At 57.5% G+C, this 230,686-nt stretch carries 209 protein-coding genes and 2 tRNA genes (1 of these 211 cut by a window edge); 98 read left to right on the top strand and 113 right to left on the bottom strand.

Going from position 1 to position 230,686, the window contains the following annotated elements:
- On the bottom strand, window positions 1–188 hold the start of the coding sequence (locus JHC09_RS10025) for a molybdopterin-dependent oxidoreductase (protein WP_199531828.1). Its footprint begins 1,906 nt before the window's first position; the window shows 188 of its 2,094 coding nt (coding positions 1–188); its start codon is at window positions 186–188; the stop codon falls past the left edge of the window.
- A gap of 75 nt (window positions 189–263) precedes the next feature.
- Window positions 264–881 carry a hypothetical protein gene (locus JHC09_RS10020; protein ID WP_199531827.1) on the bottom strand — a complete coding sequence of 206 codons (618 nt, stop codon included), beginning with the start codon at window positions 879–881 and terminating at the stop codon, window positions 264–266.
- A 295-nt stretch (window positions 882–1,176) separates the two neighbouring features.
- Here JHC09_RS10020 and JHC09_RS10015 point away from each other — a divergent pair, with 295 nt between their 5' ends.
- Both JHC09_RS10015 and JHC09_RS10010 read left to right on the top strand, forming a co-directional pair.
- The gene (locus tag JHC09_RS10015; RefSeq protein ID WP_199531826.1) at window positions 1,177–2,382 is read left to right on the top strand and encodes an MFS transporter; all 1,206 of its coding nucleotides are present in this window, start codon (window positions 1,177–1,179) and stop codon (window positions 2,380–2,382) included.
- Between the two features lie 94 nt (window positions 2,383–2,476).
- The gene (locus JHC09_RS10010; protein ID WP_199531825.1) at window positions 2,477–3,688 is read left to right on the top strand and encodes an MFS transporter; all 1,212 of its coding nucleotides are present in this window, start codon (window positions 2,477–2,479) and stop codon (window positions 3,686–3,688) included.
- 211 nt (window positions 3,689–3,899) lie between these two features.
- Here the strand turns inward: JHC09_RS10010 and JHC09_RS10005 are convergent, their stop codons facing one another.
- The 3 genes from JHC09_RS10005 to JHC09_RS09995 all read right to left on the bottom strand — a co-directional run bounded on the left by JHC09_RS10005 (window position 3,900) and on the right by JHC09_RS09995 (window position 7,143).
- Window positions 3,900–5,831 (bottom strand): DEAD/DEAH box helicase, encoded by a 1,932-nt coding sequence (locus tag JHC09_RS10005; RefSeq protein WP_199531824.1) that lies wholly within the window; start codon window positions 5,829–5,831, stop codon window positions 3,900–3,902.
- Between the two features lie 353 nt (window positions 5,832–6,184).
- Window positions 6,185–6,607, bottom strand: coding sequence for a nucleoside-diphosphate kinase (gene ndk, locus JHC09_RS10000; RefSeq protein WP_169196717.1), 423 nt, complete (start codon window positions 6,605–6,607; stop codon window positions 6,185–6,187).
- A 152-nt stretch (window positions 6,608–6,759) separates the two neighbouring features.
- Window positions 6,760–7,143 carry a hypothetical protein gene (locus tag JHC09_RS09995; RefSeq protein ID WP_169196716.1) on the bottom strand — a complete coding sequence of 128 codons (384 nt, stop codon included), beginning with the start codon at window positions 7,141–7,143 and terminating at the stop codon, window positions 6,760–6,762.
- A 180-nt stretch (window positions 7,144–7,323) separates the two neighbouring features.
- Between JHC09_RS09995 and JHC09_RS09990 the strand changes: the two genes are divergently transcribed.
- A complete protein-coding gene (locus JHC09_RS09990; protein ID WP_199531823.1) occupies window positions 7,324–9,195 on the top strand; it encodes an ABC-F family ATP-binding cassette domain-containing protein in 1,872 nt (623 codons plus the stop codon).
- Between the two features lie 15 nt (window positions 9,196–9,210).
- Here JHC09_RS09990 and JHC09_RS09985 read toward each other — a convergent pair whose 3' ends face one another.
- The gene (locus JHC09_RS09985; RefSeq protein ID WP_169196714.1) at window positions 9,211–9,597 is read right to left on the bottom strand and encodes a hypothetical protein; all 387 of its coding nucleotides are present in this window, start codon (window positions 9,595–9,597) and stop codon (window positions 9,211–9,213) included.
- Between the two features lie 309 nt (window positions 9,598–9,906).
- On the opposite strand from JHC09_RS09985, the gene JHC09_RS09980 reads away from it, so the two are divergent.
- Together JHC09_RS09980 and JHC09_RS09975 are read left to right on the top strand one after the other, a co-directional pair.
- Window positions 9,907–10,710, top strand: coding sequence for a DUF4344 domain-containing metallopeptidase (locus JHC09_RS09980; RefSeq protein WP_199531822.1), 804 nt, complete (start codon window positions 9,907–9,909; stop codon window positions 10,708–10,710).
- 71 nt (window positions 10,711–10,781) lie between these two features.
- Window positions 10,782–11,681: a DUF4344 domain-containing metallopeptidase gene (locus JHC09_RS09975; protein WP_199531821.1), complete on the top strand. Its 900-nt coding sequence runs from the start codon at window positions 10,782–10,784 to the stop codon at window positions 11,679–11,681.
- Here JHC09_RS09975 and JHC09_RS09970 read toward each other — a convergent pair.
- Together JHC09_RS09970 and JHC09_RS09965 are read right to left on the bottom strand one after the other, a co-directional pair.
- On the bottom strand, window positions 11,678–12,295 hold the full coding sequence (locus tag JHC09_RS09970; protein WP_199531820.1) for a YitT family protein: 618 nt from the start codon (window positions 12,293–12,295) through the stop codon (window positions 11,678–11,680). The two genes, JHC09_RS09975 and JHC09_RS09970, sit on opposite strands and share 4 nt — an antisense overlap.
- A complete protein-coding gene (locus tag JHC09_RS09965) occupies window positions 12,292–12,738 on the bottom strand; it encodes a DNA polymerase III subunit chi (RefSeq protein WP_169196710.1) in 447 nt (148 codons plus the stop codon). The genes JHC09_RS09970 and JHC09_RS09965 overlap by 4 nt, the downstream gene beginning before the upstream one ends.
- 107 nt (window positions 12,739–12,845) lie before the next feature.
- On the opposite strand from JHC09_RS09965, the gene JHC09_RS09960 reads away from it, so the two are divergent.
- The 5 genes from JHC09_RS09960 (at window position 12,846) to rsmA (ending at window position 17,906) form a co-directional block, all read left to right on the top strand.
- Complete coding sequence (locus JHC09_RS09960; protein ID WP_199531819.1) at window positions 12,846–13,919, top strand: LptF/LptG family permease; 1,074 nt, start codon at window positions 12,846–12,848, stop codon at window positions 13,917–13,919.
- Complete coding sequence (locus tag JHC09_RS09955) at window positions 13,916–14,986, top strand: LptF/LptG family permease (RefSeq protein WP_199531818.1); 1,071 nt, start codon at window positions 13,916–13,918, stop codon at window positions 14,984–14,986. The genes JHC09_RS09960 and JHC09_RS09955 overlap by 4 nt, the downstream gene beginning before the upstream one ends.
- A 105-nt stretch (window positions 14,987–15,091) precedes the next feature.
- On the top strand, window positions 15,092–15,982 hold the full coding sequence (locus JHC09_RS09950; protein ID WP_169196707.1) for a SurA N-terminal domain-containing protein: 891 nt from the start codon (window positions 15,092–15,094) through the stop codon (window positions 15,980–15,982).
- Window positions 15,983–16,053: 71 nt separating this feature from the next.
- Window positions 16,054–17,055 (top strand): 4-hydroxythreonine-4-phosphate dehydrogenase PdxA, encoded by a 1,002-nt coding sequence (pdxA, locus tag JHC09_RS09945; protein WP_199531817.1) that lies wholly within the window; start codon window positions 16,054–16,056, stop codon window positions 17,053–17,055.
- Window positions 17,052–17,906 (top strand): 16S rRNA (adenine(1518)-N(6)/adenine(1519)-N(6))-dimethyltransferase RsmA, encoded by an 855-nt coding sequence (gene rsmA / locus JHC09_RS09940; RefSeq protein ID WP_169196705.1) that lies wholly within the window; start codon window positions 17,052–17,054, stop codon window positions 17,904–17,906. Before pdxA ends, rsmA begins: the two co-directional genes overlap by 4 nt.
- A 90-nt stretch (window positions 17,907–17,996) precedes the next feature.
- Here rsmA and gmk read toward each other — a convergent pair whose 3' ends face one another.
- From gmk to fabD, 6 genes are all read right to left on the bottom strand, one after another.
- Window positions 17,997–18,632, bottom strand: a complete 636-nt coding sequence (gene gmk, locus JHC09_RS09935) for a guanylate kinase (RefSeq protein WP_199531816.1) — start codon at window positions 18,630–18,632, stop codon at window positions 17,997–17,999.
- Between the two features lie 106 nt (window positions 18,633–18,738).
- Window positions 18,739–19,845: an endolytic transglycosylase MltG gene (gene mltG, locus JHC09_RS09930; protein ID WP_199531815.1), complete on the bottom strand. Its 1,107-nt coding sequence runs from the start codon at window positions 19,843–19,845 to the stop codon at window positions 18,739–18,741.
- A gap of 135 nt (window positions 19,846–19,980) precedes the next feature.
- Entirely contained in the window at window positions 19,981–21,246 is a 1,266-nt protein-coding gene (gene fabF, locus JHC09_RS09925) for a beta-ketoacyl-ACP synthase II (protein WP_169196702.1), read from the bottom strand.
- A gap of 17 nt (window positions 21,247–21,263) precedes the next feature.
- Window positions 21,264–21,500: an acyl carrier protein gene (locus JHC09_RS09920; RefSeq protein ID WP_169196701.1), complete on the bottom strand. Its 237-nt coding sequence runs from the start codon at window positions 21,498–21,500 to the stop codon at window positions 21,264–21,266.
- A gap of 210 nt (window positions 21,501–21,710) precedes the next feature.
- A complete protein-coding gene (fabG, locus tag JHC09_RS09915) occupies window positions 21,711–22,448 on the bottom strand; it encodes a 3-oxoacyl-[acyl-carrier-protein] reductase (RefSeq protein ID WP_199531814.1) in 738 nt (245 codons plus the stop codon).
- Window positions 22,449–22,497: 49 nt separating this feature from the next.
- Window positions 22,498–23,448: an ACP S-malonyltransferase gene (gene fabD / locus JHC09_RS09910; protein ID WP_199531813.1), complete on the bottom strand. Its 951-nt coding sequence runs from the start codon at window positions 23,446–23,448 to the stop codon at window positions 22,498–22,500.
- Window positions 23,449–23,736: 288 nt separating this feature from the next.
- Between fabD and JHC09_RS09905 the strand changes: the two genes are divergently transcribed.
- From JHC09_RS09905 to JHC09_RS09860, 10 genes are all read left to right on the top strand, one after another.
- Window positions 23,737–25,077 carry a GGDEF domain-containing protein gene (locus JHC09_RS09905; RefSeq protein WP_199531812.1) on the top strand — a complete coding sequence of 447 codons (1,341 nt, stop codon included), beginning with the start codon at window positions 23,737–23,739 and terminating at the stop codon, window positions 25,075–25,077.
- Between the two features lie 315 nt (window positions 25,078–25,392).
- Window positions 25,393–25,791 carry a 30S ribosomal protein S6 gene (gene rpsF, locus JHC09_RS09900; RefSeq protein ID WP_169196697.1) on the top strand — a complete coding sequence of 133 codons (399 nt, stop codon included), beginning with the start codon at window positions 25,393–25,395 and terminating at the stop codon, window positions 25,789–25,791.
- A 25-nt stretch (window positions 25,792–25,816) separates the two neighbouring features.
- The gene (gene rpsR, locus JHC09_RS09895; RefSeq protein WP_182395940.1) at window positions 25,817–26,065 is read left to right on the top strand and encodes a 30S ribosomal protein S18; all 249 of its coding nucleotides are present in this window, start codon (window positions 25,817–25,819) and stop codon (window positions 26,063–26,065) included.
- A gap of 97 nt (window positions 26,066–26,162) precedes the next feature.
- Complete coding sequence (rplI, locus tag JHC09_RS09890; RefSeq protein ID WP_169196695.1) at window positions 26,163–26,729, top strand: 50S ribosomal protein L9; 567 nt, start codon at window positions 26,163–26,165, stop codon at window positions 26,727–26,729.
- A gap of 238 nt (window positions 26,730–26,967) precedes the next feature.
- Window positions 26,968–28,455: a replicative DNA helicase gene (locus JHC09_RS09885; RefSeq protein ID WP_199531811.1), complete on the top strand. Its 1,488-nt coding sequence runs from the start codon at window positions 26,968–26,970 to the stop codon at window positions 28,453–28,455.
- Window positions 28,456–28,457: 2 nt separating this feature from the next.
- Window positions 28,458–29,615 carry an alanine racemase gene (gene alr, locus JHC09_RS09880; RefSeq protein WP_169196693.1) on the top strand — a complete coding sequence of 386 codons (1,158 nt, stop codon included), beginning with the start codon at window positions 28,458–28,460 and terminating at the stop codon, window positions 29,613–29,615.
- 207 nt (window positions 29,616–29,822) lie between these two features.
- Window positions 29,823–31,229 (top strand): DNA repair protein RadA, encoded by a 1,407-nt coding sequence (radA, locus tag JHC09_RS09875; protein ID WP_169196692.1) that lies wholly within the window; start codon window positions 29,823–29,825, stop codon window positions 31,227–31,229.
- A gap of 116 nt (window positions 31,230–31,345) precedes the next feature.
- Window positions 31,346–31,984 carry a CvpA family protein gene (locus JHC09_RS09870; RefSeq protein WP_169196691.1) on the top strand — a complete coding sequence of 213 codons (639 nt, stop codon included), beginning with the start codon at window positions 31,346–31,348 and terminating at the stop codon, window positions 31,982–31,984.
- 151 nt (window positions 31,985–32,135) lie between these two features.
- Window positions 32,136–33,626, top strand: coding sequence for an amidophosphoribosyltransferase (purF, locus tag JHC09_RS09865; RefSeq protein ID WP_169196690.1), 1,491 nt, complete (start codon window positions 32,136–32,138; stop codon window positions 33,624–33,626).
- Entirely contained in the window at window positions 33,626–34,360 is a 735-nt protein-coding gene (locus tag JHC09_RS09860) for an SDR family NAD(P)-dependent oxidoreductase (RefSeq protein ID WP_182395176.1), read from the top strand. The genes purF and JHC09_RS09860 overlap by 1 nt, the downstream gene beginning before the upstream one ends.
- Window positions 34,361–34,435: 75 nt before the next feature.
- On the opposite strand, the gene JHC09_RS09855 is transcribed toward JHC09_RS09860, so the two are convergent.
- The 11 genes from JHC09_RS09855 to guaB all read right to left on the bottom strand — a co-directional run bounded on the left by JHC09_RS09855 (window position 34,436) and on the right by guaB (window position 46,198).
- The gene (locus JHC09_RS09855; protein ID WP_199531857.1) at window positions 34,436–35,722 is read right to left on the bottom strand and encodes a hemolysin family protein; all 1,287 of its coding nucleotides are present in this window, start codon (window positions 35,720–35,722) and stop codon (window positions 34,436–34,438) included.
- Between the two features lie 160 nt (window positions 35,723–35,882).
- The gene (gene der, locus JHC09_RS09850; RefSeq protein WP_169196687.1) at window positions 35,883–37,337 is read right to left on the bottom strand and encodes a ribosome biogenesis GTPase Der; all 1,455 of its coding nucleotides are present in this window, start codon (window positions 37,335–37,337) and stop codon (window positions 35,883–35,885) included.
- Window positions 37,338–37,361: 24 nt separating this feature from the next.
- The gene (locus JHC09_RS09845; protein WP_169196686.1) at window positions 37,362–38,096 is read right to left on the bottom strand and encodes a tetratricopeptide repeat protein; all 735 of its coding nucleotides are present in this window, start codon (window positions 38,094–38,096) and stop codon (window positions 37,362–37,364) included.
- Between the two features lie 92 nt (window positions 38,097–38,188).
- A complete protein-coding gene (locus tag JHC09_RS09840; protein WP_199531810.1) occupies window positions 38,189–39,937 on the bottom strand; it encodes a diguanylate cyclase in 1,749 nt (582 codons plus the stop codon).
- 243 nt (window positions 39,938–40,180) lie between these two features.
- Window positions 40,181–41,749, bottom strand: a complete 1,569-nt coding sequence (gene guaA, locus JHC09_RS09835) for a glutamine-hydrolyzing GMP synthase (RefSeq protein ID WP_169196684.1) — start codon at window positions 41,747–41,749, stop codon at window positions 40,181–40,183.
- Between the two features lie 102 nt (window positions 41,750–41,851).
- Entirely contained in the window at window positions 41,852–42,337 is a 486-nt protein-coding gene (locus JHC09_RS09830) for a TspO/MBR family protein (RefSeq protein WP_199531809.1), read from the bottom strand.
- A gap of 68 nt (window positions 42,338–42,405) precedes the next feature.
- The gene (locus JHC09_RS09825) at window positions 42,406–43,695 is read right to left on the bottom strand and encodes an RsmB/NOP family class I SAM-dependent RNA methyltransferase (protein ID WP_199531808.1); all 1,290 of its coding nucleotides are present in this window, start codon (window positions 43,693–43,695) and stop codon (window positions 42,406–42,408) included.
- A 10-nt stretch (window positions 43,696–43,705) separates the two neighbouring features.
- Window positions 43,706–44,131, bottom strand: coding sequence for an MAPEG family protein (locus JHC09_RS09820; RefSeq protein WP_169196681.1), 426 nt, complete (start codon window positions 44,129–44,131; stop codon window positions 43,706–43,708).
- Between the two features lie 75 nt (window positions 44,132–44,206).
- A complete protein-coding gene (locus JHC09_RS17060; RefSeq protein WP_282567682.1) occupies window positions 44,207–44,332 on the bottom strand; it encodes a hypothetical protein in 126 nt (41 codons plus the stop codon).
- A complete protein-coding gene (locus JHC09_RS09815; protein ID WP_199531807.1) occupies window positions 44,325–44,567 on the bottom strand; it encodes a hypothetical protein in 243 nt (80 codons plus the stop codon). The genes JHC09_RS17060 and JHC09_RS09815 overlap by 8 nt, the downstream gene beginning before the upstream one ends.
- A 128-nt stretch (window positions 44,568–44,695) precedes the next feature.
- Window positions 44,696–46,198, bottom strand: coding sequence for an IMP dehydrogenase (gene guaB / locus JHC09_RS09810; RefSeq protein WP_182395167.1), 1,503 nt, complete (start codon window positions 46,196–46,198; stop codon window positions 44,696–44,698).
- Between the two features lie 290 nt (window positions 46,199–46,488).
- Between guaB and JHC09_RS09805 the strand changes: the two genes are divergently transcribed.
- Window positions 46,489–47,235, top strand: a complete 747-nt coding sequence (locus JHC09_RS09805) for a GGDEF domain-containing protein (RefSeq protein ID WP_199531806.1) — start codon at window positions 46,489–46,491, stop codon at window positions 47,233–47,235.
- A 102-nt stretch (window positions 47,236–47,337) separates the two neighbouring features.
- On the top strand, window positions 47,338–48,726 hold the full coding sequence (locus JHC09_RS09800; RefSeq protein ID WP_199531805.1) for an MFS transporter: 1,389 nt from the start codon (window positions 47,338–47,340) through the stop codon (window positions 48,724–48,726).
- A gap of 66 nt (window positions 48,727–48,792) precedes the next feature.
- On the opposite strand, the gene JHC09_RS09795 is transcribed toward JHC09_RS09800, so the two are convergent.
- The 5 genes from JHC09_RS09795 to JHC09_RS09775 all read right to left on the bottom strand — a co-directional run bounded on the left by JHC09_RS09795 (window position 48,793) and on the right by JHC09_RS09775 (window position 53,691).
- Window positions 48,793–49,536 carry an RlmE family RNA methyltransferase gene (locus tag JHC09_RS09795; RefSeq protein WP_169196676.1) on the bottom strand — a complete coding sequence of 248 codons (744 nt, stop codon included), beginning with the start codon at window positions 49,534–49,536 and terminating at the stop codon, window positions 48,793–48,795.
- A complete protein-coding gene (locus JHC09_RS09790; RefSeq protein ID WP_210257132.1) occupies window positions 49,526–50,524 on the bottom strand; it encodes a Ppx/GppA phosphatase family protein in 999 nt (332 codons plus the stop codon). Before JHC09_RS09790 ends, JHC09_RS09795 begins: the two co-directional genes overlap by 11 nt.
- Before the next feature lie 313 nt (window positions 50,525–50,837).
- Entirely contained in the window at window positions 50,838–51,656 is an 819-nt protein-coding gene (locus tag JHC09_RS09785; protein WP_199531804.1) for a DeoR/GlpR family DNA-binding transcription regulator, read from the bottom strand.
- Window positions 51,656–52,669, bottom strand: a complete 1,014-nt coding sequence (locus tag JHC09_RS09780) for a hypothetical protein (protein ID WP_199531803.1) — start codon at window positions 52,667–52,669, stop codon at window positions 51,656–51,658. Before JHC09_RS09780 ends, JHC09_RS09785 begins: the two co-directional genes overlap by 1 nt.
- 35 nt (window positions 52,670–52,704) lie before the next feature.
- Entirely contained in the window at window positions 52,705–53,691 is a 987-nt protein-coding gene (locus JHC09_RS09775) for an extracellular solute-binding protein (RefSeq protein ID WP_169196673.1), read from the bottom strand.
- A 129-nt stretch (window positions 53,692–53,820) separates the two neighbouring features.
- On the opposite strand from JHC09_RS09775, the gene JHC09_RS09770 reads away from it, so the two are divergent.
- The 3 genes from JHC09_RS09770 (at window position 53,821) to JHC09_RS09760 (ending at window position 56,822) form a co-directional block, all read left to right on the top strand.
- Window positions 53,821–54,882 (top strand): ABC transporter ATP-binding protein, encoded by a 1,062-nt coding sequence (locus JHC09_RS09770; protein WP_199531802.1) that lies wholly within the window; start codon window positions 53,821–53,823, stop codon window positions 54,880–54,882.
- A 2-nt stretch (window positions 54,883–54,884) separates the two neighbouring features.
- Entirely contained in the window at window positions 54,885–56,528 is a 1,644-nt protein-coding gene (locus JHC09_RS09765; RefSeq protein ID WP_199531801.1) for an iron ABC transporter permease, read from the top strand.
- A 220-nt stretch (window positions 56,529–56,748) separates the two neighbouring features.
- A tRNA-Gln gene (locus tag JHC09_RS09760) sits at window positions 56,749–56,822 on the top strand.
- Window positions 56,823–56,950: 128 nt separating this feature from the next.
- Here JHC09_RS09760 and JHC09_RS09755 read toward each other — a convergent pair.
- Window positions 56,951–58,276: a TIGR03808 family TAT-translocated repetitive protein gene (locus tag JHC09_RS09755; RefSeq protein WP_199531800.1), complete on the bottom strand. Its 1,326-nt coding sequence runs from the start codon at window positions 58,274–58,276 to the stop codon at window positions 56,951–56,953.
- Between the two features lie 129 nt (window positions 58,277–58,405).
- On the opposite strand from JHC09_RS09755, the gene JHC09_RS09750 reads away from it, so the two are divergent.
- Entirely contained in the window at window positions 58,406–59,695 is a 1,290-nt protein-coding gene (locus JHC09_RS09750) for an O-antigen ligase family protein (protein ID WP_199531799.1), read from the top strand.
- A gap of 87 nt (window positions 59,696–59,782) precedes the next feature.
- Here JHC09_RS09750 and JHC09_RS09745 read toward each other — a convergent pair whose 3' ends face one another.
- Window positions 59,783–61,444, bottom strand: coding sequence for a Na/Pi cotransporter family protein (locus JHC09_RS09745; RefSeq protein WP_199531798.1), 1,662 nt, complete (start codon window positions 61,442–61,444; stop codon window positions 59,783–59,785).
- Between the two features lie 281 nt (window positions 61,445–61,725).
- Between JHC09_RS09745 and ugpB the strand changes: the two genes are divergently transcribed.
- The 7 genes from ugpB (at window position 61,726) to JHC09_RS09710 (ending at window position 68,257) form a co-directional block, all read left to right on the top strand.
- Entirely contained in the window at window positions 61,726–63,051 is a 1,326-nt protein-coding gene (gene ugpB, locus JHC09_RS09740) for a sn-glycerol-3-phosphate ABC transporter substrate-binding protein UgpB (protein ID WP_169194787.1), read from the top strand.
- A gap of 86 nt (window positions 63,052–63,137) precedes the next feature.
- A complete protein-coding gene (gene ugpA, locus JHC09_RS09735) occupies window positions 63,138–64,022 on the top strand; it encodes a sn-glycerol-3-phosphate ABC transporter permease UgpA (RefSeq protein WP_199531797.1) in 885 nt (294 codons plus the stop codon).
- Between the two features lie 12 nt (window positions 64,023–64,034).
- On the top strand, window positions 64,035–64,883 hold the full coding sequence (ugpE, locus tag JHC09_RS09730; RefSeq protein ID WP_169194785.1) for a sn-glycerol-3-phosphate ABC transporter permease UgpE: 849 nt from the start codon (window positions 64,035–64,037) through the stop codon (window positions 64,881–64,883).
- A 3-nt stretch (window positions 64,884–64,886) separates the two neighbouring features.
- Window positions 64,887–65,927: a sn-glycerol-3-phosphate import ATP-binding protein UgpC gene (locus JHC09_RS09725; protein ID WP_199531796.1), complete on the top strand. Its 1,041-nt coding sequence runs from the start codon at window positions 64,887–64,889 to the stop codon at window positions 65,925–65,927.
- A 22-nt stretch (window positions 65,928–65,949) separates the two neighbouring features.
- Window positions 65,950–66,696 carry a glycerophosphodiester phosphodiesterase family protein gene (locus tag JHC09_RS09720; protein WP_199531795.1) on the top strand — a complete coding sequence of 249 codons (747 nt, stop codon included), beginning with the start codon at window positions 65,950–65,952 and terminating at the stop codon, window positions 66,694–66,696.
- 5 nt (window positions 66,697–66,701) lie between these two features.
- Window positions 66,702–67,490 carry a DeoR/GlpR family DNA-binding transcription regulator gene (locus tag JHC09_RS09715; RefSeq protein WP_199531794.1) on the top strand — a complete coding sequence of 263 codons (789 nt, stop codon included), beginning with the start codon at window positions 66,702–66,704 and terminating at the stop codon, window positions 67,488–67,490.
- Window positions 67,487–68,257, top strand: coding sequence for an HAD-IIB family hydrolase (locus JHC09_RS09710; RefSeq protein ID WP_199531793.1), 771 nt, complete (start codon window positions 67,487–67,489; stop codon window positions 68,255–68,257). The genes JHC09_RS09715 and JHC09_RS09710 overlap by 4 nt, the downstream gene beginning before the upstream one ends.
- A gap of 177 nt (window positions 68,258–68,434) precedes the next feature.
- On the opposite strand, the gene JHC09_RS09705 is transcribed toward JHC09_RS09710, so the two are convergent.
- From JHC09_RS09705 to JHC09_RS09690, 4 genes are all read right to left on the bottom strand, one after another.
- The gene (locus JHC09_RS09705) at window positions 68,435–69,343 is read right to left on the bottom strand and encodes a TIM barrel protein (protein ID WP_199531792.1); all 909 of its coding nucleotides are present in this window, start codon (window positions 69,341–69,343) and stop codon (window positions 68,435–68,437) included.
- Window positions 69,344–69,535: 192 nt separating this feature from the next.
- Window positions 69,536–70,096 carry an alpha/beta fold hydrolase gene (locus JHC09_RS09700; RefSeq protein ID WP_169194779.1) on the bottom strand — a complete coding sequence of 187 codons (561 nt, stop codon included), beginning with the start codon at window positions 70,094–70,096 and terminating at the stop codon, window positions 69,536–69,538.
- Window positions 70,093–70,491 (bottom strand): c-type cytochrome, encoded by a 399-nt coding sequence (locus JHC09_RS09695; protein WP_199531791.1) that lies wholly within the window; start codon window positions 70,489–70,491, stop codon window positions 70,093–70,095. Before JHC09_RS09695 ends, JHC09_RS09700 begins: the two co-directional genes overlap by 4 nt.
- Before the next feature lie 52 nt (window positions 70,492–70,543).
- Window positions 70,544–72,256, bottom strand: coding sequence for an FAD-binding protein (locus JHC09_RS09690; RefSeq protein ID WP_199531790.1), 1,713 nt, complete (start codon window positions 72,254–72,256; stop codon window positions 70,544–70,546).
- Window positions 72,257–72,414: 158 nt separating this feature from the next.
- Here JHC09_RS09690 and JHC09_RS09685 point away from each other — a divergent pair, with 158 nt between their 5' ends.
- The 4 genes from JHC09_RS09685 to JHC09_RS09670 all read left to right on the top strand — a co-directional run bounded on the left by JHC09_RS09685 (window position 72,415) and on the right by JHC09_RS09670 (window position 75,877).
- Complete coding sequence (locus JHC09_RS09685; protein ID WP_199531789.1) at window positions 72,415–72,882, top strand: MarR family transcriptional regulator; 468 nt, start codon at window positions 72,415–72,417, stop codon at window positions 72,880–72,882.
- Window positions 72,883–73,019: 137 nt separating this feature from the next.
- Window positions 73,020–73,730: a DUF892 family protein gene (locus JHC09_RS09680; protein ID WP_199531788.1), complete on the top strand. Its 711-nt coding sequence runs from the start codon at window positions 73,020–73,022 to the stop codon at window positions 73,728–73,730.
- A gap of 262 nt (window positions 73,731–73,992) precedes the next feature.
- Window positions 73,993–74,066, top strand: a tRNA-Gln gene (locus JHC09_RS09675).
- A 149-nt stretch (window positions 74,067–74,215) separates the two neighbouring features.
- Window positions 74,216–75,877, top strand: coding sequence for a site-specific integrase (locus tag JHC09_RS09670; RefSeq protein ID WP_199531787.1), 1,662 nt, complete (start codon window positions 74,216–74,218; stop codon window positions 75,875–75,877).
- A gap of 66 nt (window positions 75,878–75,943) precedes the next feature.
- Here JHC09_RS09670 and JHC09_RS09665 read toward each other — a convergent pair whose 3' ends face one another.
- The 18 genes from JHC09_RS09665 to JHC09_RS17180 form a co-directional block, all read right to left on the bottom strand.
- Entirely contained in the window at window positions 75,944–76,351 is a 408-nt protein-coding gene (locus JHC09_RS09665; RefSeq protein ID WP_199531786.1) for a hypothetical protein, read from the bottom strand.
- Window positions 76,352–76,635: 284 nt separating this feature from the next.
- Window positions 76,636–76,860: a hypothetical protein gene (locus tag JHC09_RS09660; protein ID WP_199531785.1), complete on the bottom strand. Its 225-nt coding sequence runs from the start codon at window positions 76,858–76,860 to the stop codon at window positions 76,636–76,638.
- A 130-nt stretch (window positions 76,861–76,990) separates the two neighbouring features.
- Entirely contained in the window at window positions 76,991–77,479 is a 489-nt protein-coding gene (locus JHC09_RS09655) for a hypothetical protein (RefSeq protein WP_199531784.1), read from the bottom strand.
- 57 nt (window positions 77,480–77,536) lie between these two features.
- Window positions 77,537–77,965: a hypothetical protein gene (locus JHC09_RS09650; protein WP_199531783.1), complete on the bottom strand. Its 429-nt coding sequence runs from the start codon at window positions 77,963–77,965 to the stop codon at window positions 77,537–77,539.
- Between the two features lie 360 nt (window positions 77,966–78,325).
- Window positions 78,326–80,401, bottom strand: a complete 2,076-nt coding sequence (locus tag JHC09_RS09645; protein ID WP_199531782.1) for a tail tape measure protein — start codon at window positions 80,399–80,401, stop codon at window positions 78,326–78,328.
- Window positions 80,398–81,999 (bottom strand): terminase TerL endonuclease subunit, encoded by a 1,602-nt coding sequence (locus tag JHC09_RS09640; RefSeq protein ID WP_199531781.1) that lies wholly within the window; start codon window positions 81,997–81,999, stop codon window positions 80,398–80,400. Before JHC09_RS09640 ends, JHC09_RS09645 begins: the two co-directional genes overlap by 4 nt.
- On the bottom strand, window positions 81,992–82,396 hold the full coding sequence (locus JHC09_RS09635) for a phage terminase small subunit P27 family (RefSeq protein ID WP_199531780.1): 405 nt from the start codon (window positions 82,394–82,396) through the stop codon (window positions 81,992–81,994). The genes JHC09_RS09640 and JHC09_RS09635 overlap by 8 nt, the downstream gene beginning before the upstream one ends.
- Window positions 82,393–82,707, bottom strand: coding sequence for a phage head closure protein (locus tag JHC09_RS09630; RefSeq protein ID WP_199531779.1), 315 nt, complete (start codon window positions 82,705–82,707; stop codon window positions 82,393–82,395). Before JHC09_RS09630 ends, JHC09_RS09635 begins: the two co-directional genes overlap by 4 nt.
- Window positions 82,707–83,117: a DUF3168 domain-containing protein gene (locus JHC09_RS09625; protein WP_199531778.1), complete on the bottom strand. Its 411-nt coding sequence runs from the start codon at window positions 83,115–83,117 to the stop codon at window positions 82,707–82,709. The genes JHC09_RS09630 and JHC09_RS09625 overlap by 1 nt, the downstream gene beginning before the upstream one ends.
- Window positions 83,114–83,539, bottom strand: a complete 426-nt coding sequence (locus JHC09_RS09620; protein WP_349236536.1) for an HK97 gp10 family phage protein — start codon at window positions 83,537–83,539, stop codon at window positions 83,114–83,116. The genes JHC09_RS09625 and JHC09_RS09620 overlap by 4 nt, the downstream gene beginning before the upstream one ends.
- Window positions 83,539–83,829 (bottom strand): head-tail connector protein, encoded by a 291-nt coding sequence (locus tag JHC09_RS09615; RefSeq protein ID WP_199531777.1) that lies wholly within the window; start codon window positions 83,827–83,829, stop codon window positions 83,539–83,541. Before JHC09_RS09615 ends, JHC09_RS09620 begins: the two co-directional genes overlap by 1 nt.
- Complete coding sequence (locus JHC09_RS09610) at window positions 83,826–84,269, bottom strand: hypothetical protein (RefSeq protein ID WP_199531776.1); 444 nt, start codon at window positions 84,267–84,269, stop codon at window positions 83,826–83,828. The genes JHC09_RS09615 and JHC09_RS09610 overlap by 4 nt, the downstream gene beginning before the upstream one ends.
- A complete protein-coding gene (locus JHC09_RS09605) occupies window positions 84,266–84,622 on the bottom strand; it encodes an HNH endonuclease signature motif containing protein (protein WP_199531775.1) in 357 nt (118 codons plus the stop codon). Before JHC09_RS09605 ends, JHC09_RS09610 begins: the two co-directional genes overlap by 4 nt.
- Window positions 84,622–85,242, bottom strand: coding sequence for a hypothetical protein (locus JHC09_RS09600; protein ID WP_199531774.1), 621 nt, complete (start codon window positions 85,240–85,242; stop codon window positions 84,622–84,624). Before JHC09_RS09600 ends, JHC09_RS09605 begins: the two co-directional genes overlap by 1 nt.
- Before the next feature lie 2 nt (window positions 85,243–85,244).
- On the bottom strand, window positions 85,245–86,762 hold the full coding sequence (locus JHC09_RS09595; RefSeq protein WP_199531773.1) for a phage major capsid protein: 1,518 nt from the start codon (window positions 86,760–86,762) through the stop codon (window positions 85,245–85,247).
- Window positions 86,762–87,079: a gene transfer agent family protein gene (locus JHC09_RS09590; protein ID WP_199531772.1), complete on the bottom strand. Its 318-nt coding sequence runs from the start codon at window positions 87,077–87,079 to the stop codon at window positions 86,762–86,764. The genes JHC09_RS09595 and JHC09_RS09590 overlap by 1 nt, the downstream gene beginning before the upstream one ends.
- Window positions 87,079–88,164: a phage portal protein gene (locus JHC09_RS09585; protein ID WP_199531771.1), complete on the bottom strand. Its 1,086-nt coding sequence runs from the start codon at window positions 88,162–88,164 to the stop codon at window positions 87,079–87,081. The genes JHC09_RS09590 and JHC09_RS09585 overlap by 1 nt, the downstream gene beginning before the upstream one ends.
- A gap of 326 nt (window positions 88,165–88,490) precedes the next feature.
- On the bottom strand, window positions 88,491–91,370 hold the full coding sequence (locus JHC09_RS17180) for a cold shock domain-containing protein (protein WP_199531770.1): 2,880 nt from the start codon (window positions 91,368–91,370) through the stop codon (window positions 88,491–88,493).
- A 657-nt stretch (window positions 91,371–92,027) separates the two neighbouring features.
- Between JHC09_RS17180 and ytfQ the strand changes: the two genes are divergently transcribed.
- From ytfQ to JHC09_RS09555, 5 genes are all read left to right on the top strand, one after another.
- Window positions 92,028–93,002, top strand: coding sequence for a galactofuranose ABC transporter, galactofuranose-binding protein YtfQ (gene ytfQ, locus JHC09_RS09575; RefSeq protein WP_349236535.1), 975 nt, complete (start codon window positions 92,028–92,030; stop codon window positions 93,000–93,002).
- A 95-nt stretch (window positions 93,003–93,097) separates the two neighbouring features.
- The gene (locus JHC09_RS09570; protein WP_199531769.1) at window positions 93,098–94,615 is read left to right on the top strand and encodes a sugar ABC transporter ATP-binding protein; all 1,518 of its coding nucleotides are present in this window, start codon (window positions 93,098–93,100) and stop codon (window positions 94,613–94,615) included.
- The gene (locus JHC09_RS09565; protein WP_199531768.1) at window positions 94,612–95,616 is read left to right on the top strand and encodes an ABC transporter permease; all 1,005 of its coding nucleotides are present in this window, start codon (window positions 94,612–94,614) and stop codon (window positions 95,614–95,616) included. The genes JHC09_RS09570 and JHC09_RS09565 overlap by 4 nt, the downstream gene beginning before the upstream one ends.
- The gene (gene yjfF, locus JHC09_RS09560; RefSeq protein WP_199531767.1) at window positions 95,613–96,590 is read left to right on the top strand and encodes a galactofuranose ABC transporter, permease protein YjfF; all 978 of its coding nucleotides are present in this window, start codon (window positions 95,613–95,615) and stop codon (window positions 96,588–96,590) included. Before JHC09_RS09565 ends, yjfF begins: the two co-directional genes overlap by 4 nt.
- A gap of 1 nt (window position 96,591) precedes the next feature.
- On the top strand, window positions 96,592–97,338 hold the full coding sequence (locus JHC09_RS09555) for a FadR/GntR family transcriptional regulator (protein ID WP_199531766.1): 747 nt from the start codon (window positions 96,592–96,594) through the stop codon (window positions 97,336–97,338).
- 74 nt (window positions 97,339–97,412) lie between these two features.
- On the opposite strand, the gene JHC09_RS09550 is transcribed toward JHC09_RS09555, so the two are convergent.
- Window positions 97,413–99,293 (bottom strand): sugar phosphate isomerase/epimerase and 4-hydroxyphenylpyruvate domain-containing protein, encoded by a 1,881-nt coding sequence (locus tag JHC09_RS09550; RefSeq protein ID WP_199531765.1) that lies wholly within the window; start codon window positions 99,291–99,293, stop codon window positions 97,413–97,415.
- 324 nt (window positions 99,294–99,617) lie between these two features.
- Entirely contained in the window at window positions 99,618–100,295 is a 678-nt protein-coding gene (locus JHC09_RS09545) for a TetR/AcrR family transcriptional regulator (RefSeq protein WP_169194769.1), read from the bottom strand.
- A 156-nt stretch (window positions 100,296–100,451) separates the two neighbouring features.
- Between JHC09_RS09545 and JHC09_RS09540 the strand changes: the two genes are divergently transcribed.
- Window positions 100,452–101,366: a shikimate dehydrogenase gene (locus JHC09_RS09540; protein WP_248308957.1), complete on the top strand. Its 915-nt coding sequence runs from the start codon at window positions 100,452–100,454 to the stop codon at window positions 101,364–101,366.
- Here JHC09_RS09540 and JHC09_RS09535 read toward each other — a convergent pair.
- Window positions 101,363–102,028, bottom strand: a complete 666-nt coding sequence (locus JHC09_RS09535) for an FCD domain-containing protein (RefSeq protein ID WP_199531764.1) — start codon at window positions 102,026–102,028, stop codon at window positions 101,363–101,365. The genes JHC09_RS09540 and JHC09_RS09535 overlap by 4 nt on opposite strands.
- Before the next feature lie 190 nt (window positions 102,029–102,218).
- Here JHC09_RS09535 and dctP point away from each other — a divergent pair, with 190 nt between their 5' ends.
- From dctP to JHC09_RS09515, 4 genes are all read left to right on the top strand, one after another.
- A complete protein-coding gene (gene dctP, locus JHC09_RS09530; protein WP_199531763.1) occupies window positions 102,219–103,199 on the top strand; it encodes a TRAP transporter substrate-binding protein DctP in 981 nt (326 codons plus the stop codon).
- A gap of 86 nt (window positions 103,200–103,285) precedes the next feature.
- Window positions 103,286–103,804 carry a TRAP transporter small permease subunit gene (locus JHC09_RS09525; RefSeq protein WP_199531762.1) on the top strand — a complete coding sequence of 173 codons (519 nt, stop codon included), beginning with the start codon at window positions 103,286–103,288 and terminating at the stop codon, window positions 103,802–103,804.
- Complete coding sequence (locus JHC09_RS09520) at window positions 103,801–105,114, top strand: TRAP transporter large permease (protein WP_199531761.1); 1,314 nt, start codon at window positions 103,801–103,803, stop codon at window positions 105,112–105,114. The genes JHC09_RS09525 and JHC09_RS09520 overlap by 4 nt, the downstream gene beginning before the upstream one ends.
- Window positions 105,111–105,557 carry a type II 3-dehydroquinate dehydratase gene (locus JHC09_RS09515; protein WP_199531760.1) on the top strand — a complete coding sequence of 149 codons (447 nt, stop codon included), beginning with the start codon at window positions 105,111–105,113 and terminating at the stop codon, window positions 105,555–105,557. Before JHC09_RS09520 ends, JHC09_RS09515 begins: the two co-directional genes overlap by 4 nt.
- A gap of 93 nt (window positions 105,558–105,650) precedes the next feature.
- On the opposite strand, the gene JHC09_RS09510 is transcribed toward JHC09_RS09515, so the two are convergent.
- The 6 genes from JHC09_RS09510 to JHC09_RS09485 form a co-directional block, all read right to left on the bottom strand.
- The gene (locus tag JHC09_RS09510; protein WP_199531759.1) at window positions 105,651–106,502 is read right to left on the bottom strand and encodes a sugar phosphate isomerase/epimerase family protein; all 852 of its coding nucleotides are present in this window, start codon (window positions 106,500–106,502) and stop codon (window positions 105,651–105,653) included.
- A gap of 320 nt (window positions 106,503–106,822) precedes the next feature.
- Window positions 106,823–107,872, bottom strand: coding sequence for an ABC transporter substrate-binding protein (locus JHC09_RS09505; RefSeq protein WP_199531758.1), 1,050 nt, complete (start codon window positions 107,870–107,872; stop codon window positions 106,823–106,825).
- Window positions 107,873–107,897: 25 nt separating this feature from the next.
- A complete protein-coding gene (locus JHC09_RS09500) occupies window positions 107,898–109,142 on the bottom strand; it encodes a DUF1501 domain-containing protein (RefSeq protein ID WP_199531757.1) in 1,245 nt (414 codons plus the stop codon).
- Window positions 109,143–109,155: 13 nt separating this feature from the next.
- Complete coding sequence (locus tag JHC09_RS09495; RefSeq protein WP_199531756.1) at window positions 109,156–110,883, bottom strand: DUF1800 domain-containing protein; 1,728 nt, start codon at window positions 110,881–110,883, stop codon at window positions 109,156–109,158.
- Window positions 110,884–111,006: 123 nt separating this feature from the next.
- The gene (locus tag JHC09_RS09490) at window positions 111,007–111,822 is read right to left on the bottom strand and encodes an ABC transporter ATP-binding protein (protein ID WP_199531755.1); all 816 of its coding nucleotides are present in this window, start codon (window positions 111,820–111,822) and stop codon (window positions 111,007–111,009) included.
- Window positions 111,819–112,637 (bottom strand): ABC transporter permease, encoded by an 819-nt coding sequence (locus JHC09_RS09485; protein WP_199531754.1) that lies wholly within the window; start codon window positions 112,635–112,637, stop codon window positions 111,819–111,821. Before JHC09_RS09485 ends, JHC09_RS09490 begins: the two co-directional genes overlap by 4 nt.
- Before the next feature lie 140 nt (window positions 112,638–112,777).
- Here JHC09_RS09485 and JHC09_RS09480 point away from each other — a divergent pair, with 140 nt between their 5' ends.
- From JHC09_RS09480 to JHC09_RS09430, 11 genes are all read left to right on the top strand, one after another.
- Window positions 112,778–113,755 carry a LysR family transcriptional regulator gene (locus JHC09_RS09480; RefSeq protein WP_199531753.1) on the top strand — a complete coding sequence of 326 codons (978 nt, stop codon included), beginning with the start codon at window positions 112,778–112,780 and terminating at the stop codon, window positions 113,753–113,755.
- Between the two features lie 122 nt (window positions 113,756–113,877).
- Entirely contained in the window at window positions 113,878–114,234 is a 357-nt protein-coding gene (locus JHC09_RS09475) for a hypothetical protein (protein ID WP_199531752.1), read from the top strand.
- Window positions 114,235–114,783 carry an RES family NAD+ phosphorylase gene (locus JHC09_RS09470; RefSeq protein WP_199531751.1) on the top strand — a complete coding sequence of 183 codons (549 nt, stop codon included), beginning with the start codon at window positions 114,235–114,237 and terminating at the stop codon, window positions 114,781–114,783.
- Between the two features lie 161 nt (window positions 114,784–114,944).
- The gene (locus tag JHC09_RS09465) at window positions 114,945–115,754 is read left to right on the top strand and encodes an HNH endonuclease signature motif containing protein (protein ID WP_199531750.1); all 810 of its coding nucleotides are present in this window, start codon (window positions 114,945–114,947) and stop codon (window positions 115,752–115,754) included.
- A gap of 289 nt (window positions 115,755–116,043) precedes the next feature.
- Window positions 116,044–116,373 (top strand): DUF2322 family protein, encoded by a 330-nt coding sequence (locus tag JHC09_RS09460; protein ID WP_199531749.1) that lies wholly within the window; start codon window positions 116,044–116,046, stop codon window positions 116,371–116,373.
- A 227-nt stretch (window positions 116,374–116,600) separates the two neighbouring features.
- The gene (locus JHC09_RS09455) at window positions 116,601–117,575 is read left to right on the top strand and encodes an ATP-binding cassette domain-containing protein (RefSeq protein ID WP_199531748.1); all 975 of its coding nucleotides are present in this window, start codon (window positions 116,601–116,603) and stop codon (window positions 117,573–117,575) included.
- Entirely contained in the window at window positions 117,572–118,387 is an 816-nt protein-coding gene (locus JHC09_RS09450) for an ABC transporter permease (protein WP_248305919.1), read from the top strand. The genes JHC09_RS09455 and JHC09_RS09450 overlap by 4 nt, the downstream gene beginning before the upstream one ends.
- Window positions 118,384–119,205, top strand: coding sequence for a transporter substrate-binding domain-containing protein (locus tag JHC09_RS09445; protein ID WP_199531747.1), 822 nt, complete (start codon window positions 118,384–118,386; stop codon window positions 119,203–119,205). Before JHC09_RS09450 ends, JHC09_RS09445 begins: the two co-directional genes overlap by 4 nt.
- A gap of 178 nt (window positions 119,206–119,383) precedes the next feature.
- Window positions 119,384–119,974, top strand: a complete 591-nt coding sequence (locus JHC09_RS09440) for a c-type cytochrome (protein WP_199531746.1) — start codon at window positions 119,384–119,386, stop codon at window positions 119,972–119,974.
- Between the two features lie 49 nt (window positions 119,975–120,023).
- Complete coding sequence (locus JHC09_RS09435) at window positions 120,024–121,778, top strand: PQQ-binding-like beta-propeller repeat protein (RefSeq protein WP_199531745.1); 1,755 nt, start codon at window positions 120,024–120,026, stop codon at window positions 121,776–121,778.
- 63 nt (window positions 121,779–121,841) lie between these two features.
- Window positions 121,842–122,663 (top strand): transporter substrate-binding domain-containing protein, encoded by an 822-nt coding sequence (locus tag JHC09_RS09430; RefSeq protein WP_199531744.1) that lies wholly within the window; start codon window positions 121,842–121,844, stop codon window positions 122,661–122,663.
- 3 nt (window positions 122,664–122,666) lie between these two features.
- On the opposite strand, the gene JHC09_RS09425 is transcribed toward JHC09_RS09430, so the two are convergent.
- Window positions 122,667–123,272 (bottom strand): hypothetical protein, encoded by a 606-nt coding sequence (locus JHC09_RS09425; protein WP_199531743.1) that lies wholly within the window; start codon window positions 123,270–123,272, stop codon window positions 122,667–122,669.
- A gap of 219 nt (window positions 123,273–123,491) precedes the next feature.
- Window positions 123,492–123,935 carry a pseudoazurin gene (locus JHC09_RS09420; RefSeq protein WP_169194749.1) on the bottom strand — a complete coding sequence of 148 codons (444 nt, stop codon included), beginning with the start codon at window positions 123,933–123,935 and terminating at the stop codon, window positions 123,492–123,494.
- Between the two features lie 402 nt (window positions 123,936–124,337).
- Here JHC09_RS09420 and JHC09_RS09415 point away from each other — a divergent pair, with 402 nt between their 5' ends.
- From JHC09_RS09415 to JHC09_RS09370, 10 genes are all read left to right on the top strand, one after another.
- Window positions 124,338–125,195: an NADPH-dependent oxidoreductase gene (locus JHC09_RS09415; protein ID WP_199531742.1), complete on the top strand. Its 858-nt coding sequence runs from the start codon at window positions 124,338–124,340 to the stop codon at window positions 125,193–125,195.
- Between the two features lie 99 nt (window positions 125,196–125,294).
- Window positions 125,295–127,187, top strand: a complete 1,893-nt coding sequence (locus JHC09_RS09410; RefSeq protein ID WP_199531741.1) for an adenine deaminase C-terminal domain-containing protein — start codon at window positions 125,295–125,297, stop codon at window positions 127,185–127,187.
- A gap of 137 nt (window positions 127,188–127,324) precedes the next feature.
- A complete protein-coding gene (locus JHC09_RS09405; protein ID WP_182395121.1) occupies window positions 127,325–128,365 on the top strand; it encodes an ABC transporter substrate-binding protein in 1,041 nt (346 codons plus the stop codon).
- Between the two features lie 70 nt (window positions 128,366–128,435).
- Complete coding sequence (locus JHC09_RS09400) at window positions 128,436–129,260, top strand: ABC transporter permease (protein ID WP_169194745.1); 825 nt, start codon at window positions 128,436–128,438, stop codon at window positions 129,258–129,260.
- A complete protein-coding gene (locus JHC09_RS09395; RefSeq protein WP_169194825.1) occupies window positions 129,257–130,048 on the top strand; it encodes an ABC transporter permease in 792 nt (263 codons plus the stop codon). The genes JHC09_RS09400 and JHC09_RS09395 overlap by 4 nt, the downstream gene beginning before the upstream one ends.
- A 9-nt stretch (window positions 130,049–130,057) precedes the next feature.
- On the top strand, window positions 130,058–131,119 hold the full coding sequence (locus tag JHC09_RS09390) for an ABC transporter ATP-binding protein (protein ID WP_199531740.1): 1,062 nt from the start codon (window positions 130,058–130,060) through the stop codon (window positions 131,117–131,119).
- Between the two features lie 267 nt (window positions 131,120–131,386).
- Window positions 131,387–132,712, top strand: a complete 1,326-nt coding sequence (locus JHC09_RS09385; protein ID WP_199531739.1) for an amidohydrolase — start codon at window positions 131,387–131,389, stop codon at window positions 132,710–132,712.
- Window positions 132,709–134,094, top strand: coding sequence for a M20/M25/M40 family metallo-hydrolase (locus JHC09_RS09380; protein WP_199531738.1), 1,386 nt, complete (start codon window positions 132,709–132,711; stop codon window positions 134,092–134,094). The genes JHC09_RS09385 and JHC09_RS09380 overlap by 4 nt, the downstream gene beginning before the upstream one ends.
- 3 nt (window positions 134,095–134,097) lie before the next feature.
- A complete protein-coding gene (locus JHC09_RS09375) occupies window positions 134,098–135,900 on the top strand; it encodes an adenine deaminase C-terminal domain-containing protein (protein WP_199531737.1) in 1,803 nt (600 codons plus the stop codon).
- Window positions 135,893–136,783, top strand: a complete 891-nt coding sequence (locus JHC09_RS09370) for a nucleoside hydrolase (RefSeq protein WP_199531736.1) — start codon at window positions 135,893–135,895, stop codon at window positions 136,781–136,783. The genes JHC09_RS09375 and JHC09_RS09370 overlap by 8 nt, the downstream gene beginning before the upstream one ends.
- Here JHC09_RS09370 and JHC09_RS09365 read toward each other — a convergent pair.
- Window positions 136,780–137,949 carry a M20 aminoacylase family protein gene (locus tag JHC09_RS09365; RefSeq protein ID WP_199531735.1) on the bottom strand — a complete coding sequence of 390 codons (1,170 nt, stop codon included), beginning with the start codon at window positions 137,947–137,949 and terminating at the stop codon, window positions 136,780–136,782. The genes JHC09_RS09370 and JHC09_RS09365 overlap by 4 nt on opposite strands.
- Before the next feature lie 74 nt (window positions 137,950–138,023).
- Here JHC09_RS09365 and JHC09_RS09360 point away from each other — a divergent pair, with 74 nt between their 5' ends.
- Entirely contained in the window at window positions 138,024–138,704 is a 681-nt protein-coding gene (locus tag JHC09_RS09360; protein WP_199531734.1) for a phosphoribosyltransferase, read from the top strand.
- On the opposite strand, the gene JHC09_RS09355 is transcribed toward JHC09_RS09360, so the two are convergent.
- Window positions 138,701–139,951 (bottom strand): sensor domain-containing diguanylate cyclase, encoded by a 1,251-nt coding sequence (locus JHC09_RS09355; RefSeq protein WP_199531733.1) that lies wholly within the window; start codon window positions 139,949–139,951, stop codon window positions 138,701–138,703. The two genes, JHC09_RS09360 and JHC09_RS09355, sit on opposite strands and share 4 nt — an antisense overlap.
- 144 nt (window positions 139,952–140,095) lie before the next feature.
- Complete coding sequence (locus tag JHC09_RS09350; protein ID WP_199531732.1) at window positions 140,096–140,389, bottom strand: metalloregulator ArsR/SmtB family transcription factor; 294 nt, start codon at window positions 140,387–140,389, stop codon at window positions 140,096–140,098.
- Between the two features lie 126 nt (window positions 140,390–140,515).
- On the opposite strand from JHC09_RS09350, the gene JHC09_RS09345 reads away from it, so the two are divergent.
- The 4 genes from JHC09_RS09345 to JHC09_RS09330 are packed head-to-tail and all read left to right on the top strand — an operon-like array spanning window position 140,516 to window position 142,638.
- Window positions 140,516–140,944, top strand: coding sequence for a YeeE/YedE thiosulfate transporter family protein (locus JHC09_RS09345; RefSeq protein WP_199531731.1), 429 nt, complete (start codon window positions 140,516–140,518; stop codon window positions 140,942–140,944).
- Window position 140,945: 1 nt separating this feature from the next.
- Window positions 140,946–141,374, top strand: a complete 429-nt coding sequence (locus JHC09_RS09340; protein WP_199531730.1) for a YeeE/YedE family protein — start codon at window positions 140,946–140,948, stop codon at window positions 141,372–141,374.
- Between the two features lie 20 nt (window positions 141,375–141,394).
- The gene (locus tag JHC09_RS09335) at window positions 141,395–142,309 is read left to right on the top strand and encodes an MBL fold metallo-hydrolase (RefSeq protein ID WP_199531729.1); all 915 of its coding nucleotides are present in this window, start codon (window positions 141,395–141,397) and stop codon (window positions 142,307–142,309) included.
- Window positions 142,310–142,314: 5 nt separating this feature from the next.
- Window positions 142,315–142,638, top strand: a complete 324-nt coding sequence (locus JHC09_RS09330) for a TIGR01244 family sulfur transferase (RefSeq protein ID WP_199531728.1) — start codon at window positions 142,315–142,317, stop codon at window positions 142,636–142,638.
- A 72-nt stretch (window positions 142,639–142,710) separates the two neighbouring features.
- Here JHC09_RS09330 and tal read toward each other — a convergent pair whose 3' ends face one another.
- Both tal and JHC09_RS09320 read right to left on the bottom strand, forming a co-directional pair.
- Window positions 142,711–143,655: a transaldolase gene (gene tal / locus JHC09_RS09325; protein WP_169194821.1), complete on the bottom strand. Its 945-nt coding sequence runs from the start codon at window positions 143,653–143,655 to the stop codon at window positions 142,711–142,713.
- A gap of 360 nt (window positions 143,656–144,015) precedes the next feature.
- A complete protein-coding gene (locus JHC09_RS09320) occupies window positions 144,016–144,801 on the bottom strand; it encodes an EAL domain-containing protein (protein WP_248308954.1) in 786 nt (261 codons plus the stop codon).
- A gap of 524 nt (window positions 144,802–145,325) precedes the next feature.
- On the opposite strand from JHC09_RS09320, the gene JHC09_RS09315 reads away from it, so the two are divergent.
- The 3 genes from JHC09_RS09315 (at window position 145,326) to JHC09_RS09305 (ending at window position 148,745) form a co-directional block, all read left to right on the top strand.
- Entirely contained in the window at window positions 145,326–145,994 is a 669-nt protein-coding gene (locus JHC09_RS09315) for a response regulator transcription factor (RefSeq protein ID WP_199531726.1), read from the top strand.
- On the top strand, window positions 145,991–148,450 hold the full coding sequence (locus tag JHC09_RS09310) for an extracellular solute-binding protein (RefSeq protein ID WP_210338139.1): 2,460 nt from the start codon (window positions 145,991–145,993) through the stop codon (window positions 148,448–148,450). The genes JHC09_RS09315 and JHC09_RS09310 overlap by 4 nt, the downstream gene beginning before the upstream one ends.
- 124 nt (window positions 148,451–148,574) lie before the next feature.
- Entirely contained in the window at window positions 148,575–148,745 is a 171-nt protein-coding gene (locus JHC09_RS09305; protein ID WP_169194732.1) for a hypothetical protein, read from the top strand.
- Between the two features lie 64 nt (window positions 148,746–148,809).
- On the opposite strand, the gene JHC09_RS09300 is transcribed toward JHC09_RS09305, so the two are convergent.
- The 6 genes from JHC09_RS09300 to JHC09_RS09275 all read right to left on the bottom strand — a co-directional run bounded on the left by JHC09_RS09300 (window position 148,810) and on the right by JHC09_RS09275 (window position 154,143).
- Entirely contained in the window at window positions 148,810–150,357 is a 1,548-nt protein-coding gene (locus tag JHC09_RS09300) for a tripartite tricarboxylate transporter permease (RefSeq protein ID WP_199531725.1), read from the bottom strand.
- Window positions 150,357–150,857, bottom strand: a complete 501-nt coding sequence (locus tag JHC09_RS09295; protein ID WP_169194730.1) for a tripartite tricarboxylate transporter TctB family protein — start codon at window positions 150,855–150,857, stop codon at window positions 150,357–150,359. Before JHC09_RS09295 ends, JHC09_RS09300 begins: the two co-directional genes overlap by 1 nt.
- Complete coding sequence (locus JHC09_RS09290) at window positions 150,854–151,798, bottom strand: tripartite tricarboxylate transporter substrate binding protein (RefSeq protein ID WP_169194729.1); 945 nt, start codon at window positions 151,796–151,798, stop codon at window positions 150,854–150,856. Before JHC09_RS09290 ends, JHC09_RS09295 begins: the two co-directional genes overlap by 4 nt.
- Before the next feature lie 192 nt (window positions 151,799–151,990).
- Window positions 151,991–152,983 carry an acryloyl-CoA reductase gene (locus JHC09_RS09285; RefSeq protein WP_199531724.1) on the bottom strand — a complete coding sequence of 331 codons (993 nt, stop codon included), beginning with the start codon at window positions 152,981–152,983 and terminating at the stop codon, window positions 151,991–151,993.
- Between the two features lie 72 nt (window positions 152,984–153,055).
- Window positions 153,056–153,544, bottom strand: a complete 489-nt coding sequence (locus JHC09_RS09280) for a group III truncated hemoglobin (protein WP_199531723.1) — start codon at window positions 153,542–153,544, stop codon at window positions 153,056–153,058.
- Window positions 153,541–154,143 carry a metalloregulator ArsR/SmtB family transcription factor gene (locus JHC09_RS09275; RefSeq protein ID WP_199531722.1) on the bottom strand — a complete coding sequence of 201 codons (603 nt, stop codon included), beginning with the start codon at window positions 154,141–154,143 and terminating at the stop codon, window positions 153,541–153,543. The genes JHC09_RS09280 and JHC09_RS09275 overlap by 4 nt, the downstream gene beginning before the upstream one ends.
- Window positions 154,144–154,411: 268 nt before the next feature.
- Between JHC09_RS09275 and JHC09_RS09270 the strand changes: the two genes are divergently transcribed.
- From JHC09_RS09270 to cysQ, 7 genes are all read left to right on the top strand, one after another.
- Entirely contained in the window at window positions 154,412–154,954 is a 543-nt protein-coding gene (locus tag JHC09_RS09270) for a flavin reductase family protein (RefSeq protein ID WP_199531721.1), read from the top strand.
- A gap of 61 nt (window positions 154,955–155,015) precedes the next feature.
- Window positions 155,016–155,294: a hypothetical protein gene (locus JHC09_RS09265; protein ID WP_169194724.1), complete on the top strand. Its 279-nt coding sequence runs from the start codon at window positions 155,016–155,018 to the stop codon at window positions 155,292–155,294.
- 315 nt (window positions 155,295–155,609) lie between these two features.
- Window positions 155,610–160,247, top strand: a complete 4,638-nt coding sequence (locus tag JHC09_RS09260; protein WP_199531720.1) for an NAD-glutamate dehydrogenase — start codon at window positions 155,610–155,612, stop codon at window positions 160,245–160,247.
- A gap of 108 nt (window positions 160,248–160,355) precedes the next feature.
- Window positions 160,356–161,303, top strand: coding sequence for a class 1 fructose-bisphosphatase (locus JHC09_RS09255; RefSeq protein WP_169194722.1), 948 nt, complete (start codon window positions 160,356–160,358; stop codon window positions 161,301–161,303).
- Between the two features lie 78 nt (window positions 161,304–161,381).
- Window positions 161,382–162,641: an AGE family epimerase/isomerase gene (locus tag JHC09_RS09250; RefSeq protein WP_248308950.1), complete on the top strand. Its 1,260-nt coding sequence runs from the start codon at window positions 161,382–161,384 to the stop codon at window positions 162,639–162,641.
- 72 nt (window positions 162,642–162,713) lie between these two features.
- Window positions 162,714–163,496 (top strand): SDR family NAD(P)-dependent oxidoreductase, encoded by a 783-nt coding sequence (locus JHC09_RS09245; protein ID WP_199531718.1) that lies wholly within the window; start codon window positions 162,714–162,716, stop codon window positions 163,494–163,496.
- A gap of 91 nt (window positions 163,497–163,587) precedes the next feature.
- Window positions 163,588–164,421, top strand: a complete 834-nt coding sequence (gene cysQ, locus JHC09_RS09240) for a 3'(2'),5'-bisphosphate nucleotidase CysQ (protein ID WP_199531717.1) — start codon at window positions 163,588–163,590, stop codon at window positions 164,419–164,421.
- A 74-nt stretch (window positions 164,422–164,495) separates the two neighbouring features.
- On the opposite strand, the gene JHC09_RS09235 is transcribed toward cysQ, so the two are convergent.
- From JHC09_RS09235 to JHC09_RS09200, 8 genes are all read right to left on the bottom strand, one after another.
- Window positions 164,496–166,391, bottom strand: coding sequence for an ABC transporter ATP-binding protein/permease (locus JHC09_RS09235; protein WP_199531716.1), 1,896 nt, complete (start codon window positions 166,389–166,391; stop codon window positions 164,496–164,498).
- Window positions 166,391–166,747 (bottom strand): metalloregulator ArsR/SmtB family transcription factor, encoded by a 357-nt coding sequence (locus JHC09_RS09230; RefSeq protein ID WP_199531715.1) that lies wholly within the window; start codon window positions 166,745–166,747, stop codon window positions 166,391–166,393. Before JHC09_RS09230 ends, JHC09_RS09235 begins: the two co-directional genes overlap by 1 nt.
- A 72-nt stretch (window positions 166,748–166,819) precedes the next feature.
- Window positions 166,820–168,418, bottom strand: a complete 1,599-nt coding sequence (locus JHC09_RS09225) for a LysM peptidoglycan-binding domain-containing protein (RefSeq protein WP_199531714.1) — start codon at window positions 168,416–168,418, stop codon at window positions 166,820–166,822.
- A gap of 196 nt (window positions 168,419–168,614) precedes the next feature.
- Complete coding sequence (cimA, locus tag JHC09_RS09220; RefSeq protein ID WP_199531713.1) at window positions 168,615–170,219, bottom strand: citramalate synthase; 1,605 nt, start codon at window positions 170,217–170,219, stop codon at window positions 168,615–168,617.
- Window positions 170,220–170,241: 22 nt separating this feature from the next.
- Window positions 170,242–170,712, bottom strand: a complete 471-nt coding sequence (locus JHC09_RS09215) for a GFA family protein (RefSeq protein ID WP_199531712.1) — start codon at window positions 170,710–170,712, stop codon at window positions 170,242–170,244.
- A complete protein-coding gene (locus JHC09_RS09210; RefSeq protein WP_169194714.1) occupies window positions 170,699–171,082 on the bottom strand; it encodes a VOC family protein in 384 nt (127 codons plus the stop codon). Before JHC09_RS09210 ends, JHC09_RS09215 begins: the two co-directional genes overlap by 14 nt.
- Window positions 171,083–171,155: 73 nt before the next feature.
- On the bottom strand, window positions 171,156–172,535 hold the full coding sequence (cysS, locus tag JHC09_RS09205; protein ID WP_199531711.1) for a cysteine--tRNA ligase: 1,380 nt from the start codon (window positions 172,533–172,535) through the stop codon (window positions 171,156–171,158).
- A 309-nt stretch (window positions 172,536–172,844) separates the two neighbouring features.
- On the bottom strand, window positions 172,845–173,852 hold the full coding sequence (locus JHC09_RS09200) for a fumarylacetoacetate hydrolase family protein (protein ID WP_199531710.1): 1,008 nt from the start codon (window positions 173,850–173,852) through the stop codon (window positions 172,845–172,847).
- 140 nt (window positions 173,853–173,992) lie between these two features.
- Between JHC09_RS09200 and JHC09_RS17175 the strand changes: the two genes are divergently transcribed.
- Entirely contained in the window at window positions 173,993–175,129 is a 1,137-nt protein-coding gene (locus JHC09_RS17175) for a DUF2865 domain-containing protein (RefSeq protein ID WP_199531709.1), read from the top strand.
- On the opposite strand, the gene gltX is transcribed toward JHC09_RS17175, so the two are convergent.
- The 6 genes from gltX to rpiA all read right to left on the bottom strand — a co-directional run bounded on the left by gltX (window position 175,074) and on the right by rpiA (window position 182,387).
- A complete protein-coding gene (gene gltX / locus JHC09_RS09190) occupies window positions 175,074–176,402 on the bottom strand; it encodes a glutamate--tRNA ligase (RefSeq protein WP_199531708.1) in 1,329 nt (442 codons plus the stop codon). The two genes, JHC09_RS17175 and gltX, sit on opposite strands and share 56 nt — an antisense overlap.
- The gene (locus tag JHC09_RS09185) at window positions 176,399–178,066 is read right to left on the bottom strand and encodes an NAD+ synthase (RefSeq protein WP_199531707.1); all 1,668 of its coding nucleotides are present in this window, start codon (window positions 178,064–178,066) and stop codon (window positions 176,399–176,401) included. Before JHC09_RS09185 ends, gltX begins: the two co-directional genes overlap by 4 nt.
- 132 nt (window positions 178,067–178,198) lie before the next feature.
- Window positions 178,199–179,578, bottom strand: a complete 1,380-nt coding sequence (locus tag JHC09_RS09180; protein WP_199531852.1) for a 3-deoxy-7-phosphoheptulonate synthase class II — start codon at window positions 179,576–179,578, stop codon at window positions 178,199–178,201.
- Between the two features lie 80 nt (window positions 179,579–179,658).
- Window positions 179,659–181,035 (bottom strand): glutathione-disulfide reductase, encoded by a 1,377-nt coding sequence (gor, locus tag JHC09_RS09175; protein ID WP_199531706.1) that lies wholly within the window; start codon window positions 181,033–181,035, stop codon window positions 179,659–179,661.
- Window positions 181,036–181,143: 108 nt separating this feature from the next.
- Window positions 181,144–181,668 carry a DUF2059 domain-containing protein gene (locus tag JHC09_RS09170; RefSeq protein WP_199531705.1) on the bottom strand — a complete coding sequence of 175 codons (525 nt, stop codon included), beginning with the start codon at window positions 181,666–181,668 and terminating at the stop codon, window positions 181,144–181,146.
- 20 nt (window positions 181,669–181,688) lie between these two features.
- Window positions 181,689–182,387 (bottom strand): ribose-5-phosphate isomerase RpiA, encoded by a 699-nt coding sequence (rpiA, locus tag JHC09_RS09165; RefSeq protein ID WP_199531704.1) that lies wholly within the window; start codon window positions 182,385–182,387, stop codon window positions 181,689–181,691.
- A 249-nt stretch (window positions 182,388–182,636) separates the two neighbouring features.
- Between rpiA and JHC09_RS09160 the strand changes: the two genes are divergently transcribed.
- Window positions 182,637–183,227, top strand: a complete 591-nt coding sequence (locus tag JHC09_RS09160) for a L,D-transpeptidase (protein ID WP_169194705.1) — start codon at window positions 182,637–182,639, stop codon at window positions 183,225–183,227.
- Between the two features lie 92 nt (window positions 183,228–183,319).
- Window positions 183,320–184,333 carry a GTP 3',8-cyclase MoaA gene (gene moaA / locus JHC09_RS09155; RefSeq protein WP_199531703.1) on the top strand — a complete coding sequence of 338 codons (1,014 nt, stop codon included), beginning with the start codon at window positions 183,320–183,322 and terminating at the stop codon, window positions 184,331–184,333.
- 26 nt (window positions 184,334–184,359) lie between these two features.
- Here the strand turns inward: moaA and JHC09_RS09150 are convergent, their stop codons facing one another.
- A complete protein-coding gene (locus tag JHC09_RS09150; RefSeq protein WP_169194703.1) occupies window positions 184,360–184,845 on the bottom strand; it encodes an Lrp/AsnC family transcriptional regulator in 486 nt (161 codons plus the stop codon).
- A gap of 279 nt (window positions 184,846–185,124) precedes the next feature.
- Between JHC09_RS09150 and JHC09_RS09145 the strand changes: the two genes are divergently transcribed.
- On the top strand, window positions 185,125–186,651 hold the full coding sequence (locus JHC09_RS09145) for a HAMP domain-containing sensor histidine kinase (RefSeq protein WP_248308949.1): 1,527 nt from the start codon (window positions 185,125–185,127) through the stop codon (window positions 186,649–186,651).
- Window positions 186,652–186,702: 51 nt separating this feature from the next.
- The gene (locus tag JHC09_RS09140) at window positions 186,703–187,392 is read left to right on the top strand and encodes a DUF6683 family protein (RefSeq protein ID WP_199531702.1); all 690 of its coding nucleotides are present in this window, start codon (window positions 186,703–186,705) and stop codon (window positions 187,390–187,392) included.
- On the opposite strand, the gene cobT is transcribed toward JHC09_RS09140, so the two are convergent.
- On the bottom strand, window positions 187,389–188,411 hold the full coding sequence (cobT, locus tag JHC09_RS09135) for a nicotinate-nucleotide--dimethylbenzimidazole phosphoribosyltransferase (protein ID WP_199531701.1): 1,023 nt from the start codon (window positions 188,409–188,411) through the stop codon (window positions 187,389–187,391). The two genes, JHC09_RS09140 and cobT, sit on opposite strands and share 4 nt — an antisense overlap.
- Before the next feature lie 59 nt (window positions 188,412–188,470).
- Here cobT and JHC09_RS09130 point away from each other — a divergent pair, with 59 nt between their 5' ends.
- Window positions 188,471–189,295: an adenosylcobinamide-GDP ribazoletransferase gene (locus JHC09_RS09130; RefSeq protein WP_210338137.1), complete on the top strand. Its 825-nt coding sequence runs from the start codon at window positions 188,471–188,473 to the stop codon at window positions 189,293–189,295.
- 66 nt (window positions 189,296–189,361) lie between these two features.
- The gene (locus tag JHC09_RS09125) at window positions 189,362–190,048 is read left to right on the top strand and encodes a TIGR02281 family clan AA aspartic protease (RefSeq protein ID WP_169194699.1); all 687 of its coding nucleotides are present in this window, start codon (window positions 189,362–189,364) and stop codon (window positions 190,046–190,048) included.
- Here JHC09_RS09125 and dusA read toward each other — a convergent pair.
- Window positions 190,045–191,049, bottom strand: a complete 1,005-nt coding sequence (gene dusA / locus JHC09_RS09120; RefSeq protein ID WP_199531699.1) for a tRNA dihydrouridine(20/20a) synthase DusA — start codon at window positions 191,047–191,049, stop codon at window positions 190,045–190,047. The two genes, JHC09_RS09125 and dusA, sit on opposite strands and share 4 nt — an antisense overlap.
- 287 nt (window positions 191,050–191,336) lie before the next feature.
- On the opposite strand from dusA, the gene JHC09_RS09115 reads away from it, so the two are divergent.
- The 3 genes from JHC09_RS09115 (at window position 191,337) to JHC09_RS09105 (ending at window position 196,251) form a co-directional block, all read left to right on the top strand.
- Window positions 191,337–193,340, top strand: coding sequence for an ATP-binding protein (locus tag JHC09_RS09115; RefSeq protein WP_199531698.1), 2,004 nt, complete (start codon window positions 191,337–191,339; stop codon window positions 193,338–193,340).
- Window positions 193,341–193,545: 205 nt separating this feature from the next.
- Complete coding sequence (locus JHC09_RS09110; protein WP_199531697.1) at window positions 193,546–194,931, top strand: FGGY family carbohydrate kinase; 1,386 nt, start codon at window positions 193,546–193,548, stop codon at window positions 194,929–194,931.
- A gap of 30 nt (window positions 194,932–194,961) precedes the next feature.
- Entirely contained in the window at window positions 194,962–196,251 is a 1,290-nt protein-coding gene (locus JHC09_RS09105; protein WP_199531696.1) for an NAD(P)/FAD-dependent oxidoreductase, read from the top strand.
- A 32-nt stretch (window positions 196,252–196,283) separates the two neighbouring features.
- Here JHC09_RS09105 and JHC09_RS09100 read toward each other — a convergent pair whose 3' ends face one another.
- Window positions 196,284–197,198 carry a DMT family transporter gene (locus JHC09_RS09100; protein WP_199531695.1) on the bottom strand — a complete coding sequence of 305 codons (915 nt, stop codon included), beginning with the start codon at window positions 197,196–197,198 and terminating at the stop codon, window positions 196,284–196,286.
- A gap of 175 nt (window positions 197,199–197,373) precedes the next feature.
- Window positions 197,374–199,893: a glycoside hydrolase family 2 protein gene (locus JHC09_RS09095; protein WP_199531694.1), complete on the bottom strand. Its 2,520-nt coding sequence runs from the start codon at window positions 199,891–199,893 to the stop codon at window positions 197,374–197,376.
- Between the two features lie 208 nt (window positions 199,894–200,101).
- Between JHC09_RS09095 and JHC09_RS09090 the strand changes: the two genes are divergently transcribed.
- Window positions 200,102–200,398 carry a type II toxin-antitoxin system RelE/ParE family toxin gene (locus JHC09_RS09090; protein ID WP_349236534.1) on the top strand — a complete coding sequence of 99 codons (297 nt, stop codon included), beginning with the start codon at window positions 200,102–200,104 and terminating at the stop codon, window positions 200,396–200,398.
- Here the strand turns inward: JHC09_RS09090 and JHC09_RS09085 are convergent.
- Window positions 200,388–200,669, bottom strand: coding sequence for a type II toxin-antitoxin system RelB/DinJ family antitoxin (locus JHC09_RS09085; RefSeq protein ID WP_199531693.1), 282 nt, complete (start codon window positions 200,667–200,669; stop codon window positions 200,388–200,390). The genes JHC09_RS09090 and JHC09_RS09085 overlap by 11 nt on opposite strands.
- Window positions 200,670–200,972: 303 nt before the next feature.
- A complete protein-coding gene (locus tag JHC09_RS09080) occupies window positions 200,973–202,805 on the bottom strand; it encodes an ABC transporter ATP-binding protein (protein ID WP_199531692.1) in 1,833 nt (610 codons plus the stop codon).
- Between the two features lie 285 nt (window positions 202,806–203,090).
- Here JHC09_RS09080 and pepN point away from each other — a divergent pair, with 285 nt between their 5' ends.
- Together pepN and JHC09_RS09070 are read left to right on the top strand one after the other, a co-directional pair.
- Window positions 203,091–205,727 (top strand): aminopeptidase N, encoded by a 2,637-nt coding sequence (gene pepN, locus JHC09_RS09075; RefSeq protein WP_199531691.1) that lies wholly within the window; start codon window positions 203,091–203,093, stop codon window positions 205,725–205,727.
- A 283-nt stretch (window positions 205,728–206,010) separates the two neighbouring features.
- Window positions 206,011–207,543 carry a PAS domain-containing sensor histidine kinase gene (locus JHC09_RS09070; protein WP_199531690.1) on the top strand — a complete coding sequence of 511 codons (1,533 nt, stop codon included), beginning with the start codon at window positions 206,011–206,013 and terminating at the stop codon, window positions 207,541–207,543.
- Here JHC09_RS09070 and JHC09_RS09065 read toward each other — a convergent pair whose 3' ends face one another.
- The 8 genes from JHC09_RS09065 to ccmI all read right to left on the bottom strand — a co-directional run bounded on the left by JHC09_RS09065 (window position 207,544) and on the right by ccmI (window position 218,289).
- Entirely contained in the window at window positions 207,544–210,414 is a 2,871-nt protein-coding gene (locus tag JHC09_RS09065) for a bifunctional [glutamine synthetase] adenylyltransferase/[glutamine synthetase]-adenylyl-L-tyrosine phosphorylase (RefSeq protein ID WP_199531689.1), read from the bottom strand.
- An 89-nt stretch (window positions 210,415–210,503) separates the two neighbouring features.
- A complete protein-coding gene (locus tag JHC09_RS09060) occupies window positions 210,504–211,919 on the bottom strand; it encodes an ATP-binding protein (protein WP_199531688.1) in 1,416 nt (471 codons plus the stop codon).
- Between the two features lie 4 nt (window positions 211,920–211,923).
- Window positions 211,924–212,595 (bottom strand): response regulator transcription factor, encoded by a 672-nt coding sequence (locus JHC09_RS09055; protein WP_169194685.1) that lies wholly within the window; start codon window positions 212,593–212,595, stop codon window positions 211,924–211,926.
- A 58-nt stretch (window positions 212,596–212,653) separates the two neighbouring features.
- Window positions 212,654–214,189 carry a Do family serine endopeptidase gene (locus tag JHC09_RS09050; protein ID WP_169194684.1) on the bottom strand — a complete coding sequence of 512 codons (1,536 nt, stop codon included), beginning with the start codon at window positions 214,187–214,189 and terminating at the stop codon, window positions 212,654–212,656.
- Window positions 214,190–214,320: 131 nt separating this feature from the next.
- On the bottom strand, window positions 214,321–214,776 hold the full coding sequence (locus JHC09_RS09045; RefSeq protein WP_169194683.1) for a cytochrome c-type biogenesis protein: 456 nt from the start codon (window positions 214,774–214,776) through the stop codon (window positions 214,321–214,323).
- Window positions 214,773–216,746 (bottom strand): heme lyase CcmF/NrfE family subunit, encoded by a 1,974-nt coding sequence (locus JHC09_RS09040; protein WP_199531687.1) that lies wholly within the window; start codon window positions 216,744–216,746, stop codon window positions 214,773–214,775. Before JHC09_RS09040 ends, JHC09_RS09045 begins: the two co-directional genes overlap by 4 nt.
- A complete protein-coding gene (gene ccmE / locus JHC09_RS09035) occupies window positions 216,743–217,216 on the bottom strand; it encodes a cytochrome c maturation protein CcmE (protein ID WP_248308948.1) in 474 nt (157 codons plus the stop codon). The genes JHC09_RS09040 and ccmE overlap by 4 nt, the downstream gene beginning before the upstream one ends.
- Complete coding sequence (gene ccmI / locus JHC09_RS09030; protein ID WP_199531686.1) at window positions 217,213–218,289, bottom strand: c-type cytochrome biogenesis protein CcmI; 1,077 nt, start codon at window positions 218,287–218,289, stop codon at window positions 217,213–217,215. Before ccmI ends, ccmE begins: the two co-directional genes overlap by 4 nt.
- 458 nt (window positions 218,290–218,747) lie before the next feature.
- On the opposite strand from ccmI, the gene JHC09_RS09025 reads away from it, so the two are divergent.
- Complete coding sequence (locus JHC09_RS09025; RefSeq protein ID WP_199531685.1) at window positions 218,748–219,500, top strand: hypothetical protein; 753 nt, start codon at window positions 218,748–218,750, stop codon at window positions 219,498–219,500.
- A complete protein-coding gene (locus JHC09_RS09020; RefSeq protein WP_210338136.1) occupies window positions 219,497–221,431 on the top strand; it encodes an FAD-dependent oxidoreductase in 1,935 nt (644 codons plus the stop codon). The genes JHC09_RS09025 and JHC09_RS09020 overlap by 4 nt, the downstream gene beginning before the upstream one ends.
- Here the strand turns inward: JHC09_RS09020 and JHC09_RS09015 are convergent.
- The 8 genes from JHC09_RS09015 to JHC09_RS08980 form a co-directional block, all read right to left on the bottom strand.
- Window positions 221,428–222,642, bottom strand: coding sequence for a hypothetical protein (locus JHC09_RS09015; RefSeq protein WP_199531683.1), 1,215 nt, complete (start codon window positions 222,640–222,642; stop codon window positions 221,428–221,430). The genes JHC09_RS09020 and JHC09_RS09015 overlap by 4 nt on opposite strands.
- Window positions 222,643–222,727: 85 nt before the next feature.
- Complete coding sequence (locus JHC09_RS09010; protein ID WP_210338135.1) at window positions 222,728–223,207, bottom strand: RT0821/Lpp0805 family surface protein; 480 nt, start codon at window positions 223,205–223,207, stop codon at window positions 222,728–222,730.
- A 62-nt stretch (window positions 223,208–223,269) separates the two neighbouring features.
- On the bottom strand, window positions 223,270–224,649 hold the full coding sequence (locus JHC09_RS09005) for a HAMP domain-containing sensor histidine kinase (RefSeq protein WP_199531681.1): 1,380 nt from the start codon (window positions 224,647–224,649) through the stop codon (window positions 223,270–223,272).
- Window positions 224,650–224,658: 9 nt separating this feature from the next.
- Entirely contained in the window at window positions 224,659–225,327 is a 669-nt protein-coding gene (locus JHC09_RS09000; protein ID WP_169194675.1) for a response regulator transcription factor, read from the bottom strand.
- A gap of 23 nt (window positions 225,328–225,350) precedes the next feature.
- Window positions 225,351–225,650, bottom strand: coding sequence for a hypothetical protein (locus JHC09_RS08995; RefSeq protein WP_199531680.1), 300 nt, complete (start codon window positions 225,648–225,650; stop codon window positions 225,351–225,353).
- A 145-nt stretch (window positions 225,651–225,795) separates the two neighbouring features.
- Window positions 225,796–226,533 carry a glycoside hydrolase family 108 protein gene (locus JHC09_RS08990; RefSeq protein WP_199531679.1) on the bottom strand — a complete coding sequence of 246 codons (738 nt, stop codon included), beginning with the start codon at window positions 226,531–226,533 and terminating at the stop codon, window positions 225,796–225,798.
- Window positions 226,526–230,275 carry a glycoside hydrolase/phage tail family protein gene (locus JHC09_RS08985; RefSeq protein ID WP_199531678.1) on the bottom strand — a complete coding sequence of 1,250 codons (3,750 nt, stop codon included), beginning with the start codon at window positions 230,273–230,275 and terminating at the stop codon, window positions 226,526–226,528. Before JHC09_RS08985 ends, JHC09_RS08990 begins: the two co-directional genes overlap by 8 nt.
- 154 nt (window positions 230,276–230,429) lie before the next feature.
- A partial coding sequence (locus JHC09_RS08980) for an IS1 family transposase (protein WP_199531677.1) occupies window positions 230,430–230,686 on the bottom strand: 257 nt, incomplete at its 5' end.

Genomic DNA, 230,686 nt, shown 5'->3' with positions numbered 1-230,686 from the left:
TGATGGATACGCTCAGCGTAACGCGCCACTTTTTCGCAAATCACACCGGCGGTGTAGGGATCGTCCTTAGCCCCGCGCACGCGACCCACTTTGCCATCGGGCAAGATGTCGACGTCTAGCGCGCAGACCGACGGGCAATCATGCGGGCATACAGAGCGGATGGTGCGAATGGGGGCTTGTGCGTTCATGGGGTAAAACTACCCCCAAGGACCCACCCGAGCAAACGCAGATTTACGATAGCTCGGATCAATCCGGTTGATGAATCAAAGACCGAAGGCGCGTGTGGCGGTTTCCGAATTCCGACGTGCGCGCATCGCCGCGTGGCTGACCAATTGCGCCGCCCCGGCATGGAACTGGGAGAAGGTGATCTTGCCGGTCGGGCCTTGAACCGTGACGCCGCGCCAGTTTGGCATGACGTCGCGCACGTCGCTCCACTCAATCGCCGTCTCACGGCCGAGCGCTGAACGGTGGACCAGTTTGCGGTGATCCCAACGCGTTTTGGTGAACAGGCCAGCCAGACCGATCCCGGCTGCACCGGCAACCAGCAGGAGAGAAGCGATATAGGTCGCGATCAATTGAACCGCGTCGGCGCTCTGCCCCATGGTCACCACGGCGAACACAAGCACCATCGCCAGTGCCGCTGCGCCATAGCAGGCGAAATACTCGACCAATGACGGGCGCAGCTCGTTCCACCCATCGTCCGTTGTCAGCGCGGTTTCTGGCTGCATCAAGCGCAGCGCCAAGAAAGCTGCATAGCCAAAGGCCACGACGCCTGCTGCACGCGACAGCGGCAAGTGGCTGAACGCCGGCATGTATTTGAGGGCGATCAGAATAGAAATAATGACGAGCGGCAGGGCCACTTCTTGCCAACGCAAAGGCACGCTTTTGTCTCCAAAAATAAGCCGCGACGCGAACGGCAATAATTTCGTCTACATCGCAGCAGCAAACTTGTTTTGGCTATTCACAATTTTGCGGTTCGCAGGAATGTCAGCACTTCTTGCTGGGGATGTGTCTCGCAGCCCTCACAGAATTGACCTGATCAATTGAGCCCAACCTGGCCTATTGGGAGACTTGATTTCCCCACCATCACTCAGTTTGATTTCAGAAATTGTCGTTTTTCATTAGACGGAAACGATTTACCCCCTTACCCGTCCTCTCGCCGTTTGGGAGGAAACAATGGGACATTCAGTCCGCATGCCGGTGACGCCGATGCTGGGAACATCCATGTTCTTTTCCGGCATCACCTATGCAGCCACCGCTCCCTATGCTTCACTGGTTGGCGTCGACGCACTGGGCATGGCACCAAGCGTTTTCGCAACGGTGATGGCCATTGGCTCGTTGATCGGCCTGATCAGTGCTATCGGGCTGGGCCTGCTCTCGGACCGGATCAAAGATCGCCGCTGGCTTGTCATTCTGACGGCCTTTGCGGGCATGACAGGCCACGCGCTGATATTCTGGGGTCAATCGCCCCTCGCCTTCATCATCGCTACGGCCGTGATCATGCCTTTGGGCTTGGGGTGTTTTTCCCAATGCCTAGGCTTTATGCGCGTTTACTTCGTGCACCATCGGCCGGACAGGGCCGACTTCATCATGACCATTATGCGCATGATGTTCACCCTGGCCTGGGTGATCGTCCCCCCGCTGGTGGGATGGATTGCTTCGGCCTACAGCGTTTTTCTGGTCTATCTGCTCTCTTCGCTGAGCTATTTGGCAATTGGCGCCATCTTCCTCATCTTGCTGCGGAACCGCGACACCGCGGTGCAATCGCCACGCATCGAAAGAGCGGAAGGGGCATCATTGCTCTCAACCTTCGCGATCGAGCGGCCCAAGGTTTTTGGCCTTTGTTCAATCGTCCTGATGTGGACCGGCGCGCGGACGGCGAGCTACATCGTGCCGCTGTTTATCGTCAAAGAACTGGGCGGCACGCTTGCCAATGTGGGAACCTATTCGGGCATCAATGCTGCGATTGAAGCGCCGAGCATGTTTGCCATTGCGTGGCTGACCACAAAGGTCAGCAAGGAAACCCTGCTTGCAATTGCCGGGCTGTGCCTCGCTGTGTTTCTCGCCAGCGTGAGCCTCGCGCCCTCCATCCTTGTGATCTACTGCCTGCTCGTCATTAACGCTGTCGGCGTCGCGCTCATCCAGACACAGAACATCGCCTATGCGCAGGATGCGATCAAAGGGCGCGTGGGGCTGTCCACATCGCTGATCGACTTAATGGGGATCGCGACAAACCTTCTATCGGCTGCAGCATTTGCTGTGCTGATGGGGCTGAACGACTATCGCCTCGCCATCGCTTGTGCTGCCGGTTTCTCCCTCATTGGGGCGCTCTCTATGGCGGGTAGCAATTTCAAACGCCTCGGCCGCCTCCGCTCGGCCTAGGCCGATCAGCATCCGAGATGGCTCAAATTAGCGCTTTTCATTAGACGAAATCGATTTAACCCCTTACCCCTTTGGCGCCTTGAGGGAGGACATTATGGCTAGAACGCTTCGAATGCCGGTTACACCAATGCTGGCCACGTCGATGTTCTTTTCGGGCATCACCTATGCGGCTACCATCCCCTATGCCTCGCTCGTGGGGGTCGACACGCTGGGCATGAGCCCCGGAGTGTTTGCAACCATCATGGCCATCGGCGGGGTCGTCGGCACATTGGTGTCGCTGTTTCTGGGCTATATTTCCGACAAGATCAAAGATCGGCGTGGCCTGCTGCTTTTGTCGACCCTTGCCGGGGTTGCTGCCAATTTCACGGTCTATGCCGTTCCCACTCAATTCGGATTTGCCTTTTCGGCCATAGTGCTCATGCCGCTGGCGGGCGCGAGTTTTTCGCAGTGCTTTGCCTATATCCGCGTCTTTTACGCCAAGAACGCGCCAGCTCGGGCCGACTTCATGGTCACGACGCTGCGCTCGGTGTTTACGGCGGCCTGGGTGATCGTCCCACCGCTTGCGGGCTGGGTAGCGGCTGAGTTTTCGATCTTCAACGTCTACCTCATGGCCGCTTTGGCCTATGTGGTCATTGGCGCGATATTCGCGTTGATGATGGTTGATCCGACCACCGCGGTCCAAATGCCACCGCCGGTTCGGGCTGAAGGCGCGTCGCTGCTGTCCACCTTCGCACTGCCCCTCAGCACCCTCGGGGGGCTGATCAGCCTTGCCGTGATGACCGCCGCAGCGCGCATTCTCACCTTCACGGTGCCCCTGCTCATTGTCACCAATCTGGGTGGCTCTCTGCCAGACGTGGGTTTTTACGCCGCCATTACCGCAGCGATTGAAGTTCCCAGCCTGCTGATCTGGGGGTGGCTGGGCATGCGCTTTACCAAAGAGATCTTACTCGCCAGCGCGGGCGTTATCCTCGCGCTGTTTATGCTGAGTGCGGCGATGAGCCAGTCGCTGCCGATGCTGTATTGGCTGCTCATCCTCAACGGCTTTGCGACTGCAGCACTGATGGGGCTCAATATTTCCTATGTGCAGGAAGCGATCAAAGGGCGTGTCGGGCTCTCGACCTCGCTACTCGATGTCATCGCCATTTCCGCCAATCTGATGGGTGCGACGGCTTTCGGGGTGCTGACCAGCGGCGGCGATTATCGGTTTGCGCTGATGGTCGGTGCGGGCGTGGCGGTTCTCGGCGTGGTCATTATGGTCGGGGCAAATGTAAAGCGACTGCGGCTTTTGCCGGTGAATGGGGGATAGGCGCGGAGTCCCCCCACCCCGGCCCTCCCCTCAAGGGGGAGGGAGAAGGAAGGGTGCAGAGATGCAAGCATACGCAGGACGGCTTCCCTCCCCTTGAGGGGGAGGGATTGAGGGTGGGGTGGTTGCTCCGCAAAGGAGGAAAAGGGAACGCCCCTCCCCACAAACGAAAAAGCCGGAGGTTTCCCCCCGGCTCTTTCAAATCTTAAAGCGCTTATTCTGGGCGCTTCTTCTTGTGGTCCTTGACCTTAGGCTTCTTCACGAAGAACTCGCCTTCGGTTGCTGGCTTGGACCAAGCTGGCTTGCCCTTGTCCTTATCGAACTTTGGCTTGTCAGCGCGAGGACGTTCAGCGCGTGGCTTGTCATCCCAGGTCTTTGGCTTGTCGTCCCAGCTCTTGGCTGGACGCTCGCCGCCGCCGCCGAAATCGTCAGAACGCGACTTCTTTGGGTAACGTGCCTTGCGGTCTTCGCGTGGCGCCATTGGATCGTAGTTCGAAGGACCGGTTGGGCGACGATTGCCCTGTGGGCGCTCGCTCGACCGTGCTGCTGGCGCTTCGGTTTCGGAGATGTAGACACCCTTTTCGAGCGTGCCGCCCTTGCCGACTGCCTTCTTGAAGGCGTCAACCTTGTCAGCGGACACTTCAAAAACGGTTTCCGTTTCAAAGATGCGGATCGAGCCGACAGCGGACTTGCCGACGCCACCAGCCTTACAGATCATTGGCAGCAGCCAACGTGGCTCAGCACGCTGCTTGCGACCAACCGAAACCTTGAACCATGCGCCGCCGTTGAAGGCTTCGCGCGATGGGCGTTCGCGGGAGTTGAAGTCGTCGCCCGAGGATGGGCTTACATCTTCTGGAACCGGACGGGCTGCGAGCTGCAGACGGATGTAAGCGGCCGCGATGGCTTCTGGCGCGTGACGCTCCAGAAGTTCAGCCACCAATGGTGCTTCATCTTCCGAGGCCGCATTGCTCAGCATTTCTGCCGAGAGCATCTGCTCGCGATAGCGCGCATCGATTTCGTCTGCGGTCGGTGGGTTGATGTTCTCTGGGTCGATCTTTGCGCCACGCAGGATCGAAAGCGCGACGCGCTTGCGGTGTGCTGGAGCGATAACAACGCAGGTGCCCTTGCGGCCCGCACGACCGGTACGGCCCGAACGGTGCAACAGGGTTTCCGAGTTCATCGGCAGATCGGCGTGGATCACGAGATCGAGGCCTGGAAGGTCGATACCGCGAGCCGCAACGTCGGTTGCAACGCAGATACGAGCGCGGCCATCGCGCATCGACTGCAGCGCATTGGTGCGTTCAGCCTGCGACAGTTCACCCGAGAGGGTCACCACGGCGAAGCCACGGTTGGCAAGACGAGCCGAGAGGTGCTTAACCGCTTCACGGGTCGAGGCGAACACGATGGTGTTGGTGCTTTCGTACCAGAGCAGCGTGTTGATGACCGCGTTTTCGCGTTCGGAAGCGGAAACCGACATCAGCTTGTATTCGATGTCAGCGTGCTGCTGGCCCGAGCTGGTGGCGGTGATGCGCAGTGCGTTCTTCTGGAAGGTCTTGGCCAGTTCAGCAATCTGCTTAGGAACAGTTGCCGAGAACAGCAGGGTGCGACGATCTTCCGGAGCGGCGTCGAGAATGAACTCGAGGTCTTCGCGGAAACCAAGGTCGAGCATTTCGTCTGCTTCGTCGAGCACAACGGCACGCAGCTGGCTCATGTCGAGCGCACCGCGGGTGATGTGGTCACGAAGGCGACCTGGGGTACCCACAACAATGTGCGCACCACGATCGAGCACACGACGTTCGGCGCGCTGATCCATGCCGCCAACGCCAGCAGCGGTAACCGCGCCAGTTTCGGCATAGAGCCAGGTCAATTCGCGCTGAACCTGCATAGCAAGTTCACGGGTCGGAGCAATGCAGAGGGCGAGCGGTGCGCCCGGAGGCGGCAGGCGGTCGTCTTCGCCGAGAAGGGTTGGCGCAATCGCCATACCAAAGGCTACGGTCTTACCGGAGCCGGTCTGTGCGGACACGAGCAGGTCGCGTCCATCGGTGTTGTCCTCGATCATCGCAGCCTGCACAGGAGTGAGGCTGTCGTAACCCTTTGCGGTGAGCGCGCGGGCGATTGGAGCGAGGATATTATCAGGCAGGGTCATCACGTTCTTTCATGCGATGCAGCATGCTTGGCGGTTGCCGGTTCCGACAGAGAAGGAACGGATGACCAATAAAGCTTCTGCATAATTTGGGTTCCACAGGGGGAAAGGGAACCCGGACGTTTGGCGTCTAAGGCACAAACAGCAAATAGGCCGCCTCCGATGGGCAGCCCATGAGTCTCTCATTAGCGGGGACTGGAGCAAAATACCAGAGACAGGTTGCCCCACGAGCACGGTGCGTCATTATGGACCGTGCGACAGAGCGGCATTTAAAGGGAAAGGGCGAACCGTTTTGGCCCGCCCCTTCCAATTTATAGAGCTTATCCCGTTATCGGAATGAGCCCTGTCATCGGCACTTAGCCAACGATTTCTGCGTCGGTGAAGAAGTACTTGATTTCTTCAGCAGCGGTTTCTGGAGCGTCCGAACCGTGTACGGAGTTTTCGCCGATCGAAAGAGCGAATTCCTTACGGATGGTGCCTTCAGCAGCCTGTGCTGGGTTGGTCGCGCCCATGACTTCACGGTTCTTGAGGATTGCGCCTTCGCCTTCCAGAACCTGAACAACAACCGGCGAAGCCGACATCTGTTCTACGAGTTCACCGTAGAATGGGCGTTCCTTGTGAACTGCGTAGAAGCCTTCGGCCTGTTCGCGGGTCATGTGGATCTTCTTCATCGCAACAATGCGAAGGCCAGCGTCTTCGAACTTGGCAGCGATCTTGCCGATGAGGTTACGACGGACGGCATCTGGCTTGATGATGGAGAAAGTACGTTCGAGCGCCATGGCGGTCAAATCCTGTTGCGTGGAGAAAGGTGGGGCCTTTTAGCGGAGCCTTGTTACAGGCGCAAGACGGTGTGCGCGCTCGGATGAGAGTTCATCGCCGAGCACACACAAAAAGTGACAGCCCGGCCCCGCGAGCCGGTCTGCCTTTTCCCTTAGCGGTCGATGGTGACCACTTCACTGCCCAAAACCTTGCCGTCGGCGCTGGTCAGGGTGACATTGAGCTGGGTGATCGTCTCATCCGCTTCAATGACATAGGTCACATCGCCTTCTTTATCGCGGGTTGTGCAGTTTGGGCTTTCGCCAGAAACGGCCAGTTGCACTTCAAGCACGCCATTGGTCAGCGCACCCAGAGTTGGCACACCGATCTGGTCACAACCGCCATTCTTATATTCGATGTCGAACTCGACCTGCGTAGCATTGACGCGTTCGGCATCAATGTCCGCAAAGCGCAGCGCATTGGCCGCTTCCTGCGCAAAGACAGGCGTTGCCAGTGTGGTTGCAGCGACGAGGGCTAGAGCTAGAGTGGTCTTCATCATGGTTCGGTCCTCTTCGGAGTTGGTCCTCGTCAATGGCCAAGCGATGATTTCGCTCCCCCTCTTGTCCCATGATATTCGCCCAGCGGTTGCCAACGCAGCGCTTAGCCCCTAATCCAGCACCAATCATTTTTTCTAAAGCGCCGGTGCAAGCTGGCGCTGACTAGCGGATCGACTTGGCCCATGCTGACCATCAACAATCTGACCTACCGCATCCAAGGGCGCGAGCTCTTTGAAGATGCGTCGCTGGTTCTGTCCGATGGTGCCAAAGTTGGGTTCGTGGGCAAGAACGGTACCGGTAAAACCACGCTGTTCCATATCATTCAGGGTCACATCAACGCTGATGCCGGCTCGTATGAGATCAACAAAAAAGCCAAGCTTGGCGCCGTAGCGCAGGAAGCCCCTGCTGGCGACGAAACCGTGCTCGACGTTGTGCTCGCTGCCGATAAGGAGCGCACCGCGCTCATGGCAGAAGCCGAAACGGCCACCGACCCTGATCGCATTGGCGAAATTTACACCCGCCTTGCCGACATTGAGGCCCACACCGCTGAGGCGCGCGCGTCCACCATTCTCAATGGCTTGGGTTTTGCGCAGGATCGTCAAAACTCCCCTACTCGCGAGCTTTCGGGTGGTTGGCGCATGCGTGTAGCGCTTGCGGCTGTGCTGTTCAGCCAGCCCGACCTGCTGCTCCTCGACGAACCGACCAACTATCTCGATCTGGAAGGCACATTGTGGCTCGAGAAATATCTCTCGACCTACCCCTATACCGTCTTCCTCATCTCGCACGATCGTGACCTCCTCAATAAGGCCGTCAATTCGATCGTTCACCTCGAGCACCGTAAGCTGACCTTCTACAAGGGCAATTACGACACCTTCGAGCAGACCCGTCGCATGCAGATGGAGCTCAACAACAAGAGCCGCGAGAAGACGCTCGACCAGATCGCGCATCTGCAAAAATTCGTGGATCGCTTCAAGGCAAAGGCCACCAAGGCCAAGCAGGCTCAGGCTCGCGTCAAGATGATCGAAAAGCTGCGCCCGCCTGAAGCGATGTTTGACGAGCACTCCTCGCCCTTCACCTTCCAGCAGCCAAAGATCGACCTGCCCACGCCGATGATCACCCTGGATCGGGTGTCCACCGGCTATGGCGACAAGGTCATTCTGCGCAATATCACCCAGCGCATTGACCCAGACGCGCGCATCGCGCTGATCGGGGTCAACGGCAATGGTAAGTCGACCTTTGCCAAGCTGCTTGCGGGCGAGATCCCGGTGATCGATGGCGCGATGAAGATGCACAAGAAGCTCGAAATCGCCCATTTTGCCCAGCACCAGATGGACAAACTCAAGCCCGAGTGGACGCCGCTTGAGCACGTGGTCGATCTCACGCCCTATGACACGGAAGCCAAGCGCCGCAGCCGTCTGGCGCAGATGGGCCTCACCACCAGCCGCATGGACACCAAGGCCAAGCACCTTTCAGGTGGCGAACGCGCGCGCCTGCTCATGGGTCTGATCACCTTTGGTGGCCCCTCGATGATGATCCTCGACGAACCGACGAACCACCTCGACATCGACAGCCGCGATGCGCTGGTGCATGCGCTCAATGACTATCAGGGCGCAGTGTTCATCATCTCGCACGATCGTCACTTGATCGAAGCCACTTGCGACACGCTCTGGATTGCCGAAAACGGCACAATCCGCGAGCTGGACGAAGACCTCGACAGCTATCAGCGCAGCATTACCTCCGGCAAAGACACCAAGGGCAATGGCTCTGACGCCAAGGGTGAACGCAAACTTGGTCGTCAGGAAGCCGCGGCCCGTCGCGCTGAGCTTGCGCCGCTCAAGAAGAAGATCACTGACGCTGAAAAGAAAATGGCGCGGCTCAAGACAGAGCTCGACAAGATCGACGCCCAGCTTGCCGACCCGGCCATTTACAACGGCCCCTCGGACAAGATTATCGCGCTGGGGAGGGACAAGTCCCGCTTCGGCAGCGAGCTCGAAACCCTCGAGGAAAGCTGGTTGATGCTGTCATCCGAGCTGGAAGAGGCGGAGAAGGAATAAGCCTTCTTTCGCCTTTCAGCGGCGCTGTGCCCGAGCATATTGGAACTGGCGGCGTAGATCGGACAGTTTTTCGAGCAATATCGCCGTGCCACCATCGGGCACGCGGGTGAAACTCACCGCATAGCCAACATCGTGCAGCAGAATGGCGACAAACGCCGTCTGCTGATCGGCTCGCTTTGAGCCTTTATCGACAGCAAAGCGCTTTGCGCGGTCGAACCCCAGGTCTGAGAATTGCGCATAATTCTGGTGCTGTTGCACCATATGGATCAATTTGGCTTCGACCGGACCGTGGCGAAACGCAGGACTGGTGAAAAACAGATAAGCCGCGATAATTGCAGCAACGAACCAAAGCTCAGCGTAATAAAATCCGCCCAGCAGCAAGCAGCCTAAAATGAAATACATAATGCCGGTCTCACATAGCAATGTCCGGCAATGGTCGAGCGCAGGCTCTGTTCCATCACACACGCGGATGTGAATCTGCTCCGCGCTTCGCAATTGGGTGCGCGCCCCCGAGCTCTAGGGGCCATCAAAACCGAGATACTCATAACTACTCAAACGGCTTAAAAAACTCTTGGTCGAGCTAAGCACCCATGGGCCTCAATGACAAGCGCCAGAACAGCGAACTTTGGCAGCCTCTTCACCAAATTCACACGCCCAGATTGACACCACGCCATGGGTCTTCTTTCATGCCAGCAACAAGGGGGCGTGTTGATGCGTAAAATTTGGCTGCTGCTCACGGTCGCGTTGATGGCAATTGTGCCTGCCGCAGCTGCCGATTTCGGGGACCTGCCAAAGCACCAGCGCGCCGACGCTCTGCGCTATGCCGCAAACAACAGCCTCTTTACGCTCTATCATGAGACGGCCCACCTGCTCATCGACAAGCTCAACCTGCCCGTTCTGGGACGCGAGGAAGACGCAGCGGACACGATCGCGACCTATGTGATGCTGGAGAAAAAATCCCCCGACATGAACCGCGCCTTGCAGGATGCGGCTGAGGGGTGGCTCACCACGGCACGCAATTATCAGGCGGCGTTCAATATCGAGGACTATATGGCAGGCTATAGCCCAGATCGCCATCGCGCTTATCAGATCATGTGCCTGATGGTGGGTGCCGATGGTGCAGCGTTCCGCAAGTTTGCCAATAGCCACGGCTTAGCCTCTGGCCGCCAACACGAATGCGCCTTCGTTTATGAGCAGGCCTATCAAAGTGTCTCCTCGCTTTTGAGCAAGCAGACAGGCCCTTCGCGCGTTGATGTGAAATACTTTCCCGCCGGGCGCTCGCTGCGTCTCGTCGAGCGCGCTTTGCGGCGGAGCGGCGTCATCGAAAAGGTCGCCGACGAGCTTCGCACCAACTTCAAAATCCCCGGCCGGGTGCTGATGACGGTGCGCGTCTGCGACGAGCCCAATGCCTTTTATGACACCACGACCAGCGAAATCATTTTTTGCTACGAACTGATGGAAGAGTTTCTCCAGAGCTATTCCGCGGACCTTCCCACTGCAGTAAATCAGCGCTAGAAAATTGTGACGTGATCGAGGGATCACGTATCGGGGGATTTCTCATGCGCAGAGGTTTAGGGGCCAGTCTGGTGGCCCTTAGTTTTGTTTTGTCTGCAGGCACGGCTTTAGCCAAAGACGGGCCGCTGGATGAAGGGGAAGGCTTTAACGGCTTTGCCACCTATTCGTCCCACAGCATCACGCGGGAAGCCGCATCGGACGAGGCGCCAGCCGAACTGCCAGAAGACGCAGGCGACATCATGAGCGATGCCATGACCTTCGCCATGCACGATGCCAGCTTCACCATTTACCACGAAGTCGCGCATCTGCTGATTGGCGAGCTCGATTTGCCAGTTCTGGGCAAAGAAGAAGATGCCGCCGACGCTTTGGGTACGATCTGGCTGCTGGAGTTTGACGAAGCTGAGGATAGCTACGACGCTCTGGTCAGTGCCGCCGATGGCTGGTATTTCAACGCTCTAAAGGCCGACACCAGCACATTTGAAGAGCTCGCCTATTCCGCCGACCACACGCTGGACCTCCACCGCGCTTATGCGATGGTCTGCTATATGGTTGGCAAAGACCAATCGGTGTTTGGCGATACGGCGGATGATTACGACATCGACAGTGACCGTCAGGAGAGCTGCGAGAGCACTTATAGTGACGCCTTCCGAAGCTGGATGCGCCTGCTCGAACCGCATATCACTGAGAGCGATGCGGTTTCAGATTATGAGGTGATTTACGAGGATGCTGGCGACTATCAAGACATCGCCGATGAACTCAAGTCACGCGCCATTATCGACATCGCGGCAGCATCGATTGCCACGACATTCACCCTCCCCCGCAAGGTGACTTTCCGCGTGACACAATGCGGCGAAGCCAATGCCTATTACTACCCGGCAGAAGGGGAAGTGGTTTATTGCTACGAACTGGCCGACGCCATGCGCACCCTCTATGTCTATGACATCATGGGATGGGGCGACACGGCCAATTAACTGAATCCGACATAACGGCCGGGGCGGTGGTTGAGCGCAACAATCATGTTCATCACCAGCGCCCCGAGCACCGAATAAAAGACGCGGTCGAGGGGCAGGACGAAGAAGGCGGCGACCAAAATGGCGGCGTCCACTGCCAATTGGAAATAGCCGGCGCGGATGTTGAAATTCTCTTGCAGGTAGAGCGAGAGAATATTGATCCCGCCAACGCTCGCTTTGTGCCGGAACAGCGATAACACCCCCAGCCCGATGAGCCCGCCACCCACCAGCGCTGCATAGAGCGGGTTGATGGTTTGGATATCGATCCACACCGGAATCTGGGCCGAGAACAACGACACCAGCGCCACGCTAAACATGGTTTTGAGGCCAAAAGGCACGCCCATGCGCATGAAGGCCAGCGCATAAAACGGCAGGTTGATGGCAAAGAACAGCCAGCCGAACGGAATGCCCGTGGCGTATTGTAAAAGCAGAGCGAGGCCCGCCGTACTGCCCGTCGCCAATTGCGCTTCGGCGTAGAAGGCAATGCCGAGCGCCACCAGCGTCGTGCCGATGAAAATAGCAAAAATGTCTTCGGCAAGATTGTGCCGGCTCGGCGTTAGAAGATCGTGCGTCATGCCTTTTTGACCCAGCGTCCAGTCGGCTCTTGCTGCCAATACGTCACTTCATTGCCCGTACGCAGCGCTTTCCAAGCGACACGCGCCTGCGCCACGGCGTTCTCATCATGGCCCGAAAACATAAAGACGAGGCGATTATAACCCTCTGCCGATTGCGGCACTGCGCCATCGACAAAGAACCGCACCGTCGCCTGATTGGGGTTTTCCTGGCCGGTGGTGATCAAAATAGGCTGTTGGCTGTCGAGCTCGTCACCGGCCAAACCATGGGCAACAAACGAGTCATCCCGGAAGGTCCAGAGCAGAGAATCAAGCGCTTCCGCTTTCTCCTGGCTCCCCACTTCCACAACTGCACGCCAACCGCGTTCTGCGGTCTTCTCAAGAAGTTGCGGGATAACAGCTTCCAGCGGACGCGCTTCGAGGTGATAGAAGAGGATTTCGGCCATGAAAGCGACCTTATCGCGCTTCAAATCGGCGCGCTAGCACAAGACAAGCGCTGGTTCTGTCGCCTAACAGATTGTTTGCCGGGGCGAATTCAAGCATGGTGCAGCCGATGAAGAAGCTGACAGCCTATATTTCGCGATTGTTCGCCACGGACGCGGTGATCCTGTTTGTGATCGCCTGCTTTTTGTTGTGGCTGGTGAACTGTTTGCGCCAGTTCGACGTGGTGTCCGTCAAGGGGCAAGGGTTTGCGACCCTGGCTGTCCAAGCGCTTTACACCATGCCGCCTTTGGCGCTCGCCTTCTTCTACATCTGTATCGGCATTGGCATTGTGCGCGCGCTCGCAGCACTGCAAAACAGCCACGAGTTGCACATCATCCATTCGAGCGGCGGTCTGAAATCGCTGTTCAGGGCAACGACCTTCGTCTGCACGCTCTCGGTTATTGCGGTGATGTTCCTCGCGCATATCCTTGAGCCGATGGCCAACCGCAAATCCTATGAGCTGCAAGCTGCGGTCGCCGCCGATCTCGTCAGCTCCACCCTCAAGCCCAATCGCTTCACGCAGGCAACGCCGGGCGTCGTGCTGCTCATCGGCGGGCGTGAAGGCAGCGGGCTGATCAACGAATTCTATGCCGATGATCGACGCGATCCCGGCATGCGCCGCACCTATATCGCCGAAACTGCACGCGTTATGGGCGACGGCGAAAACTACTTCCTCGAATTGCGCGACGGCAAAATCGAGAACCTCGACGCCAATGGTCGCTATTCCGAAGTGCGGTTTGCCCGATATGAGCTGGGCATCGACACGCTGAGCCAGCAAAGCGTTTACGTCGACAAATACGCCTCCATGGATTCCATCTCCATGGTCCGCGAAGCGCTCGAAACGGGCGATTGGAATGGCGAAATCCTGCGCCACCTGTCGAACCGCTCCGCCGAAGGCCTGCGGGTCATCGGCCTTTGCGTTCTCGTTGTCGCTATCTCTGGCTTCCCGAGCGGCAAGCGCACCCGGTTCAAGCTGCCGATGGAAGCGGTCGTAATGCTCATCGCCTTTGGCGAACGTGGCATGAGCGCCTATTCTCCTTGGGGCCCCGGCACCGGTGGCGTCGTGCTCTTTGTCGTCGGCATTCTTGTCTTTGCCTTTAAGATCTGGCCCCGTCGCATCACGCGGGATGGGGTTGCAGCATGAACCAGATAGATCGTCTCGTTCTCGGCCGCCTCGCCTCCCGTATCGGCGTCACTGTCTTCATCTTCTACGGCCTGATTGCGCTGGTCGAGTCGCTGGACACCTGGCGCTTTTCGGTTGTTGAAAGCGAACGCGGCTTCCTCATGGCTCTTCTCATGGTTGCCATGAGTGCTGTGCGCTGGACCATCAAAACCCTGCCCGTCACCGTTTTGATGGGGGCCATTCTGGGTCTGGTTGACCTCAAGATGCGCCACGAGCTGACCGTCATCAAAGCCAGCGGCATTTCCATTTGGCGCGTGTTGCGCGCGCCCACTCTGGTGCTCGCCGCTGCAAGCCTCGTCATTGCCATTGGCGCAGAAACCGTCAGCACGCAGATCAATCGCGATCTTTATCCCATACCTCCGGGCCAAACCGCCCAGCTCACCCCAGCGGGTGAAATCTGGCTGGAGCAATATGGCGAGGACAGCCATTACGTGCTGATGGCGCGCGCTATGTCGCCGGGTGGCGAACAGCTGACCGATGTCACGGTCTTTAACCTCCAGGAAGCCGATTACGCGCGCTATGAAGCGCCGACGGCCGTGCTCCAGCAAGGCTATTGGGTTCTGAGCGATGCTATTGGCCGTCGTGCCGACGCCGTCGCCAAAACTCTGCCTTCTGTTCGCCTCTCGACCATTTCGACGCCATCCGAAATCAGCCTCAAAACCTCCTCGACCGACGATTTGACCTTCTTTGAGTTGGCGACACTGATGCAAAAGGGCATCGCTGATCCAATGGTCGCCTCGGCCACGGCAATGCGCCTGATCAAGCTCCTCGCGCTGCCTCTGGTTCTCGTCGGCTCGCTGTTCATCGCGTTTGCCTTCACGGCAGGGTACAGCCGCCGCATGCAAATCGGCCCTTCGGTTCTTTACGGCATGGTGCTGGGCTTCTTGGTATTTGTGATCACCGAAATGGCGGATCGTGCAGGCTCGACCGGCGCAATTGATCCTCTGATCGCAGCTATTTCACCGGCCCTCGTTGCCATTATCATTGGGGTGACCGTATTGTTACGGCGCGAAGATGGTTGGTCTTAACCCTGCCAACAGTCCCATTCGGATTTTGGCCGTAATCATCAAGCAATTGACAGTCCTGTGCGGACGCCGCATTGAAGGCGGCAAATGAATGAGCGGACGCGAACTATGACTCTTGTCAACCTTCGGCGCGGTTTGAGCGCAATCTTCGTGAGCCTTATGCTCGTTGCTGGCGGTGCGACCTCAGCTTTTGCTGCCACGGTTGCCACAGTGAACGGCGAGCCTGTTACCGACGTGCAGGTCGATCAGCGCCTGCGTCTCTTCCAGATGGAAGGCAATAAGACTGGCCGTCAGGGCGCGCTCAAGCAGCTCGTCGATGAAGCCATTCAGATGCAGGAAGCCAAGCGCATCGGCATCACTGTGTCCAATGCTCAGGTCGATGACGCTTTCCTTCAGGTCGCGCGCAATCTTCAGCTCAGCCGAGATCGCCTAATGCAGGTTCTTCAGCAGGGCGGCGTTTCCGCCCAAACCCTGCAGGATCGTCTGCGCGCTGCTATCGCCTGGAACGGCATTCAGCAGTCCGCAGTGGCTTCGCAGGTCCAGATTTCCGACCTTGAACTCGATCAGCGCGCCGCTTCGCAGCTGGCTGATTTCCAAAGCTTTGATTACATCCTCAAGGAAGTCATCTTCGTTGGTGGTGGCGGTCGTTCCGGCCAGGCCAATAAGTACCGCTCGAGCTTTGCCGGTTGCGATACCGCAGTTGATCTCTCACTCGCGTATAACGACGTTGCTGTGATTGACGTTGGTCGTCGTCACGCCACCCAGTTCCCAGATGCCCTCGCTAAGGAGCTCGCAGCTCTCAATGTCGGCGGCGTCACCAAGCCTCGCGCTGTCGAAAACGGCCTCTCCATGCTCGCCGTGTGCGAAAAGGTTCAGGCGCAGGATCTGACCTTTGTGAAGGGCGGTCTGCGTGACGAAGTTGGCCAGAGCCAATACGAGCAGGCAGCCAAGGACTATATGGAAACGCTGCGCACCAACGCTAAGGTCATCTACAACTGATCTTCAGCGCAGCTGATTGGACCAATCCCAGCGGCCGCAGTTTTGCGGCCGCATGATTTATGAGAGCCAGAATGACTGCTCCATTGGCGGTGACCATGGGCGAACCGGCCGGCATCGGCCCGGACCTCATCCTCCAACTCTACGCTGAGCGTGATGCGCGGGCCCTGCCCGCTTTTCTCGTTTATGGCCACGCCGAATTTCTTCGCCAACGCGCCCAGCGCCTTGGTCTTTCCCTATCTATCGTTGAGGCGACGCCAGAGACGGCAACTTCACAGTTTCCGAACGCCCTGCCCGTGCTCTCGCTACCCGGTGACGTGCCCGACACGCCGGGTCAGTCCGTTGCGGGAACCGGCCAAGTGGTGATTGAGGCTATCGCCCGCGCTGTGGCCGATACACGCGCCGGGCGCACCAGCGCCGTGGTAACCGCCCCGATCAACAAAGCTGCACTCTATGAGGTCGGCTTCGCGCATCCTGGCCACACCGAATATCTTGCAGAACTCTGCGCCGAAAACGGCATTGTGCCTCTCCCGGTGATGATGCTGGCGCATGAAGACCTGCGTACCGTTCCGCTGACGATCCACGTCCCCATCAAGGACGTGCCGGGGCTCATCACCCACGATCTCATCGTCGAGACCCTGCGCGTCATGGCGCGCGATCTCACCGCGCGCTACGGCATCGCTGCGCCAAAGATCGCTGTGGCTGGGCTAAACCCGCACGCGGGGGAAAACGGCACCATCGGCCGCGAGGACGTAGAAATCATCGTGCCCGCTCTTGAGGCCGCGCGCGCGGAAGGCATAAACGCCATCGGCCCGCTGCCCGGCGATACGCTGTTTTTCCCGCCCCACTGGCGTCAGTATGATGCGGTGTTGGCGATGTATCATGATCAGGCCCTGATCCCGATCAAAACCGTGGCCTTCGACGCTGGGGTCAATGTCACCTTGGGCTTGCCCATCGTGCGCACCTCGCCCGACCACGGCACCGCTTATGCTCTTGCCGGCACCGGCAAAGCTTCCCCTTCCAGTTTCGCTGCGGCCATTGCCATGGCGCACCAAATGACGGCCAATAAGTCATGAGCCAAATCGACAATCTCCCGCCGCTGCGCGACGTCATCGCCGCCCACGATCTGCGCGCCAAAAAAGAGCTGGGTCAGAATTTTCTATTCGATCTCAATCTCACGGCCCGCATTGCCCGCGTTGCGGGTTCGCTCGAAGGGGTTCGCGTTATTGAAGTTGGCCCCGGCCCCGGTGGTCTGACGCGCGCTTTGCTGGCAGAAGGCGCTCACGAAGTCATCGCCATCGAACGCGATGCCCGCGCTCTGCCCGCCCTTGCCGAAGTCTCCGATCACTACAATGGCCGCCTCACCGTCATCAGCGGCGACGCGATGGAGATGGACTATCGCTCCCTCGCTTCGACCACTGGCCCAACGCGCCTCATCGCCAACCTGCCTTACAATATCGGCACGCCTCTGCTTATTGGTTGGCTGACCACCGATCCTTGGCCACCGTTCTTTGACAGCTTGACGCTGATGTTCCAGCGCGAAGTGGCCGAACGCATTTGCGCCCAGCCGGGCGACAATCACTATGGCCGCTTGGCCGTTCTCGCCAATTGGCGCTGCCACACGCGCATTGCCTTCAATGTGCCGCGGCAGGCTTTTGTCCCGGCCCCGGCCGTCACCTCGGCTGTCGTCCATCTGGTGCCCAAGCCCGTGGAAGAAGGTCTTGCGGTCAAGCATGTCGAGCAGATTACCAAAGCCGCCTTTGGCCAGCGCCGAAAGATGATCCGCCAGTCGCTCAAATCGCTTGGCGTGCCGGTTGAGGCGCTCCTCGCGGCGGCTGATTTGAAGGGCGACGAACGCGCCGAAGTGCTTCCGGTCGAAAGCTTCCTCGCCATGGCCCGCGCCCTCCCCGGCCTGCGCCAGGGTTAAGCGCCGTCCCAAGTCTTTAGTGGGGTGGGTAAAAGCCAACAAAAAAGCCCCGGCTCACGCCGAGGCTTTACCAACCAATCAGACCAAAAATCAGCCTTCGATTTGGCCCTGCAGCTCGCGGACAAAACCTTGAAGGTTTACCTGACGACGGCTCGCGAGACGTGCTGAGGCCAAAATGGCCCGGACGCGCGCCACGGATTGTTCCAAATCCTCATTGACGATCACGTAGTCGTACTCAGCAAAGTGGTCCATCTCGATCTTTGCGTTCTTGAGGCGCTTCTCGATCGTGCCGACACTGTCCTGCGCGCGACGCTCAAGACGGGAGCGCAGCTCCTTAATCGACGGCGGCAGAATGAACACGGTCACCATATCGGCGCGCGCGTTTTCATAGAGCTGCAGCGTGCCCTGGTAGTCGATATCAAAGAGAATATCGTGGCCCGCGACCAACTGCTCTTCGACCTTGGAACGCGGCGTGCCGTAGAAATTACCATGCACTTCAGCAGACTCGAGCAGATCGCCCGCAGCCTGCATCTTCTTGAACGTCTCGACGTCGATGAAGTGATAGTGCTTGCCGTCGATTTCATCGCTCCGGCGCTCACGCGTCGTCACCGAGACAGACAGACGAATGTTTGGATCATCACCAAACAGGGCTCGCGAAATCGAGGATTTGCCTGCTCCTGAGGGAGATGCAATCACCAGCATGACGCCGCGGCGCTGAAAGTCCATTGTCGGTTCTCTTATCGTAAAACTCTTGTCGCGTTTGTTGCGACATCCCCCCAAATTGGTCAAGGGCAAGGCAGGCTTTACGCACTGCCCTGCCCTCAATCTCACCTTATTGTGGCGCGCCTTCGGCTTCTTCAGCCTCTAGCGCCTGCCGTGCAGCCTCGGCCTCGGCCTCGGCCTGAGCTGCCGCTTCACGCTCAATTTCACGGTAGCGGGCGACGTTCTGACGATGCTCGTCATAGGTCTCGGCAAAGACGTGACCTTCGCGCGGGGTCGCACCCTTGGCCACGAAGTAGAGGTACTCGTGGCTATCAGGGTTGGCGACAGCGCGGAGCGCTTCAATGCCAGGGTTGGCAATTGGCGTCGGCGGCAGACCGTCGATCTGATAGGTATTGTAGACCGTCTTGGCTTCGATTTCCGAGCGGCGAATGCCGCGGTCGAGCGTCGATTGCCCCAGCGTAATGCCATAGATGATCGTCGGGTCAGACTGCAGACGCATCCCGGTCCGCAGACGATTGACGAACACTGCAGCGATCTGCGGACGCTCCGAGGCAACGCCGGTTTCACGCTCGACGATCGAGGCGAGTGTCAGCATCTCCGCTGGCGAGTTCAGTGGCAGATCGGGCTGACGGCTGTCCCAGACTTCGGCCAAAGCCTGCGTCATCGCCGCCTGCATTTTTTCGAGGACAGTCTGGCGCGAGTCGCCCGGCACATAGTCATAGCTGCCCGGCAGGATCGAACCCTCTGGCGGCAGCTGGCTAATGTCACCGGTCAGGCGATCATCGGCATTGATGCGCTGCACGGCCTGCCAGACCGTCCAACCTTCAGGAATGGTCACAGCATAGCGCATGGGGTCGCCCAGCGTCAGCTCTTGCAAAATCTTGGACATGCTGGAGCCAGCAGGGATGTTGAAATCACCAGCCTTCACCACAGCACTTTGCTCAACGCGCGACCCAAACTGGGTGAAGATCAGCGAATTGGAAATGAACCCCTGCTCTTCCAGACGGTTCGCAGTGGTGCTCAGCGTATTGCCGGACTCAACGCGAAACACGCGGTCTTCCTGCGTTGGGCCATCACCATAATACTGGGAAGCGATATAAAAACCTGCACCGCCCACAACAACCAGCCCGATTACGAGCAGTGTAAGAAGGCCATTGAGAACGTCAATCAGCCCGTTACCTGAGCGTTTGCGGCGGCGTTTTCTGTGCTCGTTCATCTATCAACTCTCTCCGGGCCTTGAGGTGGCCTTTTGTCAGTCTTCTAGTGCCAAACTGTGGCGAAGACCGATTAAAGACAAGGGGCTCCGCGCTGGAAAGCGCAGAGCCCCTCGCAAAATATTGGAAAAAAGCGCTTAGACCTTGCGCATCACCAGAGTAGCGTTGGTGCCACCGAAGCCGAAGCTGTTGGAAAGCGCCACGTTGATCTCTTTCTTGATCGCCTTGTGGGGAACAAGATTGATGGCGGTCTCGACGGAAGGATTGTCGAGATTGAGGGTCGGCGGCACGATTCCATCGCGCATGGCGAGCAGACAGAAAATCGCTTCAACCGAACCAGCAGCACCCAGAAGGTGACCGATAGCCGACTTGGTCGAGCTCATAACTGCTTTGTTCGCAGCATCGCCAAGAACACGCGTCACTGCGCTCAGTTCCAGTTCGTCGCCGAGTGGCGTCGACGTGCCATGAGCGTTGATGTAGTCAATCTCGGAGGCAGAGATGCCTGCGCGCTTGACTGCAGCACTCATTGCGCGGAACCCACCTTCACCTTCCGGTGCTGGTGCAGTGATGTGATAAGCATCGCCGGAAAGGCCATAACCGATCACTTCGCCATAAATCTTGGCGCCGCGAGCCTTAGCGCGCTCGTATTCTTCGAGCACGACAATGCCAGCGCCCTCGCCCATCACGAAGCCATCACGATCCTTGTCATAAGGACGCGACGCTGCGGTTGGGTTGTCGTTGAAGCCAGTCGAAAGTGCGCGGGCAGCCGCAAAGCCGGCCAGCGACAAACGATTGACGCAAGCTTCCGTACCACCCGCAACCATAACGTCTGCATCGCCGAACGAAATCAGACGGGCCGCATCGCCAATGGCGTGCGCACCGGTGGAGCAAGCGGTTACGACGGAATGGTTCGGCCCCTTGAGACCGAAACGGATCGAAACATGGCCAGAGGCCAAGTTAATCAGACGACCTGGGATGAAGAAGGGGCTAATCCGACGTGGGCCCTTCTCGTGCAGCGTAACGGAGGCATCATAGATGCCGCCGATACCGCCGATACCCGATCCGATCAGAACGCCAGTGCGTTCCTGCTCTTCTTGGGTTTTGGGCTCAACGCCCGCATCCTGGATAGCCTGAGTGGCCGCAGCCATGGCGTAGACGATAAACTCGTCGACCTTGCGCTGCTCTTTGACCTCCATCCACTCGTCGGGGTTGTACATGCCATCGGCATATGCCCCGCGAGGAACTAGGTGGGCGATCTGGCAGGCGATATCGTCGACTTGGAAGCCGTCGATACGCTTGGCGCCACTCTTCCCAGCCAGGATGTTGGACCATGTAGCCTCAACACCACAGCCAAGAGGCGTGACTAGACCCAGTCCGGTTACGACGACTCGACGTAGTTCCATGGTGTGGCCAGCCAATATTAGCTGGTAGCCTTGGTCAAGAACGCAACGGCATCGCCGAAGGTCTGGATCGACTCAGCTGCGTCGTCCGGGATCTCGACCGAGAATTCTTCTTCAAAAGCCATAACCAGCTCAACCTGATCGAGCGAGTCTGCACCCAGATCGTCAATGAAGCTGGCCTTTTCTACGACCTTTTCCGCATCCACATTGAGGTGTTCTACAACGATCTTGCGGACCCGATCAGCGACATCGCTCATGTTTGACTTCCTTTTTGAAATCGACGTTTCGTATTCGCTTCTTATTGGCGGCAAGCCAATACATCAAGCATGCTGTTGACTAGCTCGGCGGCAATGTAGGCGGCATATTGTGCGCCCGCAAGCCGACGGCATGGGTAAACGCGGCGCGGGGTAACACGTTTCCCCAGGCAAGGCCAGCCGCGAATACACCTCTATCCAAGGCTAGAAGCCTTAGATCATCGCCATACCGCCGTTCACGTTCAGTGTGTGACCGGTGATATAGGCTGCAGCATCGCTCGCCAAAAAGACGGCACATGCTGCAATTTCCTGACCGGTGCCGAGGCGACCAGCTGGAACAGAAGCGAGAATGGATTCACGCTGCTTTTCGTTCAATTCATCCGTCATTGCCGATGCAATAAAGCCGGGAGCGATTGAGTTTACAGTGATATTTCGGCTTGCAACTTCGTAGGCGAGTGCCTTGTTCATGCCGATCAGGCCAGCCTTAGAGGCTGCGTAATTGCCCTGACCCGCATTACCGGTGACACCGACGACCGAAGAAATACCGATGATGCGACCCCAACGGGCCTTCATCATGCCGCGCAGGACGGCGCGGTTGAGATGGAATGCCGCAGTTAAATTCACTGCAATCACTTCATCCCATTCCGCATCTTTCATGCGCATAAAGAGATTGTCGCGGGTCAGACCAGCGTTGTTCACGAGGATGTCGACGCCGCCCATAGCGGCTTCAGCCGCTGGAACGAGCGCATCGACCTCTTCGAGCTTGGACAGATTCGCTGGAAGAATCGGGCAGTCCTTGCCGATTGCATTGGCGGTTTCTTCCAGAGCTGCAACGCGGGTCCCAGAGAGGGCAACAGTTGCGCCTGCAGCAGCGAGGGCCTTGGCGATTTCACGCCCAATGCCGCCGCTGGCACCCGTTACGAGCGCGCGCTTACCGGTAAGATCAAACATGGGTGTCCTCTTTCGGGGATGTATCTCAGATGGGGCTTTTAAGCCCAAATTATGCGTTCAGCGAGGCGACGAATGCGTCGATATCGGCTGGAGTGTTGATAGCCTGTGCTGCCAGCTCCGTAGCGATGCGCTTGGCCAGCCCCGTAAGAACCTTGCCCGCACCGGCTTCCACCAGCTTGGTCACGCCGCCTTCGTTGGCCAGCCAGGTGACGCTCTCGGTCCAGCGAACAACGCCAGTGACCTGCTCAACGAGGCGCTGACGAATCTCAATCGCATCGGTGATCGGCGCCGCGAGGACGTTGGAAATCACGGGGACAACTGGATTGTGCATCGACACATCGGCAAGCGCCGCCTGCATGGCTTCCGCCGCAGGCTGCATCAGCGCGCAGTGGAAAGGTGCGCTCACAGGGAGCAACAGGGCGCGCTTTGCGCCCTTGGCCTTGGCCAGTTCCAGCGCGCGTTCAATGGCCGCCGTGGTGCCAGAGACAACCACCTGCCCCGGCGCATTGTCGTTTGCGACCTGACAGACGTCGCCCTGCGCGGCTTCTTCAGCCACAGCGCGTGCGGTGTCGAGATCAAGGCCCAGCAAAGCGGCCATAGCGCCATGCCCGACCGGAACGGCCTTCTGCATCGCCTGACCACGGGTGCGCAGCAGACGCGCCGCGTCACCGATGGAGAAGGTGCCCGCAGCGCAAAGCGCCGAATATTCGCCCAGCGAATGGCCAGCAACGAACGCGGCGTGATCGGCGAGCTTGACTCCCTTGGCTTCCAGCACGCGGACAACGGCCATCGACACAGCCATCAGTGCAGGCTGGGCGTTTTCGGTCAGACGCAATACGTCTTCCGGGCCTTCAAACATGATGGCGGTGAAATTCTCGTTCAGCGCGCTATCGACTTCTTCAAAGACTGCGCGTGCCTCAGGGAACGCGTCAGCGAGGTCCTTGCCCATGCCAACGGCTTGGCTGCCCTGACCTGGAAAGGTGAATGCTGTGCTCGACATTAGGAATTCCCCGGTAACGAATTCGTTGGAAGGTGGCGATAAGGTAAGTCGCCGGTAAAACCGGCTTTGCAACCTACATGCGACGGAGTCAAGGCGTCGCGCGTATCCCCAAAGCCCACAGAACCACTTGGAACTGTTCCACAACGACAAAATTTAAGAGCACCATAAGTCATGCAGTGGTCATCGAAAAGATTGAGTGCCGTCCCTCTCGTCAGGCCTTGGGTCCTCGATAACCTATTCTTGGGCATAGTTATTTTGCTGGCGTGCTACGTCGGCATTCAGTCTCGAATGATTTTTTCCTTGGCCAGCATATGGCCAGCGAACGCGATCCTGCTGTCTTTTGTGCTCCTGCGCGCGCAATCCGTCACGGCGCTAACGTGGATTGTCGCCGCAGCGGCCTATGTGATTGCAGATCTAACAACCGGCGCGCCGGTCAATCTCGCCCTCATCTTAAATGGGGCGAATATGGTGGGCGTTCTCGTCGGCGCAGCCCTTGCGCGTGTCCTGACACGCGAAACGCTGACCCTCGCCCGCCCCGACGACGCCATCATCATTATCTTCATTATGACCTGCGCCTCCGTCGCCACAGCGATGGCGGGGGCAATCATTGGCCCGACGCACTTTAATATGGATGCCTCCCACTCCTTTATGGTGTGGCTCGCGGCCGAGTTGGTCAATTACGCTATCTATCTGCCCGTACTGCTGGCCGCCAACATTGGCACGACGCGCCGCCTCCGCTTCTTTTCGGCCAATGCGAACCAACGCAATAATCAATATGCAGCGCTCGCCTGCGCGTTCCTGCTCGTTGGCTTCATGGTGCTCATTGGCGGGCCCGGCTCGCCCAATTACGTCATTCCGGGCCTAATCTGGTGCGCTATCGTGTTCCGCGCTTTTGCCGCCGCCGCAATCAGCGCGATCATTATTACCTTTATGCTGATCGCAGCTCCCCTCGGCGGTATCGATCTTGGCTATGACCTCACCGATGCGGACGCACTGACCTCCTTCCGTCTATCTATAGCCATGATCGCGATTGGCACTCTGGCCATCACCATCATCAATTCCGGCTGGCGCACCGCCCACCACAATCTAGAGCAGCTTGCCAACCAAGATTCGCTCACAGGCCTCCTCAATCGTGGCGGCACGATCGAAGTCCTCAATAATGCCGTTTATCGCGCCACCCCGTTCTGCCTGATCATGGGCGATATCGACCACTTCAAAACCATCAACGACACCTTCGGCCACAATGTCGGTGATGACGTGTTGCGCAACGTCGGCTTCGAGCTGCGCGAGGGCCTGGGCCGCAACGAAGGCGCAGGACGAATCGGGGGCGAAGAATTTGCCATCGTTATCAACGGCACTTTGGAAAATGCCGTGCGCCATGCTGAGAGCATTCGCAAACGTCTGTTGGGCGTAGAGGTGTTTGACGCGGTCGAGAAACCCGTGCCCTTCACCATGAGCTTTGGCGTCGCCGAATTCGGCCCTGGCGCTGACAGCGTTGAAATGCTGCGTCGTGCCGATAACGCCCTCTATCTCGCCAAGCGCACTGGGCGTGACCGCGTTATCGCCTTCACCGACGAAACCCAGCAGATGGTCAATTCGCCTGTCCCCGACCGGCGTCAAAACCGCTAATACAGCGGCAGCATGGGTGGCCAGACAAGGCTCCGGCTGCCCTTCACAAAGCTGTCGCCACAGACCAAAACCACAGCGTTTCTGCTTGATCTTCCCCCATGAACCTCCTATAGCCCACCCAGCAATTCGTTTGGCCGGGGGCTGAACGGAGGGTTTTGCCGTTTGGGCTCTTGCCCATAAGGACAAGATAGGACCGTCAAAAAGTCCGGCCTCCCGTGTTCCCGCTCTTTGCAAGACTGCTTTGATGCCTTTCCGGCTTCGAAGGGGCTCCGCGCCAGAAGAATGCTTGGTTCAAATCCAAAGGAAGGCGCATCCATGGCCCTTTACGAACACATTTACCTGGCTCGCCAGGACGTTTCTCAGCAGCAGGTTGAAGAACTGACCGCTGCGCTGACCGAAATCCTCGGCCAGAACGGTGGCAAGGTCACCAAGAACGAATACTGGGGCCTCAAGGGTCTCGCGTACCGTATCAAGAAGAACCGCAAGGCTCACTACACCCTGCTCAACATCGACGCCACTCCGGCTGCCGTTGCTGAAATGGAACGCCAGATGCGCATCAATGAAGACATCCTGCGCTTCATGACCATCGCTGTTGAAGAGCTTGAAGAAGGCCCATCGGCAATGATGCAGAAGCGCGATCGTGATGACCGCGACAACGCCCGTGGCGGTGATCGTGGTGGCTTCTCGGGCGAACGTCGCCCACGCCGCTTCTAAGATATAAGGAACGAGAACAATGTCTATTAAAGACCTGACCACTTCCCAGGCTCGCCGTCCGTTCCAGCGCCGTCGTAAGACCTGCCCATTCTCGGGTGAAGGCGCGCCAAAGATCGACTTCAAGGACGTTCGTCTGCTGTCCCGTTACGTTTCGGAACGCGGCAAGATCGTTCCTTCGCGCATCACCGCCGTTTCGGCGAAGAAGCAGCGTGAACTGGCTCGTGCCATCAAGCGCGCGCGCTTCATCGGCCTGATGCCATACGTCGTATCGTAAGACCTAACCGTCTTTCGAAAACTCATTGTTGGGGTCGCGGATGGTCCGCGGCTCCTAACCGTTTCTCGGAAACGGGACAGCCAAAAGGATAAATGACATGAAGGTCATTCTGCTCGAACGCATCGGCCGCACCGGCACCATCGGCGACGAAGTCACCGTAAAGGACGGCTTTGCACGTAACTTCCTGCTCCCACAGGGCAAGGCACTGCGCGCAACCGAAGCAAACCGCAAGAAGTTCGAAGCTGAGCGTGCTCACATCGAACAGCGCAACGAAGAACGCCGCACCGCAGCTGCTGGCATTGCTGAAGGCCTCAACGGCCACAGCATCGTTATGGTTCGCCAGGCTGGCGAAACCGGCCTGCTGTACGGTTCGGTTGCATCGCGTGACATCGTCGAAGCTCTCGCAGCTGACGGCTTTGTTATCCAGCGCAACCAGGTTGATCTGCCAGACGCTCTCAAGACCGTTGGCGTTCACACCGTTCCGCTGAACCTGCACTCGGACGTTGCTGTTAAGATCACCGTCAACATCGCTCGTTCGGCTGACGAAGCTGAGCGTCAGGCAGCTGGCGAAGACGTCACCGTTCACTCGTTCGATCTGGAAGACAACGGCGATTTCGCTGCTGGCCAGAAGGACGCAGAACAGGACGACCGTTTCGAAGACTAATCTTCGGTACGCGACGACCCCTTTGGAAAAGCCGGGCCTTTTGGCTCGGCTTTTTCTTTTGTCCGTTGACACGTTCGGCCATAGACTTAGCTAAATTCGTACCTAAGTTATCCCCACTGTTCCCAGTCTTCACATTGGGTTATTCGAGAGCATGGTCAGAGACGTTAACCCTAGGGACGTAAGCCAGACTCACTGCAAACTCGCCTGACATTGATACGGTGAACATCAGGAGTGCGCTTTGGCTGAGATCGCCCGTCTACATCCCACAGCAGAAGAAAAATCGTTCCGCGTCGCACCGCATAACGTCGATGTTGAGCAGGCGCTGCTGGGCGCAATCCTGATCAATAATGACGCGTTTTACCGCGTTTCCGATTTTCTACAGTCCGAGCATTTTTACGAGCCCATTCACCGCGAGATCTATGAACTCGCTGGTAAAATCATCCGCGCTGGTAAAGCTGCGGAGCCGGCAACGCTCAAAACCCACCTGCCAGATCAGCTGCTCCCCGACGTCACCATGATGCAATATCTGTCGCGTTTGGCGGCAGAAGCGACGACGGTTTTGAACGCGCTCGATTACGGTCAGGCCATCTATGACCTCGCCATTCGCCGCAGCCTCATCCAGGTTGGCGAAGAAATGGTGCAGACCGCCTATGATGCGGACATTGAAACCACGCCAACCAAGCAGATCGAAAAGGTCGAAGGCGAACTCTTCCAGCTCGCTGAAAAGGGGCGTGCAGAGGGTGGTTTCCAGGCCTTTGGCGCAGCGCTGAGCGCCTCGATCCAGATGGCGGGCGAAGCCTTTGCCCGTGACGGTGGTCTATCGGGTGTGGCGACTGCTCTGCACGACCTCGACAAACAAATGGGTGGCCTCCAGCGCTCTGACTTGATCGTTCTGGCAGGACGTCCGGCGATGGGTAAAACCTCGCTGGTAACCAATATCGCTTATAACGTCGCCAGCGCCTATCGTGCCGAAGTGCAGCCAGACGGCAATATGAAAACCGTCGCTGGCGGCGTCGTTGGCTTCTTCTCGCTCGAAATGAGTAGCGAACAGCTCGCAACGCGTATTCTGGCCGAGCAGGCGGAAGTCTCTTCCTCCGACATCCGCCGCGGTCGTATTCACGACGAGCAATTCGCCAAGCTGGTCGACGTGTCAAACATGATGAGCAAGGTGCCGCTCTACATCGACGATACCGGCGGTATCTCGGTCGCCCAGCTCGCCGCGCGCGCCCGTCGTTTGAAGCGCCAAAAGGGGCTCGACCTCCTGATCGTCGACTACTTGCAGCTGCTCTCGGGCTCGTCAAAAGCCTCCCAGCAGAACCGCGTGCAGGAACTGACCGAAATCACCACGACGCTCAAGGCCATGGCGAAGGAGCTGGAGTGCCCAGTGATCGCCCTGTCCCAGCTCTCGCGTCAGGTTGAAACGCGCGATGACAAACATCCGCAGCTTTCCGACCTTCGCGAATCGGGTTCTATCGAGCAGGACGCGGACGTTGTAATGTTCGTGTACCGCGAAGAATACTATCTCAAGAACAAGGAGCCCAAAGAGGGGACGCCCGAACACCTGACTTGGCAGGCGGAAATGGAGCAAGTGCACGGCAAGGCGGAAGTTATCGTCGCCAAGCAGCGTCACGGCCCCACCGGTACTGTTCAGCTCAGCTTCGAAGCGCAATTTACCCGCTTTGGTAATCTTGCTCGGGCAGACTATCTGCCCGAACGCATGGAATAGGTATGACTCTGACCTCCGGCCTTGGCGGCCAACTGAGCATTGATCTGGGCGCTCTTGCCCGTAATTGGCGCGCGCTCGACAAGGTGAGCGCGGGTGCATTGACGGCTGCAGTCGTCAAAGCCGATGCCTATGGCACCGGGACGGAAGCTGCGAGTAAGGCGCTTTACGCCTCTGGCGCGCGCTTCTTCTTCGTGGCCACGCCCGATGAGGGATTGGCAGTTCGCGCCGCCGTTCCAGAAGCGCATATCTTTGTGCTGTACGGGCTCTATCCGGGGGCGGCGAACCTTTACATTCGCCAGAACCTCATGCCCGTCCTTGGCTCTATGCCAATGCTCGAGGAATGGCTCGCCAAATGCGTCGAACGCAATGAGGCCTATCCGGCCGCCTTCCATTTCGACACCGGCATTAATCGCTTGGGGTTCCGGCTCAGCGAAGCCAGCGCCGTGCGCGAAAAGATCGAAAAGCTCGGCTTTGCCCCGCAGATGATCATGAGCCATTTGGCTTGTGCCGATCAGCCGAACCACGAGAAGAACCGCACCCAACTGGCGCTCTTTGGCTCGGTTATGCAGCAATTCCCCGGCATTCCGGCTTCGCTGGCCAATTCGGCCGGGCTGATGAGCGGCCGCGACTACCATTTCCAAATGGTTCGCCCCGGCATCTCTCTTTACGGCGGCCGAGCCGTTGCGGGTCGCAAGAACCCAATGGCCAATGTCGTGACGCTCCATGTTCCGATTCTGTCGGTCATTGAAGGTCGCACGGGTGAAACCGTAGGCTACGGCGCGTCCTATACGCTCAATCGCCCGTCGCGCCTCGCCGTCATCGGTCACGGCTATGCCGATGGTCTGTTCCGCTCTCTCTCTGGCACCAATCAGCGTCCGGGCGGCAAGGTCTTCGTGCGCGGTCGCCTCTGCCCGATAGTGGGCAAAATCTCGATGGACCTGACCATCGTCGACATCACCGAACTTGGCTCTGATCTCCCCACGCCGGGCGAAGGCGTTGAAGTGCTCGGCGCCAATGTTCCAATCGACGATCAGGCCGACGCTGCAGGCACCATCGGCTATGAAATCCTCACCGCCCTAAAAGGGCGTTATAATCGCATCTACATTGGTGATGGCGCGCTGCCACCAAGCCAGCCGTCTCAGCCCCACCCACAGGGCTGATCACAAAGTTCCGCCTTTGTTCTTGTTTTTTGAAACCACTTGCTGTTAGGCTCCGGCCCAATAGCAGGTGGTTTTGCTGTTTTGGCGCTCCCTTCTTTGTTGGCACTCAGGCCCCAAAAGGCCAATGGCGTGCCCATCGAGAAGCCAGTGAATGCCAGCCAGAAGCCACCTATCCGCCCAGCCGCGCCCCAGAGGAAAGTAACCACCTTGGCTAAACTGAAATCTTCGTTCTTGTGTCAGGCATGTGGCGCGGTTTCGAGCCGTTGGCAGGGGCGGTGCGACGCGTGTGGTGAGTGGAACACCATTGTCGAGGAGGTTGTCGATTCTGGCGTCGGTGCAGGCCCCAAATCCGCCAAGGCCGGTGGCCGCGCCACAACGCTGGTGTCTCTCGCCGGTGAAACCGAAGGCGCAGCCCGTGTCGTCAGCGGCATTGCCGAACTCGATCGAGTGACCGGCGGCGGCTTTGTTAAAGGCTCAGCCCTGCTCGTTGGCGGCGATCCAGGGATCGGCAAATCGACCCTGCTCCTCCAGTCCGCTGCCGCCCTCGCCCGCCAGGGGAAACGCGTCATCTACGTTTCGGGTGAAGAAGCGGTCGCGCAAGTTCGCTTGCGCGCTCAAAGACTTGGCCTTGCGGACACGGGTGTTCTGCTGGCGGCGGAAACCAATGTCGAAATCATTCTTGCCACTCTCGAAGAGGGCCCGCCAGCCGATCTCGTGATCATCGATTCGATCCAGACCCTGTGGACCGACCGGGTTGATTCCGCTCCCGGCACCGTCACGCAGGTCCGCACTTCGGCTCAGGCTCTCACCCGTGTCGCCAAGAAAACGGGCGCGGCTGTCGTTCTGGTTGGCCACGTCACCAAGGACGGCTCCATCGCCGGGCCACGCGTGGTCGAGCACATGGTTGACGCTGTTCTTTATTTTGAAGGCGACGCCAGCCACACCTTCCGCATTTTGCGTGGCGTGAAAAACCGTTACGGCGCCACCGATGAGATCGGCGTCTTCACGATGACCCAGGGCGGTCTCGAGCAAGTCGCTAATCCATCAGCACTTTTCCTTGATCAGCGCGATAAAAACTCCGCCGGTTCAGCCGTCTTTGCAGGGATGGAGGGCACCCGCCCCCTGCTCATCGAAATCCAAGCGCTCGTCGCGCCCTCCCCCCTCGGCACCCCTCGCCGCGCTGTCGTTGGCTGGGATTCGCAACGTCTTTCCATGGTGTTAGCGGTTCTCGAAACCCGCTGCGGCGTCCGTATCGGCGCCAATGACATCTACCTTAACGTCGCCGGCGGCCTCAAAATCAACGAGCCCGCTGCTGACCTTGCTGTTGCCGCAGCACTGATCTCCTCGCTCACCAATTCTCCCCTTCCGCAAGACGCTGCCTACTTCGGCGAGATCTCCTTGGCGGGCGGCGTTCGCCCGGTTTCCCATGCTGGGCTACGCCTGAGAGAGGCAGAAAAGCTGGGGTTTGGCTCCGTTGCGACAGGCAAATTAGGCAAGGCCGATAAGAGCAAAAACCTCATGGTCACTGAATATGCGCAATTGGCCGACATGGTGAGTGCCATTGCAGCCAAGGGGCAGCGTGCTATTCCCGAGCCCGAGGCAGAAGGATGGTAAACAAACGGTTTCCGTGGACTTTTGCTTGCTGGCTTTTACACAGCCTTGGCAGGCTCCGCTAACTCCGTTAAAGCTGCCTCAATTGACTGTCGGCTCGGACAAGTAGGCGAGAACATATGCTAACTGCATTTGACGTTGGTGTTGGTGTACTGGTGCTCATTTCCGCTATTTTAGCGACCGCACGAGGCCTTACACGCGAGGTTCTCTCGCTGGCGACATGGGCTGGCTCTGCCGCTATCGCCGTCTACATGTGGCAGTACCACCCTGAAATCGCGCGCGGCTACATTGCGGAGCCGGTCGTCGCGGACATTGCCACTGTTGTGCTGAGCTTCATCATCTCGTTGATTGTGCTCCACCTTTTGACTATGCGCATTGCTGACTTTGTCATCGATAGCCGCATTGGGCCGATCGACCGTACGCTTGGCTTCGTCTTTGGCGTGTTGCGCGGCATTCTGATTTCGATTGTCATCACCATCTTCGGCGTGTGGCTCTTGGGAACCAACCTGCCGGAATGGGCTGACAAAGCGCAGACTCGCCCACATCTGCAGAACATGGGCACCACCCTGATTTCTATGCTGCCAGATGGGCTTGAAGCTCAGGTCACCGACATTCTGCGTGGCGGCGGCGGCAATCTGACCGACGATACGGAAGCGCCTGTGGCTCTTCCACCCGAAGCTGTCGGCAATGGCACTGTCGCGCCTGCGCCAGCCGCTTCGCCGTCAATCACCACATTGCCAGCGACACCGCAGAACTAAGAATCATTCGCCTCAACCGCTTAGGCGGGCGAACGAAACTGTCATTTTGCTAGCCATAGCAAAATGGGCTATTGGCGGGGCTCAACAGCTGGCGTAAACGAGCCCCATTCCTGTTATGGAATAGCTCGGTCCAACTGCAAGGAGACCCAAGGTGACCCATCTCGCAGATGACGCTTTCGACCTTGATGGAGACACCCTGCATGAAGAGTGCGGGGTGTTTGGCATTTTAGGACACCCTGAAGCTGCCACCCTGACGGCGCTCGGCTTGCATGCTCTCCAGCACCGCGGCCAGGAAGCGGCCGGTATCGTTTCTTTCGACGGCGAGCGCTTCCATCAGGAAAAGCGCATGGGCCTCGTGGGTGATCACTATACCGACCCAGCCGTTCTCGCCGGTCTCCCCGGCCCCATGGCCATCGGCCACACCCGCTATTCCACCACTGGCGAAGTTGCCCTGCGCAATGTTCAGCCGCTCTTTGCAGAACTTGATGCCGGTGGCATTGCGGTTGCCCACAATGGCAATTTCACCAATGGCTTGACCCTTCGTCGCCAGATCATCGCGACCGGCGCAATCTGCCAGTCGACCTCCGACACTGAAGTCGTTCTCCACCTCATCGCCCGCTCCCGCCAGACCTCTTCGACCGACCGCTTCATCGATGCTGTTCGCCAGATGGAAGGCGGCTACGCCATGTTGGCGCTGACCCGCACCAAGCTGATGGCGGCGCGCGACCCAGTCGGCATTCGTCCGCTGGTCATGGGCGATCTCGACGGCAAACCAATCTTTGCCTCTGAGACCTGCGCCCTCGATATCATCGGCGCGACCTATGTCCGCGACGTTGAAAATGGCGAAGTGATCATCTGCGAATTGCAGCCCGATGGCACTGTGACCATCGATGCCCGCAAGCCGCGCGATACCCAGCCCGAACGGCCCTGCCTCTTTGAATATGTCTATTTTGCGCGCCCGGACTCCATGGTCTCGGGCCGTAGTGTTTATACAGCCCGCAAAAACATGGGCGCTAACCTGGCCAAGGAAGCGCCCGTCGTCGCCGACGTTGTCGTGCCCGTCCCCGATGGCGGTACCCCAGCTGCGATCGGCTACGCCCAGCAGAGCGGCATTCCCTTCGAACTTGGCATTATCCGCAACCACTACGTGGGCCGCACTTTCATCGAGCCGACCCAGCAAATCCGTGCGTTCGGCGTCAAGCTCAAGCATTCGGCCAACCGCGCTGTCATTGCTGGCAAGCGCGTCGTGCTGGTGGACGATTCTATCGTGCGCGGCACCACTTCGGTCAAAATCGTGCAGATGATCCGCGATGCGGGTGCCACCGAGGTTCACCTTCGCGTCGCCAGCCCGATGATTTATCACTCCGATTACTATGGCATTGCCACTCCGGACCCGGAAACGCTGATCGCCAATCAGTACGAAACACTGCAGCAGATGTGTGAATTCATCGGCGCGGATTCGCTGGAGTTCATCTCTATCGATGGCCTGTACGAGGCCGTTGGTGGCGAAAAGCGGAATCCAGAAGCTCCGCAGTTCACCGACCATTATTTCACAGGCGATTATCCAACGGCTTTGACGGACATGAATGGTACGTCTAAGCACGACCCACACAAAGCTTCGCTTCTGAAGGTGGCTGGTTAATGTCTGAAAATACTGAACTTGCTGGCAAGGTCATTGTCGTCACCGGGGCCTCGCGCGGCATTGGCTACGCCACTGCCCTCGAGGCGGCTCGACGCGGCGCACATGTTATTGCCATCGCCCGCACGGTGGGCGGCCTTGAAGAGCTAGACGACGCCATTCAGGCGATTGGCGGCTCGACAACCCTCGTTCCGCTCGACCTGCGCGATGGCGACGCCATTGATCGCATTGGCGCGGCCATCTACGAGCGTTGGGGCAAGCTGGACGGTCTTGTCGCCAATGCTGGCCTTCTGGGCGTGTTGAGCCCGGTAGCGCATTTAAAGCCTGACGAGTTCGACAAGGTCTTCTCGGTCAACGTCACCGCCAATTATCGCCTCCTGCGTTCGCTGGACGTGCTTTTGCGCCAGGCCGACGCTGGTCGTGCGGTTTTCGTCTCTTCCTCGTCAGCGCGCTCCGCAAAGCCTTTCTGGGGCCTTTATGCAGCCAGCAAGGCTGCACTTGAGGCGCTGGTGAAGTCGTATTCGGGTGAAATCAGCACCACCAATGTGCGCGCCAATGTGTTCTATCCGGGTGCTGTCCGCACAGCGATGCGCGCCAAGGCTATGCCGGGTGAAGATCCAAACACCCTGCCCCAACCGTCTGACATTGCTCCGGCAATTGTCGATCTGCTGAGCGCCTCGGTCACGGAAAACGGCAAGGTTTTCAATATCGAAACCAAGGCATTCGAAGCGATCTAATCGCAGCAGACACTGCAACTCAAAAGGGCCCGCACCATTCCGGTACGGGCCCTTTTCTTATTCTGTTCGACCGTCTCAAGCCGCGGGGGCGACCGCTGTCACCAGCACCTTATCGATGCGGTGACCATCAAGGTCGATCACCTCAAAACGCCAACCGTCCCGCTCAAAACTCTCACCCAGCTTTGGCAGGTGATTGAGAATGGATAGGATGTAACCGGCGAGCGTTTCGTAGCGCGCATCCTTGGGGATGTTGAGCTTGAAGCGCTCCGACAGATCATCGACAGGCATCCAACCGGCTACCAGCCACGAGCCGTCATCACGCTGTGCGATAGCGGGTTCGTCACCGGGCTCTTCGTTGTAAACGCCTGTAATGACTTCGAGAATATCGCCATAGGTGACGATACCTTCAAAGTGACCATATTCGTCGACAACGAGCGCCATTTGGGCTGAAGAGTTGCGAATGGCTTCGACGACGTCGAAGGCATCAGCGTGTTCCATGACCACCGGCATAGAGCGCACGAGCTTGCGCAGATCGGGCTGCTGTCCGGTCGCCATTGCTGGCAGCAGGTCTGAGAGCGAGATCACACCCATGATCGAATCTTCATCACCATCGGCAACGAGAACCTTGGTGTGGTTCGTCGACAGAATCGTCTGCAAGCTCACTTCGTAAGGGTCGCGAATATCGATCGTCACCACGTCAGGACGTGGGGTCATGATGCCGCGAGCAGAACGATCCGCGAGGCGCATAACGCCCGAAATCATCGAATGCTCTTCGGTTTCAAGAACACCGGCAGTGGTAGCTTCAGCGATGATTGTACGGACTTCTTCTTCCGTCACAACCTCTTCGCTCTGACCGCTCTGACCGAGCAGGCGCAGTACCAGCTTGCCCGAAATATCGAGGAGCCAAACGACCGGCGTACCGACCTTGGCCAAGATATACATGGGCTGGGCAACGCGCGACGCAACCAGTTCGGGATTACGCAGCGCCACTTGCTTGGGCACCAGCTCACCCAAAATCAGCGAGCCGTAGGTGATCAGGACGACTACGACACCAACACCAGCGACATCGGCGATGTTGGTCGGAACGCCAACGGAGTAAAGCCAGACGGTTAAGCGCGCACCGAGTGTTGCACCGGAGAAGGCACCCGAAAGGATGCCGACCAGCGTAATACCGATCTGGACGGATGAAAGGAACTTCCCAGGCTCTTCCGCGAGACGCATTGCGGTAGCTGCGCCTTTATTGCCTTGGTCAGCCATGACCTTGAGGCGGGCGGGACGGGAAGAAACGACGGCCAGTTCTGACATGGCCAAGGCGCCGTTCACGAGAATCAGAACGACGACGATGAGGATCTCTGTAAGCAACAAAGTGCAAAATTGGCAGGCCGTGACCAATGACGGGCTGTTACGACCGCGCCAGTATAGGGATCACGGTCCAGATGTGAATAGGGGACGAGGGAGTAAGTTTGCCTTACAATCCCTCGCCCCCCTCTTTACTTTTGGAGCTAGCTCCGAACCGAAACGCTTAGTCTTTTGGCGCGTAGGGGTTTTTGCCGCCGCGCAGCCAAATACGGATAGGCGAACCCTTGATGCCGAAGGCTTCACGAAGGCCGTTCACAAGATAGCGTTGATAGCTCATCGGGACGACTTCGGGACGCGAAGCGAAAATGATGTACGAAGGCGGACGGGTCTTGGCCTGCGTCATGTAACGCATCTTGAGACGACGACCAGCAACTGCCGGAGGTGGATGGCTCTCGATCATGCCCGAAAGCCAACGGTTGAGGCGCGAGGTCGAAACGTGAGCATTCCAGGAACGCTCCACCTCGAAAATCGCTTCCATCAGACGGTCGATATTCTTGCCGGTGAGGCCAGAAAGCGTCACGAGCGGAATACCGCGCACCTGCGGCAGCAGGCGTTCGCATTCTTCACGCAGCTCAGTGAGCGTCTTGTTCTTGTCTTCGATCAGGTCCCACTTGTTGAGCGCGATGACCATGGCGCGGCCTTCACGTTCCACAAGATCGGCCAGAGCCAAATCCTGCTTTTCAAACGGGATCGTCGCGTCGAGCATAAGCACAACGACTTCCGCGTATTGCAGCGAGCGCAGGCTGTCGCCTACTGCCAACTTTTCCAGCTTTTCCTGAACGCGCGAACGACGACGAATACCGGCGGTATCGACGAGGTTGATCGTGCGGCCTTCCCATTCCCATGGAACGAGAATGCTGTCGCGGGTGATGCCGGCTTCCGGGCCGACCAGAACGCGTTCTTCGCCAACCATGCGGTTGACGAGAGTCGACTTGCCCGCATTCGGGCGGCCAACGATGGCGACGTTCAAATAGCGCTTCGGGTTCCAACGCAGTGTTGCGTCGTCGCCTTCGCCTTCGAGCATGTCGGGAGTGATATCGACATCAACTTCAGGCAGGAAGTCGAGATCGGACTGCTCGCCAGCTGCAGCGTCAGCTTCTTCCTGCGCCTTCTTTTCAGCAGCCTTATCAATAGCAGCCGAAACGATGGAGTAGAGTTCAGAAAGACCAAGACCATGTTCTGCCGAAAGCGCGATCGGCTCGCCAAAGCCGAGCTTGAACGCTTCCACGAGGCCATGCTCGGAAGCCTTGGCTTCGGCCTTATTGCCCACGAGGTGGACATGCTTGCCCGCCTTACGCAGAACCTGCGCAAAGCGTTCGTCGAGCGGCACAACGCCAGCGCGCGCGTCGATCATGAACAGGATGACGTCGGCTTCATTGATTGCCAGCTCAGTCTGCTGGCGCATGCGATCTTCTAGGCTGCCGTCACGAACGTCTTCATAGCCTGCCGTGTCAAGAACACGGAAGGTAAGATCGGCAATATGACCTTCAGCTTCACGGCGGTCACGCGTGACGCCGGGGGTGTCGTCAACCAGCGCGATCTTACGACCAACGAGCCGGTTGAATAGGGTCGACTTGCCTACGTTTGGGCGGCCGACAATGGCAACGGTAACCGTCATGGCGGCGTCCCTTCAAGGGGTATGTTATTCAGCTGCCGGGGCTTCTTCAGCCGCAGGCGCTTCGTCAGCGGCTGGAGCCTCATCGGCGGCAGGCGCGTCAGCAGTGACAACGCCTTCCGAGAGCATTTGTGCAAGATAGAACGACATGCGGCTGCGCGTAGACTGAGCAGCGAGCGGATCATTCAGAACCGCTTCGAAGCTGGCCTGAGCCGCTTCGCCTTCGCCAGCCTTATACTGAGCCAGGCCCAGCAGTTCGCGCGCCACACGGCGCAGTGGATTGTCGTCAGTTGCCAGCGTTGCAATGCGCGCTTCAACGTCAGCCAGTGTGCCCGTGTCGACGAGCAATTGAGCGGCCGACAAGAGAGCCAGCTCACGCAGGCGCGGGTTGGACTGGGTGTTGGCGACACCATCATAGGCGGCAACGGCGGCTGTCGAGTCGCCCTGTTCGCCCAGAAGTGCTGCAGCGCGGAACTGCGCCAAAACAGCGTAGCCGCCGCCCTTAGCCGAGATGGCTTCGAGCTGAGCGCGAGCCGCTTCAAGATCACCATTTTCGGCCGCATCATAGGCCAAATAGAGTTCTTCTGATGCCGCTGCCGACTGTGATTTCGTATACCAGCTCCAGCCTTCGTTGACCGCTACCAGAGCGACGATCGCGACGGCACCGCCAATGACAAAAGGAGCATACCGCTTCCACATGGACCGAATACGGTCTGTGCGCAGTTCTTCATCGATTTCGCGGAAGATATTGTCCTGAGACATTGGCAACCTGAATTGGTTCGAAATTTCCCGGCAGCTTTAGCATGAGGTCCCCGGATTGCAAACATCCATAGGCTGCGTCTCGTTGGACTATTCTAGGCTTCCCCCGCGGTGTTGATCACATATCTGTCGCGGCCCTGCTGTTTGGCTTGATAAAGCGCCTCATCGGCCCGCGCGATTAAGTGTTCGACATATCCTTCAACATTCTCTCCAACGGCGCATCCGGCGCTAACTGTTAGGCGCCCTGTGTGCGAGGAGATGTGATTGACATCCAACTCGCGGACCACTTCGTTGATGCGGTTGAGCACAGTGACAGGCCGAATAACGCCCGGTAGAGCCATCAAAAACTCTTCGCCCCCGTAACGGGCGACAAGGTCCGTGCTCCGGGTCAGCGAGAGCAGTGCTTCGGCTACCCGCTTGAGTACAGCGTCTCCCGCTAGGTGGCCATAATGGTCGTTGAATTCTTTGAAGTGGTCGACATCGACCATAACAATCGCCAATGGAATTCCAGTCGATTTGGCGTCCGCCCAAAGCTTGCCAAGCCGATCATCAAGTTCACGACGGTTGGCAACGCCCGTTAGCGCATCTTGAGAACTCAATAGCGCCAGAGATTCGCGCTCAATCAGCAAACGCTGATTTTGCTCCTGCAGGGCCTGTTCCCGCAGCACGCTCTCAGTGACATCAACCATGAACCCGGTCGCCCGCACCGCCTGCCCGTCTTGCGTTTGTATCGCCGCTGCCGAGCGCACCCAGCGGACTTCACCGTCAGGGTGCACCACGCGGAAGACGATCCGGTAGTCTTCACCTGTGGCGAGCAGCTCTTCAGCGGTGTGACGCACCTCCGTGGCGATCTGAACATCATCGGGATGGATCATCGGTCCAAATTCGGCCACTGACGAGATCGGCTGCGCGGGGTCGCGGCCGACGATGCGATACCAATTGTCATCGCAAACCATTTTGTCGGCGCGAATGTCGTAGTCCCAAATCCCTAGGCCACCAACATTGGCTGCCATGCTCAGCCGCTCTTCACTCTGCCTGAGAGATTGATTTGCCATGTGCTGTGCGGTGACCTCACGCGAGACCACCAAGATCGCAGTGGTTTGCCCATTGGCATCCAAAACTGGGGTCAAACTATTGTCCCAGTGCTGCGGTGCCTGCCTGGGAATGACGCTTCGACCCGCAAAACGACCAATGTTGCTATTGCGCGCAGCTTCAATGGCCGCTCGACCGGCCTCGCGGACATCGTCGGGCAAAAGATCCAACCAGGGCATTCCAAAGGATGAGCCTTCTGGCACCCCCAGCGCGCGACAACCAGACTTGTTCATATGCAAGACCATGCCATCGGGCGTGATGAGCTTGATGCAATCTACGGAGATGTCGAGCATCTGTGTCTGCATCGAAGCCTTGGTCTCGAGCAAAGCCTCACGGCGGCGAATGGCATCGATGTCCGTGGCCAAGCAGAGCAGGGTGTCGGCGGTCAGTGGGCTCAATGTGACCACATGCCAGCGGGATGATCCAGACCGGGTGAGCAGGCGCAATTCAATCGAGGTGCGGGCATTGGCAGCTGCCTCAGAAAAGCACGAAAGCGCCACATAGCGATCCCCCGGCTCGACAAGGTTCAGCCAGGAATTTCCAATGCTTGTGGCTTCAGCCTGAGTGTTGGCGTCCTGCCATTGAGCGTTGATCGCCAAGACTAGACCCTGTCGGTTCAACACAGCAGCCGGCGAAGGCAAGGCAGAGACAATAGTAGACGCCAAATCACCGACTGGTAAGCGGGACTGCGTGTCGGTCTTGTTGGGAGGAGGCCCAGCCTGCAATGACACAATGGAGAGATGGTTCGTCACTTCGCTTAACCCCCTATCGGCGCCCGCCGTCGAAAGAGTGTCGCAAAAACGGCTGCAAATCTGAAATCACAGACTCTGCTGCAGTAAAGGAACTCTTCAACCGGCACTGACGCCAACCGACACTTTTTGCCTTATTGGCACCATAATAACGCGTCGACCGGAGGCGGAGTTGCAAACCAACGACAACAAACAAAAAGTGCCGGTAGATCGCTCTACCGGCACTTTCAAATCAGGTGCGGGAGATCATTCCCACTCAATGGTGCCGGGTGGCTTGGACGTCACGTCGTAGACGACGCGATTGATGCCACGGACTTCATTGATGATACGGGTCGCGGTCTTGCCGAGGAAATTCATGTCGAACTGATAGAAGTCAGCCGTCATACCATCGACCGAGGTCACGGCGCGCAGAGCACAAACGAATTCATAGGTGCGACCATCGCCCATCACGCCAACGGTCTGAACCGGCAGCAGTACGGCGAATGCCTGCCAAATCTTGTCGTACTGACCAGACTTGCGGATTTCGTCGAGATAGATCGCATCTGCCTTGCGCAGAATGTCGAGCTTTTCGCGGGTGATGCCGCCCGGGCAACGGATCGCAAGGCCTGGACCCGGGAATGGGTGACGGCCAATGAAGCTATCCGGAATACCGAGATCGCGACCAAGCTGGCGGACTTCGTCCTTGAACAGCTCGCGCAGCGGCTCGACCAGCTTCATGTTCATGCGTTCTGGCAAGCCACCCACATTGTGGTGCGACTTGATGGTGACCGACGGGCCACCGGTGAACGACACAGATTCGATGACGTCTGGATAAAGCGTGCCCTGGGCGAGGAACTCTGCGCCGCCGAGCTTTTTGGCTTCTTCTTCGAAGGTTTCGATGAAGAGACGGCCAATGATCTTGCGCTTGGTTTCAGGATCGACCTGACCTTCAAGTTCGCCAATGAACTTGTCGGAAACGTCGACGTGAACCAGCGGAATGTTGAACTGATCGCGGAACATGGTCACGACCTGTTCGCTTTCGTTCATACGCATCAGACCGTGGTCGACGTAGATGCAGGTGAGCTGATCGCCAATGGCTTCGTGGATCAGAACAGCGGCAACGGAGGAATCAACGCCGCCGGAGAGACCGCAGATAACGCGACCGGAACCGACCTGTTCGCGGATCTTGTCGATCATCTTCTGGCGGTAGGCCTGCATGGTCCAGTTGGACTGGAGGCCGCAAATCTTATGCACGAAGTTCTGGAAGAGCTTAGCGCCATCTGGAGTGTGAACCACTTCAGGGTGGAACTGAACGCCCCAGATTTTCTTCTCTTCGTTCGCAATCATCGCGAACGGCGCATTCGGCGACGTCCCAACGACTTCAAAGCCTTCTGGCAGGGAAACGACGCGGTCGCCGTGGCTCATCCAAACTTGGTGGGCGGCACCGTCATCCCATACGCCTTCGTAAAGCGCGCTAGGCTTGGAGACGACAACTTCGGCGCGACCGAATTCACGGTGGTGACCGGCTTCGACCTTGCCACCGAGCGCCATGCAGAGGGCCTGCTGACCGTAGCAAATGCCGAAGATTGGCAGGCCAGAAGTCAAGATGACTTCTGGAATGTGTGGAGCGTTCTCATCGAGTGTCGACGCTGGGGAGCCCGAAAGGATCACGCCTTTGGGGTTCATCGCCGCAAAAGCGGCGTCTGCGGACTGGAACGGATGGATTTCGCAGTAAACACCAGTCTCGCGGATACGACGCGCGATCAGCTGGGTGACCTGCGAGCCATAGTCGACAATGAGGATGGTGTCGGTGGGGGCGGTGTCTGGGTGCTGCATGGCCGGGCTTTACAGCCAGTTTCGGGATTCCGCAAGACCAGTGATGCGCAGACTTGCGTTACAAAATCGAGGGAGCAGATCGCTCCCTCAGTTTCGCAAGGCTTAGCTGTTCATCGCGGCGATTGTGCCGCAGAGGACCGTCGCAAAACTCACCCACGCCAGATAGGGCACAAACAGCCACGCCGCGAGCATATCGCGATGGCGCACGGTCAAAATGAAGGCGACGATTGTTACCCAGAGCACCACAATAATGCCGAAGGCGAGCCACGGCATTTCCGCCCCGAACCACACGGGCGACCACAGAAAGTTCAGCACCATCTGGGCATACCACAGCATCATGGCTTTGGATTTGGGATTGTCCATGACCACGCGCCAACCAGCGATAGCGATCATGACATAAAGTATGGTCCAGACGGGGGCAAACACTGCACCCGGCGGGTTCCACGAGGGCTTAGCCAAGCTCTCGAACCAAGGACCGGGAGGGGTTTGGGTGCCGATAAAGCTACCGATCCCCACGACAGCGACAATGAAGACAGCGAGGACAATCCAGGATTGTGGCGTGCGGTAGTCAGTTGTCGCGGCGGACATTAGCGTTCTCCAGGCCCATTTGGGAGGAGAACGCCGAGTTTGTCGTAAAGTTCAATGCGGAGGGCGGTTTATGCCTTTTTGCGCAGCAGGTGGATGTAGAAACCGTCGGTGTTGGTGCGTGCTGGCGTTAGCATCAAGCCACCGGCTGGGGTCTCCAAACCTTCAGGCAAGTCCGAGATCAAAGCCTTGCGCCAAGCTGTTGCCATCGGGACGGTTTCGACATTGGCGTGGCTCTTAACGAAATCAACGACTTGATCATCGTTCTCCTCGGGGAGAACGGAGCAGGTAATATAAACCAACGTTCCGCCCACCTTCAGGAAGGTCAGAGCTTGTTCCAAAAGGGCAGCCTGTTCAGACTGACGCAAAGCGATCAGCTCTGGAGTGAGCTTCCACTTGGTGTCCGGGCGACGGCGCCAAGTACCCGTACCGGTGCAGGGCGCATCAACAACGACGCGGTCGATCTTGCCGATCAACTCGTCGAGCGCGCCAGGGTTCGGAGCGCGAACCTGTGCGTTGCGCACGCCATTGCGCTTGAGGCGGTCATAGATCGGCGCCAGACGCGAGCGGTCGCTGTCATAGGCGAAGATCTGCCCGGTGTTGCCCATGGTCGCGGCCAGCGCGAGGGTCTTGCCCCCTGCCCCAGCGCAAAGATCGAGAACCTGTTCGCCTTCCTTGGCGCCAGCCAAAGCCGAAACGATCTGGCTGCCCTGATCTTGAACTTCAAACCAACCCTTAAGGTAGCCTTCGTCGGTTGTGACATTGGGCGTCCGCGCATCGCGTGGACCGGCCGGCATGGTCAGACCGAATGGCGCAATCGCAGTTTCTTCAGGGGTAAAACGCGCCAGCGATTTTGCGACCTTTTGCGATGTCGCCTTCAGCGCGTTGGCACGAATATCGAGCGACGGACGGCCAGTCATGGCATGACCTTCGGCAATAAAATCATCGCCAAAAGCGCGCTTGAGTGACGGTATGAGCCATTCGGGCAAATCGGCCTGGACGTGTTCCGGCGCGCTCGAAAGATCGGCGGTCGCGCCAGCGATTTCTTCAGCGCTCAGCGCTTCTGGCGCATGGCTATCCGCAGCAAACAGCTCGTTGAGCGCCTCCGGGCTTTCGCCCCAGCCTCGCAGGATAACGCCCAACACAAGGGCGCGCGGGGTGTCTGCGCCCATGGCCGCTGCGAGTGAGGACCGCGAACGCAATGCGTCGTAGACGATATTGCCGATAGCGGCGCGGTCACCTGCGCCAGCGAAACGGTTGTTGATACCCCAAGCCTTGAGCGCTTCTGAAACCGGGCGCTTGCGCTGCTCCACATCGGACAGAACTACAATGGCGGCGGCGATACGGCCGGGAAGACGCATGGACAAATACTCAGGCTAAGAGAATGCGAATGAGGAGCCATAGCCAGAACAGGGCGAGCACGACAAGGCCGGTGCAATAGACCACGAACCGCTTTGGCAGATTATTGGTAGTGACGTGTATGCCAGCGTGGATATAGCGAGACGCCACGAAAAGCCAGCCCAGCGCCGCTTCAATCCACCCGACCGCGCCAATCTGTAGCGACAGCACAACGGCCACATAGAACAGCACGGGGAGCTGGAATTGATTGTCGAAGGAGTTTGAAAGCAAACGCGCTTTCAGCGGATAGGCGGTTCGATCAACCGCAACATCCGCCATGCGGATTTCACCGCGTGCAATGCGAGGCACCCGTTCCCGCCCCATCAAAACCAAGATGACGAGCGTGAGGATCACTTGAGCGACAACGGCAAATAGCAGAATTTTCGCAGTTAGCGGCATTTGGCAAAGCTCTTGAAGAGAGTCGGGATGCGAGGCTAACGCGCCGAAAGATAGGATGTTTCGTCTTCAGCGAGGTTATTCAGCCGGATGGTGGCGCTTGCGGTGAGCGTTGTCTTGAAAGTGCGAAGTAACGCGAACGAGCACCAACACAAAGACCAGAACAAGGGGTCCCCAGAGCCACAATAGGATCGTTTCAATCATGGAGATGCTCCAGCTTTGCAAGACTGCACTGCGCTTCAACGAAAAGAATAGCACCGATTGTTACGCCTAACAAACAACCAGCGACAATGTTCCGCCAGTCAGCTCTGGTTTGCGCAGTGCGCGTCACAAACCCGACATATGGCGCGACAAGCGAGGCTAAAATGCTGCCTGAGCTTAAATTGCTCAAAAATGCTGCCGTCATTTTGATCTGCTCAGATTTGACATTGCTCCGCATGGCGCAGCTCCTCCCCCATCGCCACAAACTGTAAGCCTGAAGCGCGCTGTGGGTTAGTGTAAGAACTCCCAAAACAAAAAGGCCCCTCCCGTGCGGGAGAGGCCTTCAATTTCAACCGGCTAAAAGACTTAGCGGCCGGAGCGGTAGTTTGGCGCTTCGCGGGTGATGGTCACGTCGTGGACGTGGCTTTCGCTCAGTGCAGCGCCAGAAATCTTGACGAACACAGAGTTCTCGCGGAAGTCCTTGAGATTGTGCGCGCCGGTATAGCCCATGGATGCACGCAGACCGCCAGCGAGCTGGTGGAGAACCGCGCCAGCCGGGCCCTTATACGGAACCTGACCTTCAATGCCTTCAGGAACGAGCTTCATCTGATCGCGCACGTCCTGCTGGAAGTAACGGTCAGCCGAACCAGCACCCATTGCTCCGACCGAGCCCATGCCGCGGTAAGACTTATACGAACGTCCCTGGTAGAGGAACACTTCGCCCGGAGCTTCGTCAGTCCCTGCGAGCAGCGAGCCAACCATGACGCAGGCCGCACCGCCAGCAAGTGCCTTGGCCATGTCGCCCGAGAACTTGATGCCGCCGTCTGCGATGACAGGAATGCCGGCCTTTGCGCCTTCTTCCGCACAGCTCATAACGGCCGCAAGCTGCGGAACGCCAACACCGGCGACGATACGGGTAGTGCAGATCGAGCCCGGACCAATGCCGACCTTAACGGCGTCAGCGCCAGCATCGATGAGGGCCTTGGTGGCTTCCGCAGTCGCAACATTGCCCGCTACAATGCGGACATTATTGTTTTCGCGCTTGATGCGCTCGACAGCTTCGGCAACGCGCACCGAGTGACCGTGGGCGGTGTCGATGACCAGCAGGTCAACACCAGCGTCGATCAGGGCTTGCGAGCGTTCGTAACCATTGTCACCGACGGTCGAGGCAGCAGCTACGCGTAGGCGGCCCTGTTCGTCCTTGACGGCGTTCGGGTGGAGCTGAGCCTTCTCCATGTCCTTAACCGTGATCAGACCGATGCAGCGGTAGTCTTCATCGACGACCAGCAGCTTCTCGATGCGGTGACGATGCAGCAGAACCTGCGCTTCTTCCTTCGAAACGCCTTCACGGACCGTGATCAGGTTCTGATGAGTCATCAGTTCCGAGATCGGCTGTGCTGGGCTCTTTGCGAAACGCACGTCGCGGTTAGTGAGGATACCAACCAGCTTGCCAGTCAACCGACCGCCCTTACCGCCGTTTTCGACAACAGGAATACCCGAGATACGGCTCTTCTGCATGAGCGAGAGCGCATCCGCCAAGGTCGCATCGGGACCAATGGTGATCGGGTTTACGACCATGCCGCTTTCAAACGACTTGACCATGCGAACCTGTTCCGCCTGCTCAGTAGCGGTCAGGTTCTTATGGATAACACCCATGCCACCGGCCTGCGCCATAGCAATCGCCATGTTCGCTTCGGTAACGGTATCCATGGCCGAGGAAAGGATCGGCAGCTTGAGCGCGATATCCTTGGTCACGTAGGTCGAAATGTCGGTTTCGGTCGGCAGAATGTCAGAGCGCGCAGGCTGGAGGAGCACGTCGTCAAACGTGAGCGCGGCATCGCCAGTGATAGTGGTAATAATCTTTGCCAAGGCCAGAACCTTCCTGCCTACTGTCAGTACAGAGATGTTGGAATGTGAACCGGCGCGGAGATCGTCGCGGGTTCAGGTTGGCGATGGTGCATACCACCGGAGTGGCGACTTGCCTAGTGCCTGAGTGCGTCTGATTGGTAAGGGGACACAATCAGAAGCTCATCGACACATTTGATGTAATAGCGCGACAAACTTAAATCACTTAGTAAATAGCTATTGGCACTATTCATAGTCTTCCGGTGGGGAACTATTATGCAGCCCAACATGGGTTTCGGCTTCAGGAGAGCAGCTTGAGAATTCGCGCTATCTCCCGAATTACCAATGCTTTTCGATCGGCCGCAGCGCGCTTAGGTTTCCTGCGCACAATAGCGATGTTGAGCATCATCGTTTTTGCGCTTCACCAAGTTTCACAGGCCCAACGCTGGTCTGACCATATTCCTGACGCCTTCCCCTTCGCCGACCATGCACTGGTCTTGATGGCAATAATTGTTGCCTGCACGATCATTGTCTTTCTACTTTTCGAGATTTCTCGAGTCGCGCGGGAAGTCACTATCGTCGAACAATCGGACGCGATTACTGAAGTATTCACACGCGAACATGGTGCAGCGATCATTCGCAGCGAGTTCAATCGTGCGCTTCACAACAAGAATTTTCTCGCTGTCATGATTTTGGACATCGACAGCTTCAAGAAAATCAACCTTCAATATGGCTATGCTGCGGGCGATAAAGTCCTCGCCATGCTGGTTGAGCGATGCCAAAGCCTATTGAGACGTCAAGACGTCATTGGCCGCATGGGCGACGCGGAGTTCTACGTCATCCTGCCCAGAACTGAGATATTGGCAGCGCATATTATGGCCGAGCGATTGCGTGCCGCCGTGGCCAACGATGCGTTCATGCTCGGTGGGGTCCCCGTCGACATTACCATCAGCGTGGGCGTTGCAGAGCTTGAGGCAGAAGACACGCCAGAGACGCTTATTCGCCGCGCCGATGCGAAATTGTCAGTCGCAAAAAGCGAAGGTAAGAATAGAGTTCGATAGAACGAACGATTTAAGATGGATCGGGCTGGCCGCAGGAGGTCAAACCCACCATAATTGCTTCGGCTTCTGCCTGCCCTTTCCATAGACTCATTGGTTAGCCTTGTGATCCGCGTCACCCCGCTCATTTTGGCGGTCGCTCTGTTCATGGAACAGATGGACTCGACTGTCATCGCCACCAGCCTACCTGCAATTGCAGCCGATATCGGATCTGAGCCCATCGCCCTAAAGTTGGCGCTGACGGCTTACTTCGTGGCGCTGGCGATCTTCATCCCTATTAGCGGGTGGATGGCCGACCGTTTCGGAGCGAAGAATATCTTTCGTCTGGCGATCTTCGTTTTCATGCTGGGGTCGCTGGCATGCTCCTTTGCAAATTCGCTCGAGACCTTTGTGGCATCGCGCTTTTTCCAGGGCATCGGGTCGTCCATGATGACACCCGTCGGCCGCTTGCTGCTCGTGCGCTCAACGCCCAGAAACGAACTCGTTTCGGCCATGGCTTGGCTCACGGTCCCCGCGCTGATTGCCCCGGTGACAGGACCGCTCATCGGCGGTTTTCTGACGACATATCTCAGCTGGCATTGGATCTTCTGGATCAACATCCCGATTGGTATCGCCGGGATCATCTTTTCGGGCATCTACCTAAAAGTGCCGGATGAGCGCACACCGCGCCCAATCGATCTGGTCGGGTTTCTCATCGCCGCCGTCGCCTTCTCGGGCACGGTATTCGGTCTGTCCGTGATCAGCCTTCCAGCCGTTCCCATCACTTATGGCTATCTGACACTGGCGATTGGACTTGTTGCTACTGCCCTTTATGTGCTGCACGCACGCCGCGTGACCTATCCCCTGCTCGATCCCAAGCTGTTGCGCCACAAGCTTTTCCGATCCTCGATAACGGGCGGATCGGTGTTTCGCATCGGTGTGGGAGCCGTTCCGTTCCTCCTACCGCTGATGTTGCAACTCGGCTTTGGCATGACCCCATTTGAAAGTGGGGCCATCACTTTCGTGTCGGCGCTCGGCGCGATGGGGAGCAAGTTCATTGCCGAACGTGTCTACGCCCGCTGGGGTTTCCCGCGCGTCCTGGGCGTCTCGGCGGTGTTAGGCGGCCTTCTCATCGGCGCGCAGGGTCTGTTCACAGCCGAAACAGCGGCGGCGGTCATGATGGGCGTAATCGTATTCGGCGGCGTACTCCGCTCGATCTTTTTCACGGGGTCGAACGCCCTGGGCTACGCAGACATTTCCGATGAAGAAGCCAGCCAAGCCACCGCCATTGTGGCGGTGTCCCAGCAGTTGTCGGTCGCCTTCGGTGTTGCTGTGGCGGGTGCCGTGATCGAGATCACGCGCCATTTCACCGGTGGCGAACTAACGCTGATAAACTTCCAGATCGCATTCTTCGCGGTCGGCGCCCTTAGCGCCCTCGGTGGATTGGTCTATTTCACCCTACCCGCAAACGCGGGCAGCGACGTGTCGGGGCATAAGGGCCGCGCCAAAGGCTAACTCGCGACAAGATGAAACGAAAAGACCGCCTCGAAGGGCGGTCTTATGGTTCAGTCTCGCGGCTGACTATTCGTCGTGATCGTTGTTGTGTTCATGCCGGAAATCCAGGCCTTTGAACCCCTTCGCCACGAGATAAGCCTCTGCGGAGTCTTTGCGGCTTGAGGGCGGTTTGGAGTGGAAGGTCGTATCAAAATGGCGTTTGAGCATGTGCAACAGCTCATGCTCGGTGCCGCCTTGGAAAACCTTGGCCACAAACGTGCCGCCGGGCTTGAGGACCTCAATGGCGAAGTCTGCCGCAATCTCGATGAGGTGAACGATACGAAGGTGGTCCGTCGGACGGTGGCCTGTGGTCGGCCACGCCATATCCGACATGACAACGTCGGCCTTATGGCCACCCAGCATGTCGATCAACATGCCCGGAGCATCATCCTCGGTGAAATCCTTGCGCAGCAGGTTCACACCAGGGATGTCGTCCATTTCGATATAATCGATACCGATGACGAGCACATTGTCCGGCGTCGAGCCAACAGCGGTGGCCGCTACCTGCGACCAGCCGCCCGGCGCTGCACCAAGATCGACGACGCGCATGCCCTTTTTGAAGAACTTGTGCTTTTCATCCATCTCTTTGATTTTGAAGGCAGCGCGAGAGCGATACCCTTCAGAGCGTGCGCGCGCCACATAGGGGTCGTTGAGCTGACGCTCAAGCCACTTCGTCGACGCGACTTTACGGCCCTTGGCCGATTTAACGCGAATTTTAAAGTCTCTGTCGGACTTACGACCGCCTGTGCCCAGGGCTTTACTATTGGCCATTGCCCGCCCTCCTTGGATGTCGAATTGGACGCTTCTGGGAGCGATCAGCGTCCATAAGGGAAATCAAAATACCTTCACGAAGACCACGATCGGCAACCCGAACACGATCCGTAGGCCATTCACGACGGATGGCCTCAAAAATAGCACAACCGGGAAGCACGAGATCAGCGCGATCCTTGCCTATGCAAGCATGCGCGACACGGCGCTCGAATGGCATGTTCAGCAGAACGCGCATGGTTTCATCAACCTGATCGCGCCGCATCCACAAGCCGTCAACTTTCAGACGCTCATAGCGTTCCAGGCCGAGATGTAAACCCGCAAGCGTCGTCACCGTACCAGAAGTGCCAATCAAATGGACTGGATGTTCGGCAATCATCTGACGCAGCTTTTCGCGGCCACGGAACTGACGGAGGTGCTCAGAAACGTAGGAGACCATGTCTTCAAACGTCTCGCGCGTGACATTCACACCACCGAATTTCTCGGCAATCGAGACCACGCCAACTGGCATGGACTGCCACGACCGAATAGATGCGGACATCCGCCCCTGCGAACGCGGTCGACCGCCACGGAAGTCGAGCCAAGCCAGCTCCGACGAACCACCGCCGATATCAAACATCAGCGCGCCTTGCGCCTGAGTATCAATCAGATCGGCGCAACCGGTAACGGCCAATTCGGCCTCAGTGCGACGATCAACGATCTCAAGTTCGATCCCAAGCTCGCTCTTCACACGGGCCAAGAATGCAGGACCATTTTCAGCGGCGCGGCAGGCTTCGGTTGCGATCAAACGCATGCGCGTCGGCTGATGCTCGCGCAACTTGTTCCGGCACATTCGAAGGGCGTCCATGGTGCGTTCCATCGCGCCATCAGCCAAACGACCGGTCACAGAAACGCCCTCGCCTAGTCGGACAATGCGTGTGTAGCCATCTAAAACGCGAAAACCCCTTTCATGGGGTCTGGCAATAAGAAGACGGCAATTGTTCGTTCCCAAATCGAGCGCAGCGTAAATGGCGCCGCGGTGTCGACGGGGATTCGGGGCGTTTAGGGTCCGCGGATCCGGCGATCCGGGCGGCGCAATGGCTGCCCTATCCTTCCGGCTTTGACCGGAAGATACACCGGCCCCTGCCTCGGCTTTTAAGACCGAAACAGCGGCGGACCGAGTAAGATCGGCCACGGGATGTCTCCTTAGTGCGCGGTCGCCAAGGCCGGAAAGCCGGCCGCGCCCGAACGCACCTTTGTTGCGTTGTTGAGACTAAGGTAGAGCATGGCATGCCCCAGCGCAATCAAAAGCATCCGCCTCATCCTCACACGCGGATGATATCGAGACCTTTCAACGTCGTAGCGTCGTCAAAATATGTGGCGGGATCACCGTTTGTGACAAGCACATCGACTTCGGAGAGATGCGTGACCACATGGGGCGCGTTCTGGCTGAATTTTCCGTCATGAGCGACGAGTACGACCCGCCGACTCAGAGCGAGAACGTCGCGGACTAGATCGACCTCCATCGGATCGAACTCCAGCACGGAGCCCTCCCGATCAATCGCGCTAGCGCCGATGATGGCGATATCAAACTTGAACTTTTGCCGACTACCGTCGGCCAGGGTGAGGATGGAAGTGTCCTTATTGCGCACATAGCCGCCGTAAACATAGACGGTGGCGTCGGTATTCATCGCGCAGCTATAGATGACTTCCAGATTGGGCGACGCCACCAGCATGCCAGGGAAGTCTGCAACAACTTGATGGAGGCCGTGGAAGGTCGTCCCTAGGCCCACAAACACCGTGGCGCCGTCAAACAGGATCGGCTTGAGCGCATTAACGAGCTGGCGTTTGATGTCGACTTCGGTGCTACCGCGCTCATTATAGGTGTATCGCGCGACACCCGGGGCCGCGAAAGCGCCGCCAAAGCCTTTGACCAGCAGGCCCCGTTCGTTGAGCAGTTTTAAGTCCCGCCGAATAGTCTGGGTGGTGACGTTAAACTGCTCAGAAAGTTCCGAAACAGACGCTGCGCCATTAGCGCCTATGGCGGCAAGAATTTGCTCTTGCCGCTCATTCAGGCCGTTAGAAGCGGCCGGAGAGTCCGCGCGCTGAGACAACAATCCTTCAACACGCGTCCGGCCACTCATTAGAGCTTAATCCCTAGATAGGTTCTATCATCGGTGAGTTGGGTATCAGTCGTACCCTTTGTGCTCATATAGCGGGCGATTTTGTGGAAGTCTTCTGCCTCTACCTCTTCGTGAGCGGCCTCCCATGAGGCCACGCCGAAACGATCGCCAAGCTTGAAATAACCATCGGAGAAAAGCTCGATGGTGTGAACGTCCTTGAGGGAGTAGCTGCGGGTTTCGATGTAGCGTGAAGGCACAGCAAAACCGTCGAGCCCGCCGTAGCCCAGCACCAAATCGGTTACGTTCTGGAAATCGCCCTGCGCGAAACAGATACCACCATGAATGAGCGCCTGAATTTCAGCCTCAGGAACATTCGGCAAATGCGCTGTGCACGCCGCAAGGGCCCGCTGCTCGATGTTAGCAAGAAATTGTTGATCGGCCGTGTCTGTACCAGCTTCCTGATGCTTTGTGCCGCGCCAAGTGATGTTTGCTGCAAGCGCATCTGCACGCACGCTATCGTAGCCTAGAGCGCGGAAATGGCTCCATGTTTCGCGGCGCATGATAGCCGTAACATCGTCCAAAGGCTTGAGGACCTGCAGAACATCTTCGCCATTGATACGCACGCCACTATCGCCAACAGCGATGATCTCTAGGCGATCACCGATGATCAGCGCCGCCATGACGGTACAACCGCCACGCAGCTTCCAGTCGGCTGTAACGGCGTCGACAGCGCCGGCCTTCGCATATTCGGCGAATATCGCCTGCCCGAGGTAGTCGATGAAATGCTCGGCCCCTGCAAACTGCAAGTTCGGCTGGCGAGCATCGCCCTGTGCCAGAAGGAACTTCTCAATGGCCGCCTGAACCGTGCGTGACGCAAACTGGCCAGACAACATGCCATTATACCGCGTCCCATTGCGGTCGGTTACGCCGTCGATAACGGCGTAACCCCTATTTGGTAGAATGACGAGACTATCTTCATTGGCCCCTGGATCGGCGAACTTCTTGCCGAGCGAAAAGGCTTCCATGTGCTTCATTCAAACAAATCCCGTCAGTCTTATAGATAGTCAGATTATTCGCCGATTGCCGTGCGCCACTTGGCGAGCACTTCTTCGGTGCCACCAAGATCGTCGAGCGACTTGATCTCAATCAGTTTGACGGTGTTCAGGTCTGGTGCACCTGGAGGTGGAGCAACGTCGGTGCGGATTGCACGACGGCCGATCTCATTGGCGAGGAGTTCCTGCGTCGACTTGGACATTGCCCAGTCGAGGAAGACCTTACCGCCATCTGGGTTTGGCCCACCCTTGACGAGCGCGATACCATCTGGCGCCGCGACTGTGCCGTCAGCGAGAAGCACAACTGCCATTGGCGCGCCGCCATTGCGGTATTCGATGGCATTGTCTTCGAGGGTCAAGCCCATCGAGGTTTCGCCGTCAGCGATGAAGCGTGGAACGGCGCCCGAACTATCGGTGAAGACGAAATTCTTCGCCATTTCAGTGTACTTCGCCCAGCCATCATCACCGAAAACGGTGAGCGCGGTCTGAAGCTGCTGCACAGCCGAACCCGAGTTATCTGCGCGAGCAGATGCGATCTGGCCGTGCCACTTAGGATCGACCAGGTCAGCCCAATTCTTTGGTGCGTCTTCGAGCGAAACCATGTCGGTATTCACAGCGAGGACATAAACAACCGCAGTATACGGGGTCCAAGCATCGCTCCGAACGAACTCAGCGTTGAGCGCTGCGTGATCCTTAACCTGATACGGCTCGAGCAAATCAGCATTTTCGGTCAGCAAGCTACCGGTCACCGACCAGATAACGTCTGCTGCTGGTGCGCCTGCTTCAGCGCGTGCGCGGCGGAAGATGTCGCCCGAACCGAGCTGGATAACTTCGGCCTTAAGGCCTGTGTCGGCTTCAAATACTGGCAGAAGGCGGTCCACGATGGATGACTTGTGCGCAGTGTAAACGACAACCGAACCTTCGGCTGCCATTGCGGGGCTCATTGCAGTCGTTGCTGCTAGTGCGAAGGCAAATCCGACCAATGTCCGTTTTGCAACACTCATTTGTTCCTCCTGTTCCCTTTTGATCAAACTTATGATCGTTTCTGATCATGGAGCGACATTGCACTTGTTGCAATACGAAAATTGTGTTTGCTTTCAAAGCACAGAGAACGAGGGAAATGAGGGGCTGGAATGGCTTATTTGACAGTCACCGACGGGGTGAAGCAGTTCGTGGGCTTCCGCGCGCTCAATGGCGTTTCGATTTCAGTGGAAGAAGGGGAATTCTTCACGCTGCTGGGACCATCTGGTTGCGGGAAAACCACCCTTCTGCGCGCCATCGCCGGATTTAACGATCTGACGTCGGGCAGCATCACATTGGCGGGCAAAGACTTGCGCGCGCAGCCACCTCACCAGCGCGATATCGGCATGGTCTTCCAAGACTACGCCGTTTTTCCGCATTTGAGCGTGTTTGATAACGTCGCTTTTGGCCTCAAGCCCCGCAAGGTTCCTGCCCCAGAAATCAAGACCCGCGTCGCTGCGGCTCTCGACGCCGTGCATTTGGGCGCGCTAGCCGAACGCCTTCCGGCCGCGATGTCGGGCGGGCAACAACAGCGCATCGGCCTCGCTCGCGCCATGGTCATCAATCCATGCCTTCTACTTATGGATGAGCCGCTTTCCAACCTCGACGCCAAGCTGCGTATCGAGTTGCGCGAAGAAATTCGTGACATTCAGAAGCGCGTCAACATCGCGACGATCTATGTTACGCACGACCAAGAAGAAGCGCTGGCGATCTCCGACCGCATTTGTGTGATGAGCGCGGGCCAGATCGAACAGATCGGCACCCCTCAGGAAATCTACGGCAATCCGCAGACCCTGTTCGTCGCGAACTTCGTCGGGACACTGAATACGTTCTCGGCCTCAGCGGGGCTCACGCAGCTTCTCAGTCAGCTCAACCTTGTGGCCGCAATCGCAACAACTTGGGCCATCCGCCCAGAAAGCATGCGTCTTCTGGCAGCAGATGAGGCCGCCGGTTTAGGCGCTGTGGCTGTTGACGGCGAGATCGTCAAATACACCTACCTCGGCCGTGAAGCGCATATTCTCGTAAAAACATCCGCGGGCGAGATCACCGTTCAGCTCGGCGCCGCCGAATTGAAGCGAATCTACACTCCAGGCGATGCCGTCCGTATTCTTATTGCTCGCGAGCACCTTATGGCGTTCGACGCAGATAAGAAGCGCGTGGCTCTGGGGGGCTGACCATGACAGCGCGTTTCGACTTTTGGAAAATCGTAAGTTTCGCGACGTGGGCGATCCTTGCGCTCTTGTTGATTATACCGGTCGGCTCGGTGCTCATTTCGAGCTTTGTCGACCGTTCCGGCAACACCGGGCTCGCCAACTATTTGGCGTTCGTTATGGAGCCCCGCTATCAGCGGGCTTTCTTGAATACGCTCGTGGTGGGCTTTGGCGGTCTTTTTGGCGCCATGTTGCTCGGCTCGATCATGGCCTTCTGCATCTCGCGCTTCCAGATTAAGGGCGGCAAGTTCGTCTCGCTCCTCGCGATCCTCGCCCTCGTGTCACCGCCCTTCATCGGCGCATACTCGTGGATTGTGTTGTTCGGCGCTGGCGGTGTCGTCCGCAGTTGGGCCCGCGAAATCGGGATCAACATGCCTCCAATCTATGGGCTGGGCGGCATTCTCATCGTCTTCGCGCTGAAGTTCTATCCCTTCGTCTACCTGATGGTTTCGGGCGCACTATCGAACGTCAACCGCTCGCTTGAAGAGGCAGCAGAAGGCCTTGGCCTGACCCCACTACAGCGTACATTCAAGATCTCGTTTCCGCTCGTTCTGCCAGCGCTCTCGGCAGGCGGTCTTCTGGCGCTCATCCAGTCTATCGCGGACTTCGGTACGCCACGTCTGCTCGGCCGTGGCTACAACGTGCTCGCCACCGAAGCCTATGCACTTTACTCGGCTGAAGTTGGGTCCAACATGTCCATGGCGACCACCATTTCGGTGGTGCTGATCATGGTCTCTATGGCCTTTGTGATGATCCAGCGCTTCATGTCGCGCAAGAACGTCTACCACGGCAACATGATCAACAAGCCGATCAAAATTCAGCTCCAAGGCTGGCGCAATTGGCTGGCGCACTTCGCTGTCTATTTCATCGGCCTCTGCGGTGCCATGCCGGTGATCATTTCGGTCATCTACTCGTTGCGCAAGACCAACGGCCCTGTGTTTCAAGATGGTTTCGCGCTGCAAAGCTATGAGCGCATCATCTTCAACCTCGGCGATGTTGTGCGCAATTCGCTCACCTTCTCCGCTATTGCCGTGGCCCTGATCGTCGTTGCTGGCACTATTATCGGCGTGCTCGTCGCTCGCCGCACCAGCATCAACACCTCCCTGCTCGATGGGGCGTTCATGATCCCCTATGTGATGCCGGGCATTGTTATCGGTATCGCCTATATTGCCGCGTTCAACACGGGCCCACTCGTGCTGACTGGCACGGCAGCCATCATCATCCTCTCGATCTTTATTCGTCGCCTGCCCTATACGGTGCGCACGACAAGTTCGGCACTGCGCCAAATCTCGCCCAGTCTTGAGGAAGCAGCGGTCTCTCTGGGATATAGCCCATTCCAGGCATTCCTACGCGTAACCGTGCCGCTGATCGTTCCCGGCATCATCGCCGGTGCAATGCTCAGCTTTGTCACTGCGATCAACGAGCTATCGTCCTCGCTCGTGCTTTATGTCGGATCGACGATCACCATGCCGGTGCGCATTTACGTGCTCATTCTCGATGGTGACTTCGGGGTGGCGGCCGCTATGTCTACCATTCTGCTGTTGATCAGTGGCATTGCGGTCTACATCGCGTTCCGCCTGATGGGCAAAAATGAGCAGGCTCTGCTCTAGCCTACAAAATTGCCATCTCGCCCAAAGCGAGATGGCCCTTCTGTCGATGGAGAACGCGAGAAGAAATCAACAGGATTTCGCGAACTCGCGCACTGATTGCCCAATGAAGGCTTGACCCAAAGCCCACTCCGCTTTTAAGACACGGTCATCAGCGGGATAGCGAAGTTTACGAATTTCACCCGACTGACCAGCAGCCATGCTGTCAGCCCTTTGGGCCTGCTGGGGAATAGTTCAATGGTAGAACAGCGGACTCTGACTCCGTCAATCTTGGTTCGAGTCCAGGTTCCCCAGCCAAATTTCCCTAAGCTTCGAAATCGGAATAAGTCCTAGGAAATCCAGGTTTTTGGGGACCGCTTAGTGCTCTGCCGGTTGCGGACCCTAAATATGCGCGAGGCGTCCGACGTACGCGATCAATCATATCGCTAGTGCACGCTGTTTCCATCAATCGCGATCTTGGGATGGCTCCCAGCGTCACCGATGAGGTCGGTGACAGTGATATCCCTCCAATGCGTGCCGACAATCGCGTGTAAGCGAATGCCAGACAGCAGGTTGTCGCTAATTCGGGACGGCCCGGCCCCGTCGACAACACTGACCGAAATGCCAATATCGCAGTGTCTAACGACATTATCGCTGACCAGCACATCCCTAAGATAAGTGCCCCAACCAACAACGATCCCCGTCCCCGGCACCGCTTCGACTATATTCCCCACGATAGCTGCGTCGGCCTCTGCTGCGATCCCATAGGGAACTACATCGGGATTTGTCAGTGAGGCGCTCGCAATATTGCGGACAATATTGCCCTTGCAGACGGACAAGCGTCCATTGTGGTCGAAATTCGTCATTGAAATCCCGGCCGCTGCGCCGTCGATCACATTGTCGCTGATGATGGAGCCAGAGAAACCAAACTCGGAGTAGATGGCGACTTCGCCGCTCTTCTCGCAGTGATTTCCGATGACGCGGGTGTCGTTGGTGGCGTTGAGCCGTATGGCAGAAAATGTGCAATCGACGATGTGATTGTCGGTTATGCTCACGCCATCAGCGCGAAATACGTTGATGCCATTGCCGTTCTGCCCGTTGCCGCCATCTTTCCAATCGATCGTGCTTATACGGTTTCCAAAGATGCGCGAGCGGTCAGCGCCACTCTCCGAACGCCAGATGCGGATACCGCCATTCCCGCACCGCGTTATGACATTGCCGCTCAAGTCCAGGCCCCGGCTATCGGTCGAAAACACAGCGGTGTCAGCGATGTCAGAGAAGTCGCAATCCTCGATGCGACCTTCGGCATCTTGTAACCAGACCCCCATCCCTGACGAGGACACGAAGCGACAATCTCGCACTGTGAAATTGCTGGCACTCACAAATTCCAGCAAAGCTCGCCCCCCGCGAGACAGCGGATTGCCTGCGAGGACCAGCCCTTCAAGCACGACATGGCTGCAGTCTTGTACCGCCAAGATAGTGTCTGCGACGTCGAGGCGAAGAACGGTCTGCCCTGAGCCCCGGACGATGAGCGGTCCACCGATGGTGATTAGATTGGTCGCAAATTCCCCTGGGCCGACCAAAAGTGGCTGTTGCAGGCTTATGGCGGCGTCAATCGCGGCCTGAAGTGAGCTAGTCTGGTCGCCATTTGATGGCGACAGTCTAAAATCATTTGCATCAACAAAGCGTTGAGCGGCGGCATTGTTTGCGAGTGCTAGGCTGGCGCCGACGCCAATACTGCCACGGAGAAGATTCCGGCGCGAGACTGTCAACTTGGCCTCCTCTTAGCGCGGTTTCGCGCAGACGATTTCATGTCGAACGCCAAATTACGACGTGCGCGGTTAGCATTTTCTTCAACCAGCGCCAATACTATAACGCGCACTGTTTAAGTAAAGAACGCTATGACCGATGTACTATCCGCAAGTTCGGCGGAAAACCTAACCTTGGCGCAATTTCGTGGCCGCGCCTATATGAGCGCAGTGGCATCAAAAGTCTTTGTTGCGGTGGTTTGGATCTGGGTATTCTCCGGTGGTTTGGTCTTTTTTGAACCATCCCTGTACGAAGTTTTGTTCTTACTGACGCTTGGCATGATGGTGGCAGTCCGCATGCCCCTATTTCCTTCCACCTTGCCATTGCTCGGATTGATCATCCCGTTTTCGATATTCGCGACAATTGCTGCGTTCCAAGTGCGTCACGCTCCGTTAACGGACGCACTTATTTTTAATGCAGTCACGATTTACCTGTTCTTGACGAGCTTTTTTGTCGCCAATTTTATCGCCGATGCGCCCGAGAAACGATTAGCTGTCATTCGCAATGCCTATGTGGCTATCGCCATTGTCTCCGCTGCAATTGGCATCCTCGCCTACCTACGATTGATGCCAAACGCAGACATGTTCCTGCGATACGATCGCGCTAAGGCGATGTTCAAAGACCCCAATGTTTATGGGCCTTTCCTCGTCCTACCGGCCATGATGGTGCTGCGCGAGTTGTTCTTCCAACGCAAGGGCCAACTGGTGAGCGGCGCGATTGTCTTGCTGATCATGCTTGGTGTGTTTGTCAGCTTTTCGCGTGCGGCTTGGGGGCATTTTGCGGCGTCCGCATTCCTCGTCTTTGTCCTGTGTTTCCTGCTCGAAGCGAAAGCGCGGATACAGGTCCGAATGCTGACCATCGCCATCATCGGGAGCATACTCGTCGTCGTCATGTTGGCAGGATTGCTGTCAGTGCCTGAGGTCCGTGAGTTCTTTGAACTGCGAACGATGAGTCAAGATTATGACACAGGTGAGAGTGGCCGCTTTGGACGACAAGGATACGCGTTTGATCTTGCCCTCGACCACCCGCTGGGCCTCGGCCCTACCGAGTTTACTTACCTGGAAATCTCAGAGCAGCCGCACAATACCTATGTGACGGTTCTACACGGCTATGGGTGGGGCGGCGGCCTCATCTATTACTTCCTCGTTGCCCTCACATTCTGGCGGGGACTTATTGGGCTAAGAGACCGAGAGCGGCGCGGCCTGCTCATTCCAGTTTTTGCTGTCTTTATCCCACTGGCCCTGCAGTCTGCGATCATCGACACAGATCATTGGCGTCACTACTTCCTCGTCGTCGGGCTGATCTGGGGAATAACGACGCATTCCGCTCCGCCTCGTCACGGTGTGCTAGCACGGACCCACAGCGCAACGCCTATGGCATAGGGCGTTATGGACAAGCACATCGTATCGACCGATGGCAATCCAGCTTTCGCGCGAATTCGATTTGAGGGCTAAGCCAGTAGCCGACCCTCAACCCGATTTATGGGTCAGCCGAGTGTCGAGCAACTCACCTTGCTCACTGAGAATCGAGTAGGCGATCCCGCTGAACAGCGAGTTGATCCGGCGCAGAGCATGGATCAGCTCCAAGTGTAGTTCGCTTGTATCAAAACTCGATGTGTTACCTGAGCGGAGCCTCGCGAAATGGCTCTCCATGCTGGCGCGCTCAAGGGCACCAACTTCATCCTTCTCGACGACCAAACGGCGCGCAGATTCTGTGTCCTCAGAGACAAGAACATTGAGAGCGAGCTGCATGTTGGAAAGTACGCGGTCGTGCAATTGAACCAGTTCGTCCCAACCTTGGGTCGAAAACGAAAGTCGACGATCGACTTTTTGATCCGCGATGCGCAACAGCTCCCGGGACACTATATCTCCGGCCTGCTCTAGAGATATGGCAAAGGACGATAGATCCGATGCGCGGTGAGTCTGACTAGAATCCATGGAGCTCCAGTCCAAACGACTGAGGTAGAGTTTGATGGCGCGATTGGCCCGATCCACGCCAGACTCAATTTCCTTCACGCGCCGAACAGCTGCTCTGTCGCCAGTTTTGATGATGTCCATTATCGGCTGCAACATCACTTCAACCATCTCGCTCATGCGAAGCAGTTCTCGTGTGGCGCTGGCGAGTGCCGCATCAACGTTACCGGCAGGGTCAGCGACAAGAGCCGTAGCGCGCAAGCGAGCGACGTCCGTGTGCGTCGCATCAGTGACCTCGCCGATGAAGTGTTCCGCGAGACGGGACACAGGGCCCGATAGCAGCAATCCAAACAGCAGAACCCCAAAGTTGAAGGCAATATGCAAAAGGCTGCTCTGTTGCCCAACATCTCCCGGCAAACCGAGGCTGTGCACACCGAAAACCTGGAACAAGACGAGCACGAGCAATGCCATCCCGCCCCGCATGGCCAAAGCAGCAGCAGCCACGCGTCGGGAACGAACGTCACCGCCTTTTGTAATGGAGTAGGCAATGAAGGTGCCGCCTAGATTTGCACCAAGAATAAACGCAGCCGAGACCTCGAACGGTATGAGGCCCGCAGTCCCAAACGTAATGATGACGAGAACGCTGGCGACAGAGGAATATGACACCCAAGTAATCAACGCAGCGACAATGAATGAGGTCCAAAGATCACCACTTAAATAGGTGATCACCCAGCCCAACACTTCACTTTCGCGCCATGGCGCTGTCGCCTCAGACACCATCTGCAGCGACAGAAGCACAAAGGCTATGCCAAGCACGAGACGTCCCAATTGTTTGGAGCGACGTTGCGTGCCCCGAAGAAACAATGTCCCGCCGAGGATGATCAGAGGAGCAAGGAAGAATGAGAGATCAAAGGACAGGATGCTCGCGACGAGCGCGGAACCTAGATAGGCACCAAGCATCAACACAAGCCCTGTCGCAGTCGACATAAGTCCCGTTGAGGCAAAATTGGAAGCGAGTGCTGCTACCGCCGTCGAACTCTGCAACGCCACCGCCAGACCGGCCCCAATGCCGGCCGCGATGAAGCGGCTACGTTCTGCCAATGAGAGAGCGCGTTTTAGTTCTGCCGCATAGGCCCGCTCCACCGCCGTGCGGACCATGCGTACTGCCCAAAGCAGCAGGACGATAGAAGCCAACAGCTGCAAGATTACAAAATACAAAACCCTCTCCCTAGTAACGCGATGGGCTCGCTCACCATCATGTTCACATGAACCATGACCTTGCAAGTTGCACAGACCACATCGCGCCAAAGCAGGTAAAATCCGGCACTCTAATTGCTGATAAGGCCCACAGACGCGGCAGTATCTCGCCGTTTCTGGTTAACTTCATCGGCACCCTGATGTTCACATGAACATTTCGATTTGCAAAATATGAATTCCTAATATCATATTGATCCAAAGCTAGGGGCGAGGAGGCCCCGGCTAATATCAAGGGAGAGAGTATGTTTAAGAACGTAACCTTGCTGTCTGCTGGCGTTGCAGCGATGCTCACCGCGAGCCCTGCCTTTGCTCAGACCGAGATCGCGTGGTGGCACGCCATGGACGCAGAGCTTGGCAAAAAGCTCGAAGAAATCGCGACGAACTTCAATGCTAGCCAGAGCAACTACAAAGTCGTCCCGACCTACAAGGGCACGTATGCCGAAACGCTGACTGCCGCGATTGCCGCATTCCGCGCCAATGAACAGCCCGCAATTGTGCAGGTTTTTGAAGTTGGTACCGGCACTATGATGGCGGCCAAGGGCGCCGTTAAGCCAGTATATGAAGTGATGACCGAGAACGGGCAGGCTTGGGACCCATCGGGCTTCCTTGCGCCAGTAACGGGCTATTACTCGGACACCGATGGCAACATTCTTTCGCTGCCATTCAACTCATCAACTCCAATTATGTACTACAACAAGACCGCTTTTGAAAAAGCTGGCCTTGACCCAAACACTCCACCCAAAACATGGGCAGAACTCGAAACCATGGCGCGCCAGATCAAGGAATCAGGTGCTGCTAACTGTGGTTTGAGCTCAGCTTGGATCACCTGGATCCAGACTGAAAACCTCTCCGCTCTCCACGACCTTCCATTCGGCACGAAGGAAAACGGCTTCGGCGGTTTTGACACCGAGTTCACGTTCAATGGTGAACTTCAGGCGCGTCACTGGGGCAATTTGAAAAAGTGGTCTGATGAAGGCCTCTTCCAATATGGCGGCCCAGCTGGTGGCCCAGACTCCGGTCCGAAGTTCTATTCCGGTGAATGCGCCATCTTCATGAACTCCTCCGCTGGTCGCGTTGGCGTTATCAATAACTCGAAGGACTTCGAGGTCGGTTTCGCTCCTCTGCCTTACTACGACGATGTGATCGCTGAACCGAAAAACTCGATCATCGGCGGCGCAACACTTTGGGCACTGACCGGGAAGTCGGACGACACCTACAAGGGCGTTGCCGAATTCTTCTCCTATCTGAACAGCTCTGACGTTCAGGCTGCCTGGCACCAGTACACAGGCTATCTGCCAATCACGATGGCAACCTATGAAGCGGGCGTTGCGGCGGGCTATTACGAAGCCAACCCCGGCTCGGACATTGCCATCAAGCAGATTACGCGAGGCACTCCGTCCGCAAACTCGAAGGGCATTCGTTTCGGTAACCTGACCCAGGTCCGTAACGTTGTCGACGAAGAGTTTGAGGCAATGCTTGCCGGCAATAAGACCGCACAAGAAGCGCTCGACTCGGCCGTCACACGCGGCAATGTCATCCTGCGCGACTTCGAAGCTGCCAATCAGTAATCTGACAGCGCAAGGGTGCTCCGTCTTGGAGGAGATGGGGCACCTTAAGTTTCGCGCCACTCGCGCGAAAAAACATGAGGCGGAGCATGCAGGCGAAACGCACAATATTCCCGAATAGAATTTTACCCTACTGGCTGCTTCTGCCGCAGTTGGTCATCACCATCATCTTTTTCATTTGGCCTGCGGCCCAAGCGGTTAAGTCATCGTTTGAACGGGAAGACCCCTTCGGCTTCCGGACTACATTCATTTGGTTCGAAAACTACACGCGCCTATTTGGTGATCCCCTCTACCTCAATTCCCTATGGAAGACGGGCTTGTTCGCGGTCTGCGTCACCGCGCTTTCGATGGGCATCTCGCTTCTACTCGCGATTGCTGTCAATCGAGCGCTCAAAACCAGCCGCGTTTATACCACCATGCTGGTGTGGCCCTATGCGGTGGCCCCAGTGGTGGTCGGCATTCTGTGGTGGTTCATGTTCAACCCCACAATCGGCATAGCCCCCTATATACTGCGTGGCCTCGGCATCTCGTGGAACCATCGCGTTGATGGCACACAAGCCATGATCCTTGTGATTATCGCTGCCAGCTGGAAGCAGATTTCTTACAATTTTCTCTTTTTCGTCGCAGGACTGCAGTCCGTACCGCACTCGCTGGTGGAAGCGGCAGCAATTGACGGCGCAGGTCCATTCAAGCGCTTCTGGACAATTGTCTTCCCGCTACTGGCACCGACGACGTTCTTCCTTCTCATCGTCAACATCAACTACGCAATGTTCGACACTTTTGGCCTGATCGACGCCACCACTCAGGGTGGGCCAGCTCAGGCGACGAATATTCTCGTTTACAAGGTCTATTCGGACGGCTTCCTCGGATTGAACATTGGCTCATCCTCGGCACAGTCGGTCGTGTTGATGCTGATTGTTATCGCCCTCACCGCAATTCAGTTCCGCTTTGTTGAGCGGCGGATCCAGTATTAAGGGGCATGCAAAATGGTTGAAAATAGACCGTTCCTCAACTTCATCACCCATCTGTCGTTGATCGTCGGTGTGGTCGTTGTGGCCTTCCCCGTGTACTTGGCCTTTATCGCCTCTACCCACGGCTCGGGCGACTTCATGCGAGGCGTGGTGCCGCTGCTGCCTGGCCCACATTTGATCGAAAACTATAGTTTCATGATCAATGAAGGGGTTTCTTCGGCAGGTGCACCTCCTCTCGGCATCATGTTGATGAACTCGCTGATTATGGCAGTGTCCATTGCGGTCGGTAAGATCGCGATCTCAATCCTGTCAGCCTATGCGATCGTGTATTTTAAGTTCCCGTTCCGCATGGTCGCCTTCTGGATCATCTTCATTACGCTGATGCTCCCGGTCGAAGTCCGCATTATTCCAACTTTCAAAGTCGTCGCTGACTTGGGAATGCTGAACTCGTATCATGGTTTGATAATCCCGCTGATCGCCTCCGCGACGGCCACATTCCTCTTCCGTCAGTTCTTCCTGACGGTTCCCGACGAGCTGGCAGAAGCGGCACGTGTCGATGGCGCGGGACCGCTGAAGTTCTTCCGCGATATTCTGCTGCCCTTGAGCCGCACCAATATCGCTGCGCTCTTCGTCATCCTCTTCATCTTCGGATGGGTGCAGTACCTATGGCCCATGCTCATGACCACCGACAGCAAATATTACACTGTTGTTATGGGCATTAAGCGCCTTGCGGCCACCGCCGACTCTGAACCCCAATGGAACCTAGTTATGGCCGGCGTCATGCTCGCCATGCTGCCACCCGTCCTCGTCGTTATCTTCATGCAGCGTCTGTTCGTTAAAGGCCTCGTGGAAACGGAGAAATAAGTCATGGCAACGATCAATCTGGTCGACCTCAAAAAAGACTACGGCAATGTACCGGCCGTCAAAGGCGTCAACCTCTCCGTTGCTGATGGCGAGATGATTGTGCTGGTTGGCCCATCCGGTTGCGGAAAATCCACCCTACTGCGCATGGTCGCGGGCCTCGAAAGCGTGACATCGGGCCGTATCGAGATTGGCGGCCGCGACGTGGTGAAAGCCGAACCGGCCGAACGCGACATCGCAATGGTGTTCCAGAACTACGCGCTCTACCCGCACATGACTGTGCGTGGAAACCTTGAGTATGGTTTGAAAAACCGCAACACGCCGCGCGCCGAAATTGACCGTCGTGTCGCGGAAGCTGCCGCTATCCTAGAAATCGGACCGATGCTGGATCGTAAGCCGCGCCAACTCTCGGGCGGGCAACGCCAGCGCGTTGCCATGGGCCGTGCAATTGTGCGGGAACCGGCAGCGTTTCTCTTCGACGAGCCCCTGTCGAACCTAGACGCCAAGTTGCGCGTACAGATGCGCGTTGAAATCCGTAAGCTGCAACGTCGCCTCAAGACCACTAGCCTCTATGTGACCCACGATCAGCTTGAAGCGATGACGCTGGCGGATCGCCTCGTGGTGATGAATGGCGGGCTGGTTGAACAAATTGGAACGCCCACCGAGGTATATGATCGTCCTGCAACGCTGTTCGTGGCAGGCTTCATTGGCTCCCCGCCGATGAACCTCATCCCGGTTTCCTCGGTCAGCAATACCGATAACCTCAGCGCGCTGCCTCAAAACACCGATATTTTGGGCATTCGCCCAGACACCATGGTGTTGGAGCAGCCACTCGAGCCGTCTGTCGCCTTTGCTGCCACGGTGGAACTGCTCGAGCCCATCGGCGGAGAAAGTCATCTGCACGTGCGGCTCAATTCAACGGGGCAGTCGATTGTCCTGAGCATCCCTGGGCGCCCGGACATTGAAGAAGGCAGCTCAACCACAGCCTACGCACCAGTTAGCAGCCTGCATCCATTCAATGCTGCAACCGGCAAGCGCACAGACTAACCCTTTCGAATTGAAAACAGCCATGACAATAGAACAAAAAACAGGGCCGATCCGCGACGAAGTGCAGGGCCATCGAGGCTCGTCCGCGATTGCGCCGGAGAACACCATTGCCGCCTTTCGGCAGGCCGCCGAACATGGTGCCAAATGGGTGGAGCTTGACGTCGCATTGAATGCTGACGGCGACCTCATCGTCATTCATGACGATAGCGTCGACCGGACAACCGATGGCTCGGGTAACCTCGGTGCGCTCACAACGGCACAAATCAAAGCGCTCGACGGCGGGTCGTGGTTTGGTACCAACTTCACCGGCGAGAAGATACCTACGCTTGATGAGGTTATTACGGCACTCGGCGGTTTTGGCCTCAACATCAACGTCGAAATCAAACAGCACCCGCACCACAAGTCGCTCGATCAACTGGTAAACGCTGTGGCAGACGCGATCGCTAAGCGCCCATCGCATATGGAAATCATGATTTCCAGCTTTGATCCTGAATGCCTCAAAGCAATGCATAAGCGCGAGCCGAACCTCGAACTTGCCATGCTGTGGGGACGCGTACCAGACGACTGGGAAGCGAAACTCGCCGCAATTCCGGCGACCTCTATTCACGCCCATTATAAGGGCCTTTGTATTGGCTTACTGGAGCAAACCTCCGCCAAAGGCATCAAAGTGCGCGCATGGACAAGCAATGACCGAGTTGAACTGGCCAGCTTCTGGCACGCAGGTCTGACCGGCGTGATAACAGACGACCCTCGCGTTTATCTGGGATAATCACTGTGCCTGACCGCGTCGCCCTATCGATACGACAGCAGCAAATCCTTAGTCTTCTCCAGACTGAGGGACCGCAGTTTATCGACCAATTGGCGACGCGGTTTGACGTGACTACCCAAACTATTAGGCGCGATATCAACGACTTGTGCGATCGAGGCGATGCACGTCGTTTCCACGGTGGAGTGGATCTGCCCGTTGAACCACGCAATCTCTCGGTCAATGCGCGCGCGGCGCTTAACAGTCCTGCCAAGCAGAACATTGCCGCCAAGGTTGCCGCTGCCATTCCGTCCGGTTCAACCGTATTTATGGGCATCGGCAGCACGGTTCAGTTTGTCGCAAAAGCGTTACGCGACCACGATAAGCTACGAGTCGTGACCAATAATATCGACGTTGCTTTGACCTTATCTGACGCTCCCCAAATCGAAGTGCATCTTACCGGCGGGTTGTTGCGCCACAATGACCGAGATGTGGTGGGCCCAGATACATTGGACTATTTCGAAAAGTTCTACGCCTCATTCGCAATCGTCGGTGCTGGCGCACTCGACCCCGAAAAGGGGATTTTAGATTTCAGCTACAGCGAAGCACAACTAACTCAAAAGCTCATGAGCAACGCCCGACTGACATTCCTGACCGCCGACTCCAGCAAATGGAGCCGGGAAGCCTCTGTTCGCGTCGCAAGACTTGGCAGCGTAACGCATTTTTTTACGGATAAACTTCCGGAAGACGGTGTGGCAGCCCAGATCTTTGCCGATGCAGGCACGCATGTTGTAATTTGTGACGGTGACATCGAGTGACATTCTTAGGCCCTGCCCCGAGTGTCGATGACCTCCGGGATATTCGCTACGTTCTCACCGATATCGATGACACACTCACAACAAAAGGCCGCCTCCTACCTGAGACCTATGCGGCCCTCTGGGATCTCCATTACGCGGGCATTGAGGTCATCACTGTAACCGGTGGTTCCGCGGGGTGGTGCGAGCATATTGCGCGTGCATGGCCAGTGACCGCTGCCATTGGCGAGAGCGGCGCGTTCGTCATGACAGCGAACCACAACACGGTCAGCGTCGAATATTGGGAAGACGAAGCTCTTCAGATCGAGCGGCGTAAGGCCCATTTGGAAAACGTTGAGGCCCTGTTGGGTGAGCGTTTCCGCTTTGCCCATGACCAACAATTTCGCCTTGCCGACGTGGCGGTCGATATTATTGGCTACCCGCGCGATCAGGTGGATTCACTGGCGGAGCAAATTCGTGCGACGGGAGCCAGTGTGGCAATCAGCTCTGTGCATATCAACTCGTGGGTCGGCGACTATAATAAGCAGACGATGAGCGAACGTGTTTTGCGCAGATTGGGTCTTACAGATCGAGCATTGCAGCAAGAGGTCGCCTTTTCTGGCGACTCCCGCAATGACAGCCCAATGTTCGCATTCTTCGACAAGACCTTCGGCGTCGCCAATATACTGCCCGTTCTCGACGACTTACCGAAAAAGCCACGCTGGATAACCAGTCGCGACGCGGGGCTAGGCTTTGTAGACCTCGCCAAAGCCATCCTCGCCGCTCGGTAAGTCAAACCATCGCGGGGCATGGCACTGCGGTCCTTTGCGGTGATCCCAGTCGAACTAAATCTCAGAGCGTCGCTTGGTTTGATCAGACGGCACATACACTGTCACACGACCCGATCTCGTCACCGTAACAGCAGGGGCTGGCAGCTCTAGGCTCCCAGCCCACTTCAGACACATCATTTAAGCTGAGGTGTTTTTGCTTTCGTAGAGAGTTTTAAGATCGCGGGCGATGGCAAGAGATTGCGGCTGCTCCGCGCGATAGCGTCGGTCAATCTCCATCAAGAGAACCGTGTCTGGCAGGAAGGTGAATTCGGTAAAAATTCGCTGCCAATCGATGTCGCCCCAGCCTAGGGGCATGTGCAGGTCGCCAATCCCGAGTGCTGTATTCTCAGCGGGGAAATAGGGCTTAAAAAAGCGCTGCGGGCGACCGAAACTGTCATGCACGTGGAGATGCCCCGTCACCGGCGCCATCGCCGCGATTTCAGCATAGAAGTCGAGGCCACGATACGTCGCTTCGATATAGGCGTGACTGAAATCAATGAGGGCCATCAGATTGGGATGATCAACCGCCCGGACTGTGTCGGCCAATTGTGATGGGGTCTGACGATACTGGCCCGCCTCGCCCGTAAAAATGTTCTCCAAAGCAATGCGCACACCATAGCCTTTGGCAAAGTCCGCCAGTTCAGCGAGCGCTTCACGTTCACGACGATCGGCATTGCCTCTCTCGGCCAATTGGTTGGCGCGCAGCGACCCGCCGTGTTGGACCAGAATGCGAGAACCGATATCGTCGCAAAGCTGCACGAGGGCCTTGGCAGCATCCAGTTGATAACCGCAGGTATCTGGGTCCATGAAATTGGACGAAACCAGCCCGTGCACCGTGTATTTCAGGTCAAAGGCTTTGGTACAGGCTTTGAGCCGCGCACGCCGGTCCGGAATGATCCGGCCGCCAGCAATCAGGTCGATACTGGTAAGGCTGATCTCCGCATAGTCAGCGCCGATGTCGGCAAGGATACCCAATTCCTCCTCAATGCTGGCGAATTCGCCGTTGACGGAGGTGACTTCAAAACCCATGCCAAGGATGGTGCTCATAGCGTGCCCGCTGCTTGTTTTTCAAATGCTGGAACAAGCAGATAGATTTGGCAAGTGACAAAGAGTTGGCGGTTTCATGACACTGCCATAACACGCGTGCACGGCGACCATTAGACCACCCTCCGCTGCCAAACGGGTGACCGGGGTGGCGGAAGCTGGGAGCTCAAAAGCATTCACAGCTTCCGCATTGGATCAGCTTTTCTGCACAACTTGGGTCGTTACATTTGCACCGAGGTCGACCAGCGTTTGAAAGCGCTCGTGCGAGACAGCTTCGCTCAACTCCAGTGTCACCTGTACGCCGGCCAGCGAAGCCGTGATCGGCATCGCATCGATGTTCAAGGGCAAATAAGCGTCCTTGACGATCACCGCTTCCACCTTGTCGGGGAAAATTGCTGCCAAGGTGAGTGCGACCATGCCGCCCTCACCATAGCCTAGTAGGTTGAGCTTGGTACGACCATAGCGCTGCAGATTTTCGTCGAGCAGCAGCTCAAGCTGGTAAAGCCCGTCGCCGAGCGTGGACAGCTCTGGGTAATCCTGTGGCCCAACGGCCCAGAAATAACCCATGACCTGCCCAGTGCCACCGCGGCTTTGCGCACGAGGCGCACGGACACTCACGGCCAAGGCGTCAGGCCCGAGCCGTTCGGCCACTGTCACAGCATCTTCGAGCATCTGCCAGCGGTCGTGGAAGACAAACCAGAGCGGCGCCGTTTCCGGACCGTGTCGCTGTGTCTGCAGAAAGCTTTCAGACGTCATTGCTCGACCGTGCAGCCTTCGATCCACGCGATAATGGCTTCGACTTCGGCTTCGCGCAGACGGCCGCTTGGAGGCATCTTGCCGCCTGAGCCACCAACGCTTTCATGCGTGTCGCTGATCTTGTGTGCGAGGTAGCTCTGGCTGGTATCGCCAGGGGTCACGCGGTTCATGGTCGGCAGCTGCTCGCTGGCAACATTGACCAAGAAATCATAGCCACTGCCCTTCTGGAAGGACACGCCCGAACCAGGCGAGGCGTCGTTGTGGCAGGCCGTGCACTTACGAGCAAGGACGGGCTCTGCAGTCTCTGTGTAGGTGGCAAGGCAGGTGTTGGCGAAGGCCGCCGAGCTACCAACGATAAACAGACCTGCGGTAAGGGCCGTACGAAGAAAATTCATTGCATGTCTTTCTAGTAGAGAAGGTGCGCAGCCGAAGCTGCGCACCCAATGATTAAACGGTCTGAGCCGCTGCGTGCTGACCAGCGAGGTAGCCGAAGGTGATGCCGAGGCCGAGGGTGCCGCCACCGCCGAGATAGCTCTTGCCCGAAGGGGAAGCCGAAGCGTTACCGGCGACATAGAAGCCCGGAATTGGCGCATCCTTGACGTTGAGAACCTGACCATTGACGTCAAACATCGGTCCGCCCTTCGTGTCGAGTGTGCCAGCGCCAAGCAGGATCGCGTAGTAAGGACCTGTCTCAGAGATTGCAGAGATGTAAGGGTTCTTATTCCCCTTATCGACGGTGATGTAGTGGAAGTAGCCATCGATCGGCGCTTCGCCACGGCGGAAGTCGGTGTCGACACCGGTTTCTGCGAAGCCGTTGTAACGGGTGATGGTTTCCTTGAGGTTGTCGAGGAAAGCAGTATCCAGCTTGTAGGTGCCGATGCGTTCAGCCAGACCGTCGAAGCGTGCCTGAATGTTGGCTGCAAGCTCTTCCAGCGTATTGCCGGTGATCACATGCTTTGGCAGGTCTGCACCAACCTTAGGGATTTCGTAGCCGCCGAACTCACGAGCGCCATCATCGAAGATGAAGATCTGATACAGGTTCGGGTATTCGCCAGTCCACTGGTCGTAAACCTGGTGCGAACGGGTGCGCTCTGGGTAGACGTATTTTTCGTCATACATGCGCTGGCCGAACTTGTTGACCGCAATCGAGCTGTCGCCACCAAGGAAGAACACGCCACTTGGAACGCTGGAGAAATCCAGAACCTGTTCCAAGATAACCTGCTGGTTCCACGCTTCGTTGAGGTTGCCCAGCTTCACGCCCAGCTCGGCCGACATGTTGATCAAGTCGCCTTCATTGGTTGGAACAGCGCAACCGCCCAGAACTGGGGTACGCAGGAACTGCGTGCGCATGTGCGGGTTGTGGGTGAAGCCACCGGTGCCGAAGATGACGCCCTTCTTGGCGGCAATGCGGTTGAGACCTTCTGGAGTCTCGACATGCACGCCGATGACGCGACCTTCTTCATTGCGCACGATCTGCACAACGCGATTTTCGGTGCGGATTTCTGCGCCATTGTCTTCGGCATAGATCGACATGAAGTCGACCATGTCGGCGCCGCTGCCGTTCTTGCCGTCGACGTTGACGGCGAGCTGGCGACCGAGAATCTGGCCGTTTTCAGCAATCTGACCATGATAATCAGGAGCTGGCTTGCCGTCCCAAGAGGTGAAGACCTTGGATGGAAGAGCGCCGACTTCGTCGAGCTTTTCGAACACAGGCGCTGCGTTTTCCCAGAAGGCGTTCAGCTGCGACCAATGGTGTTCGGTCATGCCAAGAGTCGGGCTCTTGTCATTGTAGAGTTCTGGGAAGGAAACCTTAGCGACATAACGCAGGAACGCGTCCTTATCGTCCTTCTGGTCGAACTCGCTCATCCACTTATTGTTCGGAACCCACGAACCACCGCCGGACTTGCCTGTCGTACCGCCAATAAAGGCTGCCTTTTCCAAGATAACGACGCTTGCGCCGCCATGGATTGCGCCGATAGCACCGGCCAGGCCTGCACCGCCCGAACCAGCAACAACGACGTCAAATTCTTCGTCCCACTGCAACTCCTGCGCATTTGCGGCAGTTACAGTTACCGAGCCAAGAGCGGCAGAAGCAGCACCCAATCCCGCTGCTTTCATGAAACCACGACGAGAGACGCGGCTATTTTCTTCGGAAGTCATATACGTGACCCACATAGTTCTTTTGACGCGCGTCAAATTAGCCCAAGTGAAGATAGTACACAAGGATACAGTTATGTATTCGATCTGTCATCGACGCACTCTTTTCGTCGACCGCTATCAGGCGTAGAGAGGTGTCGCACACCGGACTGGAGCGCAACGTGAACGACCCCCTTGACGAACAAGGCGCAGCGGAACGTCGCGCCACAACCATGTATCGCATCCACGAGGTGGCGCGCGTGATGAGCACCGAGTTTGACAAGCTCGTCGCCGAGCATGGCATCACCCGCGCCCAGTGGGCGGCTTTCATGCATATTTCGCTGAACCCCGGATGTCGGCAGACTGAGCTTGCTGACAAAATGCAAATGGGGCGCGCAGGCGCAGGTAAGCTTCTCGATAAACTCGAGGAAAAAGGCTGGATCCGTCGAGAAACGGACCAGGACGACCGTCGCGCGCGACGCGTTTGGCTCAAGAAGGATACGCCTGAGCTTTTGACCATTATCCCTGAAGCTTCAGACCGCTTTTTAGACCGCGTTTATAAAGACCTATCTGAATATGACGTCGAACGCCTCGCGTTTGCGTTGGACACCGTTATTCGAAATCTAGGCAGGGACAATGACCAGTCATAACTGCCCAGCGCGGGTGATTCCGCTCTTAATCCAAATTTAGCGCCATTCAAAACTGGCTCCGCGGGAGATGTGATCGCCGCCGTCCGGAACAAGACCGGAGCCCGGCCATTGATCGTCCTCAACTTAGGAGCGACACAATGGCTACTAGCGAAAAGACTCCCACGAAATCTTCGACGGCGAACGAAGAGAAGAAGCCAGCCTCTCGTACGAAAACGACCAAATCTGGTAAGACACGCACTGTGTCTCGCGCTAAGCCCGCTGCGGAGCAGAGGCAGCAGCGCGCCCAAACGGTAAAATCAAAAGCGCAAAAGGCCCCTGCCCGCAAAGCAGCAGCTACAGAAGAAAAAGGCCTCCTGGATCTTTTCGAGCATGCGCTACGCGACATGTATTACGCCGAGCGGAAAATTTATCGCTCGCTGCCAAAGATGATCAAGGCGGCCGATGACGCTGCACTGACGGAAGCCTTAAGCAACCATCGCGACGAAACGCAGGGCCACATCGAGACACTCGAAGAGGTCTTTGAATTGATGCATTTGCGCGTGAAAGGCGAAAAATGCGACGCCATTGATGGTATTCTGGAGGAAGCTGACGGGATTCTTGAAGATTTCGGCGATACGCTGGCTGGCGATGCGGCGATTATTTTCTCGGCTCGCGCGGTAGAGCATTACGAAATCTGCCGCTATCATGCGATGATCGGGTTTGCCGATGCGCTGGGCCTTGATGAGGTGCACGCCAAGCTGCAATCGATCTATGACCAAGAAACGGCATCGGACACGTTGCTAACGTCGTTGGCTGAGGACAGTGTTAACGAAGCCGCGTCTGAATACGACGAAGGTGACAGTCAGTAATCTCGGCAAGTTTCGGCCCGCTCCTGTGAGCGGGTCGATGTCTTTTCGGAGCGGGATATTCAACCCAGCGATCGTTGGGCGCCATAGGTGCTGCCGACAGGTTTTGATGTGGACAACTAGAAAAGCTCAGTTCAGCCCTTGACCCGCTGCAAAGAGAATTTTATGTAGCACCCATCAACGACGAACGCACAAGTGCTTCAGAACGTTGGTGTCAGCAAAGGTTAGCTACAACCTTTGACCAGCCCGCTCATTAGGGCCATGCTGGGGAATAGTTCAATGGTAGAACAGCGGACTCTGACTCCGTCAATCTTGGTTCGAGTCCAGGTTCCCCAGCCAATCCTCCCTAAGTCATTGAAATCGCAATAAGTCCTTGCAAATCAAGGGCCTCGTAGCGGCTCACTGACCCACTTTAGCGCCCCACCGGGAACGACTTGAAACAGTCTGACGGTGGCAGCGCTATAACACTTGGGGAAGGAGAATTACGCATGCCTACTGGCTCCAACCTCAAAGTTCGCAACTCGGTTTATTACGTGCGCCTCAAGGTGCCTGTTGAGTTGCATCATCTCATGAACACTCGCGAGCTAGCCCGCTCGCTGAACACCAAAGATCGGCGGGCGGCGAATGTTCGCAAGCTCTCTGTGCTATCCGAATGGCATTCAAAATTCGAAGAGCTTCGTCGTCGCCGTGATATGACTGAAGCTGATTTTGCCGCGGCTACTTGGGAGCACTATTCGGACGAGCTCCTTACCGATGAGGTGGAACGCACGCTGCCGGAACTGTCAAACACCCGGCTCAAACCAACCAACAAGGACCACTACCTCAAGACGCTCCGCGAACATCTTGGCAGTGGCAAAACCGTGCTGATCGAGTGGGCAGCTGACGCCTACATCGAGCGCAACCGCTTGTTAGTCGACCGGAGCAACACCCAGTATCGCGAACTCTGTTTCCGCCTTATGCGCGCACAGATCGAAGTGCTTCTGCGGACCGAAGAGCGCGACCATGGCAATTACGCAGGACAGCCAGTAGATCCGATTGTGACGCGTCCTGACGCTTCTCATGAGATCGCAAAACCGGGCGAACGCCTGTCCGACCTCTTTGAGGTCTACGCAAAGGAAAACCCAAAAGCTATCGCAGACGCTACTCTCGCGCAGGCGCGGCGCGACATTGGCACATTCATCGACCTTGTGGGCTCGGACTTCCCGGTCACGAAGCTCGACAAAAAGGCAGTTCGGGAGTGGAAAACATTGCTGCAGTCGTACCCTGTGAAAGCTACCGAGATGACCATTTTTAAGGGGCTCAACTTCCGCGAAATCATCACCGCCAACGGCCAGCGGCCCGTGCCGAAGCCCACCATTTCTGCGAAGACCGTGAACCGCTACTTGGCCGGATTTGGGGCATTCTGCAATTGGCTGGCAGCACACGACTACATAGCCAACAACCCCTTTACAGACATGTATTTGACGGTGGACAAGACGAAAACCAACGTGCTTCCATTCACGGATGAACAGCTCACCACGCTCTTCTCGTCACCGCTCTTCACAGGTTGCTTGAACGACAAGAAATGGCACGTGGCTGGCAATTACCAGATCCGGGATCACCGCTATTGGCTGCCTCATGTGATGATGTACTCCGGCGCAAGGCCGGGTGAAATTGCTCAGCTTCTCGTCGACGACGTGCGGCAGATGCACGGCGTGTGGTGCATGCACATCACGGAAGAAGGCGATGAAACTAAGAGTGTGAAGAATAAGGGATCATTCCGCGTGGTACCGATCCACTCGAAGTTAATTGAGCTAGGCTTTATTGCGCACGTACAAAAGCAGCGCGAAGCGAGTGCGCAACGCGTCTTCCCGGAAGCAGAACGCAATGAACGCGGGCAAATCGCCGCGAAGTTTGAACGGAAGTTCGGTCCGTACCTCACCAAGCTCGGCTTGAAAGATGGACGTGGCCTTTGCCTGTACAGCCTGCGGCACGGCTTCTCAGACGCGATGCGCAGGGCAGGATATATGGACGAGGAGTTCGGCTTCTTGATGGGCCACAGCAAGTCCAGCATGACCGCCCGGTATGGCCAGCTACCACAGGGCACGTTGCAGAAGCGTGTCGAGTTGATCGAAGCGGTCAATTACGCCGTCATTATCAGCAGCCCTTGATCAATATCACCGCAATAAGGATTGATGGGCCCGCTGAGAGTGGGCCCATCGTAGAGTTCACCTTTTTCAAAGACGGTAGGCGATGACTCCTGCCATCTCATTTAGGTCCAGATCGCCTATGTCCTTATCGGCAAGGAACTCCCGAAGATACTCAGCGACACGTTTGCGCGGGCTGTCAGTGATGAAATCAATCAGAAGGATCAGCTTCCGTAGCATCTCTTTCTGCACGTCAATCGCCCCACTCAGGTATTCCTCCATACCGGATGCTAGGCGCTCAATTTCATAGTCAGTGTACTCAAGAATTTCTTCAACGATGCACGAGGCGTACTCAATATCTAGCTCTTCGTGAGCCTGTTGCTCACGCTGGCTCACGCCCAGAGCATGGCCTTCTGCACGAAGCTGGCGCCTAGCATTAAATTCCTCGTAAGATACGATGGTTGCGTACGGCGCGGCAGCAATGGTATCGTCAGACATATCAAACTTTCTAAGAAGGTTTGGATGCGGCTCGGCCTCGTAAACTTCGCCGCATCACAATAGAGATCACGCGGCGCGGCCTTATGGTCGCGTCGTTTGCCATCAATTGATAGCTTCGTGGACTGCGCAGACGCTAAGCGACCAGACACGCAAAAGCACCGCAGCGAAAACGCAGCGATGCCGTCCATTCAGATATTTGGTTGGATGCCCTATTCAACAAATCGAAGGTTGGAATTCAATAGGGAAAATTAGGGACGCATAGAAAACCGTTCACTCGGCCCGTTTTAGGCACCTGACCCGTTATCAAGCTGCATCGAGGCGCGCCACTTCTCAGGCCAAATATTAAACGCACCGCCAAGGCGATCCGCGAGCGTATGCTCCTCGACCTTGCCGGAAGCCATGCAGGGCTGCACCCCTAGCCAGCCGCGCAACGCCACATCACGATTCATAGCCTTAATAAGGTCGTTCCAAGTCGCGTCACGTAGGAACACCGGTGTATCTGCTTGCATAAAGCTCTCCCTGACAATGAATTGAGCATCGCGCAATCCACACCACGCAGTCAAGAAAAATGCGCACCAAAAATCACTCTAAGTCATTGATAAATAAACATTTATTTACAACCCACGGAGAACGAAAAGACTACTTCGACACCCCCAACAGCGCATCGACAAACGCATCAAGCTCTGCGAGTTCCGCATCGCGCTCCTTCTTCTTTTTGCGCCGCAATGCTCTCTCCGCCGACTGTTCCGCAGTTGTCTTTTTACTACGCGCCCTAGCTTGCGCCTCAGCGTTTTTCGACAGATCCCGGGCAGCACGCTCCTCCGGATCAAGGCCACTCACGTATTCACGCACAGCACCGTTTTTCTTACTGGCATAAGCCTCGCGCTGCTTGAGATTATAGGCAACTCGGCCTTCACCTGCGCGGTAATCGTCAATTAGCCCACCAACCTCCCGCAAACTCCGCCTGTTCCGCGAATGCAACCGAGATGCATTGTGCCTCTCCGCCTTAGATTGCACCTCCTTCTTCCAATGCGAGATTACCTCAAGCCGCTGCCTAAAGCTCTCACGACGCTCAAGGTCTTGATCCTTTAAACTCTGCTCAGCCAGACTATTATCTTCGGTGCTCATTTCTTCTTTTGCCGCCCGTGACTTAGATCAAATACAAGAAGCTCCGCCACCCGTATGTTATGAGAGCGCTTGTTCGATCAGCCCCGCAAGATCCTCCGCTAACGTGAGCGGAAAAGCGACCTCCGCACCCGGGAAAGGCGCAATGATTTTTATTCCGGTGCCTTGCCTCACAACGCCGAAGCGAAGGTCCACGTTCAACTGGGATGGGGCACCCTCGACTACAGACCGGATAGCCCGTGCAAGTGCGCCAGCAGCATCCAAACTGTAGGTCACTGCATTGCCCTGCCCCATATCGACGCGAATGCCGCTTGTGACCCGCTCGACAGAAATCCCAGGAATAGACTGATCAATTGTTCCGGCCTCAATCTTCGCCCGGATGATTTGCGTGATCACATCGGCCACGGAAATGCCCTCCACTTGAGCAATTGATTTAAGCTGTGAGAGGCGACGCGGATCTAGACGAACAGTGACTGGTGGCTGTGGCATAAAATCTCCTAAATGAATAAGTCATGTATACACTAGTGTATATGTATGTGGCAAGAAAAATCTCACTCATGTCCGTAAGCGTTCTCATTCGTAATTTATATACACGTATACATATAGTATATGATTATAAAATAGACAAAGAAATCCATTACGGACACGGATAGCACTCGGCCTTCCGGCCTCGAAGGAAGAAAGCGCTTCGCGCTTCAGCGGGCTACGCCCGCTGGCCAGAGAATGGCATCACCGGAATAGCTTTCCTCTAAACCTAAACACACTTATCGGCGATAAGCCGAAGAAGAACCTACACGGGCAGTTCCGGTGCTACTTTCTGTTCCGCCCCCCCCGGCCAGCACAGCCTCTCTATCCGCTGCGTGTGTTGAATAGATTTCCTACCCGGCGCTGCTTCCGCATTTCCTCAACCACAGCTGCACGCAGGCCACCTTCCATCTCGCGGCGCATCCGTTTCGCCAAGTCAGCGTTCTGTTCCGGAGTTCCAGCGGAGCCATTCACCGTGATAGGCGCATTGATCGTCACGCCCGGAACGGCATTGTCGTTTGAATGGCGCACATTCTGGTTGGCAGCACGGAGCGAGGGCCCATCGCCGACCAAACCGCCGACAGCAAAAGCAGGAACAGTCCCGGCATTGATGGCGCGCAGAAGGTCTAGGTGTTTGGCCGTCTGAGAGGCCCGAACCACAAACTCGCCATCTGAGAGCCGGGCCGGAATACTGTCACTGGTTGCCGTGCCTGGGCCACGAATAAGGCCCCCGGTTGCGGCTTCCACCACCCCGCCTTCGCTGAACCCCAAAACGCCGCCAAGCAAGCCTCCCGGCGCACCAAAAATGCTTCCGAACAGCGTGCTGATCAGGCCGTCCAGCGCCATATCAAGCAAGCGGTCTGCGAGCCTGCCGAACGCGTTGGCCAGTGCAGTTGCGCCATCCACGCCGTTACGCAGGTCACTGACCAGCCCGCCAAGGAAGTCCTTCGCCATCCCCTTCGCACCATCCATAGCCGTCTGCATTGTCTGCATGGCGGCGTTCTGACTTTCGATCTCGGTGACGAGCGCGCGGATAGAGCCGCGTTGTTGATCGGTTGCTCCCGCACCAGCCCGGCGAAGCTCTGCGTCGATCCGCTTCTCCACTTCGGACATGCCGATAAGGCGCAGCTCGTTCTCAAGCTCAGCTACGAGCTCTGCAGCAGCGTCACGCTCTTCCCGCAGCGCTGAAGCTCTGCCTGAGCGCTCTCCACCGCTACCCTTCTTGTCACGCTCCACGACGACCGAGAGCGGAGGCGTCATGCTCGACCACATCTCGTCAACGCTGTCGTAGGTTGGCGTAGTCAGTCCGGCGAATACGGCGTTAACGTCGAACTGCGTTGGGTCTGTGCGCTTGTTGATGGCCGCCGTCAGCTCAGCAATTTCAGTCGATAAGCTGCTCTTGGCGTCGTCATGACCGACCCCGGTGTTGAACCAACCGCTCAGCTCGCCTTTGGCTTCCCGCTCAAGCACTCCATCGAGCACTGCCTGCTTGTCCGCGAGTTGACGCTGCATGACAGACAAATCACGCGTTTCCAACGGCGCGGTCTTGGCGCGCAGATCAGCCATTGCCGGAAGCTGGTTGAACGTATTGAGGAAGTCGACCAGCGCCAGAGATGCACCAACAATCGCCTGCTTGAGCGCACTGCCCACCGTGTTCGCCACAGCGTTGAACCGCCGGTCCAGCTCATCCGCTTTCGCAACGAGGTCATCGCTCAAAACGAGCCCAAGATCGTGGGCTTCCTGCTGCGTTGCACGGATAGCGTTCGCGCCCTGCTCGATCAGCTGCACGAAGCGTTCGCCGCCAGTACCACCAAACAACTCGTCCGCGATGCGGATTTGCGCTGCGCGATCCAAGTGCCCCAGCTTACCGATGATCTCGGTGAAAAGGGCACTAGGGTCGCGCAGCTTCACCTTGAGCATTTCCGCGTTATAGCCAAGGCGCGCGAAAGCTTCTGCAGCCGGGCCTTCACCAGTGAACACGAACTCATCCGCCCGAAGGTTTAGCTCTTTGATCCCGTCAACCAGACTATCGACGCCGATGCGGTTCTGCTCGGCAACGTATTTGAGCTCCTGAAAATCCTTGAGGCTTAACCCCGCCCGTTTAGCTTCGTCGCCAATCTCTGCAATGCCGCGCGCAATATCGCTACCCCGGCTCAAGATGCCCATAACGCCACCGGCAGCTAGGCCACCAACAAAGCCCGCAGCCATGTTCTTGCCGACGTTGCCCATTCTGCGGCTAAGGCCGGAGAAATGCTTCTCGATATCAACTGCGGCGCGCTTGCTGCGCTTTTCCATTCCGTCGAAGTTTTTGCCAACGATGCCGCTGGCCTTCTTCATTTCGCGCTCAAGCTTGTTGATGCGCGCCTCGACGGAGACGGCAAGGATCTGATCGTTATTCATCCATAGACCTTCTGCATAAATTCGGGGTCGTCCCATGCGGACGAAGAGTTGTCATTGGCGGTTGCCCGCGATACCGCCATCCAAGCCGCAACAGCGCCATCGATGCGCCCGGTGCTCTTGCCTTTGTGCATCGTGCGATTGCCTGCGCTGTCGGTGTGGATGGCAACATTAGAAAAGCACCAACGCAGCAGCGGATGCCCGCCGTGGCGGAACCTTCCACCTGCAATGACGCGCTCTAGCTCGTTCAAGGCTGGCGACTGCGTAACCCACCCCTGACGCATCGTGAGCACCGGCAAGCCTTCATCCATCAACGGAGCCATCACAGGCTGCGCATAGGCCGGATCGAAGTTGATTTCTTGCACGTCAAAGCGCGCGCAGAGTTCAAGGATGTGGTCAGTGACAGCGCGGTAGTCGATCACGTTGCCGGGTGTGGCGGTGAGATAGCCCTGCTCTGCCCAAGCAGGATACGGGACGCCATCGCGGTCCGCTCGGTCCCGAAGTAGATCCCCCGGAACGAAGAACTGCGGCAACACGCTGATCGTGCCATCTTCATCGCGAAACGCGGCGACGACGGCGGTTAGGTCGGTGGTTGTCGACATATCGACGCCAATCCAACACGGCGCGTTGTCCATCGGCTCAACCTCGCCACCGGCCCGGTCGTAAACCTCCATATCCACGAACGGATCGGTGGATTGGTCCAGCCAGATATTGAGCTTGAGCTGCTTGAAGCTCTGCCGCTCGCGCATGCTGCGCTCCGCTTTTGCAGCGGCACGGCGAAATCCCTCAAGGCTCGGATAGCCATGAACGAGGCCGGGGTTGGTTTGATACCAGACGGCCTCATCACGCCAATCTGCATCCCGGTCAGCTTCGAACAGGATTGGCAGAATGGACGGATCTTCGACTTCACCACGAGCGACCTTACGCGCGGCCTCGATCTGCTCCCATGCAACGTTCTCCTGACCACGCCCGGCAGTCGTCGCGACCACCATCAACGTGTTGTCGGATTTATCGAGACCGGACTGCAAAGCCTCCCAGAGGTAGAAGTTGGGCCAAACGTGCAGTTCATCGGCCAGCACGAAATTGGGCGTCCGACCGTGCTGCGTGCCTGCGTCGCCAGAGATAACCTCAAGCGTAACGCGCTCTTTGCCGTAGACGATCTTTTTAGCGCTGTTGTGAGCGTCGTAGACCTTCACTGCGCCAGCAACACGGGCATCGGCCTGCACAATGCTCAGCGCCTCTTTGAAGGCGATGCTGGCCTGTTTCCGGTCGGCGGCTGCAAAGACCGCTTCACCGTGCGGGACGCGCTCCGGCCCGATGGTGTGCAGCAGCGCCAATGCCGCAGCCGTGCTGGTCTTGCGGTTGCCGCGAGGCAGCAAGAGCACAACGGTTTTGACGATCCGCGAGCCGTCTGGATGGCGAGGCCCGTAGATGCGCCGCACAATCCGCTCAAGCCACGGATCGAGCTGGAAGCCCTTACCGGCTAGCTTGCTCTTGGGATGTTTGAGGCGACGCAGAAACGTCACCGCGCGCTCGCCGTCGCCAAACGTATCTTCGATAGGTGTGCCGTCGTAAATCCAAGCCGGATAGGTCTTAGACATTAAGCGGGCTATCGTCGTCGTCACCGCCCGCATCATTGCGTACGGCTGGCCGTGACCGACTAACGGGCGTCAACCCAAGCTCAGCAGCGCAAAGGCGCTGTGTTGTCTGAGCGGCATTCATGATGCCAAATGCGGGATGGCGCTTGCCATCAGCTGTGACCAGCCCATCAACGTTTATGATGCGCTGCGCCTGCCGCATGCTGCTCGTTGAGAGGCAGTAGCTTTCCAGCGTGCCGAGATCGGCTTCGGTGAGAGTTTTGCGTTCGAGTACGAGGATAGGCGCAATCTTGCGCCACTCGGCCTTAGCGTCTTTGGGAAAGTAGCTGGGCGGCGACGGTACTTCCGTAACCGGACTGCTGCCCATGACGATTGCATTGGGTTTGCGTCCGCGTGTCATGGAGCCACCTTGCAGCGTAGTTCCATAGCCCTGCGACGGCCCAACTGCACGATAGCACTGATACCGTAGCTCTGACCTGCATAAACAACCCGGTCCTTGGTCGTGAGCCCATGATAATGCCGGATGCGGAACACCATGTCCGCCCCCTCGCCTTCCCCATAAGCGCGGGCCACTTCGGCTGACAAATTGCTCAGCAGCTCCGCCCGCAGCACGGCAAAGTCCGTCCAAGTCGCGGTTACGGTCCCAGCCGAGGAAACGATCTCAGATTGGCGCTGCAATGTGATGGTGCGGTCCAACCGCCCGGCGCGCATCACAGGTGATACCCCATCAGGGCGCGCAAGCTGATTACTGCATGCCCGCAACCAGATGCATCGCGCATATAGATACTGCGCTCGACGTGAATACCGTCTGTCAGATCGAAGCCAGGCACAGCAATGTCACGCCCAATCGCGGTCCACACAGCGCCGCCTAGGGCCTTGGTTTTCTCTAGCCCATCTCCCTCTGCCCAAATGTGCAGATCGAGATAGCAGGTCACGTTCCGATATTTCGAATAGTGACCGGCTACCACGACCTGCCCAGCGCCAAGGATGATACTTGGGAACGCTTCGGGCCGCGTGTCGCCGTCGCGAATGTGTTTGGCGTCCACCAGCTCCATCACGTGTGGCGAGGCGATAAGGCGTGACCGGATGGCGGTCTGCAATGCAAGGCTGGGTTCATTCACGGCGTGTTCCAATGCGTTTTGATGGCTTTCCGCATGGCGCGGTTGATCCGGTTATTGATGCGCTTCTGAAGCGTGCGCACAGCAGGCCAGAAGTAAGGCTGTGCAGGTGCGTCAGCCGTGCCGTACTCTACAAGGTGCGGGTAGCGTACGTCTTGATTGCCGACGGTAACGATGGCTTCCAGATCGTGTGCCACACGCTCACCGCCGGGCTGGCTGTAGGCAGGCGTGGTGCCACCGGGCAGCGTCACCGTAATGCTGTCGATGAGTGCGCCTGTATCGCGCGACAGCAAAGCCAGATGGCCCATCATGCCTGCCAGCTCGTCGGCAGATTTGGCGATGCTCGGCTTGATATCGGCACGTATGGCGTCTGGAATGCCCTCAATCCGGCCCATAAGGCGTTTAACTTGCGCGGAATAGGCCACTAAAACACCCATTTCCGGTGTGGTGCGACCAGTTCCCAGAAGCCCAATGGCAGCTCGTTTGCGCCGACGCCGACCAGTACAGCTTCCCGGTTTTCATAGAAGTGGGCAGCAAGCATCAGCACCGCGCGACGAAGGCCACCCGGCGCATCGTCATAGTTTACGGGCGTTTCAGCGCCGATAGCGCTGCTTGTGTGGTCGAGTGCGTCAGCGACCATGCCTGTAAGCAGGGCATCGTCTGCATCGTCATCTATGATGTTGAGCTGAGCCTTAAGGTCTGAAAGTGCGGTCACTGTAAAAACTCTATTTGCGAAATATCTTGCGTCACGCTCCCCCCGCCGGTCCCCGAAGGAACGGCAAAGTTATCAACTACCCCCGGCCCTGCCGCAGGCTTCACCTGAAGCTGCCAAGGAATGCTGTGCCTAAGCTTTGGCGTCGTGACAGCCTGCTCAAACGTCATGCCGTTCTTCATCCGGTAACGCAGCACAGCGACAGAGTGACCACACAGCACGGACCACTCTTCGAGCGTTCTGCGTTTGCCATCGAGCGAGTAAAGCCGAGCACTACTGCGCCGCAGAACAACTGCATCGGTCGACCTTGGAGTTGGAACCATAGACTGCACTGGTGGCTGGTTGCGGCGCATCGCTATGTGAGCGTAGGCACGTTCACGCGCTGCCCGGCAGTCGGCTTCAAACTCAAGGCGATCAATCTCGCGCGCTTCTTCAGGCGTCATTGCTGCACCGCCCTGCGCTCTTCGCGCTGCTTGGTACTGTTATGATGATGAGCGCACAGAGCCTGCCAGTTGGCGCGATCCCAGAACAAGGCATCATCGCCTGTATGAGCAACGATGTGGTCGACATGGCTGGCCGGAGTATTGCATCCGGGATGCACGCAAAGAGGGTTGGCGATGAGGTAGGCAGAGCGTGCCTTACGCCACTCGCCATTGTATCCGCGCGCGCCAGACGATGGGCGACGACGATCATGGCGAGCTTTCCGTGCGCGATCACTTGCGACCTGACAGGAGCAGCGCTCAGCAGAAGGAACGATGTTGCCGCAACGGCAAAGACGTGGAGGTGCAACTGGCATTAGAGCGCGCGCTCCTTGCCTTTAAGAGCACGCAGGCCAGCACGATCAAAAGCCGGATCGCGGCCATCGCGTTCGATCTGATCGAGAAGCGCTTCGGTGTATTGCGGGACGGCCTGTGCGGCCTGATCGGAGGAGCCGAACACAGCCTTCAGGATGTCGGTGATGAGGTCTGTGCGCCCGTTCTTGGAGGCGATGATTTCTGCGGGGGTCGCGTTCCATGCTTCCTCTGGAGTCCAGCCCAGCCAGCCGGTCGCAATCTCGAACAGACGGGTATGCATCTCAGATGGCGATAGGGACTCTCCGGGCGTCGCTGGAGCCGGTTTAGCGTCGTATGGATCAATGCCTGCCACCGCCAACGCAAACTCGCTCAGCGGGCCTGTAAGACGATTGCGGACCACGCCAAGGCCTGTTGCTGCGATCTCTCTCTGCAACAGGCTTGGCTTGATCCCTGCCTCGCCAAACACATCAGCTATGACGGTGAAATTGAAGTCCTGAACGGCACTTAACAGCCCATTGAGCTGGTGCCTCCGAACAAGCCGCATGCAGGCGCGAAGAGACGGGCGAAGCTCGAAAGCCTCGCCTGCCAATTCAACGAAAATGCTGTCAGCACCAAGCCGCAAGATTAAGCGGCCATCTTGAGCTTGCGGAACGCATCAGGGCGAACCACGCCAGCGCCAACGCGACGACGCGCGTGGAAGCGATGCTGACCTTCTGTTGCCAGAATGAACGGGTTGGACAGAATAGCGAGGTCCAAACGATCATAGATGCGATAGCCAGCCTTGAAGTCGCCATACGCAATCGGGAAAGCGTTGGCGGCGATATCTGGCATGTCGATCAGCTCGACCACCGGACGGCCAAGGATCGTTTCTGGCTGACCGGCCTGATACGACGGCTGCCACAAGTAATTGCCGTTGCCATCCTTGAGCTTACGGACCGCAGCAAGCGTGCTGCCGTTCATGGTCCACGTGCCAGCGTTACGATAGATGCCCGGCAGGCTGTAGAGCATCGAGATCAGAGCATCAGCCGAAAGGTTGGCGGCGTGACCGTTTGCGTGAGCGGCAATACCAGCGTCAGCCATGAAGCCCTTGGGCTCGACTGCAGTGCTGCCGTTTACGAAAGCGGTCCCTTCCTTCTTGGCAAAGTCTTCAGCAAGCGCCAAGCGCACTTCACGCAATGCGGTTTCGCCGGAGTCTTCGACCAGCCAGTTGGAGAGATCCACGTGCGTCGTCAGTTCTTTGACCGGGATTTCCATCTGGTCGAACGAAGGCAGCGAACCTTCGGAAGCGACAGTCTCACCAGTCCACTTGGCATTGGTGATGCCGGTGCGCTTTGGCAGAATGATGGTGTGTGTGCCGATGGTGCGAACGTCAGCGATAGCGCGAACCGGCGACCATTCGACCAGATTGCGGATGAACTCTGAGGACACCTCTTCTGGTGCCAGAACGTAGTTCGGAGCGTCATTGGCGACGGTCAACGCCTTGCGATGATGGTCCGCGATACCGTCGCGACCAATGCGCAAATAATTGCCGAAAGCAACAACTGCCTCTGGCTGCTGATTACCGGTCCCAACGACCGGGCGGTTGGCTTTGGCCTCAACCTTGTCCAAACGTGCGGTCAGCTTGGCGATGTTCTCGTTCGCAGCCTTGAGCTCAATACTCGCAGCTTCATTGTTAGTCTGGTGGTCCATAGAGGTTCCTTCGGGAGTGGATTTCACAGAGGTAATCCGCGCACCCGGATGGACCGGACGGCGACATAAAGAAATTTCGGTGATGGTCAGGGCGTTGAATTTACGGCCACCGCTCGGCAGCGCATCGAAGCCAGCAGCCCTAAAGCCGATAGAAAGGCCGGTGATGCGCTTGTTGCGCATGTCATCGCGCGCCTTGCGAGCTGGGCCGATCCCTTCAACGAAGAGACGCCCTTTAACTTCAAGGCCGGCGTCGGTTTCGGTAGCCTGTTCCCAGACCCCAACAACCTGCGACTGGTCGTGCTCCATGACGATGGGCAAAGCCGGTGGCAGCGAGAACGCCCCCTTCTCGATTACGTCACCAACGCTATCAGCAGTTCCAAACGGCCAAGCCAAACCGGTGATCGTGCCAGCGTCATCGATGCTGACTTCCGCTTTGATTTCGAGCTTGTCCATTAGACTGTGCCCTTCCCTGCAGGCGGCACGGTAGGACCGGTCCATAGATCGTTGAGAATATCGAGTGCCAGCAAATGCACTTCGCCCAGCGAATGGGCTTTGACGTAGGTGTTCGTGAGAGCGCTAGCCTCTTCAGGATGAGCACCACCACCGATCAGACCCAGACGGATCGTATTGACCAGTTCGGCAAAGCTCGCGCGCCGAACGCCATCCACGATAGCGGCGATGCCTTTTCCGGTGAGGCGTTCAAGTTCGGGGATCAGATGCGGGGTCAGCGAGAAATTGCGCTCGCGGTCGCCAAAGAATGCAGTGTGCACTAAGCAGCGTCTTTCTGAATTTCAGTTGGTAGTTTGACGGAAGGCTCCTGCGAGGCGCTGGTCGTGTATGGGTTCTGCAGCACGTCACCGCCCGGTAACGGCGGCAGGTTGAGCCCGGCACGAACTTCATTGGCGGTCAGCACGCCCATGCTGCGGTACTGCCCATAGGACGCGGCACGGCTGGCAAAACTGACGGTCAGAAGATCGTCGGTGATGAACTCGAAGAAGCGCTCAGTGCGCTCTTCTGGCGACAGCAGCACGCGGGCGTAGGCCCACTCCCAGGCACGAAGCCAAGGACGAAGCGTGTAGGTCAGAAACTGCTGCCCCATCTCTTCGGTGTTTGCCCAAGTGCCACGCGTCAAATCGAAAAGCATGGTCGGTGGAACGCGGAATGCGCGAGCAATCTCTTCCGTCTGGAAGCGACGCATCTCAGCGAACTGCGCATCAACGCTCGTCATGGTTATAGGCGTGTATTCGGTGTCAGCCGGAACGACGGCAGTGCCGCCGGAATTTCCGCGCCCGAAGGCTGCATTCCAGCTCGCTTTGATGTTCTCGATGGCAGTTGCGTTCTTCTGGCCGGTTTTCAGAATGCCGGAAGGGCGAGCTGAGTTGGCGAAGAGTTGCGCGGCATGACGCTCAAGGTCCGCCGCTACCGAAATTGCATTGCGGGCGCGAGTGACGGGCGCTGTGTCGCCAAAGGCGCGTATATGCAGAACATCATGGTAATCGTAACGGACTGACTTGCGCCCTTGGTTTACCATGTAAAACGGCTCACCAGTTGCCTCGTCAGACCTTATTTCTACGGCAGCAGGCTCAATGCGAATGAACTCGACTACGCGCCCCTCGGAGGTGCGGTTCGCGATAGCAAAGCCACCGCTATCATTGAGCAACGCATCCCGCGTAAGCTGAGTACGCAGTTCAGCAGCACTAGTCCATTCATTGGCCTCGTCATGCGCAAGGCGAAAGGCAAGGTGAGCCGGGTCGACCTCCTTACCCTCTGCATTACGCACGAACAGCTTAACCGGAAGAGTACCGACGGCATCGGCTATCAACTCGACAGCACACGACACTGCCGGGACCTGCATGAGTGACTTCGAAGTACTCGGCACGCGGGAATGAGATGAGAGGCCATCAATGGCCCAAGGCGCAAACAAACCACCTAACGTCAACGGCTCAATATTTTGCTCAGGAAGGCCTTTGCGAGAGATGCCATAAAGGAAGTCAGTTAAAGCCAATTGCCCAGCCCATGCGGTACTATAATACCACATAGTGCCAGATCCAACGCCCGTTGTGAATCCCCAAAAGAGATCCAAACCTAATAAAAATAGCCAACCAGATAATGCAGTAAGCAGCCTATTTGGCCGCCGTGGGATCAAAATGTAACGATACGGTACTACACCCGCTATAATGGTCAGCTGAGTTTTCTAACCTGATGCTTACCCTGCGGGTCTGTCTTCACCTCAAAATTCAGCGCCATGCCTTCTACGATATTTACTCGGTCCTCACGGTCAAATATTCCAAAATGGAAAAATGCGTCAGCCCCTAGCTCTGGCACATTGACAAAACCGTAGCCGCGCTCCTCGAAGACCCGAACGACAGTGCCTGCGTACGACTTCGACTTAGGTGTCACGACATCATAGATGGCAGAGATATAATACCCTTTCGAGTTCTTAGACACATCGCAGAGCAAGTCGTCTCCGTCATGCACTTCGAAACCTGCTGCCTCTGCGACGCGTACATGTAAGAAAGCGTCATCTCGAATTTCCTTCACAGAGGCAAATCCGAAGCCTTTGGACGCGTCAAATTTTTCTATTGTGGCTATTACACCCTGAGCAATCTCAGCTTCGTTAGCTTGAGGTACCTCAATAAAGGTACCAGACCATTGCGCATTTATATCTTCAACAAGCCGACGCTGAAGAATAAACTCGCTCCGATCAGGGACAGCGCCAAAGCGAGCATCTTCATCTATCAAATACTTCGCAAACAGCTTTCTTACTGTTTCCAGTCTTTCTTGAAGCGACACCTTCTCGTGAAATGCACCGTGGATTTGAGCGGCTACATCCGAACTCGCAATCCGGGTTGTCAATGCCATCTGTTCGAAATAAGTCGGATTCGCGAGCGCGAGCTCAAGATGGGCGAGGCCACTATAAGTAATGGCCAGTCGCTGATCATGAGAATATCCTCTCATCGACAAATCGAAGGGCTCGATCAAGCTGGCTGTAAGCAAGGCTACAAGTGACTTCTCGACTGCAACTTCCGAGAAGGACATGAGATCGAAATACGCGTAAATTGACTTAGCGTCGATGTGCCGATCCACCTCTTCTGACGCTGCTGCATGAGCCTCACGGAGCAAGACTAGAATGCGGAGATGGATCAATGGCGACTGCCGGACAGCGCTATCGACCTCAAACATCGGAAAAAGCTCGTGATCATCATCCCGCCTGAAATGGGAATAATCGCCCTTGAGTAGGGCGTTCATAAACTTTTCCACTGACGGCGTGACGATTTCACCGATAATGTATGACTTAACTATATCATCGATGCGAAGAACCGACGAAGTAATTATCCGCTTCGATAGCTTCAGCGTTTTTCGCATATTGTAGTTGGAAAGCTCACCTACTCGCTTCGACGCATAGTCTTGATCAACAAAGATATTCTCGACGACATTGGCGAAGGCTGCAAGGTCCGTGATCTTGAGCTTTATTCCTTGACCAACGAAATAAGCTGCCTCCTTCCTTTCCTTCGCCTGACCGCTAATCTTGTCCCGAAGGTAATCAACACGCTTCCGAAAAACTTCGCGTGGCGACGGTGTAGGCAGGAAGAAAGACTTTGAAGAATAGATATTGAATATTTCTGTCTTCGAAAACGTCCAGGCAGACTTATCCGTAACAGGGAATATGAGCAAACAATGCTTCGCCGCACGACTAAGAGACTGAAAGTATTGGAAAACCCTCTCCTTATAAGAGAGGTCAAACTCGTCCGTATTGTCGATTACAAAAATTGGAAGCTTCTTCCGATTTGAAACTAAATCATTGAGAAGCTTAAGAAGATACCCCTCCCGATCATTCTCAACCAACCCCTCTACGATACCTGAAAACTTCCGCTTAAATTCTTTCTTATCGTTTTTATACAGCTCCGCATCCACCCCCTTGAGCCTTCTAAGATATTCAAGATGGTACAAACCTTGGAGGTCACTCCAATCAGGCATCCCATCTGTGAATATACTCTCTTCAATCAATGCGATGACTCTATTAGTCATCGAAGGAATTGCTGTGGTTGGATCGCCGGTTGCGTCCAGTGCATTGATATTTATGACAACACAGCGTGCTCTAATGGATGACGGTAGGGTCTTCTTGAAAAATCGGTGCAGAAAAGTGGTCTTTCCCGCGCCAGAAGGCCCAACGATAAATACCGTCTGCCCGTTACCTGCCTCGATTGTCGTCTCGATTACCGAATGAAGGCCCTCATCAACATTCCTATCGGCGGGCTCTAGATTACCGAGGACGTTGGCAGTGATACGTTCGAGCGAGAAGTCAGCCACCCGACTTTCTCGGGTCTCTACAAAGCAATTGATTAACAAGTCAGGATCATCGTCACCTGTCAGCGTTGAGAAGAAATTCGCAAAAACCCCTTCCAAGTCAAAGGCCAATGCCGATTTTTGTTCCACATGAATTTCGTTTAGAGAAATCGCTGGAACGAGCGACGCAGTTTGGACTAACCGGTTTTCATGTATGTGGTCAAAGATGATCTTGTACGTATTCTTGCGACACTCGGCCTTTGATAGCAGCTCATAGAATGTGCTGAAATCTTGTAAAACGGCATCGAATGTCGGGAAAACGATGGCTTGCTTCTCCTGATATCTACCGCCCGGGATGTACGGTAGAAACACGATCCAAGTGACACCATCGGTAAGCACGGCTAGCTGAATTCCGAGTGGGAACGCGTAGGCTGCAGCCTGCGCGATACCACGGGCAGCTTCCTTCAATGCGGGGCCGGAAATCTTGTATTTCTGCATTGTAGAAGCATGTGTCGTGATGCCGATAACGCCGACTTTCTTGGCCTCAACCACGAAGGCATTATGACCGCCATCAGAAAGAATGTAGTCCGAGAATCCATTCTCATTAAGTTGCTCAGCTGACATATCGCTGAACTCCCAACCCAATGCTTCAGTAAGCACTCGGACGATGATCTTTAGCTTGGCATCTTCCTCGGACCGAATATTATCAAGGCCACTCCGCGCTTCATCAAAGATTAGGCGAGCTACTTCGTAAGAATCGTCGATAATCGCCACAAGCACGCCCCTCTATGCTACGCGTGAATATATCTTTATTCGGAGACCAAATATTTTCAAGACGGTCCTCACCGCGCTTATGGGAGTGAAATGTTCACCACGTGTACTAACGAGAGCCCAGCGTGCATTGCCCTTCAATCTGCTCGCCACACCTACGCTGCAGCTACCTCCTCCCGATTGAGTTCGACTTCATGCGAACCGCCAGATGACCCCTATCTACACCTACTTGGCCAAACTGATCCAAAATGGTGATCCACCTTGCCCCACATTATAGACCGCATCGATTGCTAACTATCTGAAATATATGTACTCTCGAACTCAACGAGAGGGTCCAGGTTCCCCAGCCAATCTCTTCAAAGTTCCATCAACATAACGGTTATGCGGCTTTGCAGGCTTGGTGCACGGCTTCCTTCCGTTGAAGTCTAGCTAGGCTTGTCAAGTCTGAGCATCGCTACCCCTAATGCCAGCGCACCCGTAATTGCCCACTCCCACTGGGTATTCAGGCAGCCTCTCTCCTTTCCGACTTTGACAAAGTTTCGGTCCGTCCGGCCTGACCTGTTACCGTCTCCTTACCCTCTTTACATATAATAGTACTTTATGTAGCGTTTGGTCATCGTCGAAGGTGAACACACCGCGACGGCACATTGGGAGGACATCGTGACCATTTTTTCCAAGCTTGCCCTCGCGGCAAGCCTCGCTACTGCTTTGACTTCTGTCAGCATCGCTCAGGATAATCTGAAGGGCATCGTTGTTGGCTTCAGCCAGATCGGCTCGGAGTCCGGATGGCGTGCTGCCGAAACCTCAGTGACGAAACAATTGGCCGAAGAACTTGGAATTGACCTGAAATTCGCGGATGCGCAGCAGAAGCAAGAAAATCAGATCAAGGCCATTCGCGGCTTTATCGCCCAAGGCGTAGACGCCATTCTTGTCGCCCCCGTGGTGGCGACAGGTTGGGAAGACGTGTTGAGTGAAGCCAAGGAAGCCGAAATTCCGGTGGTACTTCTCGACCGAGGTGTAGACGCGCCAGAAGATCTCTATTTGACCTCCGTCGCCTCTGACCAGGTGAAGGAAGGTCGTGTCGCCGGCGAATGGCTGGTAGCCGACGTCAATGGCGCAGACTGCAAGGTAGTGGAACTGCAGGGCACGGTGGGGTCCACCCCGGCCATTAACCGCAAGCAGGGCTTTGAAGAAGCCATTGCTGGCAAGGCCAATATCACGCTGGCGCGCAGCCAGACAGGCGACTTTACCCGCGCTAAGGGTAAAGAAGTGATGGAAGGCTTCATCAAGGCCGAAAACGGTGGCGCCGATATTTGTGCGGTTTACGCGCATAATGACGACATGGCCGTTGGCGCTATTCAGGCGATCAAGGACGCAGGTCTCAAGCCAGGGACTGACATCAAGGTCGTCTCCATTGATGCTGTTCCTGACATTTTTGCAGCCATGGTGGCAGGCGAAGCCAATGCCACGGTTGAGCTGACCCCAAACATGGCAGGTCCCGCCTTTGAAGCTCTTTCGGCCTATCTCGCCGATGGCACAGAGCCTGAAAAGTTCATCATTACTGAATCCAAGCTCTACACACCAGCCGATGATCCGCAGGGCGAATACGATCGCCGTAAGGGCCTCGGCTACTAGGACGCAAGCCTCACTCCTTCCTGAAGCGTCATCCCGGCACCAGCCGGGATGACAGTTTGTTGGAAAGGAGTAGAGTGATTGCGGGGGGAATAGGTATGACTGAGAATAGCTACGTGCTTGAAGCGCGCGGTGTGTCCAAGATTTTCGGCAATCACACAGCGCTCGACCATGTCGATTTCGGCCTGCGCGCGGGCGAAGTCCATGCGCTGCTTGGCGAAAATGGTGCGGGCAAATCGACCCTCATCAAAATCCTGACCGGAGCCTATCGGCCAACAAGCGGCGGCGTCTATCTCGAGGGGAGCGAGATAACACTCGATAACCCGCTTCACGCGCAGGCCTATGGCATTGGCACTGTCTATCAAGAGGTCAATCTGCTGCCCAACCGCTCGGTAGCGGAGAACCTTTTTCTCGGACACCAGCCGCGCAAATTCGGCTTTGTTGATGTCCGCAAAATGGAAGCAGACGCGCGGGTCCTGCTTGCCAATTATGATTTGCACATCAATCCTGGCAGTGAGCTGGGAAGCCATTCCGTGGCTGTGCAGCAGATCGTGGCGATTGCCCGCGCAGTGCAGCTTTCAGGCAAAGTGCTTATTCTTGATGAACCTACTGCCAGCCTCGACCGCAATGAAGTCGCCCGGCTGTTTGAGGTGATAAAGGGCTTGAAGGCCAAGGGCCTCGCCATTTTGTTCATAACCCATTTTCTTGATCAAGTGTTCGCCATTTCGGACCGCGTCACGGTGTTGCGCAATGGCAAGCTCATCGAAACGCGAGACTTAACCTCTCTCAATCGAACAGATGTGGTGCGGTTGATGTTGGGCAAGGACATTGCATTTTCCGGGGCGACCGACATCGAGCCGATTGGTACGCATGATGAGGTGCTGCTGGAATTTGAAGGCTTTGGCCGCAAACGCAGCGTCGCACCGTTTAACCTTGTCGTGCACAAGGGCGAAGTTATTGGTGTTGCAGGGCTTTTGGGATCAGGCCGGACCGAAATGGCGCGCATCATGTTTGGCGCCGACGCTGCCGATCAGGGCAAAGTGCGCGTCAACGGCGTAGAAACCACAATCCACCGCACCACTGACGCCATAAAAAAAGGCTTCGGCTTCTGCCCCGAGGACCGAAAAGCCGAGGGCATTTTGGGCGACCTGTCGGTGCGCGAGAACATTGTCATCGCGCTGCAGGGAAAGTTGGGCTGGTTCAAGGCGCTGGACCGAGACGAGCAGCTCGAAATCGCCGGAAAATTTGGCGAGGCGATGGATATTCGAGCCGCATCACTCGACATGCCGGTCAAGCTCCTCTCCGGCGGCAACCAGCAAAAAGTTATCCTCTCGCGTTGGTTAGCGACTGACCCTGCCTTTCTCATCCTCGACGAACCGACCCGCGGCATTGATGTGGGTGCGCATGCTGAAATAGTGCGCACCATCAATCGCCTCCGCGACGAAGGCATGGCCATGCTGGTGATCTCATCAGAGTTGGACGAGGTGGTTGCTTACAGCTCGCGCATTGTCGTGATGCGTGAACGTGAGATGGTTGCCGAGCTCACGGGCAAGAACATCAATGCAGGTGTGATCGTGCACGCAATTGCCAACAACAACGCCGGAGTGGAAGCATGAAGCGGCTCCATCTCCATCATTTAGCCAACACGCAGATGCTGGCACTGGCAGCCGTTCTGCTGATCAACTGGATATTGTTTCCGAACTTCTTCCGCATCTCTTGGCAGGATGGGCGCTTCTTTGGAAGCTTGATCGACGTGCTCAATCGCGGCGCGCCCGTCGCAATTTTGGCCATTGGTATGACCGGGGTGATTGCCACGAAAGGGGTAGACCTTTCCGTCGGCGCGATTATGGCGGTGTGTGGCGCCGTCGCGGCGACGATGGTTGTTGCAGGTTATCCGACACCTATGGCCGTTCTCGCAGCGTTGGCTGTTGGGCTCGCGTGCGGCCTGTGGAATGGTTTTCTCGTTGCAGTGCTCGACATCCAGCCCATTGTGGCAACGCTGGTTTTAATGGTCGCGGGACGAGGAATAGCACAGTTGATCACCTCGGGATCGATTGTCACGTTCAATGACCCTGCGTTGATTTTCCTCGGCACCGGCTCATTCCTGGGGCTGCCGATGGCAGCGGTGATCGCCGTTTTGTTGATGGTTGTGGTGACGCTCATTGCACGGCGGACAGCGATCGGGCTTTTCGTGCAAGCGATTGGCGTTAACCGCGCAGCAGCATCGCTGGCTGGTATTCATTCGCGCGTGTTGCTGATGCTGGTCTATAGCCTGAGCGGCTTTTGTGCAGCGATTGCTGGCGTTATCGTAGCGGCAGATATCCGCGGGGCGGATGCTAATAATTCAGGGCTGTGGCTCGAGCTCGATGCCATTCTGGCTGTGGTGATCGGCGGCACATCGCTGCTCGGCGGTAGGTTCTCCATCCCGCTCGCGGTCGTCGGTGCAATCATTATTCAGGCGATGAATACGGGGATTTTGGTGTCGGGCTTCCGTCCCGAGTTCAACCTGATTGTCAAAGCCGGGATGATCATTCTCATTTTGATGGTGCAGTCGCCCCTCCTCGGCTCGGCATTGGGCCTTTTCAAGCGTGACCGCAATCGGGTGACTTTCAAATGAAGCGCAGCTTGCGACCTCTGGCAGCCACTGCCGTAATTTTCATAGTCGCCTATGCTCTTTCGGTCATGCAGTTTCCCGGCATGCTTTCAACGCGCGTCCTTGGCAATTTTCTCACTGACAATGCCTTCCTCGGCATCGCAGCGGTGGGGATGACCTTTGTCATCATTTCCGGAGGCATCGACCTGTCGGTTGGGGCGGTGATTGGGTTTACCGGCGTTTTGGTTGCCGTTCTGATCAGCTGGATGGGGTTCCATCCGCTGGTCGCGTTCATCGTTGCACTCGGGATTGCGGGGCTGTTTGGCGCGGCGATGGGCGCTACGATCCACTATCTCCAAGTGCCAAGTTTTATCGTGACATTGGCGGGGATGTTCTTGGCACGAGGCGGCGCTTCGGTGATCACGCAGGATAGCGTTCCCATCAACCACGAATTCTATTCCCTGATTACCAGCCTCATCATCAGGCTGCCCGGTGGCGGGCGATTGAGTTTTATCGGCCTTTTGATGGTCGCGATATTTCTCATCGGCGCCCTCGTGGCACATAGGACTAGGTTTGGCTCCTATGTATATGCGCTAGGCGGAAACCCTGTGTCTGCCTCCCTGATGGGCGTTCCGGTTGCCCAAACAACAGTGCAAATTTACATGCTCTCCAGCATGTTGGCGGCTTTGGCTGGCCTCATCTTTTCCATCTACACCTCAGCGGGTTATCCGCTGGCGGCGGTCGGCGTAGAGTTGGATGCAATCAGCGCTGTGGTGATCGGCGGTACACTTCTCACCGGAGGGTACGGCTTCGTGCTCGGCACGTTTGTGGGCGTAATGCTGCTCGGTTTGGTCCAAACCTATATAATCTTCGACGGGACGCTTTCGAGCTGGTGGACCAAGATCGTCATCGGCATTTTATTGTTCTTATTCATCGTTTTACAGCGCATCATATTCGCGGCGTCAGCCTCTGGAAAAGATTCGCTCGAGAAAGCTTAGTATGATCGAAACTGGCAGCCTTATTCGCTCTCTCTCGGGGCGACCTGCTGCACGGAATTTCCATAATTTCGTTATCAATGAGATTGGCCTGTCTATTGTCACTGGGGCGTTTCCCGTCGGATCGACGCTCTCAAGTGATCAGGTGATGATGGAGACTTACGGTGTGTCGCGCACAGTGTTGCGCGAAGCGCTCAAGACGCTGGAGGCCAAAGGCCTAGTGGAAGCACGGCCTAAAGTGGGCACTCGTGTCTCGCCGATAAGCCGCTGGAATTTCTTCGACCCGCAAGTGTTGAGTTGGCACTATTACGCAAAGCCGGATGCGCGGTTTTATGAGAGCCTATTCGATGTGCGGCGGTCGCTTGGAACGCGCTCCGCGAGCTTGGCAGCGCAACGGCGCACCGCCGACAACGTTCGTGTGATGAAGTACTGGCTTCATCAAATCGAGCTCAATCAAACCAATCCTGAGGGCCACGGCCTGGCTTGCCTTGAAATTCACCGCGCTATCGCCGAAGCATCCGGAAACAGCTTGTTACGGTCCGTCACCGGCGTCGTGGAACTCACAATTGCCCTCGCCATCAAGGCCAACTCGTCTGCAGACACGAACGGCTATTTTACCCATGGCCTGTTATCTCATCACGCGCTTATTGCTGCCGTCGAGAAAAGCGACCCAGAGGCCGCGCAGGACGCAGCATCTGTCATTATCAATCTCGACAACGAACAGGTCGTGCGCCTACTCACAGCTGCTTAGGGCCTGCCGGACATTTGGCACGCGACCAATTGGCCGACGAGAAGCCTCTGAGCCCCTCGTAGCGCAGAGAGTACCTACATTCCGTCCAACACGTTGATTTCTCGCCTCTGGGCCGCGATGCGGAACGGGGCATTGAACGCGCCGTAACCAGAATAGCCTCCAGTGCGCTGGACGACTTCAAAGAAAAAACCTTCACCGAAACGCGGCGTATAGAGCTGGAAATACTCGCCATTCGCGTCGCGATCATAAAGCAAATTGGCCGCCTGAAGCTTGGACAGCAACTCAGGTGGGAAGATGAACCGCGCGGCGAGATCGTCGTAATAGTTCTGGGAAATCTGCAAAGCCGCCAACCCGTTCTCCCGCAGAATACGGGCGGTTTCGAAGATGTCGCTTGATGCAAACGCTATGTGTTGGAGGCTCGAGCCGAAGGTTTCGCTGATAAAGCGCCCTGCTAGGGTTTTGCGATTTTCTGCGCCGTTGAGGGTTAGCCGCAGTTCACCCTTGGGGCTTTCGATCACCTGACTGCGGATGAGGCCTGCTGGGTCGACCACATCGACCATGGGACTTTTATCAAGCTCGAAAATGGAACGATAGAAGAGGATCCAGGTGAGCATTTCCTCGTAGTTCATCGTCTGAGCGAGGTGATCGACGCGGGTGAGATGGGCGCCTGCGGACTGTGCTGGAAGGGACACGAACTCCTTGTCCCACACATCGGCCAGTTCCGACTGTCGATCGAGGAAATAGATGACGCCCCCTCCTATGCCACGGACAGCGGGTATTTTGAGCTCGTTTGGCGCGACGTGTTGATTAAAGACCTGAGCATCAAGGGCGCGAGCACGGTCCAGCGCCCTGCCCGCATCCTCCACCAGTAGCCCCATGGCATAAGCACTGGTGCCGTGGGTGATGTAAGCCGCGTGCGCGAGGCCCTCTCGCTCCGTATTGATGACGATATTGATATCGCCCTGCGAATAGCGATTGACCGCCTTGGAACGGTGATGACCGGTGTGGCTGAAACCGAGTTTGCCCAAGAGGCCAGCCAGTTGTTCCGCTTCGGCTTCATTGGCCGTGAACTCGACGAAAGACACGCCTTCAACCTTAGCGCGGGCCGGTAATGCAGGTGTAATGATGGGGGCGTCCGGTTCGGCCAATCGGGCTTGGTCGGCAAGAAAGATTAACGAGCGTTTCCCATCTGCGGCGATAGTGCGTGGCGATCCGGCACGGAACTGATCGTTAAAAATCTCCAATGACAGAGGACCGGAGTAGCCCGTGGCAAGAACGGCGCGGGTGAAATCCACCACGGGGAGATCGCCCTCGCCCGGCATATTGCGATAGTGGCGGCTCCAATAGAGAAGGTCCATCGCGAGCGCGGGAGCGTCTGCGAGCTGGACAAAGAAGATCTTGTCACCCGGAATAGAGCGAATGGTGTCTGGGTTGATGCCGCGCGACAGCGTGTGAAAGCTATCGAGAATAAGCCCAACATTGTGATGATCAGCGCGCCGAACGACCTCCCACGCGTCACGGTGATCGAACACATGACGACCCCAAGCTAGCGCTTCAAAACCCACCTTCAGGCCGCGCTTGGCAGCGCGCTCGCCCAGTTCGCGGAAGTCAGCGGCAGCGCGATCAATTCCGCCCAGTGCTGCCGGGGCAACGCTGGAACAGACCAAAACTAGGGGAGCACCCAATTGCTCCATCAGATCGAACTTGCGTTCGGCTCGTTCAAAGGCGGCGCTGCGATGCGGTTCTGGGAGGCCTTCAAAGTCGCGAAATGGTTGGAAGAGCGTAATCTCAAGCCCTAGATCGGCGCACATCTTGCGCACTTCAGCGGGGGATTGGTCGTAAGCGAGGAAGTCGTTCTCGAAGATTTCGACCCCGTCAAAGCCAGCAGCAGCAATAGCCTCCAGCTTCTCGCGCAGATTGCCGCTGATCGAGACAGTAGCGATCGACGTTTTCATAGCCCCTCCACTAACTAACTAACTAGTTCGTACAAAGTGACATGAGGAGGTTGGGAGGTCAACGGGGGCAGTATTTTGGAGGATGTGGGCGCAGTCGCTGGGCAATCGCGGAGGAAGCAGGCCGGTGGAGGCACCCCACGGGGGACTATGGGCGGGTGCTGGAAGGGGCGGACGACGGACGGCCCCTTCCAGCACCGAGATCAGCTAGGTTCGGGGGGCAAGTTGACGATCTGAAAGTGGACCTAAGGCAGCGCCGAGCCGTCCGTTATGAGTCCGCACTCTTTGAGCACGCTCGGGGATGGTCGCGGAAAGGGTGGCTTTGAGCTAAACCAGCGCCTCTGGTTTTGCGACAAAACGCAGAACGGCGTTTACTGCGTGCTCTTTCAAGCGGATCTGGCTATCCGGCGCACCAAAATCGCGGTCGAACAGTTTTGAGAATGTCGCCCGATTGGAGACGTTGAAAAAGCAGAGCGCACTGATCTGCCAGTGGATGTCCAGCGGATCAATGCCGGGGCGGAAATTGCCTTCGGCAACGCCCCGCTCATAGAGATCGCGAATATTGGTGATGGCCGTGACATTGAGTTCGCGCACGCCCGGTGAGGTTTCAAGATATTGGCCGTGATGGATGTTTTCGATCATCACCATGCGAATGAAATCTTCATGCTGATGGTGGTGTTCGAAAGTGAACTCGACCAGTTTTTTGAGGCCATCGATTGGCGAAAGCCCTGCGATGTCGAGCTTTGCTTCACCCTGTCGAACCTGCGCATAGGCATGCTCAAGGGCGCTGCGATAGAGCCCTTCCTTGTCGCCGAAGTAATAGTAGATCATGCGCTTGGAGGCACGGGTCTTGGCGGCAATTTCATCTATGCGGGCGCCCGATAGGCCATTGAGCGCGAACTCTTGCGAGGCAATTTCGATGATATTCTGCTTGGTCCCTTCCGGGTCCTGCTGCCGTGTTGGCGTACGGCGACCGGACGGCTTGGGAGCCTGAACATCACTCATTATAGGCACCTCTCTCGCGCGCGCCAGAATTGACTAAACTAACCAGTTCGTACATTGTGACGCAAATCGTCTGCTATCGTTGTAACGGGGCAGCAGCGCATAAAACAAGTGCGCGGGTGAACCAACGCCCAGCGACGGGGAGCATTGGTCGTGTCTATGCAGTTTGAGCGTGCAAAAGCGGCACTTTCGCGTGTCGACGCCATGCGATCCGACCTCAATCAATCTGGGCCAACACTTCGAATCGGACTGCTGGGACGCGGTATTGGCGCGTCGCTGACCCCGGTCATGCACGAGAAAGAGGGCGAACGTTTAGGGCTCGCCTATCGCTATGATCTGATTGACTTTGACGCGTTGGACCTGCCCGATAGTGCGCTTGCCGCAGTGCTCAGCGCCATGAAGGCAAAGGGCTATCGCGGATGCAATGTGACCTTTCCATTTAAGCAAGCGATTGTCCCGCTGCTTGATAATTTGAGCCCCGAGGCCCGCGCTATTGGCGCAGTGAACACCGTCGTGTTCGAGGCGGGTGCGTCCCACGGTTACAACACTGATTGCTCTGGCTTTGCGCAAAGTTTTACGGCCGCATTTGGCACCCAAGATTTGGGCCGGGTGATCCAACTGGGCGCAGGTGGTGCTGGCTCCGCCGTGGCGCAGGCGCTGATTGGGCTCGGCGTTAGCGCGCTCGATATTGTCGATGTCGATGTTGAGAAAGCCCGTGCCTTGGCGGACCAAATGGCTAAAGCGAATGGCGCACGGGTTCGGGCCATTTTGCCAGATCATCTGCGGTCAGCGATTGTTGGGGCCGGCGGCGCGGTCAATACCACGCCAGTGGGCATGGAGAAGCTGCCGGGAATGCCTCTGGCGCCAGACTTGCTTTGCGCCGAGCAATTCATTGTCGATATTATCTATTTTCCGCGCGAGACAGAGCTGATCAAAACGGCTCGGGCAAAGGGATGCCGGGTGCTCTCCGGCGGCGGCATGGCGATCTATCAGGCCGTTGGAGCCTTCACACTCTTTGCCGGCCAAGCAGCGGACCCGCAGGAAATGGCCAAAACCTTTGCGCGCTTTGCCTAAGCGGCGAGGAGCTTGGTCTGCAACACATGGTTGAGGCCGCTCTCAATATGGGTGCCGAGCATGGCGAGTGCGCCTTGCGTATCGCGCGCCAGGGCAAGCTCGAGCAGCGCCCTGTGATCGGAAACGACGCCTGATCCGCGAAAGCTTGCTGCCAACATGTGATAGCGCAAAAAGCGATCGAATATGGTGGCGTGCATCGTGAGCAAAGACCGCGATCCGCAGGCGGAAATCAGCGCATTGTGGAAGGCGAAGTCATAGCGCACCCACTCCACCGTCTGCTTGTTCTGCCCGCCCAAAAGTTGCTTTTCGATGGCCGCAAGCTTGTGATGGGCCGAGACGATTTCGCCTTCCCAATCAAGGTCACCACGCGCGATGGAGAGCTTTAACGCGTGGCTTTCAAGCAGGAGGCGCAGGTCTGCTGTTTCGCGCAAATCGGCCACTGTGGCCGGTGCCACCGCAAACCCCTTTTGCCCTTCAGCGACCACCAAGTCTTCACTCGCCAAGCGGTTCAGGACTTCGCGGAGGGTACCTAAGCCCGTGTCATAGCGTGCTTTTAGCGGCTCAAGCTTGAGCTTTTGACCGGGGGCAAGGTCGCACGAAATAATATCGGCGCGCAGACGACGATAGATTGCCTCGCCTATCGTCTCTTCCGGATTGATCACCGCATCGCCTCACCGCTTGCATTCAACCGATGATTATAAGAATATCGGATGAAATGAAAGATCGCATATTAATGCGGCGGAAACATTGTTGACATGAACGTACTAGTTCGTACAAAGTGACAAAAGCCGGTGGAGAGGGCCTTCGGCGACGTCGGAACAACCGACAAATGTTTTCTGAGGGAGGAAAATCATGATGCTAACGCTATCGCGCCGCGCGCTGATGGTTGGCGGGCTTATGCTCGCTTCACTGTTGCCCACAATGGCTCAGGACAAGCCTGTACTGCGTTTCTCGGCTGTATTTTCTGAAGCCGATATTCGCGCTGAGATGATGAGCATGCTGTCTGCGCAAGTGGCAGACGACTACACCATCGAAACCTATCTCGGCGGCAACCTCTTTAAGCAGGGCACTGAGCTCGTCGCACTGCAGCGCGGCAACCTCGAAATGGGCAATATCGCTCCGCAAGATATCTCCAATCAGATCCCGGCCTGGTCGGTTCTGACCTCGGCTTATCTCTTCCGTGACGCGAACCATCTGCGCACCTTCTTTGACAGCGACGTTGGCGCTGAGTTCAAGAAGATGGCTGAAGACCAGTTGGGCATTCACATCATCGGCCCAACCTATTTCGGCGCACGTCACGTGGGTCTGATCAGCGAAAAGAAGATCAACACCCCTGCCGACCTCGCTGGCGTAAAGCTGCGTATGCCGGGTGGTGACGCTTGGCAGTTCCTCGGTTCGTCCATCGGTGCCAATCCAACGCCAATGGCTTATGCCGAGGTGTACACCGGACTTCAGACTGGCGCGATTGACGGGCAGGACAACCCGCTGCCGAACGTCGAGAACATGAAGTTCTACGAAGTGATGAAGCAGATCGCCCTCACTTCGCATCTGGTCGGCTTTGACCTTCTCGTCATCTCCAAGTCGTCTTGGGATGCGATGAGCCCAGAGCAGCAGGCCAAGTTTGAAGAAGCCGCCAAGGCAGCCATCGACTTCAGTCAGAATGAGCACGTTGCCCGCGAGGCCGAACTGGCCGAGCGCTTCCGCAGCGCAGGTCTTGATGTCTATGAGCCTGATCTTGCTGCCTTCCGCAGCTTTGCGCAGCAGAAGTACCTTGAGTCCGATCTTGCCAAGGATTGGCCAGAAGGCGTGGTTGAGCGCATCAACGCCCTCTAATTTGCTCCAAATTTGAGGCGGCGCAATCGCGTCGCCTCTTCCGTCTTGCCGCTGGCCGCGTGCTAGCTCCCGAGGAGAGTGGACGGATGTCTCCCAAGATTTCCGCAATTGGCCGCTGGCTGCATGCCCGGGCAGAGAACGTGCTCGCCGCTATGCTGGCAATCATGTTCATCGTTTTCATCCTGCAGATCGTGTTCCGCTATGTGCTGAACCTGCCGATCGGCTGGACACATGAAATCAGCGTCATCATGTGGCTCTGGATGGTGCTGTTCGGCACCGCCTTTGTGGTGCGCGACAACGAAGAAATTCGTTTTGATCTGTTTTATGGCGCGGCTAGGCCCGGGGTGAAGCGTGTGATGGTGTTGATCACCTCGCTCACGTTGGTGGTGCTCTTTACCTTCTCGCTGCCAGCGGTGATCGACTACATCTTGTTTATGAAGGTGGAAAAGACCGCCTATCTCAAGATCCGCTTTGACTATCTCTATTCCATCTACGGGATTTTTGCCGTCGCGATGATCGTACGCCAGCTCTATGTGGCGTGGCAGGCTGCCTTTGGGCGCCTCGCAGATGACGCTGATCCAACCAAGGTGAGCTCGGGCATATGACCACGATTTCTTTGGCCTTTGGCATTGCGCTGGGCCTGATAACGCTCCTCGCCTTCCTCGGCCTGCCGATGGGTGTGTCGATGATCTGCGGCTCACTGGTCTATCTCTTCATGCGCGGCCAGGATCCCGGCATTGTCGCTGAGCAATTCCTCAACGGCATGTACTCCAACTACATCATGTTGGCGGTGCCGCTGTTCATTCTTGCCGCCGAGATTATGAATTCAGGCACGCTGTCTGACCGCTTGCTCAAGTGGTGTGACGCGCTCGTCGGTCGCTTCCGAGGCGGTCTGGCGCAGGTGAACGTGCTGCAATCAATTGTCTTTGCGGGCATGTCAGGCTCGGCCGTGGCCGATGCTGCAGGCTCTGGCAAGATGATGCAGCACATGATGACCAAGGACAATAAATACACGCCGTCCTATGCTGCAGCGCTGACCGCTGTCACTGCGGTTATTGGACCGATCATTCCTCCGTCCATTCCTATGGTTCTCTATGCCTTGGTGGCCGATACCTCCATTGGCTATCTGTTCCTGGGTGGCGTCGTGCCGGGCCTGATCATGGCTGGCTTTATGATGGTGCTCATCGCCATCACCGCGCGGGTAAAGAACTTCCCTGTTGAGCCGCCAGTGCCCTTGCGCCAACTGCCGAAGATGACATGGGAAGCACTTCCGGTGCTGATGATGCCCGTCGTTCTGATGTACGGCATTTATGGTGGCGTAACGACGCCAACCGAGGCTGCAGCAGTGGCCGCGGCCTATGCGCTGCTTGTCTCCGTGGTCTTTTATCGCGCCGTCAAAATGCCGGAGCTTTACCAATCGCTGCTGACGAGCGCCAAAACCACAGCCTCCATCGGCATGCTGATCGCTGGCGCACTGGTATTCAATTATGTTGTCACCATCGAGAATATCCCCCGCACCATCAGCGCCATTTTGCTGTCTTGGGATATGGACCCGATCACCTTCCTGATCGTCGTCAACATCCTCCTGCTGCTGTTGGGCTGTGTTCTTGAAGGCACGACCATTCTTCTGGTGATCGTTCCAGTTCTGATCCCCGCAGCGCAGGCACTGGGCATCGACATGGTTCACTTTGGCGTGGTTGCCGTGGTCAACATCATGCTCGGGCTAATCACCCCGCCCTACGGCCTTTTACTGTTCATCATGACGCGAATAGCCAAAACCCCGATGCGGGCTTTGATCAGCGATGTCATGCCCTTCCTTTGGGTTTTGATTGGCGCGCTGATCCTCTTCACATTCGTGCCGGATACGGTGCTGTGGTTGCCGAAGATGTTCGGATACCAAGGGGTCTCGCTATGAAGCCGCTCTATATTCTGAACGGTCCCAACCTTAATCGCCTCGGGAAGCGCGAGCCGCATATTTATGGCACGACGACGCTCGCCGAAGTCGAGGAGATGTGTCGGCAGGCGGCAGGTCAGCGCCCTGTTGTCTTTCACCAGACCAATAGTGAAGAACAGCTGATCAACTGGGTGCATGAGGCCATCGACGAAGGGGCCGGGATTGTTATCAATCCCGCCGCCTTCACCTTCACCTCACTGGCGCTGCTTGATGCGCTCAAGATGTTTGAAGGCCCGGTGATCGAACTCCATATCTCCAACATTCATAAGCGCGAACAAATCTACCACCGCTCCTATGTTTCCATGCGGGCCGACGCGGTGATCGCCGGGCTTGGAGCACGGGGTTATGCCGTCGCGACGGCCGCCATCCTCGACATTTTGGATGAGCGCGCGAGCGAGGGCTGATGCGATACTAGGCCCTTGAGGGAAAATTATCTCTGGGCAAAGTCGACAGTCTGGCACGTTCTTATGGGGCGGGGATAAGTCCTCGCCCCTGCCCTATTTCGCCTCAGCCCAAGTCTTGCGAATGAAGCTGGCGCTTTCAGAGAAGAGGGTTTCGTGATCGGGGAAGAGCGGGCGCCAGACGCGGGTGGCGGCAGCTATGCCTGGAAGACCGGCACCGAAGGCTTCCAAAGTGAGCCAGCCGTCATAGCCCAATGCGCGTATCGCTTTGAAAATATGAGCAAAGTCGATGTGGCCGCGACCGGGGATGCCACGATCATTTTCTGAAACATGGACGATGCCGACATGGGGCGCGACGGTTTGAAAGGCAGCAACTTGGTTGCCGTCTTCGATATTGGCGTGGAAGGTGTCGTACATGATCCGGAAGGCGGGATGGTCCACACGAAGCGCGTAATCGCGGCACTGGGTGGTGGTGTTGAGAAAATAGGTCTCGAAGCGATTAAGCGGCTCAAGACTTATGAAAAGACCATTATTTTCAGCGCGTTGCGCGAGATCGCGATGCGCTTCAACGCCGTAGTTGAGTTCGCTTTCGGTGGGACCGGAGCCGGTGAAGTGACCGATGGGCGCGTGCATGGGCCCACCTAGGCTTTGCGCGCCCAGAGCAATGGCGCAATCGAGCGCCCAGTTGAGGTGAGCGCGGCCTTTGGCGCGGGTTTCTGGGTCTGCCGCAATGGGGCTGACATCGGGCGTTGGCACGATAGCTGTGGCGCAACGCTCTAAGCCAATGGCGTCAAGCTGGCGACCAAGCCACGCGTAATGGTCGGGCTCGCCGGAGAGGATGGGGATTTCGACGCCGTCATAACCCAGAGCCTTCAGGCGGCGCAGAATGGGCAGGTGATCCTCTGTCACAAAATCGTTGAGACAGAGCAGGTTAATGCCGAGCTTCATAAGTCCTCCAAAACCGTCCTCCAACGGTTTGGGCACTATGCGGCCAAGAAATTGGTTCGGCTAGTCGAATGCGATGGATATGGGGATTTTGCCATGGACGCCCGGGGCGAGCACAAACATCGGGAAAGGAACTATGACGTAAGGGCTTAGCGCGTTTGTGCTGGCGCATTTCGAGGGGAAATGCGGGAGACTACAGGCGTGAAATTGCTGGGGCTTTTGAGTGGCCTCAATGGGCCAATTCTTGGCCTTTGGCCAGCCTTTATGGGCTCCCGGCGCGGCATGGTCACCGCGCCGAGGGGCTTTTGGCAGAAATGTGCCTCTTAGCGTGCGTCGAGAATATTGCCTTCGGCCTTGCCGAGGGTTTCCATCATCTTTTCGGCAAAGCTGGCGTCGTAAACGTCGCTGGCCGGGATTTCCTTCACTTCGGCAAAATCAGCGGTCGAGTAGGCATAGGCGACGGTCTTGTCTAGGCTCTCTGGGTTCATACAGCCATTAACGCACCAACGGCGGACGTTGATCTCGGCGGTCGACTTGATGGCTTCTGGCGTGAGGTCTTCACGCGCTGCGGTGATCGCATCGATCCAGATTTGTGGATCCTGCTGCATGGTGCGCGATGCATCGGCGAGAGCATTGGTGAAGCGCTGGAGAGCTTCACGCTTGCCTTCTAGGGTTGGCTCCAAAGCGGCGACGAATTTGGACTGGCCAGGCGAGCGCTTGGCGAACTCGTCGGCATCGACCAGAACGTGGACGCCTTCAGTGCCAGCGATGGACTGATAGGTGCCGAAGGAGACGGTGGTCGCATCGACACGGCCGACGGCCAGAGCCTGAACGCGAATGTCCGGTGCGCCGATGGCGACGAAATCTGGACCGTCAATATCGACGCCGAAGCTGTCGATCACAGCGCGCGAGAGGTTGTAGTCCAAGCTGCCGTTATCGGCGACGGCGTAGCTGCGGCCAACGAGCTGTTCAACCGAGGTGATGTCGGTCTTGGTGGCGATGAGGAATGGGTTGCCGAGGGCAACCGAGGTGAAGCCCTTAATGGCGACATCGTTTTCGGCGCGGAGGCGAACCGCTGCGTCGATGGAGATGTCGGCGATGTCCACGGCGCCCGAGTTCAAAGCTGCAACAGCCTGTGGCGTGCCATCGAGCGCGACGATCTCAACCTTTACGCCGTGCTTTTCGTAAAAGCCCAGAGTGTCGGCAAGACGATAGACCGATGCCGTGGTGGGGTTGAAGTTGACGTCGGCAGTGCCGAGCGCCAGCTTGAGCTCGAGCATGTCGGCTGGCTGGGCGAAGGCGCCAGTCATGGCAGTTGCACTGGCGAGGGTGAAGGCAGCAGCGGCTAGAATAGAACGGCGGGTAAGCGACATCGGATTTTCTCTGCTTCTCTTTGGTTCAGTGATTTCGGGCAAACAAGTCGATTGGGGCGAAGTCGGATTTGAGGATTTCTGAGGTATTCTCGTAGCCCATCCACCCATTGATCAGGGTCGAGTAGATGCGCCGGAAGTCGGTGGTGTATTTGAGGTTGCCATCGTCGAGATCGGTCAGGCTCGGCATGGCGCCGTATTGACCGCCCTTCACGCCCTTGCCGATGACGAAGGCAGGACCGGCGGTGCCATGATCGGTGCCCAGGCTGGTGTTTTCAGCGACGCGGCGACCGAATTCTGAAAAGACCATGACGACAACATCGTCGCCGCGGCCAATGCGCTCCATGTCTTCAACGAAACCGGCAATGTGATCTGAGGTGTAGGACCACAGACGCGCATGCAGATCGGACTGATAGACGTGGGTATCAAAGGCGTTGTTCCGATAGGGAACGTAGTAGACCTTGGTGGGGAAATCGGCAGCGATGAGAGCAGCAACGCGCTCTAGGCCGAAGGGGATGAGGCCGTAATCCACCGGGGTCTCATAAGAGGAGCAAGCGTCGCGCACCAATTGCTCGGATGAGTTGGCGCTGGCAGCAATGTCGAGCAGGAATTGCTCGGAGGCATTGGTCGAGCCATTGCCATAATTGCGGTCGAGCGCGGCAATGGCAGCGTGCTCTTCGTCGAGCAGGCGACGAGTGAAATTGTCCGGATTGTTGAAGACCAGCGGCACGTGATGCATGGAGCGCACGGCGAGCGACTGGCTATCGTCGATGTTGACGAGGAAATTGGTCGAGTGACCCTGCGGGTCGATGGCATCGGCCATGCGGCCAAGCCAACCATAGGCTTCGCCAGAGTTCGGTGCGCCGGTCTGCCAGAAGGCCATGGACGAGAAGTGCGAGAACGAGGGCTGGTCATAACCAACGCCGTTCACAATGCTCATATTGCCGTCTTTGTAGAGACGTTCAAAGCCGGTCATGGTGCGCTGGAAGCCGATGTGATCGTCGATCTTGAGCAGCTTTTCCTTGCGGATGCCGAGATTGGGGCGCGCGCGATAATAGGCGTCGTCAGCATAGGGCACGACGGTGTTGAGACCGTCATTGCCGCCGGAGAGTTCGACAATGACCAGAATACGATCATTGGCCTGAGCGTCGGCGACTTTGGAGAACACAGGCGAGGTGGTTATGCCCCCTGCCCCGTTCATGACCATGGAGGAATAGCCCTGCTCGATCAGATTGAGCTTTTCGGTATTGGAGAGTTTTGGAGTTTTGGCCATGGTCAAAAATTCCTCACGCCAGCTGATATTGAGGCGCGCTCATGATCATGTGCGCGACGAGGCGGAGGCCGTGTTCCATATAGGTTTGGGCTTCGAGAAGAGAGGTGGTGCCAAGCTCGGCGTCGAGCGTGTCGATGAGAGCTTGGCGGGCTGGCGGAGCGATCGGCACACGCAGGAGGCGCACAAGCAGATGATCGACCGCCGCTTCGGTGGTTTGAGCGCCGGCTGCGACAACCAGCTGCGACAGCGAGAAGTTTGCGGCAAAGCGGGGCGTTGGTTTTAAGCGGCGGAGCGCTTCGTTATAGCCCTGAAGGCTGGCGTAACGCGTGTTGAAGGCTTCCTGAATGCCCGCGGTCGCGCTGGGGGATGCCCCCTCTTCCAAAGTGGCTTTGGTGATTTCCATGCCAGCATTGATATTGGCGTTGACGCGGCGCACTTCGGCACCGGGATTATAGAGCGGATCACGGAATTCGATGATGTTGGGGAACATCACTTCCTTGGCAAAATTGCCGCGCTCGAAGAGAAGGCCCGGCGTCATCCAGGAACGACCAGAACCCCAACCCGCGACGGTGGGCGGATAGAGCGGCACCTGGCCCAAGGACTTGGTGACGGACACAGGATCGGGAATGGTCGGCAGTTCAGCCAGACCGAGCTTGCGATAGGTCGAGACCAAAAGCTCGACGGGCGATTTGATGTGGGTGCCCACGGAAGCCTGGCTATAGAAATCTTCGGAGAGGAACAGCTCTTCGAGGAAGGCCGGGATGTCGTAATTGAGCGCTTGCATCAGTGCGCCAAGCTCTTCGGCAAAGGCGGGGCTGAGGTCTTCGCGCACGAAGAAACGGTAGAGCTTGGAGGCGATATAGATGCCGGTTTGGCGCTGGGTGAGAATGATGCGCAGGATGTCGTCGCCGTTAAAAGCGCCGGTATAGCCAAGGAAGTTCTTTTCGCCACCGTCATGCTTGGCGCGATCGAAGACGAACTTCAGATCGTCATTGCCCCAACCGGTGAAGGCACGGGCTGCTTCACGGATATCGTCTTCAGAGTAATGACCGACGCCCATGGTGAAGAGCTCCATGACCTCACGGCCAAAGTTCTCATTGGGCGCGCCTTTGACGTTTTGGGCGGCATCGAGAAACACCAGCATGGCGGGGTCTTTGGAGATGGCATTGAGCAAATCGCCGAAATTGCCAGCGGCATGGGTGCGCAGGGTTTCGAGATAGAGCGCGATCTTGCGGACGTCGCGGAGCTTTTCCTCGGAGACGGCGAAATGGCCGTGCCAGAACAGGGTGAGTTTTTCTTCGAGCGGAGCCGAAGTGCGCACCATGCGATCGAGCCACCACATGGAGAGACGGCGCGTTTCGAGCGTGGTGGCGCGGAGCCAATAGAAGAACCGGTTGGTGACGGGCTGAAGCGGGCGGGACCCTGCGGGCTTGACCTTCACGCCCATAGCCTCGCCGGTGCGCTCAGCTCCTTCGGTGGCGGCGGGACGGCTGACCGGGAACTGGACGAGACTATCGTCCCAGATGTCGGAGGCTTCGAAAGTGGGCAGAGCCACATTCACCGAATAGGAGTGGTAACCCACCAGACTACGGACAGCACAGACTGGGTCTAAGGCGGCGAGGCGATCGATTTCTGCCGGAGTGCCACCGAAACCCGCGCGTTCAAGCAGATGGGCTGCAGTTTCCCGCGTCCAATGCGCTGGACTAATGGGGGCAAGGCGTTCCGTACAAGGCGTAGTCATGGCAGTTCCTAAGCCGCCGGAACACGCTTTCGCGCAAAGAAATCTCCGACGTGGAAATTACTCACCATCAATCGCCGCCCGCTTCACTCTATGCGTGCTATTGGAAAAGCTTATGCCGCTAAGCTATGGCAGTTCCTTGGGAAAAGCGCCGGACAATTCCTCAAGCTTTGTGCCCTCTCTGGCCATGTCCTGAATGCGCTGCCAAATGCTGGAGCGATAGGCGGCGAACTGGGGATAAGTGCGAGGGTCTTGCGCGAAACGCGGCTCGGGCAGATCGACATTAATGACGCTATCGACGCGACCGGGGCGCGGCTTCAGCAGCACAATGCGCTGGGAGAGCAGAATGGCTTCTTCAATGTCGTGGGTGACAAAGACGATGGTCGTCTTGCGACGGGCCCACATCTCGTAAAGCTCCCGGCGCAGAACTTCACGGGTGATGGCATCGAGCGCGGCGAAGGGTTCGTCCATAAGAAGAACCTTCGGCTCAACCGCCAAAGCGCGGGCGAGGCCAACACGCTGCTGCATGCCGCCGGAGAGTTCATGAGCAAAGGCCTGGGCGAAATCGCGCAGACCTACGGCACCCAACAAGGCATCGGCGCGCTGGCGACGTTCGGCTTTGTCCATGCCCCGCAGCTCAAGCACGAACTCGATATTGCCGCTGACAGTGAGCCACGGCAGGAGGCGCGCGGACTGGAACACCATGGCCAGATCGGGGCCGGGTTCTGGCGCTTGGCCAAGCGAGATGACCTCGCCATGGTCAACATCAATCAGGCCATTGATGACGCGCAGAAGTGTGGTCTTGCCGCAACCGGAGGGGCCGACAAGAGACAGGAACTCGCCCTCGGCAACATCGAAGGAGACGTCCTGCAGCGCGGTCACTTCGCCGTTTTTGAATGTCTTGGTGATTTTTTTGACGGAAATAATCGGGGCGCGGCTCATGAGGCTTCTCCCTGCGCAACGCGCCAGCGGCCAAGGCGGCGCTCGATATAGCGCAAGAGCGCAGTCAGCGCTGTGCCCAGCGCCATGAGCACCAGAACAACAGCAAAATAGCGATCCATTTGGAAGCGATTGCCGGCTTGCGCCAAGAGACCGCCGAGGCCGGACTGGGCCATGGTCAGCTCGGCGATGACCGTGCCAACTGTGGAAATCGCCGCGCCAATGCGCAGGCCGCTCAGAATGGAGGGCAGCGCATCGGGGATCATGACGCGCCAGAACAGGGTCGCCTTTTTGGCACCGAAGGCGCGGCCCATTTCCACCAGATCCTTGTTGGCATTGGAAATGCCAGCGGCGGTGTTGATGAGAATGGGGAAGAGCGCAGCGTTCCACACGACCACGATCTTGGCTTCGGTGTAGAGACCGAACCAGACAATGATCAGCGGGATGAAGGCTGCGCCGGGGGTGGAGTTCAACGCGTTGACGAAAGGATCGAAAACGCGGGCCAGAATCCGGTTACCACCCAGCAGCACGCCGAGCAGAATGCCGCTGACCGCAGAGAGCAGAAAGCCCAAACCAATCACCGTGACCGACTCGCCCAGAGCTTTGAGCATGGTGCCATCGGACCACAGGCGGATGCTCTGATTGAGCACATCGGTGGGCTTGGGCATGACCAATTTGCCAGCGACAGCATTGAGGGCGAACATGCCCAGAATAATCGCCAAACCCACCAGAATCTGGAGGCCGAAGACGGCCGAACCGGAGAGCTGGCCCGGCTTTCGCGGGGTGGATTTGGACGGTGTAGTAGGCCTAAGGCTCATCCGACTAGTGCCGATCAGACTGAAAGTTTGCGCATCTGTCGCATGAGAGCTATCGACGCGGGGACCCTTTGCGCTTTAACGGAAAGCCAGCAAAGATGCTACACGCTGCTTCGGCGCTGTCCGAAGTCAAATCGAGGAGAGTGACCCTGAGCACGCGCGATCTAACGCTACACCAGCTAAAAATATTCTGGGCTGTCGCGCAATCGAAGACGCTGACGAAGGCGGCAAAACAGCTCGGCCTGACCCAGCCCTCGCTCTCCCAACAGCTGGCAAAGCTCGAAACAAATACAGGCACTTTGCTGTTTGAACGGCGCGCCAGCGAAATGGCGCTGACGGAGGCTGGTGGCTATCTGTTGCCTAAGGTGGAGCATCTGTTGCGCACGCTTGGCGAGGTGGAAGACGGGCTGCAGCAGTTTCAAGACGGCAAGCGCATGACCATCGGCATTGCCGGGGTGAACTCGCTGTTGCGCGTGTTGCTGCCGCAAGCCTTGGCCGACATGCTGGACAGCGGCCACGCGCTGGATTTTGATATTTTGGAAGCCGCGCCCAATGAAGTGCTCGAATATCTTTATGCGCGCCGGGTGAAAATCGGGCTGTTGGCGGCGAACTCGGTGGCGGAAGCCGGGGTGGGCTTTGTGCAGGTGCCGCTTCTGGAAGACCCCTATGTTCTGGCGGTGCCGAGCAGCCTCAAGCTGGAGGCGACCGCGTCCATCGATGACCTCAGTGCTGAGCAACAGGCACAGCTCAATCGGGCCATTCAGTTTTCCTTCGGCACCCAACACACCAACCAAAGCATTGATTGGTATGATCGGGTTTTGCCCGACCACTACATCACCGCGCGCTGCCGCAGTTTTGAGACCGCCATGGCGCTGGTGAGCGCGGGCAATGGCGTGTGTCTGACACCGCTGATGGTGGCGCATGGATTGGATCGGAGCGGGGTGACGTTCTATCGGTTCCCCAACCAGATCCGCCGCATCGTAGCGCTGGTGCCGACGCAATATATGCGCGCCGAACCCTATGCGAGCCTAATTGGGGCGCTGGAAACAACGGCGAAGGGGTATCAGGCACCTGAGACAGTGGGCGCGCCGGAATGGCTGGTGGCGCGGGCGCTGGGGTGAGACTCCACGCGCAGCACAATAGCCACCACTCAGAGCCCATATGGAACAAATAGCACCGCCAATGGGTTTTTGTTGCAACATCTGATGCATCGGAGTTAATATAAATGGGCAGGAGAGATGAAATGCAAATCATTGCTGCCCAGACACTTTGGGATATTATAGTAACCGAAGTTCTATCTGACGCATCAATTTCTGCGCCGAGCCTAAAAGCTCGCGCGAAAAAGTCTGCAATCATCGTGAATTTCGGAAGCACGGCGAGCCGGAAACCAGGCGTAAATGCTCGCGTTTTAGCGGATGCGCGAAGGGTTGTTGAGGCTGTCATACGATTTGGCGATGTCAGCCCAACCGAAGCGCTCAACTGGATGAGAACGCAAAAGCTGCCGGGATATAATAAAACAGCCATCGAATTGATCGCTGCAAGCCGTGCAGATGCAGTGCTCGCAACGCTCAACGCGGTTGAGGTAGGCGTGCACGCCTAAATGGATTTTGAGGGGGAAGTGTTTCGAGCCATCGCTTTGAAACACGCCAAGGACCCACTATCCATGAAGGGCGCACGCCTGATGGGTGGCAGGTTCAATCCTATCGGTACACCAGTGCTTTATACTTCGCTCAACCGCGAAACAGTTCTTGCAGAAACCAACCAACTTGGGCTCAAGCCGCCGCCGACTGTTTTGTTTTGCTATACGGTGAGAATAAAACGTGTGCTGGATTTGACGGTCAGCGATCCTGTCGATGTACTCGCAGGCGCGACGCTGCAGGCCCTAAAAGACTGCCCATATCGCGCGCATATAGATCGGGGAGAGGTGGTTCTGACCCATGTATTTGCCGATGCTGCACGCGCGGCGGGCTATTCGGCGCTGAAAATACCGTCGTTCGCTCCGCGGGCACGCTTGAAGCCGGAGGAAGGTGGGCCGATGGTGAATATGGTGTTGTTTGAGAGTGCTCTCCAGCCGCCCAATTCAGTCTTCTGCCATGACCCAGAGGACTGGGTTGGGACGTATTTGGGGGATAAAGGGTACCGGGGGTGAATGTGCTCGGGTGAGGTGGGGCTTCAGCAACACACTAGGGGCGCGTCCGCCAGGCCGCTTGACGGTATGCTGCGAGCGGTAAACCATTGCCAACACGGTCAAATGCAAATCCCGATTATGCGCGGTGAGCGGGACCGCCCTGACCAAGTCACGAGGCAAAAATGGGCGCTATTAATTATCTTGTTGACGACGAGCTAACTCATGCATTGATTGCTCTAGGATTTAGACTGACCCACAGCACCGTTAAGCTTCACCAATTCTCTCGAGGCCAGCTGGTGGTCTACGTGAAGCGGAAAACGAAAACTCGCCCGCTGGTCATCCATCCCCACTACTTCAACATCGCGGATAGCATTCAATCGTTGCTTGAAGTCGAACTGGCGGTGCCCGCAAAATCCTACATTAATAGCAATTTGCGAGCTTTTTCCGTTTACCAGGTAGATCATCGTGTTTCGGAAAGTCGACACGGCATGGCTGTTGGCGTCACGCGCAACAGTCTCACTGACTTAGTTAATCTTCTTGAGCACAATACGAAAATTGAAACCCCAGACGGCCCAATCAGGGCCGTGTGCTCTGACGCAGACCCGCTTACAGAACGCGAGAGACTGCAAGCCGCTCGGGTGGGACAAGGGGAATTTCGATCATCGCTTCTCAGCTACTGGCAAGGAACTTGCCCGGTGAGTCATGTAGACCATCCTGCACTACTTAGAGCGTCCCATATCAAGAGCTGGTCTGTCTCCTCAAACAGCGAGCGCTTAAACCCAAACAACGGTGTCCTCTTGGCCGCACATTTAGATGCTCTATTCGATCGTAACCTAATAACGTTCGAGAATGACGGTCGGCTGCTGATTTCGTCTCGTGTGTCACCGGCCAATATAAGTCGCTTAGGAATATCGAGGGGCATCAGAATTAATGGGCTCAGCTCCGAGCATGCTCCATTTTTGCAACACCATCGGGCACAGTTTTTGTCTTAGCGTGATCCCGGTCGGCTTGAGACTAAAAGTCCGAAGGCGGTAACCTTACCGCCTTTCGAGACCCACTACCGCCCAAAGCCGCGAGGACTGTCTGCAAAAACCGCCGTTCATAGCTGGACCGCGCCGTCGTAGATCAGAAATCACCTGAACTCCGGCGCTCTACGGGAAATGTACCTGATGAGGATCGGTGTTTCGGGCGCAACAATTCACTGCTTTAGGCCCCCTCCCCTCCCGCTGCATTCCCTGCTAAACGCCTCGAACAACACCCCCCTACCCTTACGAGGCACTGATGATTGAACCTGGCGCGGATTTTAAAGAGAATTTGGGCCTGCTCCCGGCTATCGACGGGGTGGCGCGGATTGAGTTGGTGGATGGTGCGGGCGCAGTTGTGGCCACAATAGAAAATGCGCCGGGCAAGCAAGGTTCGCTCAAGGTTTATCAGTATCTGCAGCAGGAATTTGGCGCGCTGAACGTGGCTGCCGCCGAGCATGGCTTGCTGGTTTTTGGTGAACACACCGACGACGCCTGCACCAATCCGGGGGCGCACCCCAATATCGACCGTTTGGTGGACGTGGTGTCGTCGGAAGAAGAACTGACGATCAAGGTCATTGCGGCGTAATTTTACGCGGCTGACAGCATGGAACGCCCTGAGTTCGCGCTCGGGGCGTTTTTGTTTGTCGCAGGTCTTGTGCAAGCCATTATCAAGGCTCAGTTTTATGGGCTATGCGCGCGGTTCATCGGACAGTTGTCACCAAAAACTGCGCCGTCGCGTTACAGCTTGGCTTTGACCTCGCTGCGGAAACGTGGCAACGCCCGGACTAGTAACAAAGAGATAAGGCCCATTCCATGACGGCCAATGCTGTGACTGTGGACCATGTCGTCGCCCGCTATGGCGACCACACAGTTCTCAAAGACGTCAGCCTGACCATTCCACGCGGCGCCAGCTATGCGCTGCTCGGCCCCAATGGGGCGGGCAAGACGACGCTGGTGAGCATTTTGTGCACGCTGCGCCGCCCGGACGCGGGGTCGGCGAGCATTGCCGGGTTCGACGTGGTCAAGCAATCGGCCAAGGCGCGGCGCTCGCTGGGCGTGGTGTTTCAGGATTCCAGCCTTGATGACCGCTTAAGCGCTTGGGAGAACCTCGACTTCCACGGGCGCGTTTATGGGATGTCGCCCAAGGAGCGCAAGCAGCGCAGCGCTGAAGTGCTGGCGCTGGTTGAGCTGACCGAGTGGGAAGACGACATTGTGCGCAATTTCTCGGGCGGGATGCGGCGGCGGCTCGAGATCGCGCGGGCGCTGATGCACAATCCGGAAATTCTGTTTTTGGATGAGCCAACCGTGGGGCTCGATGCGCAGACGCGCAATCGGATTTGGCTTTATCTCGATAAGCTGCGTGCCGAGCGCGGGCTGACCGTGCTGACCACGACCCACTATATTGAGGAAGTGGAAAGCGCAGACCTCGTGTGTGTGATCGACCACGGCGAGATTATCGCCAAGGGCACACCGGGCGAATTGAAGGCCCAATATGGCCGGCGCTGGTTGCAGGTGATGCCCAAGAGTGAGGCCCTTGGGCAAGCAATTTTGGGCAGCTATGCCGGTGGGCAGACCATGGCCGATGGGCGGATCATGCTGCCGGCCGACGACAAGGGCGCGGTTGACGCGTTCCTGGCGCAGTATCAGGGCGATCTCGCCAGCATCCACTTCCAGGACCCATCGCTGGAAAGCGTGTTCCTGTCGCTGACCGGGCGCGCGCTGCGCGACACAGCCGAGGGCAAGCGTGACGCAGAAAAGGCCGCTGGCCGCCGAGGGGGCAGACGATGAGTTCAACGGCAATGATCTGGCTGCGCGGCGTGCATGGCGTGTGGCTACGCGAAATTTTGCGGGCAACGCGTGACCGGGGGCAGATGATCGGGGGCGTGAGCCGACCCCTCATTTGGCTGCTTATTCTTGGCGTGGGGCTGAACCCCTATTTCCGCGGCGAGGTCTATGGGGAGGTGCGCTATGTCATCCCCTATACCTATCTGCAGTTCCTGTTCCCGGCCGTGATCGTGCTGAACATCATGTACACCTCGATCCAGTTCGCGGTGTCGGTGATCTGGGATCGAGAGTTTGGGTTTCTGCGCGAGGTGCTGGTCTCGCCCCTGCCCCGGCCGCTGATCCTCTTGGGCAAGGTTTTGGGCGGGGCGACGATTGCCACCCTGCATGGCGCGATCGTGCTTATTCTGGCGCGGTTTGCCGATGTGACGCTGGGCGTCGATCAGGTGCTGCTGGCGCTGTTTTTGATGTTCTCGCTGTCGTTCGGACTGACGTGTTTTGGCGTGGTGCTAGCGGGCAAGGTGCGCAGTTTTGAAGGCTTTGGGGTGTTCTCCAACACCATCATTCTGCCGCTCTACTTCACCTCATCCTCGGTGTTCCCGCTTGATCCGGCGCTGACGCGCACGCAGACGGCGGTGATGTATCCGGAATGGCTGGTGTTTCTGGTGCAGATCAACCCCGTGACCTATGCGGTGGATATGTTGCGCGGCGTGCTGATCAACTTCAATCAGTTCCCGGCCTATATCGGGCCGACGATGACGGCGTGCATGGCCGTGGGCTTCTTCCTGCTCGCGCTTTGGGACTTTGGCCGCAAATGAAGCGCAAGGGCCGAAACCGCTGGCTGAGCACGGCCATCAATATTGGCATTATCGTTGTCGGCCTGACGGCGGTGAGCTTTCTGCCAGCGGACACCTCGCTCAAGGAGCGGCGCGACGCGGGCTTTATCAAGCTGTGCGTGCCACCAGCATTCCCGCCGCTGGTGACGGGCAATCCGGAAGCGCCGGGCTATGACATCGAGCTGATGCAGATGATCGCCGACCGCATGGGATTGCGGCTGGTGGTGAATACGCTCTCCTCGATTGGTGCGGACTTTAACCCGCGCAACTGGCTACTTACTCGGGCGCAATGCGATGTGATCGCTGGCGGCGTTGCCGATAGCGCGCAGACCAGAGGCTATTTGCAGACCATTCCGACCGATGCGGCGACGGGATGGGTGTTGGTGGCGCGGGATGGAACCATGCCGGTGGCGGGCGACTCGGTTGCGGTCTTGCCGGGCACATCGGGCCTTAATCGCCTCGCCCTTTCAGCATGGCTGCGAGAGAACGGATTTAAGGCAAAACCCGCTCGAAATAGTGATCAGTTTAAGGCGGAACTCATCTCTGGGGCTGTCAGTTTTGGAGTGACGGAGCGGTTCACTGCCGCATCCGCGAATCTGCAAGATGCTGACTTCTCACTGTTCTGGCTTCCCGAACACACCGTTCAACTCACAGTGACAGCCATTGGGATGTGGAAAGGCGATCAAACCCTGAAGTCGGAAATTATTCACTCATTATCGGAAGTTAAGGCCTCAAAAGCCTACCAAGACCTGAGGGAAAGATATCAGATTGATGGGGAAATTGGTCGCGTCGGGTCATAAGTTTCTATTGATCTTCCTGATAGGAGAAACCTATACCTCCTTAGGCCTTTAAACGTTCAAACGACCGGATGTTGACTGGCTTCACGCTCCCACGGCTGTACGACGCTCTGCCGCACGACCGTATCAAATAACCAAAGCAACTTTGGTTGCTCCACCTCACCTTGTTGGGAGGGTAATCGTGACTCGAACCTCTAAGCGGCTCACCGCCGTTATGGTGGCATTCACCGCCTTTGCAGGCGTAGCGAATGCTGCTGGCTTCACCGCAGAACAAGCAGCCGCTGGTAAGATCGTTTATGACCAGCAGTGTGCTGCATGTCATGGCCGTCAGCTTGAAGGCCCGGACGCTCCAGGCCTTTTCGGCATGGACGTTATGCAGAACTGGGATTCTGCAGGCGGTCTTTATGACTTCATCGCTGTTGCTATGCCGCCATCTGGCGCTGGCACCCTCGGCGACGAAGCTTACCTGAACATCGTTGCATACATCATGGAATTCAACGGCGCTGAGCCGGGCGATGAACCGATGGTTGCCGACGAAGATCTGCTCTACGCGATCTCGCTTCAGGCAGAAGTTGAAGCTGGCCTGGCTAACCGTCCAGCCGCAGCAGCAAGCGAAGTTGCCGCTCCGACCGCGGGTCCTTCCGTTCCGCAGGCTTTCACTTGGGGCAAGCAGCTCCCGGGTGGCGCTGAACCCGCTGCACCGGCCGCTCCAGCAGCGCCGTCTGTGCCGCAAGCGTTCACTTTCGGCAAAACCCTGCCGGTTGCTAACTGATCTAAGAATTCCGGGCACATAGACCATGTGCCACGCGAAGGAGCATCTTATGAATTCGACATTCCTCAAGAGCATGCTGATCGCCTCGACGGCTTTCGTTGCTGTTGCTAGCCCGAGCTTTGCTCAGAACGTGATCGAAGGCTACGAGCCAGTCACTGCTGACATGCTGCTCAACCCACCAGCTGAAGAATGGCTGATGTGGCGCGGTAACTACGAAAACCACGGTCACTCCAAGCTTGACAAGATCAACAAGGAAACCGTTGGCGACCTGGAACTCGCTTGGGCATGGCCAATGGCTGTTGCTGGCATCCAGGAAACTGCACCGTTGATCCACGACGGCATCATGTTCCTCCAGACCAACAACAACATCGTTGAAGCACTCGATGCTAAGACCGGTGAACTGATCTGGAAGTACACCCACGCGCTGCCAGAACTGCCAGCAACTTGGTCCTACCAGGCCAACCAGGCACGTCGTCAGAAGAACTCGATCGCCCTTTACGGCGACAAGGTCATCCTGACCACCGTTGATGCGAAGATCGTTGTGCTGAACGCAGCCGACGGCAAAACCGCATGGGAAAAGCAGGTTCTCGACTACAACCTCGGCTATTCCTACACCATCGGTCCAGTCATCGCTGACGGCAAGATCATCTCGGCTATCTCGGGCTGCTCGATCGCCGGCACCGCTGGCGGCTGCTACATCATGGCTCACGACGTTGAAACCGGCGAAGAAATTTGGCGCTTCAACACCATCAACGATCCAAACAACCCAGAGCAGCAGGCTTCTTGGGGCGACGTTCCACCAGAAAACCGTTGGGGTGGTACTCCATGGGCAACCGGTGCTTACGACGCTGAAACCAACACCACCTACTGGGGTGTCGGTATGCCTGGTCCATACGCAGAACTCATCCGTGGTTCGGGCGATGGCGAAGTGCTCTACACCAACTCGACTCTGGCGATCAACGCATCGACCGGTGAGCTGAACTGGTACTACTCACACCTTCCACGCGATAACTGGGATCTTGACGCTCCGTTCGAACGCATCCTGGTTGACCAGGAAGTTGACGGCGTAAAGCACAAGATGGTCGTTTCGGTACCAGGCAAGATCGGTATCGCATGGGGCCTCGACCGCGACACTGGTAAGTACCTCTGGTCCAAGGAAACCGTCGTTCAGAACGTCGTTTCCTCGATCGATCCAGACGGCAAGGTCAACATCAACGAAGACCTCGTGTTCTCGTCCGTTGGCGAAACCCACATGATCTGTACATCGGTTTCCGGTGGCAAGCTGTGGCAGGCCGCTTCGTACAACCCAGACAACGCGTCGTTCTTCGTTCCACTGAACGAAGCGTGCAACACCGTTGCTCCAACCCAGACTGAATTCACCGCAGGTAACGCTGTTGGTGCAGTGAAGTTCGGCCCACGCGTGCTGCCAGAAGGCATCACCGAAGCTGGTCTGGTTCAGGCTCTGACCGTTTCGCCAACTGCTGGCGAAGACAAGTGGAAGGTCCGTTCGCGTCCATCCATCACCTCGTCGGTTCTCTCGACCGCAGGTGGCCTCGTCTTCGGTGGTGACGCTGGTCGTTACCTCAAGGCATGGGATCAGGACACCGGTGAAGAAGTTTGGTCGCAGCGTCTGAACGCTCCGATTGGCGGCTACCCAGCGACCTACGAAATCGACGGCGAACAGTACCTGGTTGTCCCAACCGGTTACTCGAACTCGGCTTCGTCGATCTCGTCGGCTCACCCAGAAGTGGCTCTGCCAACCGGTACCGGCAACTCGATCTTCGTTTACAAGCTCGCAAAGTAATTTGCTGACTTAGCGAATTTGAAAAGGGGCTACGGCCCCTTTTCTCGTTTATAGGAGAGCCAGATGATCCGCATGACCGCCGCTGCCCTCGCCTCCGTTTTGATGGCAGGCACAGCATTTGCTCAAACCGGCATTCCGCAGGAACTGTTCGACAACACGCGCCGCGTGGCAGGGGACAGCCTGACCGCATGTTTCGACATGACCAGCCAGGCCCGTCAGTTCGATGATGCCATCGCCCGTGCCATTGGCGACGCCCTGTTCCTCGAGGTCAAAACTCTCGAAGGCTTTGGCGGCTTCCCCCTCAATGGTGAAGGCTTTATCGACGAGCTGTCGCTGGCGATGAACAATGACTGCGATATTTTCATGGGCATTTCGGTTTCGGTGAACTCGCCGATATCGGAAGCTTTTGCGATTACCCGTCCCTACGCTTCAGTGCCCTTCGTTCTCGCCGTCAAAGACACCGACTATCAGAGCCTTGCGGACATTCCCAAGGACGTGCGCCTTGGCACGGCTATGGCCAGCCTTGGTGAACTCAATCTGATCAACTGGAACTTGCAGCAGGCAGAAGATCAGCGTTGGCGCCGCCTGCCCTATGCCGACCCGAATTTGATGGCCACACGCGTTCTCGATGACACCATTGGTGGCATGATCCTGTGGCAACCCGTTTTGGCCAAAATGCAGCGTGAGCGCGAAGACACCAAGGCTCTGCGGATCATCGGCTCAACGCCTTTGCCAGAAAGCGTCGTGCATATCGGCGCGCTGGTCAGCAGCCGCAATACGTTCCTACGGGATCAGGTCGATCAGGCAATTGATGCCCTCGTTGCCGATGGCACGATCGCCGCGATTTTGGACGAGTTCGGCTATACCGGCCACGCCGGGGAATAGTTCCTAGAGCCGCGACAGGAAGGGCAAGGTGTAGCTGGCAAGATTGGGCACAATCCCAACCACCAAGGCGATGATCACCAAGCCCACGCCCAGCGGCTCATGACGCAGCAAGCGCTTTTCGCGCTCCGGCCAGAGTGCCGTCCAGATAGAGCCCATCGCGAGACCCGGGATGGGCAGCAGGTTCAAGAGAATTGAACCGGCAGCAAGCAGCTGGAATTGCTGCAGGATGAGAATTGCAGCGTAGCCACCCGTGCGCGGCAGCATCAGCGCTACGCCGCGTAGCCAATCGGCTATCGGAATAAAGAGCGCAACAGCCACAAGGCTCAGCACGACCGCCGCGATAACGCCACCAAGGCCGAAGCGATTGGCGGAGGCTCGCATGCGCATAGGGCGCGGCCATGTCAGCGCAAAGAGCGCGCCAATAACGGCACCCCAGACAGAGAGCTGCCCAAAGGGATTGGGCGTTAGACGCCCTTCGTTCTGCGGACGACGATCACCCATAAAGCGCGCAAAGAGGGCGAGGAAGAACCCTTGTAGGGCGACGAAAATCAACACGCCCGCAACGCGCGAGAGCAGAGTTTCAAGACTGAGTTCGCGTAACAAGGCCATTGACCGCACTCCCATGTTACCGCCGAACCAGAGGATCAGCGCTGCCCATATCCACCCATAGGTGTTCGCATAAGTCAGTGCCGAGCGACAAGCAAAGCGCGCGTGAAATAGCCGATTTATGGGGAGTTAGAGGATCGGAGCCATGCTCAACGATCAAAACGCTTGCGAGCAAGCGAAGAGGGCGCGGGCGACGAAACGCCGCCCGAACCCAACAACGGTTTACTTAACCATTGCTGCCATTGCTGCGAAGGCGTCTGCCGACTTCTTCGGCATCTTTGCAGCAGTGATGTCAGCAAGGTTTGCTGGTGCGTCGCCAACGACGATCAGACCAACCATGCCCATGCCCAGGTGCGGAAGGCACTTGTAAGCATATGCGCCTTCAACGTCGAAGGTTACGGTGATTTCTTCGTTCAGCTTGCCCTTGAATGGGGTAGCGCCTTCAGGAATCAGATCCTTGATCGATTCAGCGTTGTGCGACTTGTCGGTTGGGATGAAGGTTACCGAGTCACCAACTTCGATCTGCAGGAAAGCAGGCTCGAAAACCATTGGAGTGCCGTCAGTGCCCTTGTTGAGCATCTTAACTTCGTAGTTAGCGGCAGAAGCTGCTGCGATGGTCATAGCAGTTGCCAAACCAGCGAAAGCGATCGTGCGGAGAAGGTTCATTTGTCTCACCAAAAAAGCGCGTAATCCGGCAGGGGGGCGCCAGTACGCAGTTGAACGCGGAGTATTCCCCGCGCTGGTTTCACCCTGCGGGTGTATGTAGTCGCATCGCCCCCAGTCCGCCAGAGGATGAAACCATTGTGACTGGGATGGCAAATCGCCGCAGCCAAATTAATCCCAAACACCAGCGGATTACAGTGGGTAACGCAGGAAATTGTGCCCGCGTTCCACCGCCAATACCATCGACCGTTTGGCGTAATTAAGGCGCGGTGTGCGGTTCGCCATCTAGCACGCTGAACAGATTACGCATGATGGACGTTTTAACACTTGCCAATGGCCCTTACCGAAGGAAGCGGATAACGCTCAAATCCTGGTACGGACACGTAAGAGAGTTTCGATATTCCTATGTCGCCTGCGCAAGTGAACACGGACGCCAAGTCGCAAAACACCACCGCCGCAACCTGTCTGGCGCTGCGCTATGGCGTCGACGCTCCACAGACCGGAGCGGTTTGGTCTGACACCATTGGTCTGATGCTCGACCATAAGTCGGCGCGCGCCTATTTGCCGAAGCCCGTTGAGCCTGGTGTCATTGAGGCTTTGGTAGCGGCAGCGCAATCAGCACCGACGTCATCCAATGTGCAGGCCTGGAGCGTGGTGATGGTGCGCGACGCTGAGCGCAAAGCGCGGCTGGCGGAATTGAGCGGGGGCAATCCCCATATCGTCACCGCACCCGTGTTTCTCGTCTGGATCGCGGATCTGGCGCGGTTGCGGACACTGGCGCAACGCGAAGAGCTGCCCGGAGACGGTCTCGACTATATGGAGAGCTTTCTCATTGGCGTTATCGACTCCACTCTAGCGGCACAGAATACAGTTGTGGCGGCGAGCTCGCTGGGGCTCGGCAGTTGCTACATTGGGGGCATGCGCAACAAGCCAGCCGAAGTGGCCGCAGAACTCGGGCTGCCAAAAGAATGCGTGGCCGTTTTTGGGCTGACGCTGGGCTATCCGGACGAGGAACGCGCCTCGGAGGTGAAGCCGCGCCTGCCGCAAAGCCTCGTGTTGCATGAGGAGACTTATGGCGATGCCGCTGATGCTGAGACGCTGGCGCGTTACGATCAGACCATGCGCGGCTTTCAGGAGAAGCAGGGCATGACTGTAATCGACTGGACCAAAATGATCGCCAAACGCGTGGGCACGGTTAAGGCTTTGCGCGGCCGCGAGGCGCTGAGTGGTGTGCTCAAGGGCTTGGGGTTTGGATTGAAGTAGGGGAGTTCTTGGGGCTGGGTGTGGGGAAGGTTCGGGCTGCGCGCTTTCGGTAGATCGATCATCGTGTTAGGTCAAAATTGAACGCTGGCAGCCCGGCAGATGGATTCTACGATGACCGATTTCCCAAATGACCTCCTCATCAATGCGCGCGACGAAGTGGCGATCCGCAAGCATTTGGCACTGGTGGCGCTGGGCATGAAGCCTGCCGACACAGCTATTCGCGTCGGTCGACTTTTGGACGTCTATGGACGCAATTGGTATGAGGACCAAGAGATCGTCATCTCGGGGCGCCGCATCGCCTGGGTTGGACCAGCGGGCGCATATCCGGGCGAAGTGGGCGAGCGGATCGACCGCAGCCATCTCTCGGTCGTGCCGGGCTTTGGCGAAGTGCATAAGCATATTGAATCGAGCCACCTCACCCCGGAATGGGAAGCGGCGCTGGTTTTGCCCTTTGGCTGCACCTGGACCTGCGAAGCGAGCCACGAATTTTCCAATGTTGATGGGCCGCACAATCTCGAATTCTGGATGACCGCGCGCGCCGCAGGTTCGCCAGCAAAAATCTTCCCCCTGCCCGGCTCCGCTGTGCCGCCGACTGCCTATGAACATGGTGGCGGGCATTTCGGCTATGGCGAACAGCTCAAGTTCATGACCACCAATCTGGCCGTTTCGGGCCTTGATGAGGTGATGGATTGGCCAGCGGTGTGGAACCCAGAGAACCCGTCGCACGAGCGCCTTTGGGGCATGATCGAAGCGACGTTTGAAGCGCGCGGTGTGGTCGAAGGTCATGCGGCGGGGATGCGGGCGATTGACGATATCAACGCCTTTGCCGGTGCGGGCATGGCTTCGGACCACGAAGCGTGGACCGCCGAGGAAGTCGCAGACAAGCTGCGTCGTGGTCTCTTTATGGAGCTGCGCCCGCATTCGCTGACCGACATGATCAAAGGCTTGCTCGATCGCGGCCAGCAGGATTGGTCAAATTTTGCACTCTGCACTGATGACCGTTCGTGCTCGGACACGATGAAGCTTGGGGCGACGGACCATAATGTGCGCCTCGCCATTCAAGCCGGGCTGCCGATGGAAGTGGCCGTGCAGATGGTGACGATCAACCCCGCACGCCATATGCGCCTCACCCCTTGGGTTGGTTCGATCTCGCCGGGGCGTTACGCCGATCTGGTGTTCCTTGACGACGAAGCTACACTGTCGATTTCGGAAGTTTGGGCCGACGGGATGCAGGTTTCGAAGGGCCGTGAATATATCGCTGAGGTTCCCACGATCGACTGGCCGCAATGGGCGCGCCAAACGGTCAATATCGGCCGCGCCTTGACTGCCGCCGATTTTGCCATCGCCGCGCCAGAGGGAGCGACGGACAGCTGCAAGGCGGCGCTGCTGCGTCCCTTCCATTGGCATGACGAGTTCATCACCACCGATCTGTCGATTGTCGACGGCTTGGTGCAGCGCGACGACAGCCGCAACATCACTAAGTTCGCTATTGTCGACAGGTTCTCGGGCACGGCGAGCGTTTCAAAAATGTTCTGGCTGGGGACAGGCCCCAAGACGCCGAACACGGCGCTGGCCTGTTCGATGGGCCACGACAAGCACAACATCTGGGCGGTCGGCTCTTCCGACGAGGCCATGGCACTGGCAGTCAATACGCTGCAAGAGCAGCAAGGCGGGTGGGCGCTGGTGCGCGACGGTAAAGTGCTGGCCCGGGTGAACTATGAAATCGGCGGGCTGATGACCTGCCGCCCTGCCCCAGAACTCGACAAGGAAATGCTTGAGCTCTACGCGGCTGGCGAAACCATCGAGTGGATGTATGAGCCAACCTATTCGCCGCGTTGGTGGGCTGGCTTCCCAGAGCGTCTGGCTTTTGCGACTCTGACCTGCGCGCCATGGCGCTGGGTGCTCGTTGCGCCCTCTCCCTTGGCACCGGAAGGCTTTGTGAACGTGCAGAACGGCCAGATTCACCCGATTGTGTGGTGCGGCAAATTGTAAACAAGTGGTAAATCTTGTGAGGTCCGTACCACGCGCCTAAATATGCAACTTGCACCGGCATAGCCGAAAAAATAGGCTTATTCCCAAGATACCCACGTCTGCGAGACAAGTATCTAAAGGGAACAAGGATTTTCGGTATGCACAAGAACCTAGCGCGTACGCTGGCATTGGCAATTTCGGTCGGCACCCTCGCGAGCGCAGCGCCCGCTATGGCACAGACCAAGACTCTCACCATTTCCTGGTGGGGCTTTAACGGTGAAAAGCTCGAAAGCCTCGTGCTCGCGCCGTTCCGCGAACAGTGCGGCTGTGAAATCGTTTTTGAAACCGGCAACAACGGTGAGCGTCTGAACAAGATCCAGATCCGTAACGGCGGCGGCGTCGACGTTGCGTATTTCTCGGATAGCTTCTCGCAGCAGGGTATCGAACTGGGCCTGTTCCAGCAGATCGACCAGAGCAAGCTCCCGAACCTGGCCAATATCTATGAAATGGCTAAGGACCCTCAGGACGGCTTCGGCCCAGCTTACACCATCGGTCGCGTTGGCATCGTTTACGACAGCGAAGCTGTGACCACTCCAGTGACCTCGTGGAACGATTTGTGGCGCGAAGACTTCAAGTCCTCGCTCTCGCTGCCAGGCATCACCACCACTGCGGGCCCAATGGTTGTTCTCAAGGCCGGTCTCTACAAGGGCACCGACGCGTTTGACGACGATACCGCAGCTTTCGAAGCTCTGAGCGAACTCAAGCCAAACGTAGTCAAGAACTACAACACTGGCTCGGAAATGATTAACCTGTTCTCGACCGGCGAAATCACCGCGTCGATCGCACAGGACTTCACCCTCGCACAGATCCAGGCTGCGAAGCCATCGGTCGTCTGGGCTGATCTTGAAGAAGGTTCGATTGCGACCCTCAACACCGTCAACATCCCAGTTGGCGCTGCTGAACCAGAACTCGCATACGAATTCATCAACTTCATCCTCTCCGATGAAATCCAGCAGAAGCTGGCTGAAGAAGGCGTCGACGCTCCAGTCAACACCAACGTCAAGCTGACCCCGGAACAGGCTTCGATCTGGACCTATGGCGCGGACGTTATCGGTTCGCTCGAACGCATCCACTACGGCAAGATGAACGCAGCCAAGGGTGGCTGGGTTGACCGTTGGAACGAAAACTTCGGCATGTAATGCATAGCGCTGCGCGGGTTCCCTTTACCCGCGCAGCACCCTTTTATTCCTCTCTCGAAATGCCAGGCTCATGAAACGCTTTGCCGGCTGGACCCTAGCCTCACCTGCGACACTGCTGATCCTCCTCGGCCTCGTCGCTCCTGTGGCCGCGACCATCTACGCTACCTTCGGAACGCCCGGTGGCCCCTTCGCCACCTATCAGGCCTTTTTCAGCAGCGGTTTCCGCCGCACCGTTCTGATGCGCACCATCACCATCTCGCTGGCTGTGACTGTCATCGCTTTGGCGGTAGGCTTCATCACCGCCTTTGTGGTGTCGCGCGCGCCGGGCTGGTTGAAGTCTGTGCTGATTATCGCCGCTGTGTTCCCGCTGCTCACCGGTGTGGTGGTCCGCTCGTTCGCTTGGCTGATCATTCTGGGCAAGAATGGCATCGTCAATTCGACGCTGATGAACCTTGGCATTATCTCTGAGCCCTTCCAGATGCTCTACACGCAGGGCTCTGTGATCGTGGCGATGGTCTATTTGTTTGTGCCGCTGATGATCCTGACGCTTGTTGGCGTGCTGGAAGGCATTCCGGACGATCTGATCCAAGCCTCGTCTTCGCTCGGCGCAAAGCCATTCGCGACCTTCATGCAGGTTATTTTCCCGCTGGCCGTACCCGGCCTGATCGTTGGCGCGGTGCTCGTGTTCACCGGCTCGTTCACCTCCTATGCAACGCCCCAGCTTTTGGGTGGCGAGCAGGTGATGGTGATGGGCACGCTGATGCACCAGCAGGCCATGGTCACATTTGACTGGGTAAGCGCCTCCACCATCGCTGCCATTATGGTGGTGATCACTATCGCAATCGTGCTGGCAATGACCAAAATTGCTCGCAAACTGAACCCAATGGCCGTCTGATGCCCACCAAGCTCCATCCGGCCCTTATCGGCTTTACCGTTCTCGTCTTTATCTTCCTTGTCGGTCCGCTGGTGATCATTCTGGGGTCGTCGATTTCCGACACCACCTATCTCACCTTCCCACCACAGGGACTGTCGCTGCGCTGGTTTGAAAACATCTTTGCGATGGAAGCTTTCCGTCGGACGATGATGACCTCGCTGCAAGTGGCGGTGATTTCAACCTTTGTGGCGCTGCTCATTGGCATTCCGGCGGCGTATGCGCTCAACCGCCATCGCATTCACCTGCCCGGTTGGCTATCGAGCTTCTTCGTGCTGCCGGTGCTGGTGCCAGAACTGGTGCTCGGTTTCTCGCTGCTCAAGAATGTCGCCTATACGTTCAACGCGCCGCTGATGGTGTCGCTGATTGTGGGGCACACGATCCTGATCCTGCCCTATGTGATCCGCGTGATTTCGGCATCGCTGGCCTCGTTTGACTTCTCGATCGAAGAAGCAGCGGTCAGCCTTGGCTCGCCACCTCTGAAGACCTTCTTCACCGTGCTGCTGCCGAACGTGCAGTCGGGCGTGATCGCGGCCTTCATTCTGGCCTTCATCACCTCGATCAATGACGTATCGATTTCGATCTTCATGACGGGTCCTGGTCTCTCGACCCTCCCCATCCAGCTGCTCGCTCACATGGAGCAGTTCTTTGACCCCACCGTGGCCTCGGTCTCGGTGCTGCTCATGCTGCTCACCGTCGGCGTTATGGCCGTGGTGGAACGGACCTTGGGCCTCACCTTCCTTGCCAAATAGAGATCAGCTGTGACCAAACCTCTTTCTATTCGCAACATCACCGCCCACTACGGCAAGACCAAGGTTCTGGAAGACCTCAATCTTGAAATCGCGGAAGGTGAACTGGTTTCTCTGCTCGGCGCTTCGGGCTGCGGCAAGACCACCACGCTGCGCCTTGTCGCTGGGTTCCTGCAGCCAACTTCGGGCACGATCACTCTGGGTGGTCGTGACCTGACCACCCTTCCAGCGCATGACCGCGACATTGGTCTGGTGTTCCAGAACTATGCGCTGTTCCCGCACCTGTCGGTTGCTGACAACGTGGGCTTTGGCCTCAAGCAGCGCGGCGTTGCCACGGCTGAAAAGAACAAGCGCGTTGCCGATATGCTTGAACGCGTTGGTCTGGCGCACCTCGCTGAACGCCTGCCAGCAGCGCTTTCGGGTGGGCAGAAACAGCGCGTTGCTTTGGCCCGTGCGCTGGTTATCGAGCCGCCGCTCCTGATGTTCGATGAGCCGCTTTCCAACCTTGATGCGAAGCTGCGTATCGACATGCGCGTCGAAATCCGCAAGCTGCAGCGCGCCAATGGCACGACGTCAGTTTACGTGACCCACGATCAGGAAGAAGCCTTCTCGATCTCGGACCGCGTGGCGATTATGCACGCCGGTCGCATCATGCAGCTCGACACGCCTGAAAACCTCTACCAGCGTCCGGCCAATGCGTTCGTCGCGCGCTTTGTGGGCTTTGAAAACCTCATCTCGATGAAGGTTGTGGCGCGCAATGGCGAGACGGTGACGGCAGAAGCGCTCGGTGGCGTCCGTCTTGATCTCAACCAGAACCTGTTTGGCCCGATCCAGGACGAGTTCATTCTCGCATGCCGCGCCGATGGTCTGAATGTGACCAATGATCCGGCAGCAACTGGCTTCCCGGCTGATCTGGGCCTGCGCACCTATCTTGGCCGCGCGTACCAGTATCAGGCAGAAACCACTGCGGGTTCGCTACTGGCCAATGGTTCGCTGACCAATATCTTGGAGCCGGGTTCGCAGGCTAAGCTGGTTCCAGTGCCAGAGCAGTGCACGATTTTGGCGCACGAGTAGTCGGTTAAGGCCCCCACCTGACCTCCCCCGCAAGCGAGGGAGGGACGAAGGGGCACCCGATTTTGTCGTCGACCTCAGGACTGTCGCCCCCCACCCTCTGTCCCTCCCCGCAAGGGGGAGGGAGGAAGAGCGGTGTTTGGGGAAGGCCGAGGGGATAGGCCCCCTCACCCGATGCTGCGCATCGACCTCTCCCCCAAAGGGAGAGGTGAAGAAAGGCACCGAAGTATTCCTTCCCCTTACGAGGGGCGGTGAAAAAGGACCAAAAGAATGACCACGCTGCTCACCAATGCTTTGATCGTCACGATGGACGATGCTCTTACGGTTCATGAGAGCGGCTGGGTGCGTGTGGATGGCGACACCATTACCGCGATTGGCTCGGGGCCAGCGCCAAAAGTGGATGGCGCCGAGGTGATCGATTGCAATGGCGATATCGTCATGCCGGGCATGGTCAATACGCACTGCCATATGGGCATGAGCGTGTTCCGTGGGCTGGGAGAAGATGTCGATGATCGGCTTTATCGCTATATTCTGCCGCTGGAGCGCACATTCGTTTCGCCCGAAATGGTCCGCATTGGGTCGGCCATGTCGGCACTGGAGATGATTGCGGGCGGCGTTACCACCGTCGCCGACATGTATTATTTTGAGACCCAAGTGGGCGATGTTTGCGACCGAGCTGGTTTGCGCGCCATTGTCGGGCAGACGCTGGCGGACTTTGATCCGCCGGACCACAAGACCTTTGATGAAGGTTTTGCGCGGGTTGAAGAGCTGGTCGAGCGCTTTGCAGGCCATGCTCTCGTAACCCCATCTATTGCGCCGCACGCTCCCTATTCCACGGGTTTGAAGACCATGGAACGCATTGCGGAGTGGTCGGCAGCGCATCCCGATGTGCCGGTGCAGATGCATTTGGCGGAGAGCACGCTTGAGGTGAATTGGGCGCGCGACACCCACGGCAAATCGACCGTCGCCGTGACGGCGGACGCTGGGCTGTTGAAGCCAAACCTGATCGCCGCGCATTGCTTGCAGCTCGATGATGCGGACATCGCAATGATGGCTGAGCATCAGGTTTGTGCGGTGACCAATCCGCGCTCAAACGGCAAGGCGGGACGCGGAATTGCGCCGGTCGAAAAGATGCGCAATGCGGGCATTCCGGTCGGCATTGGCTCGGATGGAGCGATGAGCGGGAATACGCTCGATCTGTTTTCCCAGTTCGCGCCGGCTTCAATGTTTGCCAAGCTGCTTGCTGGTTCGCGAAAACCGCTCCCCGCGCTCGAAATCATCAGAATGGCGACGATTGAGGGGGCGCGGGCGTTGAGCCTCAACCTCAAGACAGGCTCGCTTGAAGTGGGCAAGCAGGCGGATCTTATTCGCATTTCGCTGGCCGCGCCGCGCATGCACCCCATGTACGATCCCTACTCGGCGCTCGTGTTTGCCGCCATGCCGAGCGACGTGACCCACACCATGGTCGCGGGCCGCTGGCTGATGCGGGATCGAACAGTTCTCACCCTCGACACGGCGAAAACCGTGGCCGATGCCAACCAAATCGCCCGCCAGTTCAAAACGGAAATGGCGCGGCTGGATAGTCTCGCACAATGACCCATCTCGACGCTGTTCTTGCCCATGCCGATGCAAACCTTGAGAACAGCCTCGAGCGGCTGTTTGAGCTGATCCGCATTCCTTCGGTTTCGACGGAGCCGGAATATAAGGACGACGTGCGCCGTGCGGCGGAGTGGCTCCGGGACCAACTCGCAGAACTCGATTTTGACGCCAGCGTGCGGGACACAACTGGCCATCCAATGGTGGTTGGTCATGGGCCGAAAACGCCCGGCCCGCATGTGCTGTTTTATGGCCATTATGACGTGCAGCCGGTCGACCCGATTGAGCTTTGGAATACCGATCCGTTTGAGCCTTCGCTCTCCCCGCAGCCCGATGGCGAAACCCACATTCTGGGCCGTGGCGCATCGGACGATAAGGGGCAGCTGCTCACATTCGTTGAAGCCTGTCGCGCCTGGAAGGCAGTGACGGGGAGCCTGCCCATTCAGGTGTCGATGCTGTTCGAGGGCGAAGAAGAAGCCGGTTCGCCTTCGCTCGGGCCTTTCCTTGAAGCCAATGCGGACGATCTCAAGGCGGATACGATCCTCGTCTGCGACACGGATATGTGGGATCACGAAACCCCGGCGATCACCACCATGTTCCGAGGCTTCGTCTCGGAAGAGTTCGAGATCACGACGGCGGATCGTGATTTGCACTCGGGCATGTTCGGCTCGGCCGCGCGGAACGCGACCCAGCTTTTGGGCACGATCATCGGCAAGCTGCGTACTGATGATGGCGCGGTTGGCATTCCCGGATTTTACGACGGCGTGGAAGATCTTCCCGAAGCCAATAGACGCGAATGGGAACGGCTACCGTTCGACCCGGAAAAGTTTTTGGGCGATATTGGCCTTTCCATTCCGGCGGGCGAAGAGGGTCGCTCGGTGTTGGAGCAGGTGTGGGCGCGTCCGACGGCGGAAATCCACGGTGTATGGGGCGGCTATTCGGGTGAGGGTTTTAAAACCGTCATTCCGGCAAAGGCTGGCGCCAAGATTTCGTTCCGGCTCGTGGCCGGACAGGATCCGCACCGTATCCGTGAGCTGTTCCGCGACTTCGTGCGTAGCATGATCCCGGCCGATTGCTCGGTGAAGTTCAAGAGCTATGCGGCGGCCGAAGCGCAATCCATGTCGCTTGACGGCGCGCTGCTCCGCAAAGCGCAGGCGGCGCTGACGACGGAGTGGAACCGCGAGACCGCGCTGGCGGGTACAGGCGGCTCCATCCCTATTCTGGGCGAATTCAAGAACCGCCTGGGCATGGAATCTCTGCTCATCGGGTTTGCGCGCTTTGACAACCGCATTCATAGCCCGAACGAAAAATACGACCTCTCCAGCTTCCACAAGGGCATCCGCTCTTGGGTGCGCATCCTCCACGCTTTCTCGGAGCAATAACCTATGGCGATGATCACGCGCTTCTCTGTAAGCCCGCTCTATACGCAAATTACCCAGCTCGCGGCTGTTGCCGGGGGCCGTGCTGCAGCCGATGTGGTCATTACGGGTGCACGCGTGCTCTCGACCTATTCCGAGCGCATTCTCGACAATAAGGAAATCTGGCTCTCGGGCGGTCGTATCGCTGCGATCAAGCCAGCGGGCGCTTATAAGTCGGCACCGGCACCCAAGCACGTTTACGACGCCAAGGGCGGCATTATCGCGCCGGGTCTGGTGGACCCGCATATTCACATTGAAAGCTCGATGGTCACGGCCTGCGCATATGCGGAAGGCGCGCTGCTCAACGGCACGACCACCATTTTCTGCGACAGCCACGAAATCGGTAACGTCATGGACGTTGCAGGCGTTGAGGCCATGCTGGAAGATGCGCGTTTGGCGCCGCTCTCGATCTTCCTCACAGTGCCGTCCACGGTTCCGGCGACCTCGCCAGAACTCGAAACCGCTGGTGGCGATCTGACGCCTGAGAAGATCGGTGCGATCTTTGACAAATGGCCAGAAGCCGTGGCGCTGGGCGAGAAGATGGACTTTGTGCCGGTCGCTATGGGCGACCCGCGCTCGCACGCCATTATCGCGGAAAGCCTCAAGCGCGGCCGTCCGGTTTCGGGCCACGTCTATGGCCGTGAGTTTGTTGCGCCCTATGCGGCAGCAGGCGTGACCGACACGCATGAAGCGGTCGACAAGGACATTTCGGAAGATTTCCTTGAAGCCGGTATCTGGGTGTTCCTGCGCGGCGGCAACCCAGCGACGCCTTGGAACTCGATTGTTGACGCGATCAGGCCGATCACCGAAATGGGTGCGAGCCACAAGCGCTACGCGGTGTGCACCGACGACCGTGATGCGGACGATCTTCTTACATTCGGTCTCGACTGGGTGGTGCGAGAAGCCATTCGTTGCGGCGTAAAGCCAGAACAGGCTTGGGCCATGGGCTCGCTACACGGCGCGACCCGCTTTGGCATGGGCGATGAAATCGGTGGTCTGGGCGGCGGTCGTCGAGCTGACCTCGTGCTGCTCAATGACGATCTTAAGCCAGTCAACACCTGGTACGGTGGCGAGCTGATGGTCGAGGGTGGCAAGATCACATCGCTGCTCGATGAAACGCTGGAGCAGCGCTACGTCTATCCACGCGCGGCGTATAATACGGTCCATTTGCCAAAGGGCCTAAAGCTCACCCCAGAACTGCCAGCAGGTCCGGTGACGGCCAATGCTATTGGCATTGAAATGCCAGGCATCACCTTGCCCCATCGCAAGGTTGAAATCACCCCAACGGGCGACTGGGCGACAACACTCGAGAACCACGACCTCTGCTTCGTTACCGTGGTTGAGCGTCACGGCAAGACCAATGGCGGTATCGCCCATGGCTTCTTGCATGAGTTCAATCTCAAGGGCGGCGCGGTTGCGTCTTCGGTTGGACACGACAGCCACAACATCATCATCGCCGGCACCAATGAGGCCGACATGCAGCTGGCGCTCAAGACCATTGAAGACGCCAATGGCGGTATCGTTGTGGTCAAGGACGGCGCGGTGCTGTCCTTTGTAGCGCTGCCTGTCGCGGGTCTTATCTCCGACAAGCGCGTTCATGAGGTGGCGGAAGAAACCAAGGTTCTCAAGAAGGTCTGGGACGAGATGGGCTGCGCCATTCCGTATATGGGCTTCAACCTCATCCCGCTCTCGGTGATCCCGGAAATCCGCATCACGGACAAGGGTCTGGTAAAAGTTCCTGAAATGGTGATTCAGCCGTTCTATGACTAATCGCTCGGTTATTATCGACACCGATCCCGGTCTCGACGACGCAATCGCTGTGCTCTTTGCCTTTGGCAGTGAGCGTTTCAATGTTCTCGGCCTCGCTACTGTGGCCGGGAATATTGGGATTGAGCGGACCACAGCGAATGCTGCAAGCCTTGCGACCCTGATGGGTCGCGGGGATGTGGCGATTGCCCGAGGCGCAAACGCGCCGCTGGTGCGAAACGCTATCGATGAAGTGGCTATTCACGGCAATGACGGGCTCGGCGGGGTCACTTTAGCGCCCGGTCAGAATCCGGTTACTGCCCCGGCGCATCTGTGGATGGCTGAACAGCTGCGGGCAGCACCAGCAGGCTCCATCGATATTCTGGCTCTCGGCCCGCTGACCAATCTGGCTTTGCTCATTCAGCACGATCCGGAAGCGGCGCATCGGATTGGCCGTGTGATCGCTATGGGCGGCGCTATCGTTGAGAAGGGCAATGTCGGCCCGCGTTCGGAATTCAACTTTGCCGTTGATCCGGAAGCGGCGGAGATGGTGTTCGGCTTTGGGTTTGACCTGACGCTGATCCCGCTCGATGTGACGCGAAAAGTGCGGGCAGATGAGGGATACGTCGCATCCTTTAATGGCACGCCGCATGGCGACGTCGCCGCGAAATTGTTGGAAGCCTATTTCCTTGATGGCCGCCACAGCCGCCCGCTGCACGACCCTTGCGTCATGCTCTATGCGCTGGAGCCGACGATTTTCGGGATTGAAGAGCTGACCATCGCGCTTGATCTCACGGATGATCCGGGTGCGCTGGTGGTCTCGAACGCAGGCGTGCCGTTAAAAGTCGCCATGACGGTGGATGTGCAGAAGACGCTTGATCTCCTGCACTCCGGTTTCGTTTCTTAAGCCGACAGATCCTGCTCGGCGAGCGTTGCCCAATAGCGCGCGCCGGTCAGGATCGCGTCGTCGTTAAAATCGTAGCGGGAGTTGTGGTGCAAAGCGCCGTCTTGCGCAGGGCCATTGCCCAGCCAGACATAGCACCCAGGCACGCGATTGCCGAACTCAGCAAAATCATCGCCAGCCGTGGACGGCGGGAAATCCGTCACCACGGCGCGGCCTGTCGCGGCTGTTGCCGCCTTGTGTGCACGGGCGGTGACCTCGGCATTGTTCACAACAGGCGGAATACGGCGATTGAAGGTGTAGTTCACCTCAATGCCGAAGCTCGCGGCGACGCCATGGGCGAGCCGGCCGATTTCTGCTTCGAGCTGATCGCGCACCGCAGGGGTGTAAGCGCGGGCGGTGCCGCCGATGCGGACGACATCTGGAATGACGTTGAGCGCTTTGAAATCACCTGCCGATAGGGCGCAGGCGCTGACCACCGCGGGCTGGAGTGGATCGACAACGCGCGCCACAATGGTGTGGAGCATGGTGAGGAAATGGGCGGCAGCGGTAACCGCATCCTTGCCCAAATGCGGCTTGGCGCCGTGGGTACCAACACCAGTGAAGGCGACTTCCCAGCTGTCCGACGAGGCCAGTTGCGGGCCGGTCACGACAGCCATTTCATCGGTGGCAAGACCGGGCATGTTGTGGAGGCCATAGACGGCGTCGCAGGGGAAGAGGTCGAAGAACCCATCTTCGATCATCGCCTTCGCCCCACCGCGACCTTCTTCAGCGGGCTGGAAGATGAAGTGGACAGTGCCGTCGAAATTCTTGGTGCGGGCGAGATAGCGTGCGGCTGCGAGCAGCATGACGGTATGCCCGTCGTGGCCGCAGGCGTGCATGGTGTTGGGCGTGGTGGATTTGTACTCGCGGTCGGCAAGCTCGGGCATAGCGAGCGCATCCATATCGGCACGGAGGCCGATGGAGCGGGTACCATTGCCGACTTTAAGGGTGCCAACGACGCCGGTTTTGCCCAGGCCGCGATGGACGGCTATGCCGACCTCCGCGAGTTTGTCGGCGACGATGCCGCTGGTGCGCACTTCCTCAAAGCCAAGTTCGGGGTGGGTGTGCAGATCGCGCCGTAGGGCGATCATGTCATCAAGTTCGAACGGGGCGTTATCGAGGTGTTCCATTGGCTCAAGAGTCTGGGTAAAGGTGCTGGCACATTGCGTTATTCGGAACGCAGCGACAAGAAAAGAGACGCGCTTTGCCCCTAGAACCGCATCACTTCTGGCAGGAGGTTTTCCCAGCTGGCACGCACGCTAAGGGTGAGAGCTATACCGGCTTTTATCCGGCGGAGTTTGCGGATGGGCGTCAGCTCGCCCTGCCCTTGCGCGTGCTGCCCGGCGACGGGACGCGGGCGGTGTCGTCGCTGATCGTCAATCAGGCGAGTTTTGTGGTGGAGGATGCGCTCGCGCAAGGCATGGCGGACCTGATCGCGCCGTATGATGTCGATGCCGTGATCGGTGTGCCGACGCTGGGCTTGCCGTTGGCCAATAACGTGGCACGGCGGCTGGGGCACGCCAGAATGGTGCCACTGGGGACGTCGCGAAAATTTTGGTATGTCGACGAGCTGTCGGAGCCGCTGAGCTCGATTACCAGCCCGACCCATGCCAAGACCATATTTATCGATCCGCGTATGGTGCCACTGGTTGAGGGCAAGCGCGTGTGTCTGATCGACGATGTGATTAGCTCGGGCTCTTCGATGGTGGCGGTGCTGCGCCTGCTGGAAAAGGCGGGTATTGAGCCCGTGGTGATTGCAGCGGCAATGCTGCAATCGAACCGGTGGAAAGACGGGCTGGCGCGGTATCAAGACCGCATCGTCGCCCCGCTCAAGTCTCCGCTGTTTGGAAAGACCGAAGACGAGCGCTGGGCGCCGATTACTTAGCCTTTGGGCGTGTCCAGATAGACCATTTCTACGGCACCGACACTGCGCTTGAGCAGCTTGCAATGATATTGCTCGGTCGAGCCTTTGATCCGCAGATCAAAATGTTCGGGCAGGACAGTGGTCAGGGCCAGTGTCGCTTCAGCGCCGTCGTCCCATAGGCTGCGAATGGTGCAATCATAGGTCGAACGGCCATCGTTGAAGATGATCTGACCGGCCTTAAGCACGCGACGCCGATTGAGCTTGGCTGCTTCATCGGGCTTTGGCGCAAGGTGGACACGATCTCGTCCCGTCCGCTTGGCCGTATAGAGCGCCGCATCGCTGCGCGCGATCAGCGCTTCAATGTCGTCGCCGGGAACCAGCGATGCCACACCGAAAGACGACGTTACTGAAATGGGCGGGCGGCTGTGTGGAAAACGCAGCTTTTTGACAACCTGGCGCAGCTTTTCCGCGACATCCATAGCTGTCGCTTCTTCAGTCTGCGGCAGAAGCACGGCAAACTCTTCGCCACCGAGGCGGCCCACAATATCGCTCTGACGCAGCGTCTCTTTGAACGCCTTCACGACGCCGGTGAGAACCTGATCGCCAGCGGCATGACCGTAGGTGTCGTTGATCTGCTTAAAGTGGTCAATGTCGAGCGAGATGCAGCTCAGCGGCGCGTTGTTACGGTTCGATAGCGAAATATGCTTTTTCGCTTCTTCCTTGAAGGAACGGCGGCTGCTGGCGCCAGTCAGAACGTCGGTGATCGCTTCCTGCCGCAGTTCCAGGCCCTGCATGACCAAGGCTGCGAGGTGACGGAGGATTTCCATCTCGCGTGGGCCGAAGGTTCGTTTTTTCGTGTCGACAGCGCAGATGGTTCCGACCATCAGCCCCTTCGAGGTGAAGATGGGTGTGCCCGCGTAAAAGCGGATGTATGGCGCGCCGACGACTTTCTCGTGGTCAGCGAAACGAGCGTCTTCGGTCGCGTCATTGACGATGACGGTATCGCCCGCTTCGAGCGTGAAGCGGCAAAAGGCGCTATCCAAGTCCTGCTCGGTATTGGTCATGCCGACAGAGGCTTTGTACCACTGACGATGCGCGTCGATCAGGGTTACAAGCCCGATGTCGACGTCGAAAACCAAGCGGATCAGGTCTGAAATTCGGTCGAAAGCCGGTTCGCGCGGACTGTCCAAGATATCCAAGGCATGAAGCGCGGCGAGGCGACTATTGTCACCGCTGACATCCTGCCAGCACTGTGTAGGCGACGACATGCGACCTCCATGCCCTAAAGACCACAAACGGACCAATCGCTTGCTCAATGCGCAAGCCGCTAGCACAGTTGGCGCAGCGTCAAAAGTCTAACTGAGAATGCTTTCGGGTCCGTGAAGGCATTTGCGCAGATGATCCACACCCAATTAAGCGCAGTAAATCTCATAGAGCGTGGTGAGAAGACGCGTGACGTTCTCGGACGAGAGCCGATAGTAGATCGTCTGGCCATCGCGCCGGGTTTTCACGAGGCCTAAGGCGCGCAGCTTTGAGAGATGTTGGGACAGCGGCGACTGCTCCAGGCCCACGAGCTTGGCCAGATCGCTGACGCTGCGCTCTTGATGCAAGAGGTTACACAGGACCAGTAGGCGCTTTGGATTTGCCATGGCGGTGAGCAGTTGCGCGGCTTCTTCAGCGCGTGGCTCAAGTGCCACCATGTCCATTGGCTTCTCCGACGCGTTCGGGATAGCGCTTTCCTGAGTTGACATATTAGGACATTCGAATATATTGATCCACTGAACATTAGCGGTTTCGCATAGACGCCGCGCTTTTGCAACTTTGGATGGCCGATGATCACCCAGTTCACCCCTATTGAGGCTCTATTGGGCGGCAGCCTGATTGGCCTTAGCGCTGTGCTTCTCATGGCATTTCATGGCCGTATCGCTGGCATGACCGGCATTTTGGCAGGAGCGATCATGCCAAAAGGAGACGCCGGTTGGCGTGTTGCCTTCCTACTCGGCGCCATCGCTGCCCCTCTGCTGTTGACGCTCGTTACAGGCAGCCCCTTGCCGTTCGCGGCCGACTTCCCGGCCTGGGCGATTGTTCTGAGCGGTTTGCTCGTTGGCGTAGGCGTGACCTTTGGCGGCGGCTGCACCTCGGGACATGGCGTTTGCGGCATAGCGCGGTTGTCGACCCGTTCGATCGTTGCAACGGTGACGTTTATGGCGACAACGCTGATCACCGTCTTTGTTATTCGCCACGTGCTCGGAGGCTTCTAATATGATCCGCATTCTGTCTGCTGGTCTTATCGGCCTCGTTTTCGGCGCTGGAATTGTGATTTCGGGCATGGGTAATCCAGCCAAGGTGCTCAATTTCTTCGACGTATTCGGCACTTGGGATCCGAGTTTGATGCTGGTGATGGGATCTGCCCTCGCTGTCACATTCATTGGCTATCGCTTTGTGCTCAAACGCCCGATGCCCGTGTTTGACAAAGTGTTTCACCTGCCGACGAAAACCACCATCGATAAGCCTCTGGTGATTGGCTCGGCAGTGTTCGGCATTGGTTGGGGGATCGCGGGATTTTGTCCGGGCGGAGCCATTCCGGCGCTCGGCTCAGGCAACATCCAACCGTTTATCTTCGTTATGGCCATGATCGCAGGTATCGCCGCGACCACCGTCTTACGCACACGCGCCACCAAGGCGGCGTAAAGTTAGATTGAGAGACTAAAATGACTGCTGCCCCGATCCCGTTCACGCCGGACCTCAGGGTGAAACCAGACGTCGTCGCCTTCTTCGATGATGACTCCAACACCATCAGTTACGTGGTCAAAGACCCCAATTCGAACGCCTGCGCTGTGGTCGACAGTGTGATGGACTTTGACTACGCCTCGGGTGCCATTTCTTATGAAAGCGCAGATGAGATCATCGCGTTCATCACGGAAAAGGGCTGGACCGTTGAGTGGCTGATCGAAACCCATGTCCACGCCGACCATTTGTCTGCGGCGCCCTATATTCAGGGCAAGCTCGGCGGCCAGCTTGGCATTGGCGACCAAATTTCGGTGGTGCAGGACACGTTTGGGAAGATCTTCAACGAAGGGACGGAGTTCCAACGTGATGGCTCGCAGTTTGACCGTCTGTTCAAGGACGGCGACAGCTATCAGATCGGGACTCTGACGGCTTACACCCTGTTCACACCCGGCCATACGCCTGCGGATATGGTGCATGTGATTGGCAATTCTGCCTTTGTCGGCGACACTCTCTTCATGCCGGATGGTGGCTCGGCGCGTGCGGATTTTCCGGGCGGAGACGCGCGCACACTCTATCGCTCAATCCAGCGGCTGTTGCAGCTTCCGGACGAGTTACGTCTGTTTATGTGCCACGACTATGGACCGAATGGGCGCGACATCCGTTGGGAAACCACTATTGGCGAACAGCGGGAGTTCAATATCCACGTCGGTAAGGGCACAACGGAAGATGAGTTTGTGGCGATGCGTGAAGCGCGCGATGCCACACTCTCGATGCCGCGCCTAATCATCCCCTCGCTGCAGATCAATATGCGCGCCGGTCATCTGCCCAAAGCCGAAGACAATGGCACGAGCTATTTAAAAGTGCCCCTCAACGGGCTCAATAAGAAGAAGGATTAAGTTTGATGAACATCAAGATTGTTGACGAACGCTTTGGTCAGACCGGGCAGATCCAGACTTCCGACATCCCCGAAATCGTCGCCGCAGGCTATAAGGGTATTGTGTGCGCGCGTCCGGACGATGAAGACCCAAATCAGCCAAGCTTTGACGACATCGCCGCAGCAGCGAGCGCAGCCGGACTGCAGGCCTTTCATGTTCCGGTGTCGGGCCCACTCGGCGAAGGACAGTTGATCAAGTTCACCCAGGCCCTTGAGGCCATTGATGGCCCAGTGCTCGGTTATTGCCGCTCTGGCGGCCGTGCCGGCAGTCTTTACGCTGCAACGCGCTAAAGCTTAGCTAGACAAAACAAAACGGCGGCCCGGTTTCCCGAGCCGCCGTTTAATATTTACAGCAGAAGCGACTTAGCGCGCTGCGATCTTTTCGTTGATTAGAGCGTAGAGCTTCTTGGTGTCGGCGTTGAAGTTGCGGATGCCTTCCGAAAGCTTTTCGGTGGCCATTGCGTCTTCATTGAGCGCCCAGCGGAACTTGGCTTCCGTCAGATCGATTTTGGCAGGCGAGCCCTTAGCGCCGTCGAGCGCACGTGGCAGTTCACCGGTGTCTGCAGCAAGCTGTTCGAGCAGCGCTGGCGCGATGGTGAGACGATCGCAACCAGCGAGGGCTTCGATCTGGCCGGTATGGCGGAAGGAAGCACCCATCACGATGGTCGGGATGTTGTGCGCCTTGAAATATTCGTAGATGCCGCGAACCGAAATGACGCCCGGATCCTGATCTGGGGTGTAGGTCTGGCCCGTCGACTTGGAGAACCAGTCGGTGATACGGCCAACGAATGGCGAGATCAGGAACGAGCCAGCGTCCGCGCAAGCAATAGCCTGAGCCTGCGAGAAGACGAGGGTCAGGTTACAATCAATGCCAGCCTTCTGCAGAGCGCGGGCGGCAGTGATGCCTTCCCAGGTCGCAGCGAGCTTGATGAGAATGCGGTCCTTGGAAATGCCACGGGCAGCATAGGCGTCGATGATCGCCTTGGCCTTTGCTTCAGATGCGACAGCATCAAAGGACAGGTCAGCGTCAACTTCGGTGGAGACGCGACCGGGAACGAGTTCGGCAAGGGCTGCGCCGACGTCGATGGTCAGGCGGTCAGCAATCTTGGTAACGGCATTGGCTTCGCCAGCGAGCGCGCCGACAGCTTCATCGAAATGCGAAGCAAAGGCTGGGCTCTGAAGTGCCTTCAGCACGATAGAGGGATTGGTGGTGCAATCCTGAGGTACAAATTTGCGCACCGCTTCCAGATCGCCTGTATCGGCGACAACCACCGACATTGACTTCAACTGTTCAAGCTTACTTGTCACCATCAACTCCGGGACTCTTTGCGTTCACTGCTCTGGCCGTAAGACCAAGCTCCGAGGAGAGCAATATCTCAACCGCTTCACTGTGCAAGTCGGTCATCCGCCGCCTCGTCCACTTGCAACGCGTTTATATGTGCATTGTAGCGGCAAGCGGGGGATGATGCACCCCATAAAGATAGGAAAGTGTTTGTCGATTTTTTAGCCAGAATAGCCAAATTTGGCGCGAAGTTCGCTAGAATTTGGCGCGTTGGAGCCCTACGAGCGCACTATATCGTGCGGTGCGGTGATCTCTTGGGAGCGCGCATTGATCGCATCGCCGGCCGATCTGGATTTCCTCGAGACGGAATGCTGGGACCGCTCCCGTTACTGGCTTACGCCAAACCCTTGAATCCACGAAATTCCCGCCATGAATGCAGTGTTCCGATCGAATTCGGTTTCTATGCCTTCAAGAACCAGAACGCCGCCAAAGGCGCGCAGGTCTTGAGCGACGCCGCGCAGTTCGATGGCCGCAGGTTCTCCCTGTCGCGCATTCCGCGTGTAGTGGCCGTTGATTTTCACGATATCAGGTCGGATTTGCACCAAGCGCTCTGGCGTGCTGTGACCTGCGCCATAGTCATCCAGCGCGATCTTGATACCGCGTGAGCGCAAGGCTTGGATGAAAGCGCCATAGCCAGGCGCTAGGGCCGCCGTTTCTGTGACCTCGACCACCAAGCGGTTAGCAACGCCTTCGTGTGCATCGACCAGCGCAAAAAACTCGCCCCATTGGTCGTCGAGGACAGCGCTGTTGGCAGAAATATTGACGCCAAGACGCGCCTCGGGCTGATCAATCAGCCACTGCACCACTGTCAGCGCCACGAAATGATCAATCGGGCGGATGCGACCAAGTCGCTCTGCGGCCGCAATCCCTATGAATAGCGATGGACCGTTCAATGCACCAGCACAACGGCGCAAGAGACATTCATGATAGAGCGTGTGTTGCGGGTCATCTCGTAAATGAATGCCCTGTTGCACAAGCGTCAGACGGCCAGCCGACAAATCGGCCAAGAGGCGATCCGCCGCTACCGATTCACTTACATCTGCCTCTGAGACCGTCGCCGGAATGACTGTGTTGTGATGACAATCCGAAACGGCTCCATTGCCGTTTTTCATCGACAACTCGTCCTCCACTGAGGAGGCGCAGACTATGCGCCTCAAAACTCTTAAAACTATATTCGGGCCGCAATATCTCAACACTTCGGTGAGTAGACATCGGTGGCGACGCATTGCGACGAGCGTGGTCACACTAACGATTTACATCTATTTTTCCCGCCACACCAGAACCCTATTCAATATATCTCAGAGTATATCAGGATGAATACCTACCAGCGACGAAAAGTCCACTTGCAGAAATAGTTGCAACAAACACAGAGAGAAGAAACTACAGTCAAATTCGCGCCGGATTACCGCTCGCCTGCAGCTACGCAACTATCCACTGGAGCCGCAGATGACGAGGCAAAGATGGCACTTTCAGGCTTTGCGAGCGATTTTTATCCAGACGGATCGGCATTCTTTTCGCCGTTAAGGCAAAGTTCTCACAAGGCCATAAGGACGGCATATGGCTATCAAAAACAACCCGCTAACCCGATCCAAATCACACGAAATGCGCTAGTATACATGCAGGGAGACTCTGGCGCATGCGTATACTGCTGGTGGAAGATAACGAGGACCTTGGGGAAGCTATCGAACAGCGCCTACGCAATGCGGGCCATTCGGTGGAATGGGTCAAGGACGGAGCGGACGTGGTGGCCACGGCCGAGAGCGATGCTTTCGATGTGGTCGCACTGGATTTGATGCTACCCAATAAGGACGGCATTACCGTGATCGCAGAACTGCGGAAGCGGCGGTTTAGCGCGCCAGTATTGGTCATGACCGCGCGGTCTGAGATCGACGACAAGGTCTCGATCCTTGACCTTGGGGCGGACGACTACATCGTCAAACCCTTCGATTTGCGAGAGCTGGAAGCGCGTCTGAGGGCCTTGCTGCGTCGATCTGGCGGGCAAACCTCAAGCCTGGTGGAAGTGGGCAATCTCACCCTTGATGTGGCGGGCATGCATGCACTGATCGGAGGCACGCCGGTGGAACTCGGGCGCCGCGAGTTTCGCTTGCTGGAAATTTTGATCGTCAACATTGGTAAGGTGGTGGCGAAAGAACGGCTCATGAACCAGCTGTTCAGCTTCGATGAAGGCGTATCCATCAACGCGCTGGAATTGCACATTTCGCGCCTGCGCAAGAAGCTGGCAGAAGCGTGTATCGAAATCGGCACTGTCCGCGGCGTTGGCTATATCGCGCGAGTTGTATCTTGAGCACAGACTTGCCTGTACGACGGTTTTCCATCCACAAGCGCATCTTCATTCTGGCGATATGCCTCTTATTGGCTTCGTCGCTGAGCCTGATCGTCTTCATTCGGGACTATTCCGAACGCGCAGCGGACCGCGCCTTTGATCGCCTTCTGGCGGCCTCTGCTCTGACAATCGCGGGCGCTGTTCAGGTGGAGAATGACGATGTTATCGTCGAACTGCCTTTCGCTGCTTTTGCCATGTTCTCTGGTCAAGACCGGGTGTTCTACGCTGTAGAGGACCCCGATGGGCGCACCGTGACGGGCTATGATGATCTCGCCCAGTTCATGCGCGAGACGACAGAGGCAGTGCCGCTATTCCATGACGTGTCCTATCGTGGGGAGTTGGTGCGTGTCGCCAGTGTGGGGCGGTTGATATCGACCCCAACGGACACGGGTTGGGTAACAATCCATGTGGCAGAGACCCAGCGACAGCGAGAGGCCTTGGCGGCAGAAATTCTCTCCAATGCCGTGCTGCCTGTGGTGGCGTTGACGCTCCTCGCGATCGGTCTCGTTTGGTTCGGCATTTCGCGCATGTTTGCGCCACTGACCCAGCTGGAACACAATTTGCGCGCGCGTCGTCCGGAGGATTTGGATCCGGTGGATTTGCCTGTGCCGGTGGAAGTCGATCATCTGGTGGTGGCGCTGAACGGGTTTATGGCGCGGCTGCGCAATGCCATGGAACGTGTGTCGGGCCTTGTGGCGGAAGCGGCCCATGAAGTGCGCACGCCTCTCGCCTCCATCCGCGCCCAAGCAGAGGTGGCGCTGGAAGAACAAGACCCGAAAAAGCTTCGGCAGCGGGTCGCGCGTATTCACGGTAGCGCGGTGCAGGCCAGCCAATTGGTCAATCAGTTGCTGATGGAAGCGACCGTTTCCCATCGGCTGGATAATCATGAGGGCAGCACAACGTCGATTGCTGCTCTGGTCGACGAAGTGGTGACCCGATTGGATGAAAAGCAGAGCGCGCGTGTGGGCGTGAGCATTTCCCCTGCCGCTGCGCTCGCGACGATACCGGGCGACCGCGTGGCATTACGCGAGATGCTGCGCAATGTAGTCGATAATGCTCTGACCTATTCCGATGGGCCCATCGACATCGCCGTAACCAACTCAGAGAGCGATGTCGTCTTGCGCGTGCTTGATCGCGGACCGGGGCTGGAAGCGCATGAGAAGAACCAAGTGATGGGCCGCTTTAAGCGGGGTAAAGCCAGTGCGGGCAAGGTCGGATCGGGGCTCGGATTGTCCATCGTCGCGCGCGTGGTCGAAGCGCATAAGGGGCAGCTAACACTGAAAGATCGCTCGGAAGGTGGATTGAACGTCGAGATGAAGTTTCCCATGCCAAAGAACCATTTGACGCAATGGACTTGGGTTGTCGGCGTGGTTTTAGCCGTCAGTCTAATCCCCATCGTGTCGCCACTGGCGGGGTCGACCCGGTATCCTGCACTCGATGAAACCAGCCCTACGGTTCTGACCATTGTAGGGGTAACCGATACCCCGCTCTTTGCGCATTTTATAGAACGGTTCCAGCAGCTGCATCCGCAGGTCGAGGTGCACTATGAGGAAATGGCATCCCTGCCCCTTTATGAGGCCTTCCTCGATGGTACGATCATAGAAGGCACCGACCTCATCATCAGCTCGGCATCGGACTTGCAGGTCAAGCTGGCTAATGATGGCTATGCGCTGGCCTATGACAGCCCCTATCTCGGCGCGCTGCCGGATTGGGCGCATTGGCGCAACGAGGTTTTCGGGTTCACGTTTGAGCCCGCGGTGACGATCTATAATCCCGATTTGGTCGCTGCAGAGGAAGTGCCACGCACCCATCTCACTCTGGCAGAACTGCTCGAAGCGCAGGCGGAGAGATTTTCCGGGCGCATCTCGACCTATGACATCGCCCTATCAGGTGTGGGTTATTTGTTGGCTGCGCAGGACCAGATGATATCATCGACCTTCTGGCGATTAGCTACCGCTTTTGGACGGGTTGGCGCGGAGTTTTCGGGATCGAGCCCGGCCATCTTGAACGGCGTTGCTGAGGGACGCCTGGCGCTGGGGTTCAATGTCCTGGGGTCCTATGCCTTTGCTCGCAAAGCGGAGGGAGCCAATATCGAAATCGTGGTGCCAGACGATTATGTATTGGTCCTGACACGCTCGATGTTCATCCCGCAGACGGCGGACCACACCGATCTTGCCAAGGCGTTTGTCGACTTTGCGCTATCGCCCGACGGGCAAGCTGTGGCAGCGGGCCCGACCGCGCTTGGCTCGGTTATTCCCAATAGCGACGGCGAATGGTCGAGCGAGACGATTGCTGCGCTCGGGCGCGGCGTGATCCAGCCTATTCCACTGGGACCGGGACTGCTCGTTTCTCTCGATACGCTGCGGCGCCAAAGGTTTTTGACAACCTGGCAGGAGATCGTGTCGCCAAAGAACTAAGCAAGGCCAAGCGCTCAGTGCATGGCTGTTTTGAGCAAAGGCCCGGTACTCTTGGGCGGAAAGCAACCTATCTTAAGGGCATGCAACGTCCCGTGAATGTCACGGGCCCAGAAAGGATAGACCGATGAGCACCGCCCGCAAGAACAAGTTCTTTGCGACCCTCGACACCTTTGTGACCGTATTCGGCAGCGCTGCTGCAGTTTCGGCAGCTGTTGAAGGCGGACGCGCACCGAAGGCTAAGCACCTCAACGCATTGGGCATTGACCCAGCGCAGTTCGAGAGCATCCGCCGCTAAGGCTAGAGAGCCTTTCCTCGCAGAAGAATTAAGCCCGGCTGATCACTCAGCCGGGCTTTTGTTTTTAGTCTTCGTCGCTGGCGAGGCTGCCGAGCACTTGCCCCTTGCCTTTGAGGCGGAAGTACATGGGCACAGCCACCGCGATAAAGGCCGCCACATAGAGCACGATGGCGATTGGCGAGGCGAAGAGATAGCCAATGTCGCCTTGGCTGATCGCCAGCGCCCGGCGCAATTGCTGCTCGGCCATAGGGCCGAGAATAAGCCCGACCACCACCGGCGCGATTGGATAGCCAAAGCGGCGCAGGATGTAACCCAAGACGCCAAAGACCAAGAGCAGCACCAGCTCGAACGAGATGCGAACGGGGCCAATGCCCATGGACATTGCCCCATTGGCGCCGAGTGTACCCAGTGTCGCGAACACCAGAATGCCGCCGTAGAGCCAAGGCTTTGGCACGGTGAGGAGTTTCACCCAGAGACCAATCAGCGGCAGGTTGAGAACCAGCAGCATGAAGTTGGCGACCAGAAGCGAAGCAATCAGCGCCCAGACGAGGCTGGAGTTGTTGGTGAACAGCAGCGGGCCCGGCTGCAGACCGAACTGCTGGAAGCCCGCCAACATAATCGCAGCGGTTGCTGTGGTCGGCAGGCCGAGCGTCAGCAGTGGCACGAGCGTACCCGCTGCGGAGGCATTATTGGCCGCTTCCGGGCCAGCGACACCCTCGATGGCGCCATGGCCGAACTCTTCCGGCTTTTTGGCAAAGGACTTTTCGGTGCTGTAGGAGAGGAAGCTCGCGACGTCCGCGCCACCCGCAGGCATGGCCCCGATTGGAAAACCGATGGCCGTGCCGCGTAGCCACGGCGCCCAAGACCGTTTCCAATCCTCAATCGTCATCCAGACAGAGCCTTTGACGGCCATCACCTGAGCGTTGACCTGATCGCGATCCGATGCGGTTTTGAGTGTTTCCCCTATGGCAAAGAGCGCAACTGCAAGGGTGGTGACCTCGATGCCGTCGAGCAAATCCATGACGCCAAAGGCGAGCCGGGTCTGACCCGATTGAAGATCGATACCGATCAGGCCCAAGCCGAGACCAATGAACAGCGCGGTTAGCCCGCGCAGCGCACTATCGCCAAAGGCGGCCGAGACGGTGACGAAGGCCAGAACCATCAGTGCGAAATAGTCGGCAGGGCCAAAGGCGAGCGCGAATTTCACGACGAATGGAGCGATGAAGGCTAAGCCAAGGGTCGCCAAGAGACCGGCGACGAACGAGCCAATCGCGGCCGTGGCGAGAGCAGGACCACCCCTGCCCTTGCGGGCCATTTTATTCCCCTCAAGCGCGGTGACGATGGACGCACTCTCGCCGGGGGTATTGAGCAGGATGGAGGTGGTGGAGCCGCCATACATGCCGCCATAATAAATGCCCGCAAACATGATCAGCGAACCTGCCGGATCAAGCTTGTAGGTGACGGGCAAAAGCAGCGCGACGGTGAGCGCAGGGCCGATGCCGGGCAGAACACCAACGGCCGTGCCGAGGGTTACGCCGATGAGCGCGTAAAGCAGGTTATGCACCTGCATCGCGGCCATAAGACCTTGGGCGAGAAGTTCGAATGTGTTCATCAGACGAAACTCCCCGTCGTTAGAAACCGCTCAAGCACGCCCATGGGGAGCGAGAGTTGCAGCCCCTTGGCGAAGATGAACCAGACGACAAAGGCAAAAACGATGCCGATAGGGATGGTTTGCCAAAGCGGACCGCGGCCAAAGGCTTTTGCCGTGAAGGCAAAAAGAAGACCTGTAGCGATCGAGAAACCAGCCGTTGAGAGCAGGAGTATCTGTGCGACGAGACCGCCAACCACCCAAAGGATCGGACCGATGTCGTCTTTACTGCGTTCTGGGAAACCATTTCGTGCAGCGGAGATAAATGTCCCCACGGAGAGCAGCGCCAACCCGGTCGCGATGACATAGGGGAAGACGTGCGGACCCATTTTTTGCTGAATGGGCGGTATGCGCATCTGGCTGGTTTGCCAGAAGATCACAGCAGAAATGATGGCGAGGATGACGCCGATAATAAGCGCCGCCCCATCGGGGCGACGCGTCGGCTGTGGTGAGCCGTTGATCATTGGACGAGGCCAATGTCTTTCAGAATGGCTTCGGTGGCAGAAATATCTGCTTCGAGCTGAGCGGTGAAAGCATCGCCATCGAGATAGGTGTCGACCCAACCGCGGCTTTCAAGAGCGGCCTTCCATGTTGCGGATTCGGCCATCTTCTTAATGTCGGCAGTGATGGTCGCCTTCTGCTCATCGGTGATGCCGGGTGCAGCTGCAACCATGCGCCAGTTCTGAACAGCGGTATCAACGCCAGCTTCCTGAAGGGTTGGCGCATCAAAGCCTGGAACGCGGGTGTCGGTCGAAACAGCCAGGAGGCGGAGATCGCCAGTTGCGATTTGCGACGCAAATTCGCTGATACCGGAAACGCCAACAGTCACCTGATTGCCGAGGATAGCAGCGAGCGCTTCGCCACCGCCGGAATAGGCAATGTAGTTTACCTGGGTCGGATCGACGCCAACGGCTTTGGCGATGAGACCTGCAGTGATGTGGTCAGCGCCACCAGCAGAACCACCAGCCCAAGACACGCCACCTGGGTTCTCCTTAAGCTTAGCGACGAGGCCCGCCATGTCCTGAATGTCGGACGCGCCGGGAACGACGATACCAACAGCTTCACCAGTGAGGCGCGCAATTGGGGTCACATCAGCAAGCGTGACGGGCGATGCGTTGGTGAGGATCGCACCAACCATCACATAGCCACCGACGATCAGAGCATTGGCATTGCCAGATTCCTGCGTGGCGAACTGGGCAAGACCAATGGTGCCGCCTGCGCCCGGTACGTTGGTGACCTGCACGTTAGCCGAGATACCATCAGCAACGAGTGCTTCTTGCATGGTACGGGCCGTCTGGTCCCAACCACCGCCCGGCGCGGCCGGAGCGATGATAGAATAGTCAGCTGCAAATGCAGGTACGGCCATAGCGCTGGTGACCAGCGCTGCTAAAAATAGCTTGTTCATGGTTCCTCCCTAGAACAATAGCGAACGTTTTTCGTCCGTCCCTCAGCTTACGGCGCAGAGTCTGTCAGCGTCCTGTCATCCTCCCTCCCCGGCCGTAATCCGCAAACGGGGCGATCTCTTCGATCCAGATAGTTGTGGCGACAAATCGGATGCAATTGCAAGACCCGGCACTTTTGCGCGCGAGAATGGCTCCTAGAGCGCTGGATTGACGACCAGCTTGCCGTGGGTTTTTCCGGCAAGGATTTGCTGCGCCTTTTCCGGCAAGACCGCGAGGCCAATCTCTTCGACGTTGGTGGCGTATTGGGATTGATCAAAGATATCCCCCAAGCGCCCCCAAGCGGCCATCCGCGCCTCATAGGGCTGCATGACACTATCGATGCCGAGGATGTTGGCGCCGCGCAGCAGGAAGGGCAGCACATTGGTGTTCAGCTCAAGGCCCGCAGCATTGCCCAGGCTTGCGACAGAGCCATCATAGGCGAGCTGGCGCAAAACCTTGCCCAAGATATTGCCACCCACACAGTCGACAACGCCTGCCCAGCGGGCGGTTTCGAGTGGTTTGTCGGGCTCTGCCAGAAAATCGTCTCGGCTGATGATGCTCTTCGCGCCAAGCGCTTTCAGCATTGGCGTGTGTTCAGCGCGACCTGAGAGTGCGGTGACGGCATAACCCAAATTGGACAGAAGGCCGACCGCGATAGAGCCGACGCCCCCGGCAGCGCCTGTCACCAAAACATCACCAGAAGTTCGGGTTAGGCCATGTCCCTCAAGACGATTGATGGCCAGCATGGCCGTAAGCCCGGCAGTACCGAGCACCATGGCGGCACGGGTATCGAGCTTGGTATGAAGGGGCACGAGCCAATCGGCGTTGACGCGCGCTCGTTGGGAGAAGCCGCCCCAATGGAGCTCGCCCACCCTCCAGCCGGTGAGCACAACGGCGTCTCCGGGAGCATAGCGCTCGTCCTTGCTGTCGCGAACAATGCCTGAGAAATCTATGCCAGCGATGTGCGGGAAGCTGCGAACCAGACCGCCTTTACCGAGCAGGCAAAGGCCATCTTTGTAATTGAAACCGGCAAAATCAATGTCAACGACGACATCACCGGGCGGCAGTTGCGCGTCGTCGAGGGTGACAAGTTGTGAGACGAGGCCAGCCTCATCAGTCTTTCTCGTCAGCAGTGCTCGAAAACTCATGCTCGCTCTCCCTTGCGTCCACCCAGCTATGTGTGGCGCATATGGGGGCGATCCGAAAGAGGGTTTTGTGCCTTAGTCTTCTGGCCGCCAGACAGGCGAGGCTTCTCGTGGCAGTGGGGCGAGACGGGTGATGTCATCGCCGCGACGCATGAAGATATTCATGCGGAAGGAATTGCCAATGCGCTCAGAGCGCTCAATGAACACGGCCGCGATATCGGGCGGACAGAGCTCGGTTACGGTCTCGCGGAAGAGACGCAGCCAGCGCATGAAATGGGCGTCCGACAGTTCGGGGATGCCCATATGTTTGGGCATGGGGCGACCATCGTAACGCCCGGAGCCGAGCAGCATGGAACTCCAGAAGTCGGCGATCTTGCTGAGATGGTGAGGCCATTCGTCAGCGGCGATTTTGGAATTGAACACCGGGCCAACAACATCATCCCTGCGCGCCCGGGCATAGAACTCATCCACGACAGCGCGGATCAGCTCTTCGCTGAGGCCATCGGGCGTATCCCAGCCTATGCGGTGCAGGCGCGTGCCAACGGGGCGGTCTGATTGGGTCATGATGAAATGGGCCTAATGGAGTAAGAGCAACGACGCCCGCCCGAGACGACGTGCTCGAGCCGCTCAACGGCAACATCGTCGCCCAATACCGATTGGAACACCGAAAGTTCTGATCGGCAAAAACCCTGGCAGGACGTCGCGGCAGCGCAAATTGGACAATGGTTTTCGATGAGCAGGATCGATCCGTCTTCGGCCTGCGACCAAGAACTCATATAGCCTTCGGTGCAGCGGGCCTGCGCCAAGGCGTCAACACGATCGGTGAGCGCTGTGAGGTCTGCGGTGGCGGCAGAATAGAGCTTGAGCGTATCGGCCTCGCGTTGCGCGACGATCTGGTCCAAGGCGGCTTCACCAAGGGTGGCGCGCACGATGTCGAGGATTTGAACGGTCAGTGCGGCGTGCGTATCCGGGAAATGGGACTGTGCCGCCGGTGTGAGCGACCAAATTTGGGTCGGGCGGCCCGCTTTGGAGGGGACCGGGCAGGCTTCGACCAGACCGTCCGCCGCTAGGCGCAAAAGCTGCTGGCGAGCAGCCTCGCCGGTGATCCCGAGCTTTTCACCCACCTCGGCAGACGACAGCTCGCCGTGCATTTTCAGGACCATCAACAGACGCTCCGACGGGCTGCGGGGCGACCACTGAGCGTCTTGACGATCAGAGCTTGACTTATCTTGCTGCACGGTTTTCAAAGGCATGACTTGGAAATACCGTTTCTGAGCTCCGCATGCAAGCGAGTAACATCTGAAAACCTCGGAGCAGCGTTGATCTGCTGCCTAACGGACCGCCCATGGGCACCAGAGCATCACCTGCCAAACGCTTTTACCGAACGCGAGCCGCGTAGACATTTTGACCACGAAACGACCGACCCCACCGATGATTGCTGAATTCGATTTGCCCGACACCATGCGGATGCGTCCGTTACGCAATTCTACGGTCGGCGAAGCAGAGTTTCGGCAGGCTATGGCGACCCTCGCCTCCAGTGTGCATGTGGTGACGGCGAGACGGGGCGATGAAATGGTTGGGCGTACGGTCACCTCGGTTATGTCGCTTTCGGCGCAGCCTCCAGCCATTTTGATTTCCATCGATATTGTCAGCCGATTGGCCGATGTGATTGCTAAAACCGGCGGTTTCTCTCTGGCGCTGCTCAGAGATGATCAAAGCGATATTGCAGACGCTTTCGCCGGCAAGCTTGCACCAGAGCGGCGCTTCGATGTGGGGCGCTGGACACGCTGGCACTCGGGCCATCCCAAACTCTTGGGCGCGGCTATGACGGTGGACTGCGAAGTGATCGGTTCAATGGAAACGGGAACGCATGTGCTGTTCGCCGGAGCGTTGATCGAGGCAGAAACCAACACAAAAGCGACACCATTGCTTTGGCATAATCGTAACTATGCCCTGCCCAAAAACAGCGGGTAACACAGGAGTGGCAACGGTTTTGCCCTCTGTCGCGTTATCTTTGGGTGATTGGAGATCGAGCGTGCCGCGTTTTTATTTCAACCTTCGCATAGACGACGAGTTGTTCCGCGATGACGTGGGCAGCGAACACAGTAATCTCGACGCCGCAGAGCAGAATGCTGCTGAGATGGGGCGAGCTATCATCGAGAGAATTGCAGGCGATCATGAACAGCTCGGCGTGCCGCGCTGTATCGAAATCACCGACGAGGATGGGCGCGATCTGCTCTACATCGTCTTCTGGCAAGGGCCGGAGATCGATACTCGAGATTTCGCAGCGCTGCCGCAGCAGACCCTACATTAGAGATCAGAAGAATGGACCGGCGTGGGTCGTGACGACGATGCCTAGGATCAGCGCGCCCGCGAGGGCTGCGTAAGAGACATAGCGTTGGAGTTGGCGCATGAGGGCCTCCGAACTTTACCCCCTAACACTACCACTCTGGTCGGCATTAACAAGCGTTTAACTATTCGTTCTCAGGCCGAATTGAGAAACAGTTTGCCTCAATGTGACATTCTGCTGAAACAAGTGCCGTAGCATAATGGGCGTTTGAAACAGACGATGGAGACATTTCGTTCGTTTCCGGCCTACTCTTGGCACGCGAGTCAGGGAGCAAGCGGCATGAATGACGATGTCATTTCACGGATTTTAGAAACATCTCAGCAGTTTAATTCAGACGACAGCGGTGAAAATGACTTCCTCAAATCAGCACTTAGGACGATAGACGCTAGCGACCTTGAGCGCGCGGACAGCGCTGTATTGCTGGCCGACCTGCGGAACACTTACCAGCGCCTCCAAGAGATCGACACCACCAAGCTGAAACTATGGGTCACCCCACCGGCAGGCGCAGGTGCACCCCTGGTGCTCGATATTATCTCCCCAGACATGCCCTATATCGTCGATAGCGTTTTGGCGGCAGTGCGCAGCGGGGGCGGGAATGTCCGGCTGTTTGCTCACCCTATTGTTCGCCCGCAAAGCGCGGCCGAGCGGCAAGTAAGCGTTTTGCATATCCAGACTGATCCGGTGGCTGATCAATCTGCATTGATCGAAGAAATCGCGCAAACCCTGCGCGATGTGCATAGCGCAGTGACCGACCTATCGCCGATGTTGTCTGCGGTGCGTGCTGCAACGCAGGCCATACCTGAGAATGTGACAGGAGCCGCTGAGGCCAAGGCGTTTGTCGAGTGGCTGACGCATTACAACTTCATTTTTGTGGGCGTGAAAGACTTCCGCCTTGTGGGCGATGAGTTGATCGAGGCCGATGGCCCTGGTCTTGGCCTTTTCCACGAGCCTAATTTTAAGGTGGTGCGCAGCGGGGCGGACTATGTTCACTCGACGCCGGAGCTGGTTGGCTTTGCAAAAAGCGACGAGCCTATCCTTGTGACGAAAGCCAATTTGCGCAGCCGCATTCATCGGCGTGCGCATCTCGATTACATCGGCATCAAGCGCTATGGGCCGAGCGGTGAGCCGATCGGGGAGCTGCGCGTCGTCGGGCTCTATACTGCGCAGGCGCAATCAGCGGCGCATACGGACGTCCCTATCATCCGGCAAAAAATCGCCGAGGTTATGCAGCGCTCAGCGGTTGACCCCCTGGCTCACGCGGGGCGCATGCTGCTCAGCGCGCTCAATAGCTACCCACGCGATGAATTGTTTCAGGTTTCAACCGAGCAACTCACCGAGTTCGCGGAAGCTATCGCTGCGCTCTACGACCGACCACGGGTGCGCGTGTTACCACGGGTGGATCGGTTTGATAACTTCGTGTCGATCTTGGTCTATGTGCCCCGCGATCTCTATGACGGCGATTTGCGATCACAGATCACGCAATTTCTAGCGCAGGAATACGACGGACGCGTCTCTGCATTTTATCCGCATTTCCTCGAAAACGAGCTCGTCAGGCTGCATGTGATTATCGGGCGCAATGGTGGCCCGACGCCGCGCCCCGAGAGACAGCGTTTGGAACACGCTATCGAGGCGCTGACGCATAATTTTGGCGATCGGCTGGCCGACGCTGCGAGTGACCCGGCGCATATCAGCGATTGGCGCAATGCTTTCACCACCGCCTATCAGAGTCGCACAAGCGTAGAGGATGCGCTTGAGGATATCGGCGTGTTCAACCGGCTTGGCGAGGACATAGCGGTACGGCTGCGGACACGGGCCGAGAGCGATGGATCGCTGGGGTTGAAGTTCTACAAAAAGGGGCAGCCTATCCCACTGAGCGATCGTGTGCCGATGCTGGAACACTTTGGCTTCCGCGTGATTGATGAGCGCAGCTACACCATCACCCCCCGCGACGGCGAAGTGCGATACTTGCACGATATGCTGCTGGAAGTGGGAGACGATGCGCGCTCGGACATTGCGCAGGTGGCGCGGGACATCGAAGCGGGGATTTTAGCTGTCTGGCACAAGGAGGCTGAAAGCGACCAACTCAATACGCTGATCACCACCACTCCCCTCACCTGGTCGCAAGTGGCGCTGCTGCGCGCCTTTTCGCGCTATTTGCGACAAGTCGGAACGCCGTTCTCACAGCGCTACATCGCGCAGGTACTGGTGACCCAGAAAGAAGCCGCCTGTGCCTTGATCGACCTGTTTGCGGCGCTTCACGATCCATCGCAGAACGATCCGACGCGCGCTGCTGAGGATGCACGAAGCCGTTTGTCGATCCTGCGCGGCCAGACAAGTTCGCTCGACGAAGACACGATCCTCGCGCGGTTCCAAAACCTTATGGAAGCGTCGCTGCGCACCAATGCCTATCAGGTGGACCGCCCGGCGCTGGCGATCAAGTTTGAGAGCGCCAAGATTGAGGGGCTGGCTGAACCGAAACCCTATCGCGAAATCTCAGTGTATTCGCCGCGCGTTGAGGGCATTCACATGCGGTTTGGCGCGATTGCGCGCGGCGGCCTCCGCTGGTCGGATCGTCCGGAGGACTACCGGACGGAGGTGTTGGGCCTCGTCAAAGCCCAGCAGGTTAAGAATGCGGTGATCGTACCCGTCGGCGCCAAGGGCGGCTTTGTGCCTAAACATCTGACGGCGGGGATGGCGCGCGAGGATTTCCTGAAAGAGGGAACCGAGAGCTACAAGATTTTCATCGGCTCGCTGCTGGATGTGACCGACAATCTGATCGAGGGCGCGGTGGTGCCACCGCAAAGCCTGGTGCGACGCGATGGTGATGATCCCTATCTCGTGGTTGCAGCGGATAAGGGGACGGCCAGTTTCTCGGATTTGGCCAACTCTATCGCCATAGCACGTGGCTTCTGGCTCGGCGACGCTTTCGCCTCGGGCGGTTCGGCCGGCTACGACCACAAGAAGATGGCGATTACAGCGCGCGGCGGTTGGGAAGCGGTGAAACGTCACTTCCGCGAAATGGGACATGACACGCAGTCTGAGCCCTTCATCGTGGCTGGCGTTGGCGACATGAGTGGGGACGTTTTTGGCAATGGCATGCTGCTGAGCGAGCACATTCGCTTGGTCGCAGCTTTTGACCACCGAGACATTTTCCTCGACCCAAACCCAGACGAAGTCACAAGCTTTGCCGAACGCAAGCGGCTCTTTGCCCTGCCCCGCTCCAGTTGGCAGGACTATGACAAGGGCCTCATTTCCGATGGCGGCGGCGTCTTTTCGCGAGCTGCTAAAACGATCCCGCTGAGCCCGGCGATGCAGGAGCGGCTAGGCTTGCTGAAGGCGGAGGCGACACCTGCCGAAGTTATGCGCGCGATCCTGCGGGCGCCGGTGGACCTGCTTTGGTTTGGCGGCATTGGCACCTACATCAAGGCGGCAAGTGAAGATGACGCGCAGGTCGGCGACCGCGCCAATGATGGTATTCGCGTTGCGGCCGAAACGGTCCGAGCCAAGGTGGTTGGCGAAGGGGCAAACTTGGGCGTGACGCAGTTGGGGCGCATTGCTTTTGCGATGGGTGGCGGGCGGATCAACACCGACGCTATCGACAATTCCGCTGGCGTGAACTCGTCTGACCTTGAGGTGAATATCAAGATTGCGTTGTCGACCGTTGTTGCGCAAGGCGCGTTGGACGCGGAAAGCCGGGTGCAATTTCTCGCCAGCATGACCGATGAGGTGGCGCAGCTGTGTCTCGACAATAATTATCGGCAGACGCTGGCGCTGACCCAATCGGAGCAAGCAGGGATTAGCGAACTTGCGGCCCACCGGGGGCTCATTGCGTTTCTTGAAGCAGAGGGGCGGCTCAACCGTCCCGTTGAGTTTTTACCCAGTGACGAGGCGCTCGATGCGCGGGCGCGCGACGGTAAAGGGCTCACGCGGCCAGAACTGGCGGTGCTCTTGGCCTACGCCAAGCTGTCGCTATTCGATCATTTGATTGACGGCCCTGCCCCAGACCATGCTTACCTCGCCAAGGAACTAAACCGTTATTTCCCGACCGCGCTCAATGAGCGGTTTGGCGAAGCGGTGGAAAATCATCAGCTAAAGCGTGAAGTTGTGGCGACGGTTCTCGCCAATGAGATGATCAACTTCGGCGGCCCAAGTTTTGTTTCAGACTTGAGTGCTGCGACCAGTGCCACTGCAGCTGACGCCGCTTTGGCCTATATTGCCGTCCGCGACAGTTTTGGCTTGGAGGCTTTGATCGCGTCAATCGACGGGTTGGATGGTCGTGTGTCGAGCGAGGTGCAGCTCACGCTATACGATCAGATCCGCGATTTGTTGCGGCGCGAAACACTCTGGTTCATCCGCAACACGGAGCTGTCGGGTGATTTTGCGTCAATCGTCGAAATCTATCGCCAAGGCGTCGAAACGCTTCTAGCTGAGGGGCACCTTTTGACCAGCAGCCAGCGCGACGACCTCAACGCGCAAGTATCGGCATTAACGCTGAATGGAGTGCCATCAGAGCTGTCCCAGCGGATAGCGGAGCTGCCGATTATGGCCCACGCAACCGATATTGCGCTGGTGGCGAACCGCTCAAATACAAGCATCACGAAGGCGGCGAAGGCCTATTTCAGTGTCGCTGGGCAGTTTGAGCTTTTTGGCCTTATGGCCGAGGGCAAGGCGATTGAGCTTAGCGATCCGTTTGAGCGCATGGCGCTGGATCGGGCGCAGGCAAATCTGATGCGGGCGCTGCGCGATCTGACCACAGATGCACTCGCTGCTGGTTCGTTTGAAACGCTGCTCGCGCTGCGCGGTGACAGTATGTCGAAGGCGAGCCAAGCGATTTCTCGCCTCCGCGAGAGCGCGCTGAGTGTTTCAAAACTCAGCGTCGCAGCGGGGCTACTCGCTGACCTCGCTCAAGAAGCGTAACGGCAAGCTGACAAACGGGATGGGGTCGTCAAGGGCCTCATCCCAAAGTCGCGCTTGTATGCCAGGCCGCATTCCCCAATGTCGGTTTCAGCAAATCGAGGACACCCTATGACGACTCTCGCGCAATGGCTCGCCCTAGAAACACCTGACACAGCATTGGCGAGCGTAATCGCCTCCATGGCTTCAGCCGGAGCGGACATCGCCGCGACTTTGCGGATGGCGCCGATTACCGGAGATACCGGACTGGCAGGGGCGACCAATGTGCAGGGCGAAGCGCAGAAGGCGCTCGACATTATCTCCAATGACATCGTGCTGGCGCATCTTCGGGACAATCCCAAGGTGTCGCTGCTCGTCTCTGAGGAAATGGATGATGCCGTGGAGCTGTCTGTTGATGCACCGTTTATCGTCGCGACAGACCCCCTTGATGGTTCATCTAACCTCGACGTGAACGTTACCGTTGGGACGATCTTTTCCGTCCTTCCGACGCTCGGCGGTCCACTCCAGAAGGGCACAGCGCAGGTCGCTGCAGGCTATATTGCCTATGGCCACGCTACCACGATGGTATTGCGCATCAAGGGCAGAACCTCTGGCTTTGCGCTCGACACTTCGGGCGAATGGATCGAGATTATTGCCGAGGCAAAGATCCCCGACGCCACAGGTGAATTTGCCATCAATACGGCGCGCGAGCGCTTTTGGGATGCAGCAACCGCCGGCTATGTGCGCGAGAGCATTGCGGGGGAAACTGGCCCCGCCGGCAAGCGCTACAATATGCGTTGGGTCGGTTCGATGGTGGCGGACATGCATCGCATTCTCATGCGAGGTGGCATTTTCCTTTATCCACTCGACAGTGAAACTGTGAGCAAGGGTGGCCGTTTGCGGCTGCTCTACGAAGCAAACCCCATGGCATGGCTGGCGGAAGGCGCTGGCGGACGCGCCTCGACCGGCACCCAATCGCTTTTGAGCGTCCAGCCGACAAGCATTCACCAGCGTATTCCGGTTATTCTGGGCTCCGCCGAGGAAGTGCGCCGCGTTGAGGCTTGGTACGCTAAAAGCTAATCGCGCTTCCATACATCAAGCAAATTGCATCGACTCTGGGGCTTGGATAGAACCATGCAAGCCCCGGAGGAGATTGCATTGACAGACGCACCTATTCACCTGCCCAAAACCAATGCTGGCGCTTGGCAGGACCGCCCGTTTCATCGTCAGTATCTGACGGCTCAGGCCAATCAGCTTTTTGATTTCTTCGAGGCGACATCGGTCAATCCCAAGGGTGGGTTCTTTGAGCTAAACGATGACGGCACGCCGGTTCAGCCCGACAATGCTACCCGTCAAATCCATGTCACCTGCCGCATGATCCACTGCGCGGTGATTGGAAGCCTGCTGGGCCGCCCTGGGTCCGCCGCGATCGTTGACCACGGCATGAACTATCTCTGGACTAAGCATCGCGACACCAAGCACGGCGGCTATGTTTGGTCACTCAATGACGACGGCTATCAAGACGACACCAAGCAGGCTTATGGCCATGCGTTTGTGCTGTTGGCCGGAGCAAGCGCAAAGCTCGTCGGACACCCACTCGCCGATCAGGTGATCGCGGATGTCACCGAGGTGATCAACACCAAGTTCTGGGACGAGAGCATTGGTGCCGTGCGCGAAGAGTTCGGCAATGATTGGTCTGAAATCACCGCCTATCGCGGGCAGAACTCGAACATGCACCTGACAGAAGCGCTCATGGCAGCGTTTGAGGCGACAGGTGATGCGGAGTATCTCAATAAGGCACAGCGCATTGCCGAGTTGATTATCCGCAAAAACGCAACCGCGCTTGATCATCGCGTTGCTGAGCATTTCCATTCAGACTGGTCGCTCGACAAGGAATTCAAAGGCTCCGAAATGTTCCGCCCTTCGGGCACGACGCCGGGCCATGCGCTTGAGTGGTCGCGCTTGCTCTATCAGCTCTACACTATCGGCGAGAAGAAACACGCGTGGATGACGGATGCGGCACGCGGACTGTTCCAGCAGGCCGTCACACTGGGCTGGGACAAGGCCCACGGCGGCTTCTTCTATACGCTGGACTGGGACAACCAGCCCATCATGCGCGAAAAGCTTTGGTGGCCGGTGGCGGAGGCCATTGGGGCAGCGGCGTTCATTGGCGCGCATGACAGCGACGACTATTTCCAGCACTGGTATCGCCAGCTCTGGGACTTTGCCGACGCCCATCTGATCGATCATGCGCGCGGCGGCTGGTTGAGCGAGCTTAAGGAAGACCTGACGCCAACTTCGCGCCTGTTCGTGGGCAAGCCCGATATTTATCACGCGCTGCAGGCCTGCCTGATCCCGCTTTATCCGGCAACTGGCAGCCTAACCCAAGCCATTATCGAGGCCGATCACGGCCACTAAGGGCAAAACGGGCTAAGTCTGACAACCAAATAGCTTTCTCCTGCGTTGGGCGACGAATGCAGGAGATTTTTTATGGGTCAACTAACGGGCAAAACAGCGCTTGTGACAGGCGCTGGTTCAGGGATCGGGAAAGCCGCTGCGCTGGCGCTTGCCGCAGCGGGCGCGCGCGTTGTGGTGCTCAGTCGCACTGCCAAGGAAATCGACGCGACGGCCGCCGAAATAGAAGCACAGGGCGGCAAAGCGCTGAGCATTGCGGCAGATACCACTGATGATGGAGCTATGAAGGCCGCTGTTGCACAAACCGTGAAAGCATTCGGGGGGCTCGACATCGTTGTGGCCAATGCAGGCATCAATGGCGTGTGGGCACCTATTGACGATCTCAAGCCTGACGAGTGGGACGAGACCATTTCGGTGAACCTCAAGGGCACCTATCTCACCCTCCACTACGCTGTGCCTCACATGCGCAAAACGGGCGGCTCGATCGTCATCATATCGTCGATCAATGGCACGCGGACATTTACCTCTGCCGGCGCGTCGGCCTATTCGGTGACAAAGGCTGGGCAACTTGCCCTTGCCCAGCAATTGGCTTTGGAACTGGGCAAAGACAAAATCCGCGTCAACGCGATATGTCCGGGGGCAATTGAAAGCGAGATTGACGACAATACCGATCAGCGCGGGGCCGATATCGCTGGCGTTCGCGCCACGTTTCCAGATGGGGACATCCCTATGACCGGCGGCAAGCCAGGCAAGGCTGGAGAGGTCGCTGAGCTTGTGGTTTTCCTCGCCTCGGATGCGTCAAAGCACATTACCGGGTCGCCGATCTGGATCGACGGGGGGCAGAGTTTGCTGCGTTAGCAGCGAACGAAACAAAACCATACCCTTGGCGCGAATTGTCAGCGCGCAAGGCACGGAGTAAGCGTGACAGATCGCAATATGCTGGTCTGCCATGCTTCCCCTCTCGACTGATCCCATCACCGCGCTTGCTATCCGCGCGTCCATCGACGCCGCTAAGGTGATCTGCGAAGTTTACCATCGGCCTATCGCTGTGGTCAGCAAGAGCGATGGATCGCCCGTGACAGAGGCGGATGGTGCAGCTGAAGCGGTCATTTTGGAGCACCTCAACACAACGGGCATTCCCGTTCTCGCTGAGGAAAGCGCAGCGGCAGGCTACATTCCCGAGCTGGGTGAGAAGTTCTTCGTCGTGGACCCGCTCGACGGGACGAAGGAATTCATCAAGCGCAATGGCGAGTTCACGGTCAATATTGCGCTGGTAGAGGGCGTGAGACCCGTCATGGGCGTCGTCCTCGCGCCCGTCAGCGGAGAGCTGTTCGTTGGCGACAGAAATGGCGCTTGGAGCGCTGTGGTTGTCGATGACGAAGTCACCAATATCGTGCCGCTGCAAGTGCAGTCCTCCGACATCATGCGTGTGGTGGCCAGTCGCTCGCATGGGCATGTGGCCTTGGAAAAGCTTTGCGAGCACTTCGCTATCGAAGAAGATGTGTCGGTGGGCTCGTCTCTCAAGTTCTGTCTTTTGGCTCGCGGCGATGCGCAACTTTATCCGCGTTTCACGCCGACCAATGAATGGGATACAGCGGCAGGCCAAGCGGTTCTGGAAGCCGCTGGCGGCGTCGTTCTGACTCTCGATGGACTCCCGCTCGCCTATAAAAAGGCAGAGAGCAATTACCTCAATCCGTTCTTTGTCGCGGCCACTAGCGAAGAGCTGGCGCAGCGCGCGGCACTGAAAATGGTCACGACGCTGAACGAGCTCGAGCCGAGTTAGTCGGCTCAGCACAAAAGAAAAGGGGCCACAAGCAAGCTTACGGCCCCGTTGGATACATTGGCGTTAGACGATGACTACTGCCCGGCAGGTGTGCCGCGGGTGACGAAACCATCTGGATCGTCTTTGGTCTGCGCCAGTTTTTCTTCAGCTTCGGTCGCTTCGCGCTGGCGGCTCCACATCTGTGCGTAGAGGCCATCCTGAGCTAAGAGCGAAGTGTGGTTGCCGCGCTCGGCCACGAGACCATCACGCAGCACAAGAATTTCGTCAGCGTTGACGACCGTCGAAAGACGGTGGGCGATGACGACTGTGGTGCGGTTGCGCGAGACTTCGTCCAGCGCCTGCTGAATGTCGCGTTCGGTTTTGGTGTCGAGCGCCGACGTTGCCTCGTCGAGGATCAGGATCGAGGGCGATTTGAGGATCGTGCGGGCAATCGCAACACGCTGCTTTTCACCACCCGACAGCTTTAGGCCGCGCTCGCCAACGGGGGTTTCATACCCTTTTGGAAGACGGGTGATGAAATCGCCGACCTGCGCCATGCGCGCCGCTTCCTTGACCTCCTCGATGGAGGCCCCCGGACGACCATATTGAATGTTGTAGCCGATGGTGTCGTTGAACAGCACGGTATCCTGCGGAACCATGCCGATAGCCGAGCGCAGGCTCTCCTGCGTGACATCACGGAGGTCTTGACCGTCAATGGTGATGCGGCCGCCGGTGACATCATAGAAGCGGAACAGAAGACGCGAGATGGTCGACTTGCCCGCGCCGGTTGGCCCAACGATAGCGACTGTTTTACCTGCCGGAACTTCGAAGCTCACGCCCTTGAGGATGGCGCGATCAGGATCGTAGTGGAAGGTAACGTCTTCGAAGCGGATAACGGGGCCGGTGACGGTCAGCGGCTTGGCCGTCGGCTTGTCCTGAATTTCAGGATCCTGATCCAAGAGCTTGAACATTTCTTCGATGTCGGTGAGGCCCTGACGGAGCTCGCGATAAACAAAGCCAATGAAGTTCAGCGGGCGATAGATCTGCATCAGGAAGGTGTTGAGCAGAACGAAATCGCCGAGGGTAAGAGTGCCGTCCATGACGCCACGGATCGACATGATCGAGATGATCAGGAAGCCGCTATAGAAGATCAGGGCCTGACCGAAGTTCAGAAAGCCCAGCGAGGTCCAGATACGAACCGCAGAGCGCTCATAGCGCGCCATGGCTTTATCGAAGCGCGCCGCTTCCATCTTCTCATTGGCGAAGTACTTCACCGTTTCAAAGTTGAGAAGGCTATCGATCGCCTTGCCATTGGCATCGGTGTCGCTGTCGTTCATGTCGCGACGGATCGCGATACGCCAGTTCGACGCCTTGATGGTGAAATAGAGATAGGCCCAGATCATCACCACCAGCACGCCAAGGTAGCTGATGCCGAAGAGCCAGACGAAGATCACGCCAACAATGATGAACTCAACAATCGTCGGGGCGATGTTGAGCATGGCGAAACGCACAACGGCTTCGATGCCCTTGGTGCCACGCTCGATAACGCGGGAAAGCCCACCGGTGCGGCGCTGCAGATGGAACCGCAGCGACAGCTTATGCATGTGGTGGAAGGTCTGTAGCGCCAGCTTGCGCACAGCGTTCTGGCCGACGCTGGCAAACAGAACGTCACGCAACTGCTGGAAACCAGCGTCGATGACGTTGCCGAGCACATAGGCGATCACCAGGGCGATCGGCACGGCCAGACCCAAGATCAGCTGGTTGTCGGGCTGCGCACCATCGAGACTGTCGATGACACCCTTGTAGGCGAATGGGATGAGCGTGGTAGCGACCTTGCTGAGCAAAAGTGCGCCAATAGCGAGCAGCACCCGCGTTTTCAGATCAGGACGATCGGCAGGCCACATGTAGGGCCAAAGGTTCTTGACCGTAGAAAATACGGAACCTTCGTCCGCGTTAACGGACGGCTTCTTTTCGGCAGTGGGAGGCACCATTAGGCTGGTTCCGCTTCCTTGGTTGCGGTTAGAGGCAATAGCCCCTGCAGAAGTCCGCCAAAAGCTGAGTTTAGGTCAGCCAAAGTGTCATGGCGGATGCAATAGCGATTACGCGTGCCGTGTGGTCGACGCTCGATCAGTCCAACATCCAGCAGCACTTTAATGTGCTGGGACACCGTAGACTGGGCCAGAGTGAGGCTGTCGGTTACGTCGCCGCAGCAACACTCGCCTTGTTGTTGGGAGGCCATAATACGCAAAATCTCTAGGCGCACAGGGTGGCCTAGGGCTCGCATCATGTTGGCAATATCGTCGTCGCGCATGGGGCTTTGCTTGATCGGTGAATTGCGATGGAACATGGCCCTTTGTGTCCGTAATTGCAATAGGCGTAAAAACGGCGCCCGCAGGCGCCGTTTCGTTTTCCTATAAGATTAGTTGGCCGCTTCAGGCAGGCTGAAGACCTGACCGGGATAGATGCGGTCCGGATCGCGGATCTGGCCACTATTGGCCTCGTAGATCGTGGTGTACTTCAAGCCTTCGCCATACACGCGACGCGCGATGGTCCAGAGATTATCACCACGGCGAATGATCGCCTTGCCCGAGGCAAAACGCTGCGCGTTCGGATCGCCCAGGGAAACTGCGACCATGGTTGGTACTGCAGCTTCTGGAGCCGCTGCAGGCGCCTCAGCGACCGCAACAGGCGGTTCAACCGCTGGGGTTTCAATTGGCTGTGCTGGTGTCGCTGGCGTTGCCGGTTCGGCCGGGGCCGCAGGTGCTTCAGCAGGCGCAGGTGTTGGCTCTGGAGCTGTTGCTGCGGCAGGCGCTTCCGCCACGACGGTTTCCGGTTCGACTGGCACGTCGAGGACGAAGTCCACTTCAGCGCGGCTGATAACCTCGGAGGTTCCAGCCTTGAGCATATCAATGCGGACGCGTTGATTGCCAGGCTTTAGCACCGACTCGCCTTCAATCAGCCAGCGGCCATCTGCGATGGTGGTGTCAGCGATGAAGCCATCGTCGACATAGAGGCGGATGGTCGCATCGTTGGTGCCCGCACCAGCAAAGAAGCTGCGCGTGCCTTCGAGTTCGATTGCGTCAATCGTTGGCGGAATGACAGCAGCGACGACGGCAGGAGCGGGAACAGCCTCCGTTGGCGCGGGAGCCTCAACAGTTTCTGTCGCGACCGGTGCCGCCGGTTCTGCAACAACAGTCTCGGTCGATGGCGTTGCGGGCTCTACGGGCACAGCTGCCGGTTCCGGCGTCACAACTGGCTCTTGCGCAACGACAGGCTCTGAAGTTGTAGCAGAAAGTTCCGTTGGCGCGGGTTCGGCCTGAGCAACGGCTACCGGTGCGTCTGTAACGTCAGCAGACGGTTCCGCAGTTTCGGTGACTGCAGGTACTGCTTCGCTTGGCGCAGCAGGCGCTTCGGGTGCAGAAACGGACGCTGCGGGAGCCATAGCCACCTCGACGGCTGTATCATCGGTTGCGCCAGCGTCGGCTGCGCCGGCCGCGGCGTTGGATGCGACCAAGCCCTGCAACACTTCGCTGATTTTTCCAGGCGCGCTGGCAACAACGAGCGGCTGCGTGGTCTTGTCTTCGTTGATGACAACGATGAATGCCTGATCGGTCGAGCTTGGCTCGCCATTCTGGCCCAGCGTGATTTCAAGCCCGCCTGTTGCCAGTGGTTGCTCCGGCACGAAGACCCAGTCGCCGCTCGGCTCAACTTCGGTTTCACCCAGAAGGTCGCCATTAGCAAAGAGCTGAATGTCAGCACCCGGCTGACCGCTACCAGCGATAACAACAGAACCATCGGGCTCTGCACGCAGCAGGGAGAAGGTGGCTGCTACAACGCCGTCAACGTCGATTGCCGGTGCGGCTTCGGCAGGCGGGGTAACGTCGAGCACTGGCTCGCTCGAAACAGCTTCTGGTGTTGCTTCAGCCACAACTGGCGCAACCTGCTCAGCAGGCACTTCAGCAGGAACTTCAGCAACAACAGGCGCAGGCTGAGCGGGCACAAGCCCGGCATCGGCCATTTTGCCGTGCAGGCACTTGCCCAAGCCTGCAGGGCTATTGAAGCAGCTAACAAACGACGGGCCAACGAGCACGCCGAGGATGACAAGAAGTGTGACCGCCGCCGCTCCGATCGTCAGAGCAAGTGGTCTTTTCGGAGCAGTGTCGGCCAGTTTGCCCTCCCGGAGAATAGTTAAGCCCGATAGTTATTATGAGGCTTTAGACTGTTTGCGACTGATGCGCTTCAGTTTTCAGCAGCTTGAATGTGATCGATTCATACAGAGCTTCAAAGCTTGCATCAATGATATTGGCGGAGACACCGATTGTAGACCAGCGCTCGCCAGTGCCGTCACGGCTTTCGACCAGCACACGAGTGACCGCGCTCGTGCCGCCGTCAAGGATACGTACCTTAAAATCAGCCAGTTCGAGGTCTTCGATCCGCGAAGAATAAATGCCGAGATCTTTGCGCAGGGCCACGTCCAGCGCATTAACAGGGCCATTGCCCTCGGCGACGGACATCAGGCGTTCGCCCCCGACGACAATCTTTACCACCGCCTCGGTGACCACTTCGTCCCCCTGAGCATTGGGACGGCGTTCGACCATGGCGCGGTAATGCTCAACTTGGAAGTATTCGGGCAGCGTGCCGAGGATACGTCGCGCAAGAATAGCAAAGGACGCATCTGCGCCATCATAGGAATAGCCGCGCGCTTCTCGCTCTTTAACTTCGGCCAAGAGTTTTTCGAGGCGCGGATCGTCCTTTTCAAGAACGATGTTATGGCGCGCGAGAGCGGTGAGCAGGTTCGACTTGCCAGCCTGCTGCGACACCATGATGGCGCGCTCATTGCCCACGCTTTCGGGCGGCACGTGCTCATAGGTCGAAAAATCTTTGAGCAGGGCAGAGGCGTGGATGCCTGCCTTGGTCGCGAATGCAGCCTTGCCTACATAAGGCGCTTGCGGCGCAGGGGCGCGATTGAGGCGATCATCAAAGGCGCGGGAAATATGGGTCAGACGTTCAAGCTGCTCGGCAGTGACACCGGTTTCAAAACGCTCAGCATAGAAGGGTTTTAGAACAAGCGTTGGGATCAGCGTGATGAGATTGGTGTTGCCACAGCGCTCGCCAAGACCGTTGAGTGTGCCTTGAACCTGACGCACGCCGGTTTCAATCGCGGCAAGGGCGTTCGCCACAGCCTGCCCCGTGTCGTCGTGCGGATGGATGCCGAGACGGTCGCCGGGAGCGATTTCCAGCACCTTGCCGATGATCTGGCGGATTTCGGAAGGCATGGTGCCACCATTGGTGTCACACAGCACGACCCAACGCGCGCCAGCGGCTAGGGCAGTCATGACGCAGTCGAGGGCATAGATGGGGTTGGCCTTAAAGCCATCGAAGAAGTGTTCGAGATCGACGAGCACTTCCTTGCCCGCTGCTGCAGCCGTGCGGACCGTATCGGTGATGCCTTCCAAATGCTCATCAGTGGTCGAACTGAGGGCCAGCTCGACCTGATAGTCCCATGCCTTGGCGACAAAACACGTCGCGTCGGCAGCAGACTGCACAATGGCGGTCACGCCGGGATCGTTAGAGGCAGAGCGCCCTGCCCGCTTGGTCATACCGAAGGCGGTGAATTTGGCGTTTCTGGTGCGACGTTTTTCGAAGAACTCGGTGTCGATGGGATTGGCACCGGGATAGCCGCCTTCGATGTAGTCGACGCCAAGCTGTTCGAGCAGCTTGGTAATAGCAATCTTGTCTTCCAGCGAGAATTCAATGCCAGCCGTTTGCGCGCCGTCGCGCAGAGTTGTGTCAAAGAGATAGAGGCGTTCGCGGGACATGATCTTTTGGGCCTAACTCAGATTATTGCTTTTGGGGCCAGACGGACGTGTCGTGGTCAGGATGCTGGTGGTTGGCGTAGGTTGCGTAAACCGCGTCGCGCTCTGCCTGTTTTTCATCGGGCCAAGACGGTATCGCTGACAGATCGGCGGATTGCGGATGTTGGTGGGCAGGATTAACCTGAAGCTCAATTTTCACAGTTTTTGGGTGATCGAGCGAGCCTAAGGTGAACTCGGTATATTTGGCGCTTTTGTAGACCAGAGGCGTTCCGCACTGGCTGCAAAAGCCGCGCTCGACTTGGTCCGAACTGGCGAAAAATGTCGGAGCGCCGCGCGTCCATGAAAACTCAAGTCCCGAGACAAACACGCCGAAAAGGCCACCGGTCGCTTTTTGGCACATGCGGCAATGGCAGGCCGAAGCCTGCCCTGCCTTGGTGATGCGGTAACGGACGGCGCCGCATTGGCACCCGCCACTGAAGGCGTCACTCTGGGGCATGAATGACCGCCTCGATGTTGTTTCCATCCGGATCGATGACGAAAGCACCGTAGTAGTGCTGGTGATACTGGGGGCGTGGGCCGGGCGCACCATTGTCCTGTGCACCAACCGCCATTGCCGCAGCGTAAAACGCGTCCACTGCGGCGCGATTTTCCGCCGTGATCGCATAATGACGACCGGTGCCAGGATTTGGGTGTTCGGTCAGCCAGAAATCAGGCTTGGTCTTGCCATAGCCACCGACCTTGACGCCGCCGGTGTATTCCAGAGGCACCTCAGCCAGCATGGTGATGCCTAAAGGCGCAAAGGCAGCATCGTAGAAGGCCTTTGAACGGGCCCAATCCGAAACGAGTATGCCGATGTGGTCGATCATTTTTCTCTCCTAGAATGATGTACCAAGGCTTTAGGCGTTTACCGTGACAAGTTATGTCAGTAGCTCCAATGGATTAGCGTTTTAGCTCCCACTTGGTGGTGCGCTGACCATTTTCATCCTTACCATCAAGAAGCGCGATCCCCTGTGCCGCGAGTTCATTGCGGATTGCATCGGCCTCAGCGAAGTTTTTGGCGTTGAGTGCGGCAAGACGGGCGGCGACCTTGGCGGCCACGCTCGTATCAACCGCCATATCACGCTTGATCTTGATACCCATGAGATCGGCCAGCGCAAGACCGTCGGCAGCGCGCCCCTCATCCATGATCAGAGCATGGATTTTCGCGACCGCGCCGGGCGTATCGAGATCGTCTGCGAGTTGGGCAACGAGGTCTGGGGCGAGTTCGGCCGCAGGTGCGGTGTCACCAGCAGCACGCTCCCATTTTTCGAGCAGGTTCAACGCCTCTTCCAAGCGCCGCTGCGTGAAATCAATCGGCTCACGATAATTGGTCATAAAAATCGCGAGACGCAGAACTTCGCCCGGCCAAGTGCGGCCGCCGAAATCCGTGGTTTCGAGAAGCTGCTGGATGGTGAAGAAGTTGCCCAAGGATTTGGACATCTTCTGGCCTTCCACTTGCAGGAAGCCATTGTGCATCCAGACGTTGGCCATGGCGTGCGAGCCATGAGCGCAACGGGACTGAGCAATTTCGTTTTCGTGGTGGGGGAAGATCAGATCGAGCCCACCGCCGTGGATGTCGAAGGTCTTGCCGAGATAGCGCTCGGACATGGCCGAGCACTCAATATGCCAGCCCGGACGGCCACGCCCCCACGGACTATCCCAACCGGGTTCTTCTGCCGACGATTGCTTCCAGAGCACGAAGTCAGCCGGATTGCACTTATGGCTTTCGACGGCAATGCGCGCACCGGCGAGATTGTCCTCAAGGCTGCGGCCCGAAAGCTGGCCATAATCGTCCATGCTATCGACAGCAAAAAGCACTTCGCCATTGGTTTCGTAGGCATGGTCGCGCTCGATCAGCGTCGCGATCAAGCGCTGCATTTCTTCGATATTATCGGTGGCGCGCGGCTGAACGGTCGGCTCCATGCAGCCGAGAGCGGCGACGTCCTTCTGGTACTGCGCAGCCGTCGTTTCGGTGACTTTTCGGATCGCTTCATTGAGCGGCAGATCGGGGTGATCGCGCAGCGCGCGCGCGTTGATCTTGTCGTCAACGTCAGTGAGGTTACGAACGTAGGTCACGTGTTCAGCGCCATAGGTATAGCGCAGCACGCGGAACAGCAGATCGAAGACGATAGCCGCACGACCATTACCGATATGGGCAAAGTCATAAACCGTCGGCCCGCACGCATACATGCGGACGTTGTTGGCATCCATAGGCTCAAACGGCGCTTTCGAGCGCGTGAGCGTATTGTAGAAATTCAACTTCGGCTTTGCCGTGCTCATGGATGGGTCCTGTAGGCCAGACGGTTTGATGCCCTGGCGGGAGCCTCTATCCATTGCGCACTATCAGGATGAAGAAGACTGCTCCGCCAACGCTTGGTTAGCAGCTAATAATGCAGGTGATAATCGTGCACAGAGTCTTCATGGCGGGACATTGGCCGCGCCCTTGCAGAAAAGCAAGTGAAAACAAAAAATGGGCGACCCCACGGGGCCGCCCTATCGCTTTGGAGGCGAATAATCTGGCAGCGCCGCTGCCTTTACAGACACTCTACACCGACGCCACATTGCACCAAGGCGTACACGGGAATGTGATCACGCCCCGGCGACACGAACCGTTTGATTGATATCACCAAAAACGGACTGCCCCGCTTCGTTGATGGCAGCGATGCGAACCCTATCACCGCTCTTCAGGAAGGGCGTGCGCGCGCCTCCGAATTTGGCCTTTTCGGCGGTCCGAGCTTCGGCGATGCAGGCAAAGCCAATGCCGTTTTGCTTGATCGGCAAAGTCTCATCATGGGCATTGGAAACGGTGCCACTCCCGATGATTGTGCCACCAGCGAGAGAGCGCGTTCTTGCAGCCTCGACAATAAGATCGGCAAAATCAAAGTGGACGCCAACCCCTGCATTGGGCTGTCCGTAGAGCGTGTCGTTAACCTCGATTTTTACCGGCAAGTGCAGGCGGTTTTCACGCCACAGAGCCCCTAATGCGTCGGGTGTCGCCACCACAGGAGCAAAGCTCGTAGAAGGTTTGGCGTGGAAGAAACCGAAGCCGTTTTGGAGGTCATCAACGACAAGCTTGCGTAGCGAAACGTCGTTGCAAACCGTGATGAGCCGAATAGCGGCAGTGGCTGTTTCTTTGTCAGCGCCCATCGGCACTGCGCCGATGATTACGGCAACTTCCGCTTCGAAATCGGTCGCGAGGTCATCCGAGGGGACCAAAATCGGATCCGTCGGGGCAGAAAGCGAATCAGAACCGCCCTGATAGAGTAGCGGACGGACCGACTGCAGCTCTTCGTCCTTGCTTCCCTTCAGCGACCGGACGCGTTCGAGATGGCTCATATAGCCTGACCCATCAATCCACTGATAGGCGCGCGGCAGGGGCGCTAAAATCTGTGCGGAGGCGAAGGGCTGGCCGGCGATCTGGTTGGCTTCTAGCTGGGCCGAAAGGGCCGCAAGAGCAGGCTTGGCACTGTCCCAGTCATCTAACGCAGATTGCAGCGTTGCTGCGATGCGACCCGCCGAAACATATCGCGACAGGTCATTCGATACGACGACCAATTGTCCATCAGGGCGGCCGTTGCGCAGCGTTGCCAGTTTCATCCTAGGTATAACTCCAAAGCTTTGCGTCACAGCATAGAGGTAACAATCCCTCGCGCCGGGCGTATAATGTTGCGAGGAGCCCTAGCGATGTCTTAAGGACTCCAAGGTCGCTTAGGTTGCGACTCGTCAAGGGATATTACGTGACCAAAATTTCGACCGGTCTTCGTTCCGTCTTTCTTTTCGCTCTGGCCGCGATCATGCTCGTGCTGGACGTGAATACCGCCTACGCGCAAGCCGCCCAATGTGCGCAGCTGCAGAACGCGCTGGCGCAGTTCAACAGCAATGGCGACTTCCAGAGATTTGGCAATAATCCCAATGTGCTGCGCCAATTGCAGCGTCAGGTGCAGGATGCGGAAAGCCGCTATATTCGTCGCGGTTGCAATGACGACGCGCGTGCGGGTCGGCAGCTGAACCAGGAATGCCAAGGCATCGCGCGCGATGTGCTTAAGGCCAGAGAAGACTTGGCCAATGCTTCTCAAGGCATGCAGAATGCCACCGCAGTAGCCCAACAGCGCGAAGCGATTTTGCAGGAAATGGCCCGATTTGGCTGTGCAGCGAACACCGGCATGTCCGGCGACCGTCAAAGCATTTTTGATCGTATTTTCGGGTCGTCCTCAGAGCAGGACTTCACCAATGGCGATTTTGTCGAAGGCGGCTGGGGCAATTCTGGCTACAACACCGTTCGTACACTCTGCGTACGTCTGACGGATGGCTACTTCTGGCCAATCAGCTATTCGACCTTGCCGGACTATCTGACGAATGACGCGCAGGCCTGTCAGCAGATGTGTCCCAATACGCCGGTTGATTTGTTCTATTACAACAACCCTGGCGAAGAACCCGAACAGATGCGTAACACTGGCGGCGTCGCATACAGCGCAATGCCCTATGCCTTCGCCTATCGCGAAAAGTTCGACAATGCCTCGAGCTGCAAAGCCGCTCCGTCCATTGCAGGCGCGGTTAAGGTCGCCAGCACGGATGCTGGTCAGCAGGTTGAAATGATGGAAATCAACGGGATGACTTTCCCGATGCCACGCCGGGACCCGCGCGGCGTTGCGCCCGTTCAGGCAGCAGTACAGCCGGAAATGCTTGCAGTTCAGGCTGTCGCTATGGTCGACGTCCCCCTGCCCCGTCCACGACCATCTGGCCCGGGCGAGATTGCCCGTCGACCCGAAGCCCCTGCACCGCAGGAACTCCGGATCGTCAATTTTGATGGGAAGGCCGTTAGGGTAGTCGGGCCAGACACTCCGTACGCCCAAGCAGGACGATCAGGCTCTTAAGTTCTGGGCCGTCATGACGGCCAGTTAACGCCATGCGCAGGGGCAAGAACAGTGCTTTGCCCTTGCGACCGGTCGATGCTTTGAGCGCGTCGGTCCAAGTCCCCCAAGTGGTCAGATCCCAAGGCTCTGGTGGCAATGCCGCCTTAGCAAGCGCGAGGAATTCGCGATCTTCGTCGGCAACGACGGGCGTGATCGGGCCGGTGAGAAGCTTATTCCACTCGACGATATCACCGAACTTGTTGAGGTTTTCACGCAGCAGGTTCCAACCTGCCTCACCCTCAACACCAAGCGTTGACAGGCGATCAGCGGCTTGTTCGTAGGGCATGGCGTGCAAGAGGCGCGCGTTGACCGCGGCGAATTCCGCAGGATCAAACCGAGCCGAACCGTGTGAGATCATCGAGAGTTCGAGCTTTTCGGCGATAGCGTCGAGGCTATCGAAGGCTTCGACCGAAACGCTCGTGCCGGTGAGCGTTGCCATGATCGCAACAGCCAGAGGCTCAAAACCTTCTTCGCGGTAATCGGCAATCGACTGCGAGCCAAGGCGCTTGGAGAACCCTTGCCCCTGAGCATCGGTGAGCAGATTGTGGTGACCGAAAATCGGCGTCGGTCCGCCCAAGGCTTCGAAGATTTCGATCTGCGTACCGGTGTTGGATACGTGGTCTTCGCCGCGGATCACATGGGTAATGGCGAGGTCGATATCGTCGACAACAGATGGCAAGGTATAAAGATAGCTGCCGTCAGCACGGATGAGGACGGGATCGGACATGGAGGCGGTATTGACCGTCTGCTTGCCCTTGATCAGGTCTTCGAAAATGACGGGCTTGCCATCGAGTTTGAAGCGCCAATGCGGCTTACGGCCTTCGGCTTCGAGACGGGCCTTGTCTTCGTCCGAGAGGTCGAGCGCAGCGCGATCATAGATCGGCGGTTTGCCCAGAAGGCGAGCGCGTGCACGCTTACGATCAAGCTCTTCTTCCGTTTCGTAGCATGGGTAGAGACGCCCGGCAGCGATGAGCTTGTCACGCGCTGCATCGTAAAGCGCAGTGCGCTCTGACTGACGGACCAGCAAATCTGGCTTAACGCCGAGCCACTCGAGGTCAACCTCGATGCCGTCGGCGAATTCACGCGTCGAGCGGGCCAAATCTGTATCGTCCATGCGCAGCACATATTTGCCACCATGACGACGTGCAAAGAACCAGTTCAGCAGCGCAGGACGCGCATTGCCGAGGTGGATACGACCTGTGGGGGACGGCGCCCAGCGAACAGTTACGCTCATCCGACGATCAAATCCTTATAGCCATTGGTGATTGGGTACTTTCTGCCAAGGCCAAATGCCTTAGCGCTCAGCTTAGGGCCCGGAGGGGCCTGTCGCCGCTTATATTCTGCAATATTTATCAGGCGCTGCATCCGCAGCACCATTTCGCTATCGAAACCGTCAGATACGATCTCCGCAACCGATTTCTCATCCTCCACGAGTGCTGTGAGCACGGCGTCGAGAACTGGGTAAGGCGGGAGAGAGTCTTGGTCCTTCTGGTCCGGGCGCAGCTCGGCGCTCGGGGCCTTATCGATGATGTTCTGCGGAATGACCATGCCGGATGGTCCAAGGCAATCGCCCGGCACATTGGCATTGCGCCATGCCGCGAGGCGATAAACTTCCATCTTGAACATGTCCTTGAGCGGATTATAGCCGCCGTTCATGTCGCCATAGATGGTGGCGTAGCCAACGGCCATCTCGCTCTTATTGCCCGTGGTGAGCAGCATGCTGCCCAGCTTATTGCTGACCGCCATGAGCACCACGCCGCGCATACGCGACTGGATGTTTTCTTCGGTGAGGTCGGCAGGACGCGTCCCGAAGACGGGCTGGAGTTCGACCAGGGCCTGATCAACGGGATTGCCGATGGAAACAACGTCGTAGCGTACGCCCAAAAGCTCCGCGCATTCGCGAGCGTCTTTGATGCTGGCTTCGGACGTATATCGGTATGGCAGCATGATGCAGTGAACGTTCTCAGGGCCCAGAGCATCAACCGCCATGGCCGCAACAACAGCACTGTCTATGCCGCCGGAAAGGCCGAGAACGACATTTTTAAAGCCGTTCTTTTTGACGTAGTCGCGCAAGCCCAGGACGCAGGCGCGCCAAGGGGCTTCATCAGTCGATGTCAGCTCTTCAATCTTGCCATTGGTGCAGGTCCAACCTGCCTCACTACGAGCCCAGTCCGAAATGATAAAGTCGGTTTCAAAAGACTTGCCCTGGAAGACGAGCTTATTGCCCGGCTCCATGCCAAAGGAGGCACCGTCATAAACCAGCTCATCCTGCCCGCCGATCTGATTGAGATAGAGCAACGGGATTTGATCTTCCTCGGTGCGGGCGCGAACGAGGTTTTTGCGCACGTGCTGCTTGTTGCGCCAATAGGGCGAACCATTCGGGCAGAGCAGGATTTCCGCGCCCATTTCAGTGAGCTGCGCGCAGACGGCTTCGTGCCAGATGTCCTCACAGATCGGAATGCCAACAGTGACACCCTTGATCGTCACCGGTTCTGGAAGAGCGCCCGCTGTGAAGTAGCGCTTCTCAAAGAACACATCTGAATTGGGCAGTTCATGCTTGGTGCGGATGGCGGTGATCTCGCCATTCTCGGCAACGATGACAGCGTTATGGAGACCCAAGCTATCCTGCCAGATCGTCGGCAAGATAATGACTACGTCTGTCCTATCCGTCGCTTTGACGAGCTCTTTTGCCGTGGCTACCGCGTCAGCGATAAATTTGGGTTTGAACAGGAGGTCGTCGGGGAAATAGCCGGTCAGGAACAACTCGGGGAACATGAGAATGTCCGCCTGAGCGCTGACAGCATCGGCGAGAGCCTGACGACCGAGCGCGAGGTTGCCAACAAGGTCACCGACCTTGGGATTGAGCTGTGCGAGGGCGATGCGAAGCTGATCGGTCACGTGGTTGAGCCTGTTCGAAGGGCAGAAACCCGGAGTCCGCCGGGCTAGGTGGCGAGACTTAGCCCCTCACTGATTGAAGGGCAAGCCAGCGCGAAACGGATCCCGTTCCGCGCTGGTTGCGACTGTATAGTCTTATTCGGCCGCCGGAGCGACTTCACGCACTGGCTTCTGAGCGTGAATTTCTTCAGCCACCAAGAATGCCAGCTCAAGTGCCTGAGCACCGTTGAGGCGTGGGTCGCAATAGGTGTGATAACGATCCGACAGAGACTGCTCAGTGACCGCCGACATACCGCCGACGCATTCAGTGACGTCGTCGCCAGTCATTTCGATGTGCACACCACCTGCGTAAGTGCCCATCTCACGGTGAACGGAGAAGAACTCCTTCACTTCTGTCAGGACGCTATCGAATGGACGCGTCTTGTAGCCAGTCGAGGCCTTGATGGTGTTGCCGTGCATCGGATCGCAGCACCAGACAACGGTGCGACCAGCCTTCTGGACGGTTTCGATCAAACGCGGCAGGTGATCACGAACCTTGTCAGCACCGAAGCGCGAAATGAGCGTGATACGACCAGCTTCGTCAGTCGGGTTGAGACGATCGAGCAGACGCAGGAGATCGTCGTTCGAAAGGCTCGGGCCACACTTGACGCCGATTGGGTTGTGAATACCGGCAAAGTACTCAACGTGCGCATCGTCTGGATTGCGCGTGCGATCGCCGATCCAGAGCATATGGCCCGAAGTGGCGTAGAAGTTTTTGGAGATACTATCGCGACGGGTCAGCGCTTCTTCATAGCCCAGGAGCAGCGCTTCGTGGCTGGTGTAGAAAGACGTCTGCTTCAGCGCAGGGGTGTTTTCTGGGTTGAGCCCGAGTGCACCCATGAAAGTGATCGCGTCGTCGATCTTCTTGGCAACTTCTTCAAAGCGGGCGTTCGAATTCGAGCCCTTCATGAAGTCCATGGTCCACTCATGGATGCGGGTCAGTTCGGCATAACCGCCGCTCGAGAAGGCGCGCAGCAGGTTGAGCGTTGCGGCAGACTGGCGGTAGGCCATCAGCATACGAGCCGGATCTGGAACGCGCGAGCCTTCGGTAAAGGCAATGTCATTGATGATGTCGCCGCGATAGCTCGGCAGCTCGACGCCATCGATCACTTCGGTATCGGCAGAACGAGGCTTGGCAAACTGCCCTGCCACGCGGCCAATTTTGACGACCGGTTTAGAGCCACCATGGGTGAGGACTACCGCCATCTGCAGGAAAACGCGGAAGAAGTCACGAATGTGATCCGCACCGTGTTCTGCAAAGCTTTCGGCGCAGTCGCCGCCCTGAAGCAAGAAGGCCTCACCACGCGCAACAGCCCCAAGGCGGGACTTGAGCTCGCGGGCTTCACCAGCAAAGACCAATGGAGGGAAGCTGGCGAGCTGACGCTCCGCATCTGCCAAAGCAGCCATATCAGGGTAAGCAGGCACCTGCTTAACAGGCTTCTGGCGCCAAGAGCTCGGGGTCCAGTCGGTCATTATTCGTCTCGCTTGAGGCAGGCAGGCGGAAGTGTTGCGCTCGGCTCTAGCAAGACCGAGGGCTGGTGCCAAGTTTAAACGCGTTAGACCTTGGTGCCATTTCGATAGGAATAGCTCGGTGACTTGAAGGTCACGAGTTCTTCGGCTGCGCTTGGATGCAGAGCAATTGTCCGATCTAGGTCCTTTTTGGTCGCGCCCATGCCAACGGCAATGGCAACCATCTGGATCATTTCACCCGAACTTGGGCCGAGCAGATGCACACCCAAGACCTTTCCTTCGTCTTTTTCGGTGATCAGCTTGATCACCACACGCTCCTGCCGATCAGAGAGCGTATTCGCCATGGGGCGGAAGCGAGTGAGGTAAACGTCGACATGGCCTGATTGAGCGACGGCTTCGTCTTCAGTCAGGCCAACAGTCCCGATCTCCGGCTCCGAGAACACAGCGGTCGGGATCAGGGAATGATCGACCGTCAGCGGGTTATTGTTGAACAGTGTTTCAGCGAAGTACCACCCTTCGCGAATAGCCACGGGGGTCAATTGTGCGCGACCGGTGACATCGCCCACCGCATAGACCGAAGGGACGTTCGTCTTCGAAAACGCGTCGACGACAATGTTCTTTTGGCCATCAAGAATGACGCCTGCGGTTTCAAGCCCAAGACCATCAGTGTTGGGTGTGCGACCTGTGGCGAACATAACTTGGCTATAGCTGGCGCTGTCGCCGGACTTGAAGGTGACAGTGACACCGTCTGCACTTTTGGCCAGGCCTGCAACACCGTCGTTATAGCGCAGCGCTATGCCGCGCGCTTTAAGGCCAAACTCAAGCCCTTCGCTCATGTCCTTGTCGAAAGTGCGCAGCAGCCTATCGCGGCGATAGACGAGTGTCGTGTCGACACCTAGGCCAGCAAAAATGGTGGCGAACTCAACGGCGATGTAACCGCCGCCCTCGATGAGGATGGACTTCGGCAGTTCAGGCAGATCGAAGGCTTCATTGGAAGAAATGCCCAGTTCTTTGCCCGGAACGTCGGGAATGAACGGGGTCGCACCCGTGGCGACAAGAATGTACTTGGTCGTCAGCTCGCGGTCACCCTTGAGTAGCTTTACGCTGTTTGGACCGGTAACGACGGCGCGGTCGCGGATGATTTCTGCACCCGGCTTGGCCAGATTGGTTGCGTAAGCGTTTTCAAGACGGGTGATCTCTTTTTCCTTGGCAGCGACAAGCGTCGGCCAATCAAAGCTTGCATCCACTTGCCAGCCAAAACTCTCGGCGAGCTCAAACTCGTCGCGGAAGCGCGAGGCATAAACATAGAGCTTTTTGGGTACGCAGCCACGGATCACGCATGTGCCGCCGACCCGGAATTCCTCAACGACCGCGACTTTGGCACCGTAGGTCGCTGCCATACGCGCCGCGCGAACTCCGCCAGAACCTGCACCAATAACAATCAGGTCGTAATCAAAGCTCATCGCGGCACCTAAGTTTCATCGCCAATACGCGCTGTATATGGGGCAAAAGCTTAGGCAAAAAAAGACCCCGCACTGGGCGGGGTCGATCAGATTATTTTTGATCACGCCTTAGAGCGTGATACCCTTGTCACGCAGACCCGCGCGAACCTTGGCAAAGAATTCGACGCGCAGGTTGTTTTCGTACACCTGAAGAATGCGCTGGAGGTCCATGTTCACTTCCGAATTCGCCGCTGCCAGCTTCTGGCCAACCGCGGAATCGTAGAAGTTCACGATTTGCTGCAACTCATCGGTGGTGAAACGCAGAGCGTAAACACGTGCGAACTGATCGAGCAGATCACCCTTACGGCCGTTGTATTCCTTGATAACGTCGCCGATGACTTCATCGAGCTGCGCTTCAATTTCAGGGTTCTGCGTCAACAACTGAGCCATGCTGTCGATACCAACCGTGACAACGGTGGTTTCGAAGACCGCAGCACGGTCCGTCAGATCAACATACTTACGAGCCAGCGCCAGCTGCTCTGGAGCAACTTCCTGCGCAAAGGTCGGGGCGCTAAACGCAAGCGCGCCTGCTGCCACTGCCGCACATGCGGCGACTCGTGCGCCACGCATCCAGTTACGGTTCACAAAGGTCATCAGCCCCGGTCCACCCTCAATCAATTACCTGTTTCAATCACCACTACGCCATCTGGCGTCGCGACATAAGCCTTGCGGCACATATTCAGGAAAAGTCCGTGTTGGACAACACCCGGAATGTTCAGCAGGTCATTCGAAAGCACTTCTGGCTGCGAAATACGGCCAAAAAAAGCGTCAAGGATCAAGTGTCCACCGTCAGTGACAAAGACTTGTCCTTTATCTTCGCCACGCAACTTGAGGCCGCCCTCCGCTCCGTGAGCTTTAAGAACCTCTTCGACAGAGTGGCGCGTCGCGCCCAAGCCAAAGCGGTTGACCTCAATAGGCAAAGGAAAACGGCCGAGCATTTCGACGCGCTTGGTGCCATCGGCGATAACAATCATCGCGTCTGAGGCAGCGGCCACAATCTTTTCACGCAGCAGCGCGCCGCCACCACCCTTGATGAGATTGAGGTGTTCATCGAGTTCATCGGCACCGTCAACGGTCAGATCAAGGCGATCCAAACTATCGAGATCTGACAAAGGGATATTCAGGCTTTTGGCTTGTGCGGCAGTGACTTCCGAAGTCGGCACACAGATCACGTCCAGACCGTCTGCAACACGCTGGCCCAGCAGATCAACGAAGTGCTTGGCGGTCGAGCCGGTGCCCAATCCCAGCCGCATGCCGGACTTTACGTCCGCAACAGCCATTTCCGCCGCTTTACGCTTGAGGTCTTCGCTCATGCCAAAATCCTTCTATCCGATGGCCCGCGATGTGGCAGGAGCCAGAGATCGCGTCAACCAAACCTTCGTCGCGTATACGCGCCGACTAAGAGCAATTGTAACCGACTAGCAACACAATAACCGTATGATGCGCCGCGGAAAGCCGCCAATGGCCTGCATTATCTTTTCTAGTGCCCTTGGTCGCAGTAAGTACACAAGTTGTCGCGACATAGGTACTGAGTCGCACAGTCAATAAGGCCAAGTGGACGCATGAGCATTACAAAAATAGCACTGGCGTTCGGTCTGTCGATCCTGCTGGCGATCAGCACGGTCCTACCGAGCTCCGCCGCACGCTGGTACAACCCAGATACAAACCAGTTCGAAGAACGTGTCGCGACACCGGGTGGCCGCGGCGGCAGCCCAATCAAGAAGCAAGTGGTTGATTACGAAACCAACCAGAAGCCCGGCACGATTGTTATCGAAACCGGTGAACGCCGCCTGTATCTCGTCTTAGAAGACGGTAAGGCGATGAAGTACGGTATTGGCGTCGGCCGCGACGGCTTCACTTGGAGTGGCGCGCACCGGGTAACCCGCAAAGCAGAATGGCCCACTTGGACACCTCCGCCAGCAATGCGCAAGCGCGTCCCAGACCTGCCAGCATTCATGCCAGGCGGCCCTGATAACCCGATGGGCGCACGCGCGCTCTACATCGGCTCGACGCTCTACCGCGTCCACGGCACGTCTGAGCCTTGGTCGATTGGACAAGCCGTTTCATCCGGTTGTATTCGTCTGACCAATGACGACGTTATCGACCTTTATGATCGTGTTCAGGTTGGCGCACGCATCGTCGTCAATCACTGATCGACGCCAGATAAGTTTTAAAGGGTCGCTTCGGCGGCCCTTTTTGTTTTCTACGCTTTCCGTCGCATCATTCGGCCATTAGATTGGGCGACATGAATGCACCTATCGCGCCATCACGACCACTCATTGACCGCTATGGTCGACAGATCAGCTATCTGCGCATTTCGGTGACAGATCGCTGTGATTTCCGCTGCGTCTATTGCATGGCCGAAGAGATGACCTTCCTGCCCAAAAAGGAAGTGCTCAGCTTTGAAGAAATCGAAGCGATTGCTGGGGCGTTTATCGCACGCGGTACGACCAAAATTCGCCTGACCGGCGGGGAGCCTTTGGTCCGGCGTGATATCATGGATTTGGTGCGCAGCCTCGGACGCCATATCGGCGAGGGGCTCGAAGAACTCACACTGACGACGAATGGTAGCCAGCTAGCGAAATATGCCGAAGACCTAAAGGCCGCCGGTGTTGAGCGGATCAATGTGTCTCTCGACACTCTCGACGAACAGCGATTTCGGGAGATCACTCGGCGCGGACGGATCGGTGACGTCTTCCAAGGCATTGACGCTGCATTAGCTTCTGGCCTCAAGCTCAAAATCAACATGGTCGCCATGCGTGGCGTCAATGACGATGAGATTGGTGCCATGATGGCTTGGGCCCATGGCAAGGGCATGGGCCTCACGCTGATCGAAGGCATGCCGCTCGGCGAGGTGGGGCTAGATCGCGTCGATAGCTACCTGCCCCTGCGCGAGCTCCACGATCAGCTAAAGCAGCGGTATACGCTTACGCGTCTGGATAAGCGCACGGGCGGGCCTGCCCGCTATGTGCATGTGGCCGAGACCGACGGCATTTTGGGTTTCATAACGCCGATGAGCCATAATTTTTGCGAGAGCTGCAATCGGGTCCGTCTAACAGCTACAGGCCAGCTGTTCTTGTGCCTGGGTCAAGAGGATCAAGTTTGCTTACGAGATGCGTTGCGTGATGGCGGCCTCGAAGGGCTTGAAGCCGCCATGGACCAAGCGATGCTCATAAAGCCCAAGGGCCATGATTTCGTGATTGATCGTGCGCGACCAGAGCCTGCGCTGGGGCGTCATATGAGCGTGACCGGGGGCTAGTCGCCCCCAATCGCTACAGGCAAGCCCTATTTGTCGTCGTCGACAACGATGGCGAAATCGAGCGGCAGAGCCGTCGTGTATTTGATCTGCCCCATCGCGAAGGCCGAGCTGACGTCGGTCAGGTTAATTTTGCTAATGAGGCGCTTATAGAATGTGTCGTAGGCACCAATATCCGGCACCACTACGCGCATCAAATAATCGACCTCGCCGCTCATGCGATAGAATTCCACGACTTCTGGAAATTCATCAATCACACCAGCGAATTTGCGCATCCAAGCATCGTTGTGCTCGTTTGTTTTGACCGAGACAAATACGGTAACGCCAACATTGACCTTGCCCGGATCAAGGACAGCAACACGACGCTGAATAACGCCATCTTCTTCCATTTTTTGAATGCGGCGCCAGCATGGAGTGGTCGACAACCCGACTTTACGCCCAATCTCGGCGACCGGCATCGTCGCGTCTTTTTGTAGAATGGTGAGTATTTTACGGTCAATTTTGTCGAGCGCCATTCTGCCCCCCAGAAATCAGATTCCACTACACGGCCGAACCAACCGGCCAACTGGCCCTTCTGAGTGCCACATCGGCGAATTTTGCGCAATAAAATTGCGCACGACAACGTGTTCGAACGTCTAAGGAGAATATTAACCAGTTTCCAGCCGCGCCCAGCCGGTCGGATATGCCCAATGCGGTGGGATAGATACACGCCTCGTTAACCACGAGACGCCTAATGTCCCACAAAGATGGTGCGAGCGCGTAATTGCTCGCTGTTGTGTAACGAGTAAGAGTCCATGGCGTCCATGCCGGCTTATATTGCCGATGACCGTTTTCGTTCGGCGCGCGACGGCAAGCGCATCGCCCAAAAAACGGTGTTGGAAGCACGTCAACGATTGACGTCCAGTTCTGGCACGCGCGCTGATTTCGATTATGAACTGATGCGGGACTACGCCAACGCCCGCCTCGGCGCAGCGCTGCCCATGGCAGCAATCATTATCATTCTCGCCGTCGTTGCCAGCTTCTGGGTCCCGTTGACCATTACGGGCCTATGGGCCGGGGTCGTTATTGCCAGCCTGCTCGTGGTCGTGCTGATGGCGCGCCGCTTCTTGTCGGTGCCCCCAAACCGTTTCAACGCTGCCCGCTGGACCACTAACTTCGTTATCGCTGAAACCATCGGCGGCATGGCCCTCGCCTTACTTGCAGTCTTCCCAATGCTGGAAGCACAAGCAGGCTTGACGCCGGTTCTGTTTGCCATGGTGCTGGTGACCATCGCCAGCAATGCCATAGCCACGCACACACTGCCCATTGCAACGCTCGCAAGCACCCTGCCCGTAACGATCTCAGCATCGGCCGTGATGATGCTGGCTGGTGGCACATTGAACTTCACCCTGTCGGCCGTGGCCATCTGTGGCGAAGTGTTTTTCCTCTATCTCGCTCGCCAGCTTCACGCTTCCGAACTGGAGACGATCGCGCACCAGGCAGAAAAGGATGCGCTGATCGCTGAGTTGGAAGAAGCGCGCAACATGTCGGACGAAGCGCGCCGCCATGCTGAGCAGGCCAATATTGCCAAGAGTCAGTTTCTGGCAACGATGAGCCATGAACTGCGCACGCCACTGAACGCGATCATCGGTTTCTCAGAAGTTCTGAAATCCGAGCTATTGGGCGCGCACCAAGTTGCTCAGTATCGCGAGTATGCGACCGATATTCACGCCAGTGGCCAGCATTTGCTGAACCTTATCAATGAGCTCCTTGACCTCAGCCGCATTGAGGCGGGCAAATACGAGCTCAACGAAGAAGCCGTATCGCTGATCGACATTTCGGAAGATTGCCGCCGCATGATGGAACTGCGCGCGCGCTCACGCGGGATCGAATTGGCCTATAATTTTGGCGACAACTTGCCAAAACTCTGGGGTGACGAACGCGCCATCCGCCAAGTTGTGCTCAACCTTTTGTCCAACGCCATCAAGTTCACTCCCCAAAATGGCAAGGTGGTTTTGGTGGTGCAGCGCAGCGCTGACGGCGGACAAATGATCTCGGTTAAGGACAATGGTCCGGGCATCCCGGAAAACGAAATCGAGACCGTTTTGTCGTCGTTCGGTCAGGGCTCTCTGGCACAGAAGACGGCGGAGCAAGGGGCTGGGCTGGGCCTGCCGATCGTTCAGAAGATCATGGACCTGCACCAAGGTCGTTTTGATCTCTTCTCCAAGCTACGCTTTGGCACAGAAGTCATTGCGACTTTCCCGCGCCAGCGCGTGATGGATGCCGTTGCGCCAGTTGTTGAGCGCCACGACCGCCTCGAGATTTATTCCGCAGCGGGATAAGCTTTCACATCGCCTGACATAGGATCGACATTTTCGACGCGGATAGCGACTATGTCCGCGTCGGAGGATTTTATGCGAATTTTAGCGTCTCTACTGTTTTTCGGTTTCAGCCTGACTGTTGGCATTGCGCAAGAAGCCCCTGCCACTGCACCGATGGCGCCAACCGAAGAGGTTGAAGACGAGACGTTCGACACCTCTTACCATTTCTCCCCCACCACCTCGGCACGCATTGAGCGCGAGTTCCTTGAAGAAATACGCTGGTCGGCAGGCGTGGAAGCTCGCGACAATCTGCGAGAGGCTTTTGCGAAAAACTCGGCTCTGGACACCTGGCAGGAGCTGGTTGCCAAGGATGGGCTCGAGCTGGGAAATGTCGCAGATGCGCTGACATCCTATTGGATTCTCAACTGGATCACCGCCAACGCTGCTTACTCGACCAAGGTCGACAATGCCGCCGTTCAGACGCAGCTCCGCGCTGCGTTTTCGATCGATCCTGCCTTCGCCCAGCTGAGCGACCAGCAAAAGCAGATCATGGCCGAGACTTACATCCGGCACTTTCTGGTGGAGCACGCAGCTCTCAATGCCGCAGTGAAGGCAAAGGACATCACCGCGCTCGAAATGCTTGCGGCAGCTTCGGTATTGCGCTTCCGCAACGACATGAGCGTTGACCTTTTGGCCCTTGAACCGGGGCCAAAAGGTTTTGATTTCAAGCCGCTGCCAGATGAAACTTCGGCAGAGAACTAGGGTTCTTTGGTCGAGACCGAGGCCGATTCAAAGGTTGCCATATTGTTGTGAAGGTGCAGCGCGGTCTTAGCCATGACGGCTGCGAGTGCGGCACCTGTGCCTTCACCAAGACGCATACCAAGATCGAGCAAGCCAACCTGCCCCATGTTTTCCAAAACTCGCGCGTGGGCGGTTTCGGCCGAAACATGCGCAAAGAGGCAGTGATTGATCGCGGCTGGGTTAATCGCGTGGGCGATGGCAGCGGCGGCTGTGGCCACATAACCATCAATAACAACAGGAACTTTCTGGTGGCGGGCCGCGAGCAAGGCGCCGAGCATGGCCGCGATCTCACGCCCCCCAAGACGCGCGAGAATCTCAAGCGGGTGCTCCAGATTTCCGGCATGGAAGGCCAAAGCACGATCGACCGCGTCTGCTTTGCGCGCGAGACCCGCATCGTCGACGCCGGTGCCCCGACCAACCCAGTCTGCACCTTTGCCGCCATAAAGCGCAGCGTAAATGGCTGCGGCGATTGTGGTATTTCCGATCCCCATTTCACCCAGGCAGATCAGATCCGGCTTACCGGCAACCGCTTCCATGCCATAGGCTATGGTTGCAGCGCACATCTGATCGTCGAGGGCTGGCTCCTTGGTGATATCGCCCGTGGGCAGCTCAAGGGCGAGTTCGAAGACGCGCAGATTGATCTCGTGCAGTCCGCAAATCTGCGAAATCGCAGCACCACCATTGGTGAAATTCTGGACCATTTGCGCGGTCACTTCGCGCGGATAAGGCGATACTCCCTGATCCGTAACCCCATGATTTCCCGCAAAAATCGTGACCATTGGATTGTCGAGACGCGGCTTGGAGCGGTGCTGCCAACGCGCGAGAAACTCGACCAATTCTTCCAGACGCCCGAGCGAGCCGACGGGCTTTGTGAGCGCTGCGTCGCGCTGGCGCACTGCCGCGACCGCGGCATCATCGCCATCGGGTACTGCAATCAACAGTTCAATGATGTCGGCAAATGCGGGATTGAGAGCGGGCATGGTAGGTCCGGCGCAATATGTTAGAGAAGCGCGGGTCTTGTTGCCCATATCGGAGCTGAATGCAATTGACCGATTTGCCGAAAGAACCGGGCGAAACGCACGCTAAGAGCAATGCCCTCACCCGGTTTTGGGCGGATATTGTGATGACGCTGCGATTCTTTTCGCGGCTACCGACCGGGTCTTCGCCGCATGAAGTTCCCGACTTGGGGCGGATCGCACGGGCCCTGCCCTTTGCCTCGATCATCATCGGCATATTCCCAATTGCTGTTTTAGTGCTTGGGGTTAGCGCGGGTCTTCCGACCGCTTTTGCGGCGACCCTGGCGGTTGCGGCGATGATCATTGTCGGCGGCGGGATGATGGAAGACGCTATCGCCGATGCGGCAGATGGGCTGTTTGGCGGCTATACGCCGGAGCGGCGGCTGGAGATTTTCAAAGACAGTCGGCACGGCACTTATGGGGTGGCGGCGCTGTGTCTGTTTCTCGTTTTGCGCGTCACCGCCCTCACCGCAATGGCTGAACAGAGCGCGATTATGGGGGCCATTTTGTGGCTTTGTGCCAGCACTTATGGGCGCGTGGCGGGGCTTTGGATGGCACATGCGCTGCCTCCAGCGCGTTCTGACGGCATCGCCGCCACAGCCGGTGTTCTCTCCGCGCGCGACTTCTGGATTGGCATCGCGCTGACGACAATTCTGTTCTGCATCGGCTGCGGATTTTACGTGGGCCCGATTGGCACTCTGGTCGCAATGGCCGGGATCGGGCTCCTGAGCTTTGGCTGGACCAAATGGTGCATGCGGCTCGTGAAGGGGCAAACGGGCGACCTTTTGGGCGCAGCTGGCGCGCTGGGTGAGATCGTCGGGATCACTCTTTTACTTCTCTTCATTTAACGCCTTTAAAATGTCGGCAGTGCGCGCCTAAATGGACTGCGTGCGACGGTGCGGAGCGAAACGAGAATGCTGTTTATTGGCCTAGCCCTGGTGATCGCGGTTGGCATTGCGCTGTTGATAAGCGCTGATGCGGGCACGCTGATCGGCCTGAGCCAAATGCAGACGGCCCAGCTGGTGCCGCTGGTAATTATTTTGATCATAGTGGCGGGTGGCATGTCTGCCCGTCGGTTCCGCGCGGCTGAACTGGTCGGCGGGGTGATTGGCTGGGTCGGGATTTTCGCCATTGTCATCATCACCTACACCTATCGCGATGAGATTTTTAATGTCGCCCAGCGCGTCGCTGGCGAACTCCAGCCCGGCGTGGCGCTTGTCGATGCGCAAGGCGGCACGGCAACGTTCCGCCGTGGCATGAACGGGCACTTTGAAGTGCGCACGAACGTCAACGGCCACGAAACCCCAATGGTGTTCGACACGGGCGCATCGACTGTGGTGCTGACCGTACCGGATGCGGAAGCAGCGGGGATTAGAACCGAGGATTTGCGCTATATCGTGCCGGTCTCCACCGCCAATGGGCAAGGCCTCGCCGCACGGGTGCGGCTAAGCTCGATCAGCGTTGGCGGCATTGAGCGGCGCAATATTACGGCGCTGGTGACGCGCGAAGGCGTGTTGGAAACCAGCCTTTTGGGCATGACTTTCCTTGAAACGCTCAGCCGCTATTCGGTGACGCAGAATTCGCTCGAAATCGCCGATTAGGCGATTTCTTCAACAGCGCGGTCTTCGACCACTGCGACCGCGCGCGCAAACACTTCCGGTCCCGCGCCTGCCTTGCAGGCATCGACACTCATGATTTGCCGGAACTGGCGAGCGCCGGGACGGCCATTGGCGAGGCCCAGCATGTGGCGGGCGATATTGTTCAGCCGCGTGCCCTTGGCCAATTCGCCCTCGGCATAATCGGCCATAGCAGACACGATTTGCGTGAAATCGGGCACGGCGCGGGTGTCGTCGAAGAGACGCGCATCCACCTCGGCCATCAGCATGGGATTGTGATAGGCGGCGCGGCCCACCATCACCCCATCCATATGTTGCATATGCTCGTCGACCTGCTCAAAGGTTTCGATGCCGCCATTGATCAGCATCTGCACATGCGGCAGGCGCTGCTTTAGGCGATAAACGCGGGCATATTCGAGCGGCGGAATGGTGCGGTTTTCTTTGGGCGACAGGCCCTTCAGCCACGCCTTGCGCGCGTGGACATAAAGCGCGTCCACTTCGGCTTCGACCATTTTGTCGGCGAAGCGATCCAAGCTCTCTTCAATGTCCTGATCATCAATGCCGATGCGGCATTTGACAGTGATGGGCAGCGAAGTTGCGTCGCGCATGGCCTTCACACAGTCAGCCACGAGATCAGGCTCGGCCATGAGGCAGGCGCCAAAGCGGCCCGACTGCACGCGATCTGACGGGCAGCCGACGTTGAGATTGATCTCGTTATAGCCAAAACTTTCGGCAATTTTTGTTGCTGCCGCCAGCTCGGCAGGGTCCGAGCCGCCCAGCTGCAGGGCCACAGGCTGCTCGACCGGATCAAAGCGCAGGTGACGGTTCGCATCGCCATGCACAATCGCGCCCGTCGTCACCATTTCGGTGAACAGGAGGGAATTGCGCGTCAGCATCCGATGGAGCACGCGGCAGTGCCGGTCGGTCCAATCGAGCATAGGGGCAACGGAGAAGCGTCGGGAGCGTTTTAGGGTCTGAGTGTCCATGCGTATTCTAACTGCACCAAATCTGCCGATCGTGGCCCGGCGCTAAATTTGGGTGGTGTTTAACACGGACACGGAGTTAGGGCCACTCAAAGGGATGTGGGGGGATATACTTTTCGAAGTCAGCTGCAACGAGCGAGTTGGCTCCCAAAAGAAAATAAATTCACAACCCGAACCACCAACAATCCTCATAAAATAAACAACTACTATCCAAGAAAAATACATCACTATTGCCACTCATAGACAATCAACGTAATCGTTTCTGCATCTCGAATTCAGGATACTTCTAAATGAAATTCGACGTCCTAGGCCGGATAAACAACATGCGCCTACCAGACGGGAAAACGGCCGTTCTCTATTCAGTGTATGAAGCTGTCAGCAACTCCATCCACGCGATTAATGACCGATTTACCGAGGAACTGGCCGCTGAGCTAGGAACCGTTTCCGTTAACATCGACGTCGACGATGAAGGGGACGTCAAATCGATCACTGTTAGAGACAATGGCGTTGGGTTCAACGCGGAAAATCTTGACTCATTCGAAACTAGTGACAGCCGATTCAAATATGCTCGCGGCGGTAAAGGCGTAGGCCGATTTATTTGGATAAAGCTCTTCGAAGTCATCAACGTGGACAGCGTCTTCGAATTTGACGGTACAAAGAAAAAAGTCTCGTTTCGTTTCGACCCGGAGCACTCGGAATCTATACGAGACTTCACAGAAGAATCCGCACCCCATTTGGACGTTGGGACAACGATAACACTATCTCAGATCAGACAAAACCAGAGAGGAAGGGTCCGGCCTGCGTCATATCTAAAAGACTTGGCGCTACATTTTTTCCCTCAATTCATCTCTGGAACGCTCCCGAGCATTGGGATTACCCATAAGGATGAGACCGTTAGTCTTAACCAGTTTATTTCAGATCAGGTCGAACCGGCGATACGAACTGTTCGGCACGTAGATTTTGGGGATGGAGCGACTGAACTTTTTATAGACCATCTATTCGTTAACCCCTCGATATCCACTGCACTTCGCAATGCATATCTACTTACCGCTCATGGCCGGTTGGTGGGTGATCCTGTTTCGATTGAGCGAAAGTACGCACTCAAGGAACTGAAAAATGGCAAAGCCTACGTCGCAGTCGTTAGCTCAAAATTCCTAGACGAACGAGTTGATCAAGAGAGGTTGGGTTTCAAGCTTACCGCAGATCAAAAAGAAACATTAGAAGATAAAATCCTTGCAGCTAGCGAAGAATTTCTAGCTGATCACATCAGCAACCTGAGAACACAACAGAAAGCGACAGTTGAAGTAATCCTGAAGGAGCATCCCCAACTAGCATCTCAGATAACGAACCTTGAGGATTACGTTACACAGATTGCGCCGAGCATGGACGATGAACAAATAGCTCAGAATTTGTTTGTTTTGCTTTATCGCGATGAGAAGGAGCTTCGCAAGCGTATCGCCCAGCTCGACATTCTAGATAATCTCGAGCCAGAAGTCCGCGAACAAGCAGAGGAAACGTTAAAAGAGATATCAAACCAGGAAAAGCACCGACTTGCCGAGCTTGTAGTTAAGCGCCACCAAATTCTTCAGCTCGCAAATCTCCTTTTGAAGTATGATGATGAGAATAAGGAGACATACCACTACGAACGCGTAATTCACGAACTCATATGCCCAATGGGCGAGATGTATCAAACAGGAGGCTATGCGGACCACAACCTCTGGATGCTTGATGACACACTCGGCGCATACGAATTCTTTGCTTCGGACAAGACGATTAAGTCCCTCGCACCAGAATCCAGTTCGACTAAAGAACCAGATATTTTGTTCTTTAACCCTCTTGGCTTTCGGCGAGAAGGAACCAGCGATCCAATCGCAATCGTCGAATTCAAGCGCCCCGGAGACGAGCGCATGAGCCAAGACCCTGTACAGCAAGTCCTTACGTATGTTGACCTCCTTCGTGGAAAAACCATTAAGGACGTCGACGGCGCCGTGGTTTCCAATATAGACGGAAGCACGCCGTTCGACTGCATAATTGTCTGCGATCTCACTGCGTCAACACGCAAGGCGCTACAACGATCAATTGCCCAACAACCCACGCCCGACGGTGAGGGCTATATAGGCTGGTCCGTCCCCCACAACGCCCGGATTCGCGTCATCTCATTCGCAAAAATGTTGCGAGATGCTGAAGTTCGCAACAGCGCCTTCTTCAATCAACTAGGCTTATCGAGCCCTTCACTGGCAGCGAAAAAGCGCGCAGCAAAGGCTCGCGATCGGCGAAACGCAGCGACGGCCTAACGGCTGGTGTGTGAGGGGGAGGGAAGCGGGGCTAGGGTTACAGCTCGTGGGGTGATGCTTGCTACGCCGACTACTACGCAACAGAGCCCCCCGCCCCGAGAACGCGGGGTGACAGGATACCGGCCCTAAAACTCTTCCATTCCAGCGTAGCACCCGCCCGAAAAATCATTTAGTTTCGCGTGGTTCGTTGTGCTGGGGAGGGCCGATGACCGCTTCGTCTAATCGCAATATTGCTGTCATCGATATTGGCAAAACCAATGCGAAACTGGTCCTGCTGGCGGGCGATGGACACCATATCGACACGCGCTCAACACCCAATCGGTCCATCGAATTGGACGTGGGCGGGATCGCTATTCTCGCTCATGACACAGAGCGGCTCTGGGCGTTTATTCTCGACGGGTTGCGGGCGTTTGAGGCGGAGTATGGGGTGGGGGCGATTTCCATCACCACGCATGGCGCAACGGCGGCGCTGGTGGCGGGGGATGAATTGGCCCTGCCGGTGCTCGACTATGAAAGCCCCCTGCCCGAGACTTGTGCCGATGCCTATGGGTTGGCGCGAGGGGAGTTTAGCGAAACGCTGTCGCCGCGCTTGCCCAATGGGCTCAATCTGGGGGCGCAGATTTTCTGGCAGGCGCAGAGTTTCCCGGACGAGTTTGCGCGGGTGACGGCGATCCTGACCTATCCGCAATATTGGGCTTGGCGGCTGACGGGAAAACTGGCGAGCGAGGCGACTTCATTGGGGTGCCATACCGATCTGTGGAACCCCAATACGGGGGATTTTTCGCAGATGGTGGTGCAGCAAGGGTGGCGCGCGCTGTTTCCGCCCGTCAAACCGGCTGCTGCGGTTTTGGGGCATATTACGGCACGGGTGGCAGTTGAGACCGGGCTGCCCGCGGACACGCCGGTTTGCTCGGGCATTCACGATTCAAACGCGTCGCTGGTGCCCTATCTCACCCGGTTTCAGAATCCGGTTACTGTCATATCCAGCGGAACCTGGACCATTTGCATGACCCTTGGGGGCAGCACTGCAGCGCTCGACAAGGAACGCGACAGTCTGGCCAATGTTGACGCGCTGGGGCGTCCTGTGCCGACGGCGCGGTTTATGGGTGGGCGCGAGTTCGATCTCTTGGTGCCGAACTATGCCGAGCCGAGCGCGGCGGACATTGCTTTCGTGATCGAGCAGCAGGTGCAGGCCTATCCGAGTTTTGTCGCCGGTGTGGGCCCCTATGGGCAGAGGCGAGGCGAATGGTCTGTGGACAAGTCGGCGCTGACAGAGGGGCAGCGCACGGCTGCTGCGACACTGTACCTCGCGCATTTGACCCGCGCGGCCTTGGGGCTTTGCGGGGTCGGCGAGGCGATTATTGTGGAGGGACCGCTGGCGCGGAACGCCTTGTATTGCGGGGCTTTGGCGGCGCTAACCGAGAGGCCGGTCCACGCGTCGCAGGACAGCACAGGAACCAGTTTCGGGGCCGCGGTATTATGTTGTGAAGATCTCCCTCAAGCCCCCCTCCCTGCGGCATTTCCGCCGCTTGTCGTACAAGGGTTCAAAAATTACAGCGAAGGTTGGGAGAAAAAGACCAAGAATCTCTAGCGTCTAAGACGCACTATACAAGGACTAGCCATGACGAGCCGTAAACACCGCGTCGTAATTGTGGGCGCCGGGTTCGGCGGAATGGCTGCGGCGAAGGCCTTGAAGTCCGCTGACGCTGAAGTGGTGGTGATCGACCGTCGCAACCACCACTTGTTTCAGCCCCTGCTCTATCAAGTCGCGACCGCCGCGCTGAGCCCTTCGGAAATCGCCTGGCCGATCCGCCACATTTTGCGCAGTCAAGAGAATGCGCATGTGTTGATGGCGACAGTGACCGGCGTCGATACCGGCGCGAGCGAAGTTGTGCTCGAGGACGGAACGCGCGAGGCCTATGACAGCCTGATTTTGGCGACGGGTGCACAGCACGCCTATTTCGGCCATGACGAATGGGAAAAATACGCGCCGGGCCTGAAGACGCTCGAAGACGCGACCGCCATTCGCCGCAAGCTGCTGCTGGCTTTTGAGGCCGCAGAGCGCGAGAACGACCCGGAAAAGCGCAAGGCGCTGCTAACCTTTGCTGTGATTGGCGCGGGTCCGACGGGTGTGGAACTGGCAGGCGCGATTATCGAATTGGGCCGGATTTCGCTCAAGAACCAGTTCACCCACATCAAGCCCGAAGAGCTGCGTGTGGTGTTGATCGAAGCCGCTGGCAAGGTGTTGGGCAACTTCCGTCCGGCATTGTCGGATTACACGCTGAGCGCGCTCAATAAGCTGGGCGTGGAAGTGGAACTTGGCTCGGCTGTAGTGCATATCGACGATGAAGGCGTGCGCTGTGGCGTGAAGTACCTGCCGACGCGCACCGTTATCTGGGCCGCGGGTGTGTCGGCGTCGCCGGCTGCCAAGTGGCTGGGCATTGAAGGCGACCGCGCAGGCCGCGTGCAGGTTGGCGATGACCTGCGCGTGCCGGGCATGGACAATGTTTTCGTCATCGGCGACGTGGCGAGCACGACTTTCAACGGCAAGCCTGTGCCGGGCGTGGCGCCTGCTGCCAAGCAGATGGGCGCCTATGTGGCAGGCGTTATCAACCGTCGCCTCGTGGGCGATAGGCGGCATGTGCCGTTCAACTATAAGCACGCAGGCGATCTGGCGACGATCGGCAAGCGCTCAGCCGTGACCGACTTCGGCAAGGTGGTGTTCACCGGCTGGGTGGCGTGGTGGCTATGGTGCATTGCGCACGTCTATTTCCTCGTTGAAATCAAGACACGCATCTTCGTGACCATCAGCTGGCTGTGGACCCATTTCACCGGGCAGCGCTCGAACCGGCTTATTGTTCACGGCGCGGCAGAAACCAAAAAGCCGCTCGAAGAAGTCACCGAGAAATAAAATTAGGGCCAGCTTTCGCTGGCCCTTTTGTTTTAATCGACGAGGGGCACGGCGGCGGCTTGTCGCGCCACTTTGCGCTCGCGCAGCCAGATATAGATACCCGAGCCAATGATGATCGAAGCGCCGAGGATAAACCAAGCATCCGGCGGCTCGTTGAAAATCAACCAGCTGGCAATCGAGAGATAGACGAGGCTGACATAGGTGAAGGGCGCGAGGATAGACGCGCCCGCGTATCGGAGGGCTGTGGAGTTTAAGATGTGCCCGAAGAGCCCGGCAGCACCCATAACAAAGAACGCAGCCCAAGAGATAGAGCTTTGTGGCCAGACCCAGCCGGTGAGCGCCACGGGAGCCAAAAGCGTGATCGGCACAATGCTGGCGTAAAATTGTTGCGTCAGCGCGGCATCTACCCCCGCAAGTTTGCGGGTGAAAATGGTGAAGAGCGCGAGGAAGACCGCGCAGCCAAGGCTGATGAATGCCGCTGGGTGGAAGGCCTCAGAGCCGGGGCGGACAATGATCAGCGTGCCGATAAAGCCAATGCCGATGGCCATCCAGCGACGCCAGCCCACCTTTTCGCCCAGCATGGGACCGGACAGAGCGCAGACCATGAGCGGCGCCGTGAAGGCAATGGCGCTGGTGACGGTGAGGGGCAGATAGCTCATCGCCCAGAAGTTGAGCGAGGTGGTGCTAAACAGGCAAAAGCCGCGCACAAGCTCAAGCTTAATATTGCCCGAGCGGAACAGGTTTTTGCCCTGCACCGGCAGGAAGAGCAGCATGAGCAAAATGAAGTGCATGCCATAGCGCACGAAGACGATTTCGGTGGTCGGCATGCCCGAGAGCGCCAGCCATTTGGCCGATATATCGAGCACCAGTAGCACGACTTGGGACAGCATCAGGAAGCCAATGGCGGTGTTGACGCGGTTCTCGACCGGCAAAACAGGAAAAGCCATTAGCGAAACTCAAACGACGGCCCGCCCAGAGTGGGCGTGGACGAAAATTCTATGAACAAGGGTGGTACTCCGCGGCGGGAGTCTTATGCGCCGCATCGGTAGGGTTGAAGAAAGCCGCACCCAAGTCAATAGGTGCGGCTCACAATCTTGTATGGAAGCTCAAAGCTACCCCGGTTTAGAAGGTTTCAGCGAGGTGCTGAACCGTCAAACCCTCTGACAGCGTGGCGACACTAACTTCCGCGCCGCGGCGTGATGTGAAGGTGAGCGACACAGGACGACCCGGCAGAAGTGTGACCGCATTGTCGGAGAAATAGCCCGGAACATTGGTCGACGCCGTGACAAAGAATGCGGGGGCGTCCGCCTCAAGGGTCAGGACAGGCTGACCATTTGCATCGCTCCACTTCGACGAGACATTCGCTTGCGGCAGTTCAAAGGCTTTGTAGGGTTTGAGGAAGAAGTCGTTCTCGCCCAGAATATTGCCGTTGGCGTCTTTCCAGATGAAGTAGAGGAATTCGTCCTCAGCAAGGGTGCTCGTGGCGATTTCGGTTACAGCAATGGCAGCATCGGGACCGACAGCGGCATTGCCCGACCACAGCTGCCGTTGCCCGCCGGAAACGCGAACCGCTAGGACTTCGAGCGCGATTGTAGCATCACGACCAGTGTCGTTGATGGCCTTGAGGACGATCTCGCTCGGCAACTGGCCTTCAACGGGAATGCCGCGCGTGTTGGTGCGCACTTCGGTGTGTTGAGGCACAGCGACGACGTTGATCGGCAGGTAGAAGCGGCGCGCCATGTAGTGCATGAGCTTCCACTGACCACCGTAATCGAGCGAAGACCAGCTCGCCACCGGCCAGAGATCGTTGATCTGCCAATAGAGCGTGCCCATGCAGCGCGGCTTGGTGGAACGCCAATATTCAATGGCGGTCTTGATCGCGAGACCCTGCTGGATTTGCGACAGGAACACCATCTGGGTGAAATCGCGCGGGAAGCGGAAATAGCGCGTCATGGTTTCGAGAATGCGCGCATTGCCGCCCGCATTGCGCTGGTGGTTTTCCATGACGGGCGACGATGGATTGCGATCCTTTTCCTCAGAGAAGGTCTCGATGACATTCATTGAGGTGAAGCTCTGGAAGCCGAATTCGGAGGCAAAGCGCGGATTGACCGTGCGGTAGGCTTCAAAGCTTTTGGCGGAGTGCCAAACGTCCCAATAGTGGAGGTCACCGCGCGTGTCGGAATGCCAGCCATCGGAGAAGTCCATATAGCCCAGCGAAGGCGAGGACGGCCAGAACCGACGGATTGTGTCTTCGTCTTCGACGATGCGATGGAGAAGCGAATTTACGCGGTCATAATTGGCGATGTAGCGCTCTTTGTCCTTCTTGGTTTCGGGATACCAATCGAGCGAGCCAATGACCTCGTTATCGCCGCACCAGAGGGCGATGCAAGCGTGGTGCGACAGGCGGCGGACCTGCTGGGTGACTTCCGTTTCGATGGACGCCAGGAACTCACGGTTGGACGGATAGCTCATGCAGGCGAACATGAAGTCGTGCCAGATGAGAATGCCGAGCTCATCGCATTTGTCGTAGAACCAATCGGGCTCGAACTGCCCACCGCCCCAAATGCGCAGCATGTTCATATTGGCCGCTTCGGCGCTGGCGAGGAGATCGCCAACAACTTCTGGCGTGATGCGCGAAGGGATCGCATCAGCTGGGATCCAATTGGCGCCCATCATGGTGATGTCGCGACCATTGATCCGGCACTTGAAGGTGTGGTCGATCTCGTCCTTCTCGATCACCCATTGGAGGTCGCGTAGGCCAATCTTGCGGGTGGTGACTTCGCCTTCAAGGTCGGTGACGAGTTCATAAAGATGCTGTTCGCCCTGCCCTGCTGGCCACCACAGTTTTGGATCGTGGATCGTGACATTGTGGGTGAGGACGTTCTCGCCCTTTTGGACAGCGACGCGATCTAGAATCTGGTGGCCGCCAATGGTGTGGGCGATTTCAACCTCGCCATGGGCAAAAGCGTGGACGGTGGTTTTGATCGAAAGCTCAACGGTGGTTTTGCCGTGCACCTGATCGACCTGCACGCTTTCTTGGCGAGCGAGGCGCGATTTGCGCAGGCTCATGGCGCCATAGACGCCAACCGGCATGGTGCAGATGCCCCAATCCCAACCCGCGTGGCATGCGGGCTTACGGATGAAGTTCATCGGAATGCCCTTCAGCCCATTGGTCTGGTAGTTTTTGGTGAAGGGAATGGGGAATGGGTGCGCTGCGGCGCGGGCGTTGGCGATGTCTTCGGCAACGGCGAACTCAAGGCGTAGAGTGTTGTCGCCAAGCCGTACTTTGCCGGTCACGTCGATGTCGTAGCGGATGAAGGTGTTGTCCGTGCAGGCAATCTCTTCGCCGTTGAGGAAGATCGTGGCGATACAATCGACCTCTGAAAGCGTCAGGGTCAGATAGCCATCAATATCGGCCTCGGTCGCGGAGAAGACGCGATCCATGGTCCAAGCGGTTTCACCGACCCAAAGCACCTGCTTTTCGTTCTCGCCCCAATAGGGATCGGGGATCAAATCGGCATTCAAGAGCGCGGTATGCACGTCGCCCGGCAGAGCGATGGTGGTCGCAATGTCGCGCGAAGCTGCGCGCAACGAAAAGTCACCGCCCAAAGACAGGGCGGCGTTATACGCCGGAACGGCCATGACTAGTCCTCCTCAACTGGCAAAAGGGCCAGTGCAATCGATTTCGATCGCCTTATTTGTAGCGGAGGGAATGGTGGCGTCTAGGGGGGGCGAGAGGATTTTGTATGGAAGGATTTTGGCAAGGCGCGAGGACGGTGGAAGGAAATCTGCCGATAGCGCCACATGCTCAGATCGCTTGTGATGCGTGAATGATTTTAGAGGTGGGGCGATGGCAGAAACACCAATGATAGACGTCCAGTGGTCATCGCTCGCCACTGACGACGCTTTAGCAATCGTCGAGTTCATCGCTGACGACAATCCACGAGCAGCGGAAGCACTCGTTGATTTGATAGAACAAAGGGTCGGTCAACTTGCAATTATGCCCAACAGAGGACGCGTCGGCCGGGTAACAGGGACAAGAGAACTCGTGCTGACGGCCAACTATATAGCAGTCTATCGGCATGAGGCGGGACGGGTACTTGTTCTACGCGTGCTACACTCGATGCAGCAGTGGCCTAGGACTTGAGACGAGAGCGGAGGGCGGCTACGGCCTGATCATGTGACTGAGTGGGGGCGTTGCTTGCTAGCGCCTGCTGAACTTTTGCGCTGAACCACTCATCGTAAGCGGCTTGGTCCGCAATCAAACCCGGTGGCAAGGTGCCTTCTTGAGCAACACGGGTCAGCAGGATCCGAACAGCGTCAGAAACGGTGAGGCCAACATTGGCCAGTGCCTCAGAAGCCTTGGCTTTGAGGTTATCATCTACACGAACGTGGAGCATGCTGGTTTTTGCGGCCATGCCGGAGTGTGTATCTCAAAAGAGATACAGTCAAGGTCGAGTGTCTGAGCCTCAACCATGCAACGTGAGAACTGGTCTCGGTCTCAGTTCTTCACCCGCGGGCTTGACCCGAGGATGACGTGCGGGAGTGTTGGGAACCCAACGCAAGGGCGACTGCAGGGCAAGAAATCCCCCCACCCCGGCCCTCTCCTCGAGGGGTAGGGAGACGATGGAGTGGAGAGCTTTGCGCTGGGAAAGCCCCCTCACCCGACCTGCTTTCGACCTCTCCCCGTGGGGGAGAGGTGAAGTTGTACGTTTCGGGTCTTAGACGTCGGGGTCCAAGAAGCCGCCGGATTGGCGGGACCAGAGTTGGGCATAGATGCCGCCGGAGTTGACGAGGACGCTATGTGGCCCTTGCTCAACGATCTGCCCCTTGTCGAGAACAATCAGGCGATCCATCATCGCGATGGTCGAGAGACGATGAGCGATGGCGATGACGGTTTTGCCGTCCATCAGCGAGACCAACTGTTCCTGAATTGCTGCTTCCACTTCGCTGTCGAGAGCGGAGGTGGCTTCGTCGAGGACGAGGATCGGCGCGTTCTTGAGGAGCACACGGGCGATGGCGATGCGCTGACGTTGCCCGCCAGAAAGCTTTACCCCGCGCTCGCCCACATGAGCGTCAAAACCCGTGCGCCCCTTCGCGTCGGTCAGGCCGGGAATGAAGCCGATGGCCTCCGCCTTTTCGGCTGCGGCGCGCATCATCTCTTCGGACGCATCGGGGCGACCATAGAGAATGTTATCGCGTACGGAGCGATGCAGCAGCGAAGTGTCTTGGGTCACAACGCCGATATTGGCGCGTAGGCTATCCTGCGTGATTTCAGCAATATCCTGCCCGTCGATAAGGATGCGGCCCGATTGACGGTCATAGAAGCGCAAGAGCAGGTTGACGATGGTCGATTTGCCCGCGCCGGAGCGGCCGACGAGGCCGATTTTTTCACCCGGCTGAATATGCAGATCGAGACCTTCGATAACGCCCTTATCCTTGCCGTAGTGGAAGGAAACGTTTTCAAATTTGATGTCGCCGGTGACGCGGCCAATAGGCTTTGCGCTCGGCTTGTCAGCAACCACACGTGGTAGCGAAATGGAGGAAATGCCATCGCGCACCACGCCGATGTTTTCGAACAGTGCTGACATTTCCCACATGATCCACTGGCTCATGCCCTGGAAACGCAGAACCAACGCAGCGGCAACGGCAATGGCACCGGGGGTCATATTGCCGTTGAGCCACTGGCCAATGCCGACGGCAAAGACCGAGAACAACAACACGCAGTTCATCACCGTAATCGTGGTGGTGAGCAGAGTGACAAGGCGCATCTGGGAATGAACGGTATCGAGGAAACCATCCATGCTTTCGCGGGCGTAGCTCTCTTCGCGCTTGGAGTGCGAGAAGAGTTTTACGGTGGCAATATTGGTGTAGCTATCGACGATACGACCGGTCATGACCGAGCGCGCGTCTGCCTGTAGCTCGGAGACTTTGCCGAGGCGCGGAATGAAGTGGCGCAACAGCAGAATGTAGAGCACCAGCCAAACGATGAAGGGCACCGCGAGCCAAGGGTCGCTCATAAACGCCAAGACGATAGCGCCGGTGAAGTAGACGGCCACATAGACCGTGACGTCGAGGACCTTCATCACCACTTCGCGCACGGCGAGCGAGGTTTGCATCAGCTTTGCGCCGATGCGACCCGCGAACTCGTCCTGGAAATAGCTCATCGACTGGCGAATGAGATAGCGGTGCGCCATCCAGCGGATACGCTGAGGGAAGTTGCCGAGCAGGGTCTGGTGGATCACCAGCGTATCGGCGAACTGCAAAACAGGAATGACGATGAGCAGAAGCACGGCCATGCCGGCCAGCTTCCAGCCCTCGTTTGCAAGGAAGGTTGCGCGGTCGGCAGTGCCGAGCCAATCAACGATGGAGCCCATGAAGCCGAAGAGGGAAATCTCAAGGATCGCCACCCCGGCTCCCATCACTGTCATGGCAGCAAGCCACTTTTTGGCACCGTGACTGTAATGCAGGCAAAAGCCCAACAGGGTTTTTGGCGGTTCGACGGGATCGTTGTGCGGATAGGCGTCGATGCGGCTTTCAAACCAACGGAACATCTTCACTCTCGTATAATGGCTGGCGCATGTCGCGCCGTAGAGTTTTCAAAACTTCTGGAGCGCATGGAGCCGAATTCTTGGCTGCGGATTACAGCAAGAACAGACGTGTGTCTTCCAGATTAGCACGTCGGGATAAGATGTGATGCTTTACCCTATTCCCGACTTATTTGACGCCGACGACTGGGCGACACGCTAGAGTGCCGCTTAAGATACACTCTAAGGCGGAGTCGGCAGCGCAGATTGCGCGCCCTACGTCACCCGAAACTTCAAGTCTTTGGACATTGCATGCGCACCGATAGTGATCACACGATTTATCTCAAGGACTATGCACCGACCCCGTACCGGATCGTGTCAGTAGACCTCGATTTCTATATCACCGAGGAGAATACGCGCGTCCGCTCGCAACTCACCATTGAACCGCGCGACGGCACAGAACCGGGTACTTCGCTGGTATTGGATGGCGACGAGCTGGTGCTGAAATCCATCGCTATCGATGGCGCGCCTTTGGCGCTTTCAGCCTATCTGGCGGAACCGAATAAGCTGACGGTCGTCGAGCCGCCAAACCGCCGCTTCGTGCTGGAAGTTGAGACGAGCCTCAAGCCCGCCGAGAACACAAAGCTAATGGGTCTGTATCGCTCCAGCGGCACTTGGTGCACCCAATGTGAGCCCGAAGGCTTCCGCCGCATCACTTATTACTACGACCGGCCAGACATTCTCGCGCCGTTTAAGGTGCGGATCACGGCACCGCTCTCGGTCGCGCCGGTCTTGCTGTCGAACGGTAATCTCATCGATAAGGGGATTGCGGGCGACAATATGCATTTTGCCGTCTGGCAGGACCCGTTCCCGAAGCCGGCGTATTTGTTCGCGCTTGTCGCGGGTGATCTTGGGTCGATCCACGACAGTTTCACGACCATGAGCGGTCGCAAGGTGGAGCTTGGCATTTACTGCGCGCATGGCAAGGAAAGCGAATGCGACTACGCGATGGACAGCCTCAAGCGCTCCATGGCTTGGGATGAGAAGCGCTTTGGCCGCGAGTATGACCTCGACATTTTCAACATTGTTGCCGTTTCCGATTTCAACTTCGGCGCGATGGAGAACAAGGGTCTCAATATCTTCAACGACCGCCTCGTTTTCGCGAAGCCGGAAACCGCGACAGATGGCAATTACCACGGCATTGAGCGGGTGATTGCGCATGAGTACTTCCACAATTGGACCGGCAATCGCATCACCTGCCGCGACTGGTTCCAGCTGTGTCTGAAGGAAGGTTTCACCGTCTATCGCGATCAGGAATTCACCAGCGACGAGCGGAGCCGACCGGTGCAGCGCATCCACGATGTGCAGAATTTGCGCGCCTCGCAATTCCCGGAAGATGCCGGTCCGCTGGCGCATCCGCCACGTCCGGACAGCTTCCGCGAGATCAACAATTTCTACACCACCACCGTCTACGAAAAGGGCGCGGAAGTGGTGCGGATGCTCGCGACGCTGCTCGGTGAAGAGGGTTTCCGCAAGGCCTCGGACCTTTACTTCGACCGGCATGATGGGGAAGCCACAACCATAGAAGCTTTCCTCAAAGTGTTTGAGGATGCCTCGGGGCGCGACCTTAGCCAGTTTGCGATTTGGTATCATGAAGCAGGGACGCCGAAGGTTTCGGTTGCCGATAGCTATGATTCCGCGAGCCAGACTTATACGCTGACTTTGAGCCAGACTGTCGAGCCAACTCCCGGTCAGCCGACCAAACAGGACCGCGTTATTCCGGTGCGTTTCGGGCTTTTGGGTCCGAATGGCAGCGAGATGACTTGGACCTCGGTTTCTGGCGGGGTGGTTGAGGACGATCTCATCGTTCTCGACAAGGGTGAGATGACACTGACGTTCACGGGCGTTGCCAATAAGCCAGTGCCCTCGCTGTTCCGTGGCTTCTCGGCGCCCGTGAAGGTTGAGAGCAATCTCAGCCAGGACGATTTGCTATTCTTGGCGCAGCACGACAGTGACCCATTTAACCGCTGGGATGCTGTGCAAACGGCCACCACGAAACTGATGGTCGACGCGGTCGCGGGCAAGGCTTGGACAGAAAGCGCCATCAGCAAGCTTGGTGCAGCGCTGGTTGATACGCTGGAAAACGGCAATCTTGACGATGCGTTTAAGGCGCAAGCGCTGGAAATTCCGGGCACGGGTGGCATTCTTCGCGCCATCGGCAAGGGCGTGAACCCCGAAGTTGTCCGGGACGTGCGCAACTCGCTGCTCCGCGAACTCATCGCGCCAATCGCTGATACGCTCGAAAAGCACTATCACGCGCTGGCGTCTGACGCCCCCTATTCGCCCGATGCAAAACCTGCTGGTCGACGGTCGCTGCGCAATCAGCTGCTGGTGTTGCTGGTGGGCGGCTCGGATCGGGGCGCAGCTTTGGCCAAGGCGCAATATGATAGCGCCGCCAATATGACCGATCGCTATGCGGCGTTGAGCTATGCTTCGGCCTATAACACTGCCGATGCGCAGGCGATCCTTGGCGACTTCCGGACCCGCTTTACCGCAGACCCGCTGGTTCTCGACAAGTGGCTGATGGCCACGGCAATGTCGAGCGACGATGGTGTGGTGGAACGGATCAAGGCCATTATGACCGACCCAGAGTTCCCAAAAACCAATCCGAACCGTGTGCGGTCTCTGGTCGCCAGCTTTGCAATGAGCAATCTAGTGCAGTTTACGCGCCTCGACGGCAGCGGATTCCGCGTTGTGACGGACACCGTTGCGGAAATGGACAAGATCAACCCGCAGGTGGCCAGCCGCATTCTCACCGGGTTCCGGATTTTGCCAAACTTGGAAGCCCGCCGACAGGCCCTTGGTCGTTCTGCGTTGGAAAGCCTGCGCGCTCAGCCGAACCTCAGCCGAAACGTTAGCGAGATCCTCGACCGTATTCTCGCAGGCTAATATATTTACAAAACACCGAATTTGGCGGCGCACCCACGGGTGCGCCGCTTCATTATTCCTGAATTAGTACAACACTGGCAGCGTGCGTTCGCGAGACGTTCCGCGGGGCGATCTGTGGAGAACAATTTTTCTTCACCGCTAAGTGATTCAATCGACTCTCGTTTTTCCGCTGCCGCAAAAATTGCATTCAAACGAGGCTGGACAATCACAGGGTACATGATTCATACCTTGTTAAGGGCTGACCTTGTTGGGGCTTAACCCGTTTCAGTAGATGGAGAATTTTATGCGGTCGTCGGAGGTATCCGGCGCCGGCGCGCTTGGATTCCGCGCTGGCCAACTCAAAGCGAAGGATAAGCGTACTGCCCGCTTTGGCAATCGCTCGGTTGCACTGACCGCTTTTGCTGCTGCAGCTCTTTTCATCGTCTATGACGCAAATACGCTCCTCACCAACGGTGCTGACGGCATTGATGCCATCGGCGCATTGGTTGCCGCTGAGCTTGCCGCTCCAGCGCCCGATCTTATCGCCAGCGTCGCCAATGCAAGCATGATGACAGCATCGCCGCCGCCCGATGCGCTGACCGCAACTCCGGACACAGCGGTGATTACAGAGATTGTTGGCCACGGCGCGATTGCGCTTGGCCTTGCCGGGCTTGCGAGCTTTTTCGCAACACGCCGACGCCGCGACGAAGAGGTTTCTGAGATCGAAGCGCCAGTGGGCAGCTATGAGAGCCTATGCTCGGCAATCCCAATGGGACTGGCCTGCTGGACTGGCACTGGCGAGATGATCGTTTGCAACGCCGAGTATCGCGCCCACCTCGACCACACTTCGGGCCAGCTACGCTACAAAGAGGCCGTCAACGCGTTGATTGATGGCGGGCATATGAACACCGTCAGTGACGATGACAACGGCCGCCTGCTGGAACTCTACCGAGGCGATGGTACCTGCTTGCTGATTGACGAACGTCCGCTCGACGATGGTGGGTTTATGACGCTTGTCAGCGACATTACAGAACGCAAGCGCACCGAAGCCATGTTGGAAACTATCCGGCATGAACAACGCCTGCTGGCGCGCAAATATCACGAGGAAAAGCTCAAGGCGGAAGCCGCGAGCCGGGCGAAGACAAATTTCCTCGCGCATCTCAGCCACGACATTCGCACCCCGCTCAATCACATCATCGGTTTTGCCGATTTGATGCAGATGCAGATTTCCGGACCGCTCGGGGACGAGCGTTACGTCGAATATTCCCGCACCATCAAGAATTCCGGCGAGATCCTGCTGAACTCCTTCGCCGCTATTCTTGATCTGGCCGAGCTTGAGGGCGGGCAAAAGGCGCTGCGACATGATCCGGTGCTGCTCGACGAAGTTGTGCAGTCCGTTGTGGCGCGGTTCAAGCCGCAGACGCAGCGCGCGGGCATCCACTTTATCGTTGGCCCGCATACGGGCGCTGTTCTGCGCGGCGACCGCCTGGGTCTCACCCGTATGCTCGGCAATATCATGGACAATGCTGTTCGCTTCACCAAAGCTGGCGGGCAGATCACATTGGCGACGTTTGCTGCCGAAGATGGCGTTGTCATCGAGATCAGCGACACCGGCATTGGCATGAGCGAAGAGCGGCTTTCAACGCTCAGCCAGCCTTTTGCAATGGGCGACGCCACCTTCACCCGCACCAGCGGGCCAGGCTTGGGCATTTCAATCGCCCGCGCCATCGCCGAACTCTCTGGCGGCCATCTCGCGATCGACTCGAGCCCATCGCTGGGTACGACCGTCGCGATCTCGCTGCCGCTCGACGCGGCAGCCGCACAACTCGCCGCTTAACTAGAGCGCTTTAGCGCGCTCATACCAAGCGGCGGCGGCAGCAGCGACTTCTCCTTGCATGTCAGCAGTATCTGTCTCGAGCATGGCAAAGCTTGGGTAATGCACGAGCTGCGCCAAGAGGTCTTTAAACGCTGGCGACCACGCTTCCTCCTGGAAGGGCGACATGAGCGCAGAGCTCATCACCTGCAGGATCGTTGCATAGACCGACAGAATTTCAGCCAGACGTGCCCCCTCTGGGACAAGACCGATCTCGCCGAGACGAGCGAGAACTCGACCTGTTTGTGCGCCCGGCAAGGCGATCTGGTTGAAGGCGACAAGCTGGGCCGACTGCGCGATGAATTCGAGGTCCACCAGGCCGCCATTGGCGAGTTTCAGGTCGAAGGCGTGGCGCGGCTTGCGCTCCCGGGCCATCAGCTCGCGCATGGTCACCACATCGTCGATGGTCTTTTGAACATCGCGCGGCCGCGCCATGATCTCATCCATTTCGGCGTGGAGACGCTTCTTGAGTTCGCCTGAGGCAGAAACGACGCGCGCCCGGCTCAGCGCCAGATGTTCCCAAGTCCAAGCATTGTCCTTGTGATAGGCCTTAAAGCCCGCCAGCGACGAGGCCAAAGGCCCGGCATTGCCGGAAGGACGCAGGCGCATATCGGCCTCGTAAAGAACGCCTTCGCTTGTTGGCGCCGACACAGCCGAAACCAAGCGCTGGGTGAGGCGAGCAAAGTAATGGGATGCGGACAGCGGGCGCTCGCCATCGCTCTCGATTTCGGGCGCGTCATAGAGCAGGAAGAAATCGAGATCTGACGCGTAGGTCATTTCGCGGCTGGCCATTTTGCCGAAGGCCAGAATGGCGACATCCGCCCCCGGAATGCGACCATGGCGCACGGCGAACTCGTCCTGCACTTTTTCGAAGAGACGATGGAGAAGCGTTTCGGCAAGGGCCGTGAACTGCTCCCCTGCCCCTGCGGCGCTGACCGTTCCGGACAGGAGACCCGCAGCGATTAGGAATTTTTGCTCCTGACCGATAATGCGGGCGCGGTCGATGAGCTCCTCATAGGAACGCGCGTCAGCCAGAAATGCATCGACCTTGCCCACCAGAACGTCGCGATGGGTCACGTCATTGGCGAAAGCGGGATCAATCAATCCGTCCACGACATGGGCGCGATGGATAACTGCTTCCGCCATGCGGGGCGCGGAGGCCATGAACTGAACCAGCAGTGTGCGCAATTGCTCGTGGTTACGCAGCAGGGCGAAGAGTTGCACACCGCCGGGTAGGCGCGACAGGAAGTTATCCATCCGCGCCAACGCTTCGTCGGCATTGCCCGCACGCCCGAGCGTGACAAGGAGAGAAGGAAGGAGCTCTGTGAGATGGGCGCGGGAGACGGAGGAGCGCGTTGCAGCGTAGGACCCGTAATGCCACTTCCGGACGGTCTCGATGGCCTTGTGGGCTTCAGCAAATCCCATATTGGTGAGCGTTTCGAGGGTGCCCGGATCATCGTCAGAGCCGGTGAAGACGAGATTTCCCTCGCCCGAACCCAAAGTTTCGCCCTCGGTGAACAGCTCTGCATAATAGCGGGCAACACGCTCCAAAGCAGCGCGATAGCTGGTTTCAAACGTCTTGAGATCGGGCTCGCCCATCAAGCGGCCGATGACAGCGACGTCCTCTGGTGTGTCCGGCATCATATGGGTCTGCTCGTCGCGTAGCATTTGCAGACGATTTTCGATCGCACGGAGATACCAATAGGTGTCGGTGAGCTCTTTGGCGGTGCGCGGACTGATCCAGTTCGCCTCAGCCAAAGCGGCCAGAGCATAGGAGGTCGGACGCACGCGTAGCGACTTGTCGCGACCACCAGCGATGAGCTGCTGAGTTTGAGCGAAAAACTCGATCTCGCGAATACCGCCGCGCCCGAGCTTGACGTTATGGCCTTCGACACGAATGTCGCCGACCTTTTTGGACACGTTGATCTGGCGCTTCATCGCCTGAATGTCGGCAATGGTGGCGAAGTCGAGGTGCTTGCGCCAAATATAGGGTGCGAGGTCTTTGATAAAGGCGTCGCCGACCTGTTTGTCGCCAGCGCAAGGACGTGCCTTGATCCACGCGGCCCGCTCCCAATTCTGGCCACGCACTTCGTAATAGGCCATGGCGGAATCGACCGACAGCGCGACCGGGGTCGAGCCGGGGTCGGGTCGTAGGCGCAGGTCTGTGCGGAAGACATAGCCGCCCAACTGCTGATCTTGCATGATGCTGACCAGTTTTTGGACCATGCGCGAATAGAGTTTTGTCGCCTCGCTCGGATCAGCCAAAACGGCTTTGTGCGGATCAAAAAACGCGACGATATCAATGTCAGAGGAGTAATTGAGCTCGCGACCGCCATGCTTGCCCAGAGCGAAGAGAGCGAGACCGGAATTGGCGGCGCAGGCCTCGTCGAGGGGGATGGTCAGCCGCCCCTTTTCAGCTGCCTGTCGCATCAGAAAATCGAGACCGGCTTCAAGCGCCGCGTCAGCAAGGTCGGACAGCGCCTCGGTGGAGCGTGCCGTCGTCCAGAGTTTGCCCACCTCGGCAACAGCGGCGAGCAGAGCGGTTTGCCCCTTGGCGCGCCGCAGCGAAACCATCAGCTCGTTCTCGTCAGAGGTTTGGCCTGCAGTTGCCACGTCTGCCAGCAAGGCGGCGAAACTGGCGTCAGCGTCTCCCGACAAAGCCGCAGCCAACCACGACGCGTTTTTCCGCGCCAGATCGAGAAGATAGGGCGCTTGCTCGAGCAAGGGGCCAAGAGCCTCGGCATTGGCGGAAAAAACAGAGGCGTCACCATGCTCCAGCTCCGCAAGAAATGCATCGAACTGTGGGTGAGCGACGGCAGGAAGAGGAGAGAGCATATTTGACATGCTTAAGGCATAGCGCGCCGAAAAATGGCCGACAAGTCACACTGATAGCGCCAAGCGGCGAATTGTTTTGCCGCAGACGGTTAGCTGTTTGTCGGCAGCTCCAACACGGCCCGTACGCCCGGCGCGTTGTCTTCAATGCTAAACCGGCCGTTGTGCAATCGGGCGACGGCGTTGACGAGCGCAAGGCCAAGACCAGAGCCGGGTTCGGACCGGCTGGTTTCGAGCCGAACGAAACGCTCGAGAACGCGTTCGCGGTCCTGCTCGGGAATTCCAGAGCCATTGTCGCCCACCGCAATGCGGACAAAACCATTCTGTCGAGCCAGAGACACGTCAATACGCCCCGTACTGCCATCTTCCGGCTTGGCATATTTTACGGCATTTTCGAGCAGATTGACCATCACCTGCCCGATCAATTCGCGGCTGGCATTGATGGTAATGCCGGGCTCAATATTGGCCACGACCTCAATGCCGCTGTCCTCTGCGACGGGGGCATAAAGTTCGGTCATGTCTTCGACGATGGCAGAAATATCGGTCTCGACGAGAGTGCCGGATGGCGCGCCAGCCTCGGCGCGGGCGATCATCAATAGCGCATTGAAGGTGCGGATGAGGCGATCGCTTTCCGCGATGACCGTCTCCAGTGCTTGTTCGCGCGTCTCTTCGCTGGCGTTGTCGCGCAGCGCCGCTTCGGCCTGACTGCGAAGGCGGGTCAGCGGCGTTTTGAGATCATGGGCGACATTGTCGGTGACCTCTTTGAGGCCCTGCAGCAATTGCTCAATACGATCCATCATGGCGTTGAGGTTTGTTGCCAGACCATCAAACTCATCATTGCGGCTCGTAACCGGCACGCGCTCCGACAAATTGCCGGACATGATTTTGGTGGAGGTTTCGCGGATCGTATCGATGCGTCGCAGCACGCGCCGCGCGGTCAGACCGCCAGCGATGACAGAGAACAAAATGATGCCGACGACGCCAACAAAGAAACTCTGCAGGATGATGGCGGAAAAGCCGCGCTGCTGCCCAACGTCTCGTCCCACCACAAGGCGCAGGCCACTCTGCAGCGTGATAGAACGCGCAATCGCTACGCCCGTGAACTTGGGCCGTTGCGGCGAACCATTCATCTCATCGAGCGGGTTTTCACGCTCATAATCAAAATTGTAGACACCGGGCTCCTGCAAAACCTCAGGCGGCATTTCGGTGACATTGCCCAGCATGTACTGGCCATTCACATCACCAAGGAAATAGAGCCCCGGTCCCGGACGAGCGGAGATTTGGTTGACCGCCAGCGCCAAGGTTCGCAATCCGTCAGACGCTTCAATCTGGAGCAACTGCCGGATTTCACTGTCAATTTGTTTGGCTTGTTCGCGCTGGATTTGGAGCGCTGATTGCCACGAGATAAAGCCAATCAGCAGAATGGCGAAAACGCCGAAGATGGCAATGAAAGTTGCCGTCAGACGAACTGTGGATGTGCGCCAAACCTGAGCGAAATTGCGCAGCAATGCTCTAGTCCCGGATCATATAACCAGCACCGCGCACGGTATGCAGCAGCGGGGACGCATGGCCCTTGTCGATCTTTGAGCGCAGCCGGGACATATGGACGTCGATGACATTGGTCTGGGGATCAAAGTGGTAGTCCCAGACATTTTCGAGCAACATCGTGCGGGTCACAACCTTGCCCGCATGCTTCATGAGATATTCAAGGAGGCGAAACTCGCGGGGCTGGAGAAGGATGGTTTCGCCATCGCGCTCGACTTTTCGCGATAGACGATCAAGCGACAACCCGCCCACAGAATAGCTCGTGGCAGCTTCGGAGGGGCTGGAGCGGCGCGCCAGCACTTCGACACGCGCAAGCAACTCTGTGAAGGCATAAGGCTTGGTCAGGTAATCGTCGCCCCCTGCCCTCAGGCCGGTGACGCGGTCGTCGACTTCGCCAAGGGCGGAAAGAATAAGAACGGGGGTTTGATCGCCTTCGGCACGCAGGCTTTCGATGATGGACAGACCATCGCGGCGCGGCAGCATACGATCAACAATCAGGACGTCGTAGTCCATGCCCGAGGCCATCGCATAGCCGGTTTCGCCATCGGCAGCATGGTGGGTGACATGCCCTGCTTCATCCAAGCCTTGGATGAGATAGCTGGCCGCCTCGCGGTCATCTTCGATCAGCAGGATTTTCATGCCCAGTACCCCATCGGACAGAAGAAGCCCCGGAGCGTACTCCGGGGCTCAGGATCAGTTATTCGGCGAGCGGCAGGCCGATGAACCGGGTCGCGCCATTTCGGTCGACCATGATCAGAGCCGTATTCAAGCCCTTGCCTTTAACACCTTCAATGGCCTTGTCGAAGTCCGCAGCGCTGGCAACGCTTTGGTTGTCGACTTGGAGAATGATGTCGCCTGTTGCCAGACCGCGTTCGGCAGCTTGTGAGCCGTCTTCAACGCTCTGGACCAGCATACCGCCCGAACCGTCGCCATTTGGAACCAGGGCCATGCCGAGGGTCTTGGTGACTTCTGGCTCAATCACTTCCGGCGCAGGCGCTTCTTCATCGGTCGTCGCATTCGCGACTTCTTCAGTCAAAGTGCCCAGCTTAACCGAAAGCTTGGTCTCAGCGCCATCGCGCCACAGGGTCAGCTCCACGGTAGAGTCTGGAGCGTGGCTGGCAATGGTGCGACTCAGATCGAGGGCATCATCGATCTTTTCGTCATCGACCATGAGGACAATGTCACCAGCTTTGATACCCGCTGCCGCAGCAGGACCGTCAGCGCTTGGGTTGGAAATGATCGCACCGGTCGCGGTCGAGAGACCTACGCCCTCAGCGATGTCCTTGGTGACGTCCTGGATCGCAACGCCGAGATAGCCGCGCGTGACCGAGCCAGTATCAATCAGCTGATTGACGATCTGCTTAACGGTGCTTGCCGGGATGGCAAATGCGATACCAACGTTGCCGCCGTTTGGCGAATAGATGGCAGTGTTCACGCCAACCACTTCACCATTGACGTTGAACGCAGGACCACCCGAGTTACCCGTGTTCACGGCAGCGTCAATCTGCAGGAAGTCGCCGTAGCTCGAACCGCCGATGTCACGGCCCTTGCCGGAGATAACACCGACAGTCACGGTGCCACCGAGGCCAAAGGGATTACCGACAGCAACGACCCAATCACCAACACGACTTGCAGTGTCTTCAAAGGTCACGAACGGCAGATCTTCGCCTTCGATCTTGAGAACAGCCAAGTCAGTGCGTTCGTCAGTACCAACAACAGTTGCGACCTTTTCAGTGCCGTCTTCGGTGATAACGGTGACCTTGGTCGCGTCGCTCACCACGTGATTGTTGGTGACGACATAGCCGTCAGCGGAGATGATGAAGCCAGAGCCGGCAGCCATGAACTGACGTGGGCGCGGCGCACGGTCTGGTGCTTGGCCGCCACGTGGGCCACCGAACTGATCAAAGAAATCACGGAATGGGTGATTTTCTGGCAAGTCAGGGAAATTGAACTCGAAGTTGAAGTCACGGCCACGGCGCTCAACTTGGCGGCCAGGCGCTTCGGCTTCAACGAGAATGGAAACAACCGCAGGCTGCACGGCTTCAACCAGATCAGCAAAACCTTGCTGAACGTTAGCCTGAGGGACCACGATCTGAGCGGCATTCTGATATTGCGCGTTAGCCGCAGAGCCAGTCAAAACGTAAGCGCCAGTAACGCCACTCACACCAGCAATGATCGCCAGTGCGGATGCGCCGAGCCAGCGACGGGTGCGCGAAAGAACAGTCGAACGCATGAGAATGTATCTCCTAGGGTTAAGCTCAAACTCGCTTATGGGGATACATATGGAACGGCACGCCTTTCTTTGAAGTTGCGTGCACATTAAGCTTTAGCAATGTTGGCGGCGCGAATGTGGCGGGAAGCGTCCTACTTCCCGTTACGGAGTTCGTCGAGGGCGGCCTGCTCCTCTGCGGTCAGCTCGGTGATGCTGGTGCCAGAATGTTTACGGCGGGCAAACATTAAGCTGATCAAGCCGACGATTAAGAGCGCTGGCGCAGCGATCCACAACAGGATCGTATTGATGTTCAAACGCGGATTGAGCAGCACAAATTCGCCGTAGCGATCGACCAAAAATTGTTCGACCTGTTCGTTGCTATCGCCTGCGACAAGGCGCTCGCGCACCAAAACCCGCAAGGATCTCGCCAGATCAGCGTCACTGTCGTCGATAGATTGGTTCTGACAGACCATGCAACGCAGACCCGCGGAAATATCGCGAGCCCGTTGTTCGAGAACAGGATCAGGCAAAATCTCGTCCGGACGCACGGCATAGGCCGTGTTGGTCAGCGAGAGGAGGATAGTGACGAGTAAGATGAACCGCTTCATGCTGCGGCCTCCGCGACAGGCTTCTTCGCTGTCTGAGGCGCGCCAACGCGCAAACGACGATCAGTCAACGAGAGGAAGCCAGCGAAGGACATGACCAAACATCCGATCCAGATCAGAAGGATGTAAGGCTTGTGCCAAACACGAATGACATGGGTATCATCCAACGGCTCGCCGAGCTGCACATAGAGCTGGGAGAAGCCATAGGAGTTGATCGCCGCCTCGGTGGTTGGCGAACCCTGACCGACATAATACCGACGCTCAGCAGCAAGCTTTGAAACGTCGCCGCTTGTGGAGGTCACCGTGAAGAAGCCAGTATCGGCCATGTAGTTTGGCCCCGGCACTTCGGCAAACCGATCGAAGGTAATCGTGTAGCCGGCAAGCTGAGCCTGCTCGCCCGGATTAAGCGTCGTCACCAATTCGCTTTCCCAAGCGGTAACACTGACAATCCCGAGAACGGTGATGCCCAAGCCCAAGTGGCCAATGGCGGTCGACCAAATGCTGCGGGGCAGCCCAGCCAAACGGCGTAGGCTATCAGAGAAACGGATGCGGCCCAGTTTGCTGCGCTCGATGAGTTCAGCAACGGAGCCGAAAACGACCCAGAAGCCCAAGAGCAAGCCAATCGGCACCAGCGAGATCGAAACACCACCCAGCGCAGATAGGAGAATGGTCAAGAACAGGGCCAGGCCACCGAGAGCGGCCAAACGCTGCGCCACGGCCACGATATCCGCACGCTTCCACGCCAACAAAGGACCGAAAGGCAGCAGGATGAGCAGCGGAACCATCAGAGCGCCAAAGCTGACGTTAAAGAATGGCGCACCGACAGAGATGGTTGTGCCGACCAAAGCGTCGAGCAGCATTGGATAGAGTGTACCGACCAGAATTGCGCCCGTTGCGGTCGCGAGGAAGAGATTGTTGAGGATCAACGCCCCTTCGCGGCTGATGGGGTGGAACAGGCCACCCTGACGCAACGCTGGCGCGCGCACTGCAAACAAAACAAATGCCGCGCCGATAAGCACCGCCAGAATGGCAAGGATGACCATGCCGCGGGTCGGGTCGGATGCGAAGGTATGAACCGACGTTAGAATACCGGAGCGGACGAGGAAGGTACCGAGGAGCGACAGCGAGAAGGTGATGATGGACAGAAGAATTGTCCATATCTTGAGCGCGTTGCGCTTCTCCATGACCAGGGCCGAGTGCAGCAATGCCGTACCCGAGAGCCATGGCATAAAGCTTGTGTTTTCAACCGGGTCCCAGAACCACCAGCCGCCCCAACCCAGTTCGTAATAAGCCCAGTAAGACCCCATTGCGATGCCGAGGGTCAGGAAAGTCCAGCTCAGCATGGTCCAAGGACGCACCCAGCGCGCCCAAGCCTGATCGATACGACCCGAAATCAGGGCCGCGATGGCAAAGCTGAAGCAGATCGAAAAACCCACATAGCCCAGATACAGCAGCGGCGGGTGAATAGCCAAGCCGATGTCTTGCAGCACAGGGTTGAGCCCGACCCCCTCAAGAGGAGCCGGGTTCATGCGTTCAAATGGGTTTGAGGTAAAAATCGTGAAACCGGCGAATGCCGCGGTCAACATGCTTTGCGAACCGAGAACCAGGTTCTTCAGATCGCTTGGCAAATTGCGGCCAAACGCAGCGATCATTGCACCAAAGAGCACAAGGATCAGGACCCAGAGAACCATGGAGCCTTCGTGATTGCCCCAAACGCCCGAGATTTTGTAAATCAGAGGCTTGAGGGAGTGCGAGTTATTCGCGGCCAGCGCCAGACTAAAGTCCGACTCCATGAAAGCCTGAACGATTGTGGCAAATGCCACAGCGACCAGCACAAGCTGGAAAATCGCCGCTTGGCTCAGAACGGCGGCGAGGCGATCACCGCGTCGCCAAAGAGTCAGGCCACCAACGGCACTAACGCAGGCCAGTGCAAAGGCAAGAATAAGCGCGAAGTGACCTAATTCGATGTTCATTCGGTCGCCTCTGGGTACCACTCGCCCTTTTCTTTGAGGGCTTCAACGACTTCACGCGGGACATAATTCTCATCATGCTTGGCGAGAACGTTGGTCGCAAGGAAACTACCGTCTGGCTGGATGCTGCCTTCGGCAACGACACCCTGACCATCGCGGAAGAGGTCAGGCAAAATGCCGACGAACTTGGCCGTGATCTGATCAGCACCATCTTCGATGATGAAAATATTGTCCTGACCGTTGCGAACCCAGCTCTTGTCCTGAACCATGCCACCGAGACGGATTGGCTGTCCAACAGCCACTTCCTTGGTTGAGATGTCGGCAGGCGTATAGAAGAACACGATCTGGTCGCGCAGCGCGGTCAAAACCAAAGTGGTCGCCAAAGCTAAGACAACAGCCAAGCCAGCAATAACAGCAATACGCTTCTGCTTACGGGTCATGCCCTTGCGACGGGCGGGAGCCTGCATGGTCATCGCGTGCCTCCATTCAATTTAAGACCGGCGCCTAGCGCCAGAGAGTCAAGTTCACCGCGATCAAAGGTCAGCGGATAGGCGACAACGGCAGCATCGTAAGCGCGCTGCGCGTTATCCAAGTCGTCCAGCACAATGTAAGACTGAACCAGTTGTTGCCATTCTTCGATCGTGCCGCCGGACGCATAGAGGCGTTCAGACAGGCCACCGACCATTGCGGCGATCATTTCATTTTGCTGCTCGAGCGTGTTGTCGACGCCGTCATTCTGCGCGACGACGAGGCCCTGACGAGCGGCGGCGAGCCAAGGCTCCGTGCCTTCAGCCAAAGCAATCGCGGCGCTCCACAAGCGCTCTGCTTCGCGATAATCTTCAACACGCATCGCTTCAGCCGCCAGATAAAGACGCGAGCGGGCATGGGTTGGGTCTTCAGCGGCCTTTTGCAGAGCAGCAATTGCGTCTTCCGCGCCTGCACCCGTCGGCCCAGACAAGCGTGCTTCGGCATAGGCGGTCAGAAGCTCAGGCGTTTCGCCGCTCAGATCCATCAGCGTACGGAAAGCATTGGCGGCATCATCAAACCGACCCAACTGCATATACGCAGGGCCAATGACGGCCCAACCGCGCACATCGTCCGGTGTTTGCTTCAGGCGTTCTTCGATGCTCGCGATTGCAGCATCGAGATCGATCGACTGCGCAGCAACGTCCTGCCGATCCGCTAGTGGGTTTGCCGGCAAGTCGGGACGACCGAGAAACCCATAGATACCAAAAGCGATCACGGCAACGGCCACGGCGCCTACGATGACTGGCGCACGCCCCAGTTCGCCACTCAAACGAAGGCGAGTATCCTTGCGGGCCCGAAGCATTTCCCTGGCCAATTCGCCCTTAGCGGCACGCGCCTGCTCCTCGTCGAGCTTGCCGCTCGCAAGGTCAGCATCAATGCCGTCAAGCAATGCTCGGAATTGATCTGTCGCCTCGGGCGTTTGCGCAGTTGATGAATTGACCATTCTGCCAGCGCCCGCATAGACTAAAGCAACGCAGGCTGCGGCTGTAATGGCGATGGCAATAAACCAGAAAATCATGGGGCCTAAACGCTCGTCTGCCACGGTCGGCAATGGGTTTGCATGTATAGTCCGAATATGGCGAAATGCCACCCGTTGCCTGCTCAAAAATGGGGACGCTTTGCCACAGGATGGTCAGGCCATAGCAGCGATCCCAAATGAGCAATAAACTCTATGACTTTGCTATCATTGGAAATAGCCCGGCTACTAAGCTCCTCGCCGCGCTCCTGACGCGTGATCACAAACGACGTTGTGTTCTGCTGGGAGATAATCAGGTGCGCTTCAGGCTGCCACAGTTCAGCTGCAGCTCGTTTGCCCCTCTAACGCGGCCCGAGCATTGGAGCTTGCTCGAACAGACCATTCCAGAAACACTCAAACTCTTGGGTCGAATAGGCGCAAAAGCCGCTATTCGGCGCGGCAACGCCTTGTGTTTAGCTCAAAACCAAGTGTCCAGAGAGACCCTCTCTCACATCCGAACGATGGCGACCCTACACGGCCACACAGCGCAGGTGACCGGCCCTCACCTGTTGCCGAGCGATAGCATCGGTTTTTCTTTCGCTGACCAAGTCCACCTCGATCTCATTGGGGTTGAGCCTCATTTGAACCGATGGCTGGATGACCTCGGCGTTCTTCGCGCGACAAGCCAGGGCCTAAAACTGCTCAAGGACGGGTCTTCGACATTAAGCATCGGAGACGAAACACTCGCGTTTCGGCAGACAATTTTCTTGGATGACCAAGCGTTAGTCGATCACCTACCTCTGCCTCAGTGGCCGCGCGTTGTCCGTCGACAAATCTATTCTAGCCTTCTCATTGCACCCAATCGGCCACTGGTAGCGCCCATGGTCTTTGACATCGACAGCGGGTCGTCCCTCGTGAGCCTGTCCGGGGGCGGCGTGAGCCTGATTGCTGTCGGCGATACGACCCTCGCTTATGCCGATGCTGAGCGGCTGCTGGAGACCATTGGCGGCGGTGAAATCGTCGGGCAACGCCAGTTCACCCGTCTCCTAACGACAGACGGCCTGCCTGCGTTTGGGCGTGTGGGGATCGGTTTGGGCGCAGACGTGGTGTTGTCGGCGGAACCATATGCGAGCTTTTTGGTGCCAGCCCTGGCGCGTTGGATCGGGGGCGTCCCAACGGAGACTGAAGCTGCATATTTTGCGGAGCGCTTGGTCACACGTACGAACAAATCGCCATCAGAAGCTGTTCCGACACGCATAGCGAGCTCGTCATGAACCGAACTCCCGCCCGGCTTCCCGCCGACAGTGCAAGCGGCTTTTCAGGTCAATGGATTGATCGGTCACGACCTTTAAGTTTCCGGCTAAACGGGCGCATGTACTCGGGCTACGCTGGCGATACTGTTTACTCTGCGCTCGTCGCGTCGGGCATCATCAGCTTAGGCCTGCATTCTCGCTTTCCTATCGGTCTTGCAGCGCGAGCATTGCCTCACATTTATTCTGTCGACGCGCTCGGCGATGTACCCGCAGCATTACCCATGGCGCGTACGCCGATCACATGGGGAGCGAGTTATGTCACTGCCCCCAAGCCCTCTGTTGGCGGCCTCAGGATGCTTTTTCAAGGCGGCCAGACGCTCGGCCTCGCTCTCGATGGCCTTCGCCAAATTCAGCCGTGGCGCAACGCGGCTGCGGCCGAACACCTAGGCGCTGATGTGGTGGTTGTCGGGGGCGGTGTTGCGGGGATGGCGGCCGCGCTAGCGGCATCGCGCCAGAACTTGTCCGTTATTTTGATTGAGGCGGATCAAGCTCTAAGAGGACATTCGGGCCTGTTCGGCGCTCAAGAGGGCGAAGACAGCGCTGAAGCCGCCATGCTGCGTCTCAGCCAGACTGTCACTACCAACCACAATATTCGGGTCCTGCTCAACAGGAAGGCAATTGCTATCCGGCAAGGCATGGTGCGGGTGCATAGCATTGAGACGCATGTGGATGGTGTCACCAGCAAACTAGTCGACATCGCGGCCCCGCATTTGGTCATTGCCACTGGCTCCCTCGAGCGGCTCCCGCTCTTTTCAGGCAATCGGTTACCTGGCGTCATTGGTTCACTCGAAGCTTATGAGCTTGCGACCCGCTTCGGCATCTGGCCGGGCCGCTCAGCGCTGTTTGCGACCAGCACAAACACGTCCTACCGCCTTGCCGTGAAGGCAAGAGAAGCGGGCATTGCCGTCAATCGAGTTTTAGATACTCGCCCCAATCCGGCTTCACGCTATATCGAGTTCAGCCGTGCTTACGGCTTGGTTCAGGTGCCATCGAGTTACGTCGAACATGCGCGCTTCACGGGCTCAACTTTGCATGTGCACTTCGACAGTGCGAACCAAGAACCTGTCACGACGTCACGATTGATTGTAAACGGCGGGTGGCAGGCCAATCTGGACCTTTGGCATATGGCGGGAGGGAAGAGCCATTGGAACAGCAAAAATCACTGCCTTGAGGTTATCGGTTCGCTAGAGGGCATTGCCCTCGCCGGAAGCGTCGCCGGATATCAAACGCGGACCGCCTGTATCCAGAGCGGGGCTGATGCGATTGATCTTCTCTTCGGAAGCCCCAGAAAGCAAATTGAAGAGGTCTTGATAGACCCGCTCTATGAAACACCCGATGCGCCACTGGCCATCGCACGAACGCTAGCGACCGCGCCAAGCTATTTGGATGCCAGCACGTCCTATCTCGCTCGACCACAGTCCGTCCCGAATGCAGCCGACCCGTTGCCCGCAATATCCGAAATGGCCGTAGCGCTGTCCCTCAACGATATTACGGCAGCGACTTGCCTTGGCTGGATACCAGTCACGATGACCAGCACCATCGCAGCGGAGCGCACCCCGTCGCCGCCCTTAGGCATGAAGACCCACGTCGAACCGACAGTAGACGCGGCGCCGAAAACGGATGTGCCGACCTATCTATCGGGGCGTTATGGGGAGCAAGCGAAGGTGGTGAAACTCTTTATCGCCGATCAGCGGATGGTTTCGGGCGGATCGCTGATCTTCCGTAACTCGGACAGCCGCGAGGCGGACAAGGCGATTGGCGTGGTGCTGCGCCACAATCCTGAAGGACCAATTGCGCTGTTGACGGCGGAGGCCTTCCAAGCAGCGCTCCCCGTCTCTATTCGAGACCAGGGCAGCACGATCGCTGCCCGGATCGAAAGCATTACCGATTAGCCACGACGTTCGGCAGCAGCGCGAGCCCGACGCAGAGTTTCGGCATATTCAGCGTTGAAACGAATTTCCGCCATCTGGATTGCCGCATCCAGTCGAGCGCCGTTCACAGTATCACTTGGATTCTGGCGAGCGGCGTCGAGGCAACGCTGAATGTGAATTTCTAATGCCTGCGCAGATTGGGTCCACGCTTGGTCATACACAGCATTGAGCGCCAGTGACTCGCGGCTATCGCGCACAGCAGCCAGCAGATACATGCCGCTAATGGCGCTCAAAATCTTGTCGTTGTCCAAACGGTCAACGCCCTCGCGGGGCTTGCGCAGCGCCTGATTGAGATCTGGCACAACTTCCTTGAGGCGAGGCTCAACCCGATCAGAGACAGATTTGGTTAGTGCCGCCAGAACCTTCGTGGCCGAGCTACCGCGGGTGAACTCAATATTGCCGGTCAGCGCACGCACCAAGCGATGGTAGCGATCCAGCCCACGACAAACCATATCGACGTCCGCAAAAGGACCGCTCATCCGCAGATACTGAAGCTGGTTCTGCGCATGTGCCAAGAAGGCTTCCACAATCGGGTTAAACCCATAGCGCGCTACAGCGTCATCCGTGTTCTTACCACAGATCTTGAGCATGGCCGTAATCATGCGCGAGGGGTTCGACACATGCCCCAATGCCGCCTGGAACATCAGGGCCGCCAGATGCGCATCCTTGAGAGGCATGGATTGAATGGCAGTCGCCATTGCAGCGTCGTCGTTGATGGCATTGATCGCCTTCCCGAACGCCTGCGCCTTTGGCAAAAGCGAGCGAGCGCGGAGCGCCGACATGACGACTTCAATTTCTTCGCGTGCTTTGTCGCGACCGTATTGCGCGCGGAAACGATGGAGGCGCTCAATATCGCCATCAACCTCGTCTAGCGCTGCGCGCATACGCTGGAGAATTTCGGGAATTGCGGGAGCCAGGTCACCAGACCGTAAAGTGCCCTTTTCGACCGCGGCAGCTGAAACAATGTCACTGGACAGGTCACGCAGGACCCAAGTCCAAGCTGCGTCGGCCGCGTCGCGGCTAATCGAACCTGAGAATGAGTAGAGCACTGGCTCTTCAACGAGGATTGGATCAATTAGCCCACAAAAAGGCTTAGAGCGGGCCGAGACGCGGCTAGAGGAACGGCTCGGCACAGACGCTGGTACGTCAGTTTTTGGGGCGGTCTGGCTCATTGACACTTCAGGTTTGGGATAGTCCTAACCCCAAACCTAAATGGCGATGGTAAATAAACTTTTTCTTTCTTGACCCAAATATGGATCAAGCTGCGCTCTGGACCACGTTCCAGTTGCCAGTACCCTCGCGGCAGGCCGTGCCTTTTTTCACATATTCAGCGCCGTTGATCTTCACAGTATGTGTGAAATCGCGGCAATCGAGATTGTTGACACGCACGTAAGGGCCAACGGCAACCGAGCCAGTAGTGCCACGATCACCAGCCCACTGACGCGGTGCGCCCGGACGGCCAAACTGCAGCGCATAGAACTGTGCGCTATTGGCTTCACTGGAATCCTTGGCGGTCATCAGGCTGACTGCTGCCGGGTCAACGAAGCCGTTGGCGATGGAGGTTGTCAGGCGTGCTGTCTGCACGACCTGTGCGGCAGCAGGCACCATCGGCTGCATCACGACCGGCGCCTGTGCGACCGGCGCTTGATAAACCTGCTGGGGCGCATTGCCAGTGCTCGAACAGCCCGCAAGGGCCAAGGCCAACAGCGGAGCGGCAATTAAAGCGGTGCGATTCATATTCAAACTAGCCCTCACGGTCATTCTGTCGGTACTTGTTGGCCTATTGCGGCGAAAGTGCGTCACCCGGCATTTTGCCGTGTCACACTTCCTAGACGCGCGGAGGGCAGCCGGAGTTCCACCAAGAGCCCGCCTAATGTTGATCGCTTCAAGTCCAAGCTGCCACCATACACGTCGACAAGCTCTTTGACGATATCCAGCCCGAGGCCACTCCCGGGAGTCTTTTCGTCTAAACGCACGCCACGACGCAAAACTTTCTCTGCCTCCTCGGCAGACAGTCCTGGACCATTGTCATCAATGGTCAGGAGCAACTGGATTGTGCGGTCTTTTCGCTCGGCGAGAAATTTCACCAGCACTTCGCCGTTCGACCACTTGCAAGCATTGTCGATGAGATTGCCCGCCATCTCCTCAAAGTCCTGCTCATCGCCCCGGAACCAGGGGAGTTTTGGATCAATGGGATCGAGCGTCACCGTCGTGTCGCGATGGATCTTATCCATCACGCGACACAGCCGCTCCAATGCCAACTTCGCATCTGACTTTTTGCCAACGACGGAGGTGCGCGCCGCTAAGCGTGCGCGATCGAGATAGGTCGAGACCATCGTACCCATCTTTTCGATCTCGGCCGTCACAACTTGCGCTAGGGGGCTCTTGTCGCTCCCTGCCTCATTGCGCAGCACGGCAATGGGGGTTTTTAGTCCGTGGGCAAGATTGCCCACTTGGCTGCGCGCCCGCTCGATAATCTGCGTATTCGACCGGAGCAGCGCATTGACCTCTTCTGCCAAAGGGGCAATTTCAACGGGATAGGTCCCTGAAATTTCTGGACTATCCCCCTCGCGTACCGCCTCTACCGCTTCGCTCAGTCGAGAGATTGGTCGCAGTGCAAAACGCGCGATCACCGCACTCATTATCGCCAGCATGGCCCCGACCGCCCCCAGCACGATAAACGCTTGGTAGCGGAAAATTCCCACCTGTTCGAGAATCTGGGTCAGATTGCCTGAGACCGCAATAAAATACCGCTCTTGATTGAGGTACACAGCGCGCTCAATCACCCTCAGCTTGGTGCCAAATGCATCTTCCACCACGGCGCTGCGGCGTCCCATGATGTCGAGCGGGTTTGAAAGCTCTGGCAGGTCGATACCGACAACGGAGTCAGAGAGGTTGACCAGCTCCCCCTCATCGTTCCGAATGATCCAATACCAGCCAGACCGTGGTCGGCCGAAACGCGGATCGGCAAGCGCAATGCCAAGGTCACTTGGATCACCGGCTTCGAGCAGAGCCGCCGTAAGACCTTCGACGTTGAAGTCGACCTGCTCTGCAAGCGTGCGGTCTTGTGAGCGCGAATAGAGCTCGCCCAGCAGAAAGCCTGTGGCGACGAGCGCCACCACAAGCCAGATAGCGGAGAAGATGAACAGCGAGGCCGCTATGGAGCCTTTACGCAGCACGAGTCGACCTCACGCGGCGCCATCGCCGACGATTTTGTAACCGAGCCCGCGCACGGTCTGAATGCAATCTTCCGGCAGCTTCTTGCGCAACCGACCAACGAACACTTCGATAGTGTTGCTGTCGCGATCAAAGTCTTGATCATAAAGGTGCTCGGTGAGTTCAGTGCGCGAGATGACCTTGTCCTTATGGTGCATCAAATAGCTCAGAACGCGCAGCTCATGACTGGTGAGTTTGATGGCGCTACCATCAACTGTAACCTTGCCCGATTTCACATCTAGGCGTACCGGACCGCAGGAAATTTCATTGCTCGCGTGACCCGCCGCGCGCCGGACGAGGGCGCGCACGCGCGCCAGCACTTCTTCCATATGGAAGGGTTTGGCGACGTAGTCGTCAGCGCCAGCATCAATACCTTGAACCTTGTCGCTCCACCGATCGCGTGCCGTGAGCAACAGCACCGGCATTACCCGGCCGGCGCGACGCCACGCTTCGAGCACCGAAAGCCCGTCCATTTGCGGCAGGCCAATGTCGAGGATCACAGCATCATAAGGTTCGGTGTCACCGAGAAAGTGCCCCTCTTCGCCGTCAAACGCGACATCCACCGCGTAGCCAGCTTCCAGCAAGGATTCTTTGAGTTGGCGGTTGAGATTGACGTCATCTTCGACAACCAGAATGCGCATCCATTGACCCCGATAGAAATGACTTACTGCGCGCTCAATACCAAATTTTTGGCCTGACCGTCTGAGGTGAGAACAGCGATCACATAGACCATGCGCCCACCTTCATCACACACCTGCACATTCAAAATGTCCGCGCTCGCGTCGACGCCACCCGAAGCCAAGACGGCATCGAGAGACTTGATCTGCCCCGAGGAGACCGCCTCTTGTATCTGGCGCTTATCGAGGCAGCTCTGGGCCACAGCACCCTCCGTCGTCCCAAAAGTGACGAACAGAGCCATAACGAGGGCCGCGGCGACAGCGAAAATGTTCAGGTTCGGTTTCATGAAACCATCAATACAAGCAGTTTGCTGAATGGGACCTGAATGAGGCAATCAAACGAAACAAACTGTATGGGCGTAAGGAAAAAGCGCGCCACCCTTCACGGGCGACGCGACAAGTATCATTCAGCGCAGATGCAATGACAAGGCGCTAGCTCTGTGCCAACACCCCCTTCACGCTTTTGCGTAGGAACACAAAGGCCAAAGCCTCGATGATCAAGTTCCCCGCTGACGCTTGGTCAAAGGCGGGCAGATCAATGCCCAAAAGCTGCGCCAGTCCCACCAGCAACATGATCGCAGACACAATATAGGTTTTGTAGCCGTCCAACATTGGAAATCCCTCCAGTTGCGTTGACGTCTGGATATCGCCCGCCATGCCAAGAGCGGCCGTGCGGACCGAACTCACCCGGCGCGTCCACCCTTTACCGAAAGTGACAAACGTTCCGAGTTTTCCGAGAAAGCCCATGCGCTGATCACACAAGGCATTGATGAGCAGCCTTGGCCGGGCACGCGCCAAAGCGCCCAGCGTCACCGGGCCAATCTTGCCGTCAGCCGGTACACCGAGACAGACTTGCAAAGCCTTGATTGCGCGGTTCGGACCGGAATTAACCGCATAGTCAAACACGGCCAGATCAACACCGGCGGGCATTTCTCCAGCACGACAAACGCGCCAATAGTTTGCCTCATAAATCGCCGCAGCCTCAGCGCGTGTCAGCGCCCGCACCGCCGATTTTGACAATTGGGTGAATGGCACCACGCCCCGCCATTGCGCGAGAGCTTTTCGCGTTATGCCCCTGTTGGTCGCACCACCCGGATCGAGCGGGTGATCAACATAGCATCCCTCGTGGGCCAGAACATGCGCTAGGCAGCGCTCAAATCGTTCAGTCATCAAACACTGCCTCCGCTTTGTGCCCGGCGCCAAGCAGCGGGCTCACCTGTACGACACGCCAAGTAAAACTGCTGGCGAGGCCCCCGAAATCAGCGATCTGATGTGCCTTAGAATAGACAACTGAGGCTGTGCTCACCGCAAAGCGACGCACCTCAATGCCACTCGACACCACGCTCAGCTCATAGGCTTCCGGGATGTATTCCAGCGGCGGGTTCGCCCCGCTCCATCCATCCCCAACCGCTCGACTGCGTCGTTTCCAAGTGAAGATGATGTCGTCATTGGGCTCCCGCTCTGCCGCGAGACGTCCGGGTGCCAAAGGCAAAACCGGCGCAGGGTCTGGCGCAATGCTCAAGGCCATGCCGGTCATATCTGTCGGCCCGGCGTAACACCGCAGTTCGATCTCTGTGCCGAGGCGGTAGGCATCCACCGGCAAAATCAGCGGGCGATCATCGATCAGCATTACCGTATTGCCTGCATCCGTCGGGCCGATAGCCCAATCTGTTCCCCCGGCCCCTCGCCATAGCTTGCTCAATACATAGCGGTTAGGCGACACCAACTCGGCCTCACAAAACCCGACGATCTCCCAAGTTCCGGCATTGGTTTGTACGGCAAGCCGATTGCTCCCGGCCAACACCGCCGCTTCTGAGGCGCTCGTCAAATGCCCAGACAGCAGTTGAACATCGAGGCTGTGGTCTTCGTCCCAAGTGCCGTGATCGCCCACGCCTAAAGGCTCGGCCAAAGCGCCAAGCACAGATGGCCGATTGAGCTGTCCTAGCGCGGCGCCTGTCACCGCGTCTGTGATGCGAATGCTGCCCGGCCAGGGGCGGGCAAATGCCGCCACAGCAATGCGCGAGCGCAACGGATCCTCTGGTGACGGTGATAGCTCCGCAAGAACAAAGTGCGGGGTCACATCGGGTTGGGGCGGTGTCGCGCGTGACCGTGAGACCTCAACGCCCACCGCCACCGCGTCCCCCCGCGCCAGAGCCTTGGCGGTAATTTTGCGAACGGCACCGTCTCGGATTTCGCTAATCTCAAACGGGCCTTCCGATAGGCCTTCGATCCCGACAATATCGCCCGGCTCCAGCGCCAAGGCATTTGGTGGCAGAGCAAATTCAATCTGGTCGCCCGCGGCCCCCCGCACATTCAGCAAATGCTCGCTGGCCTGCCGTGCCGAAGCACTATCCAAGGTCACCGGAAAGCGCATCGACACTAGCGGACCAGTGCCGGGGCGAACCGCCGTCGCGGTCGCAGCCAGATAGTCCTTATCCCGATCAAAATGGCCCAGACTCAGCAGATCAGCCTTTTCCTCGGCTTGCCCGCGCCTCCGCGACAGAACCGCTGCGCGCTCCTTATCGACCAAATCATCAAGCGCAATAGTCAACTGAGCGGGACCCCGAGCGATTGTCCCAACCACCGCCCCATTGCGCGCCACCAGCGATTGTCCCGTCATATCGAGCACGGGTTCCAGCGCCCCACGCGCCGTCATGGGGGCACCCACCTCTAGCCCGGCGATCAGCGGCGCAGCGGCCACGCCCGCAACTGCACAGTCAAAATCCTGCGCAATGGCGGCCATCATCTCCTCATTCGATAGCGCACCCAAGCGGCCTGTCAGCCAATGCCCGGTGCGATGATTGTCGCCATCCGCCCACACAGTGGTGAGATTGGGAAAGCTTGGATAGGGCCGCGCATCCCAGGTCCAACAGTAGATCCGGTCCAGCGCCACCATGCCCGCAGGGTTCATTGCGGCATCGTCCCAGTGAGCGAAATGAGCGCGCAGCAATTGACGCTGGATCAGACCATCCGGCACACCCGTCGAAAAATAAGGCCGCCCGTCTTCCGCGCTCTTTTCGTCGCCAAAAATATTGGGTTGGTTGGCGCCTTTGTCGACCGCCCCACACCCAACTTCCGTCAGCCAAATAGGCTTTGAGCCAGACACCCAAGCGGTCGGCGTTTCTGCGCGCACCCCACTTGGGCGGTCAAAATGCTCTTCACCCCAGAACGCTGCGATGTCTTTGTAGCGCCAAATCCAGTGCTCAAAATGCGCCCCGTCGCTAATCGGGCTCCGCACCTGCGCGCGCCGATCCGCTTCACTGGCGTAATACCAGTCATAGCCCTCACCACCGACCAGATTGCCCCTAAGATAATCCAGCTCATATCCCGTACGCGCATGGGCGGCGTCAGCCTGTCCCTCCTCATCGCGCCAATCACTGAGCGGAAAATAACAATCGATCCCGATGGCATCGATGTCGTCACTGGCCCACAGCGGATCGAGGTGAAAAATCTTCCCCCCATCGCGCTGCACACCAGAATACTCGGACCAGTCCGCGGCATAAGTCAGCTTCACCGATGACCCAACAATCGCCCGCACGTCCTCAGCGAGCATCACCAGCGCATCGACAAACGGGAAGTCCCCCGCCGCTCCCTGCACCCCCGTCAGCCCCACAAGCTCGGAGCCGATCAGCAGTGCATCGACGCCGTGGTCCTTTGCCATCCGAGCATAATGCAAAATCTGCGCGCGATAACCCGGCACAAAGGCCGCGACCTGAGCATCAGCATCGGCAGTGCCATTCGCCGTCTCCGGCTGCCAAAGCGCCGGGTGACAGGTCACGCGCCCGCGCCACGGGTAACTGGCCTGCTCGCCCCAACCATAAGGATCCGGCTTGCCATTCCCGCTCGGAATATCCATCAGAATGAACGGATAGAGCGTCACCTTCAGCCCCCGCGCCTTGAGGTCCGCAATCGCCGCGATCACCGCATTGTCCGATGGTGTGCCGCCATAGGCAGGGCCACCACCATGGCTCGACACCACCGGCACCTCATGGCGCTCTAGCCCTGCAACCGACCAACTCGTTCCGGCAATAGTGCGTGTTGCTCCCTCGACACGCGGCCCGATTGAGCAGTGCCCACACCGCAGATCATCGCCAAACCACGAGACCACAAGCGCCACATTTTCAAGGTTCGGACACAGCGCCACCAGCTCATCAATCGATACCGTCCAATCACTGACCCCTGCCAGCTGATGAGCGTTCTCGCTCACCCCGCTCCCCAACCCTGTCACGCGAACACGCGGCACCGGGTCGTAGCCAAATTCGGTCGCGCCCGGGATAACAGTGATGGCTCTGATATTGGGTTCGAGGTCGCCCACAACGCGGCACAGCTCCGCCGACAGCTGTGGGATCCGATTCCCAAAGAGGCTCAGCGGCAGGTTTTCAACGACGAGATAGCAAAGCCCCCGATACGCTGGCGCATTGCCTGCCCCCTGCACCGCCTCAATCAGACTATCGGGCATTTGCGTTTCATCGCCAGCGTAGAACCTGAGGTTCAGCCCGCGCGTATCGAGCAATTGTCCGTCAGCCCAAATCCGCCCCAGCCGCGCCACCGGCCCTTCGCAAAAGGCCACGGCGAAACTAGCGAACACTTCCTCTTCGGCCTGCGTTGGCGGAGAGAACCCTTTCGAGCCCGAGGTCTCCGTCACCTGGCTCAGCAGCTCACGTGCCCAAATGATATTGCCCGCCAACCGCCCCCAGCCATAAAGCCGGGTTATCCCACCGCCCTCGCTCGATCCGCCTAGGCGCACGTCGAACATGGGTCGGTCAGCTGTCTCTTCCTTGGGCCCAAACAGCGCCGCGTCAATCGCGCTCCCGGCCACCGCCCCCAGCGCCCGCCCGATCGTTGCTCCAATCGGCCCGCCAATCATCCCGCCCGCAAACTGCCCAACCACCGAAAGCGCCAGCGTCGCCATGTTTTTGATCCTCTGCAATCAGGGGTTAGTCGCCCCGAGCACGCTTTCTTACCTCGCCCCTAGGGGAGAGGTCGGCGCGTAGCGCCGGGTGAGGGGCCTTTTCGCCAAACCCAATCACCCCACCCCAACCCTCCCCCGCAAGCGGGGGGACTGTTCATTTGGGACTCCTTATGAGGTGTCTGTTGAAGAACAGATTGAGCGTAATCTCGAGCATCTGCACTGTTTTGGAGACGCGCTTTGTCCGCCGATTGAGCCGCGCAAGATTGTCCCTGATTGAGGAATTAGAGGACTCAATCAGGTGGGTTTGCGCCTTTGTTTCCAAATGTGGCACGGTCACGCCATTGCGCTTGAAAGCGAGTGCGTAACAAGAGTTGGCATCGGTAAAGATGGCCCCGATCTCACCCACAGCCT

It is taken from the genome of Devosia sp. MC532 (genome assembly GCF_016461625.1).
Lineage (GTDB): Bacteria > Pseudomonadota > Alphaproteobacteria > Rhizobiales > Devosiaceae > Devosia.
The sequence above is the reverse complement of the archived record's forward strand: the minus strand, read 5'-3'. Positions and strand labels throughout refer to the sequence as shown.

Coding starts and splice junctions, on each gene's coding strand:
- JHC09_RS09660 (WP_199531785.1), bottom strand. CDS start 76,860: ATGCAAGCAGATACACCGGTGTTCCTACGTGACGCGACTTGGAACGAC.
- JHC09_RS09470 (WP_199531751.1), top strand. CDS start 114,235: ATGGATTTTGAGGGGGAAGTGTTTCGAGCCATCGCTTTGAAACACGCC.
- guaA (WP_169196684.1), bottom strand. CDS start 41,749: ATGCAGCACCCAGACACCGCCCCCACCGACACCATCCTCATTGTCGAC.
- JHC09_RS09380 (WP_199531738.1), top strand. CDS start 132,709: ATGACCCATCTCGACGCTGTTCTTGCCCATGCCGATGCAAACCTTGAG.
- JHC09_RS09040 (WP_199531687.1), bottom strand. CDS start 216,746: ATGAACATCGAATTAGGTCACTTCGCGCTTATTCTTGCCTTTGCACTG.
- JHC09_RS09525 (WP_199531762.1), top strand. CDS start 103,286: ATGTCTCCCAAGATTTCCGCAATTGGCCGCTGGCTGCATGCCCGGGCA.
- JHC09_RS08985 (WP_199531678.1), bottom strand. CDS start 230,275: ATGGCGACGCTGGCGCTTTCGGTGGTTGGGCAGTTTGCGGGCGGGATG.
- JHC09_RS09605 (WP_199531775.1), bottom strand. CDS start 84,622: ATGCCAGTTGCACCTCCACGTCTTTGCCGTTGCGGCAACATCGTTCCT.
- JHC09_RS09055 (WP_169194685.1), bottom strand. CDS start 212,595: ATGAAAATCCTGCTGATCGAAGATGACCGCGAGGCGGCCAGCTATCTC.
- JHC09_RS09490 (WP_199531755.1), bottom strand. CDS start 111,822: ATGAGCCGCGCCCCGATTATTTCCGTCAAAAAAATCACCAAGACATTC.
- JHC09_RS09085 (WP_199531693.1), bottom strand. CDS start 200,669: ATGGCCGCAAAAACCAGCATGCTCCACGTTCGTGTAGATGATAACCTC.
- JHC09_RS09785 (WP_199531804.1), bottom strand. CDS start 51,656: ATGAGTGGCCGGACGCGTGTTGAAGGATTGTTGTCTCAGCGCGCGGAC.
- JHC09_RS09275 (WP_199531722.1), bottom strand. CDS start 154,143: ATGGTCCTGAAAATGCACGGCGAGCTGTCGTCTGCCGAGGTGGGTGAA.
- JHC09_RS09825 (WP_199531808.1), bottom strand. CDS start 43,695: ATGCGTCTTCCCGGCCGTATCGCCGCCGCCATTGTAGTTCTGTCCGAT.
- JHC09_RS09375 (WP_199531737.1), top strand. CDS start 134,098: ATGGCGATGATCACGCGCTTCTCTGTAAGCCCGCTCTATACGCAAATT.
- JHC09_RS09645 (WP_199531782.1), bottom strand. CDS start 80,401: ATGAATAACGATCAGATCCTTGCCGTCTCCGTCGAGGCGCGCATCAAC.
- alr (WP_169196693.1), top strand. CDS start 28,458: ATGACTCTGACCTCCGGCCTTGGCGGCCAACTGAGCATTGATCTGGGC.
- JHC09_RS09765 (WP_199531801.1), top strand. CDS start 54,885: ATGACAGCGCGTTTCGACTTTTGGAAAATCGTAAGTTTCGCGACGTGG.
- JHC09_RS09150 (WP_169194703.1), bottom strand. CDS start 184,845: ATGGCGCTCGACAAAATTGACCGTAAAATACTCACCATTCTACAAAAA.
- fabD (WP_199531813.1), bottom strand. CDS start 23,448: ATGTCGAGCACAGCATTCACCTTTCCAGGTCAGGGCAGCCAAGCCGTT.
- JHC09_RS09920 (WP_169196701.1), bottom strand. CDS start 21,500: ATGAGCGATGTCGCTGATCGGGTCCGCAAGATCGTTGTAGAACACCTC.
- JHC09_RS09700 (WP_169194779.1), bottom strand. CDS start 70,096: ATGACGTCTGAAAGCTTTCTGCAGACACAGCGACACGGTCCGGAAACG.
- JHC09_RS09950 (WP_169196707.1), top strand. CDS start 15,092: ATGACTCTTGTCAACCTTCGGCGCGGTTTGAGCGCAATCTTCGTGAGC.
- ccmE (WP_248308948.1), bottom strand. CDS start 217,216: ATGACCATGCAGGCTCCCGCCCGTCGCAAGGGCATGACCCGTAAGCAG.
- dctP (WP_199531763.1), top strand. CDS start 102,219: ATGATGCTAACGCTATCGCGCCGCGCGCTGATGGTTGGCGGGCTTATG.
- JHC09_RS09650 (WP_199531783.1), bottom strand. CDS start 77,965: ATGCCACAGCCACCAGTCACTGTTCGTCTAGATCCGCGTCGCCTCTCA.
- JHC09_RS09015 (WP_199531683.1), bottom strand. CDS start 222,642: ATGAGCCAGACCGCCCCAAAAACTGACGTACCAGCGTCTGTGCCGAGC.
- JHC09_RS09595 (WP_199531773.1), bottom strand. CDS start 86,762: ATGGACAAGCTCGAAATCAAAGCGGAAGTCAGCATCGATGACGCTGGC.
- JHC09_RS09640 (WP_199531781.1), bottom strand. CDS start 81,999: ATGTCTAAGACCTATCCGGCTTGGATTTACGACGGCACACCTATCGAA.
- JHC09_RS09110 (WP_199531697.1), top strand. CDS start 193,546: ATGACCGCTTCGTCTAATCGCAATATTGCTGTCATCGATATTGGCAAA.
- JHC09_RS09315 (WP_199531726.1), top strand. CDS start 145,326: ATGCGTATACTGCTGGTGGAAGATAACGAGGACCTTGGGGAAGCTATC.
- JHC09_RS09080 (WP_199531692.1), bottom strand. CDS start 202,805: ATGTTCCGTTGGTTTGAAAGCCGCATCGACGCCTATCCGCACAACGAT.
- gmk (WP_199531816.1), bottom strand. CDS start 18,632: ATGGACTTTCAGCGCCGCGGCGTCATGCTGGTGATTGCATCTCCCTCA.
- JHC09_RS09445 (WP_199531747.1), top strand. CDS start 118,384: ATGAAGCGCAAGGGCCGAAACCGCTGGCTGAGCACGGCCATCAATATT.
- JHC09_RS09245 (WP_199531718.1), top strand. CDS start 162,714: ATGGGTCAACTAACGGGCAAAACAGCGCTTGTGACAGGCGCTGGTTCA.
- JHC09_RS09200 (WP_199531710.1), bottom strand. CDS start 173,852: ATGAAACTGGCAACGCTGCGCAACGGCCGCCCTGATGGACAATTGGTC.
- JHC09_RS09385 (WP_199531739.1), top strand. CDS start 131,387: ATGACCACGCTGCTCACCAATGCTTTGATCGTCACGATGGACGATGCT.
- JHC09_RS09335 (WP_199531729.1), top strand. CDS start 141,395: ATGACTGCTGCCCCGATCCCGTTCACGCCGGACCTCAGGGTGAAACCA.
- JHC09_RS09435 (WP_199531745.1), top strand. CDS start 120,024: ATGAATTCGACATTCCTCAAGAGCATGCTGATCGCCTCGACGGCTTTC.
- JHC09_RS09725 (WP_199531796.1), top strand. CDS start 64,887: ATGGCAACGATCAATCTGGTCGACCTCAAAAAAGACTACGGCAATGTA.
- JHC09_RS09290 (WP_169194729.1), bottom strand. CDS start 151,798: ATGAACAAGCTATTTTTAGCAGCGCTGGTCACCAGCGCTATGGCCGTA.
- JHC09_RS09010 (WP_210338135.1), bottom strand. CDS start 223,207: ATGAATCGCACCGCTTTAATTGCCGCTCCGCTGTTGGCCTTGGCCCTT.
- JHC09_RS09320 (WP_248308954.1), bottom strand. CDS start 144,801: ATGAAAAACGGCAATGGAGCCGTTTCGGATTGTCATCACAACACAGTC.
- JHC09_RS09355 (WP_199531733.1), bottom strand. CDS start 139,951: ATGTCGTCGCCTACACAGTGCTGGCAGGATGTCAGCGGTGACAATAGT.
- JHC09_RS09515 (WP_199531760.1), top strand. CDS start 105,111: ATGAAGCCGCTCTATATTCTGAACGGTCCCAACCTTAATCGCCTCGGG.
- JHC09_RS09770 (WP_199531802.1), top strand. CDS start 53,821: ATGGCTTATTTGACAGTCACCGACGGGGTGAAGCAGTTCGTGGGCTTC.
- fabF (WP_169196702.1), bottom strand. CDS start 21,246: ATGGAACTACGTCGAGTCGTCGTAACCGGACTGGGTCTAGTCACGCCT.
- cimA (WP_199531713.1), bottom strand. CDS start 170,219: ATGTCCCGCGAACGCCTCTATCTCTTTGACACAACTCTGCGCGACGGC.
- JHC09_RS09045 (WP_169194683.1), bottom strand. CDS start 214,776: ATGAAGCGGTTCATCTTACTCGTCACTATCCTCCTCTCGCTGACCAAC.
- JHC09_RS09985 (WP_169196714.1), bottom strand. CDS start 9,597: ATGTATTTCATTTTAGGCTGCTTGCTGCTGGGCGGATTTTATTACGCT.
- cysS (WP_199531711.1), bottom strand. CDS start 172,535: ATGAGCACGGCAAAGCCGAAGTTGAATTTCTACAATACGCTCACGCGC.
- JHC09_RS09050 (WP_169194684.1), bottom strand. CDS start 214,189: ATGCGTTCGACTGTTCTTTCGCGCACCCGTCGCTGGCTCGGCGCATCC.
- JHC09_RS09550 (WP_199531765.1), bottom strand. CDS start 99,293: ATGAAAACGTCGATCGCTACTGTCTCGATCAGCGGCAATCTGCGCGAG.
- JHC09_RS09405 (WP_182395121.1), top strand. CDS start 127,325: ATGCACAAGAACCTAGCGCGTACGCTGGCATTGGCAATTTCGGTCGGC.
- JHC09_RS09215 (WP_199531712.1), bottom strand. CDS start 170,712: ATGCCCCAGAGTGACGCCTTCAGTGGCGGGTGCCAATGCGGCGCCGTC.
- JHC09_RS09340 (WP_199531730.1), top strand. CDS start 140,946: ATGATCCGCATTCTGTCTGCTGGTCTTATCGGCCTCGTTTTCGGCGCT.
- ugpB (WP_169194787.1), top strand. CDS start 61,726: ATGTTTAAGAACGTAACCTTGCTGTCTGCTGGCGTTGCAGCGATGCTC.
- JHC09_RS09460 (WP_199531749.1), top strand. CDS start 116,044: ATGATTGAACCTGGCGCGGATTTTAAAGAGAATTTGGGCCTGCTCCCG.
- cobT (WP_199531701.1), bottom strand. CDS start 188,411: ATGCCCGCTCTCAATCCCGCATTTGCCGACATCATTGAACTGTTGATT.
- JHC09_RS09815 (WP_199531807.1), bottom strand. CDS start 44,567: ATGCGGAGCAATGTCAAATCTGAGCAGATCAAAATGACGGCAGCATTT.
- JHC09_RS09705 (WP_199531792.1), bottom strand. CDS start 69,343: ATGAGCACCATCCTTGGCATGGGTTTTGAAGTCACCTCCGTCAACGGC.
- JHC09_RS09370 (WP_199531736.1), top strand. CDS start 135,893: ATGACTAATCGCTCGGTTATTATCGACACCGATCCCGGTCTCGACGAC.
- JHC09_RS09775 (WP_169196673.1), bottom strand. CDS start 53,691: ATGAGTGTTGCAAAACGGACATTGGTCGGATTTGCCTTCGCACTAGCA.
- JHC09_RS17060 (WP_282567682.1), bottom strand. CDS start 44,332: ATGATTGAAACGATCCTATTGTGGCTCTGGGGACCCCTTGTTCTGGTC.
- JHC09_RS09795 (WP_169196676.1), bottom strand. CDS start 49,536: ATGGCCAATAGTAAAGCCCTGGGCACAGGCGGTCGTAAGTCCGACAGA.
- JHC09_RS09505 (WP_199531758.1), bottom strand. CDS start 107,872: ATGTCGCTTACCCGCCGTTCTATTCTAGCCGCTGCTGCCTTCACCCTC.
- JHC09_RS09465 (WP_199531750.1), top strand. CDS start 114,945: ATGGGCGCTATTAATTATCTTGTTGACGACGAGCTAACTCATGCATTG.
- JHC09_RS09495 (WP_199531756.1), bottom strand. CDS start 110,883: ATGACTACGCCTTGTACGGAACGCCTTGCCCCCATTAGTCCAGCGCAT.
- mltG (WP_199531815.1), bottom strand. CDS start 19,845: ATGAACGAGCACAGAAAACGCCGCCGCAAACGCTCAGGTAACGGGCTG.
- JHC09_RS09330 (WP_199531728.1), top strand. CDS start 142,315: ATGAACATCAAGATTGTTGACGAACGCTTTGGTCAGACCGGGCAGATC.
- JHC09_RS09585 (WP_199531771.1), bottom strand. CDS start 88,164: ATGCAGGTCCCGGCAGTGTCGTGTGCTGTCGAGTTGATAGCCGATGCC.
- JHC09_RS09160 (WP_169194705.1), top strand. CDS start 182,637: ATGAGCATTACAAAAATAGCACTGGCGTTCGGTCTGTCGATCCTGCTG.
- JHC09_RS09860 (WP_182395176.1), top strand. CDS start 33,626: ATGTCTGAAAATACTGAACTTGCTGGCAAGGTCATTGTCGTCACCGGG.
- ugpE (WP_169194785.1), top strand. CDS start 64,035: ATGGTTGAAAATAGACCGTTCCTCAACTTCATCACCCATCTGTCGTTG.
- JHC09_RS09025 (WP_199531685.1), top strand. CDS start 218,748: ATGGCGACCCTACACGGCCACACAGCGCAGGTGACCGGCCCTCACCTG.
- JHC09_RS09130 (WP_210338137.1), top strand. CDS start 188,471: ATGCAATTGACCGATTTGCCGAAAGAACCGGGCGAAACGCACGCTAAG.
- JHC09_RS09970 (WP_199531820.1), bottom strand. CDS start 12,295: ATGACGCACGATCTTCTAACGCCGAGCCGGCACAATCTTGCCGAAGAC.
- JHC09_RS09990 (WP_199531823.1), top strand. CDS start 7,324: ATGCTGACCATCAACAATCTGACCTACCGCATCCAAGGGCGCGAGCTC.
- JHC09_RS09960 (WP_199531819.1), top strand. CDS start 12,846: ATGAAGAAGCTGACAGCCTATATTTCGCGATTGTTCGCCACGGACGCG.
- JHC09_RS08990 (WP_199531679.1), bottom strand. CDS start 226,533: ATGACTGAACGATTTGAGCGCTGCCTAGCGCATGTTCTGGCCCACGAG.
- JHC09_RS10015 (WP_199531826.1), top strand. CDS start 1,177: ATGGGACATTCAGTCCGCATGCCGGTGACGCCGATGCTGGGAACATCC.
- ccmI (WP_199531686.1), bottom strand. CDS start 218,289: ATGATTTTCTGGTTTATTGCCATCGCCATTACAGCCGCAGCCTGCGTT.
- JHC09_RS09285 (WP_199531724.1), bottom strand. CDS start 152,983: ATGAGTTTTCGAGCACTGCTGACGAGAAAGACTGATGAGGCTGGCCTC.
- rsmA (WP_169196705.1), top strand. CDS start 17,052: ATGAGCCAAATCGACAATCTCCCGCCGCTGCGCGACGTCATCGCCGCC.
- ndk (WP_169196717.1), bottom strand. CDS start 6,607: ATGGCGCTCGAACGTACTTTCTCCATCATCAAGCCAGATGCCGTCCGT.
- fabG (WP_199531814.1), bottom strand. CDS start 22,448: ATGTTTGATCTTACCGGTAAGCGCGCGCTCGTAACGGGTGCCAGCGGC.
- pdxA (WP_199531817.1), top strand. CDS start 16,054: ATGACTGCTCCATTGGCGGTGACCATGGGCGAACCGGCCGGCATCGGC.
- JHC09_RS09545 (WP_169194769.1), bottom strand. CDS start 100,295: ATGAGTGATGTTCAGGCTCCCAAGCCGTCCGGTCGCCGTACGCCAACA.
- ugpA (WP_199531797.1), top strand. CDS start 63,138: ATGCAGGCGAAACGCACAATATTCCCGAATAGAATTTTACCCTACTGG.
- JHC09_RS09280 (WP_199531723.1), bottom strand. CDS start 153,544: ATGACCCAATCAGACCGCCCCGTTGGCACGCGCCTGCACCGCATAGGC.
- JHC09_RS09305 (WP_169194732.1), top strand. CDS start 148,575: ATGAGCACCGCCCGCAAGAACAAGTTCTTTGCGACCCTCGACACCTTT.
- JHC09_RS09225 (WP_199531714.1), bottom strand. CDS start 168,418: ATGGCCGATGCCGGGCTTGTGCCCGCTCAGCCTGCGCCTGTTGTTGCT.
- JHC09_RS09520 (WP_199531761.1), top strand. CDS start 103,801: ATGACCACGATTTCTTTGGCCTTTGGCATTGCGCTGGGCCTGATAACG.
- JHC09_RS09230 (WP_199531715.1), bottom strand. CDS start 166,747: ATGTTCCATCGCAATTCACCGATCAAGCAAAGCCCCATGCGCGACGAC.
- JHC09_RS09690 (WP_199531790.1), bottom strand. CDS start 72,256: ATGACTTCCGAAGAAAATAGCCGCGTCTCTCGTCGTGGTTTCATGAAA.
- JHC09_RS09450 (WP_248305919.1), top strand. CDS start 117,572: ATGAGTTCAACGGCAATGATCTGGCTGCGCGGCGTGCATGGCGTGTGG.
- JHC09_RS09140 (WP_199531702.1), top strand. CDS start 186,703: ATGTCCGCGTCGGAGGATTTTATGCGAATTTTAGCGTCTCTACTGTTT.
- JHC09_RS09425 (WP_199531743.1), bottom strand. CDS start 123,272: ATGGCCTTGTTACGCGAACTCAGTCTTGAAACTCTGCTCTCGCGCGTT.
- JHC09_RS09420 (WP_169194749.1), bottom strand. CDS start 123,935: ATGAACCTTCTCCGCACGATCGCTTTCGCTGGTTTGGCAACTGCTATG.
- pepN (WP_199531691.1), top strand. CDS start 203,091: ATGCGCACCGATAGTGATCACACGATTTATCTCAAGGACTATGCACCG.
- JHC09_RS09345 (WP_199531731.1), top strand. CDS start 140,516: ATGATCACCCAGTTCACCCCTATTGAGGCTCTATTGGGCGGCAGCCTG.
- yjfF (WP_199531767.1), top strand. CDS start 95,613: ATGAAGCGCAGCTTGCGACCTCTGGCAGCCACTGCCGTAATTTTCATA.
- JHC09_RS09540 (WP_248308957.1), top strand. CDS start 100,452: ATGCAGTTTGAGCGTGCAAAAGCGGCACTTTCGCGTGTCGACGCCATG.
- JHC09_RS09780 (WP_199531803.1), bottom strand. CDS start 52,669: ATGAAGCACATGGAAGCCTTTTCGCTCGGCAAGAAGTTCGCCGATCCA.
- JHC09_RS09510 (WP_199531759.1), bottom strand. CDS start 106,502: ATGAAGCTCGGCATTAACCTGCTCTGTCTCAACGATTTTGTGACAGAG.
- JHC09_RS08995 (WP_199531680.1), bottom strand. CDS start 225,650: ATGAAACCGAACCTGAACATTTTCGCTGTCGCCGCGGCCCTCGTTATG.
- JHC09_RS09750 (WP_199531799.1), top strand. CDS start 58,406: ATGACCGATGTACTATCCGCAAGTTCGGCGGAAAACCTAACCTTGGCG.
- JHC09_RS09365 (WP_199531735.1), bottom strand. CDS start 137,949: ATGGAACACCTCGATAACGCCCCGTTCGAACTTGATGACATGATCGCC.
- JHC09_RS09430 (WP_199531744.1), top strand. CDS start 121,842: ATGATCCGCATGACCGCCGCTGCCCTCGCCTCCGTTTTGATGGCAGGC.
- JHC09_RS09905 (WP_199531812.1), top strand. CDS start 23,737: ATGATTTTTTCCTTGGCCAGCATATGGCCAGCGAACGCGATCCTGCTG.
- JHC09_RS09295 (WP_169194730.1), bottom strand. CDS start 150,857: ATGATCAACGGCTCACCACAGCCGACGCGTCGCCCCGATGGGGCGGCG.
- JHC09_RS09300 (WP_199531725.1), bottom strand. CDS start 150,357: ATGAACACATTCGAACTTCTCGCCCAAGGTCTTATGGCCGCGATGCAG.
- JHC09_RS09680 (WP_199531788.1), top strand. CDS start 73,020: ATGGCTACTAGCGAAAAGACTCCCACGAAATCTTCGACGGCGAACGAA.
- gltX (WP_199531708.1), bottom strand. CDS start 176,402: ATGAGCGTAACTGTTCGCTGGGCGCCGTCCCCCACAGGTCGTATCCAC.
- JHC09_RS09115 (WP_199531698.1), top strand. CDS start 191,337: ATGAAATTCGACGTCCTAGGCCGGATAAACAACATGCGCCTACCAGAC.
- JHC09_RS09475 (WP_199531752.1), top strand. CDS start 113,878: ATGCAAATCATTGCTGCCCAGACACTTTGGGATATTATAGTAACCGAA.
- JHC09_RS09695 (WP_199531791.1), bottom strand. CDS start 70,491: ATGAATTTTCTTCGTACGGCCCTTACCGCAGGTCTGTTTATCGTTGGT.
- JHC09_RS09820 (WP_169196681.1), bottom strand. CDS start 44,131: ATGCCGCTAACTGCGAAAATTCTGCTATTTGCCGTTGTCGCTCAAGTG.
- rpiA (WP_199531704.1), bottom strand. CDS start 182,387: ATGAGCGAAGACCTCAAGCGTAAAGCGGCGGAAATGGCTGTTGCGGAC.
- JHC09_RS09260 (WP_199531720.1), top strand. CDS start 155,610: ATGAATGACGATGTCATTTCACGGATTTTAGAAACATCTCAGCAGTTT.
- JHC09_RS09350 (WP_199531732.1), bottom strand. CDS start 140,389: ATGGACATGGTGGCACTTGAGCCACGCGCTGAAGAAGCCGCGCAACTG.
- JHC09_RS09415 (WP_199531742.1), top strand. CDS start 124,338: ATGTCGCCTGCGCAAGTGAACACGGACGCCAAGTCGCAAAACACCACC.
- JHC09_RS09255 (WP_169194722.1), top strand. CDS start 160,356: ATGACGACTCTCGCGCAATGGCTCGCCCTAGAAACACCTGACACAGCA.
- rpsF (WP_169196697.1), top strand. CDS start 25,393: ATGGCCCTTTACGAACACATTTACCTGGCTCGCCAGGACGTTTCTCAG.
- JHC09_RS09980 (WP_199531822.1), top strand. CDS start 9,907: ATGCGTAAAATTTGGCTGCTGCTCACGGTCGCGTTGATGGCAATTGTG.
- JHC09_RS09965 (WP_169196710.1), bottom strand. CDS start 12,738: ATGGCCGAAATCCTCTTCTATCACCTCGAAGCGCGTCCGCTGGAAGCT.
- JHC09_RS09070 (WP_199531690.1), top strand. CDS start 206,011: ATGCGGTCGTCGGAGGTATCCGGCGCCGGCGCGCTTGGATTCCGCGCT.
- JHC09_RS09655 (WP_199531784.1), bottom strand. CDS start 77,479: ATGAGCACCGAAGATAATAGTCTGGCTGAGCAGAGTTTAAAGGATCAA.
- JHC09_RS09500 (WP_199531757.1), bottom strand. CDS start 109,142: ATGGCCAAAACTCCAAAACTCTCCAATACCGAAAAGCTCAATCTGATC.
- JHC09_RS10005 (WP_199531824.1), bottom strand. CDS start 5,831: ATGACCCTGCCTGATAATATCCTCGCTCCAATCGCCCGCGCGCTCACC.
- JHC09_RS09105 (WP_199531696.1), top strand. CDS start 194,962: ATGACGAGCCGTAAACACCGCGTCGTAATTGTGGGCGCCGGGTTCGGC.
- JHC09_RS09565 (WP_199531768.1), top strand. CDS start 94,612: ATGAAGCGGCTCCATCTCCATCATTTAGCCAACACGCAGATGCTGGCA.
- JHC09_RS09065 (WP_199531689.1), bottom strand. CDS start 210,414: ATGCTCTCTCCTCTTCCTGCCGTCGCTCACCCACAGTTCGATGCATTT.
- JHC09_RS09000 (WP_169194675.1), bottom strand. CDS start 225,327: ATGCGCATTCTGGTTGTCGAAGATGACGTCAATCTCAACCGCCAACTC.
- JHC09_RS09555 (WP_199531766.1), top strand. CDS start 96,592: ATGATCGAAACTGGCAGCCTTATTCGCTCTCTCTCGGGGCGACCTGCT.
- JHC09_RS09170 (WP_199531705.1), bottom strand. CDS start 181,668: ATGACCTTTGTGAACCGTAACTGGATGCGTGGCGCACGAGTCGCCGCA.
- JHC09_RS09100 (WP_199531695.1), bottom strand. CDS start 197,198: ATGGCTTTTCCTGTTTTGCCGGTCGAGAACCGCGTCAACACCGCCATT.
- JHC09_RS09845 (WP_169196686.1), bottom strand. CDS start 38,096: ATGTCTCAGGACAATATCTTCCGCGAAATCGATGAAGAACTGCGCACA.
- JHC09_RS09955 (WP_199531818.1), top strand. CDS start 13,916: ATGAACCAGATAGATCGTCTCGTTCTCGGCCGCCTCGCCTCCCGTATC.
- JHC09_RS09830 (WP_199531809.1), bottom strand. CDS start 42,337: ATGTCCGCCGCGACAACTGACTACCGCACGCCACAATCCTGGATTGTC.
- JHC09_RS09020 (WP_210338136.1), top strand. CDS start 219,497: ATGAACCGAACTCCCGCCCGGCTTCCCGCCGACAGTGCAAGCGGCTTT.
- JHC09_RS09210 (WP_169194714.1), bottom strand. CDS start 171,082: ATGATCGACCACATCGGCATACTCGTTTCGGATTGGGCCCGTTCAAAG.
- JHC09_RS09235 (WP_199531716.1), bottom strand. CDS start 166,391: ATGGTGCCTCCCACTGCCGAAAAGAAGCCGTCCGTTAACGCGGACGAA.
- JHC09_RS09400 (WP_169194745.1), top strand. CDS start 128,436: ATGAAACGCTTTGCCGGCTGGACCCTAGCCTCACCTGCGACACTGCTG.
- JHC09_RS09665 (WP_199531786.1), bottom strand. CDS start 76,351: ATGTCTGACGATACCATTGCTGCCGCGCCGTACGCAACCATCGTATCT.
- rplI (WP_169196695.1), top strand. CDS start 26,163: ATGAAGGTCATTCTGCTCGAACGCATCGGCCGCACCGGCACCATCGGC.
- JHC09_RS09995 (WP_169196716.1), bottom strand. CDS start 7,143: ATGATGAAGACCACTCTAGCTCTAGCCCTCGTCGCTGCAACCACACTG.
- JHC09_RS09670 (WP_199531787.1), top strand. CDS start 74,216: ATGCCTACTGGCTCCAACCTCAAAGTTCGCAACTCGGTTTATTACGTG.
- JHC09_RS09270 (WP_199531721.1), top strand. CDS start 154,412: ATGATTGCTGAATTCGATTTGCCCGACACCATGCGGATGCGTCCGTTA.
- JHC09_RS09455 (WP_199531748.1), top strand. CDS start 116,601: ATGACGGCCAATGCTGTGACTGTGGACCATGTCGTCGCCCGCTATGGC.
- JHC09_RS09720 (WP_199531795.1), top strand. CDS start 65,950: ATGACAATAGAACAAAAAACAGGGCCGATCCGCGACGAAGTGCAGGGC.
- JHC09_RS09610 (WP_199531776.1), bottom strand. CDS start 84,269: ATGACGCCTGAAGAAGCGCGCGAGATTGATCGCCTTGAGTTTGAAGCC.
- JHC09_RS09125 (WP_169194699.1), top strand. CDS start 189,362: ATGCTGTTTATTGGCCTAGCCCTGGTGATCGCGGTTGGCATTGCGCTG.
- cysQ (WP_199531717.1), top strand. CDS start 163,588: ATGCTTCCCCTCTCGACTGATCCCATCACCGCGCTTGCTATCCGCGCG.
- JHC09_RS09095 (WP_199531694.1), bottom strand. CDS start 199,893: ATGGCCGTTCCGGCGTATAACGCCGCCCTGTCTTTGGGCGGTGACTTT.
- der (WP_169196687.1), bottom strand. CDS start 37,337: ATGACGGTTACCGTTGCCATTGTCGGCCGCCCAAACGTAGGCAAGTCG.
- JHC09_RS10010 (WP_199531825.1), top strand. CDS start 2,477: ATGGCTAGAACGCTTCGAATGCCGGTTACACCAATGCTGGCCACGTCG.
- JHC09_RS09635 (WP_199531780.1), bottom strand. CDS start 82,396: ATGACACGCGGACGCAAACCCAATGCAATCGTCATGGGCAGCAGTCCG.
- JHC09_RS09410 (WP_199531741.1), top strand. CDS start 125,295: ATGGATTCTACGATGACCGATTTCCCAAATGACCTCCTCATCAATGCG.
- gor (WP_199531706.1), bottom strand. CDS start 181,035: ATGAGCTTTGATTACGACCTGATTGTTATTGGTGCAGGTTCTGGCGGA.
- moaA (WP_199531703.1), top strand. CDS start 183,320: ATGAATGCACCTATCGCGCCATCACGACCACTCATTGACCGCTATGGT.
- JHC09_RS09485 (WP_199531754.1), bottom strand. CDS start 112,637: ATGAGCCTTAGGCCTACTACACCGTCCAAATCCACCCCGCGAAAGCCG.
- JHC09_RS09145 (WP_248308949.1), top strand. CDS start 185,125: ATGGCGTCCATGCCGGCTTATATTGCCGATGACCGTTTTCGTTCGGCG.
- JHC09_RS09870 (WP_169196691.1), top strand. CDS start 31,346: ATGCTAACTGCATTTGACGTTGGTGTTGGTGTACTGGTGCTCATTTCC.
- dusA (WP_199531699.1), bottom strand. CDS start 191,049: ATGGACACTCAGACCCTAAAACGCTCCCGACGCTTCTCCGTTGCCCCT.
- JHC09_RS09570 (WP_199531769.1), top strand. CDS start 93,098: ATGACTGAGAATAGCTACGTGCTTGAAGCGCGCGGTGTGTCCAAGATT.
- JHC09_RS09090 (WP_349236534.1), top strand. CDS start 200,102: ATGGCAGAAACACCAATGATAGACGTCCAGTGGTCATCGCTCGCCACT.
- JHC09_RS09630 (WP_199531779.1), bottom strand. CDS start 82,707: ATGCGCGCCGGGCGGTTGGACCGCACCATCACATTGCAGCGCCAATCT.